Source organism: Microbacterium sp. NPDC077391, assembly GCF_040686955.1.
In the GTDB taxonomy this organism is placed as follows: domain Bacteria; phylum Actinomycetota; class Actinomycetes; order Actinomycetales; family Microbacteriaceae; genus Microbacterium; species Microbacterium commune.
On sequence record NZ_JBFBMI010000002.1, the window covers coordinates 170,262 to 398,606 of the forward strand.

The 228,345-nt window shown below is 69.9% G+C and carries 208 protein-coding genes, 8 tRNA genes, 1 other RNA gene and 1 pseudogene (2 of these 218 running past the window's edge); 148 read left to right on the plus strand and 70 right to left on the minus strand.

Features of this window, described 5'->3' with window-relative positions:
- Nucleotides 1-335 carry the 3' portion of a DsbA family oxidoreductase gene (locus AB0O65_RS06115; protein ID WP_071644754.1) on the plus strand. Its footprint begins 334 nt before the window's first position, so only the last 335 of its 669 coding nucleotides appear in the window; its start codon lies beyond the left edge, outside the window; its stop codon occupies nt 333-335.
- On the opposite strand, the gene AB0O65_RS06120 is transcribed toward AB0O65_RS06115, so the two are convergent.
- Nucleotides 336-839, minus strand: a complete 504-nt coding sequence (locus AB0O65_RS06120) for a glutathione peroxidase (RefSeq protein WP_191713325.1) — start codon at nt 837-839, stop codon at nt 336-338.
- 60 nt (nt 840-899) lie between these two features.
- Here AB0O65_RS06120 and dusB point away from each other — a divergent pair, with 60 nt between their 5' ends.
- The 5 genes from dusB (at nt 900) to AB0O65_RS06145 (ending at nt 6,277) form a co-directional block, all read left to right on the plus strand.
- Nucleotides 900-2,090, plus strand: coding sequence for a tRNA dihydrouridine synthase DusB (gene dusB, locus AB0O65_RS06125; RefSeq protein ID WP_363383678.1), 1,191 nt, complete (start codon nt 900-902; stop codon nt 2,088-2,090).
- Entirely contained in the window at nt 2,080-3,450 is a 1,371-nt protein-coding gene (locus tag AB0O65_RS06130) for a deoxyguanosinetriphosphate triphosphohydrolase (protein WP_363383680.1), read from the plus strand. The genes dusB and AB0O65_RS06130 overlap by 11 nt, the downstream gene beginning before the upstream one ends.
- On the plus strand, nt 3,450-5,303 hold the full coding sequence (gene dnaG, locus AB0O65_RS06135; protein ID WP_363383682.1) for a DNA primase: 1,854 nt from the start codon (nt 3,450-3,452) through the stop codon (nt 5,301-5,303). The genes AB0O65_RS06130 and dnaG overlap by 1 nt, the downstream gene beginning before the upstream one ends.
- Nucleotides 5,304-5,338: 35 nt before the next feature.
- Nucleotides 5,339-6,106, plus strand: a complete 768-nt coding sequence (locus tag AB0O65_RS06140) for an ATP-binding cassette domain-containing protein (protein WP_313478387.1) — start codon at nt 5,339-5,341, stop codon at nt 6,104-6,106.
- Nucleotides 6,107-6,201: 95 nt separating this feature from the next.
- A tRNA-Asn gene (locus AB0O65_RS06145) sits at nt 6,202-6,277 on the plus strand.
- A gap of 127 nt (nt 6,278-6,404) precedes the next feature.
- On the opposite strand, the gene AB0O65_RS06150 is transcribed toward AB0O65_RS06145, so the two are convergent.
- Nucleotides 6,405-6,911, minus strand: a complete 507-nt coding sequence (locus AB0O65_RS06150) for a flavodoxin domain-containing protein (RefSeq protein WP_313478390.1) — start codon at nt 6,909-6,911, stop codon at nt 6,405-6,407.
- A gap of 115 nt (nt 6,912-7,026) precedes the next feature.
- Complete coding sequence (locus tag AB0O65_RS06155; protein WP_363383685.1) at nt 7,027-8,703, minus strand: GAF domain-containing protein; 1,677 nt, start codon at nt 8,701-8,703, stop codon at nt 7,027-7,029.
- A gap of 198 nt (nt 8,704-8,901) precedes the next feature.
- Here AB0O65_RS06155 and AB0O65_RS06160 point away from each other — a divergent pair, with 198 nt between their 5' ends.
- Nucleotides 8,902-9,576 (plus strand): response regulator transcription factor, encoded by a 675-nt coding sequence (locus AB0O65_RS06160; RefSeq protein WP_071643380.1) that lies wholly within the window; start codon nt 8,902-8,904, stop codon nt 9,574-9,576.
- Nucleotides 9,577-9,601: 25 nt separating this feature from the next.
- Here AB0O65_RS06160 and AB0O65_RS06165 read toward each other — a convergent pair whose 3' ends face one another.
- The 3 genes from AB0O65_RS06165 to def form a co-directional block, all read right to left on the minus strand.
- Nucleotides 9,602-10,120: a universal stress protein gene (locus tag AB0O65_RS06165; protein ID WP_083428717.1), complete on the minus strand. Its 519-nt coding sequence runs from the start codon at nt 10,118-10,120 to the stop codon at nt 9,602-9,604.
- Between the two features lie 76 nt (nt 10,121-10,196).
- Nucleotides 10,197-11,183 (minus strand): diaminopimelate dehydrogenase, encoded by a 987-nt coding sequence (locus AB0O65_RS06170; protein WP_363383688.1) that lies wholly within the window; start codon nt 11,181-11,183, stop codon nt 10,197-10,199.
- Nucleotides 11,184-11,231: 48 nt separating this feature from the next.
- Nucleotides 11,232-11,798, minus strand: coding sequence for a peptide deformylase (gene def / locus AB0O65_RS06175; RefSeq protein WP_363383690.1), 567 nt, complete (start codon nt 11,796-11,798; stop codon nt 11,232-11,234).
- 73 nt (nt 11,799-11,871) lie between these two features.
- Here def and AB0O65_RS06180 point away from each other — a divergent pair, with 73 nt between their 5' ends.
- Entirely contained in the window at nt 11,872-12,843 is a 972-nt protein-coding gene (locus tag AB0O65_RS06180; RefSeq protein ID WP_363383692.1) for a DMT family transporter, read from the plus strand.
- Nucleotides 12,844-12,878: 35 nt separating this feature from the next.
- Here the strand turns inward: AB0O65_RS06180 and pgl are convergent, their stop codons facing one another.
- Genes pgl through tkt form a run of 6 tightly spaced genes read right to left on the minus strand, consistent with a single transcriptional unit; the run spans nt 12,879 to nt 21,007 of the window.
- On the minus strand, nt 12,879-13,658 hold the full coding sequence (gene pgl / locus AB0O65_RS06185) for a 6-phosphogluconolactonase (RefSeq protein WP_071643488.1): 780 nt from the start codon (nt 13,656-13,658) through the stop codon (nt 12,879-12,881).
- 5 nt (nt 13,659-13,663) lie between these two features.
- On the minus strand, nt 13,664-14,599 hold the full coding sequence (locus AB0O65_RS06190) for a glucose-6-phosphate dehydrogenase assembly protein OpcA (RefSeq protein ID WP_071643386.1): 936 nt from the start codon (nt 14,597-14,599) through the stop codon (nt 13,664-13,666).
- Complete coding sequence (gene zwf, locus AB0O65_RS06195) at nt 14,596-16,140, minus strand: glucose-6-phosphate dehydrogenase (protein ID WP_191713335.1); 1,545 nt, start codon at nt 16,138-16,140, stop codon at nt 14,596-14,598. The genes AB0O65_RS06190 and zwf overlap by 4 nt, the downstream gene beginning before the upstream one ends.
- A 34-nt stretch (nt 16,141-16,174) precedes the next feature.
- Complete coding sequence (locus tag AB0O65_RS06200) at nt 16,175-17,773, minus strand: glucose-6-phosphate isomerase (protein ID WP_363383695.1); 1,599 nt, start codon at nt 17,771-17,773, stop codon at nt 16,175-16,177.
- Nucleotides 17,770-18,882, minus strand: a complete 1,113-nt coding sequence (gene tal / locus AB0O65_RS06205; RefSeq protein ID WP_071643392.1) for a transaldolase — start codon at nt 18,880-18,882, stop codon at nt 17,770-17,772. The genes AB0O65_RS06200 and tal overlap by 4 nt, the downstream gene beginning before the upstream one ends.
- Before the next feature lie 25 nt (nt 18,883-18,907).
- Nucleotides 18,908-21,007, minus strand: a complete 2,100-nt coding sequence (gene tkt / locus AB0O65_RS06210; protein ID WP_363383697.1) for a transketolase — start codon at nt 21,005-21,007, stop codon at nt 18,908-18,910.
- Between the two features lie 257 nt (nt 21,008-21,264).
- Here tkt and AB0O65_RS06215 point away from each other — a divergent pair, with 257 nt between their 5' ends.
- Nucleotides 21,265-22,200, plus strand: a complete 936-nt coding sequence (locus AB0O65_RS06215; protein ID WP_071643396.1) for a heme o synthase — start codon at nt 21,265-21,267, stop codon at nt 22,198-22,200.
- Nucleotides 22,201-22,274: 74 nt separating this feature from the next.
- Here AB0O65_RS06215 and AB0O65_RS06220 read toward each other — a convergent pair whose 3' ends face one another.
- The gene (locus AB0O65_RS06220) at nt 22,275-23,387 is read right to left on the minus strand and encodes a COX15/CtaA family protein (protein WP_363383699.1); all 1,113 of its coding nucleotides are present in this window, start codon (nt 23,385-23,387) and stop codon (nt 22,275-22,277) included.
- Nucleotides 23,388-23,625: 238 nt separating this feature from the next.
- Here AB0O65_RS06220 and sufB point away from each other — a divergent pair, with 238 nt between their 5' ends.
- From sufB to AB0O65_RS06265, 9 genes are all read left to right on the plus strand, one after another.
- On the plus strand, nt 23,626-25,044 hold the full coding sequence (gene sufB, locus AB0O65_RS06225) for a Fe-S cluster assembly protein SufB (protein ID WP_071643400.1): 1,419 nt from the start codon (nt 23,626-23,628) through the stop codon (nt 25,042-25,044).
- Nucleotides 25,044-26,240: a Fe-S cluster assembly protein SufD gene (gene sufD, locus AB0O65_RS06230; protein ID WP_313478419.1), complete on the plus strand. Its 1,197-nt coding sequence runs from the start codon at nt 25,044-25,046 to the stop codon at nt 26,238-26,240. The genes sufB and sufD overlap by 1 nt, the downstream gene beginning before the upstream one ends.
- Nucleotides 26,237-26,563: a non-heme iron oxygenase ferredoxin subunit gene (locus AB0O65_RS06235; protein WP_071643402.1), complete on the plus strand. Its 327-nt coding sequence runs from the start codon at nt 26,237-26,239 to the stop codon at nt 26,561-26,563. The genes sufD and AB0O65_RS06235 overlap by 4 nt, the downstream gene beginning before the upstream one ends.
- Nucleotides 26,564-27,334 (plus strand): Fe-S cluster assembly ATPase SufC, encoded by a 771-nt coding sequence (gene sufC / locus AB0O65_RS06240; RefSeq protein ID WP_071643404.1) that lies wholly within the window; start codon nt 26,564-26,566, stop codon nt 27,332-27,334.
- Nucleotides 27,335-27,343: 9 nt separating this feature from the next.
- The gene (locus AB0O65_RS06245) at nt 27,344-27,673 is read left to right on the plus strand and encodes a metal-sulfur cluster assembly factor (RefSeq protein ID WP_191713341.1); all 330 of its coding nucleotides are present in this window, start codon (nt 27,344-27,346) and stop codon (nt 27,671-27,673) included.
- A 154-nt stretch (nt 27,674-27,827) separates the two neighbouring features.
- A complete protein-coding gene (locus AB0O65_RS06250; RefSeq protein WP_071643415.1) occupies nt 27,828-28,430 on the plus strand; it encodes a biotin transporter BioY in 603 nt (200 codons plus the stop codon).
- Nucleotides 28,427-29,107 (plus strand): ABC transporter ATP-binding protein, encoded by a 681-nt coding sequence (locus tag AB0O65_RS06255; protein ID WP_363383703.1) that lies wholly within the window; start codon nt 28,427-28,429, stop codon nt 29,105-29,107. The genes AB0O65_RS06250 and AB0O65_RS06255 overlap by 4 nt, the downstream gene beginning before the upstream one ends.
- A complete protein-coding gene (locus tag AB0O65_RS06260; protein WP_071643417.1) occupies nt 29,104-29,700 on the plus strand; it encodes an energy-coupling factor transporter transmembrane component T in 597 nt (198 codons plus the stop codon). The genes AB0O65_RS06255 and AB0O65_RS06260 overlap by 4 nt, the downstream gene beginning before the upstream one ends.
- Before the next feature lie 126 nt (nt 29,701-29,826).
- Nucleotides 29,827-31,425 carry an ABC-F family ATP-binding cassette domain-containing protein gene (locus tag AB0O65_RS06265; RefSeq protein WP_071643424.1) on the plus strand — a complete coding sequence of 533 codons (1,599 nt, stop codon included), beginning with the start codon at nt 29,827-29,829 and terminating at the stop codon, nt 31,423-31,425.
- Nucleotides 31,426-31,456: 31 nt separating this feature from the next.
- Here AB0O65_RS06265 and AB0O65_RS06270 read toward each other — a convergent pair whose 3' ends face one another.
- The 3 genes from AB0O65_RS06270 to AB0O65_RS06280 are packed head-to-tail and all read right to left on the minus strand — an operon-like array spanning nt 31,457 to nt 32,819.
- Complete coding sequence (locus AB0O65_RS06270; RefSeq protein WP_071643490.1) at nt 31,457-32,254, minus strand: SURF1 family protein; 798 nt, start codon at nt 32,252-32,254, stop codon at nt 31,457-31,459.
- A gap of 8 nt (nt 32,255-32,262) precedes the next feature.
- Nucleotides 32,263-32,460 (minus strand): hypothetical protein, encoded by a 198-nt coding sequence (locus AB0O65_RS06275; RefSeq protein WP_071643429.1) that lies wholly within the window; start codon nt 32,458-32,460, stop codon nt 32,263-32,265.
- A complete protein-coding gene (locus AB0O65_RS06280; protein WP_071643432.1) occupies nt 32,457-32,819 on the minus strand; it encodes a DUF3099 domain-containing protein in 363 nt (120 codons plus the stop codon). The genes AB0O65_RS06275 and AB0O65_RS06280 overlap by 4 nt, the downstream gene beginning before the upstream one ends.
- A 114-nt stretch (nt 32,820-32,933) precedes the next feature.
- Here AB0O65_RS06280 and AB0O65_RS06285 point away from each other — a divergent pair, with 114 nt between their 5' ends.
- Nucleotides 32,934-33,644 (plus strand): beta-ketoacyl-ACP reductase, encoded by a 711-nt coding sequence (locus tag AB0O65_RS06285; RefSeq protein ID WP_363383706.1) that lies wholly within the window; start codon nt 32,934-32,936, stop codon nt 33,642-33,644.
- Nucleotides 33,645-33,677: 33 nt separating this feature from the next.
- On the opposite strand, the gene serB is transcribed toward AB0O65_RS06285, so the two are convergent.
- Nucleotides 33,678-34,313, minus strand: coding sequence for a phosphoserine phosphatase SerB (serB, locus tag AB0O65_RS06290; RefSeq protein WP_363383708.1), 636 nt, complete (start codon nt 34,311-34,313; stop codon nt 33,678-33,680).
- 16 nt (nt 34,314-34,329) lie between these two features.
- Entirely contained in the window at nt 34,330-35,571 is a 1,242-nt protein-coding gene (gene glgC, locus AB0O65_RS06295) for a glucose-1-phosphate adenylyltransferase (RefSeq protein ID WP_071643438.1), read from the minus strand.
- A gap of 46 nt (nt 35,572-35,617) precedes the next feature.
- On the opposite strand from glgC, the gene glgA reads away from it, so the two are divergent.
- From glgA to AB0O65_RS06310, 3 genes are all read left to right on the plus strand, one after another.
- Nucleotides 35,618-36,802 carry a glycogen synthase gene (gene glgA / locus AB0O65_RS06300; RefSeq protein ID WP_313478436.1) on the plus strand — a complete coding sequence of 395 codons (1,185 nt, stop codon included), beginning with the start codon at nt 35,618-35,620 and terminating at the stop codon, nt 36,800-36,802.
- 17 nt (nt 36,803-36,819) lie between these two features.
- The gene (locus AB0O65_RS06305) at nt 36,820-37,602 is read left to right on the plus strand and encodes an ABC transporter ATP-binding protein (protein ID WP_071643442.1); all 783 of its coding nucleotides are present in this window, start codon (nt 36,820-36,822) and stop codon (nt 37,600-37,602) included.
- 86 nt (nt 37,603-37,688) lie between these two features.
- Nucleotides 37,689-37,946, plus strand: coding sequence for a type B 50S ribosomal protein L31 (locus tag AB0O65_RS06310; protein WP_071643444.1), 258 nt, complete (start codon nt 37,689-37,691; stop codon nt 37,944-37,946).
- Between the two features lie 111 nt (nt 37,947-38,057).
- Here the strand turns inward: AB0O65_RS06310 and AB0O65_RS06315 are convergent, their stop codons facing one another.
- Nucleotides 38,058-38,765: a 3'-5' exonuclease gene (locus tag AB0O65_RS06315; protein WP_071643446.1), complete on the minus strand. Its 708-nt coding sequence runs from the start codon at nt 38,763-38,765 to the stop codon at nt 38,058-38,060.
- 73 nt (nt 38,766-38,838) lie between these two features.
- On the opposite strand from AB0O65_RS06315, the gene AB0O65_RS06320 reads away from it, so the two are divergent.
- The 5 genes from AB0O65_RS06320 to AB0O65_RS06340 all read left to right on the plus strand — a co-directional run bounded on the left by AB0O65_RS06320 (nt 38,839) and on the right by AB0O65_RS06340 (nt 43,129).
- The gene (locus AB0O65_RS06320) at nt 38,839-39,462 is read left to right on the plus strand and encodes a LysE family transporter (protein WP_071643492.1); all 624 of its coding nucleotides are present in this window, start codon (nt 38,839-38,841) and stop codon (nt 39,460-39,462) included.
- A 145-nt stretch (nt 39,463-39,607) separates the two neighbouring features.
- Nucleotides 39,608-40,141 carry a single-stranded DNA-binding protein gene (locus tag AB0O65_RS06325; RefSeq protein ID WP_363383712.1) on the plus strand — a complete coding sequence of 178 codons (534 nt, stop codon included), beginning with the start codon at nt 39,608-39,610 and terminating at the stop codon, nt 40,139-40,141.
- Nucleotides 40,142-40,187: 46 nt separating this feature from the next.
- Nucleotides 40,188-40,691: a hypothetical protein gene (locus AB0O65_RS06330; protein WP_313478443.1), complete on the plus strand. Its 504-nt coding sequence runs from the start codon at nt 40,188-40,190 to the stop codon at nt 40,689-40,691.
- Between the two features lie 187 nt (nt 40,692-40,878).
- Nucleotides 40,879-42,558, plus strand: coding sequence for an energy-dependent translational throttle protein EttA (gene ettA, locus AB0O65_RS06335; protein WP_363383714.1), 1,680 nt, complete (start codon nt 40,879-40,881; stop codon nt 42,556-42,558).
- A 94-nt stretch (nt 42,559-42,652) separates the two neighbouring features.
- The gene (locus AB0O65_RS06340; protein WP_071643493.1) at nt 42,653-43,129 is read left to right on the plus strand and encodes a thioesterase family protein; all 477 of its coding nucleotides are present in this window, start codon (nt 42,653-42,655) and stop codon (nt 43,127-43,129) included.
- A 3-nt stretch (nt 43,130-43,132) separates the two neighbouring features.
- Here AB0O65_RS06340 and AB0O65_RS06345 read toward each other — a convergent pair whose 3' ends face one another.
- Nucleotides 43,133-44,023, minus strand: a complete 891-nt coding sequence (locus tag AB0O65_RS06345; RefSeq protein WP_191713356.1) for an acyl-CoA thioesterase II — start codon at nt 44,021-44,023, stop codon at nt 43,133-43,135.
- A 65-nt stretch (nt 44,024-44,088) separates the two neighbouring features.
- Between AB0O65_RS06345 and AB0O65_RS06350 the strand changes: the two genes are divergently transcribed.
- A complete protein-coding gene (locus tag AB0O65_RS06350; protein ID WP_071643455.1) occupies nt 44,089-44,769 on the plus strand; it encodes a hypothetical protein in 681 nt (226 codons plus the stop codon).
- A gap of 20 nt (nt 44,770-44,789) precedes the next feature.
- Here AB0O65_RS06350 and AB0O65_RS06355 read toward each other — a convergent pair.
- From AB0O65_RS06355 to pepN, 4 genes and pseudogenes are all read right to left on the minus strand, one after another.
- Nucleotides 44,790-46,453 (minus strand): annotated as a pseudogene (locus AB0O65_RS06355) (FAD-binding dehydrogenase).
- Nucleotides 46,450-46,899 (minus strand): globin, encoded by a 450-nt coding sequence (locus tag AB0O65_RS06360; RefSeq protein WP_071643459.1) that lies wholly within the window; start codon nt 46,897-46,899, stop codon nt 46,450-46,452. Before AB0O65_RS06360 ends, AB0O65_RS06355 begins: the two are co-directional and overlap by 4 nt.
- A complete protein-coding gene (locus AB0O65_RS06365; protein WP_191713360.1) occupies nt 46,896-47,969 on the minus strand; it encodes a mechanosensitive ion channel domain-containing protein in 1,074 nt (357 codons plus the stop codon). The genes AB0O65_RS06360 and AB0O65_RS06365 overlap by 4 nt, the downstream gene beginning before the upstream one ends.
- A gap of 76 nt (nt 47,970-48,045) precedes the next feature.
- Nucleotides 48,046-50,622 carry an aminopeptidase N gene (pepN, locus tag AB0O65_RS06370; protein ID WP_071643463.1) on the minus strand — a complete coding sequence of 859 codons (2,577 nt, stop codon included), beginning with the start codon at nt 50,620-50,622 and terminating at the stop codon, nt 48,046-48,048.
- Between the two features lie 145 nt (nt 50,623-50,767).
- Between pepN and AB0O65_RS06375 the strand changes: the two genes are divergently transcribed.
- From AB0O65_RS06375 to AB0O65_RS06400, 6 genes are all read left to right on the plus strand, one after another.
- Complete coding sequence (locus AB0O65_RS06375; protein ID WP_071643464.1) at nt 50,768-51,952, plus strand: ferrochelatase; 1,185 nt, start codon at nt 50,768-50,770, stop codon at nt 51,950-51,952.
- Between the two features lie 24 nt (nt 51,953-51,976).
- Nucleotides 51,977-52,462, plus strand: coding sequence for a ribose-5-phosphate isomerase (locus AB0O65_RS06380; protein ID WP_071643465.1), 486 nt, complete (start codon nt 51,977-51,979; stop codon nt 52,460-52,462).
- Between the two features lies 1 nt (nt 52,463).
- Nucleotides 52,464-53,462: a DNA-formamidopyrimidine glycosylase family protein gene (locus tag AB0O65_RS06385; protein ID WP_191713362.1), complete on the plus strand. Its 999-nt coding sequence runs from the start codon at nt 52,464-52,466 to the stop codon at nt 53,460-53,462.
- Between the two features lie 89 nt (nt 53,463-53,551).
- Nucleotides 53,552-55,033: a sodium:alanine symporter family protein gene (locus tag AB0O65_RS06390; RefSeq protein WP_071643469.1), complete on the plus strand. Its 1,482-nt coding sequence runs from the start codon at nt 53,552-53,554 to the stop codon at nt 55,031-55,033.
- Between the two features lie 36 nt (nt 55,034-55,069).
- Complete coding sequence (locus AB0O65_RS06395; protein WP_177243834.1) at nt 55,070-55,711, plus strand: FMN-binding negative transcriptional regulator; 642 nt, start codon at nt 55,070-55,072, stop codon at nt 55,709-55,711.
- Nucleotides 55,708-57,195, plus strand: a complete 1,488-nt coding sequence (locus AB0O65_RS06400; RefSeq protein WP_363383720.1) for an amidohydrolase family protein — start codon at nt 55,708-55,710, stop codon at nt 57,193-57,195. The genes AB0O65_RS06395 and AB0O65_RS06400 overlap by 4 nt, the downstream gene beginning before the upstream one ends.
- Nucleotides 57,196-57,264: 69 nt before the next feature.
- On the opposite strand, the gene AB0O65_RS06405 is transcribed toward AB0O65_RS06400, so the two are convergent.
- Nucleotides 57,265-57,750 (minus strand): DNA starvation/stationary phase protection protein, encoded by a 486-nt coding sequence (locus AB0O65_RS06405; protein ID WP_363383722.1) that lies wholly within the window; start codon nt 57,748-57,750, stop codon nt 57,265-57,267.
- 140 nt (nt 57,751-57,890) lie between these two features.
- Here AB0O65_RS06405 and AB0O65_RS06410 point away from each other — a divergent pair, with 140 nt between their 5' ends.
- Nucleotides 57,891-58,427, plus strand: a complete 537-nt coding sequence (locus tag AB0O65_RS06410) for a gamma carbonic anhydrase family protein (RefSeq protein WP_313478467.1) — start codon at nt 57,891-57,893, stop codon at nt 58,425-58,427.
- A 32-nt stretch (nt 58,428-58,459) separates the two neighbouring features.
- Nucleotides 58,460-58,533: transfer RNA gene (locus AB0O65_RS06415), tRNA-Ile, on the plus strand.
- 19 nt (nt 58,534-58,552) lie between these two features.
- On the opposite strand, the gene AB0O65_RS06420 is transcribed toward AB0O65_RS06415, so the two are convergent.
- Nucleotides 58,553-58,759 (minus strand): CDGSH iron-sulfur domain-containing protein, encoded by a 207-nt coding sequence (locus AB0O65_RS06420; RefSeq protein ID WP_071643477.1) that lies wholly within the window; start codon nt 58,757-58,759, stop codon nt 58,553-58,555.
- Between the two features lie 171 nt (nt 58,760-58,930).
- On the opposite strand from AB0O65_RS06420, the gene AB0O65_RS06425 reads away from it, so the two are divergent.
- Entirely contained in the window at nt 58,931-59,980 is a 1,050-nt protein-coding gene (locus AB0O65_RS06425) for an iron-containing redox enzyme family protein (RefSeq protein ID WP_313478470.1), read from the plus strand.
- On the opposite strand, the gene AB0O65_RS06430 is transcribed toward AB0O65_RS06425, so the two are convergent.
- Nucleotides 59,968-60,186, minus strand: a complete 219-nt coding sequence (locus AB0O65_RS06430; protein ID WP_071643478.1) for a hypothetical protein — start codon at nt 60,184-60,186, stop codon at nt 59,968-59,970. The two genes, AB0O65_RS06425 and AB0O65_RS06430, sit on opposite strands and share 13 nt — an antisense overlap.
- A gap of 142 nt (nt 60,187-60,328) precedes the next feature.
- On the opposite strand from AB0O65_RS06430, the gene AB0O65_RS06435 reads away from it, so the two are divergent.
- The gene (locus tag AB0O65_RS06435; RefSeq protein ID WP_071643479.1) at nt 60,329-61,336 is read left to right on the plus strand and encodes a YihY/virulence factor BrkB family protein; all 1,008 of its coding nucleotides are present in this window, start codon (nt 60,329-60,331) and stop codon (nt 61,334-61,336) included.
- Between the two features lie 36 nt (nt 61,337-61,372).
- Here AB0O65_RS06435 and AB0O65_RS06440 read toward each other — a convergent pair whose 3' ends face one another.
- Nucleotides 61,373-62,635, minus strand: a complete 1,263-nt coding sequence (locus AB0O65_RS06440; protein WP_071643482.1) for an alpha/beta fold hydrolase — start codon at nt 62,633-62,635, stop codon at nt 61,373-61,375.
- A complete protein-coding gene (locus AB0O65_RS06445) occupies nt 62,635-64,659 on the minus strand; it encodes a DUF262 domain-containing protein (protein WP_363383726.1) in 2,025 nt (674 codons plus the stop codon). Before AB0O65_RS06445 ends, AB0O65_RS06440 begins: the two co-directional genes overlap by 1 nt.
- 171 nt (nt 64,660-64,830) lie before the next feature.
- On the opposite strand from AB0O65_RS06445, the gene AB0O65_RS06450 reads away from it, so the two are divergent.
- Nucleotides 64,831-65,604 carry a hypothetical protein gene (locus tag AB0O65_RS06450; RefSeq protein ID WP_071643496.1) on the plus strand — a complete coding sequence of 258 codons (774 nt, stop codon included), beginning with the start codon at nt 64,831-64,833 and terminating at the stop codon, nt 65,602-65,604.
- Between the two features lie 176 nt (nt 65,605-65,780).
- Nucleotides 65,781-66,284 (plus strand): DUF3145 domain-containing protein, encoded by a 504-nt coding sequence (locus AB0O65_RS06455; protein ID WP_191713369.1) that lies wholly within the window; start codon nt 65,781-65,783, stop codon nt 66,282-66,284.
- Between the two features lie 166 nt (nt 66,285-66,450).
- Here AB0O65_RS06455 and AB0O65_RS06460 read toward each other — a convergent pair whose 3' ends face one another.
- From AB0O65_RS06460 to aceE, 6 genes are all read right to left on the minus strand, one after another.
- A complete protein-coding gene (locus AB0O65_RS06460; RefSeq protein ID WP_313478480.1) occupies nt 66,451-67,686 on the minus strand; it encodes a beta-ketoacyl-[acyl-carrier-protein] synthase family protein in 1,236 nt (411 codons plus the stop codon).
- Between the two features lie 79 nt (nt 67,687-67,765).
- Nucleotides 67,766-68,014 carry an acyl carrier protein gene (locus tag AB0O65_RS06465; RefSeq protein WP_071641880.1) on the minus strand — a complete coding sequence of 83 codons (249 nt, stop codon included), beginning with the start codon at nt 68,012-68,014 and terminating at the stop codon, nt 67,766-67,768.
- A gap of 64 nt (nt 68,015-68,078) precedes the next feature.
- Nucleotides 68,079-69,077, minus strand: a complete 999-nt coding sequence (locus AB0O65_RS06470) for a beta-ketoacyl-ACP synthase III (protein ID WP_071641878.1) — start codon at nt 69,075-69,077, stop codon at nt 68,079-68,081.
- Nucleotides 69,074-70,009, minus strand: a complete 936-nt coding sequence (locus AB0O65_RS06475) for an ACP S-malonyltransferase (RefSeq protein WP_313478482.1) — start codon at nt 70,007-70,009, stop codon at nt 69,074-69,076. The genes AB0O65_RS06470 and AB0O65_RS06475 overlap by 4 nt, the downstream gene beginning before the upstream one ends.
- A 109-nt stretch (nt 70,010-70,118) precedes the next feature.
- Nucleotides 70,119-71,309, minus strand: a complete 1,191-nt coding sequence (locus AB0O65_RS06480) for a PucR family transcriptional regulator (RefSeq protein WP_071641874.1) — start codon at nt 71,307-71,309, stop codon at nt 70,119-70,121.
- Between the two features lie 28 nt (nt 71,310-71,337).
- A complete protein-coding gene (gene aceE / locus AB0O65_RS06485) occupies nt 71,338-74,064 on the minus strand; it encodes a pyruvate dehydrogenase (acetyl-transferring), homodimeric type (protein WP_071641872.1) in 2,727 nt (908 codons plus the stop codon).
- A 153-nt stretch (nt 74,065-74,217) separates the two neighbouring features.
- Between aceE and AB0O65_RS06490 the strand changes: the two genes are divergently transcribed.
- Nucleotides 74,218-74,290, plus strand: a tRNA-Val gene (locus AB0O65_RS06490).
- A gap of 21 nt (nt 74,291-74,311) precedes the next feature.
- Here the strand turns inward: AB0O65_RS06490 and AB0O65_RS06495 are convergent.
- Nucleotides 74,312-75,151, minus strand: a complete 840-nt coding sequence (locus AB0O65_RS06495) for an aldo/keto reductase (RefSeq protein WP_363383730.1) — start codon at nt 75,149-75,151, stop codon at nt 74,312-74,314.
- A gap of 73 nt (nt 75,152-75,224) precedes the next feature.
- Between AB0O65_RS06495 and AB0O65_RS06500 the strand changes: the two genes are divergently transcribed.
- The 4 genes from AB0O65_RS06500 (at nt 75,225) to rnpB (ending at nt 78,548) form a co-directional block, all read left to right on the plus strand.
- Complete coding sequence (locus AB0O65_RS06500; RefSeq protein WP_071641845.1) at nt 75,225-75,629, plus strand: YchJ family protein; 405 nt, start codon at nt 75,225-75,227, stop codon at nt 75,627-75,629.
- Between the two features lie 37 nt (nt 75,630-75,666).
- Nucleotides 75,667-76,401 carry a C4-type zinc ribbon domain-containing protein gene (locus AB0O65_RS06505; protein WP_191713374.1) on the plus strand — a complete coding sequence of 245 codons (735 nt, stop codon included), beginning with the start codon at nt 75,667-75,669 and terminating at the stop codon, nt 76,399-76,401.
- A gap of 60 nt (nt 76,402-76,461) precedes the next feature.
- Nucleotides 76,462-78,177 (plus strand): bifunctional 3'-5' exonuclease/DNA polymerase, encoded by a 1,716-nt coding sequence (locus AB0O65_RS06510; protein WP_256221021.1) that lies wholly within the window; start codon nt 76,462-76,464, stop codon nt 78,175-78,177.
- Nucleotides 78,178-78,191: 14 nt separating this feature from the next.
- An RNA gene (gene rnpB, locus AB0O65_RS06515) (RNase P RNA component class A) lies at nt 78,192-78,548 on the plus strand.
- A gap of 56 nt (nt 78,549-78,604) precedes the next feature.
- Here the strand turns inward: rnpB and ppgK are convergent.
- The gene (gene ppgK, locus AB0O65_RS06520; RefSeq protein ID WP_071641839.1) at nt 78,605-79,348 is read right to left on the minus strand and encodes a polyphosphate--glucose phosphotransferase; all 744 of its coding nucleotides are present in this window, start codon (nt 79,346-79,348) and stop codon (nt 78,605-78,607) included.
- 68 nt (nt 79,349-79,416) lie between these two features.
- Between ppgK and AB0O65_RS06525 the strand changes: the two genes are divergently transcribed.
- The 5 genes from AB0O65_RS06525 (at nt 79,417) to AB0O65_RS06545 (ending at nt 85,747) form a co-directional block, all read left to right on the plus strand.
- Complete coding sequence (locus AB0O65_RS06525) at nt 79,417-79,632, plus strand: hypothetical protein (RefSeq protein ID WP_071641837.1); 216 nt, start codon at nt 79,417-79,419, stop codon at nt 79,630-79,632.
- A gap of 2 nt (nt 79,633-79,634) precedes the next feature.
- Nucleotides 79,635-80,972, plus strand: coding sequence for a glutamine synthetase family protein (locus tag AB0O65_RS06530; RefSeq protein ID WP_071641835.1), 1,338 nt, complete (start codon nt 79,635-79,637; stop codon nt 80,970-80,972).
- Nucleotides 80,973-80,979: 7 nt separating this feature from the next.
- Complete coding sequence (locus tag AB0O65_RS06535) at nt 80,980-83,958, plus strand: bifunctional [glutamine synthetase] adenylyltransferase/[glutamine synthetase]-adenylyl-L-tyrosine phosphorylase (RefSeq protein WP_071641833.1); 2,979 nt, start codon at nt 80,980-80,982, stop codon at nt 83,956-83,958.
- Nucleotides 83,959-83,985: 27 nt separating this feature from the next.
- Nucleotides 83,986-84,918 (plus strand): diacylglycerol kinase family protein, encoded by a 933-nt coding sequence (locus tag AB0O65_RS06540; RefSeq protein ID WP_071641882.1) that lies wholly within the window; start codon nt 83,986-83,988, stop codon nt 84,916-84,918.
- A 121-nt stretch (nt 84,919-85,039) separates the two neighbouring features.
- Nucleotides 85,040-85,747 carry a hypothetical protein gene (locus AB0O65_RS06545; RefSeq protein WP_191713379.1) on the plus strand — a complete coding sequence of 236 codons (708 nt, stop codon included), beginning with the start codon at nt 85,040-85,042 and terminating at the stop codon, nt 85,745-85,747.
- Here the strand turns inward: AB0O65_RS06545 and AB0O65_RS06550 are convergent.
- Together AB0O65_RS06550 and AB0O65_RS06555 are read right to left on the minus strand one after the other, a co-directional pair.
- Entirely contained in the window at nt 85,740-87,050 is a 1,311-nt protein-coding gene (locus AB0O65_RS06550) for a glycosyltransferase (RefSeq protein ID WP_071645085.1), read from the minus strand. The genes AB0O65_RS06545 and AB0O65_RS06550 overlap by 8 nt on opposite strands.
- The gene (locus AB0O65_RS06555) at nt 87,047-89,191 is read right to left on the minus strand and encodes a glycosyltransferase (protein WP_363383735.1); all 2,145 of its coding nucleotides are present in this window, start codon (nt 89,189-89,191) and stop codon (nt 87,047-87,049) included. The genes AB0O65_RS06550 and AB0O65_RS06555 overlap by 4 nt, the downstream gene beginning before the upstream one ends.
- 120 nt (nt 89,192-89,311) lie before the next feature.
- On the opposite strand from AB0O65_RS06555, the gene AB0O65_RS06560 reads away from it, so the two are divergent.
- Nucleotides 89,312-90,493: a polysaccharide pyruvyl transferase family protein gene (locus AB0O65_RS06560; RefSeq protein WP_071640452.1), complete on the plus strand. Its 1,182-nt coding sequence runs from the start codon at nt 89,312-89,314 to the stop codon at nt 90,491-90,493.
- Between the two features lie 115 nt (nt 90,494-90,608).
- Here the strand turns inward: AB0O65_RS06560 and glnA are convergent, their stop codons facing one another.
- On the minus strand, nt 90,609-92,033 hold the full coding sequence (gene glnA / locus AB0O65_RS06565) for a type I glutamate--ammonia ligase (RefSeq protein WP_071640450.1): 1,425 nt from the start codon (nt 92,031-92,033) through the stop codon (nt 90,609-90,611).
- A 147-nt stretch (nt 92,034-92,180) separates the two neighbouring features.
- Here glnA and AB0O65_RS06570 point away from each other — a divergent pair, with 147 nt between their 5' ends.
- The gene (locus AB0O65_RS06570) at nt 92,181-92,567 is read left to right on the plus strand and encodes an RDD family protein (protein WP_083428557.1); all 387 of its coding nucleotides are present in this window, start codon (nt 92,181-92,183) and stop codon (nt 92,565-92,567) included.
- Nucleotides 92,568-92,591: 24 nt separating this feature from the next.
- Here the strand turns inward: AB0O65_RS06570 and AB0O65_RS06575 are convergent, their stop codons facing one another.
- The gene (locus AB0O65_RS06575; RefSeq protein ID WP_071640446.1) at nt 92,592-93,068 is read right to left on the minus strand and encodes an ATP-dependent zinc protease; all 477 of its coding nucleotides are present in this window, start codon (nt 93,066-93,068) and stop codon (nt 92,592-92,594) included.
- Nucleotides 93,069-93,093: 25 nt separating this feature from the next.
- On the opposite strand from AB0O65_RS06575, the gene AB0O65_RS06580 reads away from it, so the two are divergent.
- Entirely contained in the window at nt 93,094-94,281 is a 1,188-nt protein-coding gene (locus AB0O65_RS06580) for a RimK family alpha-L-glutamate ligase (protein ID WP_071640441.1), read from the plus strand.
- A gap of 63 nt (nt 94,282-94,344) precedes the next feature.
- Here the strand turns inward: AB0O65_RS06580 and AB0O65_RS06585 are convergent, their stop codons facing one another.
- A complete protein-coding gene (locus AB0O65_RS06585) occupies nt 94,345-95,055 on the minus strand; it encodes a DUF4191 domain-containing protein (RefSeq protein WP_071640439.1) in 711 nt (236 codons plus the stop codon).
- Nucleotides 95,056-95,177: 122 nt separating this feature from the next.
- On the opposite strand from AB0O65_RS06585, the gene AB0O65_RS06590 reads away from it, so the two are divergent.
- Entirely contained in the window at nt 95,178-96,554 is a 1,377-nt protein-coding gene (locus tag AB0O65_RS06590; RefSeq protein ID WP_363383739.1) for a hypothetical protein, read from the plus strand.
- Between the two features lie 6 nt (nt 96,555-96,560).
- On the opposite strand, the gene sucB is transcribed toward AB0O65_RS06590, so the two are convergent.
- From sucB to AB0O65_RS06605, 3 genes are all read right to left on the minus strand, one after another.
- A complete protein-coding gene (gene sucB / locus AB0O65_RS06595; protein WP_363383741.1) occupies nt 96,561-98,327 on the minus strand; it encodes a 2-oxoglutarate dehydrogenase, E2 component, dihydrolipoamide succinyltransferase in 1,767 nt (588 codons plus the stop codon).
- 72 nt (nt 98,328-98,399) lie between these two features.
- Nucleotides 98,400-99,773, minus strand: coding sequence for a dihydrolipoyl dehydrogenase (gene lpdA / locus AB0O65_RS06600; RefSeq protein ID WP_363383743.1), 1,374 nt, complete (start codon nt 99,771-99,773; stop codon nt 98,400-98,402).
- Nucleotides 99,773-101,248: a leucyl aminopeptidase gene (locus AB0O65_RS06605; protein ID WP_071640427.1), complete on the minus strand. Its 1,476-nt coding sequence runs from the start codon at nt 101,246-101,248 to the stop codon at nt 99,773-99,775. The genes lpdA and AB0O65_RS06605 overlap by 1 nt, the downstream gene beginning before the upstream one ends.
- 111 nt (nt 101,249-101,359) lie before the next feature.
- Here AB0O65_RS06605 and AB0O65_RS06610 point away from each other — a divergent pair, with 111 nt between their 5' ends.
- The 6 genes from AB0O65_RS06610 to AB0O65_RS06635 all read left to right on the plus strand — a co-directional run bounded on the left by AB0O65_RS06610 (nt 101,360) and on the right by AB0O65_RS06635 (nt 107,547).
- The gene (locus AB0O65_RS06610; protein ID WP_071640425.1) at nt 101,360-102,286 is read left to right on the plus strand and encodes a PAC2 family protein; all 927 of its coding nucleotides are present in this window, start codon (nt 101,360-101,362) and stop codon (nt 102,284-102,286) included.
- A gap of 161 nt (nt 102,287-102,447) precedes the next feature.
- Complete coding sequence (locus tag AB0O65_RS06615; protein ID WP_363383745.1) at nt 102,448-103,740, plus strand: RNA polymerase sigma factor; 1,293 nt, start codon at nt 102,448-102,450, stop codon at nt 103,738-103,740.
- Nucleotides 103,737-105,056: a MurT ligase domain-containing protein gene (locus AB0O65_RS06620; RefSeq protein ID WP_256220974.1), complete on the plus strand. Its 1,320-nt coding sequence runs from the start codon at nt 103,737-103,739 to the stop codon at nt 105,054-105,056. The genes AB0O65_RS06615 and AB0O65_RS06620 overlap by 4 nt, the downstream gene beginning before the upstream one ends.
- On the plus strand, nt 105,053-105,805 hold the full coding sequence (locus AB0O65_RS06625; protein ID WP_071640421.1) for a hypothetical protein: 753 nt from the start codon (nt 105,053-105,055) through the stop codon (nt 105,803-105,805). Before AB0O65_RS06620 ends, AB0O65_RS06625 begins: the two co-directional genes overlap by 4 nt.
- A 15-nt stretch (nt 105,806-105,820) precedes the next feature.
- Nucleotides 105,821-106,516: an alanine racemase C-terminal domain-containing protein gene (locus AB0O65_RS06630; protein ID WP_083428554.1), complete on the plus strand. Its 696-nt coding sequence runs from the start codon at nt 105,821-105,823 to the stop codon at nt 106,514-106,516.
- Nucleotides 106,513-107,547 carry an alanine racemase gene (locus AB0O65_RS06635; protein ID WP_071640418.1) on the plus strand — a complete coding sequence of 345 codons (1,035 nt, stop codon included), beginning with the start codon at nt 106,513-106,515 and terminating at the stop codon, nt 107,545-107,547. The genes AB0O65_RS06630 and AB0O65_RS06635 overlap by 4 nt, the downstream gene beginning before the upstream one ends.
- 5 nt (nt 107,548-107,552) lie before the next feature.
- Here the strand turns inward: AB0O65_RS06635 and AB0O65_RS06640 are convergent, their stop codons facing one another.
- Nucleotides 107,553-107,762 (minus strand): hypothetical protein, encoded by a 210-nt coding sequence (locus tag AB0O65_RS06640; protein ID WP_071640416.1) that lies wholly within the window; start codon nt 107,760-107,762, stop codon nt 107,553-107,555.
- A gap of 174 nt (nt 107,763-107,936) precedes the next feature.
- On the opposite strand from AB0O65_RS06640, the gene AB0O65_RS06645 reads away from it, so the two are divergent.
- Nucleotides 107,937-110,063 (plus strand): DNA topoisomerase IV subunit B, encoded by a 2,127-nt coding sequence (locus tag AB0O65_RS06645; protein ID WP_363383749.1) that lies wholly within the window; start codon nt 107,937-107,939, stop codon nt 110,061-110,063.
- Between the two features lie 54 nt (nt 110,064-110,117).
- Here the strand turns inward: AB0O65_RS06645 and AB0O65_RS06650 are convergent, their stop codons facing one another.
- Complete coding sequence (locus AB0O65_RS06650) at nt 110,118-112,556, minus strand: DNA topoisomerase IV subunit A (RefSeq protein WP_363383751.1); 2,439 nt, start codon at nt 112,554-112,556, stop codon at nt 110,118-110,120.
- Nucleotides 112,557-112,639: 83 nt separating this feature from the next.
- On the opposite strand from AB0O65_RS06650, the gene AB0O65_RS06655 reads away from it, so the two are divergent.
- Nucleotides 112,640-113,767 (plus strand): nucleotide pyrophosphatase/phosphodiesterase family protein, encoded by a 1,128-nt coding sequence (locus AB0O65_RS06655; protein WP_071640410.1) that lies wholly within the window; start codon nt 112,640-112,642, stop codon nt 113,765-113,767.
- A 15-nt stretch (nt 113,768-113,782) separates the two neighbouring features.
- Here AB0O65_RS06655 and sepH read toward each other — a convergent pair whose 3' ends face one another.
- The gene (gene sepH, locus AB0O65_RS06660; RefSeq protein ID WP_071640409.1) at nt 113,783-114,829 is read right to left on the minus strand and encodes a septation protein SepH; all 1,047 of its coding nucleotides are present in this window, start codon (nt 114,827-114,829) and stop codon (nt 113,783-113,785) included.
- A gap of 209 nt (nt 114,830-115,038) precedes the next feature.
- Here sepH and AB0O65_RS06665 point away from each other — a divergent pair, with 209 nt between their 5' ends.
- Complete coding sequence (locus tag AB0O65_RS06665) at nt 115,039-115,332, plus strand: DUF4193 domain-containing protein (RefSeq protein WP_071640407.1); 294 nt, start codon at nt 115,039-115,041, stop codon at nt 115,330-115,332.
- Nucleotides 115,333-115,392: 60 nt separating this feature from the next.
- On the opposite strand, the gene AB0O65_RS06670 is transcribed toward AB0O65_RS06665, so the two are convergent.
- Entirely contained in the window at nt 115,393-115,875 is a 483-nt protein-coding gene (locus AB0O65_RS06670) for a DUF3093 family protein (protein ID WP_071640405.1), read from the minus strand.
- Nucleotides 115,876-115,878: 3 nt separating this feature from the next.
- On the opposite strand from AB0O65_RS06670, the gene dut reads away from it, so the two are divergent.
- The 8 genes from dut to AB0O65_RS06710 all read left to right on the plus strand — a co-directional run bounded on the left by dut (nt 115,879) and on the right by AB0O65_RS06710 (nt 125,289).
- A complete protein-coding gene (dut, locus tag AB0O65_RS06675; RefSeq protein WP_363383754.1) occupies nt 115,879-116,328 on the plus strand; it encodes a dUTP diphosphatase in 450 nt (149 codons plus the stop codon).
- On the plus strand, nt 116,325-116,912 hold the full coding sequence (locus AB0O65_RS06680) for a DUF3710 domain-containing protein (RefSeq protein WP_071640401.1): 588 nt from the start codon (nt 116,325-116,327) through the stop codon (nt 116,910-116,912). The genes dut and AB0O65_RS06680 overlap by 4 nt, the downstream gene beginning before the upstream one ends.
- 56 nt (nt 116,913-116,968) lie before the next feature.
- Nucleotides 116,969-117,676: a DUF3159 domain-containing protein gene (locus AB0O65_RS06685; protein ID WP_071640459.1), complete on the plus strand. Its 708-nt coding sequence runs from the start codon at nt 116,969-116,971 to the stop codon at nt 117,674-117,676.
- A gap of 130 nt (nt 117,677-117,806) precedes the next feature.
- A complete protein-coding gene (locus AB0O65_RS06690) occupies nt 117,807-120,686 on the plus strand; it encodes an aconitate hydratase (protein ID WP_363383756.1) in 2,880 nt (959 codons plus the stop codon).
- A gap of 118 nt (nt 120,687-120,804) precedes the next feature.
- Complete coding sequence (gene dxs / locus AB0O65_RS06695; RefSeq protein ID WP_071640397.1) at nt 120,805-122,748, plus strand: 1-deoxy-D-xylulose-5-phosphate synthase; 1,944 nt, start codon at nt 120,805-120,807, stop codon at nt 122,746-122,748.
- Between the two features lie 9 nt (nt 122,749-122,757).
- Entirely contained in the window at nt 122,758-123,660 is a 903-nt protein-coding gene (locus tag AB0O65_RS06700; RefSeq protein ID WP_363383758.1) for a YegS/Rv2252/BmrU family lipid kinase, read from the plus strand.
- A 4-nt stretch (nt 123,661-123,664) separates the two neighbouring features.
- Complete coding sequence (locus AB0O65_RS06705; RefSeq protein WP_363383760.1) at nt 123,665-124,246, plus strand: NAD(P)-binding protein; 582 nt, start codon at nt 123,665-123,667, stop codon at nt 124,244-124,246.
- Nucleotides 124,247-124,257: 11 nt separating this feature from the next.
- Complete coding sequence (locus AB0O65_RS06710; RefSeq protein WP_363383762.1) at nt 124,258-125,289, plus strand: GMC oxidoreductase; 1,032 nt, start codon at nt 124,258-124,260, stop codon at nt 125,287-125,289.
- Between the two features lie 63 nt (nt 125,290-125,352).
- On the opposite strand, the gene AB0O65_RS06715 is transcribed toward AB0O65_RS06710, so the two are convergent.
- The 4 genes from AB0O65_RS06715 to AB0O65_RS06730 form a co-directional block, all read right to left on the minus strand.
- The gene (locus AB0O65_RS06715) at nt 125,353-127,512 is read right to left on the minus strand and encodes a 3-hydroxyacyl-CoA dehydrogenase NAD-binding domain-containing protein (protein ID WP_363384041.1); all 2,160 of its coding nucleotides are present in this window, start codon (nt 127,510-127,512) and stop codon (nt 125,353-125,355) included.
- Nucleotides 127,513-127,517: 5 nt separating this feature from the next.
- A complete protein-coding gene (locus AB0O65_RS06720) occupies nt 127,518-128,723 on the minus strand; it encodes a thiolase family protein (protein WP_071640393.1) in 1,206 nt (401 codons plus the stop codon).
- Nucleotides 128,724-128,797: 74 nt separating this feature from the next.
- On the minus strand, nt 128,798-129,994 hold the full coding sequence (locus AB0O65_RS06725) for an HRDC domain-containing protein (protein ID WP_363383765.1): 1,197 nt from the start codon (nt 129,992-129,994) through the stop codon (nt 128,798-128,800).
- Complete coding sequence (locus AB0O65_RS06730) at nt 129,987-130,568, minus strand: DUF3000 family protein (protein ID WP_071640389.1); 582 nt, start codon at nt 130,566-130,568, stop codon at nt 129,987-129,989. Before AB0O65_RS06730 ends, AB0O65_RS06725 begins: the two co-directional genes overlap by 8 nt.
- A gap of 25 nt (nt 130,569-130,593) precedes the next feature.
- Between AB0O65_RS06730 and AB0O65_RS06735 the strand changes: the two genes are divergently transcribed.
- Complete coding sequence (locus AB0O65_RS06735; RefSeq protein WP_363383767.1) at nt 130,594-131,742, plus strand: alpha/beta fold hydrolase; 1,149 nt, start codon at nt 130,594-130,596, stop codon at nt 131,740-131,742.
- A gap of 28 nt (nt 131,743-131,770) precedes the next feature.
- Here AB0O65_RS06735 and AB0O65_RS06740 read toward each other — a convergent pair whose 3' ends face one another.
- The gene (locus tag AB0O65_RS06740; RefSeq protein ID WP_071640384.1) at nt 131,771-132,202 is read right to left on the minus strand and encodes a SufE family protein; all 432 of its coding nucleotides are present in this window, start codon (nt 132,200-132,202) and stop codon (nt 131,771-131,773) included.
- Nucleotides 132,203-132,239: 37 nt separating this feature from the next.
- Entirely contained in the window at nt 132,240-133,136 is an 897-nt protein-coding gene (locus AB0O65_RS06745; protein ID WP_071640382.1) for a sulfurtransferase, read from the minus strand.
- Nucleotides 133,137-133,262: 126 nt separating this feature from the next.
- On the opposite strand from AB0O65_RS06745, the gene zapE reads away from it, so the two are divergent.
- From zapE to AB0O65_RS06760, 3 genes are all read left to right on the plus strand, one after another.
- On the plus strand, nt 133,263-134,306 hold the full coding sequence (gene zapE / locus AB0O65_RS06750; protein WP_191713398.1) for a cell division protein ZapE: 1,044 nt from the start codon (nt 133,263-133,265) through the stop codon (nt 134,304-134,306).
- A gap of 113 nt (nt 134,307-134,419) precedes the next feature.
- The gene (locus AB0O65_RS06755; protein ID WP_071640378.1) at nt 134,420-135,679 is read left to right on the plus strand and encodes an ammonium transporter; all 1,260 of its coding nucleotides are present in this window, start codon (nt 134,420-134,422) and stop codon (nt 135,677-135,679) included.
- Nucleotides 135,676-136,248: a type II toxin-antitoxin system PemK/MazF family toxin gene (locus AB0O65_RS06760; protein WP_318247281.1), complete on the plus strand. Its 573-nt coding sequence runs from the start codon at nt 135,676-135,678 to the stop codon at nt 136,246-136,248. The genes AB0O65_RS06755 and AB0O65_RS06760 overlap by 4 nt, the downstream gene beginning before the upstream one ends.
- 121 nt (nt 136,249-136,369) lie before the next feature.
- On the opposite strand, the gene AB0O65_RS06765 is transcribed toward AB0O65_RS06760, so the two are convergent.
- The 4 genes from AB0O65_RS06765 to AB0O65_RS06780 form a co-directional block, all read right to left on the minus strand.
- Nucleotides 136,370-137,263, minus strand: a complete 894-nt coding sequence (locus tag AB0O65_RS06765) for a TIGR01777 family oxidoreductase (protein WP_313478586.1) — start codon at nt 137,261-137,263, stop codon at nt 136,370-136,372.
- Between the two features lie 49 nt (nt 137,264-137,312).
- The gene (locus AB0O65_RS06770) at nt 137,313-138,533 is read right to left on the minus strand and encodes a zinc-dependent alcohol dehydrogenase (protein WP_363383771.1); all 1,221 of its coding nucleotides are present in this window, start codon (nt 138,531-138,533) and stop codon (nt 137,313-137,315) included.
- Complete coding sequence (locus AB0O65_RS06775) at nt 138,530-139,855, minus strand: cytochrome P450 (protein WP_363383773.1); 1,326 nt, start codon at nt 139,853-139,855, stop codon at nt 138,530-138,532. Before AB0O65_RS06775 ends, AB0O65_RS06770 begins: the two co-directional genes overlap by 4 nt.
- Nucleotides 139,856-140,026: 171 nt before the next feature.
- Nucleotides 140,027-140,102, minus strand: a tRNA-Val gene (locus tag AB0O65_RS06780).
- Nucleotides 140,103-140,306: 204 nt separating this feature from the next.
- Here AB0O65_RS06780 and AB0O65_RS06785 point away from each other — a divergent pair.
- The 4 genes from AB0O65_RS06785 (at nt 140,307) to AB0O65_RS06800 (ending at nt 141,014) form a co-directional block, all read left to right on the plus strand.
- A tRNA-Gly gene (locus tag AB0O65_RS06785) sits at nt 140,307-140,379 on the plus strand.
- A gap of 56 nt (nt 140,380-140,435) precedes the next feature.
- Nucleotides 140,436-140,506: transfer RNA gene (locus AB0O65_RS06790), tRNA-Cys, on the plus strand.
- Between the two features lie 25 nt (nt 140,507-140,531).
- Nucleotides 140,532-140,603, plus strand: a tRNA-Val gene (locus AB0O65_RS06795).
- Nucleotides 140,604-140,666: 63 nt separating this feature from the next.
- Nucleotides 140,667-141,014 carry a hypothetical protein gene (locus tag AB0O65_RS06800; RefSeq protein WP_363383775.1) on the plus strand — a complete coding sequence of 116 codons (348 nt, stop codon included), beginning with the start codon at nt 140,667-140,669 and terminating at the stop codon, nt 141,012-141,014.
- 17 nt (nt 141,015-141,031) lie between these two features.
- Here the strand turns inward: AB0O65_RS06800 and AB0O65_RS06805 are convergent, their stop codons facing one another.
- Nucleotides 141,032-142,369, minus strand: a complete 1,338-nt coding sequence (locus AB0O65_RS06805; RefSeq protein WP_363383777.1) for a deoxyribodipyrimidine photo-lyase — start codon at nt 142,367-142,369, stop codon at nt 141,032-141,034.
- Nucleotides 142,370-142,515: 146 nt separating this feature from the next.
- Between AB0O65_RS06805 and AB0O65_RS06810 the strand changes: the two genes are divergently transcribed.
- The 3 genes from AB0O65_RS06810 to AB0O65_RS06820 all read left to right on the plus strand — a co-directional run bounded on the left by AB0O65_RS06810 (nt 142,516) and on the right by AB0O65_RS06820 (nt 145,501).
- Nucleotides 142,516-142,683 carry a hypothetical protein gene (locus AB0O65_RS06810; RefSeq protein ID WP_177243763.1) on the plus strand — a complete coding sequence of 56 codons (168 nt, stop codon included), beginning with the start codon at nt 142,516-142,518 and terminating at the stop codon, nt 142,681-142,683.
- A gap of 350 nt (nt 142,684-143,033) precedes the next feature.
- The gene (thrS, locus tag AB0O65_RS06815; protein WP_363384043.1) at nt 143,034-144,971 is read left to right on the plus strand and encodes a threonine--tRNA ligase; all 1,938 of its coding nucleotides are present in this window, start codon (nt 143,034-143,036) and stop codon (nt 144,969-144,971) included.
- Nucleotides 144,968-145,501 carry an HIT domain-containing protein gene (locus AB0O65_RS06820; protein WP_071640362.1) on the plus strand — a complete coding sequence of 178 codons (534 nt, stop codon included), beginning with the start codon at nt 144,968-144,970 and terminating at the stop codon, nt 145,499-145,501. Before thrS ends, AB0O65_RS06820 begins: the two co-directional genes overlap by 4 nt.
- Before the next feature lie 30 nt (nt 145,502-145,531).
- Here AB0O65_RS06820 and pdxY read toward each other — a convergent pair whose 3' ends face one another.
- Both pdxY and AB0O65_RS06830 read right to left on the minus strand, forming a co-directional pair.
- Entirely contained in the window at nt 145,532-146,383 is an 852-nt protein-coding gene (pdxY, locus tag AB0O65_RS06825) for a pyridoxal kinase PdxY (RefSeq protein WP_363383780.1), read from the minus strand.
- 4 nt (nt 146,384-146,387) lie between these two features.
- Nucleotides 146,388-147,698: an aminotransferase class I/II-fold pyridoxal phosphate-dependent enzyme gene (locus AB0O65_RS06830; protein ID WP_363383782.1), complete on the minus strand. Its 1,311-nt coding sequence runs from the start codon at nt 147,696-147,698 to the stop codon at nt 146,388-146,390.
- A gap of 68 nt (nt 147,699-147,766) precedes the next feature.
- Here AB0O65_RS06830 and pdxS point away from each other — a divergent pair, with 68 nt between their 5' ends.
- The 10 genes from pdxS (at nt 147,767) to AB0O65_RS06880 (ending at nt 158,030) form a co-directional block, all read left to right on the plus strand.
- Nucleotides 147,767-148,669: a pyridoxal 5'-phosphate synthase lyase subunit PdxS gene (gene pdxS / locus AB0O65_RS06835; RefSeq protein ID WP_071640355.1), complete on the plus strand. Its 903-nt coding sequence runs from the start codon at nt 147,767-147,769 to the stop codon at nt 148,667-148,669.
- Nucleotides 148,663-149,259 carry a pyridoxal 5'-phosphate synthase glutaminase subunit PdxT gene (gene pdxT / locus AB0O65_RS06840; protein ID WP_363384045.1) on the plus strand — a complete coding sequence of 199 codons (597 nt, stop codon included), beginning with the start codon at nt 148,663-148,665 and terminating at the stop codon, nt 149,257-149,259. Before pdxS ends, pdxT begins: the two co-directional genes overlap by 7 nt.
- A gap of 76 nt (nt 149,260-149,335) precedes the next feature.
- Entirely contained in the window at nt 149,336-150,100 is a 765-nt protein-coding gene (locus tag AB0O65_RS06845; RefSeq protein ID WP_071640352.1) for a YebC/PmpR family DNA-binding transcriptional regulator, read from the plus strand.
- Nucleotides 150,101-150,207: 107 nt separating this feature from the next.
- Nucleotides 150,208-150,822, plus strand: coding sequence for a crossover junction endodeoxyribonuclease RuvC (gene ruvC, locus AB0O65_RS06850; protein ID WP_363383784.1), 615 nt, complete (start codon nt 150,208-150,210; stop codon nt 150,820-150,822).
- Between the two features lie 9 nt (nt 150,823-150,831).
- Nucleotides 150,832-151,440 (plus strand): Holliday junction branch migration protein RuvA, encoded by a 609-nt coding sequence (gene ruvA, locus AB0O65_RS06855; protein WP_363383786.1) that lies wholly within the window; start codon nt 150,832-150,834, stop codon nt 151,438-151,440.
- The gene (ruvB, locus tag AB0O65_RS06860; protein ID WP_363383788.1) at nt 151,433-152,464 is read left to right on the plus strand and encodes a Holliday junction branch migration DNA helicase RuvB; all 1,032 of its coding nucleotides are present in this window, start codon (nt 151,433-151,435) and stop codon (nt 152,462-152,464) included. Before ruvA ends, ruvB begins: the two co-directional genes overlap by 8 nt.
- Nucleotides 152,465-152,528: 64 nt before the next feature.
- Complete coding sequence (locus tag AB0O65_RS06865) at nt 152,529-152,942, plus strand: preprotein translocase subunit YajC (protein ID WP_071640344.1); 414 nt, start codon at nt 152,529-152,531, stop codon at nt 152,940-152,942.
- Between the two features lie 37 nt (nt 152,943-152,979).
- Nucleotides 152,980-154,719 (plus strand): protein translocase subunit SecD, encoded by a 1,740-nt coding sequence (secD, locus tag AB0O65_RS06870; protein ID WP_071640342.1) that lies wholly within the window; start codon nt 152,980-152,982, stop codon nt 154,717-154,719.
- The gene (gene secF, locus AB0O65_RS06875; protein WP_071640340.1) at nt 154,719-155,708 is read left to right on the plus strand and encodes a protein translocase subunit SecF; all 990 of its coding nucleotides are present in this window, start codon (nt 154,719-154,721) and stop codon (nt 155,706-155,708) included. The genes secD and secF overlap by 1 nt, the downstream gene beginning before the upstream one ends.
- Before the next feature lie 69 nt (nt 155,709-155,777).
- Nucleotides 155,778-158,030 (plus strand): bifunctional (p)ppGpp synthetase/guanosine-3',5'-bis(diphosphate) 3'-pyrophosphohydrolase, encoded by a 2,253-nt coding sequence (locus AB0O65_RS06880; protein ID WP_363383791.1) that lies wholly within the window; start codon nt 155,778-155,780, stop codon nt 158,028-158,030.
- Here AB0O65_RS06880 and AB0O65_RS06885 read toward each other — a convergent pair.
- The 3 genes from AB0O65_RS06885 to AB0O65_RS06895 all read right to left on the minus strand — a co-directional run bounded on the left by AB0O65_RS06885 (nt 158,000) and on the right by AB0O65_RS06895 (nt 160,381).
- Nucleotides 158,000-158,569, minus strand: a complete 570-nt coding sequence (locus AB0O65_RS06885) for a hypothetical protein (protein ID WP_071640336.1) — start codon at nt 158,567-158,569, stop codon at nt 158,000-158,002. The two genes, AB0O65_RS06880 and AB0O65_RS06885, sit on opposite strands and share 31 nt — an antisense overlap.
- Nucleotides 158,570-158,655: 86 nt before the next feature.
- Nucleotides 158,656-160,014 (minus strand): DUF349 domain-containing protein, encoded by a 1,359-nt coding sequence (locus AB0O65_RS06890; protein ID WP_363383793.1) that lies wholly within the window; start codon nt 160,012-160,014, stop codon nt 158,656-158,658.
- 58 nt (nt 160,015-160,072) lie between these two features.
- Nucleotides 160,073-160,381: a hypothetical protein gene (locus AB0O65_RS06895; RefSeq protein WP_191713000.1), complete on the minus strand. Its 309-nt coding sequence runs from the start codon at nt 160,379-160,381 to the stop codon at nt 160,073-160,075.
- Between the two features lie 161 nt (nt 160,382-160,542).
- On the opposite strand from AB0O65_RS06895, the gene nirB reads away from it, so the two are divergent.
- Genes nirB through AB0O65_RS06915 form a run of 4 tightly spaced genes read left to right on the plus strand, consistent with a single transcriptional unit; the run spans nt 160,543 to nt 165,372 of the window.
- Nucleotides 160,543-163,122: a nitrite reductase large subunit NirB gene (gene nirB / locus AB0O65_RS06900; protein ID WP_363383795.1), complete on the plus strand. Its 2,580-nt coding sequence runs from the start codon at nt 160,543-160,545 to the stop codon at nt 163,120-163,122.
- Entirely contained in the window at nt 163,119-163,481 is a 363-nt protein-coding gene (gene nirD, locus AB0O65_RS06905) for a nitrite reductase small subunit NirD (protein ID WP_071643690.1), read from the plus strand. The genes nirB and nirD overlap by 4 nt, the downstream gene beginning before the upstream one ends.
- Complete coding sequence (gene cobA, locus AB0O65_RS06910; RefSeq protein ID WP_363383797.1) at nt 163,478-164,248, plus strand: uroporphyrinogen-III C-methyltransferase; 771 nt, start codon at nt 163,478-163,480, stop codon at nt 164,246-164,248. Before nirD ends, cobA begins: the two co-directional genes overlap by 4 nt.
- Nucleotides 164,245-165,372 (plus strand): uroporphyrinogen-III synthase, encoded by a 1,128-nt coding sequence (locus AB0O65_RS06915; protein ID WP_363383799.1) that lies wholly within the window; start codon nt 164,245-164,247, stop codon nt 165,370-165,372. Before cobA ends, AB0O65_RS06915 begins: the two co-directional genes overlap by 4 nt.
- Nucleotides 165,373-165,437: 65 nt before the next feature.
- On the opposite strand, the gene AB0O65_RS06920 is transcribed toward AB0O65_RS06915, so the two are convergent.
- A complete protein-coding gene (locus AB0O65_RS06920) occupies nt 165,438-166,271 on the minus strand; it encodes a formate/nitrite transporter family protein (protein WP_099196114.1) in 834 nt (277 codons plus the stop codon).
- Nucleotides 166,272-166,439: 168 nt separating this feature from the next.
- Here AB0O65_RS06920 and AB0O65_RS06925 point away from each other — a divergent pair, with 168 nt between their 5' ends.
- The 11 genes from AB0O65_RS06925 to AB0O65_RS06975 all read left to right on the plus strand — a co-directional run bounded on the left by AB0O65_RS06925 (nt 166,440) and on the right by AB0O65_RS06975 (nt 177,511).
- Nucleotides 166,440-167,768, plus strand: coding sequence for a replication-associated recombination protein A (locus tag AB0O65_RS06925; protein ID WP_083428747.1), 1,329 nt, complete (start codon nt 166,440-166,442; stop codon nt 167,766-167,768).
- A gap of 172 nt (nt 167,769-167,940) precedes the next feature.
- Complete coding sequence (gene rpsD / locus AB0O65_RS06930) at nt 167,941-168,570, plus strand: 30S ribosomal protein S4 (protein WP_071643686.1); 630 nt, start codon at nt 167,941-167,943, stop codon at nt 168,568-168,570.
- 62 nt (nt 168,571-168,632) lie between these two features.
- The gene (locus AB0O65_RS06935) at nt 168,633-168,821 is read left to right on the plus strand and encodes a hypothetical protein (RefSeq protein WP_071643685.1); all 189 of its coding nucleotides are present in this window, start codon (nt 168,633-168,635) and stop codon (nt 168,819-168,821) included.
- Nucleotides 168,822-168,885: 64 nt separating this feature from the next.
- Nucleotides 168,886-171,546: an alanine--tRNA ligase gene (gene alaS / locus AB0O65_RS06940; RefSeq protein WP_363383802.1), complete on the plus strand. Its 2,661-nt coding sequence runs from the start codon at nt 168,886-168,888 to the stop codon at nt 171,544-171,546.
- Nucleotides 171,543-172,025 (plus strand): Holliday junction resolvase RuvX, encoded by a 483-nt coding sequence (gene ruvX / locus AB0O65_RS06945; RefSeq protein ID WP_313478630.1) that lies wholly within the window; start codon nt 171,543-171,545, stop codon nt 172,023-172,025. Before alaS ends, ruvX begins: the two co-directional genes overlap by 4 nt.
- Nucleotides 172,018-173,430 (plus strand): endolytic transglycosylase MltG, encoded by a 1,413-nt coding sequence (gene mltG / locus AB0O65_RS06950; protein ID WP_363383804.1) that lies wholly within the window; start codon nt 172,018-172,020, stop codon nt 173,428-173,430. Before ruvX ends, mltG begins: the two co-directional genes overlap by 8 nt.
- Nucleotide 173,431: 1 nt before the next feature.
- Nucleotides 173,432-174,256 carry a shikimate dehydrogenase gene (locus AB0O65_RS06955; RefSeq protein ID WP_363383806.1) on the plus strand — a complete coding sequence of 275 codons (825 nt, stop codon included), beginning with the start codon at nt 173,432-173,434 and terminating at the stop codon, nt 174,254-174,256.
- A gap of 4 nt (nt 174,257-174,260) precedes the next feature.
- On the plus strand, nt 174,261-175,490 hold the full coding sequence (gene aroC / locus AB0O65_RS06960; RefSeq protein ID WP_363383808.1) for a chorismate synthase: 1,230 nt from the start codon (nt 174,261-174,263) through the stop codon (nt 175,488-175,490).
- A complete protein-coding gene (locus AB0O65_RS06965) occupies nt 175,477-175,998 on the plus strand; it encodes a shikimate kinase (RefSeq protein ID WP_071643696.1) in 522 nt (173 codons plus the stop codon). The genes aroC and AB0O65_RS06965 overlap by 14 nt, the downstream gene beginning before the upstream one ends.
- Nucleotides 175,995-177,074 carry a 3-dehydroquinate synthase gene (aroB, locus tag AB0O65_RS06970; RefSeq protein ID WP_071643680.1) on the plus strand — a complete coding sequence of 360 codons (1,080 nt, stop codon included), beginning with the start codon at nt 175,995-175,997 and terminating at the stop codon, nt 177,072-177,074. The genes AB0O65_RS06965 and aroB overlap by 4 nt, the downstream gene beginning before the upstream one ends.
- Nucleotides 177,071-177,511 carry a type II 3-dehydroquinate dehydratase gene (locus AB0O65_RS06975; RefSeq protein WP_191713005.1) on the plus strand — a complete coding sequence of 147 codons (441 nt, stop codon included), beginning with the start codon at nt 177,071-177,073 and terminating at the stop codon, nt 177,509-177,511. The genes aroB and AB0O65_RS06975 overlap by 4 nt, the downstream gene beginning before the upstream one ends.
- Before the next feature lie 243 nt (nt 177,512-177,754).
- Here the strand turns inward: AB0O65_RS06975 and AB0O65_RS06980 are convergent, their stop codons facing one another.
- The gene (locus AB0O65_RS06980; protein WP_363383811.1) at nt 177,755-178,999 is read right to left on the minus strand and encodes a DUF222 domain-containing protein; all 1,245 of its coding nucleotides are present in this window, start codon (nt 178,997-178,999) and stop codon (nt 177,755-177,757) included.
- Between the two features lie 155 nt (nt 179,000-179,154).
- Between AB0O65_RS06980 and efp the strand changes: the two genes are divergently transcribed.
- From efp to AB0O65_RS07145, 33 genes are all read left to right on the plus strand, one after another.
- Nucleotides 179,155-179,718: an elongation factor P gene (gene efp / locus AB0O65_RS06985; RefSeq protein WP_071643676.1), complete on the plus strand. Its 564-nt coding sequence runs from the start codon at nt 179,155-179,157 to the stop codon at nt 179,716-179,718.
- 2 nt (nt 179,719-179,720) lie between these two features.
- Nucleotides 179,721-180,131 (plus strand): transcription antitermination factor NusB, encoded by a 411-nt coding sequence (gene nusB / locus AB0O65_RS06990; RefSeq protein ID WP_071643675.1) that lies wholly within the window; start codon nt 179,721-179,723, stop codon nt 180,129-180,131.
- Nucleotides 180,132-180,181: 50 nt separating this feature from the next.
- Nucleotides 180,182-183,496: a DEAD/DEAH box helicase gene (locus AB0O65_RS06995; protein WP_363383813.1), complete on the plus strand. Its 3,315-nt coding sequence runs from the start codon at nt 180,182-180,184 to the stop codon at nt 183,494-183,496.
- 97 nt (nt 183,497-183,593) lie between these two features.
- Entirely contained in the window at nt 183,594-185,186 is a 1,593-nt protein-coding gene (locus AB0O65_RS07000) for a Rieske 2Fe-2S domain-containing protein (RefSeq protein ID WP_071643674.1), read from the plus strand.
- Nucleotides 185,187-185,282: 96 nt separating this feature from the next.
- Nucleotides 185,283-185,813 carry a bifunctional pyr operon transcriptional regulator/uracil phosphoribosyltransferase PyrR gene (gene pyrR, locus AB0O65_RS07005; protein WP_071643673.1) on the plus strand — a complete coding sequence of 177 codons (531 nt, stop codon included), beginning with the start codon at nt 185,283-185,285 and terminating at the stop codon, nt 185,811-185,813.
- Nucleotides 185,810-186,769, plus strand: a complete 960-nt coding sequence (locus AB0O65_RS07010) for an aspartate carbamoyltransferase catalytic subunit (RefSeq protein WP_363383816.1) — start codon at nt 185,810-185,812, stop codon at nt 186,767-186,769. Before pyrR ends, AB0O65_RS07010 begins: the two co-directional genes overlap by 4 nt.
- Before the next feature lies 1 nt (nt 186,770).
- The gene (locus tag AB0O65_RS07015; RefSeq protein ID WP_071643670.1) at nt 186,771-188,120 is read left to right on the plus strand and encodes a dihydroorotase; all 1,350 of its coding nucleotides are present in this window, start codon (nt 186,771-186,773) and stop codon (nt 188,118-188,120) included.
- Nucleotides 188,117-188,623, plus strand: coding sequence for a hypothetical protein (locus AB0O65_RS07020; RefSeq protein WP_071643669.1), 507 nt, complete (start codon nt 188,117-188,119; stop codon nt 188,621-188,623). Before AB0O65_RS07015 ends, AB0O65_RS07020 begins: the two co-directional genes overlap by 4 nt.
- Nucleotides 188,620-189,777, plus strand: coding sequence for a glutamine-hydrolyzing carbamoyl-phosphate synthase small subunit (gene carA, locus AB0O65_RS07025; protein WP_071643668.1), 1,158 nt, complete (start codon nt 188,620-188,622; stop codon nt 189,775-189,777). The genes AB0O65_RS07020 and carA overlap by 4 nt, the downstream gene beginning before the upstream one ends.
- Nucleotides 189,777-193,064 (plus strand): carbamoyl-phosphate synthase large subunit, encoded by a 3,288-nt coding sequence (gene carB, locus AB0O65_RS07030; protein ID WP_363383819.1) that lies wholly within the window; start codon nt 189,777-189,779, stop codon nt 193,062-193,064. Before carA ends, carB begins: the two co-directional genes overlap by 1 nt.
- Nucleotides 193,061-193,924: an orotidine-5'-phosphate decarboxylase gene (pyrF, locus tag AB0O65_RS07035; RefSeq protein ID WP_363383821.1), complete on the plus strand. Its 864-nt coding sequence runs from the start codon at nt 193,061-193,063 to the stop codon at nt 193,922-193,924. The genes carB and pyrF overlap by 4 nt, the downstream gene beginning before the upstream one ends.
- A complete protein-coding gene (gmk, locus tag AB0O65_RS07040) occupies nt 193,917-194,837 on the plus strand; it encodes a guanylate kinase (RefSeq protein ID WP_363383823.1) in 921 nt (306 codons plus the stop codon). The genes pyrF and gmk overlap by 8 nt, the downstream gene beginning before the upstream one ends.
- A gap of 80 nt (nt 194,838-194,917) precedes the next feature.
- Nucleotides 194,918-195,172 (plus strand): DNA-directed RNA polymerase subunit omega, encoded by a 255-nt coding sequence (rpoZ, locus tag AB0O65_RS07045; protein ID WP_071644481.1) that lies wholly within the window; start codon nt 194,918-194,920, stop codon nt 195,170-195,172.
- A 111-nt stretch (nt 195,173-195,283) separates the two neighbouring features.
- The gene (gene metK / locus AB0O65_RS07050; protein ID WP_071644480.1) at nt 195,284-196,480 is read left to right on the plus strand and encodes a methionine adenosyltransferase; all 1,197 of its coding nucleotides are present in this window, start codon (nt 195,284-195,286) and stop codon (nt 196,478-196,480) included.
- A 7-nt stretch (nt 196,481-196,487) separates the two neighbouring features.
- Entirely contained in the window at nt 196,488-198,467 is a 1,980-nt protein-coding gene (locus AB0O65_RS07055) for a primosomal protein N' (protein WP_363383826.1), read from the plus strand.
- Between the two features lie 36 nt (nt 198,468-198,503).
- Nucleotides 198,504-199,427 (plus strand): methionyl-tRNA formyltransferase, encoded by a 924-nt coding sequence (gene fmt / locus AB0O65_RS07060; RefSeq protein ID WP_363383828.1) that lies wholly within the window; start codon nt 198,504-198,506, stop codon nt 199,425-199,427.
- Nucleotides 199,424-200,818 carry a transcription antitermination factor NusB gene (locus AB0O65_RS07065; RefSeq protein ID WP_363383830.1) on the plus strand — a complete coding sequence of 465 codons (1,395 nt, stop codon included), beginning with the start codon at nt 199,424-199,426 and terminating at the stop codon, nt 200,816-200,818. The genes fmt and AB0O65_RS07065 overlap by 4 nt, the downstream gene beginning before the upstream one ends.
- Nucleotides 200,815-201,495, plus strand: a complete 681-nt coding sequence (gene rpe / locus AB0O65_RS07070) for a ribulose-phosphate 3-epimerase (protein ID WP_071644478.1) — start codon at nt 200,815-200,817, stop codon at nt 201,493-201,495. Before AB0O65_RS07065 ends, rpe begins: the two co-directional genes overlap by 4 nt.
- A complete protein-coding gene (locus AB0O65_RS07075) occupies nt 201,492-201,755 on the plus strand; it encodes a phosphoribosyl-ATP diphosphatase (protein WP_071644477.1) in 264 nt (87 codons plus the stop codon). The genes rpe and AB0O65_RS07075 overlap by 4 nt, the downstream gene beginning before the upstream one ends.
- A 41-nt stretch (nt 201,756-201,796) precedes the next feature.
- Nucleotides 201,797-202,639, plus strand: coding sequence for an ATP phosphoribosyltransferase (gene hisG / locus AB0O65_RS07080; protein ID WP_363383833.1), 843 nt, complete (start codon nt 201,797-201,799; stop codon nt 202,637-202,639).
- Nucleotides 202,639-203,400, plus strand: coding sequence for an imidazole glycerol phosphate synthase subunit HisF (gene hisF, locus AB0O65_RS07085; protein ID WP_071644475.1), 762 nt, complete (start codon nt 202,639-202,641; stop codon nt 203,398-203,400). The genes hisG and hisF overlap by 1 nt, the downstream gene beginning before the upstream one ends.
- Nucleotides 203,397-203,750, plus strand: a complete 354-nt coding sequence (gene hisI, locus AB0O65_RS07090) for a phosphoribosyl-AMP cyclohydrolase (RefSeq protein ID WP_071644474.1) — start codon at nt 203,397-203,399, stop codon at nt 203,748-203,750. The genes hisF and hisI overlap by 4 nt, the downstream gene beginning before the upstream one ends.
- Nucleotides 203,750-204,343, plus strand: a complete 594-nt coding sequence (locus AB0O65_RS07095) for a Trp biosynthesis-associated membrane protein (protein WP_363383836.1) — start codon at nt 203,750-203,752, stop codon at nt 204,341-204,343. Before hisI ends, AB0O65_RS07095 begins: the two co-directional genes overlap by 1 nt.
- A gap of 34 nt (nt 204,344-204,377) precedes the next feature.
- Nucleotides 204,378-204,608 carry an HGxxPAAW family protein gene (locus AB0O65_RS07100; RefSeq protein ID WP_071644472.1) on the plus strand — a complete coding sequence of 77 codons (231 nt, stop codon included), beginning with the start codon at nt 204,378-204,380 and terminating at the stop codon, nt 204,606-204,608.
- Complete coding sequence (gene trpC, locus AB0O65_RS07105; RefSeq protein WP_363383838.1) at nt 204,608-205,450, plus strand: indole-3-glycerol phosphate synthase TrpC; 843 nt, start codon at nt 204,608-204,610, stop codon at nt 205,448-205,450. The genes AB0O65_RS07100 and trpC overlap by 1 nt, the downstream gene beginning before the upstream one ends.
- Complete coding sequence (trpB, locus tag AB0O65_RS07110; protein ID WP_191713020.1) at nt 205,447-206,673, plus strand: tryptophan synthase subunit beta; 1,227 nt, start codon at nt 205,447-205,449, stop codon at nt 206,671-206,673. The genes trpC and trpB overlap by 4 nt, the downstream gene beginning before the upstream one ends.
- Complete coding sequence (gene trpA, locus AB0O65_RS07115) at nt 206,670-207,461, plus strand: tryptophan synthase subunit alpha (RefSeq protein WP_313478698.1); 792 nt, start codon at nt 206,670-206,672, stop codon at nt 207,459-207,461. Before trpB ends, trpA begins: the two co-directional genes overlap by 4 nt.
- Nucleotides 207,462-207,471: 10 nt before the next feature.
- On the plus strand, nt 207,472-208,443 hold the full coding sequence (lgt, locus tag AB0O65_RS07120; protein WP_071644469.1) for a prolipoprotein diacylglyceryl transferase: 972 nt from the start codon (nt 207,472-207,474) through the stop codon (nt 208,441-208,443).
- Nucleotides 208,444-208,574: 131 nt separating this feature from the next.
- Entirely contained in the window at nt 208,575-213,140 is a 4,566-nt protein-coding gene (gene gltB, locus AB0O65_RS07125; RefSeq protein ID WP_363383841.1) for a glutamate synthase large subunit, read from the plus strand.
- On the plus strand, nt 213,133-214,599 hold the full coding sequence (locus tag AB0O65_RS07130) for a glutamate synthase subunit beta (RefSeq protein WP_071644467.1): 1,467 nt from the start codon (nt 213,133-213,135) through the stop codon (nt 214,597-214,599). Before gltB ends, AB0O65_RS07130 begins: the two co-directional genes overlap by 8 nt.
- Nucleotides 214,600-214,655: 56 nt before the next feature.
- Entirely contained in the window at nt 214,656-216,104 is a 1,449-nt protein-coding gene (pyk, locus tag AB0O65_RS07135) for a pyruvate kinase (protein ID WP_071644491.1), read from the plus strand.
- A gap of 81 nt (nt 216,105-216,185) precedes the next feature.
- The gene (locus AB0O65_RS07140; protein WP_363383844.1) at nt 216,186-216,965 is read left to right on the plus strand and encodes an alpha/beta hydrolase; all 780 of its coding nucleotides are present in this window, start codon (nt 216,186-216,188) and stop codon (nt 216,963-216,965) included.
- Nucleotides 216,962-217,627, plus strand: a complete 666-nt coding sequence (locus AB0O65_RS07145) for an alpha/beta hydrolase (protein ID WP_313478711.1) — start codon at nt 216,962-216,964, stop codon at nt 217,625-217,627. The genes AB0O65_RS07140 and AB0O65_RS07145 overlap by 4 nt, the downstream gene beginning before the upstream one ends.
- 207 nt (nt 217,628-217,834) lie before the next feature.
- On the opposite strand, the gene AB0O65_RS07150 is transcribed toward AB0O65_RS07145, so the two are convergent.
- Nucleotides 217,835-217,917 (minus strand) — tRNA-Leu (locus tag AB0O65_RS07150).
- Nucleotides 217,918-218,009: 92 nt separating this feature from the next.
- On the opposite strand from AB0O65_RS07150, the gene AB0O65_RS07155 reads away from it, so the two are divergent.
- Nucleotides 218,010-218,627, plus strand: a complete 618-nt coding sequence (locus tag AB0O65_RS07155) for a response regulator (protein ID WP_071644465.1) — start codon at nt 218,010-218,012, stop codon at nt 218,625-218,627.
- Nucleotides 218,628-218,703: 76 nt separating this feature from the next.
- On the opposite strand, the gene AB0O65_RS07160 is transcribed toward AB0O65_RS07155, so the two are convergent.
- On the minus strand, nt 218,704-219,108 hold the full coding sequence (locus tag AB0O65_RS07160) for a hotdog fold thioesterase (protein ID WP_363384047.1): 405 nt from the start codon (nt 219,106-219,108) through the stop codon (nt 218,704-218,706).
- A gap of 63 nt (nt 219,109-219,171) precedes the next feature.
- Between AB0O65_RS07160 and polA the strand changes: the two genes are divergently transcribed.
- The 7 genes from polA to AB0O65_RS07195 are packed head-to-tail and all read left to right on the plus strand — an operon-like array spanning nt 219,172 to nt 227,977.
- Nucleotides 219,172-221,805, plus strand: a complete 2,634-nt coding sequence (polA, locus tag AB0O65_RS07165) for a DNA polymerase I (protein WP_363383847.1) — start codon at nt 219,172-219,174, stop codon at nt 221,803-221,805.
- Between the two features lie 38 nt (nt 221,806-221,843).
- Nucleotides 221,844-223,517 carry a DUF885 domain-containing protein gene (locus tag AB0O65_RS07170; RefSeq protein ID WP_313478717.1) on the plus strand — a complete coding sequence of 558 codons (1,674 nt, stop codon included), beginning with the start codon at nt 221,844-221,846 and terminating at the stop codon, nt 223,515-223,517.
- Nucleotides 223,518-223,549: 32 nt separating this feature from the next.
- Nucleotides 223,550-224,902, plus strand: a complete 1,353-nt coding sequence (locus tag AB0O65_RS07175) for an MFS transporter (protein WP_363383849.1) — start codon at nt 223,550-223,552, stop codon at nt 224,900-224,902.
- Nucleotides 224,903-224,950: 48 nt separating this feature from the next.
- A complete protein-coding gene (locus AB0O65_RS07180) occupies nt 224,951-225,706 on the plus strand; it encodes an SGNH/GDSL hydrolase family protein (protein ID WP_177243857.1) in 756 nt (251 codons plus the stop codon).
- The gene (locus AB0O65_RS07185; RefSeq protein WP_363383851.1) at nt 225,703-226,347 is read left to right on the plus strand and encodes a hypothetical protein; all 645 of its coding nucleotides are present in this window, start codon (nt 225,703-225,705) and stop codon (nt 226,345-226,347) included. Before AB0O65_RS07180 ends, AB0O65_RS07185 begins: the two co-directional genes overlap by 4 nt.
- Before the next feature lie 2 nt (nt 226,348-226,349).
- Nucleotides 226,350-227,093 carry an SUMF1/EgtB/PvdO family nonheme iron enzyme gene (locus tag AB0O65_RS07190; RefSeq protein ID WP_363383853.1) on the plus strand — a complete coding sequence of 248 codons (744 nt, stop codon included), beginning with the start codon at nt 226,350-226,352 and terminating at the stop codon, nt 227,091-227,093.
- Nucleotides 227,094-227,149: 56 nt separating this feature from the next.
- Nucleotides 227,150-227,977, plus strand: a complete 828-nt coding sequence (locus AB0O65_RS07195) for an arginase family protein (RefSeq protein WP_071644460.1) — start codon at nt 227,150-227,152, stop codon at nt 227,975-227,977.
- A gap of 8 nt (nt 227,978-227,985) precedes the next feature.
- Here AB0O65_RS07195 and AB0O65_RS07200 read toward each other — a convergent pair whose 3' ends face one another.
- Nucleotides 227,986-228,345, minus strand: partial view of an MFS transporter gene (locus AB0O65_RS07200; RefSeq protein ID WP_071644459.1) — the 3' end only. The gene runs 969 nt beyond the window's last position; only the last 360 of its 1,329 coding nucleotides appear in the window; the start codon falls outside the window, past its right edge; its stop codon occupies nt 227,986-227,988.

Consider the following 228,345-nt stretch of genomic DNA (forward strand, 5'->3'; position numbering starts at 1 on the left):
TGCACTTCGCGAAGGCGAAGGGCCTGCAGCACGAGATGGAGGAGAGGCTCATGTCGGCCTACTTCACCGAGGGCAGGCACGTGGGTCGTGTCGATGATCTGGTCGCCCTGGCCGAGGAGGTCGGGTTGGATGCCGCCGAGGCGCGCTCAGCGCTCGAATCGAGCGCCTACCTCGACGCCGTCCGCGCAGATCAGGCGCAGGCGCGCGCCTACGGCATCAACGGCGTGCCGTTCTTCGTCATCGACGGCCAGTACGGCGTGAGCGGTGCCCAGCCTCCCGAGGCGTTCGAGAACGTCATCCGCGACGTGTGGGCGCAGAAGAGCGCCGCGAGCTGATCAGCGACCCGCCTCCGTCAGAGCCGTCTCGATCGCCGAGACGATCTCGACGGAGTCCGGGAGCTGCTTCGGGCGGAAGCGCTGCACCGACCCGTCCGCGCCGACCAGGAACTTCTCGAAGTTCCACTCCACCCGGCCGGCCCTGCCATCGGCATCCGGAGTCTCCTTCAGAGCCTTGTAGAGGTCGTGCGCGCTGCGTCCGTTGACCTTGACCTTGTCGTTGATCGGGAAGGTGACGCCGTAGCTGGTCGAGCAGAACTCGAGGATCTTCTCGATCGACCCCGGCTCCTGACCGAAGAACTGGTTGCAGGGGAAGCCGATGACGCTGAAACCGCGATCGGCGTAGCGCTGCTGCAGCTGCTCGAGCTGCGTGTACTGCGGAGTGAGCCCGCACTTCGACGCGACGTTCACCACCAGCAGCACGTCTGCGCCGATGTCGTCGAGAGTCTTCGAGGCGCCCTCGGCGTCGGTGAACGGGATCTGTCGCAGGGTCGCATCGGCCATCTCCACAGCCTAAACGCGCGGTGCCCTGGTCCGGCCGCCGTCTGGGAGAATGGACAAGACATGACTATCGCCCCTGACTCCGCTCTCGACACCGCCCCGGCCCCCGCTCTGCGCATCGGCCCGATCGCACTGGACACCCCGGTGGTGCTGGCCCCGATGGCGGGTATCACGAACACGGCATTCCGCCGGCTGTGCCGGGAGTACGGCGCAGGCCTGTACGTGAGCGAGATGATCACCTCGCGCGCGCTCGTCGAGCGCAACGCCATCACGATGCGACTCATCCAGCATCACGAGAGCGAGACCCCCCGGTCGATCCAGCTCTACGGCGTCGATCCCGCGACGATCGCCGAGGCCGTGCGGATCATCGTGGCCGAGGATCGCGCCGATCACATCGACCTGAACTTCGGCTGCCCGGTTCCCAAGGTCACCCGCAAGGGCGGCGGCGCCGCGCTGCCGTGGAAGATCGGCCTGTTCTCCGACATCGTCCAGCGGGCGGTGAAGGCGGCGGGCGACGTGCCGCTGACCGTGAAGATGCGCAAGGGCATCAACAAAGACCACCTCACCTTCATCGACGCCGGCCGGGCGGCGGAGGATGCCGGTGCGGCCGCCGTCGCGCTGCACGCGCGCACGGCCTCGGAGTACTACTCCGGCCACGCCGACTGGAGCGCCATCGGCGAGCTCAAGCAGGCGGTCACCAGCATCCCCGTGCTGGGCAACGGAGACATCTGGTCGGCCGCCGACGCGGTGCGGATGATGGAGGAGACCGGCTGCGACGGCGTGGTCGTCGGTCGCGGATGCCTGGGCCGGCCGTGGCTGTTCGGCGAACTCGCCGCGGCCCTCGGACCTTCTGCCCAGCCGGGTGGCGAGCCCGCACCCGTCGTCGACGCGACGCTCGGCTTCGTCAAGGACGCCTTCCGCCGGCACGCGGAGCTGCTGGTGGAGTTCTTCGAGGACGAGGATCGCGGCTGCAAGGACATCCGCAAGCACGTCGCCTGGTATTTCAAGGGCTACCCGGTGGGCGGCGAGCTGCGCGCCGCGCTGGCGCGGGCATCCACCCTCCAGGAGATCGACGACCTGCTCGGCACGATCGGCGACGCGCCGTACCCCGGCGTCGGTGCGGAGGGCCAGCGCGGGCGCGCCGGTTCGCCCAAGCGAACCGCCCTGCCCGAGGGCTGGCTCGACTCGCGCGAGATCGGCGAGGGCGTCGGCGACATGATGCGCGGAGCGGAGACCGAGAACGATGGCGGCTGACCTCGTGCACGGCTACGACGAGCATGACGCCGAGCGCTTCTTCGCGGAGACCCATCGGTCCGAGCGCGACCACTTCTCCCGCGACCGCGCACGCGTGCTGCACTCCGCGGCGCTTCGGCGCCTCGCGGCGAAGACCCAGGTGCTCAGTCCGGCCAGCACCGCCGACTTCGCGCGGAACCGGCTCACGCACTCCCTCGAGGTCGCCCAGGTCGGCCGCGAGCTCGCCAGCGCCCTGGGCGTCTCGGCCGACGTGGTCGACACGGCCTGCCTGAGCCACGACCTCGGGCATCCGCCGTTCGGGCACAACGGCGAACGCGCCCTGAATGAGTGGGCGGAGGACATCGGCGGCTTCGAGGGCAACGCGCAGTCGCTGCGCATCCTGACCCGCCTCGAGGCCAAGGTGCTCGACGACAGCGATCACTCCGTCGGGCTCAACCTCACCCGCGCCAGCCTCGACGCGACCTGCAAGTACCCGTGGACCGTCGACGAGCCCATGCCGGACCCGGGCGGGCGGCTGAAGTTCGGCGTGTACCCCGAGGACGAGCCGGTCTTCCGGTGGATGCGCGACGGAGCCCCGGGTCGCGAGCGGTGCATCGAGGCCGAGATCATGGATCTGTCCGACGACATCGCCTACTCGGTGCACGACTTCGAGGACGCGATCGTGAACGGCTACGTCGATGTGGCGCAGCTGTCGGATCCGGTCGAGCACCACCCCCTCGTCGGCCGCATCCAGCAGTGGGTCGGGTACGACTACACCCGCGACGAGCTGGCCGACGCGCTCTACCGACTCACCCGCGAGACGATGTGGATGCGCTCGTTCGACCGATCGCGTCGTGACCTCGCCCGGCTGAAGAACCTCACGAGCGACATGATCGGGCGCTTCGCGCGCGGCTCGGTGGCCGCGACACGGGCGGCGTACCCGGGTGAGACGCTCGCGCGGTACAGCGCGCACGTAGTGATCCCTCGTGAGGTCGAGACCGAGATCGCCGTACTCAAGGGCATCATGGGTCAGGCCATCGTCACGATCGACGCCCGGAAGGGCGTGTACAAGGAGCAGCGTCGCGTGCTGCAGCGACTGGCCGACGCGCTGTGGTCGACCGATGCCCTGTGGTCGGCGGGAGCGGACGTGCTGGAGCCCGCGTTCTCGGCGGATTTCCTCGCGGCGGACTCCGATGCGCAGCGCGCCCGGGTGGTCGTCGACCAGATCGCGAGCCTGACCGACCAGACCGCCGTCGACTGGCACAATCGTCTCGTCGGCGAGATCGATCCCGCCGAGGTGGGGATCTGGTCACCGCGTCACGCCCGGCCCGGGGTGCGCCACCGAGCTGAATCCCGGGTGGTCGTCGAAGGGGCCGTCTGATGCCGCGCATCCTGCAGGCGGACGTCGAGGAGGTCAAGACCCGCACGAACATCGCCGACATCGTGGGGGAGCGCGTCGCGCTGAAGTCTGCCGGCGTCGGATCGCTCAAGGGCCTGTGTCCGTTCCACGACGAGAAGAGCCCGAGCTTCCACGTGCGCCCGCAGGTCGGCTATTACCACTGCTTCGGCTGCGGCGCCTCGGGAGACGTCTACTCGTTCCTGCGCGAGATGGATCACGTGAGCTTCACCGAGGCCGTCGAGCGGCTCGCCGCCCGCGTCGGCTACTCGCTGCATTACGAGGACGGCGGGGCCGCGCCGGAGACCAGCGGCCGCAGCCGGCTGTACGCCGCCAACACCGCGGCGGGGGAGTACTTCCGGTCGCAGCTGCTCAGCCCCGAGGCGGAGAGCGCTCGGCGCTTCCTCGGTGAGCGCGGGTTCGATGCGGGCGCGGCAGCCCATTTCGGTGTCGGCTACGCGCCGCGCGGGTGGGACAACATGCTCAAGGCGCTGAGCGCAAAGGGCTTCACACGCGACGAGCTCACCGCGGCCGGGCTGGTCTCGGCCGGCCAGCGCGGCGTCTACGACCGGTTCCGTGGCCGAGTCGTCTGGCCGATCCGCGACGTCACCGGTCAGACGATCGGGTTCGGCGCGCGCAAGCTCTACGACGACGACCAGGGGCCGAAGTACCTGAACACCCCCGAGACGCCGATCTACAAGAAGGCGCAGGTGCTCTACGGGCTCGACCTCGCCAAGCGAGACATCAGCAGGGGCGACCCGCGTCGCGTCGTCGTCGTCGAGGGGTACACGGATGTGATGGCGTGCCATCTCGCCGGCGTCACGACGGCGATCGCGACCTGTGGCACCGCGTTCGGTGCGGAGCACATCAAGGTGCTTCGCCGGGTGATGGGCGACGACTCGGCGGCGGGCGAGGTGGTGTTCACGTTCGACGGCGACGAAGCGGGACAGAAGGCGGCCCTGCGCGCCTTCTCGGAGGACTCCCGCTTCACCGCGCAGACTTTCGTGGCCGTCGCGCCCGACGGCCTCGATCCGTGCGACATGCGTCTGCAGCGCGGCGATGCCGCTGTGCGCGGGTTGATGGATGCCAAGGTGCCGATGTTCGAGTTCGCGATCGACCGCAAGCTCGCCGGCTACGACCTCTCGACCGTCGAGGGGCAGGTCGGTGCCCTGCGTGCCGCAGCGCCGATCGTCGCCGAGATCCGCGACGAGCTGCTGCGCCCCGGATACGAGCGGGTGCTCGCCCGCCGACTCGGGATGGACCCCACGGCCGTGCACCAGCAGGTGCAGCGCGCGGCACGCGGAGAACGCGAGCAGCCCGCACAGCGTCAGCAGCCGCCGCCCGCCGGGGACGGCGTCGAGAGCACCACACGGGTTCGCCTGGTGGACCTGCCGCGCACGCCCGAGGTCGCGCTCGAGCGCGATGCGCTGATGGGCGTGCTGCAGTACGGTCACCGACTCGACCAGGAGGTGCTCGCGCGCGCGCTGAGCGAGCCGTTCCGGCATCCGGCGCTGAACGCGGTGCGCGACGCCGTGGCGTCGGTCGGCGATCGCACCCGCGTCGGCTGGGCGACGGCGGCGGCGGACAGCGTTCGCGAGCCGTACCGCAGCCTCGCGGGGGAGCTGCTGATGATGCCGTTCCCGGCACGCGACGACGAGGGCGCACTCGCCTCGTCGGCTGACCTGTGCCGGCGGCTGATCCTGCGCAGCATCGAGCGCGAGAAGCAGGAGCTGCTGGGTGCCGTGCAGCGGGTGCCGGCCGACTCGGACGGCGGCCGTGCGCTGCGCATGCGCCTGCGCGATGTGGATGCCGAGCGGCTGCGGTTCACCGAGTCCTGAGCGCTTTCGCTCGCGGAACCGGCAGGATGGACGGTATGCCTGCCGACAGCGAGTTCGCGATCGACTGCCACGACCTGGTCATCGACCGGATCGGGCACGGCGGAACGACCCGCGCGGTCGACGGTGTGACGTTCTCGCTCCGGCCCGGCGAGCTGATGTGCATCGGCGGGGCGACCGGCGCGGGGAAGTCGACCCTCGTGACCGCGCTGGCCGGGATGGGTGACGCGTCGCTGAAAGTCGCCGGGGGTCGAGCGACGGTGTGCGGTGTGAACATCCGCAGACCGGGGCGCGCTCGTCGCACCCTCACCGCGCTCACCGGTCACCTCGCGCAGGCGGCAGGCGCGGCGCTGCCACCCCGGCTCACCGTGGCCGAGGCGATCTCGGAGCCGATCACGTCGCGCGAGAAGAAGGTCAACGGCAGGGCGCTGGCGATCCGTGTCGCGTCGCTGCTCGACGAGCTGCACCTGCCGCTGGGGCTCGCCTCGAAGTTCCCCTACGAGCTCAGCGCCGGCATGCGCCAACGCGTCGCGATCGCCCGAGCGCTCATGCTCGAACCGCACGTGCTCATCGCCGACGAACCGCTCGCGAACCTCGACCTCGAGGTGCGACCGGTCGTCTTCGATGCGATCACCCGCCGCCGCACCGAGCGCGCCATGGCCGCGCTGCTGGTGACGAACGACGCCGCGTTCATCCGCGAGCTCGACGCCGAGGCACTGCTGCTGCGGACGGGTCATGTCGTGGCTCGAGGCACCGGATCGAACCTCATCTGGGCGCCGAACGCCGAAGGCGACGTCACGCCCTGACCCCGCCACGCCCGGGCGGCGCCGTGTGTTCAGCAGCGCCGGTGGAGTTTGCTAAGCTGGGGGAGTTGCCCGCGCAGCGGGGAACGACCGAATGATCCTCGGTAGCTCAATTGGCAGAGCAGCCGGCTGTTAACCGGCAGGTTCTTGGTTCGAGTCCAAGCCGGGGAGCCAATCCCTGCGAAACCCCGCCCGAGTGGCGGGGTTTCGTCGTCTCTCCGCTCGGATCGTCGCGCGATCAGTACGAGCGCACCAGGATCCGGTTGTCGACGAAGCGCACGTGCGCAGACCCCTCCGTGCGTCAGTCCGCAGGCCCGGCGGTGAGCGAATGTCCCCACTGCCTGGCCCGATCGAGCTCCCCGTCCACGAGCGGTCCCTCATAGCCCTCGACGAGGAAGCTCTCCGGCGCGGCCGTGTGCGTGAATCCCTTCCGTCGCGCTGCCCGGGTCGCCGAACGCGAGGCCGCGCCCGGCATCAGCGGCATGTCGACGCGCGTGTCGAACGCGACGAAGATCGGCTTGTCCTCACCGGACGGCAGATCGGACAGCCAATCGCGTATGCCGCGCGGGAGATCGGCGACTCGGCCCCCGCGGTGCGCGGCCTCCTGCCGGGTGGAGTACCGCGACATCGAGAACGCGTGAGTGGGGCCGCCGACCACGAGGAGGTCGACCGCGTCGGAGATGTCGTCCGGGGCGTCCGTCACCTCGACGAGATCGACGTGCGCGCTGTCGCGCATGCCGTCGGCGATCGCCTCCGCGATCTTCCGCGTGTTGCCGAACATGGTCTCGTAGACGACGAGTGCGCGCATGCTGACTCCCGACTCTCCGCGCGGAACGTCGTGGTGCTCCGCGCTGACATCATGTTCTCGGAACCGCCGGCGCTGCACCGGGACTTTGGTCACAGCTCCCCGCGTGGACCCGGGGTCAGGAGGTGACTGGAACCCGCCACTGCGCTCTGGTGCCCCGGTCCGTGCCGTCGGCGATGCTGAAGTCGCCGCCGTGATCGGCCGCGCGGTGCGCGAGATTCACGGTTCCGCTGGGCACGCCGGCACGCTCTCCGAGGCCGTCGCCGTCGTCGTCGACGGTGACGGTGACACCGGCATCGTCGACCTCCACAGCGACCGAGCAGTTCTGTGCGTTCGCGTGGCGTGCGATGTTCGCGAGCGATTCCCGCACGACGGCGATCACATCGTCGGCGAGGGTGCCCGTGACGGCGAGATCGACCGGTCCCGAGAAGGTCACCCGCGGTGGCCGGAAGAGCGCGGGGGCGAGTTCGGCGACGACAGCGAGGATGCGGTCGCGCGTCTGCTGCGCCCCCGGCTGCCGTCCGCGGAGGGTGAAGATCGCCGTGCGGATGTCTGCGATCGCGGCATCGAGCTCGCTGACGTGCTCGTCGATGCGCTCGGACTGCGCGGGGATCGCTGCGCTCAGGGCCTGCAGGCCGAGGCTGGTCGCGAAGAGCCGCTGGATCACGTGATCGTGCAGATCCCGCGCGATCCGTGCGCGGTCCTCGATGATGTCCAGGCGCTGACGATCCGCTCGGGCCCACGCGAGGGACACGGCGATGCCGGCGTGGGCGGAGAACTCCGCGATCGTGGCGAGTTCGCTGCGGGTGAAGCCGCTCTCCGCGCGCTCGCGGAACACGCAGAGCGCGCCGATCGCACGGCCCGAGGCCGTCAGCGGGACCGCGGCGCCGGGTCCGACGAGGATCCGGCCGTCGAGGAACGTCCGCTCGTGTGACTCGTCGATGATCGGCTGCCCGCTCTCGATCGCGCGCGCTGCCAGGGAGGTGATGGCGGGGATGGTGGTGCCGGCGAGGTCAGCGGAGCCTTCGCCGTGCGCGACCGCGATGCGGATGTTCTCGCTGTCGGCGGGTACGGCGATGGTGACCAGCCGACTGGGGATGACGAGCGCGACGTGCTCGGCCACGACGCTCAGCACGTCGGCGGTGCGGGAGGAGAGCAGGGCCGTCGCGATCTCGGAGAACGCCTTGCTCAGCCGTTGTTGGCGTCGCGCCTCGTCGTAGAGTCGGGCGTTCTGGATGGCGACCGCGGCCGTGCTCGCGAGAGCCTGGATCAGCTGCTCGTCCTCCTCGGTGAAGAACCCGGCGGCGGGGTCGGTGAGGTACAGATTCCCGTACACCTCGTCACGCAGCAGGATCGGCACACCGAGGAAGGCGTCCATCGGGGGGTGGTGCTCCGGGAAACCGACCGAGCGGGCGTCGTCGGTGATGTGCGCGAGCCGGATCGTCTCCGCCGAGTCGATGACGGCCCCCAGCAGCCCGTATCCGTGCGGAAGCGGGCCGATCCTCTCGACCTGTTCGGCGGGGATCCCGCAGTGCACGAAGCGCTCCAGCGTCCGGTTCTCGTCGATCACTCCGAGCGCTCCGTACCGGGCGCCGACGAGAGTCATCGCGGACTGCACGATCTGGCCCAGCACCCTGTCGATGTCGAGGGCGTCGATGACCGACCGTGTGGCCGTCAGCAGCTCGCGCAGCCGCCCCTGCACGGCCAGCACATGCTCAGCGTGCGAGATGAGCTCGCCGATCGTCTTGTCGAGCTCGGCTCTGGGCTGATCGGGAAACTGAAGGTTCGCGTCCACGCTGCAGCACCTCCCGGTGGCTGGTAGCCCGAGTGTAGCGTCCGAGGCGGTGCGGCCGACAGCGGGATCACCGGCGCCCGCGCCGTCGCGTCGGGCCGAAAGTCCCATGCGGTCTCATCGCCGTCCGCGTACTGTCGTGCACAGCGGCTCCGCCTCGTTGCCGCGTACGGTCGGAACGACTTCGAGAGGGGCCACGCCATGCTGCGGGTGTTCCTGGTGGACGATCACGAGGTCGTCCGGCGCGGCGTCGCCGAGCTGCTGGCCTCGCAGCCGGACATGGAGCTGGTCGGTGAGGCGGCGACCTGCCGGGAGGCGCTCGGCCGGGTCGCGGCCACTCTGCCCGACGTCGCTGTGCTGGACGTGCAGCTTCCGGACGGCAACGGCGCGGAGCTGTGCCGTGAGATCCGGCAGCGGCATCCGCGGGTGCGCTGTCTGATGTTCACCGCATTCGACGACGACGATGCCGTCTTCGCGTCGATCCTGGCGGACGCCTCAGGGTACCTGCTCAAGAGCGCGCACGGTGTGGATCTGGTGCACGCCATCCAGCGCATCGCCGCAGGCCATCGGCTGATCAACCCGGTGGCTGCGCAGCGGGCGGCTCAGCAGATGCGCGCAATGGCCGCAGACGATCCGCGGTTCGGCTCGCTGGGGCTGCGCGAACGGCAGATCCTCGCTCTGATCGCCGACGGGCTCACCAACCGCCTGATCGCGGACCGGCTCGGCCTGGCCGAGAAGACGGTGAAGAACTACGTCTCGACCATGCTCGCCAAGCTCGGGCTGGAGCACCGCACGCAGGCCGCGCTCTTCGAGAACGATCGCAAGCATGCGCAGATGGATGCGCAGATCGCCGGGCGGTCCGTGCCGCATCCGTGACCCGGATGCGGTCGCAGACCGCTGCTCACCGGTGCGGGACCGGCTCGCTCTGTCGCGATGCCGCGGGCACGTCCGCGTGCGCGTGCACGATCAGCACGGGGCACTTCGCATGTGCCGCGCACGCCGTGCTCACCGACCCGAGGAGCAGGCCCACGAAGCCCCCGTGCCCGCGGTTCCCGAGTACGAGCATCCCCGCTCGGCGGCTGACGTCGATGAGCGTCGGCGCGGCCGGGCCTGCGAGCACGCTGCGCACGAGGTCTGCCGGCGGATCGGATGCGAACGCGTCGGCGATCGCGGCATCGAGCAGCTTCTCGGCATCGTCTTCCGGCGACCAGCCGGCGATCGTGTACGAGTCCATGATCGGCGGATAGGTCCAGGTGGTCACCGCCTCGAGGGGAGCGTCGAGCGCGTCGGCGATCCGGGCTCCGTATCGCAGCGCCGCGATGGAGGCGGCGGATCCGTCGACGCCGACGACGATGCGGTCGTCCTCGGTGTGTCGGCCGTCGGCCGCGTCGGTGCTGCGCGCTGGGGCGTTGGTGTCCATGACGTCACCCTGCCCGCCCGCCTCCCGCTGCGCCGGGACGAAAGTCCCATGAGCGGCTGCGGCGATCGGTGTGGAGTCAGAGCAGCTCGGCGCGCAGCTGCTCAGCGGTCTTCGGGGAGAGCAGCCCCGGCGCGATGTCGAACGGCGTCTTCGCGCCGTGGTCGCCCGACGCGTGCAGGCGCGCGGCGGCGCGCGCGTACGCCACGAGGACGCTGGCGGTGAACTCGGGGTTCGACTCGAGGGCGAGTCGGAACTCCATCGTCTGAGACGAGGCGTCGGAGGTCGTCCCGCTGCGGATCACGAAGCCGCCGTGCGGCGCGCCGGCGTGATCGCGGGTGAGCTCCTCCGCCGACACGAACCGCACCGTCGTGTCGTAGGGCTCGAAGTAGTCGGGCATGCTCACGATCGCCTCGCGCACGGCATCCGGATCGGCGCCGTCCGCCAGCACCACCACGCACTCCCTGGTGTGCTTGTCCCGCGTGCCGAGCTCGGGACGCTCGCCCGCGCGCACCCTGGCCACAGCATCGTCGGACGGGATCGTGTACTGCACGCCGGCCGCGACTCCGGGCACGCGACGGATGGCGTCGGAGTGCCCCTGACTGAGTCCGCGCCCCCAGAAGGTGTACGTCTCGCCCTGCCGCAGGATCGCCTCGCCGTAGAGCCGCTGCAACGAGAACAGCCCGGGATCCCATCCGGTCGAGATCACCGCGGTGGTCCCCGCTGCCCGCGCCGCGGCGTCGACAGCGGCGAAATGCTCGGGGATGCGCGCGTGGGTGTCGAAGCTGTCCACGACCGAGAAGCGGGATGCGAGCTGCGGCGTCTGCTCGGGCAGGTCGCTCTTCGAGCCGCCGCAGAGGACCAGCACGTCGATCTCGTCCTGCATGGCGTCGAGCTCGTCGACGCCTCGCACCGGGACGGCCGGGTCGACCGTGCGGACCGAATCGGGGTCGCGCCTGGTGAACACCCCGACGAGGCGCATGTCGGGATTCAGGGCGATGGATCGCTCGACCCCGCGCCCGAGATTGCCGTAGCCGACGATGCCGATGCGCAGCTGTGCGTTCATGGTGCTCTCTTCTGTAGCGCGCGAGCGCGGTCTGTCCGTGGGGGAGTCTCAGCCCTCGAGGTCGTCGACCCCGGGCATCCAGCTGTGCGAGCCGCGGTTCCAGCCGCGCTTGCGCGCGATCTTCTGCACCGTCTTCGCGTCCGAGTCGCCGAGGCGATCGACGTAGAGCACGCCGTCGAGGTGGTCGAACTCGTGCTGCATGATGCGCGCCCGCCAGCCGTCGACCTCGATGCGCACGTCGCGGCCCGCGAGATCCGTGCCCGTGACGAGCACGCGGTCCGAGCGGCGCAGCGCGAAGCGCTCACCGGGGAACGACAGGCAGCCCTCGGACTCCTCGTCGGGGTCGGGGGAGCCGGGCTCGAGAGGGGTCATCCACAGCACGGGGTTGATGATCTCCCCGCGCCAGGGGTTCTCGTCATCGTCGACGTAGGAGTAGACGTAGATGCGCAGGCCCACGCCCACCTGTGGCGCCGCCAGCCCGACGCCGGGAGCGGCGTCCATCGTCTCGTACATGTCGGCGACGAGCGTGCGGATCTCGTCGGTCACCTCGCCCACCTCGCTCGCGGGTGCGTGCAGAACAGGATCGCCCATGATGCGAATCGGAAGAACAGCCACGCCACAACCCTAACGGGCGGGAAGCGGCAGGTAGGGTGAGACGGTGCAGCATGGGGCGGACTTCGCAGGGAACGTGAGCGATCAGCTTGTCGGGGTGTTCCAGAACCCCGCTCTGCTGTTCGGCATCCCGCTGGCTCTGGCCGGAGCGGTCTTCATGTCGCTCGGTGCGCAGTACCAGCATCGCGGCGTCGAGAAGGTGGAGCGGCTCAGCGGCACGCAGGGCGCGACCGGTCTCAGCGGCGCACAGCTGAAGGGGCTGCTCACACGCCCGTCGTGGATCATCGGGACCCTGATGCTGGCCCTGGCGATCGTGTGCCAGCTCAGCGCCATCGCCATCGCCCCGCTGATCGTCGTGCAGCCGCTCGGTGCGATCGCGCTCGTGGTGACCACTCTTCTGAACGCGCGGATCTCCGGTCACACCCCGACCCGGCAGTCGCTGATCGCGATCGGCGCGTGTCTCGGCGGCATCTTCCTGTTCGTCGTGTTTGCCGCGCTCTACGCGACCGAACGACCGATCAGCAACGACGACCTCTTCATGATCCTCACGATCCTGCTGGTCGTGATCATCGCCCTCGGCGCGTGCTGGCTGATCCTGCGTCGCCGCATGCGCGCCCTGTTCTACGTCACCGGCGCCGGCATCCTGTACGGCTTCGTCGCCACGCTCGCCAAGGCGGTCATCAGCCGCATCCAGGCCGGCGACTTCGAGTGGCTCACCGTGGTCTGCGTGATCGCCCTGATCGCCGCCGCCGCCGTCGGCGCGTACTTCGTGCAGACCGCCTACAGCTCGGGGCCGCCCGACCTCGTCATCGCCGGCCTCACGGTGATCGATCCGATCGTGGCCGTGCTCATCGGCGCGCTCGTGCTCGGGGAGGCCGCGGCCGCTCCGCTGTGGGTCGTGATCCTGTTCGTCGTCGCCGGAGCGATCGCCATCTGGGGCGTGTTCAGCCTGGCGCGGTACCACCCGCAGGTGCTCAGCGACAGCCAGGAGCTCGGCATCCGCCGGGGCAGCGACCCGGGCACGGGTTCAGCGTCCGCGCAGAACTGACCCGCACCAGAAACGGCCGGCCGGACCGGCCGGGCTCAGTAGTCCCGGTCGATGAGCTCGGGCGAGACCTCCGCTGCGGCGGCCTCGTCGACGAAGAACACCGTGCGGCGGCGCCCTTTCGCGCCCGCCGCCGGCACACTGGCGTAGCTTGCGCCGGCGAGGGCGAGACCGAGAGCGGATGCCTTGTCGGCACCGGTCAGCACCAGCCAGACGCGCTTGGCTGAATTCAGCACCGGACGGGTCAGCGTGACGCGTTCCGGCGGCGGCTTGGGCGAGTTGCGCACCGGCAGCGCCGCGGCGTCTGTCACGGTCACCTCGGGGCGGTCGGGGAACAGCGAGGCGATGTGCCCGTCGGGTCCGACGCCGAGGAAGCAGACCGCGAACGACGGCCACTCGTCGTGCACGCTGGCGAAGCGGGCGAGCTCGGCGGCGTACGCCTGGGCCGCCTCGTCGAGGGTGACGCCGTCGCTGGGCGCGGCGACCTCGTGCACGTTCTCGGCCGGTACGGGGATGTGATCGAGCAGCGCACGCCGCGACTGCAGCGAATTGCGGTCGGGGTCGTCGCGCTCGACGAAGCGCTCGTCACCCCACCAGAAGTGCACCAGCGACCAGTCGATGTCCGCCGAACGGGGGTCCTCTGCGGTCGCCGCGAGCACGGCCCCGCCCATCGAACCACCCGTGAGGCACACGTGCGCGATGCGGCCGTTGCGGGTGCGGGCCTGAAGGCGGGTGATGAAGCGGTCTGCCACGCGCGCCGCGAGATCGGCGGGAGTGGGCTCGACGACCACGGTCTTCGTCGTTCCCTGGACCTTCACGCCGATCACGCTCCCTGCTCGGGCGGGCCGAGGTGCGACCAGCCCTCGGTGATGACACGACCATAGAGCAGATCCGCGTCGAGGCGGCGCAGCTCCTCGGCGAGGCACTCGCGCAGCGTGCGCCGCGGCAGGTGCAGCTCGTGGTCGGGCTGGCCGGGCTGGGTCAGCACGGCGACGCCGGGTGAGGGCCGCTCGAGCAGGATGTCGCCGCTGGCGCGGGTGAGGCGCACCGACTTGATGCCCTCCTCCCACTCGCTCGGATCCTCGTACGACCACGTCACGGGCACATCGAGCGCCATCTGCAGCCATGCGGCCAGCAGCGCGGTCGACGGCGACGCCGCGGCGCCGCGCACCTCGGCGCCGACCACGTCCTCGAAGGGCGGCTGGTCGAGCACGGCTGCGAGCTGTTCGCGCCAGTGCGTGAGGCGGGTCCAGGCGAGGTCCGTGTCGCCGGGGGCGTGGGTGCGGCCCAGCAGGGTCAGGCGGTCGCGCACATCGGAGCTCGTGGCCGCGTCGGTGATGCGGCGCTGCGCGATCCGCCCGAGAGGGGAATCCGCGGCATCCAGCGGCGCCTCGTCCGGCCACCACGCGACAACGGGGGCATCCGGCAGCAGGAGTCCGGTGACCAGGCTCTCGGCGTTGCTCGCCGCGTCGCCGAAGGCTCGCAGCACCACCACCTCGCTCGCTCCGGCATCGCCGCCGACGCGGATCTGCGCGTCCAGTCGGGCCTCGCCGTCGCCGAGGGTGAGGACGATCACGCGCATCGGGTGCTCGCGGGATGCGTCGTTGGCCGCCTCGATCGCCTCTTCGGCGACCCCGTTGCGGGCGGCGATGATCAGGGTCAGCACACGACCGAGGGCGACGGCGCCGCCCTCTTCGCGCACCTTGACGAGCTGCTTGGCGACCTGACTGATCGTCGTGTCGGGAATGTCGATGATCACGGGCGTCTCCAGACTCGTCCGTCGCGGGCAAGGAGGTCATCGGCCGAGGCAGGGCCCCAGGAGCCGGGGGCGTACTGTTCGGGCTGCTCGTCCAGAGATGCCCAGTACTGCTCGATCGGGTCGAGGATCTTCCACGACAGCTCGACCTCCTCGTGCCGGGGGAAGAGTGGGGGATCGCCGAGGAGCACGTCGAGGATGAGGCGCTCGTACGCCTCGGGGCTCGCCTCGGTGAAGGCGTGGCCGTACCCGAAGTCCATGGTCACGTCGCGCACCTGGGTTCCGGCGCCGGGGACCTTCGAGCCGAAGCGGATCGTGACGCCCTCGTTCGGCTGCACGCGGATGACCAGGGCGTTCTGGCCGATCTCCGACGCGCGGCCCATCAGATGGTGCGGCGCGCGCTTGAAGACGATCGCGATCTCGGTGACCCGGCGTCCCAGGCGCTTGCCGGTGCGGAGGTAGAACGGCACACCTGCCCAGCGGCGGTTGGCGATCTCGAGCTTGAGGGCCGCGTACGTCTCGGTGGTCGACTGGGGGTTCATCCCCTCCTCTTCGAGGAAGCCGTTCACCTTCTCGCCGCCCTGCCACCCGCCGGCGTACTGGCCGCGTGCGGCCGCCAGCGACAGATCCTCCGGGAGCTGGACCGCCTCGAGGACCTTCTCCTTCTCGGCGCGAAGATGCTCGGCCGACAGGCTGATCGGCTCCTCCATCGCCGTCAGGGCGAGAAGCTGCAGCAGGTGGTTCTGGATCACGTCGCGTGCCGCGCCGATGCCGTCGTAGTAGCCCGCGCGGCCGCCCACGCCGATGTCCTCGGCCATGGTGATCTGCACGTGATCGATGTGGTTGCGATTCCAGATCGGCTCGTACAGCTCGTTCGCGAAGCGCAGCGCGAGGATGTTCTGCACCGTCTCCTTGCCGAGGTAGTGGTCGATGCGGAAGATCGAGTCGGCGGGGAAGGCGACCTCGAGCGCGCTGTTGAGGGCCCGAGCCGACTCCAGGTCGTCGCCGAACGGCTTCTCGATCACGACGCGGCGCCAGCAGGTGTCGTCGTCGCTGTCCTCGCCGACCAGGCCGGATTCCTTCAGCTGGCGGGCCACCGTCGGGAAGTCCTTCGGGGGGATCGACAGGTAGAAGGCGTGGTTGCCCATGGTGCCGCGCTCGACGTCGAGCGTCTCGACGGTCTCGCGCAGCCGTGCGAACGACTGCGGGTCGTCGAACGTGCCCTGCACGAACCGGATGCCCTGCAGCAGCTGCTGCCAGGTCTCCTCACGGAACTCGGTGCGCGAGTGCTCCTTCACGGCGTCGTACACGACCTTCGCGAAGTCCTGGTCCTCCCAGTCGCGCCGGGCGAAGCCGACGAGGGCGAAACCGGGCGGCAGCAGGCCGCGGTTGGCGAGGTCGTACACGGCGGGCATGAGCTTCTTGCGCGACAGATCGCCGGTCACGCCGAAGATCACCAAGGCGCTCGGTCCGGCGATGCGATTCAGGCGGCGATCATCAGGGTCGCGGAGGGGGTTGTGTCCGCGGGAGACGGTGGCAGTCATCGGTGGGGGATATCTCCAAGTCGTGAGGATGAGCTCACTGAGCGGCTTCGAAGAGCGCCAGCACGTCATCCACGGCGTCTGTGATGGTCAGGGTGACGACCGGGCGACCGAGACCGGAGAGCACGGCCGCGTCGCCCGCAGCCTGTGCCTCGATCAGCTGCCCGAACGTGAACGGGCGCCCGGGGATCTCCAGATCCACGTCGGTGCGCTCGGTGATCTGCAGGAACACGCCCTGGGCCGGGCCGCCCTTGTGGTACTGGCCCGTCGAATGCAGGAAGCGGGGCCCCCAGCCGAACGTGGTCGGACGTCCGGAGTCGGCGGCCACCATCTCGCGCAGCCCCGAGAGCTGGGGCATGTCGTTGCGGTCGACGTACGCGTGGATCGCCACGTATCCGTCGGTGCCGAGCCGCTCCCACAGGGCGTCGAGCACACCGGCGAGCGTACCCGAGCGCAGCAGCCCCGGATCCGACGCCCGCACCTCGATGCCGCTCTCGACGAATGCCGCCGTGGTCGCCTCCGGTCGCGCGTCGAGGAGACCGCGTGCGGCCGTCTTCGCGGCCTCGACATCGGGCTGGTCGAACGGATTGATGCCGAGCAGACGGCCGGCGATCGCCGTGGCGTACTCCCAGAGCAGGAACTGCGCGCCGAGCGTGCCGCTGACGAGGATCTCGCCGTGGTGGCGCAGGTGGAACTCGTCGGCGTCGTCGACGAGTCGCACGATCTGCAGATCGGCGGGCGCAGACTCCACCTCGGGGGAGACGGGCAGCAGCACGACGGGGAGGATGCCGGTGCCGGCCTTCCCGGTGGATTCGGCGATGAGCTGCTCGATCCAGTCGGGAAGCCCCTCGATGTGGGTGCCGTCGCTGATGAGCGCGAGCTTGTCGCGGCGGGGCTCCGTGCCCACGAGGGCGGCGGCAAGTCGCAGCGCCGGGTTCTCGGTCGAGTCGACGGCGAACTGCAGCATCGATGCCTCCGCCTCGTCGAGCAGCTCGGCGATGTCGGCGCCGGCGAGACCGGCCGGCACCAGGCCGAATGCCGTGAGCGCGGAGTACCGGCCCCCGACGTTTGGGTCGGCGGTGAAGACGCGGTATCCGGCCTCCCGCGCCGATTCCTCCAGCGGGGATCCGGGATCGGTGACGACGACGATGCGCTCGGCCGGGTCGATGCCGAGGTCGCTGAAGGCGGCCTCGAAGGCGCGGCGCTGCGAGTCCGTCTCGATGGTGGACCCGGACTTCGACGACACGACGAGTGCCGTGCGGGCGAGGCCCTCGTCGATCCCGCGCAGCACCTGCGCGGGTGCCGTGCTGTCGAGGATGGTCAGCGGCACGCCCGCGGTGTTCGCGATGACCTCGGGGGCGAGCGACGACCCGCCCATGCCGGCCAGCACGATGCGGTCGATCCCGCGCGCGCGGAGATCGTCGCGCAGTGCGACGATCTCCGCGACGAGCGGACGCGAGTTCGAGACGGCGTCGACCCAGCCGAGGCGAACGGACGCCTCGGCTGAGGCATCCGGACCCCACAGGTCGTTGTCGGCTGCGGTGACACGTGAGGCGACGAGGTCGTCGACCAGCCCTGGCACGAGCTGCTCGACGGCGGCCTGAGCCGCCTGCGACACGTGCACCGAGACGGTCATCGTGCGGCGTCCAGGACCCCTGCGACGCTCTCGAGCAGGCCGTGCCACGAGTCGATGAACTTGGCCACGCCCTCCTCCTCGAGCACCCGGGTGACGTCGTCGAAGTCGACGCCGACGGCCTTCAGGTTCGCCATCACCTCGTGCGACTCGGCGTAGGTCGAGGTGATCGTGTCGCCGGTGACCTCGCCGTGGTCGAAGGTCGCCTCGAGCGTCTTCTCGGGCATCGTGTTCACGACGCCGGGAGCGACGAGCTGGGTGACGTAGAGCGTGTCGGGCAGGTTCGGGTCCTTGACGCCGGTCGACGCCCACAGCGGCCGCTGCAGGTTGGCACCCAGGGCGATGAGATCCTGAGCGCGCTTCTCGGCGAACTTCTTCTCGAACAGCTCGTAGGCGAGGCGGGCGTTGGCGAGCCCCGCCTTGCTCTTCAGGGCCAGCGCCTCCTCGGTGCCGATCTCCTCCAGACGCTTGTCGGTCTCGGTGTCGACGCGAGACACGAAGAAGGAGGCGACCGAGTGGATGCTCGACAGGTCGAAGTCGGCGGAGTGCGCGCGCTCGAGGCCCGTGAGGTACGCGTCGATGACCTCTTCGTACCGCTCCAGGCTGAAGATCAGGGTGACGTTCACACTGATGCCGGTGGCGATCGCCTCGGTGATCGCGGGAAGACCGGCCTTGGTGGCGGGGATCTTCACCAGCAGGTTGGGGCGGTCGATCTTCTGCCACAGCTCCTTGGCCGACGCGACCGTGCCCTCGGTGTCGTGCGCGAGGTCGGGGGAGACCTCGATCGAGACGCGTCCGTCGACGTGGTTCGTCGCCTCCCACACCGGGCGGAAGACGTCCAGCGCGTCGGCCACATCCTGGGTGGTGGCGGCGAAGATCGCCTCTTCGGCGGATGCCCCGGCCGCGGCGAGCTCGCGGGTCTGCTCGTCGTAGGAGGTGTCGTTCTTGTCCATCAGCGCGGTGGCGAAGATGGTCGGGTTCGTGGTGACGCCGACGACGTTGCGGCTGTCGATCAGCTGCGCGAGGTTGCCGGAGCTGATGCGCGTGCGCGACAGATCATCGAGCCAGATGCTGACGCCGGCCTGTGCGAGGTTCTCGGTGGGGGTGCTCATGTCTCTCGTTCTCCTTCTGCAGCGCTCAGCGCGCTGCGTCGGCGATGGTCTCGCGTGCGGCCGAGACGACCGCCTCGGCGGTGACGCCGAACTTCTCGAACAGGGTCTTGTAGTCGGCCGACGCGCCGAAGTGGTCGATGCCGATCGAGCGACCGCGGTCGCCCACGATGCCGCGCCAGCTGGCGACGGAGCCCGCCTCCACCGAGACGCGCGCGGTGATGGACGCCGGCAGCACCGACTCGCGGTACGCCTCGTCCTGCTCGGCGAACCACTCCAGCGAGGGGGCCGAGACGACGCGCGCGCCCACGCCCTCCGCGGCGAGCGTCTCGCGCGCGGCGACCGCGAGCTGCACCTCGGAGCCGGTGGCGATCAGGATCACGTCCGGCGTGCCGTTCGGCGCCTCGGCGAGCACGTAGGCGCCCTTGGCGGTGTGCGCCGCCGACGCGAACGTGTCGCCCGAGGCCTCGCCGTCGCCGCGCTCGAAGACGGCGATGTTCTGCCGCGTCAGGGCGATGCCGGCCGGGCCGCCGTGACGGCGGAGCAGCTCGAGCCACGCGGCGGCGGTCTCGTTGGCGTCGGCGGGGCGCACCACGGTGAAGTTCGGGATCAGTCGCAGCGACGCGAGCTGCTCGATCGGCTGGTGCGTCGGGCCGTCCTCGCCGAGGGCCACCGAGTCGTGGGTCCAGACGAAGATGCTCGGCACGTTCATCAGGGCGGCCAGACGAACGGCCGGGCGCATGTAGTCGCTGAAGATGAGGAACGTGCCGCCGAACGCGCGGGTGGGCCCGTGCAGCACGATGCCGTTGATGATCGCGCCCATCGCGTGCTCGCGGATGCCGAAGTGCAGCACCCGTCCGTAGGGGGCGCCCTTCCACTCGTGCGTCGACCACTCCGTCGGGATGAACGACGGGGCGTCCTTGATGGTCGTCAGGTTCGACTCGGCCAGGTCGGCCGAACCACCCCACAGCTCGGGGAGCTGGGCGGCGAGAGCGTTGATGACCTGTCCGGATGCCGCTCGGGTCGAGACGTCCTTGTCGGCTTCGAAGACCGGCAGGGCGTCCGCGATGCCCTCGGGCAGCTCGTGCGCCTCGAGACGGTCGAGCAGCGCCTTGCGCTCGGGGTTCGCCTCGGCCCAGGCGTCGAACGACTTCTGCCACTCGGCACGCGCCTCGGCCGCCCGCTGCGCGAGTTCCCGGGTGTGCGCGATGACGTCGTCGGCGACGGCGAAGTGCTGCTCCGGGTCGAACCCGAGCACCTTCTTCGTCGCGGCCAGCTCGTCGGCGCCCAGCGCGGAGCCGTGGATCTTGCCGGTGTTCTGCTTGCCGGGGGAGGGCCAGCCGATGATCGTCTTCAGGATGATCAGCGAGGGCTTGGACTGCTCGCCCTGCGCCGCGGCGATCGCGGCGTGCAGCTCGGCGACGTCCTCGACGTACTCGCCGGTCTTCTTCCAGTCGACGGTCTGCACGTGCCAGCCGTACGCCTCGTAGCGAGCGGCCACGTCCTCGGTGAAGGCGACATCGGTGTCGTCCTCGATCGAGATCTGGTTGGAGTCGTAGATCGCGATGAGGTTGCCCAGCTGCTGGTGGCCGGCCAGCGAGGACGCCTCGCTGGTCACGCCCTCCTGCAGGTCGCCGTCACCGGCGATCACGTAGACGAAGTGGTCGAACGGGCTCGTGCCGGCGGCGGCATCCGGGTCGAACAGCCCGCGCTCGTACCGGGCGGCGTACGCAAAGCCGACGGCCGACGCGAGGCCCTGACCGAGGGGACCGGTGGTGATCTCGACGCCCTTGGTGTGCCCGTACTCGGGGTGCCCAGGGGTCTTCGAACCCCAGGTGCGCAGCGACTCGAGGTCTTCGAGCTCGAGTCCGAAGCCGCCGAGGTACAGCTGCACGTACTGCGTGAGCGAGGAGTGGCCGACCGACAGGATGAAGCGGTCACGGCCGAGCCAGTCGGTGTCGGTGGGGTCGTGACGCATCACGCGCTGGTAGAGGAGGTACGCCGCGGGAGCGAGGCTCATCGCCGTGCCGGGGTGGCCGTTGCCCACCTTCTCGACAGCATCCGCCGCGAGCACCCGGGCGGTGTCCACCGCTCGTCGGTCGATCTCATCCCAGTGCAGTTCTGCCACAGCCATACTCCTTTAGACGCTCGGGGACGCTCCCGCATTCCTGCGCCTTCCTCGTCTTCACGGAGTGGATGTGCACAGCAGCGGGTGCGCGAGTGGGTTTCAGCATAGCGGTGCGCACACGACGGGTCGGCGTGTGTTGCACGCGACGGCACGGCCGCGGCAGACCCCTTCGGCGCGGGTTCTGAGCGGCGTGCCGAGTCACCCGCCGAAGGCCGGGCTCGACACGCCTGGTGGCATAGAATGGGGGCACATCCGCCATGTATAAGGAGGGGATCGCGATCTCGACGACATCGCAGACCGCCGCGATTCATCACTCGCTCGGTCAGAGGATCCGCGGTTACATCGCCCTCACCAAGCCTCGCGTACTCGAGCTTCTGCTCGTCTCCACCGTTCCGGTGATGTTCCTGGCCGAGGGCGGGATGCCCGATCTCTGGCTCGTCATCGCGACCGTCATCGGCGGTGCGATGAGCGCATCCTCGGCGGCCTCGTTCAACATGTACCTCGATCGCGACATCGACGTGCACATGAAGCGCACCGAGAACCGGCCGCTCGTGACCGGCGAGGTCTCTCCGCGCGGTGCCCTGGTCTTCTCGTGGGTGCTGGCCGTGGCATCCACCGTCTGGCTGCTGCTCACGACCAACTGGCTCGCCGCGACGCTCTCGGTGATCGCCATCTTCTTCTACGTCGTGATCTACACGATGATCCTCAAGCGCCGCACCGAGCAGAACATCGTCTGGGGCGGCATCGCGGGATGTTTCCCCGTGCTGATCGGCTGGAGCGCCGTCACCGGGTCGCTCGACTGGCCGCCGCTGGTTCTCTTCGTGCTCGTCTTCCTCTGGACGCCGCCGCACTACTGGCCGCTGTCGATGAAGTACAAGGACGACTACGACGACGTCGACGTGCCGATGCTCGGCGTCACCCGGTCGGCCTCGCAGGTGGGTCTGCAGGTCATTCTGTACGCGTGGGCGACCGTCGCGTGCTCGCTGCTGCTCGTGCCCGTCGCGCACATGGGACTCGTCTACACCGTCTCGGCCCTCGTCTTCGGCGGCTGGTTCATCTACGAGTCGCACCGCCTGTACAACCGGGCCGTGCACGGCGACGAGGCGCGGCCGATGCGGGTGTTCCACGCGTCGATCACCTACCTCACCCTGATCTTCGTCGCCGTCGCGGTCGACCCGCTGCTGCCGTTCTGATCCTCCGATCGACATCACGAACAGGCCCCCGCCGGATCCATCCGGCGGGGGCCTGTTCGTGGCGTCGAGTCTGGTCAGGCCGCGGGCGTCTTCAGTCTGGTGACGACCACGGTGTACGTCGCGGCAGACAGCGCGGCGAGCACCATATGGATGCCGACCAGCACCGGGGGCAGACCGGTGCGCGCCTGCAGCACGCCGACGCCGACCTGCACGAGGATCGCGACGACGAGCACGAGCATCCACCGGCGCGGCGGCAGCTTCAGCACCCATGCCGACACGGCCAGGATGAGCACGAGGACTGCCAGCACGTAGCCCGGCCAGGCGTGCACGTGGGCGAGGATGCTGGCGTCGAAGCCCTGCCGCTGGATGTCGATGTCGCCGGAGTGGGGGCCTGAGCCCGTGGTCAGCACGCCGAAGACGATCGTGAGAGCCAGCGCGACACCGGTGAGATGCGCCGTGATCGAGAACCAGGCCGGAACGGCGGGGATGCGCCTGCCCGGCTGCGCGCGCAGGCGCACGAGGAACAGGGCCGTGACGCACACGAGGAGCAGGGACACCGTGTAGTGGAAGCCGACGAGGAACGGGTTGAGGCTGCTGATCACCGCGAAGCCGCCGACGACCGCCTGTGCCATCACGCCCACCAGCACCACCCACGCCAGGACGGCGAGGTCGCGCCGCTCGGTCGTCTGCCGGAGCGAGTCGACGGCTCCCACCAGCACCGCGAGGAGCAGCACGGCGGACATGAGCGCCGCATCCGGAAGACCCAGCGCGGACGCCGCGATGTACACCGCGACCCCTGCGGCGATGCCGCCGAGCGCGAACCAGACGGCGCGCAGCACCAGTCGGCGTCCGCTGATGACGTGCAGCGTGAGCATGAGCACGGCGAGCGCGAGCAGACCCACGACGCCGGTCATCACCCGGTTGCCGAACTCGATCGCCCCGTGCACGCCCTGCACCTCGAGGATCGGCACGAGCGACTCCGGCGTGCACAGCGGCCACTCCGTGCAGCCCAGGCCGGAGCCGGTCAGCCGCACGGCGCCGCCGGTGCCGATGATCAGCACCTCGGCGGCGAACGACAGCCACGCGAAGACGCGCAGCCGCCGGCCGATCGTCGTCGGCAGCCAGCTCAGGGTGTCGCCGGGCGTGCGCCTGCGCGGGAGGGTATCCGTAGCGGCGTTGTGGTTCATGGTGCCTCCGGTTCGCGGAATCGACAGGCGGGCGCGGCCCGCTCGCGAGGCGGAACCTGTAGAATCGGGATTGTGATGAGGGGCGCACACAGCGCGGATTCCCTCACCGACAGTTTAGGCGCGAGTCTCGCGCCGAAGATGAGGGCCCATGAGCGGCATCCTTTTCCCGAAGACTCGACGGGGAACCGGTGTGCCGGGGCGGATGACACCGTCTGGGCCGTGTTGAGGAGAGTGTGTCATGTCGGATGTCCTGATCGACCGCCCGGAACTGGATGGGCTGGGGGTGTACGAGTTCGGCTGGCACGACGCCGATGCCGCCGGAGCCAGCGCGCGCCGCGGTCTCTCCGAGGACGTCGTGCGCGACATCTCCGCTCTCAAGAACGAGCCGGAGTGGATGCTGAAGACCCGCCTCAAGGGGCTGTCGCTGTTCGACCGCAAGCCGATGCCCACCTGGGGTGCGGATCTCAGCGACATCGACTTCGACAACATCAAGTACTTCGTCCGCTCCACCGAGAAGCAGGCGCAGAGCTGGGAAGACCTTCCCGACGACATCAAGAACACCTACGAGCGTCTCGGCATCCCCGAGGCCGAGCGTCAGCGTCTCGTCGCCGGCGTCGCCGCGCAGTACGAGTCCGAGGTCGTCTACCACCAGATCCGTGAGGACCTCGAGGCCCAGGGCGTCATCTTCATGGACACCGACACGGCGCTGCGCGAGCACCCCGAGTTCTTCGAGGAGTACTTCGGCACCGTGATCCCGACCGGCGACAACAAGTTCGCCGCGCTCAACACGGCGGTGTGGTCGGGCGGCTCGTTCGTGTACGTGCCCAAGGGCGTTCACGTCGAGATCCCGCTGCAGGCGTACTTCCGCATCAACACCGAGAACATGGGTCAGTTCGAGCGGACCCTGATCATCGCCGACGAGGACAGCTACGTCCACTACATCGAGGGCTGCACCGCCCCGATCTACAAGTCGGACTCGCTGCACTCGGCCGTCGTCGAGATCATCGTGAAGAAGAACGCCCGCGTGCGCTACACGACGATCCAGAACTGGTCGAACAACGTCTACAACCTCGTCACCAAGCGCGCGGTCGCCCACGAGGGCGCGACGATGGAGTGGGTCGACGGCAACATCGGCTCCAAGGTGACGATGAAGTACCCCTCCATCTACCTGATGGGCGAGCACGCGAAGGGCGAGACCCTGTCGGTCGCCTTCGCCGGTCCCGGTCAGCACCAGGACGCGGGCGCGAAGATGGTGCACATGGCGCCGTACACGCAGTCGTCGATCGTGTCGAAGTCGATCGCCCGCGGCGGCGGACGCGCCGGGTACCGCGGCGAGGTCCGCGTGGACGCCGCTGCGCACCACTCCGCCAACTCGGTGGTCTGCGACGCGCTTCTCGTCGACACGCAGTCGCGCTCCGACACGTACCCGGCGATCGACATCCGCGTCGACGATGTCCAGCTCGGTCATGAGGCCACGGTCTCGAAGGTCAGCGAGGAGCAGCTCTTCTACCTGCAGTCCCGCGGCATCGAGGAGACCGAGGCGATGGCGATGATCGTGCGCGGGTTCATCGAGCCCATCGCACGCGAGCTGCCCATGGAGTACGCGATGGAACTGAACAAGCTCATCGAGATGGGCATGGAAGGATCGGTCGGCTGATGACGGCCCCCACCCAGGCGCCCGAGCTGGCGCCGCAGACGAACGCGCACATCGACCCTGCCGCGCAGGTCGCGAGCGCCGGCTTCGTGCCGGTGCAGACCCGCTCCGAGCGTCCGAGGTCGTTCGACCCGGATGACTTCGGCGTTCCGACCGGCCGCGAGGTCAACTGGAAGCACACCCCCGTCGCGCAGATGAAGACGCTGTTCGACACCGCAGCCGTGAGCGACGCGGTCACCTACACCTTCAGTCACGAGCAGTACGTCAGCGCGCCGCTCGCGCACGGCGCCGCGCCGCGGGGCGAGTTCTTCGTCCCGGAGGACGTCGTCTCGGCCGTGGCATGGCAGGGTGCGGCCGAGGCGCTGCACCTCAGCATCCCGGCCGATGAGGAGGTCGCAGAGCCGATCGTCGTGACGATCGACGGCAGCGGCGGCCGCGCTGACGCGCACCTCGTGATCGAGGCCGGACGCCACAGCGTCGCCACCGTCGTGCTGCAGCACGGCGGTACGGCGGAGTACGCGCAGAACGTCGAGATCATCGTGCGCGACGGCGCGAAGCTCAAGGTCGTCACCGTGCAGCGCTGGGAGGACGACGCAGTGCACGCGGCCGCCCACCAGGCGCGCGTCGACCGCGACGCCGAGCTCACGCACATCGTGGTCAGCCTCGGCGGCGGCGTCGTGCGTGTGAACCCGAACGTCGAGCTCGCGGGCACCGGGTCGCACGGCTACCTGTACGGGCTGTCGTTCGCCGACTCCGGCCAGCACCTGGAGAGCCAGGTCTACCTGCACCACAAGGGTGCGCACACCACGGGCGATGTGCTGTATAAGGGCGCGCTGCACGGTCAGAGCGCGCACAGCGTCTGGATCGGCGACGTGCTGATCGGACCGGACGCGACCGGCACCGACTCGTACGAGGCGAACCGCAACCTCGTGCTCACCGAGGGCGCCCGCGCCGACTCGATCCCGAACCTCGAGATCCAGACCGGCGACATCGCCGGGGCGGGACACGCGAGTGCGACGGGTCGCTTCGACGACGAGCAGCTGTTCTACCTGCAGGCGCGAGGCATCTCCGAGGAGGAGGCGCGCCGCCTGGTCGTGTTCGGCTTCCTCACCGAGGTCGTGCAGCGCATCGGCATCCCGACGCTGCAGGACGAGCTGACCGCCGCGCTCGAGGCCGAGCTCGAGGCGGTGACCCGATGAGCGCACAGCGCGCCTGCAGTGTCAGCGAGCTGGAGCAGGACACGCCGCTGCGCGTCGAGCTCGACGGCATCGCGATCTCGATCGTGAAGGACAGCGACGACGAGATCCACGCGATCGGCGACCGCTGCACGCACGGCGACATCTCGCTCTCCGAGGGGTTCGTGGAAGGCAAGACGCTGGAATGCTGGGCCCACGGCTCGGCGTTCTCGCTCGAGACCGGCCACCCCCTCAACCTCCCCGCTTACGAGCCCGTCCCGGTGTTCGTCGTCGAGATCGACGGTGACGACGTGCTCATCGACCCCACTGTCACTAAGGAAGTCTGAATGTCTGTTCTCGAGATCCGCGACCTGCACGTAACGGTCGAGACCGACCAGGGCGAGACGCCGATCCTCAACGGGATCGACCTCACCATCAAGACCGGTGAGACGCACGCCATCATGGGCCCCAACGGCTCGGGCAAGTCGACGCTCGCCTACACGATCGCCGGCCACCCCAAGTACACCGTCACGCAGGGCACCATCACCTTCGACGGTGCGGACGTGCTCGAGATGAGCGTCGACGAGCGCGCCCGCGCCGGCCTCTTCCTCGCGATGCAGTACCCGGTCGAGATCCCCGGTGTCACGGTCACGAACTTCCTGCGCACCGCCAAGACCGCGATCGACGGCGAGGCGCCCTCGATCCGGCAGTGGACGAAGGACGTCAAGGCGGCCATGTCGAACCTGCGCATGGACCCCAAGTTCGCTCAGCGAAACGTCAACGAGGGCTTCTCGGGTGGCGAGAAGAAGCGTCACGAGATCATGCAGCTCGAGGTGCTCAAGCCGAAGCTCGCCGTTCTCGACGAGACCGACTCCGGTCTCGACGTCGACGCGCTGAAGATCGTCTCCGAGGGCGTCAACCGCGCCAAGGACGCCACGAACCTCGGTGTGCTGCTGATCACCCACTACACCCGCATCCTGCGCTACATCCGCCCCGACTACGTGCACGTCGTCGTCAAGGGACGGATCGTGGAGGAGGGCGGACCCGAGCTCGCCGACCGGCTCGAGGCGGAGGGCTACGATCGCTTCCTCGACCCCGCCGAGCCGATCGAAGCGTAGGCTGGGAGCATGACCGCGACGCTCAGCCCCGAGAAGTTCGACGAGGTCACCGAGGCTCTCAAGGACGTGATGGATCCCGAGCTCGGGATCAACGTCGTCGATCTCGGCCTCATCTACGATCTCTCGTGGGACGACGAGAACGACGCACTCGTGATCCACATGACGCTGACCAGCGCCGGATGCCCGCTCACCGACGTCCTCGAGGAGCAGACCGCCCAGGCGCTGGACTCGGTCGTCGAGCAGTTCCGGATCAACTGGGTGTGGATGCCGCCGTGGGGCCCGGAGCGGATCACGGACGACGGGCGCGACATGATGCGCGCCCTCGGGTTCGCGATCTGAGCTGACGGGCGTCGGCGACTGGGTCGAGGTCGACAAGATCTGCCGACCCACGCTGTAGGTGTCGGCGTGCGCCGCCTGGGATCTTCTCAATACTGTGGGAATCGACAACGTGACAGCCGCTTCGGTGCACGTAACCCACGACCTCGGAGGATCCATGGCTCCCGACCGCCGTCCGCTCAGCGCTGATCTGGCGCGCATCGCCGTCTTCGCCGCACTGGTGATCGTGCTCGGCACGGTGATGGTGCCGCTGCCGAGCGGTGTTCCGATCACCGGTCAGACGCTCGGCGTCATGCTCGCTGGACTCGTGCTCGGCGCGCGCCGTGCGCCGCTGTCGGTGCTGCTCATGCTCGCACTCGCGGCGATCGGACTCCCGGTGCTGGCCGGGGGACGCGGTGGGCTCGGAGCCTTTGTCGGGCCGACCGCCGGATACATGGCGGGCTGGGTCGTCGGGGCGGTCGTGATCGGCCTGATCGCGCACAGTGGGCGCTTCACCTGGTGGCGTGCGGCCACCGGATCCCTCGTCGGCGGCATCATCGTCGTCTACCTCTTCGGGATCCCGGTGCAGGCCGCTGTCACCGGCGTGCCGCTCGACCTGACGGCGCTGTCGACCGTCGCCTTCCTTCCCGGCGACCTGATCAAGGCGACGCTGGCGACCGTGCTCGCGGTCGCGCTCCGCCGGGCGTACCCCCGGGCCTTCCCGGCGGGAGTCGGCGCGCCTGCGCGAGCTGTCGGCGCCACTCCCGTCCCCGCGCGGTGACAACCGCTCACATCGCCTTCGACGACGTGTCCTACGTCGTCGACGATGCTCCGATCCTGCGTGGCGTCACGACCCGGTTGACCGCGTCACGCACGGCGGTGATCGGCGCCAACGGCTCGGGGAAGTCGACGTTCGCCCGCATGATCAACGGGCTGCGTCAGCCGACCTCCGGCTCCGTCCGCGTGCTGGGACTCGACCCGGCGGCCGATGCCGCGAGGGTGCGCTCGCGGGTGGGCTTCGTGTTCACCAACCCCGAGGCTCAGATCCTCATGCCGACACCAGCCGAGGATCTCGCGCTCTCTCTCGGCTCCCTGTCGCGAGCGATGCGCACGCTGCGCGTCGAGCAGATCCTCGAGCAGTACGGGCTGGCCGGGCGGGGCGATCAGCCCGTCTCCGAGCTCTCGGGCGGCCAGCGACAGCTGCTGGCGCTGGCTGCGGTGCTGTGCATCGATCCCCGGCTGGTCGTCGCGGATGAGCCGACCACGCTGCTCGATCTGCGCAACGCCCGCCGGATCGCCGACCTGCTGCTCACGCTGCCGGTGCCGGTCGTGATCGTCACACACGATCTGGAGCTGGCGGCGCGCTGCGACGCGGCGGTGCTCTTCGACGGCGGGCGCCTGGTCGAGACGGGGGAGCCGCCAGCCGTGATCGAGACGTATCGGCGGATCAGCGCGTGATCTCCCTGTATCGGGCCGGCGACAGCATCCTGCACCGGATCCCCGCCGGGTGGAAGCTTCTCGCGCTGGCGATCTGCGCGCTGGCCATCTCGATCACGCGTCTGCCCACGACCGGGACCATCGTGCTGCTCGGTGCGGCCACGACCGTGCTGCTCTCGACCGGCGCGGGCCTGCGGGGGACAGCTCTGGCCTGGTGGCGGCTGCGCTGGCTGATCGTCGTGCTGGGCGGCGCGCTGGTCGTCTTCGTCGACGTCACCGCCGCGGTGCAGAGCACCGGCCGGGTGGTGGCCATGCTCCTGCTGGCGGAGGCGGTGACGAGGACCACCAGGACGGGCGACCTGCTCGACGTGCTGCGCCGGCTGTTCCGGCCGCTGCGCGTGTTCGGCGTGGATCCTGAGACCCCGGCTCTCGCCGTCTCGCTGACGATCACGATGGTGCCCGTGCTCGCCGGCCTCCTCGAGCAGGTGCGCGACGCGCAGCGCGCGAGGGGAGTGCGGCTCGGTGTGCGGGCCGCCGTGCCCCTGCTCGTGCTCGCGATGAAGCACGCCGACGACGTGGGCGATGCGCTCACCGCCCGAGGGCTCGCCCGCTGACCTCACGGGCCGGCCGTGGGGCGGGGGCGCGGGCGTCCTCCCATCCTGAAAGGCCCCGCATCGCCCGCGAACTATACTGGGAGGCTGGCCCCTCGGCCGCTCTCCCCTCTACGAACGGATACCGCTGTGCTCGCCGTGCATGACCTCGAGATCCGCGTCGGAGCACGTGTGCTCATGTCGGACGTCTCGTTCCGGGTCGCCGCCGGCGACAAGATCGGCCTCGTCGGCCGCAACGGCGCCGGCAAGACCACCCTGACGAAGGTGCTCGCCGGCGACGTGCTGGCCTCCGAGGGCAAGGTCACACGATCGGGCGAGATCGGGTACCTCCCGCAGGATCCGCGCATCGGCGACCCTGAGATGCTCGCCAGGACCCGCATCCTCGATGCGCGCGGTCTGGGCACTATCCAGCTCGGCATCGCCACGGCCTCGCACGACATGGCATCCGATGATACGAAGATCGCCGAGCGCGCCATGCGCAAGTTCGCCAACCTCACCGAGCGGTTCGAGGCGCTCGGAGGCTATGCGGCCGAGGCCGAGGCGGCGTCCATCGCCAACAACCTCTCGCTGCCCGATCGCATCCTCGATCAGCCGCTGAGCACGCTCTCCGGCGGCCAGCGTCGAAGGATCGAGCTCGCCCGCATCCTGTTCTCCGACGCCGACACGATGATCCTCGACGAGCCCACCAACCACCTCGACGCCGACAGCGTGGTGTGGCTGCGCGAGTTCCTGAAGAACTACAAGGGCGGGCTCATCGTGATCAGCCACGATGTCGAGCTCGTCGGCGAGACGGTCAACCGCGTGTTCTACCTCGACGCGAACCGCCAGGTCATCGACATGTACAACATGAACTGGAAGAACTACCTGCGCCAGCGGGTGGCGGATGAGGAGCGCCGCAAGAAGGAGCGCGCCAACGCCGAGAAGAAGGCCACCCAGCTGCAGCTGCAGGCCGCGCGGTTCGGCGCCAAGGCGTCGAAGGCCGCCGCGGCGCACCAGATGGTCGCGCGCGCCGAGAAGCTGCTGTCGGGCCTCGACGAGGTGCGTCAGGTCGACCGGGTCGCGAAGCTGCGCTTCCCCAAGCCCGCGCCGTGCGGGAAGACGCCGCTGATGGCATCCGGGCTGTCGAAGTCGTACGGCTCGCTCGAGATCTTCACCGACGTCGATCTCGCTATCGACCGCGGCTCGAAGGTCGTCGTGCTGGGGCTGAACGGTGCGGGCAAGACCACGCTGCTGCGTCTGCTCGCCGGCGTCGACCAGCCCGACACGGGTCAGCTCGAGCCAGGCCACGGCTTGAAGATCGGCTACTACGCGCAGGAGCACGAGAACCTCGACGTGAAGCGGTCGGTGCTGGAGAACATGATCTCCGCGGCCCCCGATCTGAACGAGACCGAGGCGCGCAAGGTGCTCGGATCCTTCCTCTTCACCGGTGACGACGTGCACAAGCCCGCCGGCGTGCTCTCGGGCGGCGAGAAGACTCGTCTGTCGCTGGCGACGCTGGTCGTGTCGGCGGCGAACATGCTGCTGCTCGACGAGCCGACGAACAACCTCGACCCCGCCTCCCGCGAGGAGATCCTGGGCGCGCTCGCGCACTACGAGGGAGCGGTCGTGCTCGTCTCGCACGACCCCGGTGCGGTGGCGTCGCTCAATCCCGAGCGCGTGCTGATCCTGCCCGACGGCGTCGAGGACATCTGGAGCAAGGAGTACCAGGACCTCATCGAGCTCGCCTGAGGCGCTCGCCTGCGGCGCTGACCGCTGCGGGTCAGCGTGTCGCGGAGTCGAGCAGCGCGTCCTCGTCGTCGGCGTCCCGGTCGCGGCGACGCGGCTGGCGGGTCGGCAGCTCTCCGGCATCCTCCTTGGCCTTCACGATCTCGATGCGGATGACGTAGCCGATGAAGGCGAAGCCCATCACCGCGAACAGGATCCACTGGATCGCGTACGACAGATGCGGGCCGGGGTCGTCGGTGGGGGAGGTGAACCCGCCCAGAGCGGATGCCGCGGCCGGATCCTCGGAGACGAGCTGTCCGTAGGCGCTCGTCACGAGCGCCGGATTCACCCGCTCGGCGATCGTGGGGAGATGGATCGTGGGCACCTGTCCCGCCGGCGCACTGCGACCCGACGAGGGCAGGCGCTCGCCCGGACGCAGCCGCACCACCACGGTGCTCTCGCCCGCGGGGGGCGCGGGAACCGTCTTCGGAACGGCGTCCTCGCCCGACGAGATCCAGCCGCGGTCGACCAGCAGGACCAGGCCGCTCTCATCCCGGAAGGGCACCAGCACCTCGAACGCGCTCGTGCCGCCGTGCGGACGGTTGCGCACGAGAAGCTGCTGGTCGGCGAGGTACTCCCCGCGCAGCAGCACCGGATGCCACTCGTCGGCCGGCGCGAGCGCTGCGTCGTCACCGAGCAGCTCGGCGACGGGCACCGGCTCCGCGTCGTAGTTGCGCTCGACCAGCGCGATCTGCTCCGCACGCGCCTCGTTGCGGTCGAACTGCCACTGCGACAGGAAGGCGCATGCGATCGCGAAGCCGATCGCGACGAGCAGGTATATGCCCCAGCGCATCAGACGGCTCACGCGGGCATCCCCTCGTGCACGGTGACGGGGAAGTCCCTCGCCCGGAGATAGTCGCTCAGGAACCCCACGTGCGCGTCGCAGGCGAGCCAGATCTTGCGTCGGTCCTCGGCGTGGATGCGCGGGTTGCGCCAGACGATGTGGTGGGTGGCGCGTTCTCGGCATTCCGCCCGCGCGCACTCGAGCTCGGCTGTCATCGCTCGCCGGCCTCGCGGTCGCCCGGTCTCTCGATGATGGTGATGACGTCCGGATCCGCGCCGGTGGGTGCGGGGGCGGAGGCGCGTGGCGCTTCGAGCTGCGTGACCGGCGACTCGACGGTGCTGGAGGTGCTGTCGCTGCCCGCGTTCGCGTAGACGACGGCGATGTACGGGAGGAAGATCGCGGCGACGGCGAACGCCCACGTCCACCACCCGAGCGGCTGCACGAGCACCATGAGCAGGAAGCAGACCGTGCGGATGATCATCGTCAGCGCGTACCGGCGCACGCGGTGGTCCGCCTCGGCCTGCGGCGACTGCGGCAGGGAGGTGACAGCGGGGGCGCGGCGCTTCTCTTTCACGGTGCTTCCAGCCTACGCCGCGCGCGGCATGCCGGACGCCGCTCGGCGGGCCGCGCGCGGCAGGACGTGGTCGGTAGGATGGCGTGCGATCCGATCCCCAGTCAGGAGCCCTACATGAGCGCTGAGCGCGTCGTCCTCGTCACCGGCGGAAACCGCGGCATCGGCCGTGCCATCGCCGAACGCTTCGTCCGCGACGGATACCGCGTCGCGGTCACGGCACGCAGCGGCGAGGGCCCCGAGGCCACTCTGACCGTGCGTGCCGACGTCACCGACGCCGCCGCCATCGACGCGGCGTTCACCGAGGTCGAGCAGCAGCTCGGACCGGTCGAGATCGTCGTCGCCAACGCCGGGATCACCAAGGACACCCTTCTGATGCGCATGAGCGAGGACGACTTCGACAGCGTCGTGGCGACCAACCTCGGCGGCACCTTCCGGGTCGTCAAGCGCGCCTCGAAGGGCATGCTGCGCGCGCGCTTCGGACGCGTCATCCTGATCTCCAGTGTCGTCGGCCTGTACGGCTCGGCAGGGCAGGTCAACTACTCGGCCTCCAAGAGCGCGCTGGTCGGCTTCGCCCGCTCGCTCACCCGGGAGCTGGGCGGTCGCGGCATCACCGCGAACGTGGTCGCACCGGGGTTCATCGAAACCGACATGACGGCGGAGCTGCCCGAGGACACGCAGAAGCAGTACAAGGCGAGCATCCCCGCGGGCCGTTTCGCGACGCCGGACGAGGTGGCCGGTGCGGTCGTGTGGCTCGCGGGCGACGACGCGGCCTACATCTCGGGAGCCGTCATCCCGGTCGACGGCGGGCTCGGCATGGGGCACTGAGCCCGGCCGGCGCGGACCGGGACAGGCGGCACCTCAGGGCAGCAGCGGGATGATCTCGGACAGATCCTGCGCTCCGACGACGAGCGACGCCGCCGCGCGCACGGCGGGCTTGGCGTTGAACGCGATCCCGAGCCCTGCCACGGCCATCATCGTGAGATCGTTCGCGCCGTCCCCGATCGCGATCGTCGCGTGCGGTGCGACGCCCAGTTCAGCGGCCCAGCTCTGCAGCGACGCCGCCTTCGCGTCGGCGTCGACGATCTCCCCGTCGACGGCGCCGGCGAGCACGTCGCCCTCGAGCAGAAGCCGGTTCGCCCGCCAGCGATCGACGCCCAGACCCGGTGCGATGTGGTCGAGGATCTCGTGGAACCCGCCGGAGACCACGCCGACGACACCGCCGCGCTCATGCACCGCCGCGGTCAGCTCGTGCACGCCCGGCGTGGGCTCGATCCGGGCGCGCACGCGCTCGAAGGCGGCGGTGGGCACGCCGCGCAGCGCGTCGACACGTGAACGCAGGCTCGTCGCGAAGTCCACCTCACCGCGCATCGCCGCTTCGGTGGCCGCCTGCACCTCGGCGCGGCGACCCGCCTCGTCGGCGAGGAGTTCGATCACCTCATTGCGGATGAGGGTGGAATCGGCATCGAGGACGACGAGGAATCGCGCAGCGGTCACCCGTCGAGCGTAGCGCTCAGCGGGTGACGCGCACGCCCTTGCCGACGACCGTGATGCCCGAGTCGGTCACCGTGAAGCCGCGTTCCAGGTCGCGTTCGCGGTCCACCCCGACCGTCGCGCCGTCCTCGAGGATGACGTTCTTGTCGAGGACCGCGCGACGCACGCGGGACCCGAGCCCCATGTGCACGTTGTCGAGGAGCACCGAGTCGGTGATCGTCGAGCCGCCCAGCGCGACGCCGCGCAGCCCGATCACGCTCCGCTCGATGTGCGTGCCCGAGAGCACCGAGCCCGCGGCGACGATCGAGTCGATCGCGTTGCCGATCCTGCCGACCGCATCCCGCACGAACTTGGCCGGCGGCATGTTGACGTTCTGCGTGCGGATCGGCCAGTCGGTGTTGTACAGGTTGAAGATCGGCAGCGTCGAGATCAGGTCCATGTGGGCGTCGAAGTACGAGTCGATGGTCCCGACATCCCGCCAGTACGAGCGATCCCGCGGCGACGAGCCGGGCACATCGTTCTGCTTCATGTCGTAGTAGCCCGCCTCGCCGCGCTGCACGAAGTAGGGGATGATGTCGCCGCCCATGTCGTGCCCGGATGAGGCGGATTCGCCGTCCGCCTCCACCGCGGCGACGAGCGCGTCGGCGTTGAAGACGTAGTTGCCCATGGAGACGAGCACCTCGTCGGGGGAGTCGGAAAGCCCGACCGGGTCGGCCGGCTTCTCGAGGAAGTCGCGGATGCGTCCGGTGTCGGGATCCGCGTCGATCACCCCGAACTGCGAGGCCAGCGCGATCGGCTGACGGATGCCGGCCACGGTGGCGGGCGCGCCGGACGCGATGTGCGCGTCGATCATCTGTTGGAAGTCCATGCGGTAGACGTGATCCGCGCCGATCACGACGACGATGTCCGGCTTCTCGTCGTTGATGAGGTTGAGGCTCTGCAGGATCGCGTCGGCGGAGCCGGAGAACCAGCGCTTCCCGAGACGCTGCTGGGCAGGAACGGAGGTGACGTACGAGTCGAGCAGCGCCGACATCCGCCAGTTCTGCGAGACGTGCCGGTCGAGGCTGTGCGACTTGTACTGCGTCAGCACGACGACCTGCCGCAGGCCCGAGTTGATGAGGTTGGATATCGCGAAGTCGATCAGGCGGTACTGGCCGCCGAAGGGCACCGCAGGCTTGGCTCTGTCCGCGGTGAGGGGCATGAGGCGCTTGCCCTCACCGCCGGCGAGGATGATCCCGAAAACCTTCTTTGGAGCCGACATGCGTCCACCATAGAGCGCCCGACGACCGATGTACTACCGTGCAGACATGCGAGTCGACATCATCACCAAGGAATATCCGCCGGAGATCTACGGCGGCGCCGGCGTGCATGTCGCCGAGCTCGTGGCGGCGCTGCGCAGCAGCATCGAGGTGCAGGTGCGCGCCTTCGGGGCCGAACGCGCCGAGCCGGGCACGCACGCGTATCGGGTCCCGGCGGAGCTGGCCGCGGCGAATCCCGCGCTGCAGACCCTCGGCACGGATCTGGTCATGGTCGGCGACGTCGCCGGAGCCGACCTCGTGCACAGTCACACCTGGTACGCGAACTTCGCCGGCCATCTCGCGTCTCAGCTGCACGGCATCCCGCACGTGCTCACCGCGCACAGCCTCGAGCCGCTGCGGCCGTGGAAGGCCGAGCAGCTCGGCGGCGGCTACGCGGTCTCGAGTGGAATCGAGCGGCTCGCGTACGAGAACGCCGCCGCGATCGTCGCCGTCAGCGACGGCATGCGCCAGGACATCCTGCGCAGCTACCCGCAGGTCGACCCGCAGCGTGTGCGCGTGATCCACAACGGCATCGACGTCGAGCGCTGGCGCCCGGTCGAGAACCCCGAGTTCCTGGCGAGCATCGGGATGGATCCGTCTCGCCCGTCGGTGGTCTTCGTCGGACGCATCACCAGGCAGAAGGGGCTGCCGTATCTGCTGCGCGCCGCCCGGCTGCTGCCGCCGGACGTGCAGCTCGTGCTGTGCGCTGGCGCTCCCGACACCCCCGAGATCATGGCGGAGGTGCAGGAGGGCGTCCGCCTGCTGCAGCAGACGCGCGAGGGGGTCATCTGGATCGAGCGGATGCTGCCGCGCGACGAGCTGTCGGCGATCCTCGCCGCCGCCACCACGTTCGTGTGCCCCTCGGTGTACGAGCCGCTGGGCATCGTCAACCTCGAGGCGATGGCGTGCGGCGCCGCGGTGGTCGGCACCGCGACGGGTGGTATCCCCGAGGTCGTCGACGACGGGGTGACGGGGCGGCTGGTGCCGATCGAGCAGCTGCAGGACGGCACCGGGACTCCCGTGGATCCCGAGCGCTACGTCTCGGATCTCGCCGCCGCGCTCACCGAGGTCACGGGCGACCCCGCACGGGCGCGACAGTACGGCGAGGCCGGAAGGGAGCGAGCCCGCAGCCAGTTCAGCTGGGGCGCGATCGCCGACACCACGCGCGCGCTCTACGAGGAGCTGACCGCCTGAGCCGATAGGCTGACCTCATGTCGAGCGCTCTGGATCTCACCGATGTCGTCGTGCGTCGCGAAGGCCGCAACATCGTCGATCGGGTGACCTGGTCGGTGTCCGAGGATCAGCGCTGGGTGGTGCTCGGGCCCAACGGCGCCGGCAAGACGACGCTGCTGCAGCTCGCCGACACCCTCATGCACCCGACGTCGGGCACGGTGACCGTGCTCGGCGAGACCCTCGGACGCACCGACGTGTTCGAGCTGCGGCCGCGGATCGGCTTCGCCTCGTCCGCCATGGCCCGCCGCATTCCGCGCGACGAGACCGTGCTCAACGCGGTCATGACCGCCGCGTTCAGCGTGATGGGTCGCTGGAACGAGGACTACGAGGCCATCGATGAGCGGCGCGCGCGGCGTGTGCTCGCCGACTGGCGCCTGGAGCACCTCGCGGAGCGCCTGTTCGGAACGCTCAGCGACGGCGAGCAGAAGCGCGTGCAGATCGCCCGCGCGGTGATGACCGATCCGGAGCTGCTGCTGCTCGACGAGCCCACGGCGAGCCTCGACCTCGGCGCCCGCGAGGAGCTGCTGCAGCTGCTCGGCGGGTACGCCGCATCGCCGACCACCCCGGCGATGGTCATGGTGACCCACCACGTCGAGGAGATCCCGGTGGGCTTCACTCACGTGCTGCTGCTGCGTGACGGCGCTGTCGTCGCCGGCGGGCCGATCGCCGAGACTCTGACGGCGGAAGCGCTCACCGAGGCGTTCGGCATGCCGATCGTGCTCACGCAGGACGGCGGCCGCTACGCCGCACGCGCCGCCTGAGTGGTGCTAAAGTAGATCCTTGGTGCGATAGCACCACAGACTTCCCTCGACTCTGGCAGAATCCAGGGCACCACGTAAGGAACCCCATGAAGACTGACATCCACCCCGACTACCGCGCGGTCGTTTTCCGTGACCTCGGCTCGGGAGAGACCTTCCTCACCCGCTCCACCGTCACGAGCGACAAGACCATCGAGCTGGACGGTGTGGAGTACCCCGTCATCGATGTCGAGATCTCGTCGGCTTCGCACCCGTTCTACACGGGCAAGCAGCGCATCATGGACTCGGCCGGTCGTGTCGAGCGGTTCAACCAGCGCTTCAAGAACTTCGGCGGCTCCGCCAAGTAAGCAGCCGCAGCGAAGGCCCCGCCCCGGCGGGGCCTTCGTCGTGCCCGGGCTCCGCGATCGGGCACCTGGCCTCATCGCATCCGGCCCCTCGCATCCGGCGTGCCGGCGCCCTCAGCCTCGAACCGGCCACGAGCCGTCGAGACGCTGCTCGGGGTCGATCCGCCCGATCCCGATGAAGTACTCCGTGAGGCTCGCCGCCTGGTCCCGTGCCCACCCGATCTGCCTGGTGTGCAGGTCGGCTGCCGAGCGGGGCAGCGAGAACCGGCGGGCGAGGGCGAGCGCCACCCGCCCCGCGGCCACGGCATCCGCCGACGCCTCATGCGCGTCATCCAGAGGCACCGCGTAGTGATCGGCGACGACGGTGAGCGTGCGCTTGCCGCGACGGTATCGGTCGAACGCCTTGTCGAGGACCAGCGGGTCGATGACCGGCGACGGACTGATCAGCTCGGGGATCCCGTGGCGGCGCGCCTCGTGCGCGAGGAGCGAGAAGTCGTACGAGGCGTTGTACGCGACGATCGGCAGACCCTGCGCGAACAGTGCGCGAAGGGCATGCACGATCTCGGCCACCACCTCACGCGCCGGTCGACCGTCGGCCCTGGCCTGCTCGGTGCTGATCCCGTGGACGGCCGCCGCGCCGTCGGGGATGGGCACTCCCGGATCGGCCAGCCAGTCACGGGCGGCGAGCTCCCTGCCGTGCCGATCGAGCACCCCGACGTGCGCGGTGACGATGCGATCCTGCGCCACATCGACGCCGGTCGTCTCGAGATCGAACACGCCCACGCGGGTGAGCCAGGCCGGAGCATCGAGCGGGAAGGTCATGCCGACACCATAGGAGGGGGCGCCGACACGGCCCGATTCCGCACCGACGGCCCGGGATCACTACGCTGTGCTGGTGACCTGGACGGTATGGCTCTCCCTGTTGGCCGCATGCGTGGTGATCAGCTTCACACCCGGGGCCGGGGCGATCAACACGATGAGCAACGCCCTCGTGCAGGGCTGGCGCCGTTCGCTGTGGGGCGTGCTCGGCCAGCAGGCCGCTCTCATCGTGCACGTGGTCATCGTCGCGGCGGGGGTGGGCCTGGTCGTCTCGCGATCGCCGCTGCTCTTCGAGATCATCAGGTACGCCGGCGCCGCCTACCTGATCTATCTCGGCATCCGCCTCCTCCTGACGCCGCCGCAGCCGCAGGGCGTCGACACGACCATCTCGGCGCGCGAAGGCGCATGGTCGATCTTCCGGCGGGGATTCTGGGTGAACCTGCTCAACCCGAAGGCGATCGTGTTCTTCCTCGCCTTCGTGCCGCAGTTCGTCCGGTTGGACCGCGATCCGCTGCCGCAGTACCTGGTGCTCGTCGGCACCGTGATCGTCGTGGACATCCTGGTGATGTGGTTCTTCTTCGCCGCCGCCGCCAAATCGTTCCGGCGGTTCACGACCCACGCCCGCGGTCAGCGCGTCCTGAACTCGGTCTTCGGCGCCCTTTTCATCGCCGTCGCCGCGCTGCTGCTGTTCCTGCACTGACGACCCACCTGCTCGCGCGGTCTTCCTGCACCGATCGCGTCGGCGGCCGGTTGTCCACCGTCGCCGCGATACCGGCTCCGTGCGACCCGCGGCGGCATGCACTCTGGTCGAACCCGGGCTGGTCCCGGCAACGAAGGAGCACGCTATGAGCATCACCAACGACGTCCTGACCATCGCCGGGAACATCGGCAACGACCCGACCGGCAACGAGACCCGAAGCGGCAAGGTGGTGATCAACTTCCGCGTCGCCACCTCGTCCGGGTACTTCGATCAGCGCACCGGCGCCTGGGTCGACGGGGTCACCAACTGGTATGCGGTTTCGGCGTTCGGCAAGCTCGCCGAGCACGCGAAGGCGTCGCTGCACCGCGGCGACCCCGTCATCGTCGTCGGGCGTCTGCGCCAGAAGGAGTGGGAGGCGAACGGCAAGAAGGGCATCGACATCGAGCTCACCGCCGACGCGATCGGCCACGACCTGCGGCGCGGTACGAGCGCGTTCGTGCGCCGCCCGCGTCCGGAGCAGGCCAGCGTGCCGCCCGCCGGCGACGACGCACCGGCGTTCGACGAGCCCACCGCGGCGGATCATGAGGCGTGGGCAGACGCCGGGCTGCGTCCGGCCGGTGGGCCGGATTCCGACGACCCCGCGGGGGAGTCCCGCGATGACGCTCTGACCTTCGCGTGATGCCCGACGCGGCGGGGACGCAGAACCGAGCGCCTAGACTCGAGGCGTGCGCCACAGGTCCTCCGTCCCCGCCCGGCGGTCGGCGCGATCATGCTCTCTGCTGGTCAGCGCGGGGGCGCTCGCGCTCGCGCTGACGGCCTGTGCTCCGACGGCTGCTCCTGTCACGCCCCCCGTCTCACCGTCGCCTGCGCCTGCGGCCGCCGAGAGCGCCCCCGCACCGTCTGCCTCGCCGACGGGTGCGGATGCCGCTCTCGCCGCCTTCACGGAGGTCACCGCCCGCGTGTGGGCATCGGACTCGCGGCTGCAGGGCCGTGCCTACGTCGACGCCCTCGAGCAGGCCGGCTTCGCGAAGGACGCGATGCAGGTGACCGCCGATCGGAGCACGGTCGGCAACCCCGCGGAGAGCCTGCAGTTCTCGGTCGCGTGGAGCGACACGCAGTGCCTCGTCGGTCAGGTCGGCCCGTCGACCGGCGAGCCCGTCACGGCGGTGCTTCCTCGACTGGCTGACGGAGCCTGTCTCGTGGGCGGCACCAGGCCCATCGACTGGTGACCCGTCGTCGGAGTCGACCGCACGGCGCCTGAGCGCTGCCGCGCGCGTCGACCGGTAGGCTGGGAAGCCGAGCCGACCAGAGGGGCAGCCCCCGTGTTCGGCCGCACACACTTCGCGCATCCGGACCCGGCATGCGCTGCGCCGATCACGGGCGCTGAGACAGATCCTCCAGAGGAGCGGTGAAGGTATGGCTGAGTACATCTATTCCATGGTGCGAGCGCGCAAGGCGGTCGGTGACAAGCTCATCCTCGACGACGTGACGATGGCGTTCCTGCCCGGCGCCAAGATCGGCATGGTCGGCCCGAACGGTGCCGGAAAGTCGACGATCCTGAAGATCATGGCCGGCCTCGACACTCCGTCCAACGGCGAGGCGAAGCTCACCCCCGGCTTCAGCGTCGGCATCCTCATGCAGGAGCCCGAGCTCGACGAGACCAAGACCGTGCTGGAGAACATCCAGGACGGTGTGGCGATCAAGCCGAAGCTGGATCGGTTCAACGAGATCTCGGCGCTGATGGCCGACCCCGACGCCGACTTCGACTCGCTGCTCGCCGAGATGGGCGTGCTGCAGGAGGAGATCGACGCAGCCGACGGCTGGGACCTCGACTCCCAGCTCGAGCAGGCGATGGACGCCCTGCGCACGCCGCCGGCGGACGCGGAGATCGGCCCGCTCTCGGGCGGTGAGAAGCGTCGCGTGGCTCTGGCGAAGCTGCTGCTGCAGAAGCCCGACCTGCTGCTGCTGGACGAGCCCACCAACCACCTCGACGCGGAGAGCGTGCTCTGGCTCGAGCAGCACCTCAAGGACTACAAGGGCGCGGTCATCGCGATCACGCACGACCGGTACTTCCTCGACAACGTCGCGGAATGGATCGCCGAGGTCGACCGCGGTCGCCTGATCGGCTACGAGGGCAACTACTCGACCTACCTCGAGAAGAAGGCCGAGCGCCTCGACATCCAGGGCAAGAAGGACGCCAAGCTCGCCAAGCGGCTGAAGGACGAGCTCGAATGGGTGCGCTCCAGCGCCAAGGGTCGGCAGACCAAGTCGAAGGCGCGTCTGGCCCGTTACGAGGAGATGGCCGCCGAGGCTGAGCGCACCCGCAAGCTCGACTTCGAGGAGATCCAGATCCCCGCCGGTCCGCGCCTCGGCAGCGTCGTCATCGAGGCGAAGAAGCTGCGCAAGGCGTTCGGGGATCGGGTGCTGATCGACGGTCTGAGCTTCAGCCTGCCGCCGAACGGCATCGTCGGCGTCATCGGTCCGAACGGTGTCGGAAAGACCACGCTGTTCAAGACCATCGTCGGGCTCGAGCCCCTCGACGGCGGTGACCTGAAGATCGGCGAGACCGTGAAGATCAGCTACGTCGACCAGTCCCGCGCGAACATCGATCCGAACAAGACGCTGTGGGAGGTCGTCTCGGACGGGCTCGACTTCATCACGGTCGGCAAGACGGAGATCCCCTCGCGCGCATACGTCTCGAAGTTCGGCTTCAAGGGCCCTGACCAGCAGAAGAAGGCCGGCGTGCTCTCCGGTGGTGAGCGCAACCGCCTCAACCTCGCACTGACGCTCAAGGAGGGCGGCAACCTGCTGCTTCTCGATGAGCCGACGAACGACCTCGACGTCGAGACCCTGAGCTCGCTCGAGAACGCCCTGCTCGAGTTCCCCGGCTGCGCGGTGGTCATCACGCACGACCGGTGGTTCCTCGACCGCATCGCCACGCACATCCTCGCCTACGAGGGCACGGACGAGAACCCGGCGCAGTGGCACTGGTTCGAGGGCAACTTCGAGGCGTACGAGAAGAACAAGATCGAGCGCATGGGCCCGGAGGCGGCGCGCCCGCACCGCACGACCCACCGCAAGCTGACCCGCGACTGATCCCCGGGCCCCACTCCGGACGGCGCCCGGCGCTGTCCGGAGCAGCCGGGGCGCGGGGTTCCCACGCCGATCGAACCTGACGGGAGCTGTGACCGTGACATTCCGGCGTCTGCACATCCCCATCCACCTGCGATGGGGCGACCTCGACGCGTTCAACCACGTCAACAACACCTCGATGCTCAAGCTGCTCGAGGAGGCGCGGGTGCGCGCCTTCTGGAAGCCGGAGCCGGGGGAGCAGGCTCCGGAGACGGCGATCCTCGCCTCCGGAATCGATCAGGGAGTGCTGACCCTGATCGCCCGTCAGGAGATCGAGTATCTGGCGCCCGTGCCGTATCAGCGCCGTCCGCTCGAGGTGCAGATGTGGTTCGGCAAGCTGGGCGGCTCGAGTCTCGAGGTCTGCTACGAGGTCCACAACGATCCGGCGAGCTCCGCACGCGTGCTGTACGCGCGCTCGACCGCCGTCATCGTGCTCGTCGATGCCGTCACCGGCCGCCCGGTGCGGATCAGCCCGGAGATGCGTGAGGCGTGGCAGCCGTACGTCGGGGAGCCGATCAGCTACGCGCGTCGCTGACGCTCACACGCCGGCCTCAGGCACCCGCACCATGACCTCCTGCGCCACGCTGGCCAGCAGTGTCCCCGCACGGTCGTAGATCCGACCCGTGGAGAGCCCGCGTCCACCGCGTGCGTTGGGCGACTCCTGCACGTACAGCACCCATTCGTCGGCGCGGCCGAAGCGGTGCCACCACATGGCGTGATCGAGGCTCGCGACCTTCAGCCCCCGGGTGCTCCAGGTCACCCCGTGGCGGCGCAGGATCGGCTCCTGGATGGTCATGTCGCTCAGATACGCGAGCGCCGCCCGGTGCAGGCGCGGATCGTCGGGCATCGCCGCGCGCATCCGCATCCACACCGCCTGATGGGCGACCGCCTCCCCGGCGACGTCGACGAAGAGCGGACCTTCGACGTGGCGCACATCGGCGGGGCGCTCGGCGAGCATCTTCCGCGTCAGCGGGTGCACCTCGCCGACGAGCTCCTCGTCGGGACGCAGCTGCTCGGGGTCGGGGATGCCGCCCGGCATCGGCTCGGCGTGCTCGGCACCCGGATCCTCGTCCTGGAACGACGCGATCATCGAGAAGATCGGCACGCCGCCCTGGAACGCCTGGCAGCGGCGCGTGGAGAACGAGCGCCCATCGTGGATGCGGTCGACGGAGAAGGTGATCCTGCTCGTCGTGTCTCCCGGTCGCAGGAAGTAGCCGTGCATCGAGTGCACCACACGGTCCTCGGGCAGCGTGCGCTCCGCGGCGACGAGGGACTGAGCCAGCACCTGACCGCCGTACACCCGCCCGGTGGGCATGAAATGCGAGCGGCCGGTGAAGATGTCCTCGGTGGTCCTCGCCTCCGACTCCGCCAGATCGAGGACGTCGAGAAGGGCGTCGACGGATCGGCGGGCATCCTGCTCAGCGGTCATCCGACCAGTCTAGGTCGACGGATCACCGGCCTCCGGGCCGGCGGTCATCCGGCTAACTTAGAGGGGTGACCAGACCGCTCGTGCTCGCCGACGCCCAGACCGCCCGTGACGTGTTGACCTTCGCCGGGCGAGCGGCCCAGGCCGGAGCGGACGGGGTGCGGCTGCAGGCGGCCGACGGCGTGCTCGCTCTGACCTCGGCGGCGCTGGCGCCGCAGAGCCTGTTCGATCAGACGCCCACGGTGCTCGCGATGCGGATCGTGCGCGCCGATCCCGAACTGCACTGCGACATCGTCGTCGACGAGCTCGCCGAGGGCGAGAACCCGCACGAGCTCACCCTTCCCGACACCGGTCGCGCGCCTGCGTGGGCGGGCGTCGCGCCGCCGCGCGCGCAGTGGGAGCACGTGGGCCATCTGACCGCGCAGACGGTCGCCGAGCGCGCCCAGTGGGGCATCTCGGCCGTCGCGCACGGCACCGCACCCGGATCCGGCGAGGAGGCCGTGCGTGCGCTGCGCGCCCGCATCTGGGGCGAACCGGACGACGCCCTGTCAGGACTGCCGCGCGGTGTGGCGTTCGCCGCTCACGCGTTCGGCTTCATCAACGGCGCCGAGCAGGTGCGCATCACCCGGTCGGGCCGCTGGACGCGACTCGCGTTCGCCCGTGGGCACGTGCTCAGTCGCGGCCCGGCCGTGACCGGCCTCACCGCCGTGCGCAGCACGGCCTCCTCGGCAGGCTCGGAGACCCCGTAGCCGGCGCGCCGGACCCGCGCTCAGCGCGCCGCGGCTCGTCCCGCCCTGCGACCGGAGAACAGACACCCGCCGAGGAAGGTCCCCTCCAGCGCTCGGTAGCCGTGCATCCCGCCACCGCCGAAGCCGCTCGCCTCACCGGCGGCGAACAGCCCGGGAATGGCATCGCCCGCGGCGTCCAGCGCGCGAGCGTCGAGGTCGGTGTGGATGCCGCCGAGCGACTTGCGGGTGAGCACGTGCAGCTTCACGGCGATCAGGGGGCCAGCTGAGGGATCCTGCAGACGATGCGGCGCCGCGGTGCGGATCAGCCGGTCACCGCGATAGCCCCGCATCGAGCGCAGCATGGCGATCTGCGCATCCTTCGTGAAGTCGTTGTCGATCTCGCGATCACGCGCGAGCACCTCTTCGCGTGCGCGGTCGACGTCGAGGACCTCGCCGCCGGGCAGGGCGCGCATGCCGGCGAGGAGCGCTTCCAGATCGTCCTCCACGATGAAGTCCGCGCCTCCCTCCAGGAACGCGCGCACAGGCTCCGTCGGCCCCTTCGCGAGGCGTGAGCGCAGCAGGAGCCCGACGTCCCGCCCGGTGAGATCGGGGTTCTGCTCGCTGCCCGACAGCGCGAACTCCTTCTCGACGATCCTCCGCGTGGTCACGAACCACGAGTGGTCGTGACCGGTGCCGCGCAGGTGCGCCAGCGTGCCGAGCGTGTCGAAGCCGGGATACAGCGGCGCCGGAAGGCGGCTGCCGGTCGCGTCCAGCCACAGCGACGACGGGCCGGGGAGGATCCGGATGCCGTGCCCCGGCCACACCGGATCCACGTTCTCGATCCCCTCCACGTAGTGCCACATGCGGTCGGCGTTGATCAGGTCGGCGCCCGCCGCCCGCGCCACCGCCTGCATGGAGCCGTCGACGTACGCGGGGACTCCCGTGAGCATGTGCTCGGGCGCCGTGCCGAGACGCTCGGGCCAGACCGCTCGGACGAGATCGTGATCCCCGCCGATGCCGCCGGAGGCGACGATCACGGCGTCCGCCCTGATCTCGAAGTCGGCCACCGGCTCGCGCGACGTCGGCACGCCCCTCGGGGCGAGGGCATCGGCGAGCACTGTGCCGCGTGCCCCGACGACGCTGCCGGAGTCGACGAGGAGATCCGATACCCGGTGGCGGGGCAGCACCCGGGCCCGTCCCTCGGCCTCCGCCTGCTCGACGGCGGCGGCGAACGGGGCGACGATGCCCGGACCCGTTCCCCACGTGATGTGGAAGCGAGGCACCGAGTTTCCCGGTCCGATCGCGCCCCCGCCTCCTCGCTCGGCCCAGCCGACCACCGGGAAGAACCCGACCCCGCGCTCGCGCAGCCAGGCGCGCTTCTCTCCGGCGGCGAACTGCAGGTACTCCTGCGCCCACAGCCGCGGCCAGGCGTCCTCGGGTCGGTCGAAGCCGGCGCCGCCGAACCAGTCCTGCCGCGCGAGATCGAGCGAGTCCCGGATGCCCATCCGACGCTGCTCGGGGGAGTCGATCAGGAACAGGCCCCCGAACGACCACCACGCCTGCCCGCCGAGGTTCTGGCGGGGCTCCTGGTCGATGATCGTGACCCGTCGACCGGCGGCGAGCGCCTCGGTGGCGGCCACCAGCCCCGCCAGCCCCAGCCGATCACGAGGACGTCGGTGGCGGGCATGCGGGGCGGGGTGGTCATGTGGTCTCCGTCGACTCCGGGGCGGCGCGGTGCTCGAGCGTCGGGCGGCCCTGGGGGCGGGCACCGATGCCCGAGGGCTCGAATGTGTTCACCATCGCATACGCCGCCCGCTCCAGGTAGTCCCACAGCGTCGCCTCGTGCAACGGCGAGAGCTGCACCTCGTCGAGCGCGGTGCGCATGTGACGCAGCCAGCGGTCCCTGGCATCCGGATCGATGTGGAACGGCACATGCCGCATCCGCAGCCGCGGATGACCGCGCTGCTCGCCGTACGTCGTCGGCCCGCCCCAGTACTGGACGAGGAACCAGGTCAGGCGCTCGGCGGCGGGCCCGAGATCCTCCTCGGGGTACATCGGCTTCAGAACGGGGTCGAGCGCGACCTCGCGGTAGAACACCGCCACGAGGCGCTCGAAGGTGGGCCGGCCGCCGACCTCGTCGTAGAACGTCACTGTGCGCCGCCTTCCTCGTCAGTCGTCTTCTTGCGTCGCCAGATGCCGCGATCCACGATGCGCGGCACGCCGGTGACCGGGTTCGGCTTCGTGACCGGCGGGTTGGCTCCGCGCACCCGGCGGGCGCCCTCCAGGCCGGTCAGCGTCACCGCGGCCAGGCGCGGCACGCCGATGCCCTGCTCGGCCAGCGCGGCCCGCAGCCGACGACGCAGCTCCTGCGAGACGTCGTCCATCGCGTTGGCGCGGGTCTTCATGACCACGCGCACCACGAGGGCATCGCCGTCGACGCTCTCCAGTCCCCAGATCTCCGGCTTCGCGATGATGCGCGTGCGCCACTTCGGGTCCTTCGCCAGGCTCTGCGCGGTGTCCATCATCGACTTCTCGACCAGCTCCAGGTCGGCGTCAGGCGCGACGCCGAGGTCGACGATGGCGCGTGCCCAGCCCTGCGACATGTTGCCGATGCGGGTGACCTCGCCGTTGCGGACGTACCAGAGGGTGCCGTTCACGTCGCGCACCTGCGTGATCCGCACGCTGACGTACTCGACGACACCGGATGCCAGGCCGAGATCGACGACGTCGCCGATGCCGATCTGATCCTCGGCGACGAGGAAGATGCCGTTGAGCACATCCTTCACGATGTTCTGCGCGCCGAAGCCGAGACCGGCGCCGACCGCGGCGGTCAGCAGCGTGAGCGAGCCGAGCAGGCTGGAATCGACTGCGTTCACGGTGAGGACGAGCGCGATGACCACGAGCATCACGTTGACGATGTTCTGCAGGATCGAGCCGAGCGTGCGGGTGCGCTGGACGAGACGCATGTCGGCGAGCGGGGAGCGCTCGAGAGCCTGCGTGTCGTCGACCCGCGCCTTCGTCTTCGCGCTGTTGACGATGCGCTGCACGACGCGGCGGATGACCAGGCGCAGGATGAACGCGATGGCCACGCAGCTGGCGATGATCACGGCGACGGTGAGCGCTCTGCCGCCGATCTTCAGCAGGATCTCCAGCACGCCGCCCCACCACCCCGGATCGGTGGGGTCGGGGGCGGGAGTCTCGGCGGCGAAGCGGATGTCCATCACGTCGATGTTAGCGATCGGGCCTCAGCGCATTCTGCGTGCGCTGAGGCCTGATCGGCTGACGGTGCCGTGCGGATCAGTCCTCGGCGTCGCGGGACTGCGCGGCGAGCGCGCGCTCGACGTCGGCGAGGTTCTCGTGGACGAGACGGCGCAGCGCCGGGGCCGCGTCCTGGTTCTCGGCGAGCCACGCGCGTGTCGCGTCACGCAGCTCGACGCTCGCGAGCGACCGCGGGTAGAGGCCGACGATGAGGTAGTCGGCGATCTGGTAGGTGCGCTCCTCCCAGATCGGCAGCAGCATCTCGAAGTACTTCGGGATGAAGGCGCCGAGCACCTCGACGCCCGCCGGGTGCACGAAGCCGAGGGCGGCGGCGCGCACGATGGTGTTCGGCAGGTCGCTGTTGTCGATCAGCGACGACCACGCGGCGTGCTTCGCCTCGGCCGTCGGCAGCGCGGCGCGCGCCTGGGCCGCGAACTCGGCGCCCTTGGAGGTGTTGTCGGCCGCGAGCGCGGCGTCGATGGCTGCGGCGTCGGTGGCGCCTGCCGCGGCGAGGCCGGTGAGCAGCAGCCACGACAGGTCGGCGTCGATCTCCAGCCCCGGCAGGGTCTCCTCGCCCGCGCGCAGCCGGCCGACGATGCCGGCCTGTTCGGGGGTCGCGATCGAGTTGGCGAACGCGGTCACGAGCTGCAGCTGGCTGTCGCTGCCTGGCTCGGCCTGGTGGGCGAGCGCCCACAGTCCGTCGGCGACCTTCTCCCGGGCGGCCGCGCGGGTCTCGGGCGCGACGTAGATGTTCGCCGCGAGCTGCAGCTGCGAGAGCGTCGTGCGCACCGTCGTCGACTCGGTCTCGCGACCGATGTTGCCGAGTACCAGGTCGATGTAATCGGAGGCGGCGGTCTCGGCATCCCGGGTCTGGTCCCACGCCGCACCCCACACGAGCGAGCGCGCGAGGGGGTCGGAGATGTCGGACAGGTGCTCGATGGCGGTCGCGAGCGAGCGCTCGTCGAGGCGGATCTTCGCGTAGGCGAGGTCGTTGTCGTTGAGCAGCACCATGTCGGGACGCTCGAGGCCCTGCAGCTCGGGGATCTCGGTGCGATCGCCGTCGACGTCGACCTCCACGTAGTGGGTGCGCACCAGCTCCGACCGCCCCGCGGCGTCATCGAGGGTGTAGAACCCGATGCCGAGGCGGTGCGGACGGATGGTCGGGTAGTCGGCGGGAGCCGTCTGGGTCACCGCGAAGCGGGTGATGACACCCGCGGCGTCATCGACGATGACCGGCGCGAGCGTGTTGACGCCCGCCGTCTCGAGCCACTTCTTCGCCCAGGTGGTCAGGTCGCGCCCGCTGGTGGCCTCGAGCTCGGCGAGCAGGTCGCCCAGCTCGGTGTTGCCCCACGCGTGCTTCTGGAAGTACTGGCCGACGCCGGCGAAGAACGCGTCGATGCCGACCCATGCGGTCAGCTGCTTGAGCACCGAGCCGCCCTTCGCGTAAGTGATGCCGTCGAAGTTGACCATCACGTCTTCGAGGTCGTTGATCTCGGCGACGATCGGGTGGGTCGAGGGCAGCTGGTCCTGGCGGTACGCCCAGGTCTTCTCCATCGCGTTGAAGGTCGTCCAGGCGGCCTTCCACTCGGTGGCCTCCGCCGTGGCGATGGTCGACGCCCACTCGGCGAACGACTCGTTCAACCACAGGTCGTTCCACCACTTCATGGTGACGAGGTCGCCGAACCACATGTGCGCCAGCTCGTGCAGGATCGTGACGACGCGACGCTCCTTGACGGCGTCGGTCACCTTGCTGCGGAACACGTACGACTCGGTGAACGTCACCGCACCGGCGTTCTCCATGGCGCCCGCGTTGAACTCGGGCACGAACAGCTGGTCGTACTTCTCGAACGGGTAGGGCACGCCGAACTTCGCCTCGAAGTACTCGAAGCCCTGGCGGGTCTTGTCGAAGATGTAGTCGGCGTCGAGGTGCTGCCAGAGGCTCTTGCGGCCGTAGACGCCGAGCGGCACGACCCGACCGGACGCGCTGGTGAGCTCGGAGAAGGTGGCCTCGTAGGGACCCGCGACGAGCGCGGTGATGTACGACGAGATGCGCGGGGTCGGGGCGAATCCCCAGGTCGCCACGCCCTCGGAGCCCGAGGACGCGTCGTGCACGATCGGCTCGGGGGTGGGGGAGTTGGAGACGACCTTCCACGCCGAGGGCGCGGTCACGGTGAACTGGAACGTCGCCTTGAGATCGGGCTGCTCGAACACCGCGAACACGCGGCGGGAGTCGGGCACCTCGAACTGCGAGTACAGGTACACCTCGCCGTCGACGGGGTCGACGAAGCGGTGCAGGCCCTCGCCGGTGTTGGTGTACAGGCAGTCGGCGTCGACGATGAGGACGTTCTCGGCCTGCAGGTCGTCGAGTGAGATGCGCGAGTCGCCGAAGGCGGCGCTCGGATCGATCTGCTCGCCGTTGAGCGTGATCTCCCGGACATCCCGTGCGATGAGGTCGATGAAGGTCGACGCGCCGGGCGTCGCCGTGAAGCGGACCACGCTGCGCGATCCGAACACCTCCGCGCCCTTGGTCAGATCGAGTGAGATCTCGTACGACTGCGTGTCGATGACGGCGCGGCGCTCCTGCGCTTCGATACGTGTGAGGTTTTCTCCAGGCACAGCTGATTTCTCCCATTGGTGGAGGGGATGTCGAGGTGCATCGACGCTGCTGGCGCCGACGGCAACCATGACAGCCTACGCCAGCCCCGCATGCGGGTGCAGATCTCGATGCTGGCTCATAGAGAGTCGGTGTCAGGATGTACCCGTGAGCTCATCAGAGAAGATCGTCGTACCGCACGCCTCGCCGGCCGCATCGACCGGCTCCGCACACGTCGAGGTCCCCGTCGCCTACGACGGCATCCTGCTCGCCGGATTCGGCGGCCCGGAGGGCCAGGACGACGTGATCCCGTTCCTGCGCAACGTCACCCGCGGCCGCGGGATCCCCGATGAGCGCCTCGAGGACGTCTCGCACCACTACCGTCACTTCGGCGGGGTCAGCCCGATCAACGCGCAGAATCGTGCGCTGAAGGCGGCGCTCGAGGCCGAGCTCGCGGCCCGGTCGATCCAGCTGCCCGTGTACTGGGGCAACCGCAACTGGGCGCCGTACCTCGAGGACGCGGTGGCCGAGGCGGTCGCGGATGAGCACACCACGCTGCTGGCGTTCGCGACGAGCGCCTACAGCTCGTTCTCGAGCTGTAGGCAGTACCGCGAGGACTTCGCGAGGGTGCTCGACGGCACGGAGTACGACGGCGTCGTCACCATCGACAAGATCCGTCCGTTCTTCGACCACCCCGGCTTCGTACAGGCGTTCGTCGAGGGCGTGCACGACGCGGTGCGTGCTCGACTGGACGAGGGCCTGGCTCCGGACGCCGTGCAGGTGCTCTTCTCGACCCACAGCATTCCGATGGACGACGCCAAGCGCTCCGGCCCGCGCGACATGGACCTCGGCGAGGGCGGCGCGTACGCCGCTCAGCATGAGGCGGTCGCAGCGTGGGTGATGCACCGCGTGGCCGAGCTCGCCCCCGCGGCGGCCGACGTGCCGTGGGAGCTCGTCTACCAGTCGCGCTCCGGCCCCGCGTCGCAGCCGTGGCTCGAGCCCGATGTCTGCGATGTGATCGCCGAGCTGCCCGCACGGGGCCGCCGCGCGGTGATCGTCGTGCCGGTCGGCTTCATGAGCGATCACATGGAGGTGCTCTGGGATCTCGACACCGAGGCGAAGGAGGCCGCAGAGGAGGCGGGGCTCGCGTTCACCCGCACACCGACCCCCGGTGTGTCACCGGCCTTCGTGGCCGGCATCGTCGACCTCATCCAGGAGCGCCTCGAGGGTCGTCCTGCCGCCGATCGCGCGCACACCACCGACCTCGGGCCGTGGTTCGACGTGTGCCGTCCCGGATGCTGCGAGAACATCCGCGCCGGTTTCAAGCCGGCGGCCGCGGGCATCGCCCCCTGACCTCTCCCAAATAGGATGTCGTCTATGCGCATCCACATCGCCACCGACCACGCTGGACTCGACTTCTCGACCCGCCTGCAGCAGCATCTGCGCGAGGCCGGCCACGAGGTCGTCGATCACGGCCCCGTCGAGTACGACGCGCTCGATGACTATCCCGCGTTCTGCATCCGTGCGGCGCAGGCCGTGGTCGCCGACCAGCGCGCCGGCGTCGAGGCACTCGGTGTGGTCTTCGGCGGATCGGGCAACGGTGAGCAGATCGCCGCGAACAAGGTCGACGGCATCCGTGCGGCTCTCGTGTGGAACCTCTCCACGGCGGAGCTGGCGAGAGAGCACAACGACGCGAACGTGATCTCGATCGGCGCCCGTCAGCACGACGTCGACGAGGTGATCTCGTTCATCGACCGCTTCATCGCGACGCCGTTCTCCGGTGACGAGCGCCATGTGCGGCGCATCGGCCAGATCGCCGACTTCGAGAAGGACGGGACCCTGCTGCCCGACCCGCGGGCCTGACATGCCCGAGGGTCATTCCGTCCACCGCATCGCCCGGCAGTTCGCGCGCAATTTCACCGGTCGGCCCGTGCAGGCGTCCAGCCCGCAGGGGCGCTTCGCCGAGGGGGCGGCGGTGCTCGACGGGCGCGAGATGCTGCAGGCGATGGCGGTCGGCAAGCAGATGTTCCTCGAGTTCGAGGATGCCGTCTGGCTGCGCGTGCACCTCGGCCTGTACGGCGCATGGGACTTCGCGGGCGAGATCGTCGCGGACGCGACCATCGCCTCCGCCAACGGACGCATGGGGCAGACCAACCAGCGCGGCACCGACCTCGAGGACGCGATCTACGACGACGCGGGTGAGAACTCCCTGACGTCGATCGGCGCGCCTCGCAGGTCGCGGGTGCACGTGCGGATGTCGGAGCAGACCAGCGGACTCGCCGACGAGGGCGACGAGTGGCCACCGCCGGTGGTCGGCCAGGTGCGGCTGCGGCTGCTGAACGAGACCACCTGCGCGGATCTGCGTGGACCGACCGCGTGCGCGCTGCAGACCCCGGACGAGATGCTCGCCACGGTCGCCAAGCTCGGACCCGACCCGCTGGTCGGCGATCTCGACGAGGGCGAGGAGCGCTTCGTGCGCACCGTGCGGCGCAAGCCGACCCCGATCGCGCTGCTGCTGATGGACCAGTCCGTGGTCAGCGGCATCGGCAACGTGTACCGGGCCGAGATGCTGTTCCGCGCCCGACTCGAGCCGCACACGCCGGGACGCGACGTGCCGGAGGAGGTCGTGCGCGCGCTGTGGCGCGACTGGGTGGAGCTGCTCTCGATCGGGGTCGAGACAGGCCAGATGATGACCATGGACGGCCTCACCGGCGCGGCGTACCGCGCGGCGATGGCCAGCCGCGACGACCGGCACTGGGTGTACCACCGTGCCGGGCTGCCGTGCCGGGTGTGCGGCACCGAGATCGCCCTCGAGGAGATCGGCGCTCGCAAGCTGTACTGGTGCCCGTCCTGCCAGCGCTGATCGCGACCCGCGGGCGATGATCGAACCTGAGTGCGCGCTGTGAATAGGATGGCTGAGTCCGTTCGCAACGTCGCACGACAGGAGACCTCATGGACCTTTCCGCGCTGCAGAGCGTGCTCGAGAACATCAGCTCATGGATCTGGGGGCCGTGGCTCCTCATCCCGCTGCTGCTCGGCACCGGCCTCTACCTCACCATCCGCCTGGGCGGGCTGCAGTTCATCCGGCTCGGCGCAGCGCTGCGCCTGGGCCTGTTCACCCGCAAGGACCCCGGCTCCGACGGTGACATCTCGCAGTTCCAGGCCCTGACCACGGCTCTCGCCGCCACGGTGGGCACCGGAAACATCGTCGGCGTCGCGACCGCGATCGGCATCGGCGGCCCCGGCGCGCTGTTCTGGATGTGGGTGACCGGTCTGCTCGGCATGGCGTCGAAGTACTCCGAGGCGTTCCTCGGCGTGCGCTTTCGCACCACCGACTCCGCCGGCGAGAAGAACGGCGGACCGCAGTACTACCTCGAGCGCGGCATCCCGAACAGGTTCGGCAAGTTCCTCGCGATCTTCTTCGCCGTCGCCGCGGTCATCGCCTGCTTCGGCATCGGCAACATGACCCAGGGCAATTCGATCTCGGCGAACCTCGAGAACAGCTTCGACGTGCCAACATGGGTCACCGGCATCGTGCTCACCGTGTTCGCCCTGCTGGTCCTCGTCGGCGGGATCAAGTCGATCGGGCGCGTCACCGCCGGTCTCGTGCCGGTGATGATCATCTTCTACGTGCTGGGCGCCGTCTACATCCTCATCGCAAACATCGGCGGCGTGCCGGCGGCCTTCGCGCAGATCTTCACCGACGCGTTCACCGGCACGAGCGCGGTCGGCGGGTTCGCGGGTTCTGCGATCATCATCGCCGTGCAGTACGGCGTCGCGCGCGGCATCTTCTCGAACGAGTCGGGCATGGGCTCGGCCGCCATCGCCGCCGCCGCCGCGAAGACCAGTCACCCCGTGCGCCAGGGGCTCGTGTCGATGACGCAGACGTTCATCGACACGATCATCGTCGTCACCTGCACCGGCCTGGTGATCATCACCACCGGCGTGTGGAACATGACAGACCCCGCGACCGGGGAGCAGATCGACCCCGCCGTGATGACGGGCGAGGCGTTCTCGCACGGACTGCCGGGCGAATGGGGGCACTACATCGTGACGATCGGCCTCGTGCTGTTCGCCGGTTCCACCATCCTCGGCTGGTCGTACTACGGCGAGCGCAGCATCGAGCGTCTCATCGGCCGCAAGGCGGTCATGCCGTTCCGCATCGTGTTCTCGCTCGTCGTCTTCATCGGCTGCACGGTGCAGCTCGGCGTCGTGTGGGCGTTCTCGGACGTGATGAACGGCCTCATGGCGCTGCCGAACCTCATCGGTCTGCTCATCCTCTCCGGCCTCGTCGCACGCGAGACGAAGAAGTACCTCGACAACGACCCCAAGCTGACGGCGACTCCGGAAGAGGTGAACGCGTTCATGGCGGGCGATCAGGCGTTCGAGGACTGGAAGACCCAGGCGATCCCGGTGGTCAAGACCAGGCGGTGAGCGACTCTCGGGCCGGGTCGGTCCTAGGCTTGCAGGGTGCGTCAGAACCCCAGCTTCGCCATGACCGACCCGGCCGAACTGCGCCGGATCATCGAGCTCAACCCGTGGGCTACCCTCGTCAGCGACGCGGAGGACGGGCTCGTCGCGTCGCACTACGTCGTGCTGCTCGATGACGGGCGCGACGACCTCACCGTGGTCGGCCACGTCGGCCGACCGGACGACCTCATTCACGGGCTGGGCGAGCGCGAGATCCTGATCGCCTTCCAGGGCCCGCACGGGTACATCTCGCCGGGGTGGTACGGCGACGTGCAGGCCGTCCCCACCTGGAACCACGTGTCGGTCCACCTCAGCGGGGTGCCGGAGATCCTCTCCGACGCCGAGAACCTGCGGGTGCTCGAGCGGATGGTCGACGTCTTCGAGAATCGCATGCCGAGCCCGCGCGGCATGTGGCAGCTGCCCAACGATGAGGCGTTCGTGCACCGCCTCGCGGCAGGGACCGTCGGCTTCCGCCTGACACCCGCGCGGATCGTCGCCAAGCGCAAGCTCAGCCAGAACAAGCCCGCCGAGATCGTCGACGAGGTGATCGCCGCGCTCGAGGGCGATGCAGCCCACGCCGACCCCGCCCTCGCGGCCGAGATGCGCCGCGCCCGCGACGAGCGACGGGGGAGCCGCTCGTGATCTCGCGCGGTGATCGCATCGATGTCCTGCGTGCGGTCCGGCTCAGCGGGCCGCTGGCGCTCACCTTCGGCGACGAGCCCGTCGATCTGATCCTCCGGAACGGACGCATCGCCGACGTCGCGCCGACCGGGGCGCTGCCGGCCAGGGGACTCGTCCTCGACGGGGAGGGGCACCGGGTGGTGGCGGGGCTCTGGGATCACCATGTGCACACCGTGCAGTGGGCGCTGAACGCCGAGCGCGTACCGCTCGGCGACGTGCGCAGCGCCGCCGAGGCGGCCAGGGTGATGGGCGATGCCGAGGCCCTAGCCGACGGGCGACGGGTCGGTGCCGGGATGCGGGATGCCCTGTGGCCGGACACCCCGTCCCTCGCCCTGCTCGACGAGCGGACGGCCACCGAGCCGACCTACCTCATCAACGCCGACGTGCACAGCGTGTGGCTGAACAGCGCCGCGTTCCGGCGTGAGGGCTTCCTCCCCACCGACGACGGGATGCTCAGGGAGGAGGACGCCTTCGAGATCTCCCGGCGGCTGAACGCCGCTGACGACCTCACGGCGGATGCCGCGGTGCGACGCGCCGCCGATCGGGCCGCTGCCCGCGGTATCACCGGCGCGGTCGACTTCGACATGGCGTGGAACGCGGAGGCCTGGCTGCGCCGGGCGGATGCCGGGTTCGCTGCGCACCGCGTGGAGTTCGCCTTCTACGCCGCGGACCTGTCGCGCGCGATCTCCCACGGGCTGCGCACCGGGGATGCTCTCCCCGGCACCGGCGGGCTCGTGCACGTCGGCCCGCTCAAGCTCATCACCGACGGCTCGCTCGGCACCCGCACCGCCGCGTGCTCGCACGCCTACGACGATGACCCGGCCAACTTCGGCGTGCTCACGATCGAACCCGATCGCCTGCGTGACCTGCTCACCGAGGCCACCGCGTCGGGGATCGAGGTGGCGGTGCACGCCATCGGCGACCGCGCCGTGGCATCCGCTCTCGACGCATTCACGTACACCCAGGCGCGGGGCACGATCGAGCACGCGCAGCTGGTGCGCCACGCCGACCTCGCCCGGTTCGCACGCCTGGGTGTGGTGGCCAGCGTGCAACCCGAGCACGCGGTCGACGACCGCGACATGGTCGGCATGCTGTGGCAGCATCAGCGGGCGCTGAGTCACCCGCTGGCGTCGCTGCTCGAGGCGGGCATCCCGGTGCGTTTCGGATCGGATGCCCCGGTCGCGCCGCTCGATCCGTGGCTGACGATCGCCGCCGCGGTGCACCGCACCGCAGACGATCGCGAGCCGTGGCAGCCGAACGAGCGGGTCGGCGTCACGTCCGCGCTGCGGGCGAGCAGCCGCCACGGCGAGACGGATATCGAGATCGGCGGGCTCGCGGATCTCGTGCTGTGCGGCAGTGACCCGCTGACCGCTGATCGCACCGAGCTGCACCGGATGCCCGTCTCGGCCACCCTTCTCGGCGGAACGCTCACCCACCTGGCCTGAGACCGGCTCGACGAGCAGACGAGAAGGGCGCCGCAGCGATGCTGCGGCGCCCTTCTGCGTGGCAGGATGTCAGGCCGCGATGTGGGAGATGAGGAACCAGCGGTCCTTCTCGAGCCCGCGCTGGATCTCGATCGCCACGTCCTGGCTGGTCAGGTCGACCTCGTCGAGACCGTCGACGGCGGCCTTCACGTCGACGAGGATCGCGTCGATGTCGCCGATCACGGCGCGGATGAGCTCGTCGGACTGCTCGAAGCCGGCGGGAACGGCGGTGCGGCCGGCCTTCTCGGCCACATTCTGCACGCGCGCGTCGATCGGCAGGCCGAGAGCGACGATGCGCTCCGCGGCGGTGTCGGCGAAGTCGCCGGCGTGCGCGACGATCGTGTCGAGCAGCTCGTGGACACCGACGAAATTCGCGCCGCGCACGTGCCAGTGCGCCTGCTTGCCGTTGACGGTGAGAGCCTGCAGGCCGTGCACGACGGGGGAGAGGAACTGCGCGGCGGCAGCGGCGACGGTCGGGTCGACGGCGATGCTGGGGACGGTCTGGGCCTTGCTCATGTGAACCTCCGGGATGTCTGCTTGCGCGTCTGGTGAGTACAACGCTACTCGGCACGACCCATTCCGCAAGCAAGCGTAGGCAACGCTTACCGGCCTGTTCTTCGGCGGAATCACGCGGGAGTGAGGGTAGTCTCACCTTCATGACCATCGCCGGGAACGCCTCCGTCATCGCCCTGGGAACGCGGGTGCCCCGCATCACCGCCGACGCCTTCGTCGCCGACGGCGCGCGCATCGTCGGCGAGGTCGCGCTGGGTGATTCCGCGAGCGTCTGGTACAACGCGGTGCTGCGCGCGGATTCGGCATCCATCACGATCGGCGCGCGCAGCAACGTGCAGGACAACGTCTCGGTGCACGTCGACCGTGAGCATCCCGTCGTCATCGGGGAGGACGTCTCGATCGGCCACAACGCGGTCGTGCACGGCTGCACGATCGGCGACGGCTCGCTCGTCGGGATGGGAGCCGTCGTGCTCAGCGGCGCGGTCATCGGATCCGGATGCCTGATCGCCGGCGGCGCGGTGGTGCTGGGCGGCACGGAGGTGCCGGACGGATCCCTGGTGGCGGGCGTGCCCGCGAAGGTGCGCCGCGCGCTCACCGCCGAGGAGCGCCGCGGACTCGTCGCGAACGCCGAGATCTACCTCGACCACACCCGCACGCACGCGGCCGCGCAGGCGCGGTAGGGCGCTGCGCGGACGGTAGGCTGGTGCTCTACGGGGCGGTGGCCAAGCTGGTTAAGGCAGTGGGCTCATAACCCAACGATCGTCGGTTCAAGTCCGACCCGCCCTACTCCTTCGAGCTCACCCGCTCAGTCGTCGCTGCGGAATCCGGACGTCTTGTGCGCGCCGTCGCAGAACGGCTTGATCGACGACAGCCCGCATCGGCACAGCGCGATCGTGCGTCGGTGGCGTTCGATGGGCCTCCCTGCGGCGGACTGCAGATCGACGTCTCCGCGCACCAGCAACGGCCCGTCGGTGCACGCGGTGATGGTCGGTGCCTCGGCTCTGTCGGTCATCTGAACTCCTCATCGCGGTGGGATCCGAGTCTCGCGTCCGTCCGCGGCGCACGGCAGGGACTTGACGGACGGTCGCGCCCCGTGTCAAGGCCTGTGAGCACGCCCGGGGCGCGCCCTAGGGTTGTCGCACGCGGATGATCCGACCCGGTCGCCGCCAGACGAAGGAGCCCCATGACGCTCAGCCTCTCCACCGAAGCGACGGCCGTCGCCATCGCCCCGCGCGGTCCGCTCAGCGCCGAACTGCTCGACGTGCTCGCCGATCGCAGACCCGAGAGGGCGGAGAACCTGCCGCAGCTGGCCCGCGACGCCGTCCTGGTCGAGGACCCGATCACCGACGACGACGTGCAGCTCTCGCTCTTCCTGCTGTACTCCGTCGCCTACGGCTCCCTGCCGCAGTTCGGGGCGCACTGGGAGTGGGATGTGTCTCTGCTCGCCACTCGTGCTGTCCTCGAGCGCGCCTTCGAGGATGCCGTGCGCGCAGCGGTGCCGCTGCCGGAGGCGCCGCAGCCCACGCGGGAGGACGTCGCCGCGGCGCTGTTCGCCCTCGCCGCCCCGCAGCCGGGACCGAGCCTGTCGCATTTCGTGAGCCGGAAGGCCGACGTCGATCAGGCGCGCGAGCTGCTCATGCAGCGCAGCATCTACACGCTGCGCGAGGCCGATGCGCATTCGTGGGCCATCCCGCGCCTGACCGGCCGTGCGAAGGCCGCGCTGATCGAGATCCAGGCCGACGAGTACGGCGGTGGACGGGTCGAGCGGATGCACCAGGTGATGTTCGCCGACGCGATGCGCGGTGCCGGACTCGACAACACCTACGGCGCGTATGTCGACGTCGTCCCGGCGATCACGTTCGCCTCGTTCAACCTGATGACGATGTTCGCGCTGAACCGCCGACTGCAGGGAGCGGTGGTGGGGCACCTGGCAGCGTTCGAGATGACCTCCTCGCTGCCGAGTCGAGCGATCGCCGAAGGGCTCAGACGGCTCGGGTTCGGCGATGACGTCGCGGCGTACTACGACGAGCACGTCGAGGCCGATGCGGTGCACGAGCAGATCGCGGCGCGTGACCTGGCGGGGTCGCAGGCCGAGGATGCGCCCGAGCTTCTCGACGACATCCTGTTCGGCGCTGCGGCCTGCCTCACCGTCGACGGATGGGCGAGCGAGCACATCCTGCACGCGTGGGAGGCGGGCCGCAGCTCTCTGCGAGACGAGCGTCAGTCTGCCTGAGCGTCCTCGGACGCCGGTGCGGACCCGTCATCGGCGGTGTCGCTCTGCGGCCCGCCGATGACGCCGATGCCCACCGCGGCGTGGTCGGGCTCGGGGTCGGCAGGGTGCTCGACCTTGGGCTCCTCGCCGGGCTCCTTCTCCGTGCTCGGCTCGTCGAGCTCCTCCGTGGAGGGCTCCTCGTCGGGCTGCTCGTGGATGTTCGACATGTCTGCTCCTTTCCGCTTCCACCGTGGCGCGGGCGGGATGCCAGGACAACGGGGTTGACCGGCGGACGCCGACGGGTAGCATCGCGCTCCGACCGGATGCAAGGCGGGTGCCCCGCACCCGCGGATGCGGCATCCTGAACTCATGGCCACAGATGCTTCCCCGACCGATGCCCACCGCGACGGTGAGCGACGGGAGGCGACGGTGCTCATCGTACGGCGGGTGGCACGCGGCTTCTTCCGCACCTACTGTCCGGATGCCGCGGCGGGCCTGACGTTCTACGCGGTCCTCGCGATGTTCCCCGCCCTGATCGCGGCGTTCTCGGTCATCGGGGTGTTCGGCGAGAAGCGCGGTGCGGCTGAAGCCGTGCTCGACGTGCTGCGCGAGGTCGCCCCGAACGACATCGAGCAGGCGCTGCGGCGACCCCTGGAGCAGGTCGCATCGACGGCGGGCGCGGGCTGGCTGATCGTCCTGGCGCTCGTGTTCGCGCTGTGGTCGGTCGCCAGGTACGTCACCGCGCTCGGTCGTGCGATGAACAGGATCTACGGCGTGCCCGAGGGGCGGATGTTCTGGAAGGCGAAGCCGACGCATCTGATCGTCACGCTGGCGGTGTTCGTGCTCGTCACGATCGCCTGCGCCCTCGCGGCTCTCAGCTGGCCTCTCGCGCAGACGCTCGGTCGGTTCCTGGGTGCCGGCGATGTCGCCCTGACGATCTGGCGCATCGCCCGCTGGCCCGCCGTCGCTGTCGTCGTGTGCCTGATCGTGGCGATCCTGTACTACTTCGCGCCGAACGTCGAGCACCCGAGGTTCCGGCTGATGAGCGTGGGGGCGCTGGTCGCGATCGCCGCCTTCGCCCTGGCGTCGGTCGGCTTCGGGTTCTACGTGAGCCACCTCGCCGACTACGACCGGATCTACGGATCGTTCGCGGGGATCGTGATCTTCCTGCTCTGGCTGTGGATCGGCAACATCGCGCTGCTCGTCGGCGCCCTGTTCGACGCCGAGCTCGAGCGCGTTCGCGAGCTGCGCCGCGGGGTGCCCGCCGAGCGCGAGCTGCAGGTGTCGCTGCGCGACACCACTCGCCTGGAGAAGACCGCGGAGAACGACGTCGCCGACGAGCGGCTGGCTCGCCGACTGCGCCGCTCCCGACGCTGAACGGCTCGCGATCGCTCGGATCGTCGCCGAACCCGCTCAGCGCACGCGGCGGCTGTTCGCGAGATCGATGAGGCGGGGCAGCACGTCACCCGCACGCAGTCCGTTGTGCTCGTGCTCGCTCGTCACCCAGGTGTGCACGCCGGGCAGGAGGCGAGCGGTCTCCATCGAGAACTCGAACGGCACGTAGACGTCGTTGACGTACACGGCGGCCGCTCCGACGGCCCCGGATGCCTGCACCGCGGCGGCGTCGTAGATTCTCGGCCACTCGTGCTCGGCCAGCTGGAGCGCGACGTCACGCCACGGCCGCAGGGCAGGGACGGTGTCGGCCCAGTCGCGGCGGATGTGCTCGCCGGTGAACAGGGTGGGATCGGCGGCGAAGTCGGCCGGTTCGACGCGTTCGGCGGACCATCGCGTGGCATGGCCGGACGCATAGCTCGACTCGTGGAACGCGAAGTACAGCGGGTTGCGACCGCCGTACGGCATCGCTGCGGCGAGGTCATGCCGGAACGCGTTCGAGGTGGGGTCGAGCTCGAGCAGCGACCAGAGCGTCTGCCAGCCGTCGTTCGTGCCCAGGGCGGAGCCCGCCGAGCGCAGCCTCGACAACGAGACGACTTCGCCATCGGGCAGGGTGAGCTCGCCGGCGAGCGCGAGGTCGGCGAGCCGTCGCATCCGATCGCGGTGCTCGGGGAAGCGACGGTAGTACCTCTCGGACGCATCGCGCATCTTGTCGTAACAGAGTGCGTACACCTCGTCGGGCGTGCGATCGAGGGTGCTCAGCCCGCCGGTGATGTACACGCGCTCGAGCGACGACGCGTCGGTCGACAGGTAGGCGAGGGTGGTGAACCCGCCGAACGACTGGCCGAGCACACTCCAGCGCTCGGCACCGAGGTGCTGCCGGAACGCCTCGCAGTCGCGCACGATGGCATCCGCACGCAGGTGCGTGAGGTGCTCGGCGACCGCCTCGGCGCCGCGCTGCAGATCCGCGTCCCGTACCGGGGTGGACCGGCCTGTCCCGCGCTGATCGAGCAGCACGACACGGTGCTCGGCGAGAGCCGCATCCAGCCATGACGGACCCGTCGGGGAGCGGAACGGGCGCGGCGCCTCATGTCCGGGCCCGCCCTGCAGAAACACCAGATAGGGCAGGTCCTCGCCGCCCGCACGGCTGACGACGGCCGCGAAGACGTCGATCGTGCGCGAGTCGCCCTCGTCGCCCCACACGAGCGGCAGGGTGAGCGTGTGCTCCTCGACGGTGAGATCCTGCATGTGGCGGACCGTGGTCCTGGCGTCGGTGGTGGTCATCACATCACGTTCCCGATATAGGAGTACTTCACGAACACCTCGGCGGCGATGCCGGACTCCTCCAGCACCCCCTGCAGTGCCGTCATCATGTAGTGCGAGTCCCAGCCCATGTAGAGGAAGTGCGACTCGTCGAACTCATCCCACTGGCCCTTCCACGCCATCTCGGCGTAGAGCGGGCCGCCGTGCTCCGCGCTGTAGGCGAGAGCTGCGGCGCGGTCGTCGGTCCATGCGCGTCGGAAGACCCGGTTGAACAGGGCGCGGACGTCCTTGATCTCCCAGTGCTCGCCGCGGTATTCGCAGTAGTCGAACTCCCGGTCCCATCCCGCGGGCCAGCCTCGTCGTCGCACGGCGTCCAGCACCGGTGTCAGCCCGTCGTCGTCGATCTCTCCGACGTCCGGGCGGGGCCAGATCCTCAGCAGCTCCGCGGTCAGCCGCACAGTGCGGGCGGCTATCGCGGCCGTGTTCCACGCCGGGATCCCGGCCAGCTCCCTGGTGGCCGAGATGCTGCTGCGGGCGTAGGCGAGATCGCGCTTCTCGGGGAACGACGCCCCGAAGACGCGCAGGGTGAGCGCATCCTCGAGCAGAGTGAGGTTGCCGAGCGTCGGGGTCAGCGCGCGGTGCGCGTTCTGCTCGTCCTCGCTGTACTCGTTCCACGCCCGGATGCCGTCGCCGCTCCACGAGGTGGCGGGAACGGGTGGGACGATGGTCTCCACGTCGTAGTCGGAGAGGTCCTCGACTCCCTCGATCCGCCCCAGCACGTACGCGGGGTGGGGGAGCTCACCGTACTTCAGCACGGCGCTGACCCGCTCGTCCGACGGCGTGATGCGGCCGATGGCCCGCATCAGCGCGTCATGGCCTTCGGCGCGAGCGCGGCACAGCCGGGCGATGAGACGGTCGGTGGGCAGCCCGACGATCGCGCGGCGCAGGAACAGCGCCTGAACCCACTCCAGCACGTCCACGAGCTGCTCTCGCGGGATGACGCCGCGGCGGTGGTCGGCGTAGGCGCTCATGACGAGCGGGTAGGCGGTGCGACCGAAGGTGTTCAGCAGCTGCAGCTGGCTGCGCAGAACCGGGTCCGGCTCGCGAGCGGGATCGAGCAGGATGCCGTAGATCTCGGCGTACTCGCGCCACACAGCCGCATCGCTGCGGAGATGCTCGAGGTCGAGCCGGGGGAACGAGCCGCGGAACGCCGCGTACACGCCGTGCTCACCGGCCGCGTCGATCTCCCGTCCCGTCGTCATGACCAGGTGATGACGCCAGAAGGCGCCGATCGTCTCTCCCGTGTGCTGCTCGATCGGCAGCCAGAACTCTCGTTCGATGCGCTGCTGCTCCGCGTGCGAGAGACCCATCAGGATGTAGTTGTGGATCAGCTCGTGGTCGCGCAGCGGCTGCCCGGTCGAGTTCAGGCTCTCGAAGATCTGCTGAGCGCTCGCCCGCGAGCCCAGGGTGATCGACACATGCTCGAGGCGCTGCAGACCGCGCCAGATCGCTGGTGCCTCGTCGGCGTGCACCTGGCTGCGGAAGAAGGCGTAGTTGTCGTCGAACCGCGACTCGCGTTCCGCATCATCGCGTCGGTCGAGCACCACGGACTCGTAGAGCCCGGCCCAGGCATCGTGCGGGCGCAGCTTGGTGCGCGTGGGATCATCGGCGCGCACGAGCACCCGCTGCAGCTCCGACGCGAGCGTCGGGTCGCTCTCGCGGACCGTGTGGTGCAGAGCGGCGATGAGCAGCATGATCGTCGTGATCCGCTGCTGCCCGTCGATGAGGATCAGATCGTCATCCCCGGCATCCGCGCCCGCGCTGCCGGAGGCGGCATCCCGGCCCGACAGGATCGAGCCGATGAAGTGCCGGTGACCGTCGTCCTCGCCGGCGACCGCCCGGATGTCGGCGAGCAGCTTCTCGCAGCCGCCGATGTCCCAGCGGTACTGGCGCTGATAGACCGGGACGACGATGTTCGTCGTCGAAGCGGAGAGCCACTCGATCGTTCCCGTCGCGTGTGCGTCGACGTTGGTCGCCATTGCCATGACTGCGTGATTCCTCCGGACGGCGGGGTGACGGTCCGCCGCATCGAGTCTAGTCCGGGGCCATTTTGTCCGGCCGAGCCGCCGGGGCCCGCTCAGGGCCCCGATGTAGGCTTGCCTAAGTAGGGCCTGTTAAAACGTGCTGGCCCATTACGAAAGGACATGACTCAGATCATGGGATACATCAAGTCCGCAGCCCTCGAAGACAAGGGTTTCGTCATCCTCGACAGCTACGGCGGGGAGATGGACCCGAAGGAATGGCTCGACATCGAGTACGTCGACTGGAAGTCCTCGGGCGACACCCGCTTCTCGCCGCTCGCCAGCGCCAAGGGCGAGATCGAGTGCAACGGGTTCTGGAACCACAAGCCGCCGCGCACCGACAAGGACGGCGTCTGGATCGACTCGCAGACCGCGATCGCCCCGACCCTCACCGCTCGTGCCAAGGAGCCGGGTGCCAACGTCGGTCGCTGCCGCGTCATCGAGCTGCAGCCGACCCCCTACGGCGAGTGCCTCTACAACCTCCACCAGGACGACAACAACCGTCTCAACCCCGACGGCACCGGCTGGGTCGTGCGCGGGTTCTTCAACCTCACCGACGACAAGGACAGCTACTTCGTCCTGCGAGAGAACCGCACCGACCCGAGCGTCGAGTACCGCATCGCCCTTCCGGCCGGAGCCCAGCTCATCGTCGACACGCAGCGTCTGTGGCACGCGACCACCCACAACGGCACCGAGCCGCGGTACTGCCTGATCACCTCGTGGGAGTCGGGCCCCGAGCTCGACGCCTACATCGAGAAGTACCACGGCACCGACCAGCACGAGCAGGTCGAGGTCCCGCAGGACGTGCTCGAGGCGGGCTACGCCGAGCAGGCGCGTCGGGATGCCGCTCGCGCCGCGTACTACGCCGCGAAGGGCCAGCAGGCCAAGCTCGCGATGAGCGAGGCGTAAGCCGCCCGCGCTTGTCATGACGGCCCCGGTCACCGCGACCGGGGCCGTCATGGCATCCGGGAGGACACGCTTGTGATTCCCGGGCTTCTGAGCGATAATCGCCGTACAACCGCATAGTTCGCCACATCTTCGGATCAGGTCGTAGGGGAAGACGTACCTGATGAAACGGAGAGATCATGGCGACGGGATACGCACGCGGAGTGGTGTTCATCCACTCCGCCCCACGCGCGCTCTGCCCGCACCTCGAATGGGCGGTGGGACGCGCTATCGGTCGTGCCGTCAGCTTCGAGTGGAGCGACCAGCCCGTGCAGCCGGGCACCCGACGTGCGGAGTTCTACTGGGACGCGCCGGCCGGCACAGGGGCGGCGCTGGCGACGGCGATCCGCGGCTGGGAGCACCTGCGGTTCGAGGTGTCGGAGGACCCGACGCCGGGCAGCGAGGGCGGCCGGTGGCTGCACACGCCCGATCTCGGCATCCACTACGCGCAGACCGACTCGGCGGGCAACATCGTCATCGGCGAGGATCGGATCCGATACGCGATGGAGATCGCCGCCGGCAACGCCGCCGAGCTGCAGCGTGAGCTCGACGTGGCTCTCGGCTCGGCGTGGGACGAGGAGCTCGAGCCGTTCCGGCACGCGGGCGACGACACGCACGTCGTCTGGCTGCACAAGGTCGGCTAGCCGAGGCGCCTCGGCGACGGAGAAGACGTGCGGGAGAGGCGCGAGTAGCGGGATCCGGTGGGGGCACCCGGAGACCGAGAAAGCGAATCTCCCGCATCAGGCAGGAGCCCCCGCCGGGGAAGGCGGGGGCTCCGTCACGCCCGCGGGCGCGGGCGCGGGCTGGTCGTCAGACGCTGCGGAAGGCGACGACGGCGTTGTGACCGCCGAACCCGAACGAGTTGCTGATCGCCAGCAGGTCGCCGTCGCCCAGAGGCTGCGGCGACGTGGACAGCTTGAACGGCACGGCCGGGTCGGGCTCGGTCATGTTGATCGTCGGGGGAGCGACGCGGTCGCGCAGGGCGAAGATCGTGAACACGGCTTCGAGCGCACCGGTGCCGCCGAGCAGGTGTCCGGTCGACGCCTTGGTCGCCGAGACCGGGATCTCGTCGATGCGGTCGCCGAACACGCGCTTCAGCGCGACGTACTCGTTGGGGTCGCCGACGGGCGTGGAGGTGGCGTGCGCGTTGATGTGCGCGACCTCGTCCGGCGATGCACCCGCCTGCGCGAGGGCCGCCTCGACGGCGCGCGCCGCGCCGGTGCCCTCGGGGTCGTTTCCGGTGATGTGGTACGAGTCGGCCGTGACGCCGCCGCCCACCACATAGCCGTAGATCTTGGCTCCGCGGGCCGTGGCGTGCTCTTCGGTCTCGAGCACGAGGGCGGCGCCGCCCTCGCCCATCACGAAGCCGTCCCGGTCGATCGCGCCGGGTCGGGATGCGGTGGCCGGGTCGTCGTTGCGACGGGAGAGCGCCTGCGCCGAGGCGAAGGACGCCATCGTGATCGGGTGGATCGCCGACTCGGCGCCACCGGCGATCACGACGTCGGCGAAACCGTCCTGCAGGTGCTCGTACGCGTTGGCGATCGACTCGGTGCTCGACGCGCACGCGCTGACCACCGTGCGGGCGAACGCCTTCGCGTTGAAGTGCAGCGAGAGGTTGCCGGCACCGGCATTCGGCATGAGCATGGGCACCGTCAGCGGCATGACGCGCCGGGGGCCCTTCTCGCGCAGGGTGTCCCAGGCATCCAGCAGCGTCCACACGCCGCCGATGCCGGTCGCCCAGTCGATGCCGAGACGCTCGGGATCGACATCAGGGGATCCCGCGTCCTCCCACGCCTCACGCGCCGCGATCATCGCGAACTGCGTCGACGGGTCGAGGCGCTTCGCCTCGTGACGCGGCAGCACCTCCTCGGGTCGCACGACGGCCTCCGCGGCGAAGTGCACGGGGATCTGGTACTTCTCGATCCAGTCGTGCGGCAGCGTGCGGGTTCCGGACTGGCCGGCGAGCAGGTTCGCCCAGTTCTCGGGAGCCGTGCCGCCCAGAGCGGACGTGGCGCCGATGCCGGTGACGACGATGCGCTTGGTCATGGAGGTCCTTCGTGAGGAGGAGGGATCGGTGCAGGAGGATGCCACACCCCGCGGTCCGCGGGGGTGGCATCCGCAGGTGTTACTCCTGGCCGGCGACGATGAAGTTGACGGCGTCGGCGACGGTCTTCAGGTTCTTGACCTCGTCGTCGGGGATGGTCACGCCGAACTTCTCCTCGGCGTTGACGACGATCGTCATCATCGAGATCGAGTCGATGTCGAGGTCGTCGGTGAACGACTTCTCCATCGTGACCTCGGACGCGTCGATGCCCGTCTCGTCGGTGACAAGCTCAGCAAGGCCGGCGAGGACCTCGTCGTTGGTGAGAGCCATGGTGTTTCCTACTTTCTCGGAATGGGTTGGACCGGTGATCAGTCTAGGGAAGGCGCGGGCCGGATCAGGGCAGCACGACGACCTGCGCGCCGAAGACCAGACCGGCGCCGAACCCGATCTGCAGGGCGAGACCGCCGCTCAGCTCGGGGTGCTCCTCGAGCAGACGGTGCGTCGCCAGCGGGATCGATGCGGCCGACGTGTTGCCGGTGGTCTCGATGTCGCGCGCGATGACGGTGGTCTCGGGCAGCTTCAGCTGCTTCGCGAACTCCTCGATGATGCGCAGGTTGGCCTGGTGCGGGATGAACGCGGCGAGATCGGATGCCTCGATGCCGGCCCGCTCGAGCGCCTCGCGGGCCACCTTCGCCATCTCCCACACCGCCCAGCGGAACACGCTCGGGCCCTCCTGGCGCAGCGTGGGCCAGGGGGCCTTGCCGTCGCGGAAGTCGGTGAGGGTGTGGTTCATGCCGACGAGGTCGGACTTCGAGCCGTCCGAGCCCCAGATGGTCGCGGAGATGCCAGGGGTGTCGCTCGGTCCGATGACCACGGCGCCCGCGCCGTCACCGAGCAGGAAGGAGATGCTGCGGTCGGTCGGATCGACGACGTCGGAGAGCTTCTCGGCGCCGATGACCACGGCGTGGCGAGCGGCGCCGGCTCGGATGAGCGCGTCCGCCTGCGCGACGGCGTAGGCGTACCCGGCGCACGCGGCGTTCATGTCGTACGCCGCCGCGGGTGTGGCGCCGATGCGATCGGCCACGATCGCCGCGACGGACGGGGTCTGCTTCGGGTTGCTGATCGTCGCGACGATCACCAGGTCGATCTCGGCCGGGTCGACCCCCGAGCGCTCGACGGCTTCCTTCGCTGCGGCGGTGGAGAGCTCGATCACACTCGTCTCGGGCACCGCGCGGGTGCGGGTGATGATGCCGGTGCGCTGCCGGATCCACTCATCGCTGGAGTCGATGGGGCCGACCAGGTCGTCGTTCGGCACCGCGTTCTCACCGCGCGCCGCGCCGACCGAGTAGATGCGGGTGTAGGCGGGGCCGGTGGCCTGCTTGAGGGTGCTCACGAGAGTGCTCCGTTCTGCGATGACCCGGTCAGCAGCTCCACAGCCGCGTCGAGGTCGTCGGGGGTCTTCACTGCGACATTCGGCACGCCGCGCAGTCCGCGCTTGGCGAGGCCGGTCAGGGCTCCGGCGGGGGCCACTTCGATGAAGCCCGTGATGCCGGCGGCGGTGAACGCCGCCATGCACAGATCCCAGCGCACCGGCGAAGAGACCTGGGTCACGATGCGGTCGAGGGCGTCCTGTCCGGCGTCGACGACGGCGCCGTCGCGGTTCGACCAGAGGGTGACGGTCGGATCGTTCGCGGCGATGTCCGCCACGGCGGCGCGCAGCGTGTCGACGGCGGGAGCCATGTACGAGGTGTGGAACGCGCCCGCGACCTGCAGCGGCATCACGCGCACGCCGCGCGGGGCACGCTCGGCCAGCTGAGCGAGCGCGGGCAGCGCGCCGGCGGCGACGATCTGCCCGGCGACGTTGTAGTTCGCGGGGGTGAGCTCGAGCTCGTCGAGCAGTGCCAGCACCTCGTCGACGTCGCCACCGAGCACCGCGCTCATGCCGGTGGGTGTGTGAGCTGCGGCATCCGCCATCGCTCGACCCCGGATGCCGACCAGGCGCATCGCGTCGTCGGCGGCGATCACCTCGGCGCCGACCAGGGCGGCGAGTTCACCGACGGAGTGTCCGGCCACGCCGTCGGCTCGGCGGCCGGCGCGCAGGCTCAGCTGCTCCGCGGCGATCAGCGATGCCGCGACGATCAGCGGCTGCGCGATGCGCGTGTCGCGGATGGTGTCGGCGTCCGATTCGGTGCCGTGCGCGATCAGGTCGACCTCGGCGGCGTCGGAGTACGCGCTCAGCCGGTCGGCGACGCCGTCCAACTCGAGCCACGGAGCGAGGAAGCCGGGGGTCTGGGAGCCCTGTCCGGGCGAGGCGACGACGATCACCTGTCCAGTCTGCCAACGATCGGTCACCGGTGGTGGATGAAACATCACAACAATCGACGAATCGATTGTGCGTGGCGCACATCGATTCGTCGCGTGCCGCTTCGGGGCGTCAGCGACGCCGCGTCACTGCACGACGTCTGGCGGGCTCCGCGGTGCCGATCGAGCCGAGGATCAGGGCCGTCTGCAGGATCAGTGCTTCGCGCGGGCCGGTGGCATCCCAGCCGATCACCTCGGTGACCCGCTTGAGCCGGTAGCGCACCGTGTTCGGGTGCACGAACAGCTCGCGGGCGGTGGCCTCCAGCGACCTGCCGTTGTCGAGATAGCTCCACAGCGTCGTGACCAGATCGGTGGAGTGGGCCTGCAGGGGTCGGAAGATCCGGTCGATGAGCGTCTGCTTGGCCAGCGTGTCTCCGGCGAGGGCCCGCTCGGGCAGCAGATCGTCGGCCTCGACCGGCCGCGGCGCGCCCCGCCAGGCCCGGGCGACGGCGAAGCCTGCCAGCGCGGCACGGGCGCTCTGCCCGGCGTCGACGAGCGCGGTCACCGGCGGGCCGAGCACGACGTATCCCGGCCCGAACGAGGGCTCCAGGCGCTGCGCGATCTCGCTGAACGGCAGGTCCTCGGTCTCCTCCTCCTTGCCGGGCACGCGGGCGCGACCGATGACGAGCACGAGCCTCGAGCCCTGCACGCCGATCAGCACGTCGACCGACATGCGCCGGGCGGTGCGACGCACCAGGTCGACGTCGAACTGCGGGGGAGTCGTGCCGACGAGGACGCTGACCTCGCCGTGGCCGTGCCACCCGAGGGCGGCGATGCGGCTGGGCAGCTCCTCGTCGGCCTCGCCCGTGAGGATGGAGTCGACCACGAGTGCCTCGAGCCTGGCATCCCACAGTCCGCGCGCCTCGGCGGCGCGGGCGTACACGTCGGCCGAGGCGAACGCGACATCGCGCGAGTAGAGCAGGATCGCCTCGCGCAGATCCTCTCCGCGTCCGGCGACACGCTCCTCGGTGACCTCGACGGTGACGCGGATCAGCTGCAGCGTCTGCTGCAGGCTGACGCTGCGCAGCAGCTCGCGCGGAGCGGCGGCGAAGATGTCGGCGGCGATCCAGGGGGTCGACGTCGGATCCTCGTACCACTGGATGAACGACGTGATGCCCGCCTGGGCCACCAGCCCGACGGCGGAGCGTCGGGCCGGTGGCATGTCGGCGTACCACGGCAGGGTGTCCTCGAGCCGCTTGATCGTCACCGTCGCGATGTCACCGGAGATCCGGCGCAGCCAGGCGAGTGTCGCGGCCTTGTCCATGGCCTGCTGGGCGGTACTGCTCACAGGTTCAGCTCTCGCCGCCCGCGTTTCCACTGGTGCCGGCGTTCACGTCGAACAGACGGTACTTCTCGATGGCCTGGCCGATGACCGAGCGGTCGACCTTGCCCTCGTCGGCCAGCGCCTGCAGAGTGCGGACCACCATGGACGGACCGTCGATCTTGAAGAAGCGTCGCGCGGCCGCGCGGGTGTCCGAGAAGCCGAAGCCGTCGGCGCCCAGCGTGTAGTACGGGTTCGGAACCCATGGACGGATCTGGTCCTGCACGGCGTGCATGAAGTCGCTGACCGCGACGACCGGGCCCTCGGCGCCCTGCAGCTTCTGCGTGAGGTAGGCCGTCTGCGGCTCCTCCTCGGGGTGCAGGAAGTTGTGCTCGTCGACGGCGAGTCCGTCGTGGCGCAGCTCGCTCCACGAGGTGACCGACCACACATCCGCGCTGACGCCCCAGTCCTGCTGCAGCAGCTCCTGGGCCTCCAGCGCCCACGGCACGCCGACGCCGGAGGCGAACAGCTGCGCCTTGTGGCCCTCGCCCGTGCCGGGCTTGATGCGGTGGATGCCGCGGATGATGCCGTCGATGTCGGCATCCTCCGGCTCGGCCGGCTGCACGAGCGGCTCGTTGTAGACCGTGATGTAGTACATCACGTCGGGGTCGGGGTGCGATCCGCCGTACATCCGCTCGAGTCCCGAGCGCACGATGTGCGCGATCTCGTAGCCGTATGCGGGGTCGTACGAGACGGTGGCCGGGTTGGTGGATGCCAGCAGCGGCGAGTGTCCGTCGGCGTGCTGCAGTCCCTCACCGGTCAGCGTCGTGCGGCCGGCGGTGGCGCCGATGATGAAGCCTCGCGCCATCTGGTCGCCCGCGGCCCACATCGCGTCACCCGTGCGCTGGTAGCCGAACATCGAGTAGAAGATGTAGATCGGGATCAGCGGCTCGCCCTGCGTGGAGTACGACGTGCCAGCGGCGGTGAACGCCGCCATCGCGCCGGCCTCGTTGATGCCGACGTGCACGATCTGCCCCTGCGGGCTCTCCTTGTACGCGAGCAGGAGCTGGCGGTCGACGGAGGTGTAGTGCTGGCCGTTCGGGTTGTAGATCTTCGCCGTCGGGAAGTACGCGTCGATGCCGAACGTGCGCGCCTCATCGGGGATGATCGGCACGATGCGGTTGCCGAAGTCCTTCGCCCGCAGCAGGTCCTTGAGCAGACGCACGAACGCCATGGTCGTGGCGATCTCCTGGGTGCCGGATCCCTTGCGCGGCAGCGCGTAGGTCGACTCCTCGGGCAGCGTGATCGCGGTGTGCGAGGTGCGGCGCTCGGGGATCATGCCGCCGAGGTTGCGGCGGCGCTCGAGCATGTACTGGATGGTCTCGTCGTCCTTGCCCGGGTGGTAGTACGGGGGCAGGTACGGGTTCTCTTCCAGCTGCGCGTCCGTGATCGGGATCTGCATGGTGTCGCGGAACGTCTTGAGGTTGTCCAGCGTCATCTTCTTCATCTGGTGGGTCGCGTTGCGGCCCTCGAAGTGCGGACCGAGGCCGTAGCCCTTGACGGTCTTGGCGAGGATGACGGTCGGCTGGCCCTTGTGCTCCATCGCCGACTTGTAGGCCGCGTACACCTTGCGGTAGTCGTGACCGCCGCGGCGCAGGTGCCAGATCTCGTCATCCGAGAGGTCCTTGACCAGGGCTGCGGCGCGCTCATCGCGACCGAAGAAGTTCTCGCGGATGTACGCGCCGGACTCGGCCTTGTACGTCTGGTAGTCGCCGTCGGGGGTGGCGTTCATGATGTTCAGCAGGGCGCCGTCGGTGTCGCGGGCGAGCAGGTCGTCCCATTCACGGCCCCAGATGACCTTGATGACGTTCCATCCGGCGCCGCGGAAGAAGGACTCGAGCTCCTGGATGATCTTGCCGTTGCCGCGCACCGGGCCGTCGAGACGCTGCAGGTTGCAGTTGATCACGAAGGTGAGGTTGTCGAGGCCTTCGTTGGCGGCCACCTGCAGCTGTCCGCGGCTCTCGACCTCGTCCATCTCGCCGTCGCCGAGGAACGCCCAGACCTGCTGGTCGCCGGTGTCCTTGATGCCGCGGTTGGTGAGGTACTTGTTCGCCTGCGCCTGGTAGATCGCGTTGATCGGCCCGAGACCCATCGACACGGTCGGGAACTGCCAGTACTCCGGCATCGACCGCGGGTGCGGGTACGACGGAAGGGCGTGGCCCGCGTGCGACTTCTCCTGACGGAAGCCGTCCATGTCGGCCTCGCTCAGGCGCCCCTCGAGGAACGAGCGGGCGTAGATGCCGGGGGAGGCGTGGCCCTGGATGAAGATCTGGTCGCCGCCGCTGGGGTGGTCCTGGCCGCGGAAGAAGTGGTTGAAGCCGACCTCGTACAGCGAGGCGGCTCCGGCGTACGTGGAGATGTGCCCGCCGACGCCGATGCCGGGGCGCTGTGCGCGGTGCACGGTGATGGCCGCGTTCCAGCGGATCCAGTGCCGGTAGCGGCGCTCGATCTCCTCGTCGCCGGGGAACTCCGGCTCGTTGGAGGCGGCGATGGTGTTGATGTAGTCGGTGGTCGGCACCATCGGCACGCCGAGGTGACGCTCCTTCGAGCGCTTCAGCAGGCTGAGCATGATCTCCCGGCCGCGGCCGGGACCCTTCGCATCCACCAGCTCGTCGAGCGACTGCTGCCACTCGCCGGTCTCCTCTGGGTCGCTGTCCAGAGGTGCCTGGGAGTACGGATCCTGATCGTGGACGGTCACGTGGAGCCTTTCGTCAAGCTGGCAGGTCGTGCCAAGGAAACGGGATGCGCCGCGGTCGGACCTTGTCGGCACCGCACAACGCGCGCTGTGGTCAGCCTATATCCGTTCTGAAGACGTGTTCCGCAAATTCCGCACCGTAGAATGGGGCTACCAGGGCCTTTAGCTCAGCTGGTAGAGCGCCACGTTTACACCGTGGATGTCGTCGGTTCGATCCCGGCAGGGCCCACCGTACGCCGATGCGCGGGTGTCACATCTCCTCGTGCGAGGCAGGGTCTGCGTCGAAAAGGCGACCGTCGGCACGGCCGAGTCCGGTGATCGCGTCGACCTCGGCGGCGTCGAGCACGACGGATGCCGCCTCGAGGTTGGTGCGCTGATGCTCGGGCGACGACGCCTTCGGAATCGACACGGTGCCGCGAGCGACGTGCCAGGCGATGATCGCCTGCACGGGGGAGATGCCGTGACGCTCGGCGATCTCGATGATGACCGGCTCGTCGAGCACCTGCTCGGCGCGCCCGAGCGGAGACCACGCCTCGGTGAGGATGCCGCGCTCGGCATGGAATGCGAGCGCCTCCTCCTGGGGGAAATAGGGGTGCACCTCGATCTGGTTCACGACGGGCCGCACGCCGGTCGCCGCCTCGATGCGCTCGAGGTGCTCGGGGAGGAAGTTGGACACGCCGATCTGGCGGACGGTCCCGCGCTGGTGGGCATCGACGAGACCCTGCCAGGCCTGCTCGTACCGGCCGGTGATCGGGTTGGGCCAGTGGATGAGGTGCAGGTCGGTGGCATCCAGTCCGAGACGGAACCGGCTCTCCTCGATGCTGGTGCGCGCCTTCGCCGACTCGTGGTGACGGCCCGGCAGCTTCGTGGTGACGATGATCTCGGAGCGATCGACTGCGGATGCCCGCACGCCGGCGCCCACGGCGCCCTCGTTCTCGTAGTTGAACGCCGAGTCGATCAGACGGTAGCCGAGGCCGATCGCCGAGGCGACCGCCGTCGCGCCGGCTTCTCCGTTCAGCCGGTACGTGCCCAAGCCCACGGCGGGAAGCTGGAATCCGTTGTGAGCGGTGAAGACGGGAGCAGCGGTCATGGTGGCCCTTCGGTTCGTCGGTCAGGCCAGCCTACGGCCGCGCCGCCCGGCGCTCGCGTGTCAGCATGGAGTCATGTCGACACCCGCGAGCGATCAGCGATGCCCCTGCACCAGCGGAGACGTGTTCGGGGCGTGCTGCGGCCCGGTGCTGGCATCCGGGTCGGCGCCGACCGCGGTGCGACTGATGCGCTCCCGGTTCACCGCTTTCGCGATCGCCGACGAGGGGCATCTGCTGCGCACCTGGCACCCCTCCACTCGCCCCGAGCGGCTCGATCTCGACCGAGGCACCCGCTGGACGCGCCTCGACATCCTCGATCACAACGACGGCGGCCCGTTCGACGATCAGGGCGTGGTCGAGTTCGAGGCCTTCTACCGCGACGACGAGGGCAGAGGCGCGCTGCGTGAGCGCAGCCGCTTCGTGCGCGAGAACCGCGTGTGGCTGTATGTCGACGGTGTCGTTCGCGCTGACTCGGCGTGACGTCGACGGGCGCACGCGCAGCGGCTAGATTCGAAGGGTGAAAGCCACCCCCGAGCACCAGCGCCGCCTCCTCGACATCGCCGACCTCGACCGCAGGATCGCGCAGGCGGAGCGCGCCCGCACCACGCCCCCGCAGGGTGCTCGCATCAATGAGCTCGCCGCCCTCCGCCAGCGTCAGCTGGGCGAGCTGACCGGGCTCACGGGGGTGCTCGACGACGCGAAGGCCGAGCTCGCCCGGCTGGAGTCCGACGTCTCCCTCGCCGCGCAGCGGCGCGACAAGGACGCCGCTCGTCTCGCCACGGCGACCGACCCGAAGCAGGCGCAGGCGCTCGAGAACGAGATCGAGAGCCTCGGCCGGCGCATCACGATGCTCGAGGATTCGGAGCTCGACGTGATGGGGCGAGTGGAGGACGCGCAGGCGGCGGTCGACGCGCAGCAGGCGCTGATCGACCAGACCCAGTCCGAGGGCGCTCAGCTCACCGCCGCCGCGAAGGCGGAGATGGCGGCAGCGGCCGCCGAGGGCGAGCACCTCGCACGCGATCGTGCCGCTCTCGCCGAGAGCGTGTCCGCCGAGCTGCTCGCCGAGTACACGCGCCGCGCCGCGAGGGGTGGAATCGGGGTCGGCCTGCTGCGCCGGCGGATCTGCGAGGGCTGCCAGATGGTGCTCTCCGGCAGCGAGCTGGCGGCCGTGCGGGTGGCGGCCGAGGACGACGTCGTGTCGTGCCCGGAATGCGGCGGGATCCTCGTGCGCACCGACGAGTCCGGGCTGTGAGGACCGGCACCCGTCTCGACGACCGTGCCGATGCCGGCCGCGGGTGACAGACCGGATGCGGTGACCCGAGCCGCCGAGCCACCGCACGCCCTGGTGGCGCGAGCCCCGAGCGGCGGGTGGATCATCATGCTGCACGCGGACGTCGACGCCGACCCGGCGGTCACGGAGGTCGCCGACCGCGATCTCGTCCTGCGGGTGCGGGAGATGGAGCAGGAGCTGTCACCGCGCTGGACCGTGCGGAGCCTGCGCACGTTCTACCCGCGGCTGCTCGCCGCCGGGGTGCGGCTGCGCCGGGCGCACGATCTGCTGCTCTGCCACGCCATCCTGCGCGACACCGCGTCGTCGTCGCATCCGGTGCCGCCGTCGGACCGCTGGCTGCGGACCGACGACATCGACGACGCCGCCGGGCAGCCGGGGCTGTTCGATGTGGACGCCGCGAGCGCCGGACGCGGCGACGACATCGACGAGGTGAGGGCGCAGTGGCGAGCTCAGCTGACGGCACTGGCCTCGGCACCCGACTCCCGCCTCGCGCTGCTCTGCGCCGCGGAGTCGACGGGTGCCCTCGTCGCGGAGGAGATGACCGCGGCGGGCCTGCCGTGGAGCACCGCGGCCCACCATGACATCCTCGAGCAGCAGCTCGGCCCCCGGCCGCTGCGCGGCGCGCGGCCGGCGCGCATGGCGGTGCTCGCCGCCGAGATCGGTCGCTGTCTCGACGACCCGAGCCTGAACCCCGACAGCGCGCCGCGCCTGCTGCGGGCGCTGCACCGTGCCGGCGTGTTCGTCGACTCGACCTCGCGATGGGAGCTGTCGCGCGTCGAGCATCCGGTGGTCGGTCCGCTGCTGGAGTACAAGAAGCTCGCCCGACTCTTCACCGCGAACGGATGGGTGTGGCTCGATGAGTGGGTGCGTGACGAGCGGTTCCGTCCGATCTATCTCACCGGCGCCGTGGTGACCGGGCGCTGGGCGTCATCCGGCGGCGGGGCGCTGCAGATACCGCGTCAGCTGCGCGACGCCGTCCGGGCGGACGCCGGCTGGATGCTCGTCGACGCCGACGTGGCGCAACTGGAGCCGCGCGTGCTCGCCGCCATGTCGCGCGACAGCGCCATGGTCGAGGCGGCGCGCGGGCGCGACCTGTACGAGGGCGTCGTGCGCTCGGGAGCGGTCGCGACGCGTGACGAGGCGAAGTACGCGGTGCTCGGAGCCATGTACGGCGCGACCACGGGTAAGAGCGGGCAGCTCGTGCCCCGGCTGCGCACCGTGTATCCGCGGGCGATGGGGCTCGTCGACGCCGCCGCGCGCACCGGCGAGCAGGGGGGAGTGGTCAGCACGCTGCTCGGCCGCAGCTCGCCCCGGCCCGACGACGCGTGGCGTCTGGCCCAGTCCCTGGCGGGAGGGCCAGACGCTGCGGGGGCAGAGGAGAGCAGGGCGCGCGGCTGGGCCCGCGAGCGCGGGCGCTTCACCCGCAACTTCGTCGTGCAGGGCACGGCCGCCGAGTGGGCGCTGCTGTGGCTCGCCGAGATCCGCCACCGTCTCATGGCCCTTCCGCCGGCATCCGTGCCTGCGGCCTCCTCCGGCCCGATCTTCCGCGACCGCGCGCATCTCGCCCTCTTCCTGCACGACGAGGTGATCGTGCACGCCCCCGCGGAGCAGGCACAGCTCGTGGCGGGCATCCTCCGCGATGCCGCGGACGCCGCCACCGCCCGGCTGTTCCCCGGCTTCGACATCGACGTGCCGCTCGACGTGCACGTCGCCGAGAACGCCGCGAAGGACGCGTAGAATCGAGGGGCGAGTGGGTCGGCCGGACGGCCGCGTGGCGCGTGAGCGCACCGAGGAACGTCCGGGCTCCACAGGGCAGGGCGGTGGGTAACACCCACCCGGAGTGATCCGCGAGACAGTGCCACAGAGAGAAGACCGCCCCCTCGGGGGTAAGGGTGAAAGGGTGGTGTAAGAGACCACCGGGGAGCGCGGTGACGCGCTCCGCCAGGTAAACCTCGCCCGGAGCAAGACCAGACAGAGGACGTTGACGCGGCTCGCCGAGTCCTCGGGTAGGTCGCTGGAACGACACGGCAACGTGTCGTCGAGAGAGATGGCCGTCAAGGGAGCGAAGAACTCCTGAACAGAACCCGGCGTACAGGCCGGCCCACTCGCCCCGAACACGCAGGAAGGCCCGGTCGATGACCGGGCCTTCCTGCTGTGCGCGTGATCAGTCGACCGACAGAGCCGCCGCGCCGATGATGCCGGATGCGTTGCGGTGCACGGCCGACACGATCGGGGTGCGCAGATCGAGCAGCGGCAGGAACTTCTCGGGATGCTTCGACACGCCGCCGCCGACGACGAACAGGTCGGGGCTGAAGAGGAACTCGACGTGCGAGTAGAACTCCTGAAGACGTGCCGACCACTCCTCCCACGACAGGCTCTCGCGCTCCATCGCCGAGTAGGCGGTCCAGCGCTCGATCGACTCGCCGTCGCGGTTGAGATGACCGAGCTCGGTGTTCGGCACCAGCACGCCGTTGTAGAGGAAGGCCGAGCCGATCCCGGTGCCCAGCGTCGTCATGATGGTGAGCCCGCGGGCATCGCGCGCGGCACCGTGACGAGCCTCGGCGACGCCGGCCGCGTCCGCGTCGTTGACGAACGTGATGCTGCGGCCCAGTCCGTCCTCGAAGAACTTCTCCGCCTCGAAGTCCACCCACTCCTTCGAGATGTTCGCAGCAGAGAGCGTCCTGCCGTACTTCACGATGGCGGGAAAGGCCACGCCCAGCGGCAGCGTCGACTCCGCGACACCCAGGGTGTCGAGCACGCTGCGCACCGTCTCGACCACGTCGGCGGGGTGAGCGCCCTCCGGCGTCGGGACGCGCACTCGATCCGAATCGAGAGTGCCCGTGGAGAGATTGACGATGCCCGCCTTGATGCCCGTTCCGCCGATGTCGACGCCGATTGCCTGTGCCATGGCGAATAGCCTAGCGATGCACGACGCAGCGATTAGGATCGTGACGAGATCCCGACGAAGGAGCTGACATGTCCGACGGCGACGAGAAGTACTGGTACAACCTCAGCACCGGGGAGGTCGAGTTCGGCATGCTGTCCGCATCGGTCGACCGGGTCGGTCCGTTCGACACGCGTGAGGACGCGGCTCGCGCCCCCGAGACCCTGCGCGAGCGCTCTCGCGCGTGGGCCGCGGACGACGCGGCCGACGACGCGTGGGGCTCCAGCTCTCTCGAGTCTGGCCAGTGAGGGTGGACAAGCAGCGCGACTTCGTGCTGCGCACCATCGAGGAGCGCGGCGTCAAGTTCGTCCGACTCTGGTTCACCGACGTCATCGGAACCCTCAAGTCGGTCGCCATCGCGCCCGCTGAGGTCGAGGGCGCCTTCGCGGAGGGGATCGGCTTCGACGGCTCGGCCATCGAAGGGCTGACGCGCACCTACGAGTCCGACCTGCTCGCCCAGCCCGATCCGACGACGTTCCAGATCCTGCCCTGGCGTGGGGAGATCGACCCGACCGCCCGCATGTTCTGCGACCTCACCACCCCCGACGGTCGACCCGCTGTCTCCGACCCGCGCAACGTGCTGCGTCGGGCGCTCGCGAAGGCGGCCGACGCCGGATTCACGTTCTACACGCACCCCGAGATCGAGTTCTACCTGCTGAAGTCCTCGCAGCTCGGTCCGGAGGGTCCGATCCCCGCCGACAGCGCCGGCTACTTCGACAACGTCCCCGGCGGCACCGCGCACGACTTCCGCCGCAGCGCCGTGCGGATGCTCGAGGACCTGGGCATCTCGGTGGAGTACAGCCACCACGAGGGCGGGCCGGGGCAGAACGAGATCGATCTGCGCTACGCCGACGCGCTCACCACGGCGGACAACATCATGACCTTCCGCACCGTCGTCAAAGAGGTCGCGATCGAGCAGGGCGTGTACGCGACGTTCATGCCGAAGCCGCTGAACGACCACCCCGGCAGCGGCATGCACACGCACATGTCGCTGTTCGAAGGCGACATGAACGCCTTCTACGAGGCCGGCGCCGAATATCAGCTCTCGCTCACCGGCCGCCGGTTCATCGCGGGGCTGCTGCGTCATGCGAACGAGATCGCCGCCGTCACCAACCAGTTCGTCAACTCGTACAAGCGCCTGTGGGGCGGCGACGAGGCGCCGAGCTTCGTCACCTGGGGTCACGCGAACCGCTCGGCCCTGATCCGCGTGCCGATGTACAAGCCCAACAAGGGGCAGTCGACGCGCATCGAGTACCGCGCCCTGGACTCGGCGGCGAACCCGTATCTCGCGTACGCGCTGATGCTCGCCGCCGGACTCAAGGGCATCGAGGAGGAGTACGAGCTGCCACCCGAGGCGGAGGACAACGTGTGGTCGCTGAGCGACTCCGAACGTCGCGCTCTCGGCTACGCGCCGCTGCCGGCGAGCCTCGACCACGCCCTCGAGTACATGCGCGACTCGGAGCTGGTCGCCGAGACGCTCGGCGAGCAGGTCTTCAACTACGTGCTGCTGAACAAGCAGAAGGAGTGGGAGGCCTACCGCGGCCAGGTGACGCCGTTCGAGCTCAAGAACAACCTCGGGCTGCTCTGAGCCGGCGATGGCGCGTCCTGATGCGTCCATATCGCTGTCCGCCCTGGCACGGCTCGGCTTCGTCGAGCTGACCTCCGCGTCCGCGGATCTCACCGAGCTGTCGGAGCTCACCGGCCTCGAGCGCGCGCAGCTCGCCGACGGGATGGTCGCCGCCGATCCGGATGCCGCGGTGCGAGGCCTCGTGGGCGTCGCGCGCCGCGACGCGGCGCAGGTCGCCGCCGTGCTGTCCGATCCGGTCGCGCGGGAGGCGGCATGGCGGCTGTTCGGAGCATCCCGAGCGCTCGGGATGTTCTTCGAGCGGCATCCCGAACGCCTGCATCCCGATCTGCTGCTGCGCACGCACCTGCCGGATGCCGCCGAGCTGACCGCGCGGATGCTCGGGGCCGTCGAGGCCGACGACGGCTTCGCGCGCGCCGACGATCCCGTCACCGCACTGCGGGTGGAGTACCGGAGCTGTCTGAGCGAGATCGCCGCGGTCGACCTGGCGTCGGAGTCGGCGACGCTCGCGATCGCCGGCGTCTCGGCCGCACTCGCGGATGCGGCGGGTGCGGCGCTGGAGGCGGGGCTCGCCGTCGCCCGCGCGGTGGTCGACCGGTCGGGTCGCGCCGGCACCCACGACGAGATCGCCGCGACACGGCTGGCGATCATCGGCATGGGCAAGGCGGGTGCGCGCGAGCTGAACTACCTGAGCGACGTCGACGTGATCTTCGTCGCAGGCACGGCCGACGAGAGCGTCGTCAGCGAGGCGAGGGCGATCGACATCGCGACGCGCCTGGCGCGCGAGACGATGACGGCACTGAGCGGCGTCGAGATCGAACCACCCCTGTGGGAGGTCGACGCGGCGCTGCGCCCGGAGGGCAAGCAGGGTGCGCTGGTGCGCTCGCTGGCATCCCACCTGGCCTACTACGACCGCTGGGCGAAGAGCTGGGAGTTCCAGGCGCTGCTCAAGGCGCGTCCGCTGGCCGGCGACACCCGACTCGGCGCGGACTACATCACCGCCGTGCAGCCGAAGGTCTGGACCAGCGCCGAGAGGTCGGATTTCGTCGAGAGCGTGCAGCGCATGCGCGAGCGGGTCACCGATCACATCCCCGCCGACGATGTGCCCTACCAGATCAAGCTCGGTCCCGGTGGTCTGCGCGACATCGAGTTCACCGTGCAGCTGCTGCAGCTCGTGCACGGGCTCAGCGATGAGGGCATCCGCACCCGCGGCACGCTGGAATCGCTCGACGCGCTCGTCGAGGGCGGCTACATCGGCCGCGCGGAGGCGAGCGCCTTCGGTGAGCAGTACCGCATCCTGCGGCTGCTCGAGCACCGGCTGCAGCTGCACGACCTCACCCGCACGCACCTGATGCCGCGAGACGACGAGGGCATGCGGCGCCTCGCCAGGGCCACGGCGCTGGCCGACAGCGCATCCGGTCTGCAGCAGATCTGGGACGAGGTGCGCCGCGCGGTGCGAGATCAGCACGTGCGCCTGTTCTACCGGCCCCTGCTCTCGGCCGTCGCCTCGCTGCCGGCCGAGGAGCGCACGCTCTCGACAGCACAGGCCGGCTCGCGACTGGCGGCGATCGGGTTCCGCGACCCCGCCGGCGCGCTGCGGCACATCGCAGCGCTCACCTCCGGGCTGAGCCGCAAGGCCACGATCCAGAGGCACCTCATGCCGGTGATGCTGCGCTGGTTCGCCGACGGCACCGACCCCGACTACGGACTCGTCGCCTTCCGGCGCATCAGCGAGAGACTCGGCGACACGCACTGGTTCCTGCGGATGCTTCGCGACTCGTCGGGTGCCGCCGAGCGCCTGACCCGGCTGCTCTCGAGCTCGCGCTACGTGGGTGAGCTGATGGAGTGGATCCCGGAGTCCGTCGCCTGGCTCGACACCCCGGCCGCCCTGCGTCCACGCGGCGGTGCCGCGCTCGACGAGGAGGCGCGCGCGATCCAGACGAGGCATGCGACGACGAAGGCCGCTCTGCGAGCCGTGCGGGCGCTGCGCAGACGCGAGCTGCTGCGCACGGCGATGGGTGCGGTGCTGGAGCAGGTCGGAGTCGACGAGATGGCCAGGGCGCTCACCGAGATCACCGAGGCGACGATCCAGGCCGCGCTGCGCGCGGTGCGCCGCGAGGTCGTGCCGCCGGAGGACGACGCGATGGACTTCTCGATCATCGCGATGGGTCGCTTCGGCGGCGCCGAGCTCGGCTTCGGCTCCGACGCCGACGTGCTGTTCATCTACGACCCCAACGGCGTCGATCCGCAGCGCGCTCAGCAGCACGCCGCCAGGATCGTCGCGGGCCTGCGCGAGCACCTCGCCGACCAGCGCGTGCCGCTGGAGCTCGACGCCGATCTGCGTCCCGAGGGGCGCAACGGGCCGATCGTGCGCACCATCGAGGCGTACACGCAGTACTACCGTCGCTGGTCGCTGTCGTGGGAGGCGCAGGCGCTGCTGCGGGCGCGGGGGATAGCCGGAAGCGTCAAACTGATCACCCGATTCACCGCGCTCGCTGACAGCATCCGCTACCCGGAGGCCGTCTCGCTGCAGGATGTGCGGGAGATCAAGCGCATCAAGGCGCGGGTGGAGGGCGAGCGGCTCCCGCAGGGCGCCGACCCGCGGCGCCATCTCAAGCTCGGCCCCGGCACGCTGAGCGATGTCGAGTGGATGGTGCAGGTGCTGCAGCTGCAGCACGGCCACCGGGTGCCCGATCTGCGCACGACGTCCACGCTGCAGGCGCTGGATGCCGCCGTGCTCGCCGATCTTCTCCCCGCCGACGACGCCGAGCGACTGCGCGAGGCGTGGGTGCTCGCCAGTCGGCTGCGCTCGGCCATGACGCTGCTCACGGGGCAGACGAAGGATGTGCTCCCGGCCGATATCCGTGAGCTCGACGGCGTCGGTCGCCTTCTGGGATATCCTGACCGCGCCGCCACCGTGCTCGAGGAGGACTACCTCCGCGTCACGCGTCGTGCGCGGCGAGTCTTCGAGAAGCAGTTCTACGGCTGACATCCAGCCGTGATGAAGGGGGAGCAGATGGCACAGCGGTTCGGGATCATCTGGAATCCGACCAAGATCGAGGGCGACGCACTTCGGGATGCCGTGACGGATGTCGTCCCGGCGGACACCGAGCTGATGTGGTGGGAGACCTCCGCCGACGACCCCGGCCGAGCCATGACGACCGAGGCGGTGCGGGCCGGATGCGACGTCGTCATCGCCGTCGGCGGGGACGGCACCGTGCGCACGGTCGCCGAGATCCTCGCGTCGGTCGAGAACGCCCCCGCACTCGGAATCGTGCCGCAGGGCACCGGGAACCTGCTGGCGCGCAATCTCGGCATCCCGATCGGCAGCATCCCCAAGGCGCTGGAGGTCATCGCCGCAGGCGACGAGCGTCGCATCGACATGGGCTGGACACGCACGGACGACGCGGAGGTCGAGGTCGGATTCCTGGTGATGGTCGGTTTCGGCCTCGACGCGCACATGCTCGCGGAGACCGACGACGATCTGAAGAGCAAGGCCGGCTGGCTCGCCTACGTCGCCGCGATGGGACGTGCGGTGACGGCCTCAGAGACCGTCGACTTCCACATCACGCTCGACGACGGCGAGGAGCAGCTGCTCAGCGGACACACGCTGCTCATCGGCAACTGCGGTGACATCCAGGGCGGGGTCACCCTGCTGCCGGACGCCGTGGTCGATGACGGCCGCCTGGATCTGCTGCTGATCAGCGCCGACAACGTGACGCAGTGGCTGCAGACCCTGCGCACGGTGGTCTGGGACAACGGCATCCGGCGGCTGCTCGGCGGGGATGACGAGACCGTCAGCATCGACTTCGCGCAGCACCTCACCGGCGAGGCCATCGCCGTCGCCCTGCCGGGACCCGTGCCCTTCGAGATCGACGGTGAAGAGGCGGGAGACATCTCCAAGCTGGCCGTGCGCGTGCAGCCGGGTGCGCTGCGCGTGCTCTGCTGAGTTCCCGCCCGCTCGGTTCCCGCCCTCCGAGTCCCGCCCGCTGAGCCCCGCGCACGGTGCGGTGGCCCGCGGTGCGGGAGGGGCGCCAGCCTCCCGTAAACTCAGAGGGAAAGGACGGTGCATGACGACTCTCGACTCGCCGCTTCCCCCCGTTCGGATCGTGATCCCGTGGCGACCCTCGCCGTCGCGTCTCGACGCATACGAGCGCGTGATCGCGTGGTATCGCGAGGCGCTGCCGCAGGTTCCCCTCGAGACCGTCGACACGGGGGATGTGCCCTTCGTGCTCGCCGCGTGCCGCAACACCGCGATGCGCAATGCGGCCGCGGACGAGGTTGTCGTGGTGGGTGACGCGGACACCATCCCCGAGCGCGAGCCGCTGATCGCGGCGATCCGCGCGGCAGCGGACAGCCCGTTCGTGCACCTGCCGTACGACGAGTACCGCTGGCTCGGACGCACCGGATCGGCCGAGCACGCCGCCGGTGTGCCGCTGGCGCGATGCACCGTCGAGCAGTACGTCGACGGGGCCTGCTCGGGTGTGTACGTGGCGACGCCGCGCACCTGGGGCAGCCACGGGGGACAGGACGAGGGGTTCCGCGGATGGGGCTTCGAGGACGCCGCATGGTTCCTCGCGCATTCGACGATCCTCGGGGTGCCGCCCGTCCGTCATCCCGGCCGCGTGTACGCGCTGCACCACGTCGGCGAGGTGCGCGCCGGCGCGGCGTACGACGCGAACGCATCGCGCATGGAGCACTACCGGGCGGCTGCCGGCGATCCGTCGGCGATGGCCCGGCTGGTGGGCGCGGTGCGCCTGCCGGACCCCGTCAGCTGAGCTCGCCTGCGGAGGCGGACACCGTCGCTCGGGCGATCGACGGGCCCGGCTGCGCCACCTGGGCCGCTGCCGCCGCTCGCAGCACCGGGCGCCCGGTGAACGTCGGGTCCGCGACCTCCCGGAGGGCGGCGGCGAGCTGCTCGACGGTCGCCGCGTTCGGGTCGAGCGCGCGGCCCGTGCCGGTGCGCTCGATCGCCGCTGCGCCCGCGAACTGGTCCGTCGAAAACGGCAGCACGAGCAGCGGGACCCCGTGCCCCACGGCCTCGGTGACAGAGTTGTTTCCCCCGTGCGTCACCGCCGCGGCGGCCGAGGCGAGCAGCCGCACCTGGGGCAGGTACTCCGCGACCAGCCAGTCGTCGGGGATCGGGCCCAGCATCGCCGCATCCGTCGTTCCCGTCGCTATCGCCGCCCGCAGACCGGTCGCGCGCAGCGCGTCGGCCACGCGGGCGAGCACGTCGCCGCGGACCGACAGGAAGCTGCCGAAGCTCACGTACACGTACGGGTGGCCCGTGGCGATCCACCCCTCGACGTTGGAGGCACCGGCCTCGTCGCGCGGCGTCGATCCGAGGAAGCGATGCGGCGGGAGCTCGCGCCCGTCGCCGGCGGCGAGCTCGGCCGGGTAGTTGTAGAGCACGGTGTCGCCGTGCAGCGCGAAGGCATCGGCGACCGGTCGGGCGCCCGGATCGAGAGCGGCGGCGGCGTCGTTCCACTGGGTCGTGAAGCGCCGCGACACCTCCTCGCACAGCGCGCGCAGCTCGCGCAGCTGCGCCGCCTCCGGGGTGAAGGCGGCCGGCCACGCGGGCGGATAGCCGTAGACCTCACCCGCGACCGGCAGGGCGCTCGGGTGACCGAGCACCACGTCGCCGTAGGCGATCCCGTGCGTGTGCAGTGCCAGGCGGGCACTGTAGGCGAGGTGGTCGACGAGGATCGCGTCGGGCGCGACCTCGTCGATCACCTGCAGCGTCGCTCGTGCGCGGTCGACGGGGCGCCACATGAGATCGGTGAGACGTTCGCGTGCCTGATAGGCGAGCGTCGCGACCATGCCTGTGCGCGTCGCGGCGAAGAAGCCCTCGAGCGACGCGGCCTCCTCGGCCTGCTGCTCGGAGCTGCGGATGACGCCTGCATTCGCGCCCCGGCCCAGCGGGAGGTCGACCCGGTCGTAGCCGAAGCCGGAGACGATGGCCGCCGTCGCGGGGCCGGTCGCCACGACGACCTCTTCTCCCGCATCCCGCCATGCGGTGCCGAGAGCGGCGAGCGGCAGCAGATGAGAGGCGTAGTCGGGGCTGATGATCAGCAGAGTCATACCAGCAGCTCCGCCGCGCGCTGCAGCTCGGCCTCGCTGTGCGCGACCGATTCGTACACGGGAGCGAGCTTGGCGGCCATGCCCTGAATGGTGAAGCGCTCAGCCACGAGGTCGCGCGCGCGTTCCGCTGCGCCGTCGTCTGCGCCCCCGGCGCGCGCGAGGGCGCGCTCGGTCGCGGTGGCGAGCTTCGCCGGGTCGGCGGTCTCGGTGAGGAAGCCGGTGTCGTCGTCGTCGACGTAGGTGGCGGGTCCCCCGCTGTCGGGTGCGACCACGAGCAGACCGGTGGCCATCGCCTCGAGGATGGCCAGGCCGAACTCCTCCTTGAGGCTCGCGCAGACGTACACGCCGCCGGGTGCCGCCCGGCCGGGAAGCCCGAAGCGCGCGGCCGCCAGCCACTCGGCGGCGACGTCGTTCGATCGGTGCCCGGTCAGCAGCAGCCCGCGCGCCGCATGCTGGGCGGGCGGCAGTGCGGCGCGGATGCGGTCGAGCTGCTCGCGCTCGTCGAGCGAGGGGTGCTCGAGGTCGCCGCCGATCACGAGCAGGTTGGCCGCGTCGGCCAGCGGTCCGTCGGCCCATGCGCGCACCAGAGTGGCCATGCCCTTGATGCGGTGCATCCGCCCGACGGTGACCAGGAGCGGCAGTCGCCGTCGCTCTGCGGGCAGCGCGTCGAGCAGGGCGGCCAGCTCGGCGAGGGCACCGACCGGCTCGTCGCCGGCGGCGACCTGCCGGGCGCGCGCGACGGCACGATCGACCACCTCGAGGTCGACGCCCTCGGCGACCACGGTGTGCCGCTCGGGGTGCGAGGACATGTCGATGCCGACGAGCGCGCGCATGTCGCGCTCGAGCTGAGGTCGCGGGAAGAAGACGGAATGCGCGGCGGACGCCGCGAGGCTCTGCACCAGGTGCGTGCGGAACCAGAAGTGCTCCGTGAGATCCACCGGGCCGAAGTCCTTCCGCGTGAGGGTGCCCGATCGCTCCAGCGACGCGATGACGCTGTGCGGGTCGGGCGCCACGGTGAACACCGTCGGGATCCCCAGTTCACGCGCGACGTCGGCAGCCGCCAGGCTGCCGACGTCGGCCATCCGGAGGTGGAGCACGTCGACGCGTCCTGCGGCGCGCAGCAGGCGTCGGATGCCGCGGCGCACGCTCACCCGCAGCGGCCACGCCGCCGCTGAGCCCACCGGCGGCGAGCTCAGCGGGATGTGGCCGTACACGTGGCCGGTCTCGCCGCCGGCGACACGGAGCAGGTCGGGGCCCGCCTGGGCGGCCGTGCCGCGCGACAGGGTCAGCACGCGCTGGACAGGGGCGGGCTCGGCGACCAGCGCGTCGCCCAGTCGCACGAGCAGGGTGGCGATGCCGCCGTTGTCGCCGGAGCCCGCCGACGACAGCGACGGGTCGATGTCCGCGTGCAGGAACAGCTGGGCGACTGTGAGCCCCTCGCCGCTGTCACGGACGAGCGGGGCAGGCTCGGCGTCGATGAGGGCCAGCCGGGCGAGGTCGCCGAGGACACCGCCCTCCGCGACGATCTGCTCGAGCGTCGAGATCGCGGCGGGCTCGCCGCGCTGGCCGAGCGCGGCGACGGCCGCCTCGCGCACGGCGGTCGGAGCCGCGGCATCCGTCGCCCGCGTCTGCAGCGGGCGCACGACGAGCGGGTGTCGCACCAGCCCCATCGTCTCGACCAGTCGGGCGCGCGCGTCATCGGGAAGGGTCCCGGTGCTCGCGGTCTCGAGGGCGACCGCGAGCAGTTCGGCCGCGCCCGTCGACCACTTCTCCAGCGTGTGCTGGGCGAGCATGCCGGCGAAGCCGCCTTCGGCGACGAGGCGCACCAGGCGCCCGACCGCATCCGGGCGTGCGGGCCGCCGGCCGAGGGCGTCGGCGGCGTGCTCCACGATGTAGGGCCGGGGCGAGGAGAGCAGGCTCGACAGCAGCCGTGCCGCCTCCTCGTCGTTCATCTCGGCCAGGGCGTGCACGGCCGCGATCGCGGCGAGATCGTCGTCGGCGGCGATGGCGGCCGAGAGCACACGCAGCGTGCGAAGCCCAGGGTCGCGGCCGGCTTCGAAGGCCAGGTCGTCCGCCGCGCGCATCGCCTCGATGATCGATCCGGATTCGGTGATGCGGTCCATCGCCGTCTGAATACCCATGCTGCCCTCCCTGCGGGCGCTGAGATAGCACCGTCTGGAATGGTACTGGGGTGAGCAGAAAAGAGCCTACGGTTGACAAGGCGCCGAACGTCGGCTCCGGATTCTGAGCGAAGGGTTAGCGTGAGCGTTCTCACCATCGGCGACATCGGCGTGCTGTCGGGCATGATCCATATCGGAGACGAGGCGATGTTCGAGGCGGCGCGCGACGAGCTCGCGGCCCGCGGTCTGAGCATCGTCGGCGTCTCGTCGTCGCCCGAGGAATCCGCCGCCCGCTACGGCGTGCCCTGCGTGCCGCGACTCGGTTTCGGCGGGCTCGAGCGCGAAGCGGCGGCTCGCCGCTCGGCGCTGCTCGTGGATGCTGCGGCGGGACGCACTGCGCTCGACGCCGACGACCCCGCCCGGGCGGCCCTGACCGCGCTCGACGACGCGTCGGGTGTGCTCATCGCCGGCGGCGGCAACCTCGCCTCGCGCTGGCCGGTGCACGTCTACGAGCGCACGACGCTCGCCGCGATGGCACGGGCCCGTGATCTGCCGGTCGTCGTGTCGGGCCAGACCTTCGGCCCCGATCTGGAGGATGCCGACGCGCAGCGCGTGGCCGACATGGTCCGTGCGGCCGCCCGCACCGGTGTGCGCGAGCACGCGTCCGCTGAGCTCGCCCGCGGGTGGGGCGCACACGTGAACGCCGGCGTCGACGACGCCTCGTTCCTCGGCGGCGGACCGGTGGACGACGACGGTCCGGCCGCATCCGAGCGCGTGCTCGTGAGCCTGTCGGGCTGGTTCGCCGGACGTCCCGCCGACGAGGTCGAGAGCGGTATCGCGGCCCTGCTCGATCACGCCGCCGACGCGGTGGGACCCGTCGTCTTCCACGCGCACTTCGGCCCCGAATCCGCCGGTTCCGAGCCCGCTGGCGACGCGGCCCTGCACGAGCGGGTGCGGGCGCGGATGCGGCGGCCGAGCGAGGTCGTGCCCAGCGGCGATTCGCTCACCGCCGCGCAGCGTGCACGCACCTCGCGCCTGCTCGTGACCAGCCGCTATCACCCCGCCGTGTTCGCCGCGCCGGCGGGCGTGCCCATCGTCGCCCTGGCTGCAGACGAGTACACGCACATCAAGCTCTCCGGCGCGCTCGGCCATTGGGGTCAGGACGGCGTCGTCGACCTCGACGCCCTCGCCGACGCCCCCGAGCATCTGTCCCGGATCGCCGACTCCGCTGCTGCCGTGACCCGCGGGGCAGCCGAGCGCCTCGACGGGCACCGAGCCGACTCCGCCGCGTGGTGGGACGCGGTCGCCGACGCCCTGCGCTGACCCGCCCCGCCCCGCCTGCGTCTCGCCCCTGACCGCGAGAAACCACTTCCCGCCTGAGACACACGCTCACACGTGGTGTCTCGGGCGGGAAGTGGTTTCTCGGCGGGTGGCGGGCTCAGCAGCCGTAGTACAGCTCGAACTCGTACGGGTGCGGACGCTGCGCCATCGGCAGGATCTCGTTGGTGTACTTGTACTCGATCCACGTGTCGATGAGCTCCTGCGTGAACACGCCGCCCTCGAGCAGGAAGTCGTGGTCACGGCGCAGCGCCTCGAGGGAGTCGAGCAGCGAGTTCGGCACCTGCGGGATGTTCGCGGCCTCCTCCGGGGGCAGCTCGTACAGGTCCTTGTCGATCGGCTCCATCGGCTCGATGCGGTTCTTGATGCCGTCGAGGCCCGCCATCAGCTGCGCGGCGAACGCCAGGTACGGGTTCGACGAGGCATCCGGAACGCGGAACTCGATGCGCTTCGCCTTGGGGTTCGAGCCGGTGAGCGGGATGCGGATCGCGGCCGAGCGGTTGCCGGCCGAGTAGGCCAGGTTCACCGGGGCCTCGAAGTGCTTCACCAGGCGGTGGTAGCTGTTCAGCGTCGGGTTCGTGAACGCGAGCACGGCGTGCGCGTGCTTGAGCAGTCCGCCGATGTACCAGCGCGCGATGTCGCTGAGCTGTCCGTAGCCCGCCTCGTCGAAGAACAGCGGCTTGCCGTCGAGCCACAGCGACTGGTGGGTGTGCATGCCCGACCCGTTGTCGCCGAACAGCGGCTTGGGCATGAACGTGACCGTCTTGCCCCACTCCTCTGCGGTGTTCTTGACGATGTACTTGAACTTGAGGATGTCGTCGGCCGCGCTGACCATCGTGTCGAAGCGGTAGTTGATCTCCTGCTGGCCCGCCGTGCCGACCTCGTGGTGCGAGCGCTCGAGGTGGAAGCCCGAGTCGATCAGACGCAGGGTCATGTCGTCGCGGACATCGGCCGTCTTGTCGACCGGGGCGACGGGGAAGTAGCCGCCCTTGAAGGGGGTCTTGTTGCCCAGGTTGCCGCCCTCCTCCTCACGACCCGAGTTCCACGCCGCCTCCTCGGAGTCGACCTTGTAGAAGCTCTCGCCGGAGGTGACCGAGTAGCGCACGTCGTCGAAGATGTAGAACTCGGCCTCGGGTGCGAAGAACGCCGTGTCGGCGATGCCCGTCGAGGCGAGGTACTTCTCGGCCTTCTTGGCGACCTGGCGCGGGTCCTTGCTGTAGATCTCGCCGGTGCGCGGGTTGTAGATGTCGAAGACCATCACCAGGGTCTTCGCCGCGCGGAACGGGTCGATGTACGCGGTCGTGACGTCGGGGATCAGCTGCATGTCCGACTCGTGGATGCTCGCGAAGCCGCGGATTGACGACCCGTCGAAGAGCTGTCCGTCGCGGAAGAAGTCGTCGTCGACCGTGGAGGCGGGGATGTTGAAGTGCTGCTGGACCCCGGGAAGGTCGGTGAATCGGATGTCGAGGAACTTGACGTCGTTCTCCTCGATGTAGCGGATGACCTCAGCGGGCTCTGTGAACATGTACGACTCCTGATCGGGTATCGGTTGCATCAACCTTACGCAGGTTATGCGCATGGAGTTTCTCAGCCGTGTCCGCTGTGTTTCGGGCATGTTACAGCCGCTCGGTAGGCTGAGGGGGTGAGTGACTACCCCGGTGAACGCCTCGGCATGCCCATCTCCGGACCGGGGAGCATCGCCCGCCCGGGCCGGCGGATCGGCGCTCTGCTGATCGACTACTTCGCGGCGACGATCATCGCGATCGGCTTTCTCGGGTACGACCCGCTCGAGCTGCCCGCAGAAGCCGGCTGGCGTCAGTTCGCACCCATGATGGTCTTCGCCGTGCTGCAGATCGTGTTCCTCGCCACCGCGAACGGCAGCCCCGGCCACCGGATGCTGGGCATGCGCGTGGTGCGTCTGGACGGCGCCTGGGTGGGGCTGTGGCGTCCCATCGTGCGAACGCTGCTGCTGGTGTTCGTGATCCCCGCGGTGATCTGGGATGCCGATCAGCGGGGCCTGCACGACAAGATCGCCGGCACGGTGCTGATCCGCGGCTGAGCGCCGCCGCGAGCCCGTGTCGGGTCAGCGGCCGCGGTTGCGGTTGCGCATCTCGCGCGGTGCGCGACCGCCGAGGAACGAGCGTGCCGGGTCGACGAGGAATCCCTGTCGCAGCGCCTCGCGGCCGATCAGCATCCGGAAGCCCATCTCATCGCGGTTGGTGAGGGTGACCTCGGCATCCACCTCCCTGCCGACCAGCCGCACCCGCATCGTGACGACGATGCGGTGCTCGGTGTGGCCGGACGAGCTGCGCACGGCGCGTCGATCGTGCACGCGCGTCTCGTGCACCACGGCATCGGCGGTGCTGTCCTGCCAGGGGTGCACGGCGAAGCGCACCCACTCCTCGCCGTCGCGTTCGAACTCGGCCACATCGAAGGCGTGCAGAGACGACGTGCGCGCGCCCGTGTCGATCTTCGCCTTGAGCCATTCGATGCCCAGATCCGGCAGCCCGACCCACTCCCGCCAGCCCGTGGACGTGTTTGAATGAGAGGCCCGTGTCACTCCTACATCCTGGCAGGAAACCTCTGTGAAGATCGCTGTTCTCTCGCGCGCCCCGCACTCGTACTCGACGCAGCGACTTCGCGCTGCGGCGCAGCAGCGCGGACACGATGTCAAGGTGCTGAACACGCTGCGTTTCGCGATCGATCTCACCGCTGACGCGCCCGACCTGTTCTTCCGCGGGAAGCAGCTCAGCGACTACGACGCGGTCCTGCCGCGGATCGGCAACTCGATCACCTACTTCGGCACCGCGGTGGTGCGTCAGTTCGAGCAGATGGACGTCTACACCCCGAACACCGCGAACGGCATCTCGAGCGCGCGCGACAAGCTCCGCGCCAACCAGATCCTCTCCCGGCACAACATCGCGATGCCGCCGACCGCGTTCGTGCGCAACCGCGCCGATGTGCGCCCGGCGATCGAGCGGGTGGGCGGCGCCCCGGTCGTCATCAAGCTGCTCGAGGGGACCCAGGGCATCGGGGTGATCCTCGCCCCGCAGGTGAAGGTCGCCGAGGCGATCATCGAGACCCTGCACTCGACGAAGCAGAACGTGCTCATCCAGAAGTTCATCGCGGAGAGCCGTGGCCGCGACATCCGCGCGCTCGTGGTCGGCGACCGTGTCGTGGCGGCCATGCGCCGCGTCGCGGACGGCGACGAGTTCCGCTCGAACGTGCACCGCGGCGGCCGGGTGGAGCCGGTGACCCTCGACCCGGTGTACGAGCAGACGGCCGTGCGCTCGGCTCAGATCATGGGTCTGCGCGTCGCGGGCGTGGACATGCTGGAGAGCGACGACGGCCCGCTGGTCATGGAGGTCAACTCCTCGCCCGGGCTGCAGGGCATCGAGACCGCGACGAAGCTCGACGTGGCGGGCGCGATCATCGACTACATCGCGAACCAGGTCGCTTTCCCCGACATCGACGTCCGCCAGCGACTGAGCGTCTCGACCGGATACGGCGTGGCGGAGCTGGCCATCCACGCCGGCGCGGAGCAGGTGGGCATGAAGCTCGGCGACCTGGGCCTGTGGGATCGCGACATCACCGTGCTCACGCTGCATCGGGGTGTGAGCGTCATCCCCAACCCGCGCAAGCACGTCGAGCTCGAGGCCGAGGATCGCCTGCTGTGCTTCGGCAAGCTCGACGAGATGCGCTCGATGATCCCCGAGAAGCGCCGCCGCCGTCCGCGGGTGCGCCGGCTGCCCAAGGAGCCCCTGGGCGAGTGAGATGCACAGAACGGCCCCTCTCCGCGGACAGGGCCGTTCTGCTGTCCGAGCGCGGTGCGCGGCTCAGCGCGGACGCTGGGAGCGCACGCGGGTGGGGTCGATGCCCTTCGGGATCGGCAGCGACGACAGCGACTGCGACACCGACTCGATGCGGCGGATGACCGCAGCCATGGTGGCCTTGTCGATCGCCTTGGGCAGCTTCTTGATGGTCTTCGACAGGTCGGCGATGGCGACGTCGTCGTCGCCGTGGCCGACGTAGAGCACCGTGACCGGAACGCCGTGCGCGACGCGCTGCGCCTTCTGGCGCTCCTCGTTGATCAGACGGGTGAGCCGGCCGCGCGCGCCCTCTCCGACGATGACGATGCCGCCGCGACCGACCACGCGGTACACGGCCTCCTGCGTCTTCGGGTTGATCCCGACCGGGGTGTCGGATGCCGACCAGCTGCGTCCGAGGCTGGTGCTGAGCACATGGCCGCTCGCTCCTGGCATCCCGTCGATCTTCGCGTACATCGCGGTCGTCGACAGCCGCGTCATGAGGAACATGGCGCCGAGGATTCCGAACAGCAGACCGGTGAAGCCCCAGAGGATCAGGCCGAGCACGGAGGCACCGCTGATCAGGAAGCCGATGATCAGACCGATCAGCACGCCGGCGATGAGGATGGCGATCTGCGCCCACGGCAGCCAGCCGTACACGTCCCGCGTGAAACGGAACAGGGAACGGATCTGCGAGAAGAAGCCGGGCCGCTTCTCGGTGACGGGAGCACTCTTTGCCATGCGTACAGCCTACCGATTCCGGGGTGTGCGTTCTTCCTGCACATCAGGCGAGATCGGCTCGACCCTCCCCAGATCAGCTGTTCTCGCCGGCGGTCGGCCGTGCCGCGCGCTGAGATGGTCGGATGGACGAGACGCCAGCTCTGACGCCGGGGGCGCATCGTGCGATCCGGATGGTGGATGCGCAGGAATCGGCGTACGCCGGCGAGCTGATCACCGATGGTGAGCGGCGTGCTGTCCGGGTGGATGCCGAGACCGTGAGCGAGCAGCTGTGGGCGATGGCCGGTGCGGAGCACGTGGCCGGGGTGCGGGACGTACTGCGCAGGGCCGACGGACACGACGCCGTGCTGCCCTGGTGCACGGATCGCATCGAGGTGCTCCTGGGGCGCCGGGAGGTCGCGGAGAGCGCTCTGTCGGCGGGGGAGACGGTGACCCTGGTCGGCAGCATGCTGCGCGGGATCGTGGAGGTGGGCGACCGCGACGTCACAGGTCAGTGGTGGCTCACCGACGAGACGCGTCCGGTGTTCGCGCCCGGCGAGGGCGTGGCCTGCGCGGAGTCGGCGGTGGCCCTCATCGCTCGGGTGCGGGAAGGATGCGCCGATCGCGCGATGAGCCGACTGCTCGACGAGATCAGCGTGGCGGCGCGTGATCCGCGTGTGGTCGGGCGGTCGATCGAGAGGTGGGAGCGCGAGCTGATGGAGCTCGCGGCGCCGCGCTCGCTGGTACGCGAGGTGGCTGCGCCCGAGCGGGTGGTCGCGATCGACGCGCATGCGGTGCGGCTGCGCCAGGATGCGGATCTGCTGACCCCGCAGCCGACCGCGCTGCACCGGGTGACGGATCGTCTGCTCGAGGCGGCACGCGGCGCCGTCGCGCTCGTGCGGACCCGGCTCGGACGCCGCCGGGGAGCGGCCGTGTCGCCAGGCCGCGCAGGGCGGCCGCCCGATCGCGCCCCACGCGGTCGGATGCTGATCCTCGGCGGGACGGCCGCCGCGCTCGTGCTCGTCGGGGGGCTGATCTGGCCGACACCGGAGCAGGACTCCGCGGCGACCGAGCAGACGACGGGGATCGCCGCGGCGACGGCGTCGTCGACCGCGGATCCGACGCCCCCCGTTCCTGATCAGGCGACGCCGGTTCCGGATGCCGACCATGGGCAGGACACGGTGGTCCCCGGCACGCCCATGCCGGAGGCCGTGATCGACGGATCGGTCGAACAGCGCGCCGCGGCGCTGCTCACCCGCGTGGTCGCATGCGCCCGCGCCGGGGATGCGGTGTGCGCCGACGCCGTCGTGGACGGGTCAGGAGAGGCGGTGCAGCAGCGGCTGGCGGGGACGGATGCGCAGCGCACGATCACCGCGGTGGAGGACTACGGCGACGTGGCGGTGCTGCGACTCGGCCCGTCGGGCGAGCGCGGGGAGCAGATGCTCGTGCTCGTCATGCAGAAAGACCGATGGCTGGTTCGCGACGTGTACGACGTCGCGAACCAGCCATCGGATGAGGGCTGAGCGTGCTCAGATACCCAGATCCGCCGTGAACTCCGCCGACTCGAGGCGGGTCTTGATCGCGCCGAGGAAGCGAGCTGCGTCCGCTCCGTCGATCGTGCGGTGGTCGTACGAGATGGCCAGGTAGACGTACGAGCGGACCGCGATCGCGTCCACACCGTCGACCGTGACCACGCCGGGGCGCTTGAACACCACACCGGTGCCGAGGATCGCCGACTGGGGCAGGAACACCAGGGGCGTGTCGAACAGCGCGCCGCGCGAGCCCGTGTTGGTGATCGTGAAGGTGCCGCCGGCCAGCTCGTCCGGCTTCAGCTTGTTGTCCCGCGTGCGGGCCGCCAGGTCGGCGATCTCCTGGGCGATCTGGGCGATGTTCTTCGTTCCCGCGTCACGGACGACCGGGGTGAGCAGGCCGCGCTCGGTGTCGACCGCGATCGAGATGTTCTCGTTCGCGGGGTAGACGATCGAGTCGCCGTCGACGGTCGAGTTGATGATCGGGAAGGCCTGCAGCGCCTCGGCGGCGGCGAGCGTGAAGAACGGCAGGAACGACAGCTTCGCGCCGGTCTTCTGGTTGAACTCGTCCTTCTTCGCGTTGCGGAACGCTGCGAGCTTCGTGACGTCCACCTCGACGAAGGTTGTCAGCTGGGCGGTCTGCTGCATCGAGGCCACGGCGCGCTCGGCGACGACCTTGCGCAGACGCGACATCTTCTGCGTCGTGCCCCGCAGCGGCGAGACCTCGAGCGCGGGAGCAGCCGGAGCGGCGGCCTCGGCGGCCGGTGCCTGGGACGTCGACTCGGCGGCCTTGAGGACGTCCTCCTTGCGGATGCGTCCACCCACGCCGGTTCCGGTGACCGTCGACAGGTCGACGCCCTGCTGGCTGGCCAGACGGCGCACCAGCGGGGTCACGTACAGCGAGTCGGAGTCGGTGGAGGCGGGTGCCTGCTGTGCGGGTGCCTGCTGTGCGGGTGCCTGCTGTGCGGGTGCCTCCTGTGCGGGTGCCTCCTGTGCGGGTGCCGCCTGTGCGGGTGCCTGCTGTGCGGGTGCCTGCTGTGCGGGTGCCGCCTGTGCGGGTGCCGCCTGTGCAGGAGCCTCCTGTGCAGGTGCCTCCTGTGCCGGAGCCTCCTGTGCGGCTGCGGGGGCGCCCGAGCCGATCCGGGCCAGAACAGCGCCCACCTCGACGGTCTCGTCCTCACCGGCCAGGATCTCCTGCAGCGTTCCGGCGACCGGCGACGGGATCTCGGTGTCGACCTTGTCGGTGGAGATCTCCAGCAGTGCCTCATCGACGGCGACGTCGTCGCCGACCTGCTTCAGCCAGCGGGTGACCGTGCCCTCGGTGACGCTCTCGCCGAGTTCAGGCAGCACCACGTCGGTGGCGTCGCCCGACGCCGCGGGGGCGGGCGCATCGCTCTGCGCCGACTCCTGAGCCGCCTCGACCTCGTTCTCCGCCGGGGATGCCGGCGACTGCGCCTGCTCTGCGGGCGCCTGCTGCTGCTCGGCCTGTGCCTCGGCGGCCGGGGCGTCGTCGCTCGACGCCGCGCCGCTGCCGTCGCCGATGCGCGCAAGCAGCGCGCCGACCTCGACAGTCTCATCCTCTGCGACGAGGATCTCCTCGATCACACCGCTGACGGGGGACGGGATCTCGGTGTCGACCTTGTCGGTCGAGATCTCCAGCAGGCCTTCATCAGCCTGCACGGTGTCGCCGACCTGCTTCAGCCAGCGAGTGACCGTGCCCTCGGTGACGCTCTCCCCGAGTGCGGGAAGGACCACGGCTGTGCTCATGTCGAGTCTCCTTCGGAAAATTGTGATGCCCCAAGCTTAGTGACCTGGGAGTATATGGATATTGGTGCGTTCCTACAGGGCGTGCAGCGGTTTTCCGGCGAGTGCGAGGAAAGCCTCGCCGAGTGCCTCACTCTGCGTGGGGTGCGCGTGGATGAGCGGCGCGATGTCTTCCGGGTGCGCCTCCCAGGCCACGGCGAGCTGGCCTTCCGTGATGAGCTCGCCGACGCGGTCGCCGATCAGGTGCACACCGAGGACGGGGCCGTCCTTGCGGCGGACGACCTTCACCATGCCGCCGGTGCCGATGATCTCGCTCTTGCCGTTGCCGGCGAGGTTGTACTCGTACGACACGACCCCGTCAGCGCCATGCGCCGCCACGGCCGCCTCCTCGGTGATGCCGACCGACGCGACCTCGGGGCTGCTGTACGTCACCCGGGGAATCTGGGAGTCCGGGGGAGTGGGCACATCCATCCCCGCGATCCGCTCGGCCACGGCGATCCCCTGCTGGAAGCTGCGGTGCGCGAGCTGCAGACCCGGCACGATGTCGCCGACTGCCCAGATGCCGGGAACGGCGGTGCGCAGCTGATCGTCGACGGTCACGAATCCTCGTTCGAGGCCGACGCCGGCCTCCTCGAAGCCGAGCCCGTCGGTCACAGGTCCGCGACCCACCGCGACGAGGAGGTAGTCGGCGCTGAAGCGGGTCCCGTCCTCGAGAGTGACGGTCACCTGCGCGTCGTCCTGCTCGGCGGTCGCGAAGCGCGTGCCCAGCGAGTACCGGATGCCGCGACGGCGGAACGCGCGCTCGAGTCCCTTGCTCATCGCGATGTCCTCGTTCGGGACGAGGTGCGGCAGCGCCTCGATGATCGTGACCTCTGCTCCGAACGACTTCCACACGCTGGCGAACTCGACGCCGATGACACCGCCGCCCAGGATGATCACGCTGCCGGGCACCTCGTCGAGCGCGAGCGCGTGCTCGCTGGTGAGGATGCGCCCGCCGATCTCGAGACCCGGCAGGGAGCGGCTGTACGAGCCGGTGGCCAGGACGACGTCGGCGCCCACGTAGCGGTCGTCGCCGACGACGACCGAGCGATCGGCATCCAGACGGCCCGCGCCGTGCACCGTCGTGATGCCGCGCGCCTTGACGAGTCCTTCGAGGCCCTTGAACTTCTTGGCGACGATGCCCTCGCGGTACGAGCGGACCCCCGCCGGGTCGACCGCCTCGAAGGTGGCCGTCACTCCGACGGAAGCCGCGGACCGCACGTGGTCGGCGACCTCTGCCGCGTGCAGCAGCGCCTTGGTGGGTATGCACCCGCGATGCAGGCAGGTGCCGCCGACCTTGTCCTTCTCGATGAGCGCGACCTTCTTGCCGAGCTCGCTGGCTCGCAGCGCAGCGGCGTAGCCGCCGCTGCCGCCGCCGAGGATCACGACGTCGAACTCGTGCGTGGCCATCAGGACTCCTTCGCCGATGCCCGCGCGAAGGCGATGAGGGAGCGCACCGCGGCGCCGGTCGGGCCCTTCTCCGTGTGCCCGTACGGTGCGCCCTTGTGCTCGCCCGAACCCGCGATGTCGAGATGCACCCAGGGGATGCGCGGTGCATCCTCGGCATCCGAGGTGCGGCCGATGAAGCGACGCAGGAAGAGTCCGGCGAAGAGCGACCCGCCGGAGCGGTCGCCCATGTTCGCGTTCACCATGTCGGCGATCTGCGAGTCGAGGCTCTCCTCCATGAATTCGGGAAGCGGCAGCGGCCAGGCATCCTCTCCGACCGATTCGGCTGCGGCGAGATATTCGGCGACGGCGTCGTCGTCGCCCATCACGCCGGTGTGGCGCATGCCCAGCGCGACGATGATCGCGCCGGTGAGCGTCGCGACGTCGATGATGACGTCGGGGTTCTCCCTGCTGGCGGCGACGAGTCCGTCGGCCATGACCAGGCGACCCTCGGCGTCGGTGTTCATCACCTCGACGGTCTGGCCGTCGAGCATCCGAAGCACATCGCCGGGACGCGTCGCGCGGCCCGACGGCATGTTGTCGGCGATGCACAGGAAGGCGGTGACGCGCACCGGAAGGCCGAGGGCCGCGATCGCGCGGATCGCCGCGAGCGAGGTGGCAGCCCCCGCCATGTCGAACTTCATCCCGACCATGCTGGCGGCCGGCTTGAGCGACAGGCCACCGGTGTCGAACGTGATGCCCTTGCCGACCAGGGCGATGTGGCGGCCGGCCTCGGCGGGGGAGTACGACAGTCGCACGAGTCTCGGCGGGCGGTCGGATCCGCGACCGACGCCGAGGATGCCGCCGTAGCCCTGCTCCTCGAGCTGCTTCTCATCGAGCACCTCGATCTCGATGGGCAGCTCGGCGACGGCCTTGGCGGCCTCATCGGCGAGCTGGGCAGGACTCTGCCATTCCGCGGGCACCGAGACGAGATCCTTGACCAGGGCGACGGCCTCGGCCACCGCGCGGGCGTGCTCGAGCGCACCCTCACCGATCGATGCGGCGTGCAGCACGATCGTCTCGGCGCGAGACGGCTTCTTCTCGGAGCGGTAGTCGTCGAAGCGGTAGCCGCCGAGCAGCGCGCCCTCCGCCGCGGCGTCGGCGTGCTGATCGAGGTCGCCGGCGAACCCGATCGACACCGTGGCGAAGCCCGTCAGCGAGCGCACCGCGGTCGCGACGGCGTCGCGCACGGCTGCGGCATCCCGCTGCTTCCCGACGCTGACGACGGCGAGGGGCAGCGACGTCACCGTCGGCAGGTGCACGCGCGCATAGGCGGAAGCGGTTCCCTTGTATCCGATGCCTGCCAGAGTGTCGGCAAGACCCTCGTACCCGCTCAGCGCGTCGGCGGCGGAGGAGGGATCGGGGATGACGAGCACTGCGGCGTCTGCGGTGCCTCCGGGGAACGGATCGGTCGTGTGGGTGATCACGGGAAGCGTCATGACTCCATCCTATGGACGGGCACTCCTGCGGAGCCGAGGCGCTGCAGCCGTGTTCGCTGTGAGCATGCACCGCGCCGCCCGGGCCGGGGATGCGACTCGTAGCATGGAGTCATGCCGTCACCTGCTGACCTCTTCGAGTCGGTTCCCGGGGCTCCGGACGTGCCTGCCGGGCTGCCCCTGGTCATCCTGCTCACCGGCTTCACCGATGCCGGCAGCGCCGTCGCGGGGCTGATCGAGCACCTGAACGCGACGACCGACCCGGCGCCGGTCGCCGTGTTCGACAACGACGTGCTGCTGGACTACCGCGCGCGGCGGCCGATCATGCTCTTCGATCAGGACCACCTGACCGAGTACCGCCCGGCGCGGCTCGAGCTCTCGCTCGCGCACGACGCGCTCGGTCAGGCGTTCCTGCTGCTCTCCGGGTACGAGCCCGATTTCGCCTGGAACGCCTTCGCGCGCGCCGTCGTCGACTTCGTGGAGGCTCTGCAGGTCTCGACGGTCACCTGGGTGCACTCGATCGCCATGCCCGTCCCGCACACCCGCCCGCTGGGCGTCACGGTCAGCGGCAACCGCCGCGACCTCACGGCCGTGCATTCGGTCTGGCGTCCCCGCACCCAGGTGCCGGCGACCGCGGCGCACCTGCTCGAGTTCCGGCTGGTCGAGGACGACGTGCGCGTGGCAGGGTTCGTCCTCCTCGTGCCGCACTACCTCGCCGACACCGAGTACCCCGACACGATCGCCGCAGCGGCGGACAAGCTGATGGCGGGCACGGGTCTGGTCCTGAGGATGGATGCCGTGCACGAGCGCAGCGCGGAGTTCCAGGCGCGCGTCGCCGAGCAGGTGCAGGGCAGCGAGGAGCTCGTGCAGATGCTGCACGGCCTCGAGCAGCGCTACGACGCGTACATGGCAGGCCGGGACGAGACCGGCGACGAGGGCGGCTTCGACGAGCGCGACCTGCCCAGCGCCGACGAGCTCGCCGCCGAGCTCGAGCGGTATCTCGCCTCGCGACGCCCCGGAGACGACGACAAGCAGCGCTGAGCCGAGGCGGATTCCGCGAATCGGAGAAAGCCGGCGGTGTCGTGTGTGATAATGGATACTCGACCCGTTGTCAACAGATTCCTCGCGGATGGACTTGACAAGGGTCTTACTAGTGTCCGAAACGGCTCGGAGCGCGCGCACCGCTCCGTGAAAGGCGAAACGTGACTCCTGCCACGAGCAAGAACTCCCGGACGACGACGACGACTGCTGCCGACCCCGACGCCGTCGAGGCCGAGGTGACGGGCGCCGCCGAGGCGGCGCCCGAGAAGGTGACGAAGGGCGCTGCTGCCAAGAAGGCCCCCGCTGCCAAGAAGGCCCCCGCTGCCAAGGCCCCCGCCAAGAAGGCTCCCGCCCGTCGCACGGCGAAGAAGAAGGACGACGAGGCTCCGGTCGACGACGAGGCCGTCGAGACCGATGACGTCGACGATGAGGAGGGCGACAAGAAGCCCGCCTTCACCGAGCCGCTGCCCACCGGCGCCATCGTCCTGACCTCGAAGGACGAGGACGATGTCCCCGTCTACTCCACGCAGATCACCGGCGCGACCGCCGACCCCGTCAAGGACTACCTGAAGCAGATCGGAAAGGTCGCACTGCTGAACGCGGCCGAAGAGGTCGAGCTCGCGATGCGCATCGAGGCGGGCCTGTTCGCCGAGGAGAAGCTGTCGACGATGTCGGCGGCCGAGAAGTCCAGCCAGCTCGGGCTCGACCTGCAGTGGGTCGCGCGCGACGGTCAGCGCGCGAAGAGCCACCTGCTCGGCGCCAACCTGCGCCTCGTCGTCTCGCTCGCGAAGCGCTACACCGGTCGCGGCATGCAGTTCCTGGATCTCATCCAGGAGGGCAACCTCGGTCTGATCCGCGCGGTCGAGAAGTTCGACTACACCAAGGGCTTCAAGTTCTCGACCTACGCGACGTGGTGGATCCGTCAGGCGATCACCCGCGCCATGGCCGACCAGGCCCGCACCATCCGCATTCCGGTGCACATGGTCGAGGTCATCAACAAGCTCGCCCGCGTGCAGCGTCAGATGCTGCAGGACCTGGGCCGCGAGCCCACGCCCGAGGAGCTGTCGCGCGAGCTGGACATGACTCCGGAGAAGGTCGTGGAGGTGCAGAAGTACGGCCGCGAGCCGATCTCGCTGCACACCCCGCTCGGCGAGGACGGCGACAGCGAGTTCGGTGACCTCATCGAGGACACCGAGGCGGTCGTCCCTGCGGACGCCGTCGGGTTCACCATGCTGCAGCGTCAGCTCGAGCAGCTGCTCGACTCGCTGTCCGAGCGCGAGGCCGGCGTGATCCGGATGCGCTTCGGCCTCGGCGACGGTCAGCCCAAGACCCTCGACCAGATCGGCGACACCTTCGGCGTGACGCGTGAGCGCATCCGTCAGATCGAGTCGAAGACGATGGCCAAGCTGCGTCACCCGAGCCGGTCGCAGTCGCTGCGGGACTACCTCGAATGATGCAGGCGACACCCCAGGCGCGTTCGGCCGGCCTGCGGTACGTCTTCCCCGTGCTGGCGGGCAAGCTCGCGCGATTCGCGACCCGTCTGCGCGGGGGAGGGTCTGCGTTCCCCGGCTACCTCACCAACCGTCTCGCCCCGACGCTGCTGCCGACGCTCGCCGACCAGTTCCACTACGGCGTGGTCTTCGTGCTCGGATCCAACGGCAAGACGACGACGACGCACATGATCAGCGAAGTGCTGCGCGCGCACGGTCTGCGGGTGTTCACCAACCCGACCGGTGCCAACCTGCCGCAGGGGGTCACCAGCGCCCTGCTCGCCGACGCGACGCTGACCGGTCGCATCCGCGCAGACGTCGCCGTGCTCGAGATCGACGAGGGCTTCGCCGCTGACCTCGCCGACCGCCTGTCGCCGTCGGTGATCCTCTCGCTGAACGTGCAGGTCGACCAGCTGTACCGGTTCTACGAGACCGAACGGGTGGCCGACATGATGCTCGAGGCGTCGAAGCGCGCCTCGGCGCACGTCGTGGTGAACCGCGACGATCCCTACCTGTCGAAGATCGACGTCGACGCGATGCGCGCCCCCGTGACGTTCTTCGGGGTGGCGTCCGACATCGTGGCATCCTCCGCGCACGGCCTCGCCAACGCCGTCGACACCCGCAGCGGCACGGCCGGCATCATCGACCGGGAGGCGTTCGCGGAGGTCCGCGAGGTGTCCGGTCGAGACGTGGTCGTGAGGGTGGGGGAGGCGGATGCCCGCATCACCCTTCCCGCGAGGGGGCTGCACTACGCCGCGGACGCCGCGGCCGCCCTGGCGGTCGCATCCGGAGTGCTGGGCGCCGAGTTCGACACGCAGCGCGCGGCCACCGGCTTCGCAAGCATGGCACCGGCCTACGGGCGTGGCGAGGTCATCCCGCTGCGTCGCGACCCCGCCGGCGAGCAGGTCGAGTTCGTGATGTTCAAGAACGCTCCGAGCATCCAGATGAACCTCGACGCACTGGAGGGCACACCCGAGCGTGCCCTGATCGCGATCGACGAGGGGACTCCTGACGTCTCGTGGCTGTACGACGTCGACTTCGCGCCGCTGCCGCGCGTGGACGTGGTCACCGGCGACAAGGCCCATCAGCTGGCTCTCGCCCTGGCGTACGCGGGTGTGGAGATCGGCACCGTCGAGCCCGACATGGAGAAGGCGGTCGCGATCATGCGCTCGTTCCCCGAGACCACGACCGGCAAGCAGACCTGGTTCGTCAACTACGAGCTCATGATGATCGGTCGCCGCATCCTCGGGTACGGCGACCAGGAGGTGGCGCGCCGATGACGCAGATCAGCATCGTCCAGCTGTATCCCGCCGAGCTCGGCATCACCGGAGACCGCGGCAACGTCCGCACGCTCGAGGAGCGCCTCCGCGCGCGGGGCGTCGCATCGACCACGGCGCACGTCGGAGTCGGCGAGCCTCTGCCGGAGGACGTCGACATCGTCGTGATCGGCAACGGTCCGCTCTCGGCTCTGCGCGGTGTGCACGCCGATTTCGTCGCCCGTGCGCAGCAGCTGCGCTCCTTCATCGCCGACGAGCGCACGCTGTTCGCGATCGGCGGGTCGGCCGAGCTGCTCGGTGAGCGCATCGATCTCACCGACGGCGACAGCGTCGACGGCGTGGGCGTCATGCCGTACCGGGTGTCGCGCACCCGCGACCGTCGGGTCGGATACATCACCGTGCGCACGCCGGACGCCGCCGTCGTCGGCTTCGAGGACCACGCCTCCGAGTGGACGCTGACCGACGAGTCCGCCGCGTACGGCACCGTCGTCGCCGGTCGCGGCAGCTACTCCCGCGGTGACGCCCGCGGCGAGTTCGTGCGCCACCGCAACGCGGTCGTCGGCAACGTGCAGGGGCCCGTCCTGCCGCTCAACCCGGCGCTGGCCGACGTGCTCGTCAGCGCAGCCGCCGCCCGCCGCGGCCTGGATCTTCCGGATGCCACGCCGAGCCCGTTCGATGAGTACGCGAAGGGCGCGCGCGATGCGATCGAGCGCTTCGTGCACGACAAGGGCTTCAAGACCATCCAGCTCTGAGAGCCGGAGATCCGCATGACTGCCAGCAGCGCGCTGCCCAGGGTGCTCCTCTCTCGAGGAGCACTCGAACGCGCGACGCGCGCGCTCGTCGCGCCCGGAGCGATCGTCGACCTCCGGCACGACGGGTTCGGTCACGGCGCGGCCGAGGTCGCCGGGGTCCTCGCGGATGCCGGGATCACAGATGTGATCGTCGACCCCGAGCACGTCGCCGTCGTGTCGTCCCGTCCCGGTCTGCGCGTGCACACCGCGGGTGCGGGCGATATCGAGCCCGCCGCGCTGTTCGGGATTCCGGATGCCGACGGGTCTCGGACGTCGGAGCCGGTGATGAGCCTGCAGGGGCACGTGCTCTCCACCAAGCCGCTGCGCGCCGGGGAGGCCGTCTCGTACGGCTACACCCATCGCGCCGTCGACGACACGCGCATCGCGCTGGTCACCGGCGGCTATGCCCAGGGCATCCCGCGCGTGCTCGGAAACCGGGTCCGGGTGCAGATCGGCGAGCGGATGCTTCCCGTGGTCGGACGCATCGCGATGGACGTGTGCGTGGTCGATCTGGAGGGCGGCGATGCTGAAGACGGCACGCCCGTCGTCTACTTCGGCGGTGCCGGCGGCGCCCGCGATGCGCTCGCGCACTGGGCATCGGTGAGCGGACTCACGGCGCTGGAGATGGCCGTGGTCATCGCACGACACGGACAGGGGGAGTGGGTCGCATGAGCGGACCTCTGCTCGAGATCTCGCGCGGCGCATTCCGCCGCAACATCGCCGCGGTGCAGCGTCGCCTGGCTCCGTCGGAGCTGCTGCTGGTGATGAAGGACGACGCGTACGGTCTCGGCGTCGACTGGTCGGTCGCCGAGGCGACGGCCGCCGGGGTGACCTGGTTCGGCGGCTACGACATCCCCACCGCGCTGCGCATCCGCGCGCTCACCGATCAGCGGGTGTACGCGTGGGCGACGTCAGCGCGGTCCGAGGTCGCCACGGCGATCACGGCGGACATCGACCTCGGTGTGGGATCGGCGGCCTATCTCGACGCCGTCATCGGCGAGGCCGAGGCCGCGGGCGCGCGTGTGCGCGTGCATCTGAAGATCGACACCGGCCTGCACCGCAACGGCTTCCGCCCTGAGGAGTGGCAGGATGCCGTCGCCACCGCGCTGGCCGCGCAGCGCCGCGGCAGCGTGGTGGTGTCGGGCGTGTGGAGCCACCTCGCCGAGGCGAGCGATGCGGACGATGACACCGCCCAGCGGGTGTTCCTGGACGCGGTCGCGCATCTCGTCGAGGCCGGCGGCGAACCCGAGGTGCTGCACCTGACAGCGTCCGCCGCCGCGTGGTGGCGGCCCGAGCTGCGCGGCTCGCTGAGTCGCGTCGGGGCGTTCTGCTACGGCATCCGCTCCGCCGACGGTCCGCCCCTCGAGGGTCTCCGACTCGTCGCGCGGCTCAGCGCGCCCGTCGAGCAGGTCGATGGCGGCGTCGTCCGTGTCGGCATCGGAGCGTTCCACGGTCTGCCGTCGATCCTGCGCGGCGCGCAGATCGCCACACCGGGCGGGCTGCGTCGCATCGTCGACATCGACGGCACGACCATGACGGTCGAGCCGTGGGGCGGTGCGGCCTCAGGTCAGCGCGTGGTGCTCTTCGGGCCGGGCGAGGCGGGTGAGCATGATGCGACCGCACTCGCCGAGCATGTGGACACGGTCGGCGAGGAGATCATCACCAGGCTCACTCCGGCGGTGCGTCGACTCGTTGTCGACTGATCGCTTCACGCCTCGATGAGGCGGGCGGTCTCGTCGTGCCACGAGGTGGCGACGGCGCGCAGCTTCTCCTCGTATTTGCGTCCGTGGTGTGCGCAGAACAGCATCTCGGTGCCGTTGACCTCGGCGGCGATGTACGCCTGCGCCCCGCAGGAGTCGCAGCGGTCCATCGCGGTGAGGCGGTACTCGGCAGTCTCGCGCTCAGTCGTGGCGTTCATCTCGGTGCCTCCTCAGCGGTTCGGATCCTTTGAGATCGTGCTCAATACAACCACGCGCCGCCTGTATGCATGCCCGGATCCGGGCGTGTTTCGCTGTGCGCGTACGCCGCACGCCCTGGCTTGCCGTGCGGGAGTGTCGCGGCGTCGGCCCCTGTCGCCGCGGAAATAGAATCGATGATTGTGACTTCCGAGTACTCCGCCCACCACCTCCAGGTTCTCGAGGGCCTCGAGGCGGTGCGCAAGCGTCCCGGCATGTACATCGGCTCGAACGGGTCGCCGGGCCTTATGCACTGCCTGTGGGAGATCATCGACAACTCGGTCGACGAGGCCGTCGACGGCAACGGCTCGAAGATCGCGATCACCCTGCATGCCGACGGCAGCGTCGAGGTTGCCGACCGCGGTCGTGGCGTTCCCGTCGATGTCGAGCCGCGCACCGGACTCACCGGCGTCGAGGTCGTCTACACCAAGCTGCACGCCGGCGGGAAGTTCGGTGGCGGCTCGTACGCCGCCTCCGGTGGTCTGCACGGCGTGGGCGCCTCGGTGGTCAATGCGCTCTCGGAGCGTCTCGACGTCGAGGTGGACCGCGCAGGCAAGACCTACGCGATGTCGTTCCACCGCGGTGAGCCGGGCATCTTCGCCGATGACGGCGAGCCGCGCCCCGACGCTCCGTTCACCCCGTTCGAGCAGCAGAGCGAGCTGCGTGTGATCGGCAAGGTCGCCAAGGGCGTCACCGGCACCAGGGTGCGCTACTGGGCCGACCGGCAGATCTTCACGAAGGACGCCGCGTTCCAGCTCTCCGAGCTCGAGACGCGCGCGCGTCAGACCGCGTTCCTCGTTCCCGGCCTCGAGCTCGAGATCCGCGACGAGCGCCCGCTTCATGCCCCGTCACCCGACGCGGACGCGCCCGCCGGCCCTCGGGTGACGTCGTACCGGTACGAGGGCGGCATCTCGGAGTTCGTCGACTTCCTGGCATCCGATGCTCCGGTGACCGACACCTGGCGCATCCAGGGCAGCGGACGCTTCACCGAGACGGTGCCGGTGCTGCAGGCCGACGGGCACATGAAGGCCACCGAGGTCGAGCGCGAATGCGAGGTGGATCTCGCCCTGCGATGGGGTACCGGGTACGAGACCACGGTCCGCTCGTTCGTGAACATCATCGCCACGCCCAAGGGCGGCACGCACCAGCAGGGCTTCGAGCAGGAGCTGCTGAAGACGCTGCGCGCCCAGGTCGAGCAGAACGCCCGGCGCCTCAAGGTCGGAAACGACAAGCTCGAGAAGGACGACGTGCTCGCCGGCCTCACGGCCGTGCTCACCGTCACCGTGCCCGAACCGCAGTTCGAGGGGCAGACCAAGGAGGTGCTCGGCACCCCCGCCGTGCGCACGATCGTCGCGCAGGTGGTGCGCAAGCAGCTCGCCGAGCGCTTCGCCTCGACCAAGCGGGACGACCGCAACCAGGCGTCGATGCTGCTGGACAAGATCGTCTCCGAGATGAAGGCCCGCGTCTCGGCGCGAGCGCACAAGGAGACCCAGCGGCGCAAGACCGCGCTCGAGTCGTCGTCGCTGCCGGCGAAGCTCGTGGACTGCCGGTCGAAGGACTTCGAGCAGAGCGAGCTGTTCATCGTCGAGGGCGATTCCGCGCTCGGCACGGCACGTCACGCACGCAACAGCGAGTTCCAGGCGCTGCTGCCGATCCGCGGCAAGATCCTCAACGTGCAGAAGGCATCGGTCAGCGACATGCTCGGCAACGCCGAGTGCGCGGCGATCATCACGACGATCGGCGCCGGCTCCGGCCGCTCGTTCGACCTCAGTGCCGCTCGTTACGGCAAGGTCATCCTGATGAGCGACGCCGACGTCGACGGTGCGCACATCCGCACCCTCCTGCTCACCCTCTTCTTCCGCTACATGCGTCCGCTCGTCGAGGCGGGCCGCGTCTACTCCGCGGTCCCGCCCCTGCACAGGGTGATCGTCATGAACCCCGGCTCCAAGCCGAACGAGACGATCTACACCTACTCCGAGGCCGAGCTGCACGCTCTGCTCGCCAAGCTGCAGAAGGCCGGCAAGCGCTGGCAGGACCCCATCCAGCGCTACAAGGGTCTGGGCGAGATGGATGCCGACCAGCTGGCCAACACGACCATGGAGAAGTCCGGCCGTCTGCTGCGGCGCGTGACGATCGAGGACGCGGAGTCGGCGGACGCCGCCGTGCGCACCTTCGAGCTGCTGATGGGCAGCGAAGTGGCGCCGCGCCGCGAGTTCATCATGAGCTCGAGCGACAGGCTCAGCCGCGAGGCGATCGACGCCTGAGACCGCCGGATCCGGGCGCGTCGAGGCCGCCGCGTCGGGTGCCTCGTCCGGGGGTCAGCCGATCGCGGTGCCGACCGACCCGATCACGGCGTCCAGGGGCTGCCCCGATCCGTCGCGCTTCGCACCGGATTCGGGCAGCACGCGGGCCGCGCCGTCGGTCCCGACCGCGCGCGGATCCACGCCCACCCAGGCGAGGCGAAGTCCGTCCTCGCCCTTGAGCAGCGCGTGCGCCCGCACACCTCCGGTCGCGCGGCCCTTCGCCGGGAACTCGGCGAACGCCGAGACCTTGGCTCGACCGGCGTCCGCGCCGGCGAGGGTGCCCTCCGAGCCCGAGACGGTCACCACCACGGCATCATCCGCAGACGAGACCACCGTGAACGAGATGACCTGGCTCTTCGCGCCGAGCTTCATGCCGGCCATTCCCGCTGCGGGCGCACCCTGGGGCCGCACGTTCGATGCCGAGAAGTGCAGCAGCTGGGCGTCCGAGGTGACGAACACGAGCTCGGCGTCATCGGGGGCGGGAGCTGCGCCGACGACGACGTCCTTCGGCTTCAGCCCGATGATCTCCAGCTCGGGTCGCACCGCGAGAGCGGAGGGCACGATGCGCTTGACTACGCCGTCTCTGGTGCCCACCGCGAGCGGCGTGTCGTCGTCGAAGCGGATGAGCGCGACGACCCGCTCGCTGCGATCGCTCAGCCCGAGGTAGTCGGAGATGCGCACGCCCGCACCGAGCCCGACCGAGGAGGCGGGCACCGCGGGGATGTCGACGGGCGTGAACCGCACCACGCGTCCCGCGGTCGTGACGGCGCCGATCTCGCTGCGCGTGGTCGTCTCCAGACGAGCCTGGATCGCATCGTGCTTGCTGCGACGCGGAGGCGTGGTGATCACCGCGCCCGGTTCGAGGTCGACGCGCACGGCGCGACCCGTCGTCGACAGCAGCAGCGTCGTCGGGGCGTCCGCGATCTGCAGCTCCGCAGCGGACTTCGCCGAGCGCGCCTTGGGCGGCGCGGCGTTGAGCAGCAGGGTTCGCCGGTGCGTGCCGAACTGGTCGGCCACCGCATCCAGCTCCTGCGCGACCTGAGCGCGCACCCGGGCGGGATCGGCCAGCAGCGTCTCGAGTTCGGCGATCTCGGCGAGCAGCTTGTCGCGCTCCGCCTCGAGCTCCAGACGCGAGAACTTCGTCAGGCGGCGCAGGCGGAGCTCGAGGATGTACTCGGCCTGCACCTCGTCGAGCTCGAACACCTGCTGCAGTCGCGAGCGGGCGGTCTCGGAGTCGTCCGAGGTGCGGATGACCTGGATGACCTCGTCGATGTCGAGGATGGCCACCAGCAGGCCGCGCACCAGGTGCAGGCGCTCGTTGCGCCGTGCCAGGCGGAAGCGACTGCGCCGGGTGACGACCTCGACGCGGTGCTGCAGGTACACCCGCAGCAGCTCTTTGAGGCCGAGCGTGCGCGGCTGTCCGTCGACGAGGGCGACGTTGTTGATCGAGAACGACTCCTCGAGCGGGGTGAAGCGGAACAGCTGCTCGAGCACCGCGGCCGGGTCGAAACCCGTCTTGACGGTGATGACCAGCCGCAGACCGTTCTTCCGGTCGGTCAGATCCTGCACGTCGCTGATGCCCTGGAGCTTCTTCGCGGTGACCGCGTCCTTGAGCTTCTCGATGACCCGCTCCGGCCCCACCTGGTAGGGCAGCTCGGTGATGGCGATGCCTGTCCTGCGCGGGCCGAGCGGCTCGATGGAGGTCTTGGCCCGCAGCCGGAAGGCCCCCCGACCCGACTCGTACGCGTCCCTGACCCCGTCGAGACCCATCAGGATCCCCCCGGAGGGGAAGTCGGGCCCGGGTACGAACTCCATCAGCTCGGCCGTGGTGGCCTCGGGGTTCTCGAGCAGGTGGGTCGCGGCGGCGACGACCTCGATGAGGTTGTGCGGGGCCATGTTCGTCGCCATGCCGACGGCGATGCCGCTGGCGCCGTTGACGAGCAGGTTGGGGAAGGCGGCGGAGAGCACGGCGGGCTGCTGGAACTGGCCGTCGTAGTTGGGCACGAAATCGACGACGTCCTCGTCGAGGCTCTCGGTCATCGCCAGAGCGGATGCCGCCAGGCGCGCCTCGGTGTACCGGGATGCCGCCGGTCCGTCATCGAGCGAGCCGAAGTTGCCGTGTCCGTCGACCAGCGGCACGCGCAGTGCGAAGTCCTGCGCCAGGCGCACGAGAGCGTCGTAGATGGCGGAGTCGCCGTGCGGGTGCAGCTTTCCCATCACCTCGCCGACGACGCGGGCGCTCTTGACGTGCCCGCGGTCGGGCCGCAGCCCCATCTCGGCCATCTGGTAGAGGATGCGCCGCTGGACGGGCTTCAGACCGTCGCGCGCGTCGGGCAGCGCACGGGAGTAGATCACCGAGTAGGCGTACTCGAGGAACGAGCCCTGCATCTCCTGCGACAGGTCGATGTCCTGGATGCGCTCCTGAACGGGCTCGGATGACGAGGGCTTTGGCATGGACTTCCTGCTGGTCGCTCGGTGCGGACTCGCGACGGCGCTCGGGCGCGGTGCGTCGGGCCACCTGTGCGAGACTGACCCGGATGCCTCTCATCCTACCGACCAGCCTCGATTCGACGCGGAACATCAGCGGGGTGGCGCCGCAGCTCCTCGCCGCGCTGCGGGGCGGATCCGCGGACCTTCCCCTGGCGCGGTCGGTCGTGCTGGTGGTCGTGGACGGACTGGGGGCGCCGGCGCTGCGCGCGCACGCCGGGCACGCGCGCACGCTGTCGTCGGCCATGGCGAAGAAGGACGTCGCGGGATCGGTGTTCCCGACCACGACCGCGGCCGCGCTGACCAGTCTGCTCACCGGGGCCGTCCCCGGGGCACATGGCCTGGTGGGCTACAGCGTGCGGGATCCCGAGTCCGATGCGCTGGTGAACCTGCTCAGCGGATGGGAGGCCGGAGGCATCGATCCGCTGGAGTGGCAGAGCGCCCCGACCGTCTTCGAGCAGGGCGCAGCGAGCGGACATCCGGTGTTCGCCCTGGGCATCCCGGCCTACGCCGGCAGCGGGTTCTCCGGGGCGACGCTGCGCGGCGCCGAGTTCCGTTCGGCACCGGGCGCGGCCGAGCGCGTGCAGCTCGCGTGGGAGCTCGCCGACGCCCACGACGGCGCCATCGTGTACTGCTACCTGCCCGAGGTGGACAAAGCAGGGCACCGGCACGGCGTCGACTCGGCCGAGTGGGTCGCCGCTCTGGAGGATGTCGACGCCGCGCTCTCGCGGACGGTTCCCGACGGGGTGGGGGTGCTGGTCACGGCGGATCACGGGATGATCGATGTGCCGCAGCACCGTCACCTGATCCTGGATGCCGCAGGTGGCTGGCACGACGGCATCCGGCACATCGGCGGCGAACCGCGGATGCTGCACGTCTACACCGAGCCGGACGTCGACCAGGCGGCGCTGCTGTCGCGCTGGCGGCGGGATCTGGAGGGCGCGGCGGACGTGGTCAGCCGCGCCGAGGCGATCGAGGCGGGCCTGTTCGGACCTGTCGCCTCGGATGCCGTGCGCCGACGCATCGGCGACATGCTGGTGATCGCCCGCGGCACCGTCGCTCTCTACGACGGCGAGGCCGACGACCAGCGGGCCCGCGGCATGGTGGGCCAGCACGGCGCGCTCACGCCCGAGGAGTGGCGGGTGCCCTTCATCAGGCTGGGCGCCTTCCGGCGCTGACGGATCAGCCCGCGCTCACTCGTCCGTACGCGCTCCGAACACGATCTCGTCCCAGGAGGGCATCGCGTTGCGGCGCTTCCGGCGACCGCTCGGCTGCTCGGCTGCAGCCTCCGGCGCAGGCTTCGTCGCCGGCGTCTCGGCCGACCTCGTCTCCGCAGGCGCCTCGGCAGGCTCGTCGAGCGGGTCGAACAGCGCCAGCGGGGATGCGTCCTCGTCGGCCTCGTCGAACAGCGGTGCGCTCTCGCGCTGGCCCCGTCGGCGGCGCAGCGCCTCGAGCAGGTCGGCGGTCTCCGAACTCGTGCGGTGCTCGTCGGGGGCGCGCCGGGCGGCGGCATCGTGAGCTGCTGCACTGGAGTGCTCCGCGACGGGGATCTCCTCGGCCTCCTCGGGCGGCGGAAGAAGACGGGGTCCGAACGCCCCGGAGTCGAAACGGCTGTCGTCCTTGTACGGCGACACGCGCTCCGCATCGACCGCGCGGAGGCGTGGGATGAGCCCCTCGGGAAGCGACCCCTGCCGGGAGAGCTGTGTGGCGTCGGCGTTGACGGGCGACAGGGTGCTGCGGCGCGGGTCGAAGGCCCAGCGCGCGTCGTGTGCGACGTCGTTCGCCGTGAACTCGAGCTTGACCGTCCAGCCCGTGTCGTCCTTCCAACTCGCCCAGCGCTCGTCCGACGCGGCCAGGTCTGCCAGCTTGGCGCGCACCGCGGAGCCGAAGGTGGGCTGCGCGTCGGGCTCCACCTCGCTGCCGATCAGCACCGGCACCGCGAGAGCCTGGTTGACGATGTGCTCGCGCTCGGCGAGGACGGGACCCTCGAAGCGCGCCACATCGGACTCGCTGACGCCGAGCAGCGCAGCGACCTCTGCCGCCGTCAGACCCGCGCGGATCTGCGCCTGGATGTCCCGCGGGCTCGCGGCCAGACGCGCCGGCGCGGGTTCGGACTCGCGGGTCGCGCGACGCACCTCGCGGTGCAGGACGTCGTCGATGGGCAGCGCGAAGCGCTGCCCGGACTCGGTCGCGAGGACGAGGACTCCCGCTTCCGTTCCGATGATGGTGACGTTTTCCATGCCAATGCCCCTCTGATGGGTGTGCGTTCATGGTGTCACGCGCACCCTGATCGCGTGCGGAATACCGTGGGCGTGCCGCGAGTTTCCCCGATCGGGCCGCATGGCATTTGCTTATTGGTGCGCAGTCGTGCAAACTATGGCCCGCCGATCACCCGAAATCGGATCCCCCCACCTCGAACACTCGCACCACGGAAGTGGAGAATCACCGCATGGCAACCGATTACGACGCCCCTCGCAAGAGCGAAGACGACTCCGAGTCGATCGAAGCCCTCAAGGAGCGCGTGCCGAGCACCCAGTCCGGCGCCGGCGATGTCGAGGACTCGGACAACCCCACCGGGTTCGAGCTCCCTGGCGCCGACCTCTCCGACATGGAGCTCGATGTCGTCGTGCTGCCCGCGCAGCAGGACGAGTTCACCTGCATGAGCTGCTTCCTCGTGAAGCACCGCTCGCAGCTCGACCACGACGGCGCGGACGGCCCGATCTGCAAGGAATGCGCCGCCTGATCACCGACCCGCACGCGCCCCCGGCCCGATGGCCTGGGGCGCGTTCTGCGTTCCGGCCCGTCAGCGGCGCACTGCACGCGCCGAGCTGATCGCCGCCGCGAGACGGTCCGGGGTGCGCGACGAGATCGTCCAGCTGCTCACCGGGTCGTCCGGGTCGGTGACGGGCACGACGACGACGCCGTCGATGCCGCCGCGGAGCAGGTTCCAGCCGTCCCTGGCGATCTGATGGGAGCGCCGGGCCCTGGCCTCCTCGCCGGAGAACTCGCGGGGCTCACCCAGCCACACGGCGTCGATGTGCGCGCGCCCCGCGTGCAGCACGCCGTCGACCACGCGGACGGTGGGGGAGAGCACGATGCTCAGGGTCACCAGCACGAGCGAGACGATCGCTCCGACCGCCAGCGCGAGGCTCGGGTCGAGCGGCGTCAGCACGAGCGACACCATCGGGCCGGCCAGGGCGATGGTGACCAGGAGCCAGAGGCCGGGGGCCAGTCGCTCGCGATAGGTCTCGCGCGTGTCGGGGTGGGGGTTCTGCATTAGCCTCATGGGGTGACTCATTCCGTTGCCGTCCCCATTATCGCGGCGAACGTCCCGTTCTACGCGCACCCCGGAGATGCCGGGGCCGATCTGGTGTCGACCGAGGCCGTCCGGCTCGAGCCCGGCGAGCGGGCGCTGATCGGAACGGGCGTGCGCATCGCGCTGCCGGAGGGGTACGCCGCCTTCGTCGTGCCGCGCAGCGGTCTCGCCGCCAAGCACGGCATCACCGTGGTCAACTCGCCCGGCACCGTGGATGCGGGCTACCGCGGCGAGATCCGGGTCAGCCTGCTGAACACCGACAGCCGGGAAGCGTACGATGTGGCGGTCGGCGACCGCATCGCGCAGCTCATCGTGATGCCCGTCGTCCAAGCGCGGTTCGAATCCGTCGACGAACTGCCCGAGAGCGTCCGCGGTGACGGCGGATTCGGGTCGACCGGCTATACCCAGGGAAAGAGCGAATGACTGAAGAGATCGAACCCACGCTGAAGTCCGCCCCGGCCGACCGGGCGACCGCCGGCCCGTTCGACGACAGCGAGGCGAACCCCGTGCGCCCGTACATCGATCTCGGCGGCATCAAGGTGCTGCCCCGAGAGGGACTGAATCTCCGCCTCGAGGTCGAGGAGCAGAGCAAGCGGATCGTCGCCGTCGGCCTCGACTACGCCGGCTCGTCGCTGCAGGTGCAGCCCTTCGCCGCGCCGCGCTCGCGAGGGCTGTGGGATGAGACCCGCGTGCAGCTGCGCGATCAGATCCGCACGCAGGGTGGACGGGTCGAGGAACGTGAGGGCACGCTCGGCAAGGAGCTGCTGGCCGAGGTACCCGCCACGGCTGCGGAGGGGTCCGGCATGCGGCTGGCGAGGTTCGTCGGCGTCGACGGCCCGCGATGGTTCCTGCGTGGAGTCATCGGCGGCGATGCCGCGTCCGATCCGGCAGCGGCCGAGCAGGTGGAGGACCTGTTCCGGTCGATCGTCGTGGTGCGAGGCGCGACGCCGATGCCCCCTCGCGACCTGATCCCGCTGAAGATGCCGTCCACGCCGGGATCGGCGTGACACCGGCCGACGACCGGCGCGACGGGGCGAGCTCCCGGCATCCCGCGGCTGAGCCGATCGGCTCGGCGGAGCCGTCGGCTGCCGAACCGTCGGCTGCGGAGGTGATCGGCACCGCCCTCGGCGGTGCGGCGCGCCGGGCCGGCCTGAGCTCGGAGACCGACGAGAGCGCGCAGCGCATCGTGTGGCGTGCGATGGGCGGCTGGCGCGGGATCATCGAGTCTGTCCTTCCCAGCCTGGCCTTCGTCGTCCTGTTCACCCTGCAGCCGGAGCCCCTGCTGCTGTCGCTGGGCGTGTCGGTCGGCATCGCGTGCGTGCTCACGATCATCCGGATCGCGCAGAAGTCGCCTCCCGCTGCGGCGTTCGGCGGCCTGGTGGCCGTGGCCGCCGCGGCAGGCCTGGCGCTGTGGACGGGGCGCGGCGCCGACAACTTCGTCCCCGGTCTGATCACGAACGCGCTCTACGGCACGGTGATGGTCGTCGCGGCCCTCGCCGGCTGGTCGATCATCGGACTCGCCGTCGGGTTCCTGATGGGAGAGGGCACCGCGTGGCGGGGGGACCGTCGCAAGCGGCGCGCCTTCTTCTGGCTGGGACTGGCCTGGGGTGCGCTGTTCCTGCTGCGACTGTCCGTGCAGCTGCCGCTGTACCTGACCGACCAGGTGACCCTGCTCGGCACCCTCAAGCTGGTGATGGGGCTGCCGCTGTTCGCGCCGATGGTCGCCGTCACCTGGCTCGTCGTCCGCGCGCTCTACCGACGCGCCGACTGACGGCGGACCGGCGTCCGTTCTGGTAGATTTATCTTGACGTCAAGATAAATTGCTCGTTCCGTCGAGCGGCCGCACGACGCACACTGGTAAGGCCAACCTTGCTAGCCGTGCCGCTCACTCGGCGAGCAAGATGGAAGCGCCTGTCGCTCCCATCCGATCAGAAGGAGACGGATTCGTGTCCACGGTGAACAGCTTCGGTGCCAAGAGCACCCTGACAGTCGGCAGCACCGACTACGAGATCTTCCGCATCGACACGGTCGCGGGTCACGAGAGGCTCCCCTTCGCTCTGAAGGTGCTTCTCGAGAACCAGCTGCGCACCGAGGACGGCGCGAACGTCACGAAGGCGCAGATCGAGGCGCTCGGTTCGTGGGACCCCACCGCGGAGCCCGACACCGAGATCCAGTTCACACCGGCGCGCGTGGTCATGCAAGACTTCACCGGCGTGCCCTGCATCGTCGACCTCGCCACCATGCGCGAGGCCGTCACCGCGCTCGGCGGCGACCCGAACCGCATCAACCCGCTCTCTCCCGCCGAGATGGTGATCGACCACTCCGTCATCGCCGACCTGTTCGGACGCCCGGACGCGATCGAGCGCAACGTCGAGATCGAGTACCAGCGCAACGGCGAGCGCTACCAGTTCCTGCGCTGGGGTCAGACCGCGTTCGACGACTTCAAGGTCGTGCCCCCGGGCACCGGCATCGTGCACCAGGTGAACATCGAGCACCTGGCCAAGGTCATCTACGACCGCACCGTCGACGGCGTGCTGCGCGCATACCCCGACACCTGCGTCGGCACCGACTCGCACACCACGATGGTCAACGGTCTGGGCGTGCTCGGCTGGGGCGTCGGCGGCATCGAGGCCGAGGCGGCGATGCTCGGTCAGCCGGTGTCGATGCTCATCCCGCGCGTGGTGGGCTTCAAGCTCACCGGCGAGATCCCCGCCGGCGTGACCGCGACCGACGTGGTGCTCACGATCACCGACATGCTCCGCCAGCACGGCGTGGTCGGCAAGTTCGTCGAGTTCTACGGCGCCGGTGTGGCCTCCGTCCCGCTCGCGAACCGGGCGACCATCGGCAACATGTCGCCCGAGTTCGGTTCGACCGCGGCGATGTTCCCGATCGATGACGTGACGCTCGACTACCTGCGCCTCACCGGCCGTGACGAGCACGCCGTCGAGCTCGTCGAGCAGTACGCCAAGGTGCAGGGCCTGTGGCACGATGCCGACAAGGAGCCCACGTACTCGGAGTACATGGAGCTCGACCTGTCGACGGTCGTCCCCTCGATCGCCGGTCCCAAGCGCCCGCAGGACCGCATCCTGCTGGCCGAGGCGAAGCAGCAGTTCGAGAAGGACATCGTCAACTACGCGGAAGCCACCACCAGCGACGACATCGTCGACCTCGAGTCGAAGCACTCGTTCCCGGCATCCGACCCCGGTCAGGTTCCCGGCGAGGAGTCGCCGACCACGCGCCCGGTGCACATCAACAGCGGCGCTCCGGCGAACGTCTCGCGCCCGGTGCCGGTCACCACGCCCGACGGGCAGAAGTACATCCTCGACAACGGCGCCGTCACCCTCGCCGCCATCACGTCGTGCACCAACACGTCGAACCCGTCGGTGATGATCGCCGCCGGTCTTCTCGCCCGCAAGGCGCGCGAGAGGGGCCTGAAGCAGAAGCCGTGGGTGAAGACCACTCTCGGCCCCGGCTCGAAGGTCGTCACCGACTACTACGAGAAGTCCGGCCTCGACAAGGACCTCGAGGGTCTCGGCTTCTACACCGTCGGCTACGGCTGCACGATCTGCATCGGAAACTCCGGCCCGCTGATCGAAGAGGTGTCCGAGGCGATCAACGAGCACGACCTCGCCGTCACGGCAGTGCTCTCGGGCAACCGCAACTTCGAGGGGCGCATCAGCCCCGACGTGAAGATGAACTACCTGGCCAGCCCGCCGCTGGTCGTCGCGTACGCCCTCGCCGGCTCGATGCACTTCGACTTCGAGACCGATGCTCTGGGCCAGGACGCAGACGGCAACGACGTGTTCCTCAAGGACATCTGGCCGGCCACCGAAGAGGTGCAGGAGATCATCGACAGCTCGATCTCGCGCGACCAGTTCATCAAGCAGTACGCCACCGTCTTCGACGGCGACGAGCGCTGGAAGAACCTGCCGACGCCGACCGGGCCGATCTTCGAATGGGACGAGGCGTCGACCTACGTGCGCAAGGCGCCCTACTTCGACGGCATGGAGCTGACCCCCGCTCCGGTCACCGACATCAGCGGCGCTCGCGTGCTGGCGACGCTGGGCGACTCGGTAACCACCGACCACATCTCGCCCGCCGGAAACATCAAGGCCGGCACGCCGGCCGCGCAGTACCTCACCGAGCACGGTGTCGAGCAGCGCGACTTCAACTCCTACGGCTCGCGCCGCGGAAACCACGAGGTGATGATCCGCGGCACGTTCGCGAACATCCGCCTGAAGAACGCGCTCGTCAAGGCCGTCAACGACGGTCAGCAGATCGAGGGCGGCTTCACCCGCGACTTCACGCAGGAGGGTGGCCCGCAGGCGTACATCTACGACGCATCGCAGAGCTACCAGGACCAGGGCGTCCCGCTGGTGATCTTCGGCGGCAAGGAGTACGGATCGGGCTCGTCGCGCGACTGGGCGGCCAAGGGCACCAACCTGCTCGGCGTGAAGGCGGTCATCACCGAGAGCTTCGAGCGCATCCACCGCTCCAACCTCATCGGCATGGGCGTCGTCCCGCTGCAGTTCCCCGCCGGGGAGAGCTGGGAGTCGCTCGGGCTCGACGGCACCGAGGTCATCTCGATCGAGGGTCTGACGGCTCTCAACGAGGGCACCACGCCGAAGACGGTCAAGGTCACGGCCACCCCGAGCGAGTTCTCCGCCGAGGGTCGCGAGCCGATCACCTTCGACGCGGTCGTCCGCATCGACACACCCGGTGAGGCCGACTACTACCGCAACGGCGGAATCCTGCAGTACGTGCTGCGTTCGCTGGTCTGACCCGCGTCGCGCAGGGGCCCGGATGCTTCGGCATCCGGGCCCCTGCCGCATCCCGAGGTAGAATATTCGGATGCGCACGCCTTCCCCGGCGGGCGATCCACGTCGCGGAAGGACGTCCATGCCGATCCTGCCGAGCATCACCGGCCCCCGAGATCTCGATCGACTCTCCAGCGGGGAACTGGTCGAGCTGGCGGCTGAGATCCGTGCATTCCTCGTGGAGAACGTCGCTCGCACCGGCGGGCACCTCGGCCCGAATCTCGGCGTCGTCGAGCTCACGATCGCGCTGCACCGCGTGTTCTCGTCTCCGGACGACCCGATCATCTTCGACACCGGCCACCAGTCGTACGTGCACAAGCTGCTCACCGGTCGCCAGGACTTCTCCGAGCTGCGCTCCCGCGGCGGGCTCGCCGGATACCCGCAGCGATCCGAGAGCGTGCACGACGTCGTCGAGTCGTCGCACGCGTCGAGCTCGCTGAGCTGGGCCGACGGCATCTCGCGTGCGTTCACCGCGACAGGACGCGCCGATCGGCACGTCGTGGCGGTCGTCGGCGACGGCGCCCTCACGGGGGGGATGACGTGGGAGGCGCTGAACAACATCAGTGACGACAACGAGCGCAACCTCGTCATCGTCGTCAACGACAACGGCCGTTCCTACGCGCCGACCATCGGCGGCATGTCGCGCTATCTCAACCGCGTGCGCACCGCGGGTATGTACCGCGAGATGCACCGCAAGTCCGACCGGCTGTTCCGCGCGTTCGGCCCGCTCGGCCGCGCGGTGTTCCGCGGCGTGCGCGGCGGCACCCACGGCTTCCTCTCGCGGTTCGCGAACAACGTGGCGCTGTATTCCAACCTCGACATCAAGTACCTCGGGCCGGTCGACGGCCACGACGTCGAGGCGCTCATCGAGACGCTGCGCTACGCCAAGGACTACGGCGCACCCGTGATCGTTCACGCCATCACCGAGAAGGGGCGCGGCTACCAGCCCGCCCTCGACGACGTGGCCGACCAGTTCCATGCGGTCGGGCGCATCGATCCGAAGACCGGCGGAGCCCTGTCGTCGTCGTCCGGCACCTCGTGGACCTCGGTGTTCTCCGACGCGCTCGTCGAGATCGGCAGCCGCGACGACAAGGTCATCGCGATGACCGCCGCGATGCTGCGTCCGACCGGCCTGGCCGCCTTCGCCGAGCGCTTCCCCGATCGGGTGTACGACGTCGGCATCGCCGAGCAGCACGCCGTGGCATCCGCCGCGGGACTCGCGTTCGGCGGCCTGCACCCCGTCGTGGCCATCTACGCGACGTTCATGAATCGCGCCTTCGACCAGGTGCTGATGGACGTCGCCCTGCATCGCGCCGGGGTGACGTTCGTGCTCGACCGCGCCGGCGTGACCGGGCCGGACGGGCCGAGTCACAACGGCGTCTGGGATCTCGCGATGCTGCAGATGGTGCCCGGCATCCGGATCGCCGCGCCGCGCGACGCCGTGCGTCTGAGCGAGTGCCTCGCCGAAGCCGTCGCGATCGACGACGCGGCGACGGTGATCCGCTATCCCAAGGGCGATGTGCCCGACCCGATCACCGCGATCGAGCGTCTCGCCGACGGCACCGACGTGCTCGCCCGCGGCGATGAGGAGGACGTGCTGATCGTCGCGATCGGCGCGTTCGCCGAGGTGGCCGTCGACATCGCCGCGCGTCTGAGCGCGCGCGGCATCGGGGCGACGGTGATCGATCCGAGGTGGGCGGTGCCCGTGCAGTCGTCGGTCGTCTCCCTGGCGGCACGGCATCGTCTGGTGATCACGCTGGAAGACGGCATCCGCGTCGGCGGCATCGGCACGCGCGTGCGCCAGGTGCTGCGCGAGGCGGGGATCGACACCGGGGTGGACGAGCTGGGTGTGCCGGACGAGTTCCTCCAGCACGCGTCCCGCGAGCAGATCCTCGAGGACGCCGGACTCACGGTCGACAAGATCACGGCCGACATCGTGGCGCAGGTCGGCGGCACCCGGATCCCGGTCGCGAAGGCTCCCGGCCAGACCGGGGCCCTCGACCTCTCTCTCAGCCAGAAGCGCTGAGCTCGCGCGGTGGGTGAACCCGTGCGCCTCGCCCTCATCGTCAACCCGCACGCGGGCAGGGGGCACGCCGTGCGGGTGGGAGCCGCGGCCGAGCGCGCGCTGCGGGCGGCCGGGGCCGAGGTGACCCTTCTCGTGGGGGAGTCGGCCGAGCAGACCCGGTCTCTCGCCCGCCGGGCGGTGCGCGCCCAGTCCGACGGCATCGTCGTCGTCGGCGGCGACGGCACCCTCACCGGCATCGTCGACGTGCTGGCGCAGAGCGGGAAGCCGATCACACTGGTGCCTGCCGGCACAGGGAACGACCTCGCCCGGTCGCTCGGCATCCCCACCCGCGATCCGCGGACGGCCGCCCTCGCCGCGATCCACGCCCGCGCCCGCACCATCGATCTCGGCACGGTCTCGTCGCGGGGCTCGGAACGGGTCTTCCTCACCGTCGCCGCCCTCGGCTTCGACGCGAAGGTGAGCGAGCGCACGAATGCGTTGCGGCGCCCCCGCGGCCCGCTGCGCTACTACCTGGCGCTGGTGATCGAACTCGTGCGCCTGCGTCCGGTCGTGTTCCGGGTCTCGATCGACGGCGGCAGCGCTCAGGTGCGGCCGGGCACCCTGCTGGCCGTCGGCAACACCCGCAGCTACGGTGGCGGGATGCCGATCTGCCCCGGCGCCGACCCTGACGACGGTCACCTCGACGTGGTGCACGTCGCGCCCGTCAGCCGCGCGCGGCTGGTGCGCCTGTTCCCGCTGCTGCTGCGCGGGCGTCACCTGCGGCGTCCCGAGGTGCGGCACGAGCGGGCCACCTCGGTGCGGGTGTCGGCCCCCGATCTGGTCGTCTACGCCGACGGCGAGCGCGTCGGGGTGGGGGAGTGCAGCATCGGTGTGCGCCCGGCCGCCGTCACCATGATGATTCCGAGGGAGTGAGCACATGCCGTACGACGAGGATGTCGTGATCGTGGGATCCGGCTTCGGGGGATCGGTCGCGGCGCTGCGCCTGTCCGAGAAGGGATACCGAGTGCGGGTGCTCGAGGCCGGGAGACGCTTCGACGACAGCGACTTCGCGAAGACGTCGTGGGATGTGCGTCGCTACCTGTGGGCACCGAGGCTCGGGTGCTTCGGCGTGCAGCGCATCCACCGCCTGCCGCATGTCATGATCCTCGCCGGCGCCGGGGTCGGCGGCGGATCGCTGAACTACGCGAACACGCTGTACGAGCCGCCGCCGGCCTTCTTCGCCGATCGGAACTGGCCCGCCGGCAGCGACTGGCAGAGCGAGCTCGCCCCGCACTACGCGACGGCGAAGCGCATGCTGGGCGTCGTCGACGAGTACCCGCACACCGGTCCGGTCGAGCGGATCATGGCGGGTGCCGCCGAAGATCTCGGCGGGGGAGAGACCTTCCGCCGGGCTCCGGTGGGGGTCTTCCTCGGCATGCCGGGGTGCGGGTGCCGGATCCGTTCTTCGGCGGGCAGGGACCGGATCGCACCGGATGCACGCTGTGCGGCAACTGCATGATCGGCTGCCGGGTGGGCGCGAAGAACACGCTGGCGAAGAACTACCTCGCCCTCGCCGAGCGGCGTGGCGCGCGGATCGAGGCGCTGCGCATCGTCGTCGAGGTGCGCGATGATCCGCGCGGCGGCTACCTCGTCACCACCGAGCGCTCGGGCGCCTGGCTGCGCCGCCGACGCCGGACCATCCGCTCCGAGCAGGTGGTGCTCGCGGCCGGCACCTGGGGTACCCAGCAGCTGCTGCACCGGATGCGAGCGTCGGCCGCGCTGCCCCGGATCTCGGATGCCGTCGGACGGCTCACCCGAACGAATTCGGAGGCGCTGGACGGGGCGGTGGCGACGCGGGTTCCGGATGCCGCGGGGTACGCCCACGGTGTGGCGATCACCACGTCGTTCCACGTCGACGAGCGCACGCACGTCGAGAACGTGCGCTACGGTCCCGGGTCCAACCTGATGGGCGCTCTCGCGACGGTCCTCGTCCCCGGAGGTCGCTCCCTGGCCAGGAGGATCAGTTCGCTGCTCGCGGCATTCGGCCGGCATCCGCTGCGTCAGCTGCGCCTGGCCAGCCTGCACCGCTGGAGCGAGCGCGGCATCATCGCGCTGGTCATGCAGACCGCGGACAACTCGCTCACCCTGTCGCTGCGCCGCCGTTTCGGACGCGACGTGCTCACGAGTCGGCAGGGACACGGCGCGCCGAATCCGTCGCACCTGCCGGAGGCCCATCGCGCCGTGGCTGCCATCGCCGGGCGCATGCAGCGCGAGACCGGCGTGCGAACCGAGCCGCGCGGCTCGTGGCCGGAGGTGTTCGGGATCCCTCTGACGGCGCACTTCCTCGGCGGTGCGGTGATCAGCGACTCGCCCGACCGTGGCGTGGTGGATGCCTGGAACCGGGTGTGGGGGCATCCGGGGCTGCACGTCGTCGACGGCTCGGCTGTGCCGGCGAACCCCGGCGTGAACCCGTCGCTCACGATCACCGCGCTCGCGGAGCGGGCCTTCGCGCACTGGCCGCGACGCGGTGAGGACGACCACCGACCCGCACCGGCGGGCTGAGCGGGCCACGCGGAACGGCGACAGGGGCCGCACCAGACGGTGCGACCCCTGCTCGCTCGAGCGTCAGCTCTGCGCGATCCCGCGGATCGGCGGGGTGTGGAACGTGCCGCCGAAGACCCGCTCCGACGCGCCTTCGCGGTCGAGGTAGGGCGAGGCGCCGCCGTCGATGAACGGCCAGCCCGCGCCGAGGATCAGGCAGAGGTCGATGTCCTCCACCTCGGGCACGACGCCCTCGTCCAGCATGAGGCGGATCTCCTGCGCCAGGCCGTCCTGCACGCGCTGCAGGATGGTGTCGGCGGATGCCGGAGAGCTGCCGACGTGACCCTTGAGCACCTTCTCGGCGCTCTTGGTCCAGCCGACGACCCGGCCGCCCTTGTCCTTCTCGACGACGGCATCCAGCTCGGCGAGAGCGTGGAAGTTCTCGTTGGCGTAGAAGCGATCGGGGAAGTGGCGCACCATGGTGTCCTGCACGTGTGCGGCGACCTTCCACCCGACGAGGTCGATCAGCTGGAACGGCCCCATCGGCAGACCGAGCGGACCGAAGGCCTTCTCGACGTCGGCGATCGGCGTGCCCTCGTAGACGGCGCGCGCTGCTTCGCCCATGACCTTCGCGAGCAGACGGTTCACGACGAATCCGGGTGCGTCCGCGGTGAGGACCGCGTTCTTGCCCAGACCCTTCGCGACGACGAACGCCGTCGACAGCGCGGCCTCCGCCGTGTGCGGCGTCTTCACGATCTCGATCAGCGGCATCACCGCAACCGGGTTGAAGAAGTGGAAGCCGACCAGGCGCTCGGGATGGGCGAGCTTCGAGCCGATCTCCTCGACGGACAGCGACGAGGTGTTCGTGGCGAGGATCGCATCGTCGGCGACGATCTTCTCGATCTCGCCGAACACCTGCTGCTTGACACCGACCTCCTCGAACACGGCCTCGATCACGAAGTCGCAGTCGGCGTACTGGCTCTTGTCGGTCGTGCCCGTGACGAGCGAGCGCAGCCTGTTGGCGGTGTCGCCGTCGAGGCGGCCCTTCTGCTCGAGCTTTCCGATCTCGTCGTGGATGTACGCCACGCCCTTGTCCACACGTGCCTGATCGAGGTCGGTGATCAGCACCGGCACCTGGAGCCTGCGCACGAAGAGCAGCGCGAACTGACTGGCCATCAGACCCGCACCGATGATGCCGACCTTGGTGACCTTCTTCGCCAGAGCCTTGTCGGGAGCGCCGACGGGGCGCTTCGCGCGCTTCTGCACGAGGTCGAAGGCGTACATCGACGCGGCGAACTGGTCGCCGGTGACGAGCTCGGCCAGCGCCTCGTCCTCTCGGGCGAAGCCCTCGGCCCTGGTGCCGCTCCTGGCCTTGTCGAGCAGGTCGAGCGCGACGTAGGGCGAGCGCGGAACGGTGCCGATCTTCGACTCGAGCATGCCGCGTGCCGTCTTGATCGCGATCGGCCACTTGACCGTGCGCTCGATCTTGCCGGGCTCGTTCCTGCGCTCGACCTTCTTTCCGCCGAGCACGTCATCCGCCCAGCTGAGCGAGCTCTCCAGGAAGGTGGATGCCGGGAAGATGGCATCCATCAGACCGAGCTCGAACGCCTGCTGCGGCTTGAGCATGCGGTTCTGCTTGAGCGGGTTGGAGATGACAACCTCGAGGGCCTTCTCGATGCCGATGAGGTTCGGCACGAGGTAGGCGCCGCCCCAGCCGGGGATGATGCCGAGGAAGACCTCGGGCAGCGCGAGCGCCGCAGCCGATGCATCGACCGTGCGGTAGGTGGAGTTCAGGGCGATCTCCATGCCGCCGCCGAGCGCGAGCCCGTTGACGAACGCGAACGACGGCACGCCGAGCTCCGACAGCGAGCCGAGCACCTTGTGCCCGAGCTGCGCGATCAGGCGCGCGTTGTCCTTCGAGCCGAGCCGGCTGATGTCGGAGAGGTCGGCTCCGGCGGCGAGGATGTACTGCTTGCCGGTGATGCCGATCGCCTGGATCTCGCCCGCCGCCGCACGGGCCTTCAGCGACTCGAGCGTCTCGCCCAGTTCGATCAGCGTGGCAGGGCCCAGCGTGTTCGGCCTGGTGTGGTCTCGACCGTTGTCGAGGGTGATGAGCGCGAGCACCCGGCCCGAGCCGAGGCGGATGTCTCGAACGGGGGAGTGCGTGACCACCTCTCCGTCGGCGAGAGCGGAGAGCGGTGTGAAGTCGATGCCGGCATACGGGGCGTTGGTCGTGTCCTTCATCGCCGTCACTTCCTCTTCTTGCCGTCGTAGAACGGGTTCTCCCAGACGACCGAGCCGCCCTGGCCCAGCCCCACGCACATGGCGGTCAGGCCGTAGCGCACGTCCGGTCGTTCGGCGAACTGCGCGGCGAGCTGGATCATCAGACGCACTCCGGATGCCGCGAGCGGGTGTCCCAGGGCGATCGCGCCGCCCCACTGGTTCACGCGCGGGTCGTCGTCGGCGATGCCGAAGTGATCGAGCAGGGAGATCACCTGGATCGCGAACGCCTCGTTCAGCTCGAACAGACCGATGTCGGAGATCTCGAGGCCGGCCTTCTTCAGGGCCTTCTCGGTCGAGGGGATCGGACCGATGCCCATGATCTCGGGCTGCACGCCGGCGAAGGCGAAGGAGACCATCCGCATCTTCGGGGTGAGCCCGAACTCCTTGACCGCGCCGCCGCCGGCCAGCAGCGACATGGTCGCACCGTCGGTCAGCGGCGAGGAGGTGCCGGCGGTGACGCGACCGTGTGGACGGAAGGGCGTCTTCAGCGCGGCGAGGTCCTCCATCGTGGTCTGCGGGCGACGGCCCTCGTCCTCGGTCGCGAGTCCCCAGGCGCCGTCGGCTCCCTTGATCGCCACCGACACGAGGTCGGGCTGGATCTTGCCCGCGTCGTACGCGGCCTGCACCTTGTGCTGGCTGAGCATGCCGAAGCGGTCGGAGCGCTCCTTGGTGAGGTGCGGGAAGCGGTCGAAGATGCGCTCGGCGGTGACCCCCATGTTCAGGGCGCCGGGGTCGACCATCTTCTCCGCGACGAAGCGCGGGTTCGGGTCGGCGTTGCCGCCGATGGGGTGGTGGCCCATGTGCTCGACGCCGCCGGCCAGGGCGACGTCGTACATGCCGACGCCGATCGACGCGGCCATCGTGGTGACGCTGGTCATCGCGCCGGCGCACATGCGCTCGACGGCGAGGCCGGGGACGGTCTGCGGAAGGCCGGCGAGGATGGCGACAGACCGGCCGAGGGTGAGACCCTGGTCGCCGGTCTGCGAGGTCGCGGCGATGGCGACGTCGTCGATGCGGTCGGCCGGCACGGCGGCGTTGCGCTCCATCAGGCCGATGGTCGCCTTGACGGCGAGGTCATCCGCGCGGGTGTTCCAGTACATGCCCTTTTCGCCGGCGCGCCCGAACGGGGTGCGCACTCCATCGACGAAGTAGACGTCCGAGATCTCGGCCACTCTGCCTCCATAGGTTGGGGTTCGCGTCCAGCCTAGGAGCGGGGTATGGCCGCTCTGAATCGGTTGGATCGAACCTACGAAGCGTTCGGGAGCCCCTCGACGGCCGTTTGCGGCCCCTCTACAAACGCATCGACGATCTTCTGTGCGGTATGCGCAACCTGCCAGGGGCGAGCGCCGAGCTCGAGCAGCGCGGCGGCGACGGACTCGGCGGTCAGATCGGCCGGCGGCTGCCAGGCGACACGACGCAGGTGCTCGGGGGTCAGCAGGTTCTCGGTCGGCATGTGCAGATCGTCGGCGAGCGCCTCGATCACGGGGCGGGCGGCCTTCAGCCGCAGGTCGGCGTCCGGGTTGCGATCGGCCCACGCTCGGGGCGGCGGGAGAGCATCGCTCGGCACGCGCTCGCGGGGCAGGTCCTCGGTGGTGCGACCGCGCTCGATCGCGGCCCACCAGCGATCGATCTGCGTCCGACTCGCACGCCCGTTGAACGTCTTGAGTCCGGCGAGCTCCTGCTTCGACCGCGGCGCGGCCAGCAGTGCGGCGAGCAGCGCGCGGTCGGGCACGAGGCGGCCGGGCGAGACATCGATCTGCTCGGCGTACTGCTCGCGCGCCGTCCACAGCTCCCGGGCCACAGCCAGCTGGCGGGCACCGCGTACCTTGTGCAGCCCGCTCAGCCGACGCCACGGCTCCTCGCGGGGCGGCTTCGGCAGACGGTGCAGCGTCGCGTCGAACTCCTCGGCGGCGATCTCGGTCTTTCCCGCGGCCTCGAGCTCGTCGACGAGCGCATCGCGCACATCGACGAGATGCAGGACATCCAGCGCTGCGTACTCCAGCCACGGGCCCGGCAGCGGCCTGGTCGACCAGTCGGCGGCCGAATGCGCCTTGGCCAGGGTGATGCCCAGGGCGTGCTCGACGACCGCGGCGAGTCCGAAGCCGTCGCTGCCGAGAAGCCGGGAGGCGAGCTCGGTGTCGAAGATGCGCGCCGGCTCGAGGTCGAGCTCACGCAGCGAGGGCAGATCCTGGCTGGCGGCGTGGAACACCCATTCGGCGTCGCCGATGGCATCCTGAAGCGGGTGGAAGTCGCCGATCGCGGGCGGGTCGAACAGGAACACACCCGCCCCGCGGCGGAACACCTGCACCAGGTACGCGCGCTGGGAGTAGCGGAATCCGGATGCTCGCTCCACATCGACGGCCACCGGACCTGACCCCTCGGCGAGCGTCTCGGCTGCCCGCTCGAACTCCGCGCGGTCGTCGATCACGGAGTACTCAGCCACGTGCACCCTTTCTCGCGCCGAACACGGCGACGTCCTCTGATCCCGGCGGGAGCCCTGCGAGCATCCCGACCAGCTCCGCCCATGCTTCCACATGCGGGCCCAGCGGAGCATCCGGAGTCCACGACGCGCGCAGCTCGATCTGCGCCCCGTCGCCCTCCGCCGCCAGCGCGCCGAAGCCCTTGGAGAGCATCTTCGTCGACGTGCCGGACGCCGAGTGATAGCCCGCGTCGCGCGAGTCGAGGGCGTCCACCAGCCACGACCAGGCGACGTCCGCCAGCAGCGGGTCGGTGCCGATCTCGGGCTCGAGCGGGGCCTGCGCGAACGCGACGATGCGCCACGCGCCGCCCCAGGCGTCCGGTTCGTCCGGATCGTGCAGCAGCACGAACCGCCCGGTGCCGTACACCGAGTCGCCGTGATCATCGGGTCGCACGTCGGCGGCGAGGGCCAGGGCGAAGGGCGCGAGCCCGGCGGGTGACGGGATCTCCCGCACGACGATGTCGCTGCGGAACGCCGTCTCACGAAGCTCTGCCGCCGCTGCGTCGAACAGCGCTGCGGCATCCGGGTGTGCGCTCACGTGGACAGGCTAGAGTCGGGAGGCGATGAAGAGTCTCAGGCACGCCGTAGCCTTCGCCGTCCCCGCTGCCATCGCGGTGGGAGCCGCGGCAGGAGCGGCCGCCGTCCTCGCGACGGCACGCCGGGTGGTGATGCCCTCCGTGCGTCGGAACGACACCCAGATCCTCGCTGTCGACACCGGCGCCCAGACGATCGAGCTCTCGCGCACGCCCGACACCGAGCTGCCAGGGCGGTACGGGCTGTTCACCACGGGCACCTACGGATACGTCAAGCTCGGAGCCGTGCTCAGCGCCGACGCCACGAGCGTGCGCCGCAAGCTGCTCACCCAGATCGAGCCGGGCGCGAGAGTCGATCGCGACGCGGCGTTCAGCGGCTGGTACCACCAGTCGCCGAGCGAGCTGCACCTGCCCTGGGAGAGCGTGCTGATCGGCTCGCCGGCAGGCCCCTGCCCGGCCTGGCTGTTCCTGGCCGACTCGTCGACGTGGGTGATCCAGGTGCACGGTCGCGGCACCCTCCGCTCCGAGTGCCTGCGCGCGGTCCCCGTCATGCACGCGCTGGGCCTGCCGACCCTGGTCGTGTCGTACCGCAACGACGGCGAGGCGCCGCGCACGCGGGGCGGCTCCTACGCACTGGGCGCCTCCGAGTGGCGCGACGTCGACGCCGCGATCGGATACGCGCTGCGGCAGGGCGCGCAGCGCGTCGTGCTGATGGGCTGGTCGATGGGCGGGGCGATCGCGCTGCAGACCGCCGTCTCATCCGAGCAGCGGGATGCCATCGCCGGCGTCATCCTCGACTCGCCGGTGGTCGACTGGCGCACGGTGCTGCGCTTCCAGGCGCGCGAGTCGGGACTGCGCGAGCCGCTGCCCGGTCTCGCCATGGGAGCGCTCGGGAACAGGTTCCTGGCCAGGCTCAGCGGCGCCGAGGAGGCGATCCCGTTCGACAGGCTCGACATGGTCGCCAGGGCGTCGGAGCTCGACGCCCCGATCCTGATCCTGCACAGCGACGACGACGGATTCGTCCCCGCTGACGCGTCGCACGCCCTGGCCGATGCCCGACCGGATCTCGTCACGATGCCCGAGTTCCACGTCGCGCGGCACACCAAGCTCTGGAACTACGACGAGAGCGCCTGGTCGTCGGCCATCACCGGCTGGTTGACCGCGCAGGGTCTGGCCTGACGCCGGGAGCGGCGCCGACCGTCGTCGTTCAGCGCTTGGCCTCGACCTGGCGCTTCGCGCGCATCAGCATCCCGGTCATGCCGCCGATCCGCAGCGGCGAGACGAGCCGCGTCAGGCCGATGCTCTGCGGGTAGTCGTTCGGCACGGCGAGGACCTCGTCGGCCGTGAGACCCGTCAGCCCCTGGGCCAGAATGCTCGCGAAGCCGCGTGTCGTCGGGGCCTCCGGCGGCGCCGTCGCATGCATGGTGACGACGCCGTCGGAGACCTCGATGTAGATGTACACGGGGGACTGGCATTCGGCGACCCGCTCGGCCATCTCGGGGTGAGCCGCGATCTCATCGGAGACGGGAGGGAGCTCGTTCGCGAACTCGAGCAGCAGCTCGAGTCGATCCGCTTCGGGCAGCTCGAGGAACTCGTCGCGGAACTCGGCGAGGGTGGCGGGGACGTGCGTGTCAGTCATCCCTGCCATCATCCCACCTCGCCGCGGGCCGGGCCTGTCAGAGCGAGCCGGGCTCGCTGCCGCTGACGATCGGCACGCGCACCGCGCTGCCCCATTCGGTCCACGAGCCGTCGTAGTTGCGCACCTTCTCGATCCCGAGCAGGTGCTTCAGGACGAACCAGGTGTGGCTGGAGCGCTCACCGATGCGGCAGTAGGCGATGACATCGTCGGAGTCGTCGATGCCGGCCTCGTCGAGGTAGATCGCCTCGAGCTCGGAGCGCGAGCGGAAGCCGCCGTCCTCCGCGACCGCCCTGCCCCACGGCACGCTCTGCGCGGTGGGGATGTGGCCGGCCCGGAGGCTGCCCTCTTCGGGGTACGCGGGCGCGGTGGTCCGCTCGCCGTTGTACTCCTCAGGGGAGCGCACGTCGATCAGCGGCCCGGTGCCGATGAACGCCAGCACGTCGTCCTTGTACGCACGCAGCTGCGAATCGTCGCGCTCGACGACCGGGTACTCGGTGCGCGCTCGCACGGTCTTGTCGGTGGTGATCTCGCGTCCCTCCGCGATCCACCGGTCACGACCGCCGTCGAGCAGGCGCACGTCCTGGTGTCCGAACAGCGAGAACACCCACAGTGCGTAGGCCGCCCACCAGTTGTTCTTGTCGCCGTAGATGACCACGGTGTCGTCACGGGCGATGCCCTTGCGGCTCAGCAGCTCGGCGAAGCCCTCGCCGTCGACGTAGTCGCGCACGACGGGGTCGTTGAGCTCGGTGTGCCAGTCGATCTTCACCGCGCCCGGGATGTGCCCGGTCTCGTAGAGCAGCACGTCCTCGTCGGATTCCACGACCACGAGGCCGGGGGCGCCCAGGTGGGCGGCGAGCCACTCGGTCGACACGAGGCGGCCGGGCTCGGCGTACTCGGCGAACTTGGGGGATGACGTGTCGTGATCGACGGCCACAGTGGCTCCTCTGGGTCGGGCTCGGGTGGGCATGCGACGGCGTAAAGTTGAGCCGTCCCCCTACGACGATAGATCCCCCGGCGCGCACCCGCATCCGGATCGTAAGACTATGACCTCAGGAAAGTGATGACCCAGCAGATCAGCACGGGCGTCGTGCACCTCACCGAGCGCACGCCTGTCGTGACCGGTACCGAGATGCTGGCAAGCCTCGTCCCCCCTCCGCAGTTCGACGCGGCGACCTTCGACAGCTACCGCTCCGATGACCGCTACCCCTCGCAGGAGGCGACCAAGCAGCTGCTGCAGCGCTTCGTCGGCGAGGGAGCGGCGCCGGCGAAGAAGGCGGGCCTGTTCCGCCGGGCGCCGAAGGAGACGCCGATGAAGCCCGGCGTCTACCTCGACGGCGGGTTCGGCGTCGGCAAGACCCACCTGCTGGCGTCCGTCTACCACGCGCTTCACGCACGCCGGAAGTACTTCGGCTCGTTCATCGAGTACACCGCACTGGTCGGTGCGCTCGGCTACAAGAACACGGTCGACCTGCTGCGCGGAGCAGACCTGCTGTGCATCGACGAGTTCGAGCTCGACGACCCGGGCGACACCATGGTGATGACGCGGCTGCTGGGTGAACTCGTGGCGTCGGGAACGAAACTGGCCGCCACCTCCAACACCCCACCCAACGCGCTGGGCGAAGGACGTTTCGCGGCACAGGACTTCCTGCGCGAGATCCACGCGATGTCCGAGAGCTTCGAGACGCTGCGCATCGACGGCGTCGACTACCGGCAGCGCGCGCTCGACGGCAGCGCGCTCGTGGCGGATGACGCGCGCTACGCCCGGGCCGTCGAGAGCGCGTCGGCGTCCGGCGCTGCCTCCGACGACGAGTTCGCGGCGCTCATCCAGCACCTGGCACAGGTGCATCCGTCGCGCTACATCCGCCTGATCGACGGCCTGTCACTGGTGGGCCTGCGCGAGGTGCGCACACTGACCGATCAGTCCGAGGCGCTGCGCTTCGTGGCGTTCGTCGACCGGGTGTACGACGCGCAGCTGCCGATCGTCGCGACCGGGGTGTCGCTCGATCAGGTCTTCGCCGACGAGATGCTCGCGGGCGGGTACCGCAAGAAGTACCTGCGGGCGATCTCGCGTCTGAACGCGCTGACGCATTCGGCGGCCGAGTAACACGATCGTCACACCGGCCGCCGGGCTGTAACACGCCCGCAACACGGCGCGTCGTCGCTCGAAACATCGCGCGCACAGACTGACCTCATTCGTTCTACGGAGGAGGTTTCGACATGGATGCCACAGGCAACGTCTCGTGGGTGATCACCGCGACCGCGCTCGTGCTGCTGATGACGCCGGGGGTGGCGTTCTTCTACGGCGGTCTGGTGCGGGCGAAGAGCGTCGTGAGCATGATGATGATGAGCTTCGGCGCGATCGGTCTGATCGCGGTGCTCTGGGTGCTCTACGGGTACTCGATGAGCAGTGTGTCGTCGCCCGCGCACTTCGCCGGGGATCCGTTCGCGGACCTCGGTCTGGCGGCGGCGGCCTCGGCACCGGATGCCAACGTGGCCCTGCTCGGCGTCGCCTACGGCGCGACGTTCGCGATCATCACCGTCGCGCTGATCTCCGGGGCGATCGCCGATCGTGCCCGGTTCGGACCGTGGCTGATCTTCGTGGGCGTCTTCGGCACGATCGGGTACTTCCCGATCGCGGCGTGGGTGTGGGGCGGCGGGTGGATCATGCACCTGGGCGCGACCCTGTTCGGGGAGGACAGCGGCGTGGCCGTGATCGACTACGCCGGCGGAACGGCGGTGCACATCAACGCCGGCGCGGCCGCCCTCGCCCTCGCCCTCGTGCTCGGCAAGCGCATCGGCTTCGGGCGCGAGCTGAACAAGCCGCACAACGTGCCGCTCACGCTGCTCGGCGCCGCGCTGCTGTGGTTCGGCTGGTTCGGCTTCAACGCCGGCGCGGAATGGCTGTCGGAGGACATGGGCGGCGTGGGCCTGATCGCGATCAACACGCTCGGGGCCGCGGCCGCCGGCATCCTCGGCTGGGTGCTGGTCGAGAAGCTGCGGGTCGGCAAGCCGACGTCGGTCGGGGCTGTCTCCGGCCTGGTCGCCGGACTCGTCGCGATCACTCCCGCGTGCGCCGACCTGACGCCGGGGTGGGCGCTGCTGCTGGGTGCCCTCTCCGGGGTCGCGTGCGCGCTGGCAGTGGATCTGAAGTTCCGGCTCGGCTTCGACGACTCGCTCGACGTCGTCGGACTGCACCTCGTGGGCGGGCTGCTGGGCACGGTGTACCTGGGGTTCTTCGCCACCGGCCAGGGCCTGTTCACCGGCGGCGACCTGCGGCTGCTCGCTGTGCAGGTGATCGCGGCCGGGGGAGTGATGGTGTACTCGTTCGTCGTGGCCTACGCGATCGGCTTCGCGATCGAGAAGACGATCGGCTTCCGCGTCACCGGGGAGGACGAGCTCGCCGGTGTCGACCTCGCCGTCCACGGCGAGGAGGGCTACGCGCTGGAGCCGGCGCCCGCCGCTAGTGTGGGCGGGTGAGCTCGAGCAGCAGGTTCCTCTCGGTCATCGGCGACATCCTCGGCAGGGCGCTGTCAGGGCGAGGCGGGGGCGGGCAGCAGTCCCGCCCCCGCTCTCGCGCGCGGCTTCGCGTCGAGGGTGAGGGCGGGCAGCGAGACGTCGACGCGGGACGGATGCCCGGATCCGAGACGGTCCGGCTGGATCCGGCCCGCGTCGGCGCTGTCAGCGTCGGCTATTCGCCCTCGCGCAACGGGATGCCGGACTCCGGGGAGGTCATCTGGACCTGGGTGCCGTACGAGGAGAACGACGGACGCGGCAAGGACCGCCCGGTGCTCGTGATCGGCAGGCAGAGCGCCGACCGGGTGTACGCCGTGCGGATGACGAGCACACGCCATGATCGCGACCGCGACTTCATCCTGATCGGCTCGGGCAGCTGGGATTCGCGGGGGCGCGAATCCTGGGTCGACATCGAGCAGCTGTACAGCGTGCACCACGACGGCATGCGTCGGGAGGCATCCGTGCTGGACTCCGGTCGATACGGACGCGTCGCACAGGCGCTCATCAGCCGCTACGGGTGGGCGCGCCTCTGAGGTCAGGCGCACCTCTGAGGTCGGAAGCACCCTGACGCCCGCACCGGACGACCGGCGTCGCTCAACCCTGGACGGCGGGGCTCAGCCCAGCACGGCGGGGCTCAGCCCAGCACGGCGGGGCTCAGCCCAGCACGGCGGCGAGCGCCGCCGGGGCGGTCGGGTGCCGGAACTCGAAGCCGCTGCCGGTGAGCGCGTCGGGCACGGCGTCGGCATCCGCCAGCAGCAGGGAATCGGCTGCTGCACGACCGAGACCCAGGCGCAGCGCCCACGCCGGCGCGGGGATGAGGTACGGGCGATGCATCAGGGAGGCCAGCGTGCGTCCGATCCCGCCTGCGGTCGCCCGGTGCGGTCCGGTGAGGTTCACCGGACCGTGCAGGTCGGAGTCGATGACGTGCCGGATCGCGCGGACCTCGTCCTCCAGCGAGATCCAGGGCCACACCTGGCGCCCCGACCCGAGCGGGCCGCCGAGTCCCACCCGGGTGAGGGCGATCATCGGCTTCAGCACGGCATCCGGATGCAGGATCGGCGCGGTGCGCAGCAGCGCGACCCTGGTGGCGTCGGCGGCTCGCATCGCCTCCCGCTCCCACTCCACGCAGATCTCGGCGAGGAAGGTCTCGCCGGGTGCGCCTGCCTCGTCGAGCCGGGCGCCGGGCTGGTTGCCGTAGTAGCCGACGGCGGATGCCGACAGCAGGGCGGGAGCCGCGGTCCCCAGCGCGAGCAGCGCATCAGCCAGCACCGCGGTGGGCTCCAGCCGCGACCGGCGGAGGGTGTCCCGGTAGCTCGCCCCCCACGGCAGCCTGCCGATGCTCGCGCCGTTGAGATTGACGACCGCGGCCGCGCCGGCCAGCACGTCGGGGTCGAGCGGACTGCCGGTGAGCCACTCGACCTCGTCGGCGCCGCGGGCGGGACGACGAACGAGATGCACCACGCGGGTGCCGTCCGCGCGGAGTGATCGCGTGAGCGCGCCGCCGATCAGGCCGCTCGCTCCGGAGATGACGATGCGTGAGTCGTTCATGTGCGCCACCGTTCGGGATGCGGCAGGGATCGTGTGCCGGTGAAGCCGATCATAGGTCGCCCTGAGCGTCGGAGGCGTGTGCAGCGGGAGCCGAACCAGGACTCAGCACGACCTTGATGCAGCCGTCCTCCTTGCGCTGGAAGGTGCGGTACAGGTCGGGCGCATCATCGAGCGGCGCACGATGCGTGACGAGATCCATCACTCCCAGCGGATCGGCGTCGTCCTCCACCAGAGGAAGAAGGTCGTCGGTCCAGCGCTTCACGTTGCACTGGCCCATCCGCAGGGTGATCTGTTTGTCGAACATCGTCTTCATCGGCAGGATGTCGGCGTCGCCCGCGTACACGCCGCTCAGCGAGACCGTGCCGCCGCGGCGGACGAGGTCGATCGCGGCGTGCAGCGCGGCGAGACGGTCGACGCCGGCGTGCTCGAGCATCGGGCGCGCCAGTGGGTCGGGCAGCAGCCCGACCCACTGCTGCACCACGGAGATCGCCGGATTGCCGTGGGCTTCGAGTCCGACCGCATCGATCACCGAGTCCGGGCCGCGGCCCGCCGTGACATCACGCAGATGCGGGATCGCGTCGTCGTCGAGGTCGAAGACCTCGATGTCATGACGGGCGGCCATGGCGCGACGTTCGGGAACCGGGTCGACGGCCAGCACGCGGTGTCCGCGTGAGCGCGCGATGCGGGCGGCGAACTGCCCGACCGGGCCCAGACCCAGCACGGCGACGGTGCCGTCGACGGGGATGTGGGCGTAGTCGACGCCCTGCCACGCGGTGGGCAGGATGTCGCTGAGGAACAGGTAGCGATCGTCCGGCAGCTCACCGCCGACCTTCACGTGGTTGTAGTCGGCCAGGGGCACCCGCAGATACTCGGCCTGGCCGCCGGGGACCTGCCCGTACAGTTTGGTGTACCCGAACAGCGCGGCGCCGCTGCCGTACTCGCGCACCTGCGTGGTCTCGCACTGCGACTGCAGCCCCCGCCGGCAGAACCAGCACGTGCCGCATGAGATGTTGAACGGGATCACGACGCGGTCGCCTGGCACGAGGGTGCGGATCTCCGAGCCGACCTCGACGACCTCGCCCATTGTCTCGTGACCGAGGATGTCGCCTCGGTCGAGGAAGGGTCCGAGCAGCTCGTACAGGTGCAGATCCGAGCCGCAGATGGCGGTGGAGGTGACGCGGATGATCGCGTCGGTCGGCTCGAGGATGCTCGGGTCGGGCACCTGCTCGACGCGGACGTCGCGCTTGCCGTGCCAGGTCAGTGCCTTCATGAGGTGCTCCTCTGCTCGTCGCTCTCGCGGTCATCGGTGGGGTCGGCTTGCTGCGCTGCTGCCGCATGCACGCATCCGCCTGAGGCGGGCATGGTGGGCAGTCGTCGTCGATCGACGTCGAGGCCTTCGGGTGAGATGCGCACCCGCGGGTCGCTGAGCACGGCGATCGCGGCTGACAGGCCGGCGATCGCGAGCTTCTCGCCCGGGCAGCGGTGACCGGTGTCGACGTCGGCCCCGCCGTGCGGGATGAACGCGGGGATCGCCTCGTAGTCGGGTCGGTGGATGAAGCGCTCCGGTCGGAATTCATGCGCGTCGTCCCACGACGCGTCATCGAGGTCGGTGCCCAGGATGTCGATGACGACCCGTCCGCCGGCCGGGACGCGCTGGCCGTCGAAGTCGATGTCGGTGATCGCGCGACCGGGCAGCATCGGCACGAACGGGGAGGTCCGACGGATCTCCTGCGCGAAGGCCACGGCGAGCTGCCCACCCACGAGCTGTCCGCTGCGGGCGGTCTCGGCGTGGATGCGCAGGCGCCAGTCGGGGTTCTCGAGCAGCTGCTTGGCCGCGTACGCGACGAAGCGGGCGACCGCGATGAGCGGACGGATGCTGTTCTGCAGCTCGACGCCGGCCAGGCGCTCCGGCAGCAGCCCTCCGTCGGGCCTCCGATGCCAGGCCCACTCGTACAGTGCCGTGCCCTGCGGTGGCACGAGTCTGCCGGCGCGCACATCGTGGATCAGTCGTGCGGCGCGCCGATCGGACCAGACGCGGTTGAACAGGGCCGCGGCGAAGTCCGGGGAGAGCGGCCGGCCGAAGCCGTCGACGATCTGCGCGAGCCGCGCCGCCCACCCCGTGCGCGCGTCGTCGGAGCCGGGGAGGCCGGCCCACTGCATCCCGGCGCGCCCGAACGCACCGACCGCGGCGTCGTACGCGGTGCGGTCTCCGCCGGCGAGCCAGTCGTCGAGCTCGCGCTGCCATTCGCGCTCGAGGTCCGGCTGCAGACGCCGCACCTGCTCGTCCTCGTATGCGACGTCGACGAACGTCGCCTTGCGGTGGCGGTGCTCGGCCCCGTCGAGGCTGTGCACCGATCCGTGGCCGAACAGCGTCTCCTGCACGAACCGCGGCATGGCGCCGTGGCGGGCGACGCGGGTCTCGTCGTAGAACAGCCCGACGCCCTCCGCGCCTCGCACGAACACGGCTCGATGGCCGAGCAGTCGCATCGGCGCACCGCGTGCGCCATCGCGCACGCGGGACCAGATGCGGGCGCCGAGGTCGTAGCCGTGCACGAGAAGAAGAGGGGCGTCGTCTGCGATCCGGTGAGGCATGCCTCCAGCCTGATCACCGAACGCGAATGTGTGAACGGGGGCGCGATTCGCGACCGTCTGTGCTACAGGTCAGGCTGCTCGGAGGCCCTGCGTGCAGGAGACGAGGCTCGTGGGCAGAGACGAAGCCTGCACACGACGAAGCCCCGACAGATCACTGTCGGGGCTTCTGGATGGTGGGCGATGCCGGACTCGAACCGACGACCTCTTCCGTGTGAAGGAAGCGCGCTACCAACTGCGCCAATCGCCCATGTGGAGTTGTGTCGTGCACGGTGGCACAGTCAGCAAGCATACCCGATCCGCACCCGCCTCCTGACACCGCGCGACGGGCCGGGCGTGGCGGCGCGAGCCGCATCAGAAGACACGCCCGGCGGCGTGGAGCGGTTTGGCGATGCGCCGATCCTGGGCTAATGTATTTCAAGTGCCCGGGACGCCGGGAACGACAACAGAATATGCGGATGTAGCGCAGTTGGTAGCGCATCACCTTGCCAAGGTGAGGGTCGCGAGTTCGAGTCTCGTCATCCGCTCGAGTGCAGGAGCCCCCTTCAGGGGGTTTCGGCATGTGGGTTCGAATCCACTTCGCGGTGGCGTGGCCGAGAGGCTAGGCACCGGCCTGCAAAGCCGTTTACACGGGTTCGAATCCCGTCGCCACCTCTCTGACAACTGAACAGCCTTCTAGGCGCGATTGGCGCAGCGGTAGCGCGCTTCCCTGACACGGAAGAGGTCACTGGTTCGATCCCAGTATCGCGCACAGACAGAAACCCCCGGACGAGTCCGGGGGTTTTCTCGTTCCCGGGGCGTCGGCGGGTCGCGCGTGTTGCCGCTCGATCCGCCGAGCGCAACCCCCTCTTCCATGTCGCACAACGTGATTACGTTCGCTGGCATGACCACAGGGCAGATGCAGCAGGCGATCATTCTGATCGATGACGACGACAGCATCCCGCTGGAACGCGACCAGGACATCGGCGATCTGAAGACGCGCATCGAAGAGGCCGCGGCTCAGAGCCGGTTCGTGGACTTCCGCACCGCCGAGGGGGCGGAGGTGTCGGTTCTGCTCTCGCCGCACAGCCGGGTCCGGATCGCTGTGCTGCCGCCGCGTCTCGAGGCGCTCGACATCGAGCAGCCCAGCGGATTGGACGACCTCCCGGCCGACCTCCTGTAGCCGTCGATCCACGCCGATCAGCGCGCCCGCCGCATCTGCTCGTACGCGGCGAGCGCCGCCTTGCGCGTCTCGCCGAGATCGACGATGGGCTCGGTCGGCGCATCGCGGGCCCACTCGCGGACGTAGTGGCCGTCGCGATCGAACTTCTTCGCCTGCAGCTCGGGGTTGAAGACCCGGAAGTACGGAGCGGCGTCCGCGCCGGAACCGGCGACCCACTGCCAGTTGAACGGGTTGGCGGCGTCGTCGGCGTCGACCAGCGTGTCCCAGAACCATTCCTCCCCCCGACGCCAGTCGACGAGCAGGTTCTTGATCAGGAACGACGCCGTCACCATCCGGACGCGGTTGTGCATGAAGCCGGTGTGCCAGAGCTCGCGCATCCCGGCATCCACCAGGGGGATGCCCGTCTCGCCGCGCTGCCAGGCTGCCAGGTGCGTCGGCTGGAGGCGCGGCCACGGGAACGCGTCGAACTCGGGGCGCAGGTTGCGGGTCGCGAGCTGCGGGAAGTGGAACAGCGTGTGCCAGGCGAACTCCCGCCAGCCGATCTCGGAGAGGAAGCGTCCGGCGCCCTCATGCTCGGTCGCCGCGTGCCACACGGTGAACGGGCTCAGCTCACCCCACCGCAGGCGCGGCGACAGCAGCGACGTGTTTCCCGCCGCCGGCTCGTCGCGGGTGGTGTCGTAGCCCCGCAGATCCTCGCGGAGGAACGAGCGCAGCCGTGCACGCGCGGCGGGCTCGCCCGGCTCCCACGTCTCGCGCAAGCCCGCCGCCCAGTCCGGCCGGCTCGGCAGCAGCGACCATCCGTCGAGCTCGTCGAACGCCGGCACGCGAGTCGGACCGCGCAGTTCGCGCGGCTCCGGCAGGGGAGCGCGCGGCGCCGGAAGGGCCAGGCACGCGCGCCAGAACGGCGTGAACACCGAGAAGTGCGTGCCGCCTCCGGTGCGCACGGTCCACGGCTCGAACAGAAGGGATGCCGCGAACGAGCGCACCTCGACGCCTCCCTCGCGCAGGCTCGTCTTGATCTGCGTGTCGACGTCGCGCTGCGGACCGCCGTATCGGCGGTTCCAGAACACCGCACCCGCGCCGGTCTGCGCGACCAGCTCGGCGATCGCCGAGGCCGCGACGCCGCGGCGCAGCACGAACGCCCCGCCGCGCTCGATGACCCGATCCCGCAGCGACACGAGCGAGTGATGCAGCCACCAGCGGGCGGCGCCGCCGAGGCTGCGGAACTCGGGCGACTCCTCGTCGAGGACGTACACGGCGATCACCGGCTCACCGCGCTCGACCGCTGCCCGAAGCGCGGGGTTGTCCGCGAGGCGGAGGTCGTCGCGGAACCACACGATCGAGGGGGACGTCATGCGCTCAGCATTCCAGACGATGCGGCCGGATGGTGCGCGTCGCACGCTTCGACTCGCGCCGTCAACCCCCTACGGTCACGGCAACGCGCCCCCGTACCGTCGGGATATCGGAGCTCGACTGAGCTCCAGAACCGAAAGGAGCGATCATGAATCCTCTTCTCATCATCATCGCGGTGATCGCGATCATCCTGGCGATCACGGGCGGGCTGGTGCAGTCCCTGAACTTCCTGCTGTGGGTCGGACTGGTCCTTCTTGCGCTCGCGGTCATCGCGTGGCTCATCAGGGCGGTCTCGGGTCGTAACACGAGCGTGTGACCTCCGACCCCGCGTCGATCATCAACGGGTAGGCGGTCGGCGCCCGGCCCCGGTCGCGGAGCAGATGCTCTCGCACCGGGGCCTTCTGCATGCCACGGCGGATGCGGGATGCCGGGATCCGGCGGCGTAGACTTCACGACATGGAATCCGCGTCGACCGCTCTCGTGAGCTCTGTCACCGGTGTCGTCGCGCGAACTACGCAGGCCTGAGCGGGCAGGGCGCGACTCGCGCCTGCAGCTGAGTCGTCCTCTTCCATCGTCTACCTGGAGAATCACGTGTCAGACATCGCCCAGCCCCGTGCAGACAAGCGCGACGGCTTCGCCCTGTTCACCGATCGTTCCGTCGTCGCCATGCGCGTGAACGGCGAGCTGAAGGATCTCGCGGCGACCGTCGCCGACGATGACGTCGTCGAGCCGGTCACCATCGACAGCCCCGACGGGCTCGCAATCCTGCGTCACTCCACGGCGCACGTGCTGGCCCAGGCCGTGCAGCGGATCCGCCCTCAGTCGAACCTGGGCATCGGCCCGCCCATCACCGACGGCTTCTACTACGACTTCGGCGTCGAGGAGCCGTTCACCCCGGAGGATCTCAAGGCGATCTCGAAGGAGATGCAGCGCATCATCCGCGAGGGTCAGCGCTTCACCCGCCGGGTGGTCAGCGAAGACGAGGCCCGCGCGGAGATGGCGGGCGAGCCGTTCAAGCTCGAGCTGATCGACCTCGCCGGCGGCCCCGGCTCGGGCGCGGACGCGGCCGAGGGGGCGTCCGCGGAGATCGGCGCCGGTGAGCTGACGATCTACGACAACGTGACCAAGGACGGCGAGGTCGCCTGGAAGGATCTCTGCCGCGGTCCGCACGTGCCCAGCACGCGCATGGTGGGCAACGGGTGGGATCTCACCCGTGTCGCCGCCGCCTACTGGCGCGGCAGCGAGAAGAACCCGCAGCTGCAGCGCATCTACGGCACGGCGTGGCCGACGAAGGACGAGCTGCGCGCCTATCAGGAGCGTCTGGCCGAGGCCGAGCGTCGCGACCACCGCAAGCTCGGTGTCGAGATGGACCTGTTCTCGTTCCCCGACGAGATCGGCTCGGGTCTCGCGGTGTTCCACCCCAAGGGCGGCATCATCCGCTATGAGATCGAGGAGAACCTGCGGCGCCACCTGCTGCGCAACGGCTACGAGGTGGTGAACAGCCCGCACATCACGAAGAAGGATCTGTTCATGACCTCGGGTCATCTGCAGACCTACGCGGACGGCATGTTCCCCCCGATGCACCTCGATGAGGCGCGCGACGAGGAGGGCAACGTCACCCGGCAGGGCCAGGACTACTACCTGAAGCCGATGAACTGCCCGTTCCACAACCTGATCTTCCGATCGCGTGGGCGCAGCTACCGCGAGCTTCCGCTGCGGATGGCTGAGTTCGGCACGGTGTACCGCTACGAGAAGAGCGGGACCCTTTCGGGCCTCACGCGCGTGCGCGGGCTCACCCAGGATGATGCGCACATCTACGTCACCCAGGATCAGGTGCGCGAGGAGCTCGCGACGAACCTGAACCTCGTGCTGACCCTGCTGCGCGACTACGGGCTGAACGACTTCTACCTCGAGCTGTCGACCAACGAAGAGGGCAACGACAAGTTCCTCGGCGATCCCGAGCAGTGGACGACGGCGATCGACACGCTGCGCGAGGTCGCGCTCGAGTCGGGGCTTGAGCTCGTCGCCGACCCCGGGGGAGCGGCGTTCTACGGCCCGAAGATCTCGGTGCAGGCCCGTGACGCGATCGGGCGCACCTGGCAGATGTCGACGATCCAGCTCGATTTCAACCAGCCCGAGCGCTTCGAGCTGGAATACACGGGCCCCGATGGGCAGAAGCACCGGCCGGTGATGATCCACCGCGCGCTGCTGGGATCGGTCGAGCGCTTCTTCGCGATCCTGCTCGAGCACTACGCCGGCGACTTCCCGCTGTGGCTGGCGCCCGTGCAGGTGATGGGCGTGCCCGTCGCCGATCAGTACGCCGAGTACCTCGACGGCGTGATCGCACAGCTGCGGGACGCCGGGGTGCGCGCCGACGTCGATCACTCCGACGATCGGATGCAGAAGAAGATCCGCAACCACACCACCGCGAAGGTGCCGGTGATCCTCATCGCGGGCGAGCAGGATCGTGCCGCGGGCACGGTCTCGTTCCGCTTCCGCGACGGGTCGCAGGAGAACGGGGTGCCCATCGCGGATGCGGTGTCGCGCATCCGTTCGGCGATCGCGGCCCACGCCCGCGTCATGACCTCGGAGGATCTGGCTTGAGCGAACTCGAGGACGGCAGCCGCCTGGTCGGAGTGCCAGACGAGTTCCAGCGGCTGTGGACCCCGCACCGGATGGCGTACATCCAGGCGGGACCGCAGCCGCTGCGCGACGAGTGCCCGTTCTGCGAGGCGCCGAAGCATCCGGACGAGGAGCGGCTGATCGTGGCCCGCGGCGAGACCGCCTTCGTCGTGCTCAACCTGTTCCCGTACAACTCGGGTCACCTGCTCGTGTGCCCGTATCGCCACATCGGCACGTACGATCAGGCGACACCGGAAGAGGTCGCGGAGATCGGCGCGCTCACACAGACCGGGATGCGGGTGCTGCGCGAGGTCTCGCGCTGCGACGGCTTCAACCTGGGCATGAACCAGGGGGAGGTCGCCGGTGCCGGCGTGGCCGCGCACCTGCACCAGCACATCGTGCCGCGCTGGGCGACCGACGCCAACTTCTTCCCGATCATCGCGAAGACCAAGGCGCTGCCGCAGCTGCTCGACGATATCCGCGAGGCCGTCGCGAACGCCTGGCCGCGCTGAGCGCGGCGGCGTGCTGCGTCCGCGCCGGCGTCAGCGCACCTGACGCGCGGTGAACTGCATCCGCGGGTTCGCGTAGGCCTCCTGCGACTCGACGAGACGCAGTTCGCGGTCGCCCGAGTCGAGAGTGCTCTGCAGCAGATCGAACACGCTCGACACCGTGCGCTCGAGGGCGAGTCTCGCGTCACCCGTCGACGTGTAATGCGCGGTGAACAGCGCGGCCGTCACATCGCCCGACCCGTTCGCCTTCATCGGCAGGTGCGGGGTGGACACCAGCCAGGCGCCCTTGCCGTCGGCGGCGAGCATCTCGATCGTGCCCTCCTCGCGGTCGGGGCGCTCGACCGAGGTCACCAGCACGGTCGACGGACCCATCGCCATCGCGGCGTCCACCGAGGCGAGCGTGGAGTCGAGGTCCGACGGCTCGGTGCCGGTGAGGAAGCCCAGCTCGAACTGATTCGGGGTGATGATGTCGGCGACGGGCACGACCCTGTCGCGCAGCAGCACGGGGATCGCCGGGGCGACGAAGCAGCCGGACTTCGCGTTGCCCATCACGGGGTCGCAGGCGTACACGGCATCCGGGTTGGCGGCCTTCACGCGAGCGACCGCATCGATGATGACGTCGGCGATGCCCTCGCCGCCCTGATAGCCGCTGAGCACCGCGTCGATCTGGCCGAACACGCCGCGCTCCTCGATGCCGGTGATGACCTCGCGCACGTCGGTCGGATCGATCATCGGCCCTCGCCACGCCCCGTAGCCGGTGTGGTTCGAGAAGTTCACCGTGTACACCGGCAGCACATCGACGCCGATGCGCTGCAGCGGGAAGACGGCGGCCGAGTTTCCGACGTGGCCGTGCGCGACGGCCGACTGGATCGAGAGGATCTTCATCCTGTCATCCTCTCACTGCGGCCGCGGCCAGATCGTCGACGAGGCGGGCTGTCTCGGCATCGGTCAGGTCGTGCACGGTGAGCCGAAGGTGGCGCGACGGACCGGCGGTCTCGTCGAGCAGGAACTCGTCGCCGGGGCGAGCGAGCCACCCGCGACGCATCAGCCGCTCGGCGGCCGCGCGGGCGGTGGTGTCCAGCTGAACCCACAGGCTCAACCCGTCGGTCGAGACGGTGCGGATGCCGCGCGCGGCGAGCGCCTCGGTGAACGCGGCGTTCCGGGCGGCGTAGTGCTCGGCGGCGCGGGCGATGCGCGCTCGCACGTCGGCGTCGGTGAGCTGCGCGTGCGCGAGTCGCTGCAGCAGGTGACTCACCCACGTCGTACCGGGGCTGAGACGCATCGCCAGCCGCTCGGCGGTGGTGGGATCGGTTCCCGCCAGGGCGAGGCACATGTCCGGCCCGAGGAACTTCGACACGGATCGGATCAGCGCGTAGCGCCGATGCGTCGGTCCGATCAGCGAGGCGTACGGATGCCGGGAGAGCAGGGAGAAGTGGTCGTCTTCGATGATGAGCACGTACGGGTGATCAGCGAGCACCGCCCGCAGTGCCGCGGCGCGTGCGGGGGACAGGCTCACTCCCGTCGGGTTCTGCGCCCTGGGTGTGCTGATCACGGCACGGACCCCCGCGTCGAGCGCGGCGCGCAGCCCGTCGACGGTCATGCCCTCCTCGTCGACCGCGACAGGAACCGCCCGGTAGCCGCCGAGGCGCACCGTGTGGATGCTGGAGAGGAAGCACGGATCCTCCAGCGCGACCGCATCGTCGCGCGTGAGCGCCTGAGCGAGCAGGCGCTCGACCGCGTCGACGGCGCCGCTGGTGACGACGACGTGCAGGTCGTCGCGGGGGAGGTCGGCCAGCATCCACTCCCGCGTCCACTGCTGCAGACCGGCATCGATCACCGGTTCGCCGTACAGCACCGGGCGGCCGACGATGCGCCCCAGCGCGGGCGTCGGGTCGGGGATGAGTGCGGGGTCGGGGTTGCCGGATGCCACGTCGCGCAGCACCGTGTCGGCGACGCCCTCCTGCGCGACGGGCGCGCCGCCGGAGATGACCGTGCCCGCGCGTCCTCGCGAGACCACGAGCCCCGCCTGCGCGAGCTGCCGATAGGCCGCGACCGCGGTGTTGCGGTTCACTCCCAGCGTCGCAGCGAGCTCGCGCACCGACGGCAGCGCATCGCCCGGTCGCAGCGCTCCGCGCTCGCGCAGTCCGCGCACGCTGTCGGCTATCTCGGCAGCGGAGGTCCCGGTGATCGTGGCGTCCATCGTCCTGATTCTATGGTGATATCGTTTGGCATAGGCCAAAGTGCGGATTGTCACAACGAGGAGTGATCATGGCAGCCACCGACCAGAACCCGACCACCGGATCCCAGCGTGTGAAGCGCGGTCTCGCCGAGATGCTCAAGGGCGGCGTCATCATGGACGTCGTCACGGCCGAGCAGGCGAAGATCGCCGAGGACGCCGGGGCCGTCGCCGTGATGGCGCTCGAGCGCGTGCCCGCCGACATCCGTGCGCAGGGCGGCGTATCGCGGATGAGCGACCCCGACATGATCGACAGCATCATCGATGCCGTCTCGATTCCGGTGATGGCGAAGGCCCGCATCGGGCACTTCGTCGAGGCGCAGGTGCTGCAGGAGCTCGGGGTCGACTACATCGACGAGTCCGAGGTGCTCTCGCCGGCCGACTACGTCAACCACATCGACAAGTGGCCGTTCACCGTGCCGTTCGTCTGCGGTGCCACGCACCTCGGCGAGGCGCTGCGTCGCATCACCGAGGGCGCGGCGATGATCCGCTCGAAGGGCGAGGCCGGCACCGGCGACGTCTCCGAGGCGATGAAGCACATCCGCAAGATCCGCGGCGAGATCGCCGCGCTCGGCGCCCTGTCGAAGGACGAGCTGTACGTCGCCGCGAAGGAGCTGCAGGCTCCGTACGATCTGGTCGCCGAGATCGCCGAGACCGGTCAGCTGCCCGTCGTGCTCTTCGTCGCCGGCGGTGTCGCCACTCCCGCTGACGCCGCGATGATGATGCAGCTCGGTGCCGACGGCGTCTTCGTCGGGTCTGGCATCTTCAAGTCCGGGGATCCGGTCGCCCGCGCGAAGGCGATCGTCAAGGCGACCGCCTTCTACGACGACCCGAAGGTGATCGCCGAGGCGTCGCGCGGCCTGGGCGAGGCGATGGTCGGCATCAACGTCTCGGACCTGCCCGCTCCGCACCGTCTCGCCGAGCGCGGCTGGTGACGACGGCCCGCGTCGGGGTGCTCGCGCTGCAGGGTGACGTGCGCGAGCACGTCATCCTGCTCGAGCGCCTGGGGGCCGAGGTGGTGCGCGTGCGCCGCCCCGAGGAGTTCGCGTCCGTCGGAGGGCTGGTGATCCCCGGCGGCGAGTCGAGCGTCATCGACAAGCTCACCAGGATGTTCGGGCTCGCAGAGCCGATCCGTGCCGCCATCCGCGAGGGCATGCCCATGTTCGGCACCTGCGCGGGACTGATCATGCTCGCCGACCGGCTCGTGGACGCGATCGACGGGCAGCAGACCTTCGGCGGCCTCGACGTGACGGTGCGGCGCAACGCCTTCGGTCGTCAGGTCGACTCGTTCGAGGGGCCGGTCGTGGTGCCGGCGTTCGGCGGCGAGCCGGTGCATGCCGCGTTCATCCGCGGTCCGGTGGTCGAGACGGTGGGTCCGGATGCCACGGTCCTGGCGTCGCTGGACGACGGCACCGTCGTCGCCGTCGAGCAGGGGAACCTGCTCGGCATCAGCTTCCACCCGGAGATCTCCGGCGAGACGCGATTCCACCGGCGGTTCCTGGCGCGGGTCGCGGCGCGTACCTGAGGGGCATCCCGCGTCATTCGATAGAATGGACGACGCCCTGGAGGCGACTCCGGGCGCAGACGACGAGCGGAGACATATGTCCGGGCATTCCAAGTGGGCCACGACCAAGCACAAGAAGGCGATCATCGACTCGCGCCGTGCCAAGTCGTGGGCGAAGCTCATCAAGAACATCGAGGTCGCCGCGAAGCTCGGCGGACCCGATCAGGCCGGCAACCCGACGCTCTTCGACGCGGTGCTCAAGGCCAAGAAGATGTCGGTCCCGAAAGACAACATCGACCGCGCGGTGAAGCGCGGTGCGGGCATCGGCGGCGAGGCCGTCGAGTACACCTCGATCATGTACGAGGGCTACGGTCCCAACGGCGTCGCCCTCATGATCGAGTGTCTGACCGACAACAAGAACCGCGCTGCGGCGGAGGTGCGCACCGCGCTCACGCGCAACGGCGGAAGCCTCGCCGATCCCGGGTCGGTCGCCTACAACTTCACTCGCAAGGGTGTCATCGTCGTCGGCGGAGAGGGCACCACCGAGGACGACGTGATGATGGCGGCCCTCGAGGCCGGGGCTGAAGAGGTCGAGCCGCACGCGGAGGGCTTCCAGGTGATCGCCGAGGCGACCGATCTCGTCGCCGTGCGCACGGGCCTGCAGGAGGCGGGCATCGACTACGACTCGGCCGACATCGAGTTCGTGCCGAACCTGAAGGTCGAGATCGACGCGGACACGGCGCGCAAGGTGTTCCGCCTCATCGACGCGCTCGAAGACAGTGACGACGTGCAGAACGTGTTCGCGAACTTCGATCTCACCGCCGAGGTGCAGGCCGAGCTCGAGAGCGACGACGAGGAGTAGTCCTGCGACCGGCTCGGCGCCCCCGCGGGGAGCCGAGCAGCCACGACACCGGGAGGCCCCGGGCGCGCCTGCGTCCGGGGCCTCCCGCGTGCTCCTAGCCTGGGGGTGTGAGCCCTCTGCGCGTCCTCGGCATCGATCCCGGCCTCACCCGGTGCGGCATCGGGATCGTCGACGTCGACCGATCGCGCCGGGCCTCTCTCGTCCACGTGGGTGTCGTGCGCACCCCCGTCGACGCGGACCTGTCGACACGGCTGGCTGCGGTCGCCGCCGGCATCCGCGCCGCGATCGACGAGCACCGGCCCGGAGCGGTCGCCGTGGAGCGGGTCTTCGCCCAGCACAACGTGCAGACCGTGATGGCCACGGCCCAGGCATCCGGCGTCGCCCTGCTCATCGCCGCGGAGGCGGGGCTGCCGGCCGCGACCCACACTCCCAGCGAGGTGAAGGCCGCCGTCACCGGGTACGGCTCGGCCGACAAACGTCAGGTGCAGTCGATGATCGCGCGGATCCTCCGGCTGGATGCCCCACCGCAGCCCGCGGACGCCGCCGACGCGCTCGCGATCGCCCTCTGCCACGCGTGGCGTGGCGGCACGGCCGCGGCGGCCCTGGGCGGGAGCCTCACCCCGGCGCAGCAGGCGTGGGCGGACGCCGAACGTGGGGCGCGTGCGCCCTCGCGATCCCCTCGCGCCCGTGTCGGTCGAACGGATGTACGACCTGCTCGATAGGCTGGCCGCATGATCTCGTCTCTGCGCGGCATGGTGCTGCACGCCGACTCGACCCACGTCGTCATCGAGACCGGCGGGGTCGGGTTCTCGGTCTTCGTCCCCGCGGATGTGGCGCACACGGCGGTGGTAGGCGACGAGCTGCAGCTGCACACCAGCCTGATCGTGCGCGAGGACGCGCTCACCCTGTTCGGCTTCAGCGACCGCGACGAGCTCGAGATCTTCGGTCAGCTTCTCAGCGTGACCGGCGTCGGACCGAAGTCCGCCCTCGGCGTGCTCTCGCACCTCACCGTCGACCAGATCGCGGAGGCGGTCACCGGGGAGGACGACGCTCCGTTCCGGCGCGTCTCCGGGATCGGACCGAAGACCGCGAAGCTCATCGTGGTGCAGCTGGCCGGCAAGGTGCAGCCGCGCGTGGCATCCGCCCCTGCCGGAGCGCCCGCCACCGCGACCGTCGAGCAGGTCGCGGCGGCGCTGGTGGGACTCGGCTGGTCGGAGAAGGTCGCCGCCGAAGCCGCGGCGCAGTCGGCGGAGGACGCCACCGACGCCGAGCGCGAGTCGGTTCCGGCGCTGCTGCGCCGCACGCTCGCCGCCATGGGACCGGGGGTCAAGCGTGGCTGACACCTCGCGGGAGGCGGGTGAGGCGCTCGACGAGACGGAGCTCGCGATCGAGGGCGCCCTGCGTCCCAGCAGCCTCGACGAGTTCGTCGGGCAGCCGAAGGTGCGCGGTCAGCTGCAGCTGCTGCTGCAGGCCGCGCACATCCAGGAGCGACCGGCCGACCACATCCTGCTCGCGGGCCCGCCTGGGCTCGGCAAGACCACCCTCGCGATGATCGTCGCGCATGAGAGCGGTCGTCCGCTGCGTCTGTCCAGCGGGCCCGCCATCCAGCACGCCGGAGACCTCGCCGCCCTGCTGTCGAGCCTCACGCCGGGGGAGGTGCTGTTCATCGACGAGATCCACCGGATGGCGCGCTCCGCGGAGGAGATGCTGTACCTCGCGATGGAGGACTTCCGCATCGACATCATGGTCGGCAAGGGCGCGGGCGCCACGAGCATCCCGCTCGAACTCGCACCCTTCACCCTGGTCGGCGCGACGACCCGCTCGGGGCTGCTGCCCAACCCGCTGCGCGACCGCTTCGGCTTCACCGGACACCTCGAGTTCTATGACGACGACGACCTCGAGCGTGTCATCGCACGGTCGGCGAACGTGCTCGGCGTGCGGCTGCCGGACGACTCGCTCAGCGAGATCGCGCGACGCTCGCGCGGCACCCCCCGCATCGCCAACCGGCTGCTGCGCCGGGTGCGCGACTACGCCCTCGTGCACGGCGGAGGGGCGGCGGCGTCGATCGCCGACGTGAAGGCCGCACTCGAGCTGTACGACGTGGACGCGATCGGACTCGACCGGCTCGACCGTGCCGTGTTGGACGCACTCGTGCGGCGGTTCCGCGGCGGCCCGGTCGGACTCAGCACCCTCGCCGTGGCGGTCGGCGAGGAGGCCGAGACGGTCGAGAGCGTCGTCGAGCCGTACCTCGTGCGCATCGGCTTCCTCGGCCGCACGCCGCGCGGGCGGATCGCCATGCCCGAGGCGTACCGGCATCTCGGCATCGCGCACCCCGACGGTGTGGCATTGTTCGATGACCTATAATCGCTGAAGCCTCCCCGAACTCTTGTGCGCTCATCGGCGTGCGCTCTCTGAAAGGTCCTCTCCCATGGAACTCATCCTCTTCGGTCTTCTCGGCGTGATGCTCGTGTTCATGTTCCTGAACACCCGCAAGCGCCAGAAGCAGATGAAGGAGCAGCAGGAGGAGAAGGCCACCAAGACCGTCCCCGGCGTCAAGGTCCTGCTGCAGGGCGGCCTGTACGGCACGGTCGTCTCCTACGACCCGATCGACCTCGACAAGCCCGCGCAGATCGAGATCGCACCCGGCGTGGTCATCGAGGTGCACAGCCAGGCCATCCTCCGCCTCGTGGAGGAGACCGCGGAAGACGACGCGGTCGTCGACGCACCGGCGACGGACGTCGACGACGCCCTCGCCCACGACCGGGCTGACGGCATCGAGTCGATCAAGGTCGAGACGCCGGAAGAGACCAAGGCGCGCCTCGAGCGCAACGACGAGAACTGACGCGCCCGCACCGGCACTCACTCGAAAGCGGAACTCCGTGGCATCATCATCCCCGACTCGCCATGCCTGGCGAGTCCTCCTCGGCCTGCTCATCGTCACGGCCGTGCTGTTCGGCATCAATGCGCTCGGCGTCTACGTCTTCAAGACCGACGCCGGGGAGCCGGCCAGCTCCTGGGCTCCTGAGCTCGCACTCGACCTGCAGGGCGGAACCCAGATCATCCTGGGTGCGGAGTCGCCCGACGGCGCCGCGCCCACCGAGGACCAGCTGAACCAGGCCGCGGCGATCATCCGCCAGCGTGTGGACGCCTCCGGTGTGGCCGAGGCCGACATCACCACGGAGGGCGGCCGCAACATCGTCGTCCAGATCCCCGGCGCCGCCGATCAGGCGACGCGGGATCGCATCCAGGCCAGCGCGAAGCTCGAGCTGCGCCCGGTGATCCTGGCGACCGACCCGGCGACCTCGTTCGTCGGCGAGGACGGTCAGGAGACGGCATTCCCCACCCCCGACGACGCCATGAACGCGACGCCGACCGCCGAGCCCACCGACGGATCGGACCCCAACTGGGCGACCGAGCGGCGCATCGCCGAGCTGCAGGCCTACGACTGCTCCGCGGAGCGCGATTCGACGAACGCGCCCGAGGACGAGCCGCTGATCGCCTGTGAGGAGAACGGCAGCGCCAAGTACCTTCTCGGGCCGGTGGAGCTCGACGGCACCGTGATCGACGACGCCACCGCCGGGCGCGAGCAGCAGAGCGGCCGCTGGACGGTCAACCTCGTCTTCGACGCCAAGGGCACCGAGATCTTCGGCGAGGTCAGCCAGCGGCTGAACGCCAACCGTCTCGCGCAGCAGTCCCCGCGCGACCAGTTCGCGTTCGTGCTCGATGGCAAGGTGCTCTCCGCGCCGACCATGCAGGCGGTCATCCTCAACGGCAAGCCGAGCATCTCGGGCAACTTCACGCAGGAGAGCGCGAAGGCTCTCGCCGACCAGCTGCGCTACGGCGCGCTGCCGCTCAGCTTCACCGTCGAGAGCTCCGACACCATCTCGGCCACGCTCGGCTCGCAGCAGCTCGAGATCGGCCTGATCACCGGCCTCATCGGTCTCGGGCTGGTGGCCCTGTACTCGCTGATCACCTATCGCGCACTCGGGTGGGTGATCATGGCATCCATCGGCGTGATGGGTGTGCTGACCTACATCGTCATCGCGATCCTCGCCTGGCGGATGGGCTTCCGCCTTTCGCTCGCGGGCGTCGCCGGTCTGATCGTCTCGATCGGATTCACGGCCGACTCGTTCATCGTGTACTTCGAGCGGATCCGAGACGAGCTGCGTGACGGCAAGTCGATCGTCGCCGCCGTCGAAGACGGCTGGGGACGAGCGAAGCGCACCATCTACATCTCGAAGTCGATCAACGTGCTCGCCGCCGTCGTGCTGTACGTGCTGGCCGACGCCACGGTGAAGGGCTTCGCGTTCACGCTGGGCCTGACCACGCTCATCGACGTGTTCATCTTCGTGATCTTCACCCACCCCGTCATGCAGCTGCTCGCTCGCACCCGGTTCTTCGGTGGCGGACACAAGCTGTCCGGTCTCGACCCCGATGCGCTCGGTGCGGTCTACCGCGGTCGCGCGCAGTTCCGCGACGTCCGCACCGGTTCGTCCGGGCGGGCCGCCCGCAACAAGGGCGCGCGCGGCGAGGCCGAGAAGCGGCAGACCATCGCCGAGCGCAAGCGCGCTGAGGCTCTCGCAGGATCCAAGGATGCCGGAAAGGACTCCGACGCCTGATGTTCTCCATGAATGAGTTCGGCAACAACCTCTACTCGGGCAAGACCTCCTTCCCGTTCGTCGGCAGGCGGCGTCTGTGGTTCATCATCGCGATCCTGCTGGTCGTCGGCTCGGCCCTGGTGCCGCTCGTGCGTCCCGTGCAGTTCTCGATCGAGTTCACGGGCGGATCCCAGTTCGTCGTGCTCGCTCCGTCGTCGACCGATCAGGGCCTGGCCACCGACGCGGTGCGCTCGGTCGTGCCGGATGCCGCGGCCAAGGTCGTCACGGTCAACAGCCGTGACGTGCGTGTGCAGACCGACCAGATGACACCCGGCGAGACGCAGGACGTCAAGGCTGCGCTCGCTGACGCGTACGACGTGAAGGCCGACGAGATAACGGATTCGTTCATCGGCCCGGCGTGGGGCGAGAACGTCACCCGTCAGTCGCTGTGGGGCCTGGCGATCTTCCTCGCGCTGACCTTCCTCATCCTGGCGATCTACTTCCGCACCTGGAAGATGTCCGCGGCCGCGATCATCGGCCTGCTCGACGTGCTGCTCATCACGGTGGGCGTGTACGCCCTCGCCGGGTTCGAGATCTCGCCCGCGGCGGTGATCGGGTTCCTCACGATCCTCGCGTACTCGCTGTACGACACCACGGTCGTGTTCGACAAGATCCGCGAGAACACGACGGAGGACGTCAATCAGACGTCGCGCACGTTCGGCGAGTCCGTGAACCTGGCGGTCAACCAGACGCTGATCCGCTCGATCAACACGTCGATCGTCGCCGCCCTGCCGGTCGGCGCGATCCTGTTCATCGGCTCACTGTGGTTCGGCGCCGAGACCCTCACCGACATCTCGCTGTCGATCTTCGTCGGCATCATCGTCGCCACCTACTCGACGCTGTTCGTCGCGGCGCCCCTCTACTCGCTGTTCCGCGAGAAGGAGCCCGACATCGTCGCACACGACGCCAAGGTGCACGAAGCGCGCGAGCGCGCTGTCGCGACGGTGTGATCGCCTCCGCGCGGTCGGGGAGCGCCTCGGCCGCGCGTAGGATGATCTGATCGGGAACGGGAGCAGATGATGGCGGATTCGCAGGCGTCAACGCAGGTGTCGAGCCTGCGCCGGCTGGTGCCTCGCATCTTCTCGCGCGCACCCAGGGTCAACGACCTCGACAACCTGATCCGCACCGTGCGGGCGAACCACCCGCGCGGTGACCTGCCCATCATCGAGCGCGCCTACCGGGTCGCCAGGGAGAAGCACGAAGGGCAGTTCCGGCAGAGCGGCGAGCCCTACATCACCCATCCTCTCGCGGTGGCGCAGATCCTCGCGGAGCTCGGGCTGGGGCCTCGCGCCATCGCCGCGGCTCTGCTGCACGACACCGTCGAGGACACCGGCTACGCGCTCACCGAGCTGACGGCCGAGTTCGGCGACGAGGTCGCCATGCTCGTCGACGGCGTCACGAAGCTCGACAAGGTCAAGTACGGCGAGAGCGCGCAGGCCGAGACGGTGCGCAAGATGATCGTGGCGATGTCGAAGGACATCCGCGTGCTGCTGATCAAGCTCGCCGACCGCCTGCACAACGCCCGCACCTGGGGCTTCGTGCCGCCGGAGAAGTCGGCGCGCAAGGCCAAGGAGACGCTCGAGATCTACGCGCCGCTGGCGCACCGCCTCGGCATCCAGACGATCAAGTCCGAGCTCGAGGATCTGTCGTTCGCCGTGCTGCATCCGAAGATCTACGCCGAGATCAACAGCCTCATCGCGCAGCGCACCCCGCAGCGAGAGAAGTACCTGCAGAGCGTGGTCGAGTCGATCAACGAGGATCTTCGCGAGCTGCGCATCCGCGGCAAGGTGGTCGGCCGACCCAAGCAGCTGTACTCGGTGTACCAGAAGATGGTCGTGCGCGGACGCGAATTCGACGACATCTACGACCTCATCGGCATCCGCGTGCTGGTGGGCTCGGTGCGCGACTGCTACGCCGTGCTCGGTGCGATCCACGCCAGGTGGACCCCGCTGCCGGGCCGGTTCAAGGACTACATCGCCACCCCGAAGTTCAACCTGTACCAATCGCTGCACACGACGGTCATCGGCCCGTCGGGACGCACGGTCGAGATCCAGATCCGCACGCACGAGATGCACCAGCAGGCGGAGTTCGGTGTCGCCGCGCACTGGATGTACAAGGAGCGGATGAACGGCGGGAAGGTCGATGCCCGGGCGACCGACGCCGACATGGCCTGGCTCGCGCACATCTCCGACTGGCAGGCCGAGACGGCGGACCCCAGCGAGTTCCTCGACTCGCTGCGCTTCGAGATCGGTGCGAAGGAGGTCTACGTCTTCACCCCGAAGGGGCGCGTCATCGGCCTTCCCACCGGAGCGACGACGGTGGACTTCGCGTACGCCGTGCACACCGAGATCGGGCACCGCACCATGGGCGCCAAGGTCAACGGTCGGCTGGTCCCGCTGGAGACCGAGCTGAAGAGCGGCGACGTCGTCGAGGTGTTCACCTCGAAGAACCCCGACGCAGGCCCCAGCCAGGACTGGCTGAGCTTCGTCAAGAGCACCAGGGCGCGCAACAAGATCCGTGGGTGGTTCACCAAGGAGCGTCGCGAAGAGGCGATCGAGCAGGGCAAGGAAGCCATCGCCCGCGCGATGCGCAAGCAGAACCTGCCCCTGCAGCGGCTCATGAACCAGGAGTCGTTCGCCGAGGTCGCCCGTCAGCTGCGCTACGAGGACGTCTCGGGCCTGTACGCCGCGGTCGGCGAAGGTCACGTCTCGACCCAGTCGGTGCTCGAGAAGGTCACCGCTCTCGTGGCCGCCGATGAGGACACCAGCACGGGCGCGATCGAGCTGCCCGGCCGGGCTCCCGCGCGCGAGGCGCGCACGAGCGATTCCGGTGTGCTCGTGCGCGGCGCATCCGACATCCTGGTCAAACTCGCCCGGTGCTGCACCCCGGTGCCCGGCGACCCGATCGTCGGTTTCGTCACGCGCGGCAGCGGCGTCTCGGTGCACCGTCAGGACTGCGTGAACGTCAAGGCCCTCGGCTCCGACCCGGAGCGCTTCATCGAGGTGGAGTGGGCGCCGACGACCAAGAGCGTGTTCCGGGTGCAGATCCAGGTCGAGGCGCTCGACCGATCGGGCCTGCTCTCCGACGTCACGCGCGTGCTCAGCGAGCACCACGTCAACATCCTCTCGGCCGCCGTCTCGACCACGGACGAGCGTCTCGCCCTCAGCAGGTTCGTCTTCGAGATGGGCGACTCCGTGCATCTCGACCGGGTGCTCAACGCCGTGCGCCGCATCGACGCGGTCTACGACGTGTACCGCGTCACGACCTCCTGACTCGCCCACCTCTCCAGGATCCGCCTGGCGTGGTTGGCGCCCGGCCGTCTGCCCAGCGGGATGACCCGATCGCGAACCGCCTCGGCGAGCCCCGGGGTGATGCGGATCAGGGAGTGCAGCCAGAGCTCGTCCTCCGCGCTGCGCGCGGAGCTGAGCAGCAGCGACTCCGCGGTCGCCTCCGGCGTCTGCACCCAGACACCCGAGATCGATCTGACATCGTCGGCACACAGTCGTCTCTCGTGATGCACGACGCGGATCGACGGCGCGATGCGCTGACGGCTCGCGCTGATCCGCGACACGTGATGCACACCCGGGGGAGCGTCGCCGGCACCGTGCACCCACGCGGCGCTGATTCCGCTCACGGCGGTGCCCGGCGGGACGAGGGGTGACAGGCTCAGGGCGCGCGCACCCGCCCCCTCGATCGCGTCTGCGGGGATGTACCCCTCGCCGACTTCGACGACGTCACCGTCGAGGCGTGCGGCACTCAGCTCGGGAAGGCTCAGCCGGCCACCCGGACGGTAGAACAGAGCGGGATGCACGCTGAACAGTATGAGCCGCGACGCCCTGCTGGAGGGTGCCGCGGCTCATACTGTGGATAACGACGGATGCCGTGCAGCAGCTCGGGTCAGCCGCCGAGCGCGCTCAACCAGGCGCGACGCGCGGCCAGCGCCTCGGTGGCCTCCTTGACGGCGCGCTTGTCTCCGGCCTTCTCCGCGGCGGCGAGTTCGGCCTCGAGCTTCTCGATGGCGTCGAGCAGCTGCGAGCTCATGTCGTTCGCGCGAGCCTTCGTCTCGGGGTTGTTCTTCTTCCAGTCGACGTCCTCACGCGACTTGAGTGCCTGCTCGATCGAGCGCATGCGGTCGTCGAGCACGCGCTCCTTCTCGCGCGGGAAGATGCGGCCGACTTCATCCCACTCACGCTGGATCCGCGTGAGCAGGGCGCGAGCGCGCTTGAGGTTCGGCTCGTCGGCGACGGCCTTCGCCTCTTCGAGCAGCGCCTCACGGGCCTCGATCCGCGGAGCCGAGTCGGCCTCTTCCGCGGCGGCCTGCTCGGCGCGTGCCGAGTACAGCGCGTCGCCCGCGGCCTTGAATCGGGCCCACAGGGCGTCGTCGGCCTTGCGGCCGGCGCGGCCCGATGCCTTCCACGCGTCGAGCAGATCACGATAGGCGGGGATGCCGTCGACACCGCGGGGGGCCAGCGCCTCGGCGCGCTCGACAAGACGGGCCTTCGCGTCACGCGCGGTGCGGTGGGCGTCATCGAGCTCTGAGAAGAACGCCCGACGTGCCTTGTCGACCGTGGAGCGTGCATCGCGGAAGCGCTTCCAGAGCTGCTGTGCGACGCCCTTGGGCAGACGCGGCGCATTCTGCTGATGCGCCTGCCACGAGTCGAACAGCTCGGTCATCTCGGTGGTGACCTGCTTCCACTGCACCTTCGACAGGTCGCGGGCGGCGATCGCCTCGGCCTTCTCGACGATCTGCGTGCGCTCGGCGATGGCGGCGTCGAGCGCTTCCTTCGCGGCAGCGGACTCCTTCGCCGTGGCCTCGGCGAGCGACGCGAGCAGCGTCTCGATGCGCTCCCGCAGCGAGACCAGGTCACCGACCGCGGCCGCGTCCGTCGCCTCGCCCCGCAGGTGGGTGGCCTGCTTGGTCAGGTCGGATGCCGAGGCACCGCCGTTCTGCGCGCGGGTTTCGAGCGTGCCGAGCTTGACCGCGAGATCGTCGTACTTGCGTGCGAAGTACGCGAGCGCCTCCTCAGCCGTGCCGTCGGGGTACTGACCGACCGCACGCCAGTTCTCGCCCTCGCGCACCTCGACGGTGCCGTCCTCGGTCACGCGGCCCCACTCGGCGGCGTCCGATGCGATCGGAGCGACCACCGGAGCTGATGAGGCAGCCGGAGCGGCCGCCGGCATCGGCTTGCGCGGCGGTGCCGGCACCGGCGGACCGGGGACGGGCGGGGTGGGCGTGGGGGCGTCGTTGTCAGACACGATGTTCTCCTTGCGCGGTCGCTCCGCGGGAGGGGGAAAGGACGTTGCTCAGCCTAGTTCACTCACCCGGAGACTGCGTCGGGGTCGGGCTGAGCGGTGGGCTCGTGGAGGGGGCGGGCGACGGGGTCTCGACCGGCGTCGAGGTGGAGGTCGGGGCCGGGGTCGGCTCGGGTGCGGTCACCTGCGCGTGCACGACCTGGCTGGCGATGGCGCCGACGACGATCAGCGAGCCGGCCACGGTCGCGACGACGGTGTCTCTGCGCCGCCGACGGATCGTTCTGCTGTGCCACGCCGCTCGGGCGGCGTGGAGTCTGGTGCGCTCCGCCTCGGTTCTGAGCCGGGCGTCACGAGAACCACGGGCTGGCATCGGCTGTCCTCCTGATCGGGGTCGTGCTTGCGAGCCTACCGTCGCCGTCTCACATGCTTCGTTATGCGTTTGTGAGCGAATTGTTCGCTGCGCGTAACGCGGGGCCGCGGGTTCGCGAAACACACGTTGCGTAGCTTCGGGTCTGACGGAAGGGGGGCCGGATGGCAATTCAGAACACCACAGCCTCAGAGGTGCTCGTGATCGGCGCCGGGATGGTGGCACATCGCTTCGTGGACAGTCTGCTCAGCGGCGCCGACGTGGGGCGATCGGTGACCGTCATCGGCGAAGAAGGGCATCCGCCGTACGACCGGGTGGGTCTGACGTCGTTCTTCTCCGGGGCGACTGCGGAGGACCTCGCGCTCGACAGCGCGGTCCTCGCCGATGAGCGGGTCACCTACCTCGGCGACGACCCCGCGGTGCGGATCGACCGTGAGTCGCGAACGGTGAGCACCGTGTCCGGTGCGGTGCACTCGTACGAATCGCTCGTGCTCGCCACCGGCTCGTCGGCACCACGTGTTCCCGTCGAGGGCAACGATCTGCCCGGCTGCTTCGTGTACCGCACACTGGACGACGTCACGGCCCTGCGCACGCACGTGCAGGAGCGGTTCGCGGTGCTCGGGCGTCCGCTCCGAGGCGCAGTGGTCGGTGGCGGCCTGCTCGGCCTCGAGGCCGCCGGCGCCCTGCAGGGCATGGGCGTGGAGTGCACGGTCATCCAGTCCGCCGACCGCCTGATGTCCGCTCAGCTCGACGACGCGGGCGGTCGCATGCTGCAGCGCCTGATCGAGGCTCGCGGCGTCGAGGTGCGCACGCGCAGCCGCACGACGAGGATCGCATCGGACGATTCCGGCTGGGTGCGCCGGGTCGACTTCGAGCAAGGCGGACATCTTCCCGCCGATGTCGTCGTCTTCACCGTCGGCGTGCGTCCCCGTGACGAGCTCGCACGTGCCGCGGGAATCGCGGTCCACGCGAACGGCGGCGTGCTGATTGACGACGCGTGCCGCACCTCCGACCCGCGCATCCTCGCCATCGGGGAGGTCGCGAGCTTCGACGGGCGCTGCGTCGGGCTCGTCGCCCCTGGTTACGCGATGGCCGAGGTCGCCGCGAGCGGCCTGCTCGGCCGGCCCGCGGGCTTCCCCGGATACGACGACGCGACGAAGCTCAAGCTCTCCGGGGTCGACGTCGCCAGCTTCGGTGACGCGATGGCGACCACGCCGAACGCTCTGGACGTGGTCTACGCCGATCCGGTCGCCGGGGTGTACAAGAAGCTCGTGCTCTCGGATGATGCGCAGACGCTGCTCGGTGGCATCCTCGTGGGCGATGCCAGCGCCTACGGCGAACTTCGCCCGCTCGTCGGAGCCGCGCTGGGTGGCGACCCCGCCGCGTATCTGATGCCGGAGGAGCGAGCCGGGACGCCGACGCGCGAACTGCCCGACGCCGCAGTCGTGTGCTCGTGCGCCGACGTCACGGCAGGGCGCATCCGCACCGCGGTCCACGAGGAGGGCTGCGCCGACGCTGCGGCGGTGAAGGCCTGCACTCGTGCAGGTGCGACGTGCGGTTCGTGTGTCTTCATGGTCTCGAAGATCGTCGGAGCCGAGCTGGCCAAGACCGGCCGCACCGCATCGACCGCGCTGTGCGAGCACTTCGACATGTCGCGACGGCAGCTGTTCGACGCGGTCCGCGTCTCCGGGCTGACGACGTTCAGCACCGTCATTGCGCGCTTCGGACACGGCCGCGGGTGCGACATCTGCAAGCCCGCACTCGCGGGGATCCTGGCGGTGCTCGTCGGCGATCACGTGCTCGAGGGTGAGAACGCGACCCTGCAGGACACGAACGACCACGTCATGGCGAACATGCAGAAGGACGGCACGTACTCGGTCGTGCCCAGGATGCCGGGCGGCGAGGTCACCCCTGCCGGCCTCATCGCGATCGGCCGGATCGCCGACGAGTACGGGCTGTACACGAAGATCACGGGTGGCCAGCGCATCGACATGTTCGGCGCACGCCTGGAGCAGCTTCCCGAGATCTGGGGGCGGCTCGTCGACGCCGGATTCGAATCCGGTCAGGCCTACGGCAAGGCGCTGCGCACCGTCAAGTCCTGTGTCGGGTCGACCTGGTGCCGTTACGGAGTGCTCGACTCGGTCGGCATGGCCGTGCGTCTCGAGCTGCGCTATCGGGGGCTCCGCGCGCCGCACAAGCTGAAGCTGGGCGTCTCGGGATGCGCGCGAGAATGCGCGGAGGCCCGCAGCAAGGATGTCGGCGTGATCGCCACCGAGCAGGGCTGGAACATGTACGTCGGCGGGAACGGCGGCTTCTCCCCTCGCCACGCGCAGCTGCTCGCGTCCGGTCTCGACGACGACGGGCTCATCCAGGCCATCGACCGGTTCTTCATGTACTACATCCGCACGGCCGACCGGCTGCAGCGCACCGCAGCGTGGTGCGAAGACCTCGAAGACGGTCTCGACGGGCTCCGCAGCGTCGTCTTCGACGACGCGCTCGGCATCTGTACCGACCTGGACGCGGCGATGGCGCGTCACGTGGATCGCTATGAGGACGAGTGGGCCGCCACCCTGCGCGACCCCGAGAAGCTGCGACGCTTCAGCTCCTTCGTCAACGCCGCCGACACCCCCGACCCCTCGCTCGCCTACGTCCCTGTGCGCGGGCAGGTGCGCCCCGCCACCGAGGCGGAGCGCACGGCGGGCGGCATCCTGATCGCCGGAACCACCCTGGAGGTGCGCAGATGACCATCGCCCACAGTCTCGACACGCTCGTCCGCGCATGCGCGCTGACCGATCTCGAGGTCGAGAGAGGGCGCGCCGCCCTCTTCGGCAAGACGCAGATCGCGCTCTTCCTGCTCGCCGACGGCACGGTGCACGCGGTCGCGAACCTCGACCCGTACAGCGGGGCGCAGGTGATGTCTCGCGGCATAGTGGGCACCCGCGACGGCGCCCCCACCGTCGCTTCGCCGATGCACAAGCAGGTGTTCGACCTGCGCACCGGTCTGTGCGTCGCCACCCAGGGACGGCCGCCCGCGACGCTGCGGGTATGGCCCGTGGTCATGCACGACGGCGACGTGCTCATCCACCTCGGGGAGCTGCGATGACGATGCTCGGCAGAGTGGACCTCGTCGGCGGCGGCCCCGGTCCGGCCGATCTGATGACGGTGCGCGCGGCGCGTCTCATCGCCGAAGCCGACGTGATCGTGTTCGACCGGCTCGGCCCGGCAGCCGAGATCGTGCAGGGACTCGACCCTCGCGTGCTGGTGATCGACGTCGGCAAGCAGCCCGGTCATCACCCGGTTCCTCAGGAGGAGATCAACAGGCTTCTCGTGATGCACGCGGCGGCCGGCCGCCGGGTGGTGCGTCTGAAGGGAGGCGATCCCTTCGTCTTCGGCAGGGGAGCGGAGGAGATGCAGGCGTGTCTCGTGGCGGGTGTGCCGGTCGACGTGACCCCGGCGCCGAGCAGCGCGATCGCCGTTCCGCAGGCGCTCGGCATCCCCCTCACGCATCGCGGCACGGCCGCCGCGTTCCACGTCACCACCGGGCATCGGGGCATCGACGCGACCACGCTCACGGCCATCTCGGATCCCCAGGTTACGACCGTCATCCTGATGGGAGTGACCGCGCTTCCCCGTCTCGTCGACACGGCACTGCGACACGGCATCGCACCCGGCACGCCGATGGCGTTCATCGAGAACGGCCACACGCGGCAGCAGCGCTCGATCCGCACCACCCTCGGCAGTGCGGCGGCGGATGCCAGGACGATGGGGCTGCGCAATCCCGCGGTCATCGTGATCGGCGACGTCGCGCGAGCCGGGCTGCTCGCACCGGTCCGGCCATCTCCGGTGCCCTTGGGAGCAGTGTCCGCGTGACGCCTGGCCGACTGCCGGATTCCGCTCTGGCGGGATGCGCGATCGTCGTCGTCGCCGATCGTCGCGCCGGCGATCTCGCCGTCGCGCTCGAACGTCGCGGCGCGACGGTGCAGCGTGCGCCCGCTCTCAGCATCCTGCCCGCCACCGATGACGAGCTGCTCCTCGAGCGCTCGCGCGAGCTCGTCGCCCAGCCGCCCGACACCGTCGTGGTCACCACCGGGGTCGGGCTCCGCGGCTGGATGGATGCCGTCCACGAGCGCGACCTGCACCCGCAGCTGACCCACGCGCTGTCGCAGGCGAGATTCATCGCCCGCGGACCGAAGGCGCACGGAGCCATTCAGCAGGCGGGGTTCTTTGCCGACTGGGTGGCGAGCACGGAGACGTCCGCCGAGGTGGCGGAGCATCTCATCGCCCGCGGCGTGGAAGGTGAGCGGATCGCCGTGCAGCATCACGGCGCGGGCTCCGACGGACTGGACGAGCTGCTCACCGCACACGGCGCGACCGTCGTGCCCCTCATCGTGTACAGGTGGGGCCCGCCGCCGGATGCGGGCCTCGTGCGCCGCTCGGCTGAGCAGGCCGCCTCCGGAGCCGTGGACGCGCTGCTGTTCACGTCGGCGCCGGGCGCTGCGGAATGGCTGCGCATCGCCGAGATCGCCGGGTCGCTCGCCGCGATCCGCCGGCGCGCGGAATCCCGGCGGCTGCTGCTCGCCGCCGTCGGTCCGATCACCGCGGCGCCGCTCCGGGATGCCGGCCTGCGGACGGCGGTCGCCGCGCGCGGACGTCTGGGTTCGCTCGTGCGGTGCGTCGTGGAGCATTTCGCGGCCGGGGCGCCCTTCGCCACCACAGCGGCGGGCGCGCTCGAGGTGCGCAGCGGTGGTGCGCTGATCGGTGATCGCTTCGTGCCACTGTCCCCGGCATCTGCGGGTGTGCTCGGCGCACTGTTCGATGCCCGAGGGAGCGTTCTCTCGCGGGAGGAGCTGGGGCGAGTGCTGCCGCGGGGAGGCCAGAGTCCGCACGCCGTCGAGATGGCGGTCGCGCGTCTGCGCGAGGCGCTCGGCGACAGGCGCGCCGTGACGACCGTGGTCAAACGCGGGTACCGGCTGGCGCTCGACGAGCGGCTCTGAACACGGGCCGACGGAGAGGCACCTCGCGTGCCTCTCCGTCGGCCCGTCCGCGAATGCACCTGCGCTCACACCATGACGGAACGGGACTCCTCCGCGGGCTGCCGGACAGAGCTGCCGCCGTGCGTCAGATAGAGGGGGAGCCCGACGAAGAGCAGTCCGCCCACGAGGTTGCCGACGACCGTGGGGATCTCGTTCCAGATCAGGTAGTCCCACAGCGTGAACTCCCCGCCCATGAGCAGGCCGGAAGGGAACAGGAACATGTTCACGATCGAGTGCTCGAAGCCCATGTAGAAGAACAGCATGATGGGCAGCCACATGGCGATCACCTTGCCCCCGACGGTGTTCGACGCCATCGCCAGCACGACGCCGGTCGACACGAGCCAGTTGCACAGCATTCCGCGGATGAACAGCGTCAGCATGCCGGCGAGGCCGTGATCGGCGTATCCGACGGTGCGACTGTGGCCGATCTCGCCCAGCGCGCGGCCGACCTCGTTCGGCTCGGCTGAGAAGCCGTAGGTGAAGACCGCGGCCATGAGCACGGCGACGAGGATCGCGCCGCAGAGGTTGCCCAGGAACACCAGGCCCCAATTGCGGAGCATGGCAGGAACCGTGGCACCGGGGCGCCGTGCGAGGACGGCGAGAGGACCGAGGGTGAACACGCCGGTGAGCAGGTCGTAGCCGAACAGGTAGAGGATGACGAAGCCGACGGGGAAGAGCACGGCGCCCAGCAGCGGCTGGCCGGTCTGCGTGGCGATCGTCACGGCGAAGGCCGCGCCGATGGTGAGCAGGGCTGCGCCCATGAAGGCCCGGATCAGAGTGTCGCGTGCGGACATCTGCATCTTGGCGGCGCCGGCGTCGAGCATGTGGCCGACGAGTTGGGCGGGCTTGACGTAAGACACGAGTACCTCCTAGGAAAGGAGCCCGGTCGGGCTCTCTCGAGGACAGCGTGGTCCAGCGATGTTTCCGAGGTTCGTGTGTGTGGTTACGCCTATGGAACCAAGTTCTCACCTCGCCCGCGCGGCGCTGTGAGCAAGACGGGTGTCGGCCGCCCCGACTAGCCTGGGAGGATGACCTCCGCGCCCCTGCTCTCGGGACAGACACCGCTCGCCGTGCGCATGCGGCCGGTCTCGCTCGACGAGGTGGCCGGGCAGCAGCATCTGCTGCGCGCGGGGTCGCCGATCGTCGCCCTCGCCGATCCGGATGCCAAGGCGCCCGGCGCGGTGTCGATCATCCTCTGGGGTCCGCCCGGCACAGGCAAGACCACGCTCGCTCAGGCCATCGCCCGTTCCTCGGGGCGCCGGTTCGTCGAGCTGTCGGCGATCACCGCCGGGGTCAAGGACGTACGGGAGGTCATGCAGGAGGCGATCACGCAGCGTGACCTCTACGGCCAGACCACGATCCTGTTCCTGGATGAGATCCACCGGTTCACGAAGGCCCAGCAGGATGCCCTGCTGCCCGGCGTCGAGAACGGCTGGGTCATCCTCATCGCGGCGACCACCGAGAATCCGTCGTTCTCGGTGATCTCGCCGCTGCTCTCGCGTTCGCTGCTTCTGACACTGAAGCCTCTCACCGACGACGACATCGGCGTGCTGCTCGACCGTGCCGTGGAAGACGCGCGCGGGCTGGCCGGCGCGGTGAGCGTGTCCGATGATGCGCGGGCGGCCCTGATCCGTCTCGCGTCGGGGGATGGGCGCCGTGCTCTCACCGGACTCGAGGCGGCCGCGGCCGTCGCGCTCTCGAAGCACGAGGAGGGTGAGGAGGTCGTCGTCACGGATGAGGACGTCGCCCAGGCCGTCGATCGGGCGCTGCTGCGCTACGACAGACAGGGCGACGAGCACTACGACGTGATCAGCGCCTTCATCAAGTCGATCCGCGGGTCGGATGCCGATGCGGCGGTGCACTATCTGGCACGGATGATCGAGGCGGGGGAGGACCCGCGGTTCATAGCCCGTCGACTCGTGATCTCCGCTGCGGAGGACATCGGTCTCGCCGACCCGCAGGCGCTGACGATCGCGACGGCCGCCGCCGATGCGGTCGCCTTCATCGGGATGCCAGAGGGGCGCATCCCGCTCGCCGAGGCGACGATCTACCTGGCGACGACCGCCAAGTCGAACGCCGCGTACGCCGCGATCAATCAGGCGATCGCGGACGTGCGGGCCGGCGGATTCGGCCGTGTGCCGATCCACCTCCGCGATGCCCATTACGCCGGAGCGAAGCGCCTCGGGCACGGCAAGGGCTACCGCTATCCGCACGACAGCGACGCGGGCATCCTGCCTCAGCAGTACCTGCCCGACGAGCTCGTGGGGCGGCGCTACTACGAACCGAAGAACCTCGGTGCCGAGCGCGACATCGCACCCCGGCTGGAGCGCATCCGGCGGATCCTCGGCGACCGCTGAGACGCTCAGCCCGATCTGTTAGCATTGACCGGCTCGAAACAGAGTTTTCGGGCATCCCTCCGCTCCTGCACCACTTCCCGACGCGCCCCGGCGTGCGCGACGAGAAGGAGGAAGCGAGGCGATACGCCCGTGAGGCGCGAAAGACGCGTCCACGTCACGGAAGGAACACTTCGTGGTCACGAAGTCCCAGGACCGCCGCAAGGTCCGTCTCAGCCGTGCGCTGGGAATCCCGCTCACCCCGAAGGCCGCCCGCTACCTCGAGAAGCGTCCCTACGCTCCCGGGGAGCACGGCCGCACCAAGCGCAAGGCCGACAGCGACTACGCCGTCCGTCTGCGTGAGAAGCAGCGTCTGCGCGAGCAGTACGGCATCCGCGAGAAGCAGCTGCGCATCGCGTTCAACGAGGCCCGCCGCAAGGACGGCCTGACCGGTGAGAACCTGGTCGAGCTGCTCGAGATGCGTCTCGACGCGCTCGTCGTGCGTGCCGGCTTCGCCCGCACCACCGCGCAGGCCCGTCAGCTGGTCGTGCACCGTCACATCCTCGTCGACGGTCAGCTCGTCGACCGCCCGTCGTTCCGCGTGAAGCCGGGTCAGCTCATCCACGTCAAGGCCAAGTCCGAGGCTCTCGAGCCTTTCCAGGTCGCAGCAGCCGGCGGTCACGCCGAGGTCCTGCCCCCGGTCCCGGGCTACCTCGAGGTCGAGCTCGACAAGCTGCAGGCCCGCCTGGTCCGTCGTCCGAAGCGCGCCGAGGTCCCCGTGACCTGTGAAGTGCAGCTCGTCGTCGAGTACTACGCAGCCCGCTGATATCAGCATCCGCACGAGAGGCGTCGGGGTTTCCCCGGCGCCTCTCGTCGTAGGATGGAGCGATGAAGAGACTGTCTTGGTTCCTGACCGGCGTGATCGGCGGATTCGTCGCCGCCCACTTCATGAACAAGGATCCTCGCGGGCAGGAGATCTTCGCCGACCTCGACGCCCGTCTGTCTCAGGTCACCGCCGTCATCGGCGACGCGTATCGGCAGCAGGAAGCCCGCCTGTCCGACCCCGCAGACGACTGAACCCGATTCACAATCGCCGCGCGCCCCGACGCGGCGCTCCCACGCAAGGAATGCCACGAGCTCTATGAAAACTGCGGAGATCGCGCAGCGGTACCTCGACTACTTCGAGAAGAACGACCACCTCATCGTCCCGTCGGCATCCCTGGTCAGCGATGACCCGTCGCTGCTCTTCACCGTCGCCGGAATGGTGCCGATGATCCCGTACCTCACGGGGGTCGTTCCCGCTCCGCATCCGCGCATCGCCGATGTGCAGAAGTGCATCCGCACGAACGACATCGAAGAGGTCGGCCGCACCGCCCGCCACGGCACGTTCTTCCAGATGCTCGGCAACTGGTCGTTCGGCGACTACTTCAAGGAAGGCGCGATCCGGTACGCCTGGGAGCTGCTGACCTCGTCCGAGGCCGACGGAGGACTGGGCTTCGACGAGAAGGACCTGTGGGTCACCGTCTACGAGACCGACGACGAGGCCGAGGCGATCTGGCGCGACATCATCGGGCTCAAGCCGGAGCGCATCCAGCGGCTCGGCCGGGCGGACAACTACTGGAACACCGGGCAGCCCGGCCCCGGCGGCCCCGACTCGGAGATCTTCTTCGATCGCGGTCCCGCCTACGGCAAGGACGGCGGTCCGGCCGCCGACGACTCGCGGTTCCTCGAGATCTGGAACCTCGTGTTCATGCAGGAGTTCGTCGAGAACGTCCGCAGCAAGATGGAGTTCGACATCGTCGGCGAACTGCCCATGAAGAACATCGACACCGGCATGGGGCTGGAGCGTGTCGCCTTCTTGAAGCAGGGCGTCGAGAACATGTACGAGACCGACCAGGTGCGTCCGGTCCTCGACCGCGCCGTCGAGCTCTCCGGCAAGAAGTACGGCGCGGTGCACGAGGATGACGTGCGCTTCCGCGTCATCGCGGATCACGTGCGCTCGTCGCTCATGCTGCTCTCCGACGGCGTGCGCCCCTCGAACGAGGGCCGCGGCTACATCCTCCGCCGCCTGATGCGCCGCACCGTGCGATCGATGCGCCTGCTCGGGGTGGACGCGCCGTCGTTCCCCGAGCTGTTCGCGGCGTCGAAGGACGCGATGAAGTCGGCGTACCCCGTGCTCGAGGCGGACTGGTCGACGCTCTCCTCGGCCGCCTTCGCCGAGGAGGAGACCTTCCGCCGCACCCTCGCCCAGGGATCGACGATCCTCGATCTCGCGCTCGGCGACACCAAGAAGAAGGGCGGGGCCACCCTCAGCGGCTCCGAGGCCTTCCTGCTGCACGACACGTACGGCTTCCCGATCGACCTCACGCTCGAGGTCGCCGAGGAGGCAGGGCTCGACGTCGACCGCCCCGCGTTCGACGCGCTCATGAAGGAGCAGCGCGACCGCGCCAAGGCCGACGCCCGCAACCGCAAGCGTCAGCTCGCCGATGTGTCGGTGTATCGCGAGTTCCGCGCGCTCGGTGAGACCGGCTTCGCGGGGTACACCGACCTGCAGACCGAATCCCGGGTGCTCGGACTGATCGTCGACGGCGCGCCCGTCCAGACCGCATCCGAGGGACAGGTCGCCGAGGTCGTCCTCGCCGAGACCACGCTCTACGCCGAGTCGGGTGGCCAGGTCGCGGACAAGGGCACGATCGTGGGCGCCGGGTTCGAGCTCGACGTGCTCGACGTGCAGCGCCCCGTGCCGGGGCTGATCAGCCACACCGTGCACGTGGCCACCGGGTCGGTGTCGGTCGATGACCGCGCGACCACCGTGGTGGACGCCGCCAACCGTCGCGCGGCGCGACAGGCGCACTCGGCCACGCACCTCGTGCACGCCGCCCTGCGTGACACGCTCGGCAAGACCGCGACCCAGGCGGGTTCGCTCAACCGCGCCGGGTACATGCGCTTCGACTTCTCGTGGTCGCAGCCGCTGTCGCTGGAGACCCGCTCGGAGATCGAGGAGATCACCAACCGCGCGGTGAACGACGCGCTCGAGGTGACGACCCGCATCGTCTCGCTCGACGACGCCAAGGACGCCGGCGCCATGGCGCTGTTCGGCGAGAAGTACGGCGACGTGGTGCGCATGGTCGACATCGGCGGGCCCTGGTCTCGCGAGCTCTGCGCCGGCACGCACGTGGCGACGAGCTCCGAGATCGGCCTGGTGAGCCTCGTCGGCGAGTCGTCGGTCGGTGCATCCAACCGGCGCATCGAGGCGCTCGTGGGGCAGGACGCCTTCCGCGAGCTGGCCGCCGAGCGCACCGTCGTGTCGCAGCTGACCTCGGCGCTGAAGGCGCCGCGTGATCAGCTCAGCGCGCGCATCGAAGAGCTGCAGGCGAACCTGAAGGCAGCCGAGAAGCGCATCGCGCAGTTCGAGGCGAGGGAGCGCGAGGGCCGAGTCCCGGCTCTTGTCGAGGCCGCATCGCAGGTCGGCGGCTACCGCGTGGCATCCTCGTCGCTCGGCGAGGTCGGCTCGGCCGACGACATCCGCACGCTCGCTCTGAGCGTGCGCGAGCGTCTCGGCTCCGACGCCGCTGTCGTCGCCTTCGGCGGTGTCGTCGGCGGCCGCCCGATCGTCGTCGTGGCGACCAACGACGCCGCGCGCGCCGCCGGCGCGAAGGCGGGTGCGCTGGTGCGCATCGCGGCGGGCATGCTCGGCGGCGGCGGAGGCGGCAAGGACGACGTCGCGCAGGGCGGTGGGACGGATGCTTCGGCTCTGGACGCCGCGCTCGCAGCGATCGTGTCGGAGCTCGCGGGAGCGTGACCGGTTTCCGGCGAGGCACCCGCATCGGGATCGATGTCGGCAAGGCGCGTGTCGGCGTCGCCCGGTGCGACCCCGACGGCATGCTGGCCGTTCCGGTCGAGACCGTGCCCCGGTCGGAGACGTCGATCGACCGCATCCTGCAGCTCATCGCCGAGTGGGAGCCGCTGGAGATCGTGGTGGGCCTGCCCGTGAACATGCGCGGCGAGGAGACGCTGTCGACCGAGGACGCGCGCGCCTTCGCCGAGGAGCTGCAGCGCCATTCCGGCCTCGATATCCGCATGGTCGACGAGCGGCTGAGCACCGTCAGCGCCCACACCGCCCTGCGCGCTTCCGGGCGAACACAGAAGAACTCTCGTAGCATTGTCGACCAAGTGGCCGCAGTGGTGCTGTTGCAGCATGCCGTGGACACCGAGAAGAGCACCGGGATGCCCGCCGGTGCGTTGATCACGCCTGCCCAGGAGCCGCCCCGCGATGTCTGACCCGCACGATCGCAGATCCGACTCGCTCGGTGACTTCTTCGACAACGTCCCCACAGCGCCGCCGCCGGTGACCGAGCGCGAAGCCCGCGATGAACCGGCCCCCGGTTCGCGACGCGCACTGCGCCAGGCGGCCGCCCGCGGATCCGCAGAGCGCGAGACGGCTCCGGCGAACCCGTCGGCTCAGCCGGACCAGGAAGCGACGGCCGGCGAGGCCGCAGCAGCCGCACGGCCCGTGGCTGCCGCACCGACCCCGGCTGCGGTGGCGACCGACGCAGAGGGCTCCGAGCCTCTGGACGCGCTCTTCGCTCCCGAGCCCCCGGCCCCTGCGCCGCGCAGGCGACGGGGTCGTGGCTGCCTGATCACCCTGATCGTGCTGCTCGTCATCGGCGGTGTCGCCGCCGGCGCGGGCGTCTGGATCTACAACACGTACCAGACCCAGATCGACGACATCATGGGCTGGGGCGAGCCGAAGGACTACGAGTCCGGAATCGCCACCGGCGAGGCGTTCGTGACCATCAAGAAGGGCGATACCGGGGGTCCGGTGTCGACGGCACTGTTCGAGGCGAAGGTCACCAGGACCGACCGCGTGTTCTACGAGTACCTGATCGAGAACGAACCGAATGCCACGTTCTATCCCGGGGTGTACAAGCTCCAGCAGAAGATGACGGCGGCTGCAGCGCTGAAGGCGCTGTCGAACCCGGAGAACCGCATGGCCAACACCGTGCGCATCGCCGAGGGCAGCACGGTCGCCTCCTCGCTGCCGCAGATCGCCGAGGGCGTGGGCATCCCGATCGAAGAGCTGAAGGCCGCCGTTCAGGATCCCTCCGCGTACGGTGTCTCCGCGCAGAGTCTCGAGGGCTGGCTGTTCCCGGCCGTCTACACGTTCGACCCCGGTGCGACGGCCGAGGACGTGATCGCCGCGATGGTCGATCGCACCCGCGAGTCGCTGGCCGAGGCGGGTGTTCCCGCAGAGGACGAGCAGCGCGTGCTCACGATCGCATCGATCATCGAGCGCGAAGCGCGCACCCCCGACTTCCCGAAGGTGTCGCGCGTCATCGCCAACCGCGTCGCCGACGGCATGATGCTGCAGATGGACTCCACCGCCCAGTACGGCTACGGCGAGCTGAACGCCGGCAAGGCGAGCACGTCCGAAGCCGCGCAGTATGACGACAACGCGTGGAACACGTACGTCATCAGCGGCCTCCCCGCGACACCGATCGCGAACGCCGGATACGCGGCGATCGACGCCGCGATGCACCCGGTCGACGGCCCGTGGCTGTACTTCGTCACCGTCGACTTCTCGACCGGTGAGACGCAGTTCTCCCAGACCTATGAAGAGCACCAGCAGGGCATCAAGAAGATGCGCGCCTGGTGCTCGGCGAACCCCGAGTACACGGGCTGCTGAGGTGGCCTCGCGCACGCGTCTCGCCGTGTGGGGTGACCCGATCGGGCACAGCCGCTCACCGCTGCTGCACACGGCCGCCTACCGTCATCTCGGGCTGGACTGGACGTACGAGCGCCGTCAGGTCGACGCGGCCGCGTTCCCTGCCGCCCTGAGCTCCCTCGACGACTCCTGGCGCGGGCTGTCGCTGACGATGCCGCTGAAGGAGGTCGCGCACGCCGCGGCCGACGAGCTCGACAGAGATGCGGTGCTGACCGGAGCGGTGAACACCCTGCTGCTCGGCGAGACCGTGCGCGGTTTCAACACCGACGTGGGCGGCATCGTGGATTCGTTCACTCATGCCGGGATCGCCGGAGTTCGGCGCGGGCGCATCCTCGGAGCCGGCGCCACGGCGGCATCCGCTCTGGTGGCGCTGAGCGACCTCGGCGCGACGGAGGTGGAGTTCCGCGCTCGGCGGCCCGAAGCCGTCGACCGGCTGCGCCCGACCGCCGAGGCTCTAGGTGTGCAGCTCCGCACCGTCGACTTCGCGGCACCGGCATCCGACGTCGATGTGACCGTCGCCACGCTGCCGAGCGGAACTGTGCTCGACGCCGACGTCGCGACACCGCTCGCCGCCGTCGGCGGCACGCTCTTCGAGGCGGCGTACGCGCCGTGGCCCTCCGCCCTGGCTGCGCTGTGGCCCTCGTCGAACGTCATCTCGGGGTTCGAGATGCTGCTGTTCCAGGCCGTGCGGCAGATCCGCGTCTTCTGCGGCGGCGACCCGCAGCGCGAGCTGCCCGACGAAGCCGTCACAGTCGGCATCATGCGGTCGGCGGGCATGGGAGACTAGGGCAATGCTCCGCGTGCTCACTGCCGGCGAATCGCACGGCCCCGAACTCATCACCATCGTCGAGGGTCTGCCCTCCGGTGTGACGGTCACGGCCGAGGCCATCCAGGCCGACCTCCAGCGTCGCAAGCTCGGTTACGGCCGCGGCTCGCGCATGAAGTTCGAACAGGACGAGCTGACCATCTCCAGCGGTGTTCGTCACGGTCTCACCCTCGGCAGCCCCATCGCGCTGCGCATCGGCAACACCGAGTGGCCGAAGTGGACCGAGGTGATGAACCCGGCGCCCACCGAGCTGACCGAGAAGTCTCGCGGACGGGGCGCCGCGCTCACGCGTCCGCGTCCCGGCCACGCCGACCTCGTCGGCATGCAGAAGTACGACTTCGATGAGGCCCGACCGATCCTCGAGCGTGCGAGCGCACGCGAGACCGCCGCGCGAGTGGCCCTGGGCGCCGTGGCGCGCTCGTTCCTCTCCGAGCTCGGCATCCGCCTGGTCAGTCACACGCTCTCGATCGGACCGGTGCGGGCCCCGGAGGGCGCCGCGCTGCCCACGCCGGACGACGTCGACGCGCTCGACGCCGACCCGCTGCGCTGCTTCGACACCGAGACGTCCGCGCGCATGGTCGAGGAGGTGGACGCCGCCCGCAAGGACGGCGACACCCTCGGCGGCATCGTCGAGGTGCTCGCCTACGGACTGCCGCCCGGAATCGGCTCGCACGTGCACTGGGACCGCCGTCTTGACGGCCGCCTCGCGCAGGCCCTGATGAGCATCCAGGCGATCAAGGGCGTCGAGGTCGGTGACGGCTTCGAGACGACCCGTCGCCGCGGCTCGGCGGCTCACGACGAGCTGTTCGCCGGCGATGACGGCATCACCCGGGCATCCGACCGCGCCGGGGGGATCGAAGGCGGCATGAGCACGGGGACCGTGCTGCGCATCCGTGCCGGCATGAAGCCGATCGCCACGGTTCCGCGTGCGCTGCGCACGGTCGACGTCGCCTCGGGCGAGACGGCCACGGCGCACCATCAGCGCTCGGACGTCTGTGCGGTACCCGCCGCCGGCGTCGTCGCCGAGGCGATGGTCGCCATCGAGCTCGCGAATTCGCTGCTCGAGAAGTTCGGCGGCGACAGCATCCGCGAGACGCGACGCAACCTCGAGTCCTACCTCGCGGCGATCCCGGAGTCGCTGCGCACAGCACCCGCATCCGAGGCGGCGCTGCTCGCCCATGATGAGCTCGTCTGACCATCCGCTGACTCTCGTGCTGGTCGGCCCGATGGCCGCGGGTAAGACGAGTGTCGGCCGCAAGGTCGCGCGACTGCTCGACGTGCCCTTCATCGACACCGACAAGCGCATCGCCGCCGAGCACGGTCCCATCCCTGAGATCTTTGCCGAACACGGTGAAGCGCACTTCCGCGAGCTCGAGCGCGAGGCCGTCGCCACGGCGGTCGCGGAGGGCGGTGTGGTCTCGCTGGGCGGGGGAGCGGTGACGGATGCCGAGACCCGTGCTCTGCTGCACCGGCATCCGGTCGTCTTCCTGACCGTCACCGCCGAGGCCGTCGAAAGACGCATCGGCGGGGCCAGCCGCCCGCTTCTCGCGGACGAGGAGAACCCGGTGCAGCGGTGGCGCATCATCTTCGATCAGCGTCGACGCTGGTACGAGGAGGTCGCCGACCTCACCGTCGACACATCACGCAGACCCATGCGGGCACTGGCGGAGGAGATCGCCGCCTGGAGGAGGAAGCAGCAATGACCACGACCACGATCAGCGTCTCCGGACAGACACCCTATGAGATCACCGTCGGGCGTGACATCCTCGACCGGGTTCATGCGGCTCTCGACCCGGCGGTTCGCAAGGTGCTCGTCGTGCACCCGCCGACGCTCGGCAAGCGGGCGGCAGAGCTGCGCGAGCGGCTCATGGCGGAGGGCGGTCTCGAGGTGCTGCTGGCCGAGATTCCGGATGCCGAGGCCGGCAAGCGCATCGAGGTCGCGGCGTTCTGCTGGCAGGTGATGGGCCAGGCCGACTTCACCCGCACGGATGCCGTGGTCGGCTACGGCGGCGGATCGGTGACCGATGTCGCCGGCTTCGTCGCCGCCACCTGGCTGCGCGGCGTGCAGGTCGTGCAGGTGCCGACCACCGTGCTCGGCCTGGTCGACGCGGCCGTCGGCGGCAAGACCGGTGTGAACACGGCCGAGGGCAAGAACATGGTCGGGGCGTTCTGGGCTCCCCGCGCCGTCATCGGCGATCTCGATGAGCTGCAGACACTGAGCGCGAACGAGGCCACGGCGGGGTACGCCGAGGTGGTGAAGGCCGGATTCATCTGGGCGCCGGAGATCCTGGACATCATCGAGGCATCTCCGGAGCGGGCGGTCGATCCGACGACCGACGAGTTCCGCCGCACCGTGGAGCTGGCGATCGACATGAAGGCGAAGGTCGTCTCGGATGACTTCCGCGAGGCGGGGCTGCGGGAGATCCTCAACTACGGCCACACGCTCGGGCACGCGATCGAGCACGCCGAGCGCTACCAGTGGCGCCACGGAGCGGCGATCTCGATCGGCATGATGTACGCCGCCGAGCTGTCGCGTCTGGCGGGCCGGCTCTCCGATGCCGGTGCGGACCGGCATCGAACGGTGCTCGAATCGCTCGGGCTGCCGACCACCTACCGCGCGGGTGCCTGGCCGCAGCTGCTGGCGACCATGCAGCGCGACAAGAAGGCGCGCGGCGGGATGCTGCGCTTCATCCTGCTCGACGACATCGCCAAGCCCACCGTCGTGCAGGCGCCGGACGAGTCGCTCATGTTCGCCGCATACCAGGAGGTCGTGGGATGAGCGACGCCCGCCGGTTGATGCTGCTGAACGGTCCGAACCTCAACCTGCTCGGCACCCGGGAGCCCGACGTGTACGGCACCGCGACGCTGGCCGACGTCGAGCAGCTCACCGCCGCTGCCGCGGCGGACGCAGGATACGAGCTGCGTGCGCTGCAGAGCAATCACGAGGGTGTGCTGATCGACGCGATCCACGCGGCCCGCGAGGACTGCGCGGCCATCATCATCAACCCCGGCGGGCTCACGCACACGTCGGTGTCGCTGCGCGATGCGCTGACCGGCGTCGGCCTGCCGTTCGCCGAGGTGCACATCTCGGACGTGTACGCCCGGGAGAAGTTCCGCCACTTCTCCTACCTCGACGACGTCGCCACCGTGCGCGTCGTCGGCGAAGGCGTCGACGGCTACGCGCGGGCCGTGCGGGAGCTGGCCGCGCTGCTCTGACCTCCGTCGGCCCAGAACGGGCGGGCTCGCGAGCTCAGCTCGGACATCGTTCCATGGTCGGTGCGCACCCGTGTCTCGCCGATGCCGAATGTCGGCCACTGCATGACCACGTCGACGGCTCCGTCGGGTGGCAGCGGCCACACTCGTGGTCGCCGGCGCCAGATCTGCCTTGCACGGATCGTGTGGAGAGGAAGCGAACGTGATCCCGATACGGCCTGTTCCTATCGCGCCGCGCGCCGGCGGCTAGAAGGGTGGTGGCGCGGAGCTGGCGTATCCGGTGGGGGAGATGACCTGCACCGAGCGATCGGGTCGGGTCCGGTACCGGACGCGGGTGCGATGTCGGATGATGGGGTCGCGGGGGCAGAGCGGCCGCAGTTGGGTGAGGTCGGTGGTCCCGCCCCTCGCCCACGGTCTGTCGTGGTCGAGGTCGGCGTCGACGGCGAGGCGGGTGCATCCGTCGCGGGAGCAGGTGCCGTGGTGCAGGGTGAGCCAGTCGCGTTGTGCTCGGGTGGGGCGGTAGGTGCGGCGGTCCATGTCGACGACCACGCCTTTGACCGGGTCGGTGATCACCCGACGGAAGCCGCGGGCGTCGAGGAAGAGCTGCTTCGCGGTGAGCGGGTCGATGCTGTCGCCGCCGACGATGGAGGCGGACTCGACGGGGACCGGGTCGCCGGCGAGGAGCTGCACGGGCACGGTGACGAAGACCTTCGTCTGCACCGCCGTGGCGGTGCCGACCCCGCGCAGCCAGGCGCTGAACAGATCGGCACGGATCTGATCCCGGGTGCGCCCCTCACGAGTGTCCTTGCGGGTGTGCTTGGCCGTCGCCGACAGGCGCCGCATCGCTGCGACCGCCTCATGAGTGGGAAGCAGGGCGGTCAGCCACGACATCCCGTAGCCGGCGGGGGAGACGCTCACGTGCCGGTCGGCCATCGCCCGGGCGTGCCGGCGCGCGGCAGTATCGCCGGTGATCCGGTCGACGAGCTTCTTCGCCCGCTGCCGCAGCACCGCCGATGAGCAGGTCAGCACCCACTCGTGCGCGGCACGATCCAGCCGGGCGAGGGCCGCAGCCGCAGCATCCCGCACCTCCCGCGGCGCGCCCACCGGAGACGCGAGCGGGCCGGCGGCGGTGACGATCGCTCCGACGCTGTGCATCGACGCGAACCCGTCGCGGGCGCGCTGCCACAGCAACGGCAGATCCCGCGCCGCCGTCTCCGCCGTCGAGCACAGCTCCCGTACCCGCTCCTGCGAGATCCGCAACCGCAGCGACAGCTCCAGCACCACAGCCCGCTCGGCCATCTGCACGTCGGCGTCGATCGTGTAGATCTCCGGATGCCGACGAGCGAACTCGACCGCCTCCACCACCCGCTGCGCCTGACGCGCCGCCGACCGGTTCGCATCCACCTCAGAGCACGTCACATCATCCAGAAGCACCCCCAGCACATCACCCGCGGACTGCGGGATCACGCCGAGCTCCTCATTGATGACCATGACACCAGTATAGAACAAAGATTCGAAAAAGGGAAGGGCGACGTCCGGACAGATCGCTCGATCCGGGGCATCCGATAGAATCGCTTTTCGGCCACTTCACTGCGCGCATCCGCGCCCGGCCCTCGAAGCTTCTGAATGAACGGACCCGCATCACCATGGCATCCACCGCAGACATCAAGAACGGCGTCGTCATCAAGATCGACGGACAGCTCTGGAGCGTCGTGGAGTTCCAGCACGTCAAGCCCGGCAAGGGCGGCGCCTTCGTCCGCACCAAGCTGAAGAACGTCGTCACGGGCAAGTCGGTCGACAAGACCTACAACGCCGGCACCAAGATTGAGATCGAGAACGTCGATCGTCGCGACTTCACCTACCTGTACACCGACGGCGACAGCTTCGTCTTCATGGACCAGGAGGACTACGACCAGATCAACGTCCCCGCGGCCACCGTCGGCGACGCGAAGAACTACATGCTCGAGAACCAGCAGGTGCAGATCGCGCTGAACAACGGCAACCCGCTGTACATCGAGCTGCCCGCATCGGTCGTGCTCGAGGTCACCTACACCGAGCCTGGCCTGCAGGGCGACCGCTCGTCGGCAGGCACGAAGCCCGCCACCCTCGAGACCGGCTACGAGATCCAGGTCCCGCTCTTCCTCGAGACCGGCACCAAGGTCAAGGTCGACACCCGCACGGGTGACTACCTCGGCCGCGTCAACGACTGACCTTGAGCGCCCGCACCAAGGCGCGCAAGCGCGCCCTCGACATCCTCTTCTCGGCCGACGTGCGCGGCGAGGAGCTCTCGGTCGTGCTCGCCGCGGCCGCCAAGCGCGCCGCCAGCGAACCGGCTCGCGAAGCCTCGTGGCTGTATGCCCGCGAGATCGTCGACGGAATCATCGACAACCGCGATGAGATCGACGAGCACATCACGACCCACAGCAACGACTGGAAGATCGACCGGATGCCCGCCGTCGACCGTGCTCTGCTGCGCATCGGCACGTGGGAGATCGTCTACAACGACGAGGTCCCGACCGCTGTCGCGATCGATGAGGCCGTCGAGCTCGCCAAGGAGCTCTCCACCGAGGACTCCGGCGCATTCGTGCACGGCGTGCTGGCCCGCATCGCCCGTTCCATCTGAGTCGCAGCCGGCGCTGAGCGCGTGTCGGTGGTGACGGGGAGGATGCTGTCATGAGCTCTCCCCGTCCCTCCGCCACCGCGCTGCGCGAGCTGGCCGGAGACGGCGGCTATCAGCGCGGCCTCGACTACGCCCGCCGCGGTCGCGTCAGGGACGCGCGGTGGGATGCCGGGTCGCAGACCCTCGTCGCCGAGGTGTACGGCAGCGAGCGTTCCCCCTACCGCTGCCGGGTGCGCTTCGACGGGCCGCGGATCATGACGACCAGCTGCACATGTCCGGTCGTCTCCGCATGCAAGCATGCGATCGCGGCGATCCTCATCGGAGCCGACCCGGATGAGACGCCGGACCAGGCGCCCCTGCCGCCCGCCGATCCGCCGCGACCGGCGCCCCCGCCGCGAGAGCCGTGGGAGCAGTTCGGTGCATTCGCGCGACCCGTCCCGCAGGCGGCATGGCGCGCCCTGCTGAGCGCGCCTGCCGTGGAGTCGACCACGCTGCCGCTCGCCCTCGGCATCGAGCTGCGGGTGCGTCCGCGCCACTCGTTCGAGCGATGGGGGCCCGCCGCGCTGCAGACGGCGACACCCCGCGACCTCGCCGGCGAACACGGCGAGATCCTCCTCTGCGTCCGGCCGCTCATGCGCAGCGCATCGACCGGTCGATGGATTCACGGCGATGCCTCCTGGGACTCGGTACGTCGCTCATCGGGGCGCTTCGATGCCGAGCAGGCGCGCTGGTTCACCGACTTCCTCAACATCGCGCGCGACTCGCTGCTCTCGGGCACCGCGGGGGACTGGATCGCGCTCGACAGGGTGGAGACGCCGCTGCTGTGGCAGCACATCGACGCTCTGGCCGGGCTCGGCATCCCGATCATTCCCACGCAGAAGCACACCGCCGTCCGACTCGCCGAAGACGCGGCGATCGGTCTGCGCATCGACCCGGCCGCGGGCGGTGCGCTCTCGGTCAGCGTCGATGCGGTCATCGACGCGCACCCGGCTCCGGCGGCGCAGCTGCGGCCGATCGGACGCATCGGACTGTATCGGTGGGAACTCGTGGGATCCGGCGTCGAGGTGACCATCGCGCGCGTCGGGCTCGCGCCTGCCGTGCTGAACGCCATCAACGCCTCGACGCCGATCGACGTGCCGCCGCACGACCGGGAAGGGTTTCTCGCCGACGCCTACCCCGCCCTCGCCAGGCAGACGGCCGTGACGGCACCGGATCACCTCGCGCTGCCCGCCCTCGCCGAGCCGGATCCGGTGCTGCGGGTGGCGTTCCGCAGCGGCCATCGCATCGCATACCGGTTCGAGTGGGAGTATGCCGGTCACGGCACGGTCGCCTTCACCGGCGGCTCGGAGAGCTTCCGCGATCCGGATGCCGAGCGAGCCCGCGCTCGTGACATGGAGACGATCTGGGCCGGAGCGACCCGAGACGCGTTCCGCGAGCGTGCCGACCTCGAACATCTCGCCGCCGCGGAGTGGGCCGCGCACGTTCTGCCGGCGTTCGAGGCGTCGGACGTGAAGGTCGTCGTCACCGGGCGTCGAACCCGCTACCGAGAACTCACCGGCACTCCCGAGATCTCGGTCTCGACCGTCGAATCGACCGATCCGGACTGGTTCGACCTCGGGGTGCTCGTGAAGATCGACGGACACTCGATTCCGTTCACCCCGCTGTTCACGGCCCTGAGCATGCGGCGCACCAAGCTCATGCTCGTCGACGGCACCTACTTCTCGCTCGCGCACCCCGCGCTGCAGCAGCTGCGCGAGCTCATCGACGAGGCGGGTGCGCTCACCGAGTGGGAGACGGGCCCGCGCATCAGCAGATATCAGACCGCGCTCTGGGAGGACTTCGAAGACCTCGCCGACGAGTCCGAGCAGGCGGTGGGCTGGCGAACCACCGCCGAGGGCCTGCGCGGAATCGAGCACGTGCCCCGCACCGCGCCGCCCGCGGGCCTGCACGCGCAGCTGCGCCCCTACCAGCAGCAGGGTCTCGATTGGCTCGCCTTCCTCTGGCGGCACCGGCTCGGCGGCATCCTCGCCGACGACATGGGCCTGGGGAAGACCCTGCAGCTGCTCTCGCTCGTCGCGCACGCGGTGGAAGAGGGGGAGGGGCGTCCCTTCCTCGTCATCGCCCCCACCTCGGTGCTCGGCACCTGGCGCAGCGAGGCCCGCCGGTTCGCCCCCGACCTCAGGGTGCGCCTCGTGGAGGGCACCGGGTCTCGGCGTGCCGACGAGATCGGCGCGATGGCAGCCGAAGCCGACATCATCGTCACCTCCTACACGCTGCTGCGGCTGGATGCCGAGGAGTATCAGGGCATCGACTGGGCCGGCGTGATCATCGATGAGGCCCAGTTCGCCAAGAACCCCGCCACGAAGGTGCACCAGGCCATCGCGCAGCTGAGATCGGTCGTCACCATCGCCGTCACCGGCACGCCGCTCGAGAACAGCCTGACCGATCTGTGGGCGCTGTTCTCCCTCACCGCGCCCGGGCTCTTCCCGTCGAAGCGCCGCTTCCGCGAGGAGTACGTGCAGCCGATCGAACAGGGCAAGGTGCCCGAGAACGAGGAGGGGGCCCCGTACCGGCAGCGGCGTCTCGAGCGGCTGCGCCACCGCATCCGCCCGCTCATGCTGCGACGAACGAAGGAGCTGGTCGCGAGCGACCTTCCCGTGAAGCAGGTGCAGGAGCTGTTCGTCGACCTGAGCCCCGCACACCGCGCCGTCTACGACACCGTCCTGCAGCGAGAGCGCCAGAAGGTTCTCGGCCTGCTCGCCGATCTCGACCGCAACCGCTTCATCGTGTTCCGTTCGCTCACCATGCTGAGGATGCTCGCGCTGTCGCCGCGGCTGATCGATCCGGATGCCGATGCCTCGTCCGCGAAGCTGGACGTCCTGCTCGAGCACGTGCAGGAGCTGCGTGCGGAAGGACACCGCGCACTGGTGTTCAGCCAGTTCACGTCGTACCTCGAGATGGCCGCCGAGCGGCTGCGCGCCGCCGGCATCGCCTACGACTACCTCGACGGCTCGACTCGACAGCGAGAAGACGTCATCGACGGGTTCCGCTCGGGTGATGCCCCGGTGTTCCTGATCAGTCTCAAGGCCGGCGGCTTCGGGCTCACCCTCACCGAGGCCGATTACGTCCTGCTCCTCGACCCGTGGTGGAATCCTGCGGCCGAGGCACAGGCCATCGATCGCACCCACCGGATCGGACAGACGCAGCCGGTGATCGTGTACCGACTGATCGCCGCGGGCACCATCGAGGAGAAGGTCCTCGCCCTGCAGCAGCGCAAGGCGCGACTGTTCACCGCGGTGATGGACGATGAGGCCCTGTTCTCGCAGGCGCTCACCGCCGACGACATCCGCGGTCTGCTCGAATCGTGAGCGGCGCACCGCGGGCATCCCGATAGCCACGGCCGGTCACCGGCCTCGCCCAGCGAGCGCTCGATACAATCGACGTCGTCCAACCCTGAGGAGAGACATGCGGATCACGGGACTCGGCCACGCCGGGATGTTCATCGAGACGGTCGGTGGGAACATCATCTGCGACCCCGTTCTCGGACCCTCCTTCTACGGCTCCTGGTTCCCGTTCCCCGACAACCGCGGGCTGGACTGGGAGCGCCTGGGCCGCGAGGCTGACTTCCTGTACATCTCGCATCGTCACCGCGACCACTTCGACCCGAACCTGCTCGAGAGGTATATCTCGAAGGACATCGAGGTCCTGCTGCCCGAGTACGTCACCGATGACCTCGAGGTCGACATCCGCAAGCTCGGCTACGACAACATCACCTACGCTCCCGCGGGCCAGGTGATCGAGCGCGGCGATCTGAAGATCATGATCACGCCGCTGCGCGCCCCCAGCGACGGCCCGATCGGCGACTCGTCGCTGAGCGTCGACGACGGGACGGCGTCGATCCTCAACCAGAACGACTCGCACCCGCTCGATCTGGAGGCGCTGCTGTCGTTCGGCAAGCCCGAGGCCTACTTCACCCAGGTGTCCGGCGCGATCTGGTGGCCCATGGTCTACGACCTGCCCCAGGACGCCAAGCAGAAGTTCGCCGCGCTCAAGCGCGAGGCGCAGAACAAGCGCGCCATGTACTACATCGAGAAGGTCGACGCCCCCCACGTGTTCCCGATGGCGGGACCGCCGATGTTCCTGCGCGACGAGCTCTTCCGGTTCAACGGCAAGGGTCAGGACGACGACTCGATCTTCACGGATCAGAAGGAGTTCCTGGCGCACATGAAGCAGCTCGCGCCGAAGTACGACGGTCACCTCTTCATCCCCGGCACCGTGGTGGAGATGAACCACGGCGAGATGAACGTCTCGCAGAGCCTGTACTCGGAAGACGAGATCGCCCACATCTTCGACGAGAAGTGGGACTACCTCGAAGAGCAGCGCGCATCGCGCCAGCAGGAGATCATCGACGAAGAGGCCACCCGCGCGGAGGTCATCCCCCCGGCGGAGATGCTCGCGGCGATCAAGGAGTGGTGGGAGCCGCTGCTGAAGAAGTCGCGCACCATCCGCCTCGGCGTCGGCGGCAACGTGCGCTTCAAGATCGGCGAGCTGGACATGGTCGTCGACTTCCCCAAGGCGAAGGTCCGCGAGTACGCGGGCGAGGAGTGCATCTACTGGTACACGATTCCCGCCGACCTCGTCTCGACGAACATCCGCGACCACGAGATCGACTGGTCGAACTCCATCTTCCTCTCGATGCAGTTCTCGGTCGGGCGCAGCGGCAAGTTCAACGAGTTCCTCACCACCTTCCTCAAGTGCCTGTCGGTCGACCGGATCGAGTACGTCGAGAACTGGTATCAGGAGCAGACCGACCAGACCGAGGATGCCGAGATCGACGACTGGGTGGTCCAGCGCCGCTGCCCGCACCTGCGCGCCGACCTCACCCGCACCGGCAAGATCGAGGACGGCGTACTGACCTGCTCGATGCACGACTGGAAGTGGGACCTCGAGACCGGCAAGTGCCTGACGACGACGGGGCACCCCATCCGCGCTTCGCGGGTCATCAAGACCGGCTCCCACGCCGAGGAAGAGCCCCAGCCCGCTGCAGCACAGCGCTGACGTCACGCAGCGTCGGGGGCCGCCCGGTCTCAGCTAGACTTTCACCATCACCGAACCTTTAACACCGTCCTGTGAGGCGGAGAAGGGAAGTGGCCGTTGTCTGCACGCACTGTGCTGCACGAAGCCGATATAGCACGCGCCCTGACGCGCATCGCCCACGAGATCCTCGAATCCAACCGAGGCGCCGACGGGCTCGTGCTCCTCGGCATCCCGACCAGGGGAGTGACGCTGGCCGAGCGGCTCGGCTCGGTCATCTCCGGCATCGCCGACACCGAGATCCCGGTCGGATCCCTCGACATCACGCTGTTCCGCGATGACCTGTCGAAGCACCCGACGCGCGCGCCGAAGCGCACCGAGATCCCCGCCGGGGGCATCGATCAGAAGACCGTCGTGCTCGTCGACGACGTGCTGTTCTCGGGCCGCACCATCCGCGCGGCGCTCGACGCCCTGCAGTCCATCGGCCGCCCGTCGGCGGTGCGCCTGGCGATCCTCATCGATCGCGGCCATCGCGAGCTGCCGATCCGCCCCGACTTCGTGGGCAAGAACATCCCGTCCTCCCGCGCGGAGCGGGTGAACCTGCGCCTGCGCGAACTGGACGGTGCCGACGAGGTGACGATCGAATCATGAGGCATCTGCTCGACACCCGCACCCTCGATCGCAAGCAGGCTCTGCGCATCCTCGACGTCGCCGAGGACATGGCCGACACCCAGTCGCGCGAGGTCAAGAAGCTTCCGACGCTGCTCGGCAAGACCGTCGTCAACCTCTTCTTCGAGGACTCCACGCGCACCCGCATCTCGTTCGAGGCTGCGGCGAAGCGGCTCTCCGCCGACGTGATCAACTTCGCCGCGAAGGGCTCCAGCGTCTCGAAGGGCGAGAGCCTGAAGGACACCGCCCAGACCCTGCAGGCGATGGGGGCGGATGCCGTGGTGGTGCGCCACTCGGCATCCGGAGCACCCCGCACACTCGCGACCAGCGGCTGGATCTCCGCCGGCGTCGTGAACGCCGGCGACGGCACGCACGAGCATCCCACCCAGGCGCTGCTCGACGCCTTCACGATCCGCAAGCGCCGCTACGGCAGCGACAGCCGCGGCCGTGACCTCGCTGGGCTGCGCGTCGTGATCGTCGGCGACGTGCTGCACTCGCGCGTCGCGCGCTCGAACGTGTGGCTGCTGTCGACGCTCGGGGCGGACGTCACGCTGGTCACCCCGCCGACACTCGTGCCGCAGAACGTGACGCAGTGGCCGGTGCGCGTGCTCTACGACCTCGACGCCGCCCTCGCCGCCGGGCCGGACGCCGTCATGATGCTGCGCATCCAGGCCGAGCGGATGCACGCCGCGTATTTCCCCACTGAACGGGAGTATTCCCGGCTGTGGGGTCTGGATGCGGTGCGCGCGGCGACCCTGCCGGACGATAGCATTGTGATGCACCCGGGACCGATGAACCGCGGGCTCGAGATCTCATCCGAAGCCGCAGACTCCCCCCGTTCCACCGTGCTGGAGCAGGTCACCAACGGGGTCTCGGTACGCATGGCGGTGCTCTATCTGCTGCTTGCAGGCGAGCGCCACGACGAAGAGGGGAAGTGAAGTGAGCCAGACCCTCGTCATCGCAGGCGTCCAGCTGCTGGGGCGCGACAGCGCCGACATCGTGATCGAGAACGGCGTCATCGCCGAGATCGGCACCGGGCTCACCCGCTCGGGAGCGCGCGTCATCGACGCTGCGGGCCTGGTCGCGCTGCCCGGCCTCGTCGACCTGCACACCCACCTGCGCGAGCCCGGCTTCGAGACGTCCGAGACCGTCCTGACGGGCACGCGCGCCGCGGCGGCCGGCGGTTTCACCGCCGTGTTCGCCATGCCGAACACGCAGCCCGTCGCCGATACCGCCGGTGTCGTCGAGCAGGAGCTCGCGCTCGGCGAGGCAGCCGGATACGCGACGGTGCAGCCGATCGGCGCCGTCACCGTCGGGCAGAAGGGCGAGCGACTCGCCGAGCTCGGCGCCATGGCCGGGTCCCGCGCCAGGGTGCGCGTCTTCAGCGACGACGGCTCCTGCGTCTGGGATCCGCTGATCATGCGGCGCGCCCTGGAGTACGTGAAGTCGTTCGACGGCGTCATCGCACAGCACGCCCAGGACCCCCGTCTGACCGAGGGCGCGCAGATGAACGAGGGCGTCGTGTCGGCCGAGCTCGGGCTCACCGGCTGGCCGGCCGTCGCCGAGGAGTCGATCATCGCCCGCGACGTGCTGCTCGCGGAGCACGTCGGCTCCCGCCTGCACGTCTGCCACCTCTCCACAGCCGGATCGGTCGACATCATCCGCTGGGCCAAGAAGCGCGGCATCCAGGTCACCGCCGAGGTCACCCCCCACCACCTGCTGCTGACCGACGAACTCGTGCGCGACTACGACGCCCGGTACAAGGTCAACCCGCCGCTGCGCACCATCGAGGACGTGATGGCCGTGCGCGAGGGTCTGGCCGACGGCACGATCGACATCGTGGCGACCGACCACGCCCCGCACCCGGCCGAGAACAAGGCGTGCGAGTGGCAGGCCGCCGCGAACGGCATGGTCGGACTCGAGAGCGCGCTGCGCGTCGTGCATCAGTCGATGGTCGCCACCGGCCAGCTCGACTGGGCCGACGTCGCCCGGGTCATGAGCGCCGCCCCCGCCCGCATCGGACGCCTCGACGGCTTCGGCGCGCTCGAGGTCGGACGCCCCGCGCACGTCACCCTGTACGACCCGAGCGTGCCCGGGGTGTTCACCGAGTCCGATCTGCACGGGCGCAGTCACAACTCGCCCTACCTCGGACGCGAGCTGCCCGGCCGCGTGCAGTGGACCATCCACGGCGGTGTCGTGACGGTCGACGGGGGAGCCCTCGTCGAGGAGCTGAACGCGCGCAGTGAGTCGAAGTGCGATGTGCTGAGCGAGCGGAGCGAGTCGAGGTGACGCGCGAACTCGCCGCGCTGATCATCGCCCTCGTCGCCGCGCTGATCCTGCTCTCGATGTTCATCGGCTGGCGCCGGCGCCTGCGGCGGGACTCCGGTCTGACCGCCCCGCTCGGCGTGCCCGAGCATGCCGACGTGACCGGCAGACACGAGATCCTGTACGTCGCCACCACCGCGCACGATCAGCCTCTCGAGCGGCTCGCCGTGAGACCGCTGACCTACCGCGCTCGGGGCGAGCTCGTGCTCACCGACCGGGGCGTCGCGTTCAGCCTCGACGGTGCGCCGACCGTGTTCCTGTCGTCCGCGCGGCTGGTCGCCGCAGACCGGGCGACCGTCGCCATCGACCGCGTCGTGGAGCGCGACGGTCTCATCCGCCTCGTGTGGCGGGCGACCGATGACGTCCGCGTCGATTCCTTCATCCGACCCACCTCGAGTGGGCCCTCAGAGATCCTGCCGCAGCTCGAGCGCCTCTGCGCCGGCGCGGAGAACGGAGAGAACCCGTGACATCGCACACTGTCAATCCCGCCGAGCCGGCCGTGCTCGTGCTCGAGGACGGCACCCGCTTCGAAGGTCGCGCATACGGCGCCCGAGGCACGACGCTCGGCGAGGTGGTGTTCGCCACCGGCATGTCTGGCTACCAGGAGACGCTGACCGACCCGTCGTACGCCGGCCAGATCGTGCTGCAGACCGCGCCGCACATCGGCAACACCGGCATGAACCGCGAGGACCAGGAGTCGTCGCGCATCTGGGTCGCCGGCTACATCGTGCGCGACCCCGCACGCCGGGTGTCGAACTGGCGTTCGGAGGAGACGCTCGATGACGCCCTCGTGCGCGAGGGCATCGTCGGGATCAGCGGAATCGACACCCGCGCCCTCACGCGTCGCATCCGCGACACGGGATCCATGCGCGGCGGTATCTTCTCGGGCGACGCGGCGACCTCGGACGCCGAGGAGCAGCTGCGACAGGTCACGGCTGCGCCGGAGATGGCCGGACAGAACCTGTCGGCCACGGTCTCGGTCTCCGAGCCGGTCGTCATCACCGCCACCACCGAGCGCATCGGGAACGTCGCCGTGATCGACCTGGGGATCAAGCAGTCCACCGTCGACAACCTGGCCGCCCTCGGCTTCGACGTGCACGTGCTGCCGCAGTCCGCGAGCTTCGAGGACATCTCGTCGACCTCGCCCGACGCCGTGTTCTACTCGAACGGCCCCGGCGACCCCTCCGCCTCGGACGAGCAGGTCGCCGTGCTGCGGCAGGTGCTCGACGCGCGCATCCCGTACTTCGGCATCTGCTTCGGCAACCAGCTGTTCGGGCGGGCGCTGGGGCTCGACACCTACAAGCTGACCTTCGGTCACCGCGGCATCAACCAGCCGGTCATCGACAAGGCCACCGGCCGTGTCGAGATCACGGCGCACAACCACGGCTTCGCCGTCGCGGCACCGCTCGAGGGCGAGTTCGACAGCCCGCAGGGCTACGGGAGGGTGGAGGTGAGCCACGTGGGGCTCAACGACCAGGTGGTCGAGGGTCTTCGTGCGCTCGACATCCCGGCCTTCTCGGTGCAGTACCACCCGGAGGCGGCGGCGGGTCCGCACGACGCCCACTACCTGTTCAGCAGATTCCGCGAACTCGTCATCGCGAACAAGAAGGGCGCCAACTGATGCCGAAGCGTGAAGACATCAACTCCGTCCTGGTCATCGGCTCGGGTCCGATCGTGATCGGTCAGGCCTGCGAGTTCGACTACTCGGGAACCCAGGCGTGCCGCGTGCTGCGCGAGGAGGGCGTGCGCGTCATCCTGGTCAACTCCAACCCGGCGACGATCATGACCGACCCGGACTTCGCCGATGCGACCTACATCGAGCCGATCACTCCCGAGGTCATCGAGACCATCATCGCCAAGGAGAAGCCGGATGCCATCCTGCCCACCCTCGGCGGCCAGACCGCGCTCAACGCGGCCATGGCGCTGCACGAGCGGGGCATCCTCGAGAAGTACGACGTGGAGCTGATCGGCGCCAAGGTCGACGCGATCCGTCGCGGTGAGGACCGCCAGGTGTTCAAGGAGCTCGTCATCGAGGCGGGCGCCGACGTGGCGAAGTCGGTCATCTGCCACACGATGGACGAGCTGATCGCGGGTGCCGCAGAGCTCGGCTATCCGCTCGTGGTGCGCCCGTCGTTCACGATGGGCGGCCTGGGCTCGGGCTTCGCCTACGACGAGACCGACCTCCGCCGCATCGGCGGCGCGGGACTGCACGACTCGCCGACCAACGAGGTGCTGCTCGAGGAGTCGATCCTCGGGTGGAAGGAGTACGAGCTCGAGCTCATGCGCGACACCGCCGACAACACGGTGGTCGTCTGCTCGATCGAGAACGTCGACCCGGTCGGCGTGCACACCGGCGATTCGATCACCGTCGCCCCGGCGCTCACCCTCACCGACCGCGAGTACCAGAAGATGCGCGACATCTCGATCGACATCATCCGCTCGGTCGGTGTCGACACCGGCGGCTGCAACATCCAGTTCGCCGTCGACCCGACCAACGGGCGCATCATCGTCATCGAGATGAACCCGCGCGTCTCGCGTTCGTCGGCCCTGGCGTCGAAGGCGACCGGATTCCCGATCGCGAAGCTCGCCGCCAAGCTGGCGCTCGGCTACCGCCTCGACGAGATCCCGAACGACATCACCGGGGTCACGCCGGCGAGCTTCGAGCCGACCCTCGACTACGTCGTGGTGAAGGTTCCCCGGTTCGCCTTCGAGAAGTTCCCCGCCGCCGACGCCACCCTGACCACCACCATGAAGTCGGTCGGCGAGGCGATGGCCATCGGCCGCAACTACACGACCGCGCTGCAGAAGGCGCTGCGCTCGCTCGAGAAGCGCGGCTCCAGCTTCCACTGGGGGACCGAGAGCCGGACGGTCGACGAGCTGCTCGAGATCGCGAAGACCCCGACCGACGGACGCATCGTCGTGCTGCAGCAGGCGCTGCGCAAGGGCGCGACGATCGAGCAGGCCTTCGACGCGACGGCGATGGACCCGTGGTTCCTCGACCAGATCGTGCTGATCAACGAGGTCGCCGACACCGTCGCCGGTGCTGCGGAGCTCGACCGCGCCACCCTGCGCCTGGCCAAGGAGCACGGCTTCAGCGACGCCCAGATCGCGCAGCTGCGCGACCTCGACGAGGCCGAGGTTCGCGGCATCCGTCACCGACTCGACGTGCGCCCGGTCTTCAAGACCGTCGACACGTGCGCCGGCGAGTTCCCGGCGCTCACCCCGTACCACTACTCGAGCTACGATTTCGAGACCGAGGTCGCGCCGAGCGAGCGCACCAAGGTCGTCATCATCGGCTCGGGTCCCAACCGCATCGGCCAGGGCGTCGAGTTCGACTACTCGTGCGTGCACGCATCGTTCGCGCTGTCGGATGCCGGGTACGAGACGGTCATGGTCAACTGCAACCCGGAGACGGTCTCGACCGACTACGACACCTCCGACCGCCTCTACTTCGAGCCGCTGACCCTGGAGGACGTGCTCGAGGTGCTCGACGCGGAAGCCGCCAGCGGCACCATCCTCGGCGTGGTCTGCCAGCTCGGCGGGCAGACGCCCCTGGGACTCGCGAAGGGCATCGAGGCGGCCGGCTACACCGTGCTCGGCACCAGCCCCGCCGCGATCGACCTGGCCGAGGAGCGCGAGCTGTTCGCCCGCCTGCTCGACGACGCCGGTCTCGTCGCGCCCCGCAACGGCACGGCGATCGACGTCGACGGCGCCGTCCGGATCGCCGAGGACATCGGCTACCCCGTGCTCGTGCGTCCGAGCTTCGTGCTGGGCGGGCGCGGCATGGAGATCGTCTACGACACCCCGTCGCTGCGCGACTACTTCGTGCGCACCGCGGGCGAGGTGATCATCGAAGAGGGCAAGCCGCTGCTCGTGGACCGCTTCCTCGACGACGCGATCGAGCTCGACGTCGACGCGCTGTACGACGGGACCGACCTGTACATCGGCGGCGTGATGGAGCACCTCGAGGAGGCCGGCATCCACTCCGGCGACTCGAGCTGCACCCTGCCGCCGGTGTCGCTGGGCCGCACCGACATCGACCGTGTGCGCACGGCGACCCTGGCCATCGCGCAGGGCGTGGGCGTGCGCGGCCTGCTGAACGTGCAGTTCGCGATCAGCGCCGGCGTGCTCTACGTGATCGAGGCCAATCCGCGTGCCAGCCGCACCGTGCCGTTCGTGTCGAAGGCGCTGGGGATCCCGATGGCGAAGGCCGCGAGCCGCATCATGGCCGGAGCGACCATCGCCGAGCTGATCGGCGAGGGCATGCTGCCCGCGCAGGACGGCTCACGGGTGCCGCTGGGCGCACCGGTCGCCGTGAAGGAGGCGGTGCTTCCGTTCAAGCGGTTCCGCACCCACGACGGCAAGGTCGTCGACTCGGTGCTCGGTCCCGAGATGCGCTCGACGGGTGAGGTCATGGGCATCGACCGCGACTTCCCGACCGCGTTCGCGAAGAGCCAGTCCGCCGCATACGGCGGGATGCCGACCTCGGGCACCGTGTTCATCTCGGTCGCCGACGCCGACAAGCGCGAGGTCATCCTCCCGGCGCACCGCCTGCAGCAGCTCGGATTCACGCTCGTCGCGACAGAGGGAACGGCGGAGATCCTCAGCCGCAACGGCATCGAGGCTCGGGTCGTGGCCAAGTACAGCGAGACGCAGGAGAACGGCGAGCGCAACATCGTCGATCTGATCAACGACGGGGAGATCGACATCGTCGTGAACACCCCGTCGGGCGGCGCCGCGCGTGCTGACGGGTACGAGATCCGCGCCGCGGCCGTCGCCGCCGACAAGGCGCTGTTCACCACGATGGCCGTGCTCGGTGCTGCGGTGACCGGCATGGACGCCACCCAGGAGGGCTTCCGGGTGCGCAGCCTGCAGGAGTACGCAGCCGACCGCGAGGCCGCTCTATGACCGAATCGTTCGGAGCGCGCCTGCGGGCGGCGATGGACCGCTTCGGTCCGCTGTGCGTCGGCATCGATCCGCACGCTGCCCTGCTCGACCAGTGGGGCCTGGCGCAGGACGCCGACGGACTGCGCTCGTTCGGACTCGCCGTGGTGGATGCCGCGGCGGGCCGAGCGGCCGTCGTCAAGCCCCAGGTCGCGTTCTTCGAGCGCTTCGGGTCGCGAGGCTACGCCGCTCTGGAGGACATCATGGCGGCCGCGCGGGATGCCGGGCTGATCGTGCTCGCCGACGCCAAGCGCGGCGACATCGGCTCGACGATGGCCGGCTACGCGGCGGCGTGGCTGGAGGCGGGCTCGCCGCTCGAGGCCGATGCGGTCACGATCAGCCCGTACCTCGGACCCGAGTCGCTGCGTGAGACGCTCACCACCGCCGTCAGGGCAGACAAGGGCGTGTTCGTGCTCGCGGCGACGAGCAACCCCGAGGCGGCCGCGCTGCAGACCGCCCGCACGGTCGATGTGGCCGGCGGCGACGAGCAGACCGTCGCCGCGCGCGTCACCCGCGATGTCACCTGGGTCAACCGCTCTGCGGCCTTCGAGGGCTCGCTCGGCCCGGTCGGCGTCGTGATCGGCGCGACGGTGGACCGCGCGGAGGTCGGCATCGGCGACGAGATCCTCGCCGGCACGCCGATCCTGGCGCCCGGCTTCGGAGCGCAGGGAGCGACCGAGGCCGACCTCCCCGCGCGATTCGGTCCGGTCGCGGCGAACGTGCTCGCGAGCGAGAGCCGCAGCATCCTGAGCATGGGTGCGGCGGGCATCGCCGAGACGATCAGCATCCGCAATCAGCGATATCAGGAGGTCCTGCGTGGCTGAACGACCCGCCGTCCCGGACGTCGACCGCGTCGCCGCCTCCCGGCGTGCGCTCGAGCGCCGCCGTGCGCGCGCCGCACTCAAACGCGACCTCAGCACGCGGGTCGTGGCACCGCAGAGCGTGCTGCGCCAGGCGAGCGAGGATGCCGACTCCGACGCCGCCACCATGCGGGTCACCGACTTCCTGATGGCTTTGCCCGCGATCGGCGCCGGCAAGCGCGACCGGGTGCTCGCCGAGCTGCACATCGCGCCCGTCAAGCGGCTGGGCGGACTCGGCGTCCGCCAGCGCGGCGCGCTGGGGGACTGGCTCGACGAGCGCTTCCCGCCGCACCACCCGCGCCCTGCCCGCAGCCGCCTGCTGGTGCTTGCCGGCCCCACCGCGGTCGGCAAGGGGACGGTCGCCGCCCGCATCCGCGAGACCCACCCCGAGATCCACCTCTCGGTGTCGGCCACCACGCGCGCGCCGCGCCCCGGCGAGGTCGACGGAGTGCACTACTACTTCGTCGACGACGCCGAGTTCGACCGTCTCATCGGCGACGAGCAGCTCCTCGAGTACGCGGTGGTGCACAACAAGCACCGTTACGGCACGCCGCGCGGGCCCGTGGACGCGGCGCTGGCCGAAGGCAGAACCGTGCTGCTCGAGATCGACCTGCAGGGCGCCAGGCAGGTGCGGGCAGCCGAGCCGTCGGCATCCCTCGTCTTCCTGCTGCCCCCGAGCTGGGACGAGCTCGTGCAGCGTCTCCTCGGCCGAGGCACCGAGGATGCCGAGGAACGCACCCGTCGGCTGCGCACCGCGCGGGTGGAATTGGCCGCGCAGAACGAGTTCGATTACCTCGTCGTGAACGCCGACGTCGCCACGGCGGCCGAAGAGGTCGTAGAATTGGCCACAGACTCTGCGCGTCGCTCGGCTCCCTGAGCCCTCAGGCTGCGCGCCGCATCGATTTCGCGACAGCTCGTCACCCCCGACGCCACCGTCGCCTGACCAGGAGGTCCACCATGGCCGGACACAACAACGGCATCATCGACCCGCCCATCGACAACCTTCTCGAGCGCGTCTCGTCGAAGTACGAGCTCGTGATCTACGCGTCGAAGCGCGCGCGTCAGATCAACGACTACTACTCCGACCTGCACGAGGGGAACCTCTTCGACAACGTCGGCCCGCTCGTCGACTCGTCGGTCGAGGACAAGCCCCTCACGATCGCCCTGCACGAGATCAACGAGGACAAGCTGCGCATCCGTCACGCTGAGTGATCGCCTTCGCACTGTGAGCCGCCGACGTCCTCCTCAGGATGTCGGCGGCTTCATGCACACTGGCGTCGAGCCGTCACCGGCTCCGCCCCACGACCCCGCTTTGGAGCCCCGATGAGCGCGCTGCGCCTGTTCACGTCCGAGTCCGTCACCGAAGGACACCCCGACAAGATCTGCGACCAGATCTCCGACAGCATCCTCGACGGACTCCTCACGGTCGACCGCGACTCGCGCGTGGCGGTCGAGACGCTCGTCACGACCGGCCTGGTGCACGTCGCCGGTGAGATCCGCACCGAGGGCTACGTCGACATCCCGACGATCGTGCGCGACGTCGTGAACGGCATCGGCTACACCTCGAGCGACACCGGTTTCGACGGCTCGTCGTGCGGTGTCAGCATCTCGGTGGGCGAGCAGTCGACCGACATCGCGAACGGCGTCGACCAGGCTCAGGAGCAGCGCGACGGGGGATCGACCGATCCCCGCGATCTGCTCGGCGCGGGCGACCAGGGCATCATGTTCGGCTTCGCGACCAACGAGACCCCGCAGCTCATGCCGATGGCCGCGTGGACCGCGCACCGCATCGCCGAGCGCCTCACCGAGGTCCGCCGCTCCGGCGAGCTCGACTTCCTGCGTCCGGACGGGAAGACGCAGGTCACGCTCGGCTACGACGGCTTCACCCCGAAGACCGTCGACGCCGTCGTGCTGTCGACGCAGCACCACCCCGACATCTCCCAGGACGAGCTGAAGCAGCTCGTGCGCGCCGTCGTCATCGACCCGGTCCTCGAGCAGACCGGCCTCGACCTGGCCGACGACCTGAAGTACTACATCAACCCCGCCGGTCCCTTCGTCACCGGCGGCCCGAAGGGCGACGCCGGTCTCACCGGCCGCAAGATCATCATCGACACGTACGGCGGCGCTGCCCGGCACGGCGGGGGCGCGTTCAGCGGCAAGGACCCGTCGAAGGTCGACCGCTCCGGCGCCTACGCGATGCGCTGGGTCGCCAAGAACGTCGTCGCAGCGGGTCTCGCCGACCGCGCCGAGGTGCAGGTCGCGTACGCCATCGGGGTCGCTCGTCCCGTCGGGCTCTACGTCGAGACCTTCGGCACCGGTCGTGTCTCGGACGAGACCATCACCGAGGCGATCTCGCAGGTGTTCGACCTGCGCCCGCAGGCCATCATCGAGGAGCTCGACCTGCTGCGCCCGATCTACGCGCAGACCGCCGCCTACGGGCACTTCGGACGCGAGCTGCCCGACTTCACCTGGGAGCGCACGGACCGCGCCGACGACCTGCGTCGCGCCGCCGGCCTCTGAGGTCGTCGTGTCAGAGGCTCGTCCCGCGCGGGCGGCGCCCAGCGCGGGGGAGGGGCGGCGCATCGCGCGGGTGCTGATCGACTCACCGCTGCCGCAGCTGGACCGGCTGTTCGACTACGCGCTGCCGGAGACGCTCGGCGAGGTCGTGCCGGGCGTGCGCATCAAGGCGCCTCTGCGCACCGCGGGTCGCGTCGTCGACGGGTTCATCGTCGAGATCGACGTCGAGCCCGATGCCACCCGCACGCTCTCCGAGATCGAGAGCGTCGTCTCGCCGACGGTGGTCATGCCCGACCGCCTGTACCGTCTCGCGCGACGCGCGGCGGATCGCGCCGCGGGCTCGGCATCCGACGTCCTGCGACTCGCCATCCCGAAACGGCAGGTGCGGGTCGAGAAGGCGTGGACGCCGGTCGAGGAGACGATCGAGGTCGATCCGGATGCCGTGACCCGCGCGCACGAGGTCATCACGCGCTACGAGGGCCTGGCGGAGGTGCTCGCGCAGTCGGGCCGGGCGGCCGTCGAGGCGATCCCGGTGCAGAGCGGCTCGGAGCCGGGATGGGCGACGCTGCTGGCCTCCGCCGCCGCCCGGGAACTCGCGGACGGCAGATCGAGCATCCTGGTGGTGCCCGACTACCGCGACCAGGAGCTGCTGCTCGCGGCGCTCGAGAAGCTCGTGCCCGCAGCGGCGATCGCACGCCATGACGCGAGGCAGACGAACCCCGACCGCTACCGCGCATTCCTGCGGACGCTCGACGAGGCGCCCTGCGTCGTGGTCGGCAACCGCTCGGCGGTCTACTCACCGGCTCGCGCCGCGCTCGTCGCGATCTGGGACGACTCCGACCCGCTGCTCGCCGAACCGCTCGCGCCGTACGTGCATGCCCGCGACGCGGCCCTGCTCCGGCAGGAGCAGGAGGGCAGCGCGCTGCTGCTCGTCGCGCACACCCGCTCGACCGACGTGGAGCGTCTCGTGCAGCACTCCTGGCTGCGCGAGATCACCGCGTCGCGCCGCGTGATCCCGAACGTGCGGCTGAGCACCCCGCAGGAGCTCGAGCGCACGATCAGCCAGCGGGTGCCCTCGAGCGCCTTCGCCACCGCACGCGCCGCAGCCGCAGACGGCCCCGTGCTGGTGCAGGTCGCCCGCCCCGGGTTCGCCCCGACCCTCGTCTGCGCCTCCTGCCGGCATCCCGCCCGGTGCCGGGAGTGCGGCGGGCCGCTCGGCGCCCGACGCCGGGGCGCCGTTCCGGTGTGCGGGTGGTGCGGGCGCTCCGCGCACTCCTGGCGCTGCGTCGAGTGCTCGTCCGACCAGGTGCAGCTGGCATCATCGGGCACGGAGCGCACCGCCGACGAGCTGGGCCGCGCGTTCCCCGGCGTGCGGGTGATCGTCTCCGACGGTGCGCACGCGGTGCAGCACGTCGACGGTCGTCCGGCGCTGGTCGTCGCCACCCGCGGTGCCGAGCCGGTCGCCGACGGAGGCTACCGGGCAGTCATTCTGCTCGACGGCGCACGCATGCTGCAGGCACCCGAGCTGCGGATCGGCGAGTCGTGCCTGCGCTGGTGGGCGAACGCCGCCGCCCTCGCCGCCCCCGGAGCACCCGTGCACCTCGTCGGCGTAGACGGTCCCGTGGCCCGCGCTCTCGCCACCTGGTCGGCCGCCGCGTACGCCCGTTCCGAGCTGGAGGCGCGGATGCCGCTGCACATGCCCCCGACGGCCCGGTTCGCGCAGCTCGAGGGGATCCCGGCCTCGGTGCGCGGGGCGCTCGATGCGCTCGGCGGCATCGGCATCCCGGCGGACGCCGTGCTCGGACCCGTGCCGATCGACGAGGAGGGTCGCGTGCGCGCACTCGTGCGCTTCCCGTACGCCGCCGGCCAGGAGGTAGCCGACACGCTGCGCGCCAGCGTCGTCGCCGACGCCGCGCAGAGCCGGCGCGGCCGTGGGCGCCAGCGGATCCCCCTCTCGGTGCATCTCGATATCCTCGAACCCGACATCTGATCACCCGAACCAGCTCGACCGACCGGAGAACCTTCCATGCGCCTCGTGTTCGCAGGCACCCCCGCCGTCGCCGTACCGACCCTGCGCGCCCTCGCCGCACAGCACGAGATCGCGGCCGTCGTCACTCGCCCCGACGCCCCGCTGGGGCGCAGGCGCGTGCTGACCCCGTCGCCGGTCGCCGCGGCCGCCGAGCAGCTAGGACTGCGCGTCATCAAGACCGCGCGACTCGATGATGAGGCGACCGCCCAGATCGCCGCTCTCGACGCCGAGCTCGGCGTGATCGTCGCCTACGGCGGCATCGTGCGCGAACCGCTGCTGTCGACGCCGGAGAAGGGCTGGATCAACCTGCACTTCTCGCTGCTGCCGCGCTGGCGCGGCGCCGCACCGGTGCAGCGGGCGCTGATCGGCGGCGACGCCGAACTGGGCGTCGCCGTGTTCCAGCTCGTGCCCGCACTCGACGCCGGGGACGTCTTCGCCATGCGCTCCGTCGCCGTGCCGGACGACGCCACGGCTGACGTCGCTCTCGACCTGCTCGCGGAGGACGGGGCCTCGCTCACCGCCGACGTCGTCGCCGGGATCGCCGCCGGGACGGCCCAGGCGCACCCGCAGGAGGGAGAGCCGACCCTCGCCCCGAAGCTCACCCTCGACGACGGCGCGATCGACTGGAGCGCACCACTCGACGAGGTGTACGCGCGCTACCGGGGCGTCACCCCCGAACCCGGCGCGCACACGACACTCGCCGGGGCCAGGCTGAAGATCCTCGGTGCGGCGCCGGCGCCGGTAGACGCACCGCACCTGGACCCCGGCCTGCTGCACGGCACCAAGACCGCCGTGTTCGTCGGCACGGGCACGACCCCGCTCGCGGTCACCCGCGTGCAGCCGGCGGGCAAGGGAGCGATGGATGCCGCGGACTGGTGGCGCGGGATGCGCGATGCCGGAACAGTGAGGCTCGGATCGTGACCGCGCCGAAGATCCAGGCCGCCCGCTGGGTCGCCTACGACGTGCTGCGCGCCGTATCGGACGACGACGCGTATGCCAACCTGCTGCTGCCGAAGCTGATCGTCGAAGCGAACCTGAATCCGCAGGATGCCGGGCTCGCCACCGAGCTCGCATACGGCACCCTGCGTCGCCGCGGCACCTACGACGCGATCATCGCGGAGGCGGCCGGCCGGCCCGTCGAGCAGATCGACCCCGCGGTGCTCGACGCCCTGCGCCTCGGCACCCACCAGCTGCTCTCCACGCGCGTCGCCGCCTACGCGGCGGTGAACGAATCCGTGTCGCTGGTCGCGGCCGAGGCCGGGCGAGGGGCGTCCGGGTTCGCGAACGCCGTGCTGCGCCGGATCGGGCGGGACGACGCCGAGACCTGGCAGCAGCGGATCGAAGCCGGCGCGCGCTCGGACGACGAGCGTCTCGCGCTGCGCACCGCACATCCCGTGTGGGTGATCCGCGCCCTCCGCCGCGCCCTCGCCGCCGAGAGCCGAGCGGACGAGCTGGACGCTCTGCTGGCGTCCGACAACGATGCGCCCGAGGTCACCCTCGCCGCGCTCCCCGGTCTCGCCGAGGCGGGCACCCCACGGCGCCCGTACGCGGCCACCGCGTTCGGGTCGCCGGGCGGCGACCCGCGCCGGGTGATCTCCGACTCCGGCGGCACCGTCCGCGTGCAGGACGAGGGCTCGCAGCTCGTCGCGCTGGCGTTGGCCGCAGCGGCGCCGGTGCGCGCGGGGGAGCGGTGGCTGGATCTGTGTGCGGGGCCCGGCGGGAAGACGGCCATGCTGGCCGCGCTCGCGCTCGAATCGGGGGCTGAGCTCGAGGCGAACGAGGTCGTTCCCGCTCGCGCCGGGCTCGTGCGGCATGCCGTGCGTCCCCTGCCGATCGACGTGCCCGTGCACGAGCAGGACGGCCGCGTGTTCGCGGCACAGCATCCGGCGTCCTTCGACCGGATCCTCGTCGATGCGCCCTGCACCGGTCTCGGTGCGCTGCGCCGGCGCCCGGAGGCCCGCTGGCGCAAGTCGGCGGAGGACGTCGCCGAGCTCGTGGAGCTGCAGATGCAGCTGCTCGACGCCGCCGTCGACGCGGTGAAGCCCGGCGGGATCGTCGGCTACGCGACCTGCTCGCCGCATCTGGCGGAGACGACGGGCATCGTCGCCGAGATCCTTCGCCGTCGCGACGACATCGTCGAGCTCGACGCGCGTGAGGTGATGACCGGCATCTCCCGGACGCCCATCGATCTGGCCCCGCGCGGCGACGGCCCCGGCGCCGGCAGCGCGCAGCTGTGGCCGCACCGGCACGGCACCGACGCCATGTTCCTCGCGCTGCTGCAGTGCACCGATCCGGAAAGGACCACCTCGTGACCCTCCCCGCCGCACCGCGCATCAATCCGAGCATCCTCGCCGCGGATTTCGCGAACATGCAGACCGAGCTCGCCCGCATCGCGACCGCCGACTTCGCGCATGTGGACGTGATGGACAACCATTTCGTCCCCAACCTCACCTTCGGCCCGCAGATGGTGGAGCGGATCCAGGCGACCAGCCCCATCCCGCTCGACGTGCACCTGATGATCGACGACCCCGACCGGTGGGCACCGGGCTATGCCGACCTGGGAGCCGCGAGCGTGACCTTCCACCTCGAGGCCGCCGCCGACCCGGTGGCCCTCGCGCGGCGCCTGCGTGCGATCGGGTCACGTGCGGGCATCGCGATCAAGCCGGGAACGGCGGGGGAGTCGCTGTACGACATCCTCGACGAGTTCGACCAGATCCTCGTGATGACGGTCGAGCCCGGGTTCGGCGGCCAGGGCTTCATGCCCGAGACGATGCCGAAGCTGCGCGCTCTGCACGACGAGGCGCGCAGGCGCGGATCCGACGTCTGGCTGCAGGTCGACGGCGGCATCTCGGACGACACGATCGCCCAGGCCGCGGCCGCGGGCGCTGACACGTTCGTCGCGGGATCGGCGGTCTACGGCGCCCGCGACATCGAGGCCGCGGTCATCGGTCTTCGCGAGCGCGCGCGAGCGGCTAGCCTGGAATCGTGAAGACATTCGACGAACTGTTCGCCGAGCTCAGCGCCACCGCGCTCGAGCGACCCGAGGGATCGGGTACCGTCGCACAGCTGGATCGCGGAGTGCATGCGATCGGCAAGAAGATCGTCGAGGAGGCGGCCGAGGTGTGGATGGCCGCCGAGTACGAGTCGAACGACGAGGCCGCCGAGGAGATCTCCCAGCTGCTGTACCACCTGCAGGTGATGATGCTGGCCAAGGGCCTGAGCCTGGAGGACGTCTACCGACATCTGTGAGCGAGGCTCAGACCACCGTTCACCAGAGACGAAAGACATCCATGCTGCGCATCGCCGTTCCGAACAAGGGCTCGCTCTCCGAGACAGCCGCCGAGATGCTGGCGGAGGCCGGATACACCGGTCGCCGTGATCCCAAGACCCTGCACGTCATCGACGCCGACAGCGGCGTCGAGTTCTTCTACCTCCGACCGCGCGACATCGCGACCTACGTGGCATCCGGCGCGCTCGACGTCGGCATCACCGGTCGCGATCTGCTGCGCGACGTCCGGCAGGACGACGCGAGGGAGATCGAGCAGCTGGGCTTCGCCCGCTCGACCTTCCGGTTCGCCGCCCCTCCCGGCAGATACGCGACCATCGAGGACCTCGAGGGCGTCCGCGTCGCCTCCGCCTACCCCGGCCTGGTCGACGACTTCCTGCGCGAGAACGGCGTGACGGCGCAGCTCGTCCCTCTCGACGGCGCGGTCGAATCCGCCGTGCAGCTGGGCGTGGCCGACGTGATCGCGGACGTCGTCGAGACCGGCACGACGCTGCGTCAGGCCGGCCTCGAGATCTTCGGGCCGATCATCATCCAGTCCGAGGCGGTGCTGATCAGCCGCCCGGGGGACGCTCCGGGAACCGACCGACTGCTGCGCCGCCTGCGTGGGGTGATGGTCGCCCGGCAGTACGTGCTGCTCGACTACGACCTGCCCGCCCACCTCGTCGATCAGGCCGTCGAGATCGCGGGGGGCCGCGAGTCGCCGACCATCTCGCCGCTGCGCGACCCCGCGTGGGTGGCCGTGCGGGTGATGGTGCCCCGCAAGGGCGTGAACCAGGTGATGGACAACCTGTACGCGCTGGGCGCGCGGGCGATCCTCGTCACCGCGATCGACGCGGCGAGGCTCTGATGACGCTCGCAGCCCGGGTCATCCCCTGCCTCGACGTCGCGGCGGGGCGCGTGGTGAAGGGCGTGAACTTCCAGAACCTGCGCGACATGGGCGACCCGGTGGAGCTCGCCGCCCACTACGCGGCGCAGGGCGCGGATGAGATCACCTTCCTCGACGTCACCGCCACGGTCGATGCCAGAGCGACGACGTACGACGTCGTGCAGCGCACGGCCGAGAACGTGTTCGTGCCGCTGACCGTCGGCGGCGGCGTGCGCAGCGTCGACGATGTCGCTCGTCTGCTTTCCGTCGGAGCGGACAAGGTCGGGGTCAACTCCGCCGCGATCGCCCGCCCGGCGCTGATCGACGAGATCGCCGACCGCTTCGGCGCACAGGTGCTCGTGCTCTCACTCGACGTGAAGCGCGCCGCGACGACGCCCTCCGGCTTCGTCGTCACCACGCACGGCGGACGCACCGAGACGACCCTCGACGCCCTCGACTGGGCCCGAGAGGCGATCGAGCGCGGAGCGGGCGAGCTGCTGGTCAACTCGATCGACGCCGACGGCACCAAGGACGGCTTCGACCTCGAGCTGGTGCGCCTGATGCGCGAGGTGTCGGCCGTTCCCGTGATCGCGTCCGGGGGAGCGGGAGATGTGGGCGACTTCGCCCCCGCGATCGCCGCAGGGGCGGATGCCGTGCTCGCCGCGAGCGTGTTCCACAGCGGGCAGCTCACGATCGGCGAGGTCAAGGACGCGCTGCGGGAGGCCGGGGTGGTGGTGCGATGACGTCGCCCGATCTCACACGGATCGCCTGGAACGACGCCGGGCTCGCCCCGGTGATCGTGCAGCAGCACGACACCAGGGACGTCCTCATGCTGGCGTGGATGGACGCCGAGGCGCTGCAGCGCACGCTGACCGGCGGCCGCGCTGTGTACTGGTCGCGATCGCGTCAGGAGTACTGGCGCAAAGGCGACACCTCGGGCAACACCCAGCGGGTGGTGAGCGTCGCGCTCGACTGCGATGCGGACACCATCCTGTTGCAGGTCGATCAGCAGGGCCCCGCCTGCCACACGGGCACGAGCACCTGCTTCGACGGGCGCGAACTCGGTTTCGCCCCGGTGCAGGAGGAGGTCTGATGGTGCGTCGTGCGCGCATGCTGGCGGTGCTGTCGTTCCTGCTCGCGGGAGCGATCGGCATCATCTCGTCCACCCAGACCTGGCTCGTCGTCGAGAGATCGGATGCTGCGGAGCCGCTGCTCATCGTCGGAGCCGATGCGCTCACCCTCCTCGCACCGCTGTCGCTCGCTGTGCTGGCGCTCGGGGCGGCCCTCTCCATCGCCGGCATCGCGCTGCGGTACGTCTTCGCGGTGCTCGCGGCGGGCGCGGCGATCATCCTGATCATGGGCACGACGACGCTGCTGTTCGGCCCGCCCCGCAGTGTGGCTGCCAAGGCGGTGGCGGAGGCGACCGGACTCAGCGGCGACGCCGCTCTCTACGACATCGTCGACGCGATTCTGCCGACAGGCTGGCCTGCGATCGCCCTGGCGGCTTGGGTGCTCCTGCTGCTGGCATCCGCCTTCGTGTGCGCCACCGCGCCCGGCTGGAAGTCGGGTGGGCGCCGCTACCGGTCGGCGTCCGAAGCCGAACACCGCGAAACAGGACCGCAGGACGCCGTCGATTCGTGGGACGAGCTGTCGCTCGGCACCGACCCGACGGACTCCGCCCGGTAGACTGTCAGCATCGCCTAGCCACCCGGAGGAGAACATGACCAACCCGATCGCCGACCCCGGCCACGGACACTCGCCTGCTGCCTGGACCGCCGTCGTGATCATGCTCGTCGGCTTCACCGCCGGTACGGTCTTCTTCTGCCTGAACCAGCCCATCGCGGTGTGGGTCTGCGCCGCCGTCATCGTGATCGGCGCGATCGTCGGCTGGGCGATGGCGAAGGCCGGCTGGGGTGTGAAGGGCCCGAAGTACGCACCGAAGGCGCACTGATGGTCCTCGCCGACCTGACGGCCGGCGCCGTGGAGGATGCCGAGCGTCGCGCAGTCTCCCGCCCGCTCGCCGATGTCGAGCGTGCGGCCGCAGCGCGAACCCCGGCCCGCGATGTGCTCGCCGCGCTCGCCCCGGCGGACCGGGTGAAGATCATCGCCGAGGTCAAGCGCGCCAGCCCGTCTCGCGGGGCCCTCGCCGAGATCCCCGACCCCGCGCTGCAGGCCTCGCTCTACGAGCAGGGTGGCGCGTCGGCGATCAGCGTGCTGACCGAGGAGCGTCGCTTCGGCGGCAACCTCGCTGATCTCGAGGCGGTCACCGCGCGCGTATCCGTGCCGGTTCTGCGCAAGGACTTCGTCGCCACGCCCTACCAGGTCTTCGAGGCGCGCGCCGCGGGCGCGGATCTCGTGCTGCTCATCGTCGCCGGGCTGTCACGCACGGTGCTCACCGAGCTGCACGGTCTCATCACCGATCTCGGCATGACGCCCCTCGTCGAGACGCACTCCGCCGAGGAGCTCGAGGTCGCGATCGATCTCGGCGCAGACCTCATCGGAGTCAACGCCCGCAACCTGCACACCCTCGAGCTGGACCGCGACCTGTTCGCCCGGCTCTCCGACCGCATCCCCGACTCTGCGATCCGGATCGCCGAGTCCGCCGTCCTGCAGCCCGCCGACGTCACGCGGTACCGGGATGCCGGCGCCGACGTGGTGCTCATCGGCGAGGCGCTGGTCACCGGCGACCCGGTCGCCACCCTCAACGCATTCCTCGCCGCCGGAGACACACCGGTGCGCGGCAGAACGGAGACGAAGTGCGGTGCACTGAGCGAGCGGAGCGGGGCGAAGTGAGTCTGCGCGATCAGCACGGGCCGTTCTTCGGCGAGTTCGGCGGGCGGTACATGCCCGAATCGCTCGTCGCCGCGATCGACGAGCTCGCCGCCGCCTACGAGGACGCGATAGCCGACCCGGCCTTCCGCGCCGAGCTCGCGACGCTGCTGCACTCCTACGCGGGACGTCCGTCGCCCATCACGGAGGTGCCGCGATTCGCCGAGCACGCCGGCGGAGCGCGCGTGTTCCTCAAGCGGGAGGACCTCAACCACACCGGCTCGCACAAGATCAACAACGTGCTCGGACAGGCGCTGCTGACCAGGCGGCTCGGCAAGACCCGGGTGATCGCCGAGACGGGCGCGGGTCAGCATGGCGTGGCGACCGCGACGGCGGCCGCGCTGTTCGGCCTCGACTGCACGATCTACATGGGCGAGGTCGACACCGAGCGTCAGGCGCTCAACGTCGCGCGCATGCGCCTGCTCGGCGCCGAGGTGGTGGCTGTGACCACGGGCTCGCGAACGCTGAAGGATGCCATCAACGACGCCTACCGCGACTGGGTGGCGAGCGTGGAGACGACCAACTACATCTTCGGCACGGCGGCGGGACCGCACCCGTTCCCCGCCATGGTGCGCGACTTCCAGAAGATCATCGGCGAAGAGGCTCGTGAGCAGCTGCTCGCCGAGGCCGGCCGGCTCCCCGACGCCGTCGTCGCCTGCGTGGGCGGCGGCTCGAACGCCATCGGCATGTTCGACGCCTTCCTCGACGATCAGGACGTGAAGCTCTACGGCGTCGAGGCGGCCGGCGACGGTGTCGACACGCCCCGCCACGCGGCATCGATCGGTCGCGGGCGGCCCGGCGTACTGCACGGCGCGAAGACCTTCGTGCTCCAGGACGAAGACGGCCAGACCGTGGAGTCGCACTCGATCTCCGCAGGTCTGGACTACCCGGGGGTCGGTCCCGAGCACTCGTGGCTCAGCGCGATCGGTCGCGCCGAGTACATCCCTGCGACCGACGACGAGGCCATGCAGGCTCTGCGTCTGCTCAGCAGGACGGAGGGCATCATCCCCGCGATCGAGTCCGCCCACGCGCTGGCGGGCGCCCTGCGGATCGGCCGCGAGCTCGGCTCCGACGGACTCATCGCGATCTGCCTGTCGGGCCGTGGCGACAAGGACATGGACACGGCTGCGCGGTACTTCGAGCTGTACGACGCCTCGGCGCGCGACGCTGAGGAGAACGCAGAGTGAGTCGCGTCGAGGATGCCATCCGCAAGGCGCACGAGGCCGGACGAGGCGCGTTCATCGGCTACCTGCCGGTGGGCTACCCGGATCTGGACACGAGCATCCAGGCCGCCCTCACCCTCGCGCGCAACGGCGTGGACATCATCGAGCTCGGCCCGCCCTACTCCGACCCGGTGATGGACGGCGCGGTGATCCAGGAGGCGACGCAGCACGCGCTCGCCAACGGGTTCCGGATGCGCGATCTCTTCACCGCGGTCAAGGCGATCACCGACCAGACCGACGTTCCCGTGGTCGTGATGACCTACTGGAATCCCGTGATGCAGTACGGCGTCGACCGCTACGCCGACGACCTGCTCGCCGCGGGTGGGGCGGGCCTGATCACGCCCGACATCACCCCGGAGTCGGCAGGGGAGTGGATCGACGCCAGCGTGCGCACCGGCCTCGACCGGATCTTCCTCGCGGCACCGACCTCGAGCGACGAGCGACTCGACCTGGTGCTCTCCTCGTCCACCGGCTTCGTGTACACGGTGTCGACCATGGGGATCACGGGCGAGCGTGCCGAGCTCGACCGCGCCGCGCGTACTCTCGTCGAGCGCATGCGGGCCCGCGGTGACGTGCACGCGTGCGTGGGCATCGGCATCTCGAACGCCGATCAGATCGCCGGCGTCGTCGAATACGCCGACGGCGCCATCGTCGGCACGGCCCTCGTCAAGGCGCTCCGCGACGGCGGACTCGACGCCCTCGCCGAAACCACCAGAACCCTCGCCGGCGGTACGCCGACGACGCGATACTAGGATCTCTCTCATGCCCCTCGCGCCTTTCAGCAGCTTCTCCGTCGTGCCCGCGAGCATTCCGAGCCCGCCGGAGAGCAGCTTCCAGATCGGCCCGCTGACGATCCACTACTACGCGCTGTGCATCATCGCGGGCATCATCGCCGCGGTGCTGCTGACCAACCACCGCCTCACGAAGCGGGGCGCCGAGAAGTGGGTCGTGATCGACATCGCGATCGTCGCCGTTCCCCTCGGCATCATCGGTGCGCGGATCTTCCACGTGCTCACCCACCCGAACTTCTACTTCGGTCCCGGCAGGAACCCGTGGAACCCGTTCGAGTACGGCTCGGTGTGGGCGATCTGGGAGGGCGGCATCGCGATCTTCGGCGCGCTTCTGGGCGGCGCCGTCGGCGCGTGGATCGGATGCCGCTGGACCGGCATCCGATTCTGGACGTTCGCCGACGCTCTGGCGCCCGGCATCCTGCTCGCGCAGGCGATGGGCCGTTTCGGCAACTGGTTCAACCACGAGCTCTTCGGTCTGCCGACCGACGTCCCCTGGGGGCTCGAGATCGAGTCGACCAACTCGGCGTTCCCCGCGGGACTCGCCGAGGGCACGCTGTTCCACCCCACCTTCCTCTACGAGGTGCTCTGGAACGGTCTGGGCGTGCTGGTGCTGCTGTGGCTCGGTCGCACGGTGTTCTTCCAGTGGGGCCGCCTGTTCGCGGTCTACCTCATCTGGTACAGCGCCGGGCGCATCGTGTGGGAGTCGATCCGCATCGATCCGAGCGAGGTGCTGTTCGGTCTTCGCAGCAACGTCTGGGCTGCGATCCTCGGCGTGCTCGTCGGCATCGTGATCCTCATCGTGCAGACCCGTCGCCACCCGGGTGTCGAGCCGTCGCCCTACGTGCGCGGTCGGGAACCCGAGATCGCCGATGTAGACTCACAGGACAATTCCTCCGACTTCGTCGACGTGAGCGAGCCTCCCGTCCCGGCCGAAGCCAACTAGGAGCCATCGCCACAAGCACTGCTCCCGTCACGTGAGGGTCCGCTCGGGCTCTCCTTCCGCGCGAGAGATCGCACTGAACGCACGGGCCGATGATGTCCCCGGGTTCACCTGAAATCTGAGGACGGTGACTGGTGTACTTCCAGCCTCCCTACGGCGCCTCCGGCGCCTACCCCCCGAAGCAGGGTCTGTACAACCCCGCCCACGAGAAGGATGCCTGCGGCCTGGCCATGGTCGCGACGCTCCGCGGGGAACCCGGCCATGACATCATCGCGCTGGCGCTCGAGGCGCTGCGCAACCTGGAACACCGCGGTGCGATCGGCTCTGATGCCGGCACCGGCGATGGCGCCGGCATCCTCACCCAGATGCCGGATGCGTTCCTCCGAGAGGTCGTCTCCTTCGATCTCCCCCCTGCAGGCGAGTACGCCGCAGGCCTCGCGTTCCTCCCCCGGGAGTCGAGCGCCCGCCGTGAGCAGAAGGCCGGCATCGAGCGCATCGCCGCCGCCGAGGGGCTGGACGTGCTCGGGTGGCGAGTCGTTCCCACCGCGAATGAGCACCTCGGCCAGCTCGCCGACGAAGCCCGCCCGGCCTTCGAGCAGCTCTTCATCAGCATTCCCGGCGCCCGCGGCGGCTCGCCGCTGACCCTCGACCGGTTCGCCTACCGGCTGCGCAAGCGCGCCGAGCACGAGCTCGGCGCCTACTTCGTCTCGCTGTCGTGCCGCACGCTCGGCTACAAGGGCATGCTGACCACCCTGCAGCTGGAGCCGTTCTACCCCGATCTGCAGGATGAGCGCTTCGCCTCCGAGCTCGCGGTCGTGCACTCCCGCTATTCGACGAACACGTTCCCGTCGTGGCCGCTCGCGCAGCCGCTGCGCATGCTGGCGCACAACGGCGAGATCAACACGGTCGGCGGCAACCGCAACTGGATGCGCGCGCGACAGTCGCAGCTGCACTCCGATCTGCTGGGCGACATCCGTCCGCTCCTGCCGATCTGCAGCGACAGCGCGAGCGACTCCGCGTCCTTCGACGAGGTGCTCGAGCTGCTGACCCTCACCGGGCGCAGCCTGCCGCACGCGATCATGATGATGGTGCCGGAGGCGTGGGAGAAGCAGTCCGACATCGCGCCGGATCTGCGCGCCTTCTACGAGTTCCACGACATCCAGATGGAGCCCTGGGACGGTCCGGCCGCGCTCATCTTCACCGACGGCAGCCAGGTGGGAGCGACCCTCGACCGCAACGGTCTGCGCCCCGGACGGTGGACGGAGACGGTCGACGGACTGGTCGTCATCGGCAGCGAGACCGGGGTGCTCGAGTTCGAGCCCGAGCGGATCAAGCGGCGCGGACGGCTGCGTCCCGGTCACCTGTTCCTCGTCGACACCGCGCAGCGCCGCATCATCGAGGACGCGGAGGTCAAGAGCGAGCTCGCGGCACTGCATCCGTGGCAGGACTGGCTGGATGCCGGTGCTGTGCGCCTCGCGGACCTCCCGGAGCGCGAGCACATCGTGCATCCCGCCGCATCCATCACCCGCCGCCAGCGCACCTTCGGCTACACCGAGGAGGAGGTGCGGGTGCTGCTCACCCCGATGGGGCAGACCGGCGCCGAGCCGCTCGGCGCGATGGGCAGCGACACGCCGATCGCGGTGCTCAGCGACCGGCCGCGCCTGCTGTTCGACTACTTCGTGCAGCAGTTCGCGCAGGTGACCAACCCGCCGCTCGATGCGATCCGCGAAGAGGTCGTGACCAGTCTGCGGCTCGGCCTCGGACCGCAGCTCAACCTCCTGGAGTGGGGTCCGGAGCACGCGCGCACGGTGAGCCTCGACTTCCCGGTCATCGACAACGACGAGCTCGCGAAGATCAAGCACGTCGACCGCGCGCTGCCCGGCCGGCGCAGCGCGACCATCTCCGGCCTCTACCACTTCGATGCGGGCCCGCAGTCGCTGCCCGAGCGGCTCGAGGCCATGTGCGCCGAAGCCGACGCGGCGATCGAGCGCGGCGCGGAGTTCCTGATCCTCTCCGACCGGGACTCCGACAAGGACCGCGTGCCGATCCCGTCGCTGCTGATGGTCTCGGCCGTGCACCACCACCTGATCCGCCGTGAGACGCGCATGCGCGTCGGCCTGATCGTGGAGGCCGGGGATGTGCGCGAGGTGCACCACGTCGCCGCGCTGATCGGCTACGGCGCCGCGGCGGTGAACCCCTATCTCGCCATGGAGACGGTGGAGCATCTCGTGCGCACCGGGTTCATCACGGGGATCACACCCGACGAGGCCGTGCACAACCTCATCCACGCGCTGGGCAAGGGCGTGCTGAAGATCATGTCGAAGATGGGTATCTCCACCGTCTCGTCCTACGCGGGAGCGCAGGTGTTCGAGGCGATCGGCCTCAGCCAGGAGTTCGTCGACCGCTACTTCACGGGCACCGAGACGAAGCTCGGCGGCATCGGCATCGCCGACGTCTTCGCCGAGAACCAGAGGCGGCACGACTACGCCTACCCGCAGGACGCCGCACCGCGGGCGCACGAGCGTCTCTGGACGGGCGGCGAGTACCAGTGGCGGCGAGACGGCTCGCCGCACCTGTTCAACCCCGAGACGGTGTTCCGGCTGCAGCACGCCACCCGCACCCGCCGCTACGACATCTTCCGCGAGTACACCCGTCTGGTCGACGACCAGGCTCGCGAGCTGAAGACGCTGCGCGGACTGTTCGAGCTGCGCACCGGCGAGCGGCCGCCGGTGCCCCTCGACGAGGTCGAGCCGGTGAGCGCGATCGTGAAGCGGTTCTCGACCGGAGCCATGAGCTACGGGTCGATCTCGCAGGAGGCGCACGAGACCCTCGCGATCGCGATGAACCGCCTCGGCGCGAAGTCGAACACGGGCGAGGGCGGTGAGGACCCGGAGCGTCTCACCGACCCCGAGCGCCGCAGCGCGATCAAGCAGGTCGCATCCGGCCGATTCGGCGTGACGAGTCAGTACCTCACCGAGGCCGACGACCTGCAGATCAAGCTCGCCCAGGGCGCCAAGCCCGGAGAGGGCGGGCAGCTGCCGCCGCAGAAGGTCTACCCGTGGGTGGCTCGCACACGGCACGCCACCCCGGGTGTCGGGCTGATCTCCCCGCCGCCGCACCACGACATCTACTCGATCGAAGACCTCAAGCAGCTGATCTTCGACCTGAAGCGCGCCAACCCGAAGGCGCGGATCCACACCAAGCTGGTGAGCCAGTCGGGCATCGGCGCGGTCGCGGCCGGCGTCGCGAAGGCGCTCAGCGACGTCGTGCTCGTCTCGGGACACGACGGCGGCACGGGCGCGAGCCCGCTGAACTCGCTGAAGCATGCCGGCACGCCGTGGGAGCTGGGCCTCGCCGAGGTGCAGCAGACTCTCATGCTCAACGGCATGCGCGACCGCGTGGTGGTGCAGGTCGACGGGCAGCTGAAGACCGGACGCGACGTGATCATCGGCGCGCTGCTGGGTGCGGAGGAGTTCGGCTTCGCCACCGCGCCGCTGGTCGTCAGCGGCTGCATCCTGATGCGGGTGTGCCACCTCGACACCTGCCCGGTGGGCGTGGCGACGCAGAACCCGGTGCTGCGGCAGCGCTTCACCGGCAAGCCCGAGTTCGTGATCAACTTCATGGAGTTCATCGCCGAGGAGGTGCGCGAGCTGCTCGCCGCGCTCGGATTCCGCTCGATCGACGAGATCATCGGCCGGCACGACCTGCTGCGCACCGATCCCGCGGTGCGGCACTGGAAGACGGACGGCCTCGATCTCGCGCCGATCCTCGAAGGTCCGGCGTTCCCCGCCGGGGAGCCCAGGCGCAGCGCTCGGGCGCAGGATCACGAGCTCGAGAAGCACTTCGACGCGGCGCTGCTGGCGCATGCGACCGAAGCCATCGACAGCGCGCTGCCGGTCGTCATCGAGCTGCCGATCCGCAACACCGAGCGCGCCGTCGGCACGATGCTCGGTCATCACGTGACGGCCCGGCACGGGGCGGCGGGGCTTCCGCGCGGAACGATCGACATCACCCTGCACGGCACCGCGGGGCAATCCCTCGGCGCCTTCCTGCCGCCGGGCATCGTGCTGCGACTCGAGGGCGACGCGAACGACTACGTCGGCAAGGGCCTCTCGGGCGGAGACGTCACCATCCGTCCGGCCCGGGATGCCCGGTTCGAGCCGCATCGCAACGTGATCGCGGGCAACGTGATCGGCTACGGCGCGACCAGCGGCAGCATGTACATCTCCGGGGTGGTGGGGGAGCGGTTCCTGGTCCGCAACTCCGGGGCGACCGCGGTCGTCGAAGGCGTCGGGGATCACGCTCTGGAGTACATGACGGGCGGCGTCGCGGTCATCCTCGGCGACACCGGCCGCAACCTCGGCGCCGGGATGTCCGGCGGGGTCGCGTATGTGCGCGGGCTCAGCGAGGCGCGGGTGAACAGCCAGGCGCTGCAGAGCGGCGAGCTGCTGCTCACCGCGCTCGAGCGCGACGATGCGGAGGTGCTGCGCGAGCTGCTCGTCGAGCACGTCGAGCGGACGGCCTCACCGCTGGCATCCGCTCTCCTGGACGACTTCGAGAGCGTCATCAACGAATTCACGAAGGTGCTGCCGCGGGATTACGCGGCTGTGCGCACCATGCGCCAGGAGGCGGAGGCCGCGGGAATCGACCCCGACGGCGACGTCGTCTGGGACCGGATCCTGGAGGTGACCGGTGGCTGACCCCAAGGGCTTTCTGAAGACGACCGAACGCGAGCTGCCGCCCCGGCGGCCGGTGCCGGTGCGGATCATGGACTGGAAAGAGGTCTACGAGCCGGGCGACCGGGCCGTGCTGAAGCGTCAGGCGAGCAGGTGCATGGACTGCGGTGTGCCGTTCTGCCACTCCGGATGCCCGCTGGGCAACCTCATCCCGGAGTGGAACGACCTGACCTGGCGCGGCGCCGACCGCGCGGCGATCGAGCGGCTGCACGCGACGAACAACTTCCCCGAGTTCACCGGCAGGCTGTGCCCGGCGCCGTGCGAGAGCGCGTGCGTGCTCGGCATCAACCAGCCGGCGGTCACGATCAAGCAGATCGAGGTCTCGATCATCGACGAGGCGTTCGAGAACGGGTGGGTCGAGCCGCAGCCGCCGCAGCGTCTCACCGGCCGCACAGTCGCGGTGGTCGGGTCGGGACCCGCCGGTCTCGCCGCGGCCCAGCAGCTCACCCGCGCCGGGCACACGGTGGTCGTGTTCGAGCGGGACGACCGGATCGGCGGGCTGCTGCGCTACGGCATCCCGGACTTCAAGATGGAGAAGCGCCACCTCGACGCGCGCCTGCAGCAGATGCAGGAGGAGGGCACCCGCTTCCGCCCCGGCGTGGAGATCGGGCGGGATCTGTCGTGGGACGAGCTGCGCGGCCGCTACGATGCGGTGCTGATCGCCACGGGGGCCACGGTGCCGCGCGACCTGCCCATCCCCGGTCGCGACCTCGACGGCGTGCACTTCGCGATGGACTATCTCGTGCCGTCGAACCGCGTCGGTGCGGGTGACGAGGTCGCCGGTCAGATCACCGCGGCCGGCAAGCATGTCGTCGTGATCGGCGGCGGTGACACCGGCGCCGACTGCATCGGAACCGCGCACCGTCACGGCGCGCGCAGCGTGACCAACCTCGCGATCGGAAAGCAGCCCGCAACGGTGCGATCCGAAGACCAGCCGTGGCCGACCATGCCCACACTGTTCGAGGTGCAGTCCGCGCACGAGGAGGGCGGTGAGCGCACGTACCTGGCCTCCACCGTGGAGTTCCTGGGCGACTCGGAGGGGCGCGTGCGTGCCGTGCGCGTCGCGGAGACCGAGTACGTGGACGGCCGGCGCGTGCCGCGCGGCGGCACCGAGCGGGAGATCCCGGCCGAGCTCGTGCTCATCGCCATGGGGTTCACCGGCCCCGAGACGGCGTCGTACGGCGGAGACACCGTGCCGGTGGTGACCGACCGCGGCAACCTGCAGCGCGACGGCGAGTACGCCACCGCCGTGCCCGGCGTGTTCGTGGCCGGCGACGCCGGACGCGGGCAGTCCCTCATCGTGTGGGCGATCGCCGAAGGCCGCTCGGCGGCCGCGGCGATCGACAGGCACCTGATGGGTGCCACGGTGCTGCCCGCCCCGGTCGCGGTCACAGATGTCGCGTTCAGCGTTCAGCCCGCGTAGGCTGAGCGCGGCAACGTCGCCATGTTGATTTCTGTCCTCTTACCCTGGAGATGATGTTGAGACGCGCGAAGATCGTCGCCACACTCGGCCCTGCAACCTCGACCTATGAGAAGGTCCGTGCCCTTATCGACGCCGGTGTGGACGTCGCCCGCCTGAACCTCAGCCACGGGGACTACTCGGTGCACGAGGCGAACTACTCGAACGTCCGTCGGGCGGCCGAGGACTCGGGTCGTGCCGTCGCCATCCTCGTCGACCTCCAGGGGCCGAAGATCCGGCTCGGCCGCTTCGAGGACGGTCCGTACGAGCTCGAGGTCGGTGACATCTTCAAGATCACCACCGAGGACATCATCGGCAACCGCGAGATCTGCGGTACGACGTTCAAGGGACTGCCCAACGACGTCAAGCCGGGCGACTTCCTGCTGATCGACGACGGCAAGGTGCGCGTGGAGGTCGTCGAGACCGACGGCACCGTCGTCACCACGAAGGTCATCGTCGCCGGCGCCGTCTCGAACAACAAGGGCATCAACCTGCCCGGTGTCGCGGTCAACGTCCCCGCCCTGAGCGAGAAGGACGAGGACGACCTGCGGTGGGGTCTGCGCATCGGCGCCGACGTCATCGCCCTGTCGTTCGTGCGCAACGCCACGGACGTCGAGCGCGTGCACGAAATCATGGCCGAAGAGGGTGTCCGCATCCCGGTCATCGCGAAGATCGAGAAGCCGCAGGCGGTCGACGCCCTCGAGGAGATCGTCGACGCGTTCGACGGGATCATGGTCGCTCGTGGCGACCTCGGCGTCGAACTGCCCCTCGAGGCTGTTCCGATCGTGCAGAAGCGCGCTGTCGAGCTCGCCCGCCGCAACGCGAAGCCGGTCATCGTCGCGACGCAGATGCTCGAGTCGATGATCTCGAGCCCGGTGCCGACCCGCGCCGAGACCTCCGACGTCGCGAACGCCGTCCTCGACGGGGCCGACGCCGTCATGCTCTCGGGCGAGACGAGCGTGGGCGATTACCCGATCGTCGTGGTCGAGACCATGGCGCGGATCATCGAGTCGACCGAGGAGCACGGGCTCGAGCGCATCTCGCCGCTGAACACGAAGCCCCGCACCCAGGGCGGCGCGATCACGCTCGCCGCGCTCGAGGTGGCCGAGTTCGTCGGCGCGAAGTACCTGTGCGTCTTCACCCAGTCGGGTGACTCGGCCCGCCGTCTGTCGCGTCTGCGGCCCCGCATCCCCATGATGGCGTTCACTCCGGAGCCGGGCATCCGCCGCCGCATGGCCATGACCTGGGGCATCCAGTCGACGCTGGTGGAGATGGTGCAGCACACCGACTCGATGTACCGCCAGGCGGACGAGTACCTGCTCGGCAGCGGCCTGGCGAAGGAGGGCGATCAGATCGTCGTGATCTCCGGATCGCCTCCCGGGATCATCGGCTCGACCAACGACATCCGCGTCCACAAGGTCGGGGATGCCGTGGGCGGTGCGGCTCCCGTCTACAAGACCGGAGTCTGAGCAGCATTCCAGCGCCGAGGGGCGGGCCCGACGGGTCCGCCCCTCGGCGCTTCTGCGCGTGACACGCGATACGGTGCTGGGATGACGCCGGAGACGCAGCAGACGCATCGCATCGGTTCGCTGCGCGTGCGCACGGTCGCGTCTGCGGGCACCGCGGCGACGACGTTCGTGCTGGTGCACGGGATCGGCATGTCGCACCGCTACCTCGAGCGGCTGCACCGTGCCCTGACGGCGCACGGGAGGGTGATCTCCGTCGACCTGCCCGGTTTCGGCGGTCTGCGGAAGCCAGGACACGACGTCGATGTCGCGGAGATGGCGGATGCCCTCGGCGCCGTGCTCGACGAGATCGCGACCGGGCCCGTCGTGCTCGTCGGCCAATCGATGGGGACGCAGTGGGTCGTCGAGCTCGCCGCTCGTCGTCCCGATCTCCCCCTGGCGGTGATGCTGATCGGCCCTGTGGCGGACGAGCGTCGCCGCACCGTCCTGCAGCAGGCCTGGCTGCTGGCGCTGGACACGGTGCGGGAGCCACCGGGCGCGAACGCCCTGGTGTTCGGCGACTACCTGCGGTGCGGTCCGTTCTGGTACCTGACGCAGCTGGGGCACCTGCTGGACTACCGCATCGAGGATCGGATCGGGCAGCTGAACGTACCCGTGCTCATCATGCGCGGCTCCCGCGACCCGATCGCCTCGCTGAGCTGGTGCCGGCATCTGCGCGCGGCAGCGCGGACCGCGGAGCTGGTGGAGATCCCCGGCCGTGCCCACAATGCGCAGCACACGGCGCCTAGCGCCGTGGCATCCGCCATCGAGCACTTCTGCTCCGCGCACCTCGCGGCCGGGGTGCGGGACGGCGACGCCGGGTGAGCGGCCTGCTGCGCAGAGCCATCTGGTGGGCGCAGGACTACGCCTACGCGGCGGCATGGCAGATTCGCGCCTTCGGCGACCGGGACAGGGCCGAGGCGTACTCCCGGGGCACCGGAGTGCCGATCGTCGTGCTTCCCGGCATCTACGAGAGCTGGCGTTTCATGCGGCCGCTGATCGAGCGGGCGCACCGTGACGGGCATCCGGTGCACGTCATCGAACCGCTCGAGCGCAACCTGAGCCCGATAGCCGAGATGGCCGACCGGGTGAGCACCTATCTCGCCGAGCACGACCTGCACGACGTGGTGCTGCTGGCGCACAGCAAGGGCGGTCTCGCGGGCAAGCTGGTGATGCTGGGCCGCGAGGCGTCGAGGGTGCGCGGCATGCTCGCCGTCGCGACCCCGTTCGGCGGATCTCGCTACGCCAGGATGATGCTGACCCGCAGTCTGCGCGCGCTGTCGCCGCGGCATCCGTCGATCGCCGCCCTCGCCGCCCAGCGCGACGCGGACGCGCGGATCGTGTCGATCTACTCGCGGTTCGATCCGCACATCCCCGAGGGCAGCGAGCTGCCCGGCGCGAAGAACGTTCCCCTCGACACGGGAGGCCACTTCCGCGTGCTCGCCCATCCTCGGGTGATCGCCGAGCTCGCGGCCCTGTCGTCCTGATGCGCAGAGGGCCGCCCCTCCGGGACCGCCCTCTGCGCATGTGCCGGCGGTGGGGCCACGTCGCGACTCGACCCGTCGCTTCGCGCCGCGTCGAGCCTCCCGCGACGCGGGACCGGAACCCACGCGGGCTGCGCCCGCCGGTTCGAGTCCCGCTCTGTCTGCTGAATGCGCAGAGGGCCGCCCCTCCGGGACGGCCCTCTGCGCATGTGCCGGCGGTGGGACTCGAACCCACACGCCCTCTCGGACAGAGCATTTTGAGTGCTCCGCGTCTGCCATTCCGCCACGCCGGCCGGCACACCGCGCATTCGACTGTAGCGCAGCCGCACAGGTCGACCGTGCGCGGTTTCCGCCGACGCGGGCGGGCTTCGACTAGGATGGACGGGTGACTGAGCAAGAGCAGCCCGAGCAGCCCACGGCATCCGCCCCGCGTCGCGTCGTCGTCGCTGAGGATGAGTCGCTGATCCGCCTGGACATCGTCGAGATCCTGCGCGACAACGGATTCGATGTCGTCGGCGAAGCCGGCGACGGCGAGACCGCCGTGCAGCTGGCCACCGAGCTTCGGCCCGACCTCGTGGTCATGGACGTCAAGATGCCCCAGCTCGACGGCATCAGCGCCGCCGAGAAGCTGCACAAGGCGAACATCGCCCCCGTCGTGCTGCTCACGGCGTTCAGCCAGAAGGAGCTCGTCGAGCGCGCCAGCGAGGCCGGGGCCCTGGCCTACGTCGTCAAGCCCTTCACCCCGAACGACCTGCTGCCCGCGATCGAGATCGCTCTGGCCCGCCACGAGCAGATCATCACGCTCGAGGCCGAGGTCGCCGACATGGTCGAACGCTTCGAGACCCGCAAGCTCGTGGACCGCGCCAAGGGTCTGCTGAACGAGAAGATGGGCCTGAGCGAGCCTGAGGCGTTCCGCTGGATCCAGAAGGCGTCGATGGACCGTCGCCTGACGATGCAGGACGTCGCGAAGGCGATCATCGAGCAGCTCGCTCCCAAGAAATGACTTCGGTCCGAGTCGCATCGACTCGGACAGTGAAACGGCCCCCGACGTCACGCCGGGGGCCGTTTCGCGTTCTCCGTCAGGCGTCGACGGTCTTGATCAGGTTCGTGATGCGGATGGTGGAGCAGCGCCGACCCTCCTCGTCGGAGACGGCGATCTCGTGCACGGTCATGGTGCGCCCGAGGTGCACGGGTGTGCAGACGCCCGTCACGAAGCCCGAGGTCGCCGAGCGCGTGTGGGTCGCGTTGATGTCGATGCCGACCGCGAGACGGCCGGGTCCGGCGTGCAGGTTCGCCGCCATCGACCCGAGCGACTCGCCCAGCACGACGTAGGCGCCGCCGTGCAGCAGGCCGACCGGCTGCGTGTTGCCCTCGACCGGCATCGTCGCGACCGCGCGCTCGACGGTGAACTCGGTGAACTCGATGCCCATCTTCTCGGCCAGCGCGCCCATGCCGCGGTGCGTGGCCCACTCCAGCCCGGTCATCTCGGTCTGCTCGCTCAATGCTCCTCCTCAGCACGTGTCCGTCGCCCTCGTTAGGCTTGCAGGGTGACGGACTCCGCAAAGCCTACCCTCATGGTCGTCGACGGCCACTCGCTCGCCTACCGGGCCTTCTTCGCCCTCCCGGTCGAGAACTTCACCACCAAGGACAACCAGCACACGAACGCCATCTATGGCTTCCTGTCGATGCTCGTGAACCTGATCAAGGCGGAGAAGCCGACGCACATGGCGATCGCGTTCGACACGTCACGTCACTCGTTCCGCACCGAGGAGTACCCCGAGTACAAGGCGACCCGGTCCGAGACCCCGGGGGAGTTCAAGGGCCAGATCCCGCTGCTGCAGGACTGCCTGGCGGCGATGTCCATCCCGGTGCTGACGCAGGAGGGGATCGAGGCCGACGACATCCTCGCCACTCTCGCGAAGCAGGGGTCGGAGCAGGGGTACGACGTGCTGGTGGTCTCGGGCGACCGCGACACCATCCAGCTCGTGAACGACGACGTCACGCTGCTGTACCCCTCGGTGCAGGGGGTGTCGCAGCTCAAGCGCTACGACCCGGTCACCGTGCAGGAGCGCTACGGGGTGCGACCGGAGCAGTATCCCGACATCGCCGCCCTCGTCGGCGAGACGAGCGACAACCTGCCCGGCGTTCCGAAGGTCGGCGAGAAGACCGCGGTGAAGTGGCTCACCCAGTTCGGCAGCCTCGACGAGCTGCTCGCGCGCGCCAGCGAGATCAAGGGCGTCGTCGGCGGCAACCTGCGCGAGCACATCGAGGATGTGCGCCGCAACCGCAGGCTCAACCGCCTGCTGAACGATGTCGAGCTGCCCGTCACCCCGGCTGAGCTGATCGTCAGGCCCATCGACGCGCAGGGGGTGCGCGACATCTTCGCCCGCCTCGAGTTCCGCACACTCCTGCCCCGCGTCTTCGAAGCGGTGGGCGCGCCCGACGAGCCGGCACACGACGAGCCGGCCGTCGCGGTGCCGGAGCCCGTCGAATCGTCCGCGGCCGAACTCGCCGCATGGCTGGGGGAGCAGCAGGGCGAGGTCGGTCTGCTGCTCACTCTCGTCGGCGGAGCCATCACGCGAGTCGGCGCGGCGACCGAGACCGAGCTGCGCGAGTGCAGCTGGGGCCGGGAGACGGCGCACGCGCTCACCGCGTGGCTCGAGTCCGATGCGCCCAAGGTGCTCAACGACGCCAAACCGCAGGTCAAGGCGCTGCTGCGCGACGGCATCCGGCTGGGCGGACTCGCTCACGACACCCTGCTGGCCGGCTGGCTGATGCGGCCGAGCTTCCCCGACAAGACGCTCGCGCACCTCGTCGGCCGGTACCTCGACGAGAAGCTCCCCGAAGCCGACCCCACACAGCTGGTCCCGGAGACCGACGGTGCGACGCCCTCGCAGGAGGCGTGGTTCACGCTGCGCACCGCCGCCGCCATCCGTGAGGCGATGCCCGCGTCGGTCGCAGCCGTGCTCGGCGACATCGAGCTGCCCGCGGTCATCGCCCTGGCCGACATGGAATCGGCGGGGGTGGCGGTATCGCACGACGTCCTCTCGACCTTCTCGGGTGAGCTGCTCGCGCGCACCGACGTGCTCGCCGCCGAGGCGTTCGCTCTCGTCGGGCGGGAGTTCAACCTCGGCTCGCCGAAGCAGCTCCAGGAGGTGCTGTTCGAAGACCTGCAGCTGCCGAAGACCCGGAAGACCAAGACGGGGTACTCGACGGATGCCGCGGTGCTGGCCGACCTGCAGGACACCCACCCGCATCCCTTCCTCGCGCTGCTGCTGCAGCATCGGGAGGCGACCAAGCTGCGCCAGATCATCGAGTCGCTCGATGCGGCGATCGGCGACGATCACCGCATCCACACCACCTATGTGCAGACCGGAAGCCAGACCGGCCGCCTGTCGAGCACCGACCCGAACCTGCAGAACATCCCCGTCCGCACCGAGGAGTCGCGCCGCATCCGCAGCGCATTCCAGGTCGGCGAGGGGTACGAGGCGCTGCTGACCGCCGACTACTCCCAGATCGAGATGCGCATCATGGCGCACCTGTCGGGCGACCCTGGTCTCATCGAGGCGTTCAACTCGGGTGAGGATCTGCACCGTTTCGTGGGGGCGCGGGTGTTCGGGGTCGAGCCCGAGGAGGTGACCTCGGCCATGCGCACGAAGGTCAAGGCCATGTCGTACGGTCTCGTCTACGGGCTCAGCGCGTTCGGCCTGTCGAAGCAGCTGCGCATCGAGCAGTCGGAGGCGAAGCAGCTGATGCTGGAGTACTTCGCCCGCTTCGGAGCCGTGCGCGATTACCTGCGGGCGTCCGTGATGCAGGCGAAGGAAGACGGCTACACCGAGACGATCTTCGGTAGACGGCGTCCGTTCCCCGACCTCGCGAGCCCCAATCGTGTGCTGCGTGAGAACGCGGAGCGGGCCGCGCTGAACGCGCCCATCCAGGGCAGCGCCGCCGACATCATGAAGATCGCGTTGAACCGCATCCACGCAGACCTGCGCGAGCGGGGGCTCACCTCGCGCGCCCTGCTGCAGATCCACGACGAGCTCGTCGTCGAGGTCTCCGCGGGGGAGTGGGACGAGGTCGAGGGCATCGTCCGCGATCGCATGGCCGGTGCTGCCGAGCTCACCGTGCCGCTGGACGTGCAGGTGGGCCGCGGGCGCGACTGGAACGAAGCCGCGCACTGATCCCCGGCGCGGAGGGGCGCGAGGCTAGGCTCGAGATCATGAGTTCCGAGCCTCGCACCCCCTCTGCCATCGATCAGATCGCCGAGGACTGGGTCGACACCCTGGTAGACCTGTCGCCCATCCTCGCGACCTACATCGGACGCAACGAGGCAGGCGCCCGCCTCGACGACGTGAGCCCGGAAGGGCACGAGCGCAGCATCGCCGCAGCGCGTGAGACGCTCGCCGCTCTGGATGCCGCGACCCCCGTCGACAGCATCGACGAGGTCACCAGGACCGACCTCTCGGCAGAGCTGCGACTGCAGCTCGAGCTGCACGATGCGCAGTGGCATCTGCGCGACCTGAACGTCATCGCCTCGGCGCCGCAGGACTTCCGTCAGGCGTTCGACCTCATGCCCACCGACACGATCGATGACTGGGCGGTCGTCTGCGAGCGGCTGGCCGCGGTGCCGACTGCGCTGAAGGGGTACGTCGAGACGCTGCGCCAGGGCATCCGGCACGGCGTCGTGCCCGCGCGCCGCCAGGTCACGGAGGTCGCCACGCAGATCGCCCGGTACAGCGCCGATCGCGGCTTCTTCGCCTCGTTCGCCGCCACCGCCGGGCCGCGTGACGGCCAGCTGCCAGCCTCCCTCGCCCGCGACATCGCCGATCACGCCGGCGCCGCACGGGTCGCCTACGACGATCTCCGCCACTTCCTGATCAGCGAGCTGGCGCCGGTCGCCGGTTCCGAGGACGCCGTCGGGCGCGACCTCTACGCACTCAACTCCCGTCGCTTCCTCGGCGCGAGCATCGACCTCGACGAGACCTACGAGTGGGGCCGCGAGGAGCTGCAGCGGATGATCACCGAGCAGGAGGCGATCGCGAACGAGATCCTGCCCGGCGCGAGCGTCGAAGAGGCCGTCGCCCACCTCGAGGCCGACGCCAGCCGCAAGCTGCACGGCACCGACGCGCTGCAGAGGTGGATGCAGGAGACCAGCGACCGGGCCATCGCCGATCTCGGTGCCAGCCACTTCGACATCCCCGAGCAGATCCGCGAGCTCGAGTGCATGATCGCCCCCACCCAGGAGGGCGGGATCTACTACACCGGCCCCACCGACGACTTCTCCCGCCCCGGTCGGATGTGGTGGTCGGTTCCGGAGGGCGTCACCGAGTTCGACACCTGGCGCGAGCTGACCACCGTCTACCACGAGGGCGTCCCCGGTCATCACCTGCAGATCGCGCAGGCGACGTACAACCGCGCCGAGCTGAACACCTGGCGGCGAGTGCTCGCCGGCACCTCGGGCCACGCGGAGGGGTGGGCGCTGTACGCCGAGCGACTCATGGAGCAGCTCGGATACCTCGATGACCCGGCCGATCGTCTGGGCATGCTCGACGGCCAGCGCATGCGCGCCCTGCGCGTCGTGCTCGACATCGGCGTGCACCTGCGCAAGCCGCGGCTGGACGGCGACGGGATCTGGGATCACGACTACGCGCTGGAGCAGATGCGGCGCAACGTGAACATGCCCGACGAGTTCCGTCGGTTCGAGGTCAACCGGTACCTCGGGTGGCCGGGACAGGCGCCGTCGTACAAGGTCGGTCAGCGGATCTGGGAGCAGGTGCGCGACACCGTCCAGCAGAAGCAGGGCGACGCCTTCTCGTTCAAGGACTTCCACAAGCGCGCCCTCGACATCGGCGGGGTCGGGCTCGACACCCTCCGCACCGCCGTCACCGGCTGAGCGCGGCGGTGCGGCGCCCCTACGATGAGAGGATGCCGCACACCGAGCTCCCGAGCCGTGCATCCATCGCGTCCCGACTCGACGCGCTGCCCTTCGCCCGGCCCCACCTGCGTGTGCTCACCGGGTCGGGCCTCGGATGGGCGCTGGATGCGATGGACGTGGGTCTCATCTCGTTCATCATCGCGGTGCTCGCCCAGCAGTGGCAGCTGACGCCGGGGGAGACCGGATGGATCGCGTCCATCGGGTTCGTCGGGATGGCGATCGGCGCGAGCGTCGGAGGCCTGCTCGCGGATCGCCTCGGCCGACGGCAGGTGTTCGCGATCACCCTCCTCATCTACGGCCTCGCCACCGGCGCCAGCGCCCTGGTCGGCGGAATCGCGATGCTGCTGGTGCTGCGCTTCTTCGTGGGACTCGGTCTGGGGGCGGAGCTTCCGGTCGCGTCCACCTACGTCAGCGAATTCGCCCCCGCGGCGATCCGAGGCCGCGTGATCGTGGTCCTGGAGGCGTTCTGGGCCGTCGGATGGACGGCGTCCGCCCTCATCGGCTACTTCGTCATCCCGGCGTCCGCCGACGGCTGGCGATGGGCGTTCGCCCTCGGGGCGATCCCCGCGGCGTACGCGCTCGTGGTGCGGTGGGGACTGCCCGAGTCGCCACGCTGGCTGGCCTCTCGCGGACGCCTGGCCGAAGCCGAGCGGATCGTGTCGACGTTCGAGACGGCAGCCGACCTGCGACGCGCTCGGGCACCGCGGGCGGATGCCGCGGTGCGACCGGTCGCGGTGAGCGCCGCACAGCGGGTGGGGGCGCTGTGGTCTGCCGAGTTCCGCACGCGCACGCTGTGCATCTGGCTGGTCTGGTTCTGCGTGAACTTCGCCTACTACGGAGCGTTCATCTGGATCCCCAGCATCCTCGTGCAGGCCGGGTACGACCTGGTGCGCTCGTTCGGGTTCACCCTGCTGATCACCCTCGCCCAGCTGCCCGGGTACGCCGTCGCGGCGTGGCTGATCGAGGTCTGGGGGCGCCGGGCGACCCTGTCGGTGTTCCTCGCCGGATCCGCGGTCTCGGCGGTGCTGTTCGGCACCGCGAGCACGGAGGGCGCGATCATCGCGACGGGGATGGCGCTGTCGTTCTTCAACCTGGGCGCGTGGGGAGCGCTGTACGCCGTCACTCCGGAGCTGTACCCGACGTCTCTGCGTGCGACGGGCTCGGGGTGGGCGGCCGGCGTGGGTCGTCTGGCGTCGATCGTCGCGCCGCTGCTGGTGCCCGTGCTGCTCGCCACGGGCGGCGCGCCGCTCGCCTTCACGACGTTCGCCGCCTTCTTCGTCGTGGCGACCGTCGCGGCGTGGGGCCTCACGGATCTTCGCGGCCGCGCGCTCGACGAGCGCTGATCGCGTCACGCGACCTGGGTTGCGTCCCCACCGCAATAGGCTGAGAGCATGGCGGCTGTGCGGTTCGTGGCGATCGGGGATTCCTTCACCGAGGGCGTGGGCGACGAGCTGCCCGACGGGCGCGTGCGGGGCTGGGCGGACCTGGCCGCGCAAGGGTGGGCGGATGCCGTCGCCGAGCCCATCCAGTACGCCAACCTCGCCATTCGCGGGCGGCTGATCTGGCCCATCGTCGAAGAGCAGCTCGAGCCCGCACTGGCGCTTCGGCCGACGCACCTGTCGTTCAACGGCGGCGGGAACGACATCCTCCGGCCCAACGCCGACATCGAGCACATCGCCGATGCGTTCTCCCGTGTGCTGCGACGCTGCGATGAGGAGGGCGTCACTCTGATCCTGCTGTCCGGCGCGAACCCGAGCGCGCAGCTGCCCATGGGGCCGCTCTTCCAGCGCCGGGGCGACGCGCTGTCGGCCGCGGTGCTGCGGCGCGTCGAGAATCGTCCCGATGTCGTCCGCGCGCTGAACTGGCCGGATGCCGAGCTGTCCCGCCCCCGCTACTGGTCGCAGGACCGCCTGCACATGAACGCGAACGGCCACCACCGGGTCGCCGCGCGTGTGCTGCACGCGCTCGGCCTGGAGCCGCCCGAGGAATGGTGGACGCCGAGCACGGATCACCCGGCAGGTCCTGTCGGTCTCGCGTACTACCGGCAGTTCGTCGGGCCCTGGGTGCGGCGGCGGGTGACGCGCACGTCGTCGGGTGATGGACGGGTCGCGAAGTTCCCCGCCTGGGTCGAGACGATGCCGAGGTGACCGCTCTCACCGGCAGACGCCTGCCGCGTCGCGTCGCGCAGCTGCTGATCGGCGTGTTCCTGTACGGCATGGGCATCGCCTTCATCGTGCGCAGCGGGCTCGGCGCAGCGCCCTGGGACGTGCTGACCCAGGGCATCACCCGGCACGTGCCGCTGAGCTTCGGCATCGTGACGACCCTCGTCAGCGCGATCGTGCTGCTGCTGTGGATCCCCATCCGTCAGAAGCCCGGCGCGGGCACGGTCGTGAACGCGCTCCTGGTCGGCCCGTCGGCCGACGTCGGGTTCCTCTTCATCCCGGTCGGCAGGGATGTGTGGCAGCAGGCCCTGCTCTTCGCGATCGGTCTGCTCGTGCTGTCGGCCGCGACGGGGATGTACATCGGCGCGCACTTCGGTCCCGGACCGCGCGACGGGCTGATGACCGGTTTGCACGTGCGACTGCGTCGCCCGATCTGGATCGTGCGAACCTGCCTCGAGGTGACGGTCGTGCTCGTCGGATGGGCGCTGGGCGGCACCGTCGGCATCGGCACGCTGCTGTTCGCGCTGCTCGTCGGTCCGCTCTGCGAGTTCTTCCTGCAGATCTTCGCCGTGCCGCGGTCCTCGCGGCCGGCGCCGAGCACCGGCCCCGTGTCTGTGCAGGGCTGAGCGTGGATCTGTGGGAGATGCGCGCGCTGCCCGGCGGAGTCGTGACACGGCACGGTGCTCGCCGCGGGGAGCAGACGACCGTGCAGCTCGAGCCGTTCGAGATCGGCGCCTTCGCCGTCACCGAGGGCCAGTTCGCCGAGGTGCTGGGCATCGCCGCCCAGCACCCGAGACGCCCGGCGCGCGATCTCAGCTGGTTCCGCGCCATCAGGTTCTGCAACGCCGCATCGGAGTGGGAGGGCCTGGATCCGGCATACTCCTTCGACGGTGAGGACGTCACCTGGCACGTCGACAGCGACGGGTACCGCCTGCCGACCGAGGCGGAGTGGGAGTACGCCTGCCGCGCCGGATCAGTCGGGCCGCAGTACGGTCCGCTCGACGAGATCGCGTGGTCATCACGCGATGCGGTCGGAGCGCCGCAGGATGTCGGCTTGAAGCTGCCGAACCTGAACGGCCTCTTCGACACGCTGGGCAACGTCTGGGAGTGGTGCTGGGACCTCCTCGACCCCGAACTGCACGACGACCACCGTGTCTTCCGTGGCGGCTGCTTCACCGACGACACGTGGAGCGTCCGGGCATCCGTTCGCCGCGGGGGAGCTCCCCGCACCCATCACGACGACGTCGGCATGCGGCTCGCGCGCGGCGGCTTCGACGGATCGGATGCCGCACAGGGCTGGTCCGCGCGCGCCGATGTCGTGCGCGGCGGGCGCGGGGGATCGCGCCCGTTCGGCAGGGCCCCGCGTCGCTGACCCGCGCGGCTGGCCCGCGTCGCCCACGACACGCACCGATCCGAGAAGGAGAACTCATGACCAAGCCGATCGAGATCGTCATCTCACAGGGACGCGTCGGCGACCGCACGACCGGGGCGCTTCCGGGCGCGTTGAGAGCCGGTCGGGCGCTGTCGCGGATGCTCGACATCGAGGCTCGAGTGGTCGGCACGCCCGCCCCGGCGCAGGAGGACGACTGGTCGGAGTGCCTGCCCGCCGCAGCCGAGACGCTGCACGCGCTGCGCGACGCGGTCCGCGACGCCTTTGACCGCGATGCGACCCCCGTGCTCGCCACGAACACCTGCGGGGCGAGCATCGGAACCCTGCCGACTGTCGCGCAGCGCTTCCCCGAGGCCGTCGTGCTGTGGATCGACGCGCACGGCGATTTCAACACGCCGGCGACCACGGCATCCGGCTACCTCGGGGGAATGGTCGTCTCGGCGGCGTGCGGCCTCTGGGACAGCGGACACGGAGCCGGTCTGAATCCCGCCCAGGTGGTGATCGTCGGCGGACGCGACATCGACCCCGACGAGCGGATGCTGCTCGATCAGCACGGAGTCACCGTGCTGTCACCGGACGAGAGCTCACCAGAGCGGATCGCCGAGATCGTGGCCGGTCGGGACGTCTGGATCCACGTCGACTGGGACGTGCTGGAGCCCGGCTACATCCCGGCCGCCTACCGGGTGGATGCCGGACTGCTGCCGCATCAGATCGCCGCGATCTTCGCCGCGCTCGACCCCGCGCGGGTGCTCGGCGTGGAGCTGGCGGAATTCGAGGACGGCGATCAGGGCATCCCGTCGCACCTCAGCGTCGAACTGATCCTGGAGACGTTCCAGGCGCTGCGTCTCGGCGTCCCGCGCGGCTGACGCCCGGGTCAGCGACGCCCTCCACGCTCGGGGTCGAGCCCCATCCGGATGCGGGTGCTCTTGCGCTCGCGGATGATGAACGACGCCCCGAGCAGCCAGAGCGGGATCTGGGTCGCGAACGCCCAGCGGAACGCCTCGAGCGAATAGGTGTCCGGCGTGCCGGCGCCCTGCAGGTCGAGCATGAGGCCGATGAAGAAGATCGCGATGAGTGCCGCGAGGAATCCGCCGGAGTTGGTCACACCGGTGGCGGTGCTGAGCCGGTGGGCGGGGTTGTGCGTGCGGGCGTGGTCGAACGCGATCATGGATGCCGGTCCGCCGGCGGCCAGGCACACCACGAGCACGATGAGCAGCCAGATCGGTGCCGGTCC

What these genes read in the sequence shown, in the direction of transcription:
- AB0O65_RS06120 (WP_191713325.1), bottom strand. Translation starts at nt 839, where the DNA reads ATGGCCGATGCGACCCTGCGACAGATCCCGTTCACCGACGCCGAGGGC.
- dusB (WP_363383678.1), top strand. Translation starts at nt 900, where the DNA reads ATGACTATCGCCCCTGACTCCGCTCTCGACACCGCCCCGGCCCCCGCT.
- AB0O65_RS06130 (WP_363383680.1), top strand. Translation starts at nt 2,080, where the DNA reads ATGGCGGCTGACCTCGTGCACGGCTACGACGAGCATGACGCCGAGCGC.
- dnaG (WP_363383682.1), top strand. Translation starts at nt 3,450, where the DNA reads ATGCCGCGCATCCTGCAGGCGGACGTCGAGGAGGTCAAGACCCGCACG.
- AB0O65_RS06140 (WP_313478387.1), top strand. Translation starts at nt 5,339, where the DNA reads ATGCCTGCCGACAGCGAGTTCGCGATCGACTGCCACGACCTGGTCATC.
- AB0O65_RS06150 (WP_313478390.1), bottom strand. Translation starts at nt 6,911, where the DNA reads ATGCGCGCACTCGTCGTCTACGAGACCATGTTCGGCAACACGCGGAAG.
- AB0O65_RS06160 (WP_071643380.1), top strand. Translation starts at nt 8,902, where the DNA reads ATGCTGCGGGTGTTCCTGGTGGACGATCACGAGGTCGTCCGGCGCGGC.
- AB0O65_RS06165 (WP_083428717.1), bottom strand. Translation starts at nt 10,120, where the DNA reads ATGGACACCAACGCCCCAGCGCGCAGCACCGACGCGGCCGACGGCCGA.
- AB0O65_RS06170 (WP_363383688.1), bottom strand. Translation starts at nt 11,183, where the DNA reads ATGAACGCACAGCTGCGCATCGGCATCGTCGGCTACGGCAATCTCGGG.
- zwf (WP_191713335.1), bottom strand. Translation starts at nt 16,140, where the DNA reads ATGACTGCCACCGTCTCCCGCGGACACAACCCCCTCCGCGACCCTGAT.
- AB0O65_RS06200 (WP_363383695.1), bottom strand. Translation starts at nt 17,773, where the DNA reads ATGACCGTCTCGGTGCACGTGTCGCAGGCGGCTCAGGCCGCCGTCGAG.
- tal (WP_071643392.1), bottom strand. Translation starts at nt 18,882, where the DNA reads ATGAGCACCCCCACCGAGAACCTCGCACAGGCCGGCGTCAGCATCTGG.
- AB0O65_RS06215 (WP_071643396.1), top strand. Translation starts at nt 21,265, where the DNA reads ATGTATAAGGAGGGGATCGCGATCTCGACGACATCGCAGACCGCCGCG.
- AB0O65_RS06220 (WP_363383699.1), bottom strand. Translation starts at nt 23,387, where the DNA reads ATGAACCACAACGCCGCTACGGATACCCTCCCGCGCAGGCGCACGCCC.
- sufB (WP_071643400.1), top strand. Translation starts at nt 23,626, where the DNA reads ATGTCGGATGTCCTGATCGACCGCCCGGAACTGGATGGGCTGGGGGTG.
- sufD (WP_313478419.1), top strand. Translation starts at nt 25,044, where the DNA reads ATGACGGCCCCCACCCAGGCGCCCGAGCTGGCGCCGCAGACGAACGCG.
- AB0O65_RS06235 (WP_071643402.1), top strand. Translation starts at nt 26,237, where the DNA reads ATGAGCGCACAGCGCGCCTGCAGTGTCAGCGAGCTGGAGCAGGACACG.
- sufC (WP_071643404.1), top strand. Translation starts at nt 26,564, where the DNA reads ATGTCTGTTCTCGAGATCCGCGACCTGCACGTAACGGTCGAGACCGAC.
- AB0O65_RS06245 (WP_191713341.1), top strand. Translation starts at nt 27,344, where the DNA reads ATGACCGCGACGCTCAGCCCCGAGAAGTTCGACGAGGTCACCGAGGCT.
- AB0O65_RS06250 (WP_071643415.1), top strand. Translation starts at nt 27,828, where the DNA reads ATGGCTCCCGACCGCCGTCCGCTCAGCGCTGATCTGGCGCGCATCGCC.
- AB0O65_RS06270 (WP_071643490.1), bottom strand. Translation starts at nt 32,254, where the DNA reads ATGCGCTGGGGCATATACCTGCTCGTCGCGATCGGCTTCGCGATCGCA.
- AB0O65_RS06275 (WP_071643429.1), bottom strand. Translation starts at nt 32,460, where the DNA reads ATGACAGCCGAGCTCGAGTGCGCGCGGGCGGAATGCCGAGAACGCGCC.
- AB0O65_RS06285 (WP_363383706.1), top strand. Translation starts at nt 32,934, where the DNA reads ATGAGCGCTGAGCGCGTCGTCCTCGTCACCGGCGGAAACCGCGGCATC.
- glgC (WP_071643438.1), bottom strand. Translation starts at nt 35,571, where the DNA reads ATGTCGGCTCCAAAGAAGGTTTTCGGGATCATCCTCGCCGGCGGTGAG.
- glgA (WP_313478436.1), top strand. Translation starts at nt 35,618, where the DNA reads ATGCGAGTCGACATCATCACCAAGGAATATCCGCCGGAGATCTACGGC.
- AB0O65_RS06305 (WP_071643442.1), top strand. Translation starts at nt 36,820, where the DNA reads ATGTCGAGCGCTCTGGATCTCACCGATGTCGTCGTGCGTCGCGAAGGC.
- AB0O65_RS06310 (WP_071643444.1), top strand. Translation starts at nt 37,689, where the DNA reads ATGAAGACTGACATCCACCCCGACTACCGCGCGGTCGTTTTCCGTGAC.
- AB0O65_RS06315 (WP_071643446.1), bottom strand. Translation starts at nt 38,765, where the DNA reads ATGACCTTCCCGCTCGATGCTCCGGCCTGGCTCACCCGCGTGGGCGTG.
- AB0O65_RS06325 (WP_363383712.1), top strand. Translation starts at nt 39,608, where the DNA reads ATGAGCATCACCAACGACGTCCTGACCATCGCCGGGAACATCGGCAAC.
- ettA (WP_363383714.1), top strand. Translation starts at nt 40,879, where the DNA reads ATGGCTGAGTACATCTATTCCATGGTGCGAGCGCGCAAGGCGGTCGGT.
- AB0O65_RS06345 (WP_191713356.1), bottom strand. Translation starts at nt 44,023, where the DNA reads ATGACCGCTGAGCAGGATGCCCGCCGATCCGTCGACGCCCTTCTCGAC.
- AB0O65_RS06365 (WP_191713360.1), bottom strand. Translation starts at nt 47,969, where the DNA reads ATGGACATCCGCTTCGCCGCCGAGACTCCCGCCCCCGACCCCACCGAT.
- AB0O65_RS06380 (WP_071643465.1), top strand. Translation starts at nt 51,977, where the DNA reads ATGCGCATCCACATCGCCACCGACCACGCTGGACTCGACTTCTCGACC.
- AB0O65_RS06385 (WP_191713362.1), top strand. Translation starts at nt 52,464, where the DNA reads ATGCCCGAGGGTCATTCCGTCCACCGCATCGCCCGGCAGTTCGCGCGC.
- AB0O65_RS06390 (WP_071643469.1), top strand. Translation starts at nt 53,552, where the DNA reads ATGGACCTTTCCGCGCTGCAGAGCGTGCTCGAGAACATCAGCTCATGG.
- AB0O65_RS06405 (WP_363383722.1), bottom strand. Translation starts at nt 57,750, where the DNA reads ATGAGCAAGGCCCAGACCGTCCCCAGCATCGCCGTCGACCCGACCGTC.
- AB0O65_RS06410 (WP_313478467.1), top strand. Translation starts at nt 57,891, where the DNA reads ATGACCATCGCCGGGAACGCCTCCGTCATCGCCCTGGGAACGCGGGTG.
- AB0O65_RS06420 (WP_071643477.1), bottom strand. Translation starts at nt 58,759, where the DNA reads ATGACCGACAGAGCCGAGGCACCGACCATCACCGCGTGCACCGACGGG.
- AB0O65_RS06425 (WP_313478470.1), top strand. Translation starts at nt 58,931, where the DNA reads ATGACGCTCAGCCTCTCCACCGAAGCGACGGCCGTCGCCATCGCCCCG.
- AB0O65_RS06430 (WP_071643478.1), bottom strand. Translation starts at nt 60,186, where the DNA reads ATGTCGAACATCCACGAGCAGCCCGACGAGGAGCCCTCCACGGAGGAG.
- AB0O65_RS06435 (WP_071643479.1), top strand. Translation starts at nt 60,329, where the DNA reads ATGGCCACAGATGCTTCCCCGACCGATGCCCACCGCGACGGTGAGCGA.
- AB0O65_RS06440 (WP_071643482.1), bottom strand. Translation starts at nt 62,635, where the DNA reads ATGACCACCACCGACGCCAGGACCACGGTCCGCCACATGCAGGATCTC.
- AB0O65_RS06445 (WP_363383726.1), bottom strand. Translation starts at nt 64,659, where the DNA reads ATGGCAATGGCGACCAACGTCGACGCACACGCGACGGGAACGATCGAG.
- AB0O65_RS06450 (WP_071643496.1), top strand. Translation starts at nt 64,831, where the DNA reads ATGGGATACATCAAGTCCGCAGCCCTCGAAGACAAGGGTTTCGTCATC.
- AB0O65_RS06455 (WP_191713369.1), top strand. Translation starts at nt 65,781, where the DNA reads ATGGCGACGGGATACGCACGCGGAGTGGTGTTCATCCACTCCGCCCCA.
- AB0O65_RS06460 (WP_313478480.1), bottom strand. Translation starts at nt 67,686, where the DNA reads ATGACCAAGCGCATCGTCGTCACCGGCATCGGCGCCACGTCCGCTCTG.
- AB0O65_RS06465 (WP_071641880.1), bottom strand. Translation starts at nt 68,014, where the DNA reads ATGGCTCTCACCAACGACGAGGTCCTCGCCGGCCTTGCTGAGCTTGTC.
- AB0O65_RS06480 (WP_071641874.1), bottom strand. Translation starts at nt 71,309, where the DNA reads ATGGACAAGGCCGCGACACTCGCCTGGCTGCGCCGGATCTCCGGTGAC.
- AB0O65_RS06495 (WP_363383730.1), bottom strand. Translation starts at nt 75,151, where the DNA reads ATGACCGCTGCTCCCGTCTTCACCGCTCACAACGGATTCCAGCTTCCC.
- AB0O65_RS06500 (WP_071641845.1), top strand. Translation starts at nt 75,225, where the DNA reads ATGTCGACACCCGCGAGCGATCAGCGATGCCCCTGCACCAGCGGAGAC.
- ppgK (WP_071641839.1), bottom strand. Translation starts at nt 79,348, where the DNA reads ATGGCACAGGCAATCGGCGTCGACATCGGCGGAACGGGCATCAAGGCG.
- AB0O65_RS06525 (WP_071641837.1), top strand. Translation starts at nt 79,417, where the DNA reads ATGTCCGACGGCGACGAGAAGTACTGGTACAACCTCAGCACCGGGGAG.
- AB0O65_RS06535 (WP_071641833.1), top strand. Translation starts at nt 80,980, where the DNA reads ATGGCGCGTCCTGATGCGTCCATATCGCTGTCCGCCCTGGCACGGCTC.
- AB0O65_RS06540 (WP_071641882.1), top strand. Translation starts at nt 83,986, where the DNA reads ATGGCACAGCGGTTCGGGATCATCTGGAATCCGACCAAGATCGAGGGC.
- AB0O65_RS06545 (WP_191713379.1), top strand. Translation starts at nt 85,040, where the DNA reads ATGACGACTCTCGACTCGCCGCTTCCCCCCGTTCGGATCGTGATCCCG.
- AB0O65_RS06550 (WP_071645085.1), bottom strand. Translation starts at nt 87,050, where the DNA reads ATGACTCTGCTGATCATCAGCCCCGACTACGCCTCTCATCTGCTGCCG.
- AB0O65_RS06555 (WP_363383735.1), bottom strand. Translation starts at nt 89,191, where the DNA reads ATGGGTATTCAGACGGCGATGGACCGCATCACCGAATCCGGATCGATC.
- glnA (WP_071640450.1), bottom strand. Translation starts at nt 92,033, where the DNA reads ATGTTCACAGAGCCCGCTGAGGTCATCCGCTACATCGAGGAGAACGAC.
- AB0O65_RS06570 (WP_083428557.1), top strand. Translation starts at nt 92,181, where the DNA reads ATGCCCATCTCCGGACCGGGGAGCATCGCCCGCCCGGGCCGGCGGATC.
- AB0O65_RS06585 (WP_071640439.1), bottom strand. Translation starts at nt 95,055, where the DNA reads ATGGCAAAGAGTGCTCCCGTCACCGAGAAGCGGCCCGGCTTCTTCTCG.
- AB0O65_RS06590 (WP_363383739.1), top strand. Translation starts at nt 95,178, where the DNA reads ATGGACGAGACGCCAGCTCTGACGCCGGGGGCGCATCGTGCGATCCGG.
- sucB (WP_363383741.1), bottom strand. Translation starts at nt 98,327, where the DNA reads ATGAGCACAGCCGTGGTCCTTCCCGCACTCGGGGAGAGCGTCACCGAG.
- lpdA (WP_363383743.1), bottom strand. Translation starts at nt 99,773, where the DNA reads ATGGCCACGCACGAGTTCGACGTCGTGATCCTCGGCGGCGGCAGCGGC.
- AB0O65_RS06605 (WP_071640427.1), bottom strand. Translation starts at nt 101,248, where the DNA reads ATGACGCTTCCCGTGATCACCCACACGACCGATCCGTTCCCCGGAGGC.
- AB0O65_RS06610 (WP_071640425.1), top strand. Translation starts at nt 101,360, where the DNA reads ATGCCGTCACCTGCTGACCTCTTCGAGTCGGTTCCCGGGGCTCCGGAC.
- AB0O65_RS06620 (WP_256220974.1), top strand. Translation starts at nt 103,737, where the DNA reads ATGATGCAGGCGACACCCCAGGCGCGTTCGGCCGGCCTGCGGTACGTC.
- AB0O65_RS06625 (WP_071640421.1), top strand. Translation starts at nt 105,053, where the DNA reads ATGACGCAGATCAGCATCGTCCAGCTGTATCCCGCCGAGCTCGGCATC.
- AB0O65_RS06630 (WP_083428554.1), top strand. Translation starts at nt 105,821, where the DNA reads ATGACTGCCAGCAGCGCGCTGCCCAGGGTGCTCCTCTCTCGAGGAGCA.
- AB0O65_RS06635 (WP_071640418.1), top strand. Translation starts at nt 106,513, where the DNA reads ATGAGCGGACCTCTGCTCGAGATCTCGCGCGGCGCATTCCGCCGCAAC.
- AB0O65_RS06640 (WP_071640416.1), bottom strand. Translation starts at nt 107,762, where the DNA reads ATGAACGCCACGACTGAGCGCGAGACTGCCGAGTACCGCCTCACCGCG.
- AB0O65_RS06645 (WP_363383749.1), top strand. Translation starts at nt 107,937, where the DNA reads ATGATTGTGACTTCCGAGTACTCCGCCCACCACCTCCAGGTTCTCGAG.
- AB0O65_RS06650 (WP_363383751.1), bottom strand. Translation starts at nt 112,556, where the DNA reads ATGCCAAAGCCCTCGTCATCCGAGCCCGTTCAGGAGCGCATCCAGGAC.
- AB0O65_RS06655 (WP_071640410.1), top strand. Translation starts at nt 112,640, where the DNA reads ATGCCTCTCATCCTACCGACCAGCCTCGATTCGACGCGGAACATCAGC.
- sepH (WP_071640409.1), bottom strand. Translation starts at nt 114,829, where the DNA reads ATGGAAAACGTCACCATCATCGGAACGGAAGCGGGAGTCCTCGTCCTC.
- AB0O65_RS06665 (WP_071640407.1), top strand. Translation starts at nt 115,039, where the DNA reads ATGGCAACCGATTACGACGCCCCTCGCAAGAGCGAAGACGACTCCGAG.
- AB0O65_RS06670 (WP_071640405.1), bottom strand. Translation starts at nt 115,875, where the DNA reads ATGAGGCTAATGCAGAACCCCCACCCCGACACGCGCGAGACCTATCGC.
- AB0O65_RS06680 (WP_071640401.1), top strand. Translation starts at nt 116,325, where the DNA reads ATGACTGAAGAGATCGAACCCACGCTGAAGTCCGCCCCGGCCGACCGG.
- AB0O65_RS06690 (WP_363383756.1), top strand. Translation starts at nt 117,807, where the DNA reads ATGGAAGCGCCTGTCGCTCCCATCCGATCAGAAGGAGACGGATTCGTG.
- dxs (WP_071640397.1), top strand. Translation starts at nt 120,805, where the DNA reads ATGCCGATCCTGCCGAGCATCACCGGCCCCCGAGATCTCGATCGACTC.
- AB0O65_RS06705 (WP_363383760.1), top strand. Translation starts at nt 123,665, where the DNA reads ATGCCGTACGACGAGGATGTCGTGATCGTGGGATCCGGCTTCGGGGGA.
- AB0O65_RS06715 (WP_363384041.1), bottom strand. Translation starts at nt 127,512, where the DNA reads ATGAAGGACACGACCAACGCCCCGTATGCCGGCATCGACTTCACACCG.
- AB0O65_RS06735 (WP_363383767.1), top strand. Translation starts at nt 130,594, where the DNA reads ATGAAGAGTCTCAGGCACGCCGTAGCCTTCGCCGTCCCCGCTGCCATC.
- AB0O65_RS06740 (WP_071640384.1), bottom strand. Translation starts at nt 132,202, where the DNA reads ATGACTGACACGCACGTCCCCGCCACCCTCGCCGAGTTCCGCGACGAG.
- zapE (WP_191713398.1), top strand. Translation starts at nt 133,263, where the DNA reads ATGACCCAGCAGATCAGCACGGGCGTCGTGCACCTCACCGAGCGCACG.
- AB0O65_RS06755 (WP_071640378.1), top strand. Translation starts at nt 134,420, where the DNA reads ATGGATGCCACAGGCAACGTCTCGTGGGTGATCACCGCGACCGCGCTC.
- AB0O65_RS06765 (WP_313478586.1), bottom strand. Translation starts at nt 137,263, where the DNA reads ATGAACGACTCACGCATCGTCATCTCCGGAGCGAGCGGCCTGATCGGC.
- AB0O65_RS06770 (WP_363383771.1), bottom strand. Translation starts at nt 138,533, where the DNA reads ATGAAGGCACTGACCTGGCACGGCAAGCGCGACGTCCGCGTCGAGCAG.
- AB0O65_RS06775 (WP_363383773.1), bottom strand. Translation starts at nt 139,855, where the DNA reads ATGCCTCACCGGATCGCAGACGACGCCCCTCTTCTTCTCGTGCACGGC.
- AB0O65_RS06805 (WP_363383777.1), bottom strand. Translation starts at nt 142,369, where the DNA reads ATGACGTCCCCCTCGATCGTGTGGTTCCGCGACGACCTCCGCCTCGCG.
- AB0O65_RS06810 (WP_177243763.1), top strand. Translation starts at nt 142,516, where the DNA reads ATGAATCCTCTTCTCATCATCATCGCGGTGATCGCGATCATCCTGGCG.
- thrS (WP_363384043.1), top strand. Translation starts at nt 143,034, where the DNA reads ATGCGCGTGAACGGCGAGCTGAAGGATCTCGCGGCGACCGTCGCCGAC.
- pdxY (WP_363383780.1), bottom strand. Translation starts at nt 146,383, where the DNA reads ATGAAGATCCTCTCGATCCAGTCGGCCGTCGCGCACGGCCACGTCGGA.
- AB0O65_RS06830 (WP_363383782.1), bottom strand. Translation starts at nt 147,698, where the DNA reads ATGGACGCCACGATCACCGGGACCTCCGCTGCCGAGATAGCCGACAGC.
- pdxS (WP_071640355.1), top strand. Translation starts at nt 147,767, where the DNA reads ATGGCAGCCACCGACCAGAACCCGACCACCGGATCCCAGCGTGTGAAG.
- AB0O65_RS06845 (WP_071640352.1), top strand. Translation starts at nt 149,336, where the DNA reads ATGTCCGGGCATTCCAAGTGGGCCACGACCAAGCACAAGAAGGCGATC.
- ruvA (WP_363383786.1), top strand. Translation starts at nt 150,832, where the DNA reads ATGATCTCGTCTCTGCGCGGCATGGTGCTGCACGCCGACTCGACCCAC.
- AB0O65_RS06865 (WP_071640344.1), top strand. Translation starts at nt 152,529, where the DNA reads ATGGAACTCATCCTCTTCGGTCTTCTCGGCGTGATGCTCGTGTTCATG.
- secF (WP_071640340.1), top strand. Translation starts at nt 154,719, where the DNA reads ATGTTCTCCATGAATGAGTTCGGCAACAACCTCTACTCGGGCAAGACC.
- AB0O65_RS06880 (WP_363383791.1), top strand. Translation starts at nt 155,778, where the DNA reads ATGGCGGATTCGCAGGCGTCAACGCAGGTGTCGAGCCTGCGCCGGCTG.
- AB0O65_RS06895 (WP_191713000.1), bottom strand. Translation starts at nt 160,381, where the DNA reads ATGCCAGCCCGTGGTTCTCGTGACGCCCGGCTCAGAACCGAGGCGGAG.
- nirB (WP_363383795.1), top strand. Translation starts at nt 160,543, where the DNA reads ATGGCAATTCAGAACACCACAGCCTCAGAGGTGCTCGTGATCGGCGCC.
- nirD (WP_071643690.1), top strand. Translation starts at nt 163,119, where the DNA reads ATGACCATCGCCCACAGTCTCGACACGCTCGTCCGCGCATGCGCGCTG.
- cobA (WP_363383797.1), top strand. Translation starts at nt 163,478, where the DNA reads ATGACGATGCTCGGCAGAGTGGACCTCGTCGGCGGCGGCCCCGGTCCG.
- AB0O65_RS06925 (WP_083428747.1), top strand. Translation starts at nt 166,440, where the DNA reads ATGACCTCCGCGCCCCTGCTCTCGGGACAGACACCGCTCGCCGTGCGC.
- AB0O65_RS06935 (WP_071643685.1), top strand. Translation starts at nt 168,633, where the DNA reads ATGAAGAGACTGTCTTGGTTCCTGACCGGCGTGATCGGCGGATTCGTC.
- alaS (WP_363383802.1), top strand. Translation starts at nt 168,886, where the DNA reads ATGAAAACTGCGGAGATCGCGCAGCGGTACCTCGACTACTTCGAGAAG.
- mltG (WP_363383804.1), top strand. Translation starts at nt 172,018, where the DNA reads ATGTCTGACCCGCACGATCGCAGATCCGACTCGCTCGGTGACTTCTTC.
- aroC (WP_363383808.1), top strand. Translation starts at nt 174,261, where the DNA reads ATGCTCCGCGTGCTCACTGCCGGCGAATCGCACGGCCCCGAACTCATC.
- AB0O65_RS06965 (WP_071643696.1), top strand. Translation starts at nt 175,477, where the DNA reads ATGAGCTCGTCTGACCATCCGCTGACTCTCGTGCTGGTCGGCCCGATG.
- aroB (WP_071643680.1), top strand. Translation starts at nt 175,995, where the DNA reads ATGACCACGACCACGATCAGCGTCTCCGGACAGACACCCTATGAGATC.
- AB0O65_RS06975 (WP_191713005.1), top strand. Translation starts at nt 177,071, where the DNA reads ATGAGCGACGCCCGCCGGTTGATGCTGCTGAACGGTCCGAACCTCAAC.
- AB0O65_RS06980 (WP_363383811.1), bottom strand. Translation starts at nt 178,999, where the DNA reads ATGGTCATCAATGAGGAGCTCGGCGTGATCCCGCAGTCCGCGGGTGAT.
- efp (WP_071643676.1), top strand. Translation starts at nt 179,155, where the DNA reads ATGGCATCCACCGCAGACATCAAGAACGGCGTCGTCATCAAGATCGAC.
- AB0O65_RS06995 (WP_363383813.1), top strand. Translation starts at nt 180,182, where the DNA reads ATGAGCTCTCCCCGTCCCTCCGCCACCGCGCTGCGCGAGCTGGCCGGA.
- AB0O65_RS07000 (WP_071643674.1), top strand. Translation starts at nt 183,594, where the DNA reads ATGCGGATCACGGGACTCGGCCACGCCGGGATGTTCATCGAGACGGTC.
- AB0O65_RS07010 (WP_363383816.1), top strand. Translation starts at nt 185,810, where the DNA reads ATGAGGCATCTGCTCGACACCCGCACCCTCGATCGCAAGCAGGCTCTG.
- carB (WP_363383819.1), top strand. Translation starts at nt 189,777, where the DNA reads ATGCCGAAGCGTGAAGACATCAACTCCGTCCTGGTCATCGGCTCGGGT.
- pyrF (WP_363383821.1), top strand. Translation starts at nt 193,061, where the DNA reads ATGACCGAATCGTTCGGAGCGCGCCTGCGGGCGGCGATGGACCGCTTC.
- rpoZ (WP_071644481.1), top strand. Translation starts at nt 194,918, where the DNA reads ATGGCCGGACACAACAACGGCATCATCGACCCGCCCATCGACAACCTT.
- metK (WP_071644480.1), top strand. Translation starts at nt 195,284, where the DNA reads ATGAGCGCGCTGCGCCTGTTCACGTCCGAGTCCGTCACCGAAGGACAC.
- fmt (WP_363383828.1), top strand. Translation starts at nt 198,504, where the DNA reads ATGCGCCTCGTGTTCGCAGGCACCCCCGCCGTCGCCGTACCGACCCTG.
- hisG (WP_363383833.1), top strand. Translation starts at nt 201,797, where the DNA reads ATGCTGCGCATCGCCGTTCCGAACAAGGGCTCGCTCTCCGAGACAGCC.
- hisF (WP_071644475.1), top strand. Translation starts at nt 202,639, where the DNA reads ATGACGCTCGCAGCCCGGGTCATCCCCTGCCTCGACGTCGCGGCGGGG.
- hisI (WP_071644474.1), top strand. Translation starts at nt 203,397, where the DNA reads ATGACGTCGCCCGATCTCACACGGATCGCCTGGAACGACGCCGGGCTC.
- AB0O65_RS07095 (WP_363383836.1), top strand. Translation starts at nt 203,750, where the DNA reads ATGGTGCGTCGTGCGCGCATGCTGGCGGTGCTGTCGTTCCTGCTCGCG.
- AB0O65_RS07100 (WP_071644472.1), top strand. Translation starts at nt 204,378, where the DNA reads ATGACCAACCCGATCGCCGACCCCGGCCACGGACACTCGCCTGCTGCC.
- trpC (WP_363383838.1), top strand. Translation starts at nt 204,608, where the DNA reads ATGGTCCTCGCCGACCTGACGGCCGGCGCCGTGGAGGATGCCGAGCGT.
- lgt (WP_071644469.1), top strand. Translation starts at nt 207,472, where the DNA reads ATGCCCCTCGCGCCTTTCAGCAGCTTCTCCGTCGTGCCCGCGAGCATT.
- AB0O65_RS07140 (WP_363383844.1), top strand. Translation starts at nt 216,186, where the DNA reads ATGACGCCGGAGACGCAGCAGACGCATCGCATCGGTTCGCTGCGCGTG.
- AB0O65_RS07160 (WP_363384047.1), bottom strand. Translation starts at nt 219,108, where the DNA reads ATGACCGGGCTGGAGTGGGCCACGCACCGCGGCATGGGCGCGCTGGCC.
- AB0O65_RS07170 (WP_313478717.1), top strand. Translation starts at nt 221,844, where the DNA reads ATGAGTTCCGAGCCTCGCACCCCCTCTGCCATCGATCAGATCGCCGAG.
- AB0O65_RS07175 (WP_363383849.1), top strand. Translation starts at nt 223,550, where the DNA reads ATGCCGCACACCGAGCTCCCGAGCCGTGCATCCATCGCGTCCCGACTC.
- AB0O65_RS07180 (WP_177243857.1), top strand. Translation starts at nt 224,951, where the DNA reads ATGGCGGCTGTGCGGTTCGTGGCGATCGGGGATTCCTTCACCGAGGGC.
- AB0O65_RS07195 (WP_071644460.1), top strand. Translation starts at nt 227,150, where the DNA reads ATGACCAAGCCGATCGAGATCGTCATCTCACAGGGACGCGTCGGCGAC.